The following is a 226628-nucleotide window of genomic DNA, read 5'->3' as shown; positions in this document are numbered from 1 at the left end:
CTGGAGCAGATCTCGTGGCTGGAGAAGGCGCTGCGGACGTCACCGAAGACGAAGCCGTGGGCGGCGGCGCGGGACTGGACGGTGCCGTCCAGGGTGTCGGCGGCACTGTTGATGGCCGACCGCTTGGTGTCGGACAGGCCGAGGCAGACCTGGCCGAGCAGGTAGAAGCGCGGGTAACCGATCACGACCACTCGGGCGTTGGGCGCCTTGGAGTGGATGGCGTTGTAGACGGTGTCGAGCTTCCCGGGCAGCGTGTTGGTCGCGTAGGACTTCGCGGTGGCGATGGCGGACAGACAGGTGCTGTCGGAGTTCAGCACGCACGTCTGCATGACGCTCGCGAACCCGGCGTCGTTGCCGCCGATGCTGATGGACACCAGCGAGGTGGAGGAGTTGAGCGAGCCGAGCTGGTTGGCCATCACATCGTCCGTCGTGGCGCCCGAGCAGGCGTTGAAGGCGAAGGAGGCCGGCTTGTGCGCGGCGTTCCAGAGGTAGGCCGCGGAGTTGGTGCTGCGGTCGCAGTCGCCGCTGGAGCTGATGTAGCTGCCCGCGCCGACGCCGGAGGCGTAGGAGTCGCCGAGCGCCACGTAACCGCCGCTGTTGGATGCCGCCTGCGCCGACGCCGCCTGCGTGAAGCCGAGGCCCAGAGCGAGGAGGAGTGGCGCAACGAATCCGACAAGCCGGGAACGTCTCATGGTGTATCTCCCAGGTGAGCAGGAAGTCTGCGGCAACTTAAGTAGCAACTACGCGCGTTGAGCGGAAGTGTTCATGTCAAGAATTTTTGACTCTCAATAAGACCGTCTTCAAAGATTTACTGCGTATGTATTGCGCGTACATGTCAACTATGTTGACCGGGTCTCAGACACCTGCTCCAGCCGTTCATTTCGGGGTGAGGGCGCCCTTGACGCCCCCTCGGGCCTGCGCCACATTGAAGCCCGGCATCCGGCGCTCCGGAGGGCAAATTCGCCAATGCGCACCTTACGGGTCAACAGGGAACTGTCGCCGCTGCTCGCGGGCGCCGCGGCCGCCGTCCCGACGGCCGGCGCGCTGCTCGCCCTCACCGGCTCCGGCGCCGCGCTGCGCGGCCCGGGCGCGCTGCTCTTCCTGTTGCTCGCGCCGGCCGCCGCGCTCGCCGCGGCCCTGCGCGGCCTCGATCCCTTCGCCCGCGCCCTGTGCGCGCTCGCGGGCGCCGTGGTCGTGGACATGCTGGTGGCCCAGGTGATGCTCGCGACGCACCGGTGGTCCGTCCGGGGCGGGGTGGCCGCCGTCGCCGTGCTGAGTCTGCTCCTGCTGCTTCTCGTACTCCTTCGGGATCGAATCCCCGGTAAAAGCACACAAGAGTGAGCAAGGTGAGCCACTGTTGCGCAACGGACCAATCATGGAAAAGGCGATGCACCGTCCAGGTCTTGCCTTTCGGGCCGAACCGTCAATACCGTCATACAGCTCAACCGCGGCGGTTCGCCGGTGCGCGGTCCCTGGGGAGGGCCGGGCGCCATGGCGGGGTCCGCCGCGCAGCGCGGTAGGGGGGTGCCGTGCTCGGTGACCGAGAGCGGTGACCGGGCCCGGGCCGCGCGACCGGCCGCCATGCCCGCCCGGCGGCCCGGACAGCTGTGCCAAGCTCGTCCGCGGGTACGGAGCTCCGCTCGCCGTGCCCCGGAGGAGAACCCCCCTTTCGAACCGGATCCCAAGCCGGGCCGCCCGGCGGCGGGCGGCCCACCGGACGAGAGGGAACCAACCATGAGTTCAGCGCTGCGCCCGCCGAGTCCGGGCCGCGAACCGCTGCTCGTCACGCACTACCGGCCCATCTCCTCGCACCTGGCGATCACTCCGCCGGTGAGCGTGGTGATCCCCGCCATGAACGAGGCGCGGAACCTGCCCTACGTCTTCAAGAGCCTGCCCGACTGGATCCACGAGGTCGTCCTCGTGGACGGCAACTCCACCGACGGCACCATCGAGGTGGCCCGGTCCCTGTGGCCGCGCCTCAAGGTCGTCCCGCAGCGCGGCCGGGGCAAGGGGGACGCCCTGATCACCGGGTTCGAGGCATGCACCGGCGACATCATCGTGATGGTCGACGCGGACGGCTCGGCGGACGGCGGCGAGATCGTCAGCTATGTCTCCGCGCTGGTCTCCGGCGCCGACTTCGCCAAGGGCTCCCGCTTCGCCAACGGCGGCGGCACCGACGACATGACCTTCATACGCAAGCTCGGCAACTGGGCGCTGTGCACCGTCGTCAACCGCAAGTTCGGCGCCCGCTACACCGACCTGTGCTACGGCTACAACGCGTTCTGGCGGCACTGCCTGGACAAGATCGAGCTCGACTGCACCGGCTTCGAGGTCGAGACGCTGATGAACATCAGAGTGGTCAAGGCGGGCCTGAGAGTGCAGGAGATCCCGAGCCACGAGTACCTGCGCATCCACGGCACCAGCAATCTGCGGGCGGTGCGCGACGGGCTGCGGGTGCTGCGGGTGATCCTGCGCGAGCGCTCCAACCGGCGTGCGCTGCGCCGCCGTAAGCGGCACTCCGCGCTGCTCGAGTCCCGGCGGGGAGAGGTGTCTTGAGCGATCCCGGCATCTCCGTGGTGATCTGCGCCTACACCGAGGACCGCTGGGAGGACATCCTCGCGGCGGTCTCCTCAGTGCGCGCGCAGTCGTACCCGGCCCTGGAGACCCTCCTGGTCGTGGACCACAACCCGGCCCTCGGCGAGCGGCTGGAGCGCGCGTACCGGACGGCCGGGGGCGTGCGGGTGCTGCCCAACTCCGGTCCGCGCGGCCTGTCCTCGGGCCGCAACACCGGCATCGCCGCCGCGCGCGGCGAGGTGATCGCCTTCCTGGACGACGACGCGGTCGCCGAGCGGGACTGGCTGCGCCGCTTCGCCGAGGCGTACGCCGATCCCCGGGTGCTGGCGGTCGGCGGGCGCACCGAGCCGGTGTGGGCGTCGGGGCGGCGGCCCGCCTGGTTCCCGGAGGAGTTCGACTGGGTGGTGGGCTGCACCTACCGGGGCCTGCCGCCGGGCCGGGTGCGGGTGCGCAATGTGCTGGGCGGCAACGCCTCGTTCCGGCGTACGGCCTTCGAGGCGGCGGGCGGCTTCGCCACCGGCATCGGGCGCGACGGCGGCCGGCGCCCGCTGGGCGGCGAGGAGACGGAGCTGTGCATCCGCCTCGCCCGCGCCCGCCCCGACGCTGTGCTGCTCGTCGACGACCGCGCGGTGATCCACCACCGGGTGCCGCGGGCCCGGGAGAACTTCGCCTACTTCCGCACCCGCGCCTACGCCGAGGGCCTTTCCAAGGCCCTGGTGGCCCGCAGCGTCGGCGCGGACAAGGGCCTGGAGTCCGAACGCCGCTACGCCACCCGGGTGCTGCCCGCCGGAGTCGCCCGGGGCCTGCGGGACGCGCTGCTCGGCCGGCCGGGGGGCGCGGGCCGCGCGGGCGCCATCGTCGCCGGGGTGCTCACGGCCGCGGGGGGTTCGCGGTGGGGAGCCTGCGGGCGCGGCGCGGGTCGTACGCGGACGCGGGGACCGGCGCCCGGCCAGGGGGCCCGCGTGAGTGAGCCGCCCGTGCCCGTCCTCATGTACCACTCCGTCGCCACCGCGCCCAACGCCGCCACCCGGACCCTGTCCGTCGCACCCGGGACCTTCGCCGAACAGCTTTCCCTCATCGAGGAGTTCGGCTGCACGCCCGTCACCACCGCCGAACTGGCGGCACACTGGCGCGGCGGCCGGGCGCTGCCCGCGCGGCCGGTGCTGATCACCTTCGACGACGGCTACGAGGGCGTGCACCGGCACGCCCTGCCGCTGCTCGCCCGGCACGGCTTCCCGGCCACCCTGTTCGTCTCCACCGGCTGGCTGCGGGGCGCGTACGACACCGGGGGCGGCCTCGACACCATGCTCGACTGGGACCAGGTGCGCCGGCTCGCCGCGTCCGGGGTGGAGATCGGCGGGCACAGCCACACCCATCCGCAGCTGGACCAGCTGGACGAGGCGGCGCTGGACGGGGAGCTGGGCCGGTGCACGGAGATCCTCACCGCCGAACTCGGCGCGCGGCCGGTGTCGTTCGCGTATCCGTACGGCTACTCCAGCCGCCGGGTGCGCCGGGCGGTGCGCGCGGCCGGGTACGCGCAGGCGCTCGCCGTCGGCAACGGGCTCGCCCGCCGCGCCCAGGGGCCGTACGCGCTGCGCCGGGTCACGGTGCGCCGGGGCACGGGCGCCGAGGAGTTCACCCGGCTGCTGCGGGGGCAGGACATCGGCCGTGCGTTCGCCCGGGACCGGGCCCTCACCCGGGGGTACGGGCTGGTGCGCGGGGCACGGCGGATCGGCCCGGCGCTGCGGAAGGCCGGTCTGATCCGTGACTGACACGACCACCGCGCCCGGGCCGAGGGCGGCGCGGGCCCCCGGTACCGGCCGCGCCCCGGGCGGCGGCCCGCTGCTGCGCAACGCGTACGCGCTGATGCTCAACACCGGGATCTCCGCCGTCCTGGGCCTCGGCTTCTGGCTGGCCGCGGCGCACTACTACTCCGATGCCGCGGTCGGCCGGGGCTCGGCCGCCATCGCCGCGATGAAGCTGCTCGCCGGGCTCACCGCGGTGACCCTGACCGGCGCACTGGCCCGGTTCATCCCGGTGTCCGGGAAGCACACCGGCCGCTTCGTCTTCCGTACCTACGCGGGCAGTTCCCTGCTCGTGGCGCTGGCCGCCGGGGTGTTCCTCGGCACCCTGGACGTCTGGGGGCCGTCGTACCGCTTTCTGCACGGCCCGCTCCCCGGCCTCGGCTTCGTGGCGGCCGTGGTCGCCTGGAACCTGCTCACCCTCCAGGACGGGGTGCTGACCGGGCTGCGCAGCGCGCCCTGGGTACCGGTGGGCAACACGGTGTTCTCGGCGGTGAAGCTGGTGCTGCTCGCCGTGTTCGCCGTCGCCGTGCCGGCCACCGGGGTCTTCGTGTCCTGGGTGGCCGCGATCGGCACGTCCGTGGTGCCGCTGGGCTGGCTGGTGTTCCGGCGGCTGGTGCCCCGCCATGTCGCGGCGACCGCCGGGCGGCCCGGGCCGCCGCCCGCCCGGGAGATCGGGCGGTTCCTGGCCGGGGACTACACCGGCTCCCTGTTCTCGCTCGCCGTGGTCTACCTGGTGCCGGTGATCATCGCCGCGCAGGTCAGCTCCGCTCAGAACGCGTACTTCTACATCACCACCACCATCGGCGGCACCTGCAACCTGCTCGCCGTCAACATGGGCGCGTCCCTCACCGTCGAGGGCTCGCACGACCCGGAGCGGCTGGCCGCCGACGCCCGCGCGGCGCTGTGGCGGATGGCCCGGATCATGCTGCCGATCAGCGCCGTGCTGTTCGTCGGCGCGCCCTGGATCCTCGGTGTCTTCGGCGCGGGCTACGCGGACGCGGCGACCGGGCTGCTGCGCCTGTTCGCCGTCGGCACCCTGCTCCGGGTCGTCATGGAAACCTACTTCGCCGTCCTGCGCGCGCGGAGCCGAACCGCCGGACTGGCCTTTCTCCAGGGCCTGTTGTGCGTCCTGGTCCTCGGGCTCACCCTGCTGCTCCTGCCCCGGATGGGGCTCACCGGGGCGGGGGTCGCCGAGGTCTCCAGCCTGACCGTGATCGTCTCGATCGCCGCGCCGCGGCTGTGGCGGACGGTGCGGGCGGGCGCGGGGGCGGCGCCGGCGCGCGGGTTCGCGCGGGGCGCGCCGGTGCCGGACGCGGTGGCGCCGGACGGGGATCTGGCGGATCTGGGGCTGCGGGAGGAGGAGCCGGTACGACGGCGCCGGGTGCCGGCGTGGGCACGGGAACGGGCCGCCGAGGAGGGACGGGCCGCCGAGGAGGCCGTACCCCCGACGCGTCCCGCGCCCCCTGCGGATCAGGACCCCTCACCGGGCCCCTCGCCGGACCCCGCTCCCCGCGCCCACCCCCCGCGTTCCGCCCTCCTCCTCGCCTCCCTCCTGCTCACCGCCCTCCTCCTGTACTGGCTGCCCGCCCTGCGTCTCGGGGAGGGGGACCTGGACCGGATGGGCGGCCTCGGTCTGGTCTCGGTGCTGCCGTGGCCCACGCTCGTCGGCGCGGCGCTGCTGGTCGTGGTGTTCGCCGGGCTGCTGGGGCAACGGCGGGAGAACCGGGCCCTGCTGGTGGTGACGCTGGTCGTCACGGTCGTCTCGCTGCACGCGCTGCCGGCCGTGATCGAGACCGAGCCGAGGTTCGCGACGGCCTGGCAGCACCTGGGCTTCCTCGACTACATCGACCGCACCGGGTCGGCCGTCCCGGACCTGGACGCCCGCTGGAGCTGGCCGGGCTTCTTCGCGGTGGCCGCGTTCGTGGGCCGGGCCTGCGGGGTCACCGACTTCACGGAGGTCATCCGCTGGTGGCCGACGGCGATCCAACTCGCCTATCTGGCACCGATGCTGCTGCTGGTCCGGTCGGTGCGCGCGGACTGGCGGGCGCGGTGGACCGGCGTCTGGCTGTTCGTGCTGTGCGGCTGGGTCGGCCAGGACTACTTCTCCCCGCAGGGCTTCACCTTCCTGCTGTATCTGCTCTTCACCGCGATCCTGCTGGTCTGGTTCCGGCCGCCCCGGGCGCTGACGGCGGGGCTGCGGCCGGGCGAGACGGAGCCGCCGCCCGCCGACCGGCGCGGGCGGACCGTCCTCCTGCTGCTGTTGCTGGGCCTGTACGCCGCGACGGTGCCCGCGCACCAGCTGACCCCGTTCGTGATGCTGGGCGTGCTCGCGGCCCTCGTCCTGCTGCGCCGCTGCGAGCTGCGCGGCCTGCCCCTGCTGTGCGCGGTGCTCGCCGCCGTCTGGCTCGGCTTCATGGCGGAGCCGTACTGGTCCGGGCACTTCGACGACCTCTTCGGCGGGATCGGCGGGATCGGCGGCAATGTCTCCACCTCCGTCTCCGGCCGCATCCGGGGCGGCGACCCGACCCACCAGCTGGTCCTCTACACCCGGGTGCTGCTGGCCGCCGCCGTCCTGGCCCTCGCCTGCTGGGGCTGGTGGCGCCGGCGCCTGCACCGGTACCGCGAACGCTCCCTGCCGGTGCTCACCTTCGTCCCGTTCCTGGGCTTCGGCATGCAGTCCTACGGCGGTGAGATGGCGCTGCGTGTCTTCATGTTCGCGGTGCCGGGCGCGGCCCTGCTCGGCGCGCTCGCGTTCTTCCCCCGCCCCACGGGACCGGGGCGGCGGCCGGTCCTCGCCCCCGTGGCCGCGCTGCTCGCCGGGCTGCTGCTGATGGGCGGCTTCCTGGTGGCCCGGTGGGGCAATGAGCCCTTCGAGCGCACCCGGCCCGGCGAGGTCGCGGCGATGAACTGGGTGTACGCCCATGACCGGCCGACCGTACGGCTGCTGTGGCCGAGCAACGACACGGTGAACGACGTGACGCCCTCGCTGCCCTGGGGCGCGAGGGACATGGAGCGGGTCGACTACGTCCCGACGCTCGCGCCGGCCGACCCGGCCCGGGTGTCCGGGCTGGTCACGGCGCTCAAGGAGGCGGGCCCGCGGTCGTATCTCATGGTGAACGAGAGCCAGGTGACGTATCTGCGGCTGGACGCGGGCTATCCGGCCGCCTGGGGGGCCCGGCTCACCCGGAGCCTGGACGCCCGGCCGGAGCTGACGAGGGTGCTGGTCAACGCCGATGTCACGGTGTACGCCCTGCGCGCGCCGCCCCCGGGTCCGGTCCCCGGGCCGCACCCCGGGCCGGCCGGGCCCCGGGTGACGTGGACGCCCTGGTCGGTGGCCGGCGCGCTGGCCGCCGTGGTCCTGATGCTGCTGCTGGCCGCACGCGAGGCGGTGCGGGTGGCGGTGCCCCCGGGGACGCGCCGAGTGCGGTTGCTCCAGGGGAGTTTCTGGTTCTGCCTGCCGTTCCTGGCGGTGGTGCTGGGGGTGCTGGTGCAGCGGTTCCTGACCCTGAAGTGAGGATCAGCGGTCGAGCCACCTCACCTCGTACGGCCGCAGCGTGAGCCGCCCGCCGTCGACCCGCGCGACGGCCGGGCGGTCGCGGGTGTTGACGACGAGGACGGTGCGGTCGCTCGCGAGGACGCGCAGGCCGGGCCCGGCGGCCGGGTCGACGGGGACCGCGCGGTAGCGGGTGCCCGGCGGGAAGGCGGCGGCGAACCGGGACAGCAGGCCGTACATGGGCAGCGGCCGGCCCCCGTCGGCGCGGTCGGTCGGGGTCCACAGGCAGCCGGGGCACGTGGGGCCGGTGCGTTTCTCCGGGTTCCAGTAGAAGCCGGAGCCGGCGCCGCCCCGCACCAGGGCGATCAGGCCGGTGGCCTGCACGGCGACCCGGTGCGGCTCGGACCAGCCGGCGTCGCCGTCGCCGGGCTCCACGTAGTACTCCGCCCACCACAGGGGCAGGTCATGGGTCTGCCGCCGTACCCAGGCGCTGACGGCGGTCAGCTTGTCCGTGGCGGTGAACTCGTCGGGCCGCGGGCTGCCGCCGTCGGGGTAGGTGGCGCCGTCGACGACGGTGAAGTCGGCGCCGGCCTTGTGCGCGTTCCAGTAGGAGAAGGCGTCGAGCACCCGCTGGTCCATCGCCCCCCAGTCGCCCCGCAGCCGCGGGGACGCCTCGGGGTCGGTCGGGGCGACGCTGTCCATCGGCAGATAGGGCCCGCCGACCAGGACGTCCTCGCCGGTCCGCTTCAGCGCCCGGTACACGAGGTTGTACAGGTCGGTGTACCCCTCGTAGTCCCAGCGGCCCGCGGCCTCGTCCCAGAAGCCCTTGAACTCGTTCCAGACGAGGAAGTGCCGCACGTCCGGATAGCGCCGGGCCACGGTCGCGGCGAGGTCGGCGAAGTCCCGGTAGTGGCCGGGGTCGGGCGCGGTCTCCAGGGCCGAGCGGCTCCAATCGGTGTGTTCCGCACCGGACTTGCCGCCCTTCATCCAGTCGGGGGCGCAGCACAGGGTGATCACCGGGGTGCCGCCGGAGGCGCGGACGAAGGCGATCCGGCGGTCCAGGGCGGCGAAGTCGTAGTGCCCCGGGGACGGTTCGGGGTTGTCCGCGCCCCAGCCCATGATCGCCTGGTCCTGCGCGGGCCCGCCGTCCGCCTTGAGGAGCCCCCGCACCCGGGCGGTCGCGGCGGGCGCGCCCTCGTCGGCGCTGAACTGGGTGTGGGTGAACCCCCAGCCGACGGACGCCCGCACGGTGCCGCGCGGCGCGGCCGAGGTGCCGGGTGGTCCGCCGGGCGGTCCGCCGGGCAGGCCCACCAGCAGGGCGAGCGCCGCCGCGATCCCCCCGAGCAGGGCGGCGAGCCGCCATCGCCGGCCGACCGATTCCCACCCATGACGTGCCATCGGGGGCCACAGTATCGGCGCGGTCCGGGGCTTGGGCAGACCCGGGGCGGCCCCGGGACACCCGGAACAAGCGGTGGAAATGCCGTGCACGGAGGGCATCGGTGACGGATCATGGCGACATGCCTGCGAACCCGCACGACGCTCTGCCGATCCGGCTCCACGTCGACGATTCCGACTCGCCGTCCGACGTCGTCGACGCGCTGTTCCTCGGCCGTTTCGCGACGGGCGAGCAGCCGTACGCGCACGCGGTGAACATCGACCGCGTGCGCTCCGGCGCGACCCTGCTGCCCGAGGGCGCCCGGGTGCTCCGGGTCGCCCGGGACGACGACCGCAGCGCCACCCTCGCCGAGGGCGAGGGCTGGACCCTGCTGGTCTCCCGCTGGAGCCGGGGCGCGGACGTCACCGTGACCGCGACCAGCGCCGAACTGGCCCAGGAGATCCTCGACCGGGCCACGGACGGCGCGGCCGACGAGCCCGAACCCCAGCCGGAGAACGTGACGATGGGGTTCTGGTACGTGTCCCCGCGCCGCGGCCCGCACCGCACCACCCGGCAGATCTCGGCCGGCACCTGGTCGGAGGTCCGCGCCAACTACACCGCGCCGGTCGCCGAGGCGATGGACCAGCTGATGAAGACCACGCCGGAGGACATCGCGGGCCGCCTCCTGCTGCTGCACGGCCCGCCGGGCACCGGCAAGACCTCGGCGCTGCGCACCCTGGCCCGCTCCTGGCGCGACTGGTGCCAGGTGGACTGCGTCCTCGATCCCGAGCGGCTCTTCTCCGACGTGGGCTATCTGATGGACATCGCGATCGGCGAGGAGGACGGCGCGGGCAAGGGGCGCTGGCGGCTGCTGCTCCTGGAGGACTGCGACGAGCTGATCCGCGGCGAGGCCCGGCACACCGCGGGCCAGGCGCTGTCCCGGCTGCTGAACCTCACCGACGGCCTGCTCGGCCAGGGCCGCAACGTCCTGGTGGGCGTCACCACGAACGAGGACCTGGAGCGCCTGCACCCCGCCGTGGTCCGCCCCGGCCGCTGCCTGGCCCGCATCGAGGTGGGCCGGCTCACCCATGACGAGGCGGTGCACTGGCTCGGCACGGAGGAGGGCGTCGGCCGCGAGGGCGCCACCCTGGCCGAGCTGTACGCGCTGCGCCGGGGCACCACACCGACCTCGGTACCGGGGGCGCGCAACGGCGCGGACGCGGGGCTGTACCTGTAGTGCTTTCATGAAGAGGTGACCTTGCTGGTCGGCACCTCCGGGTGGCAGTACAAGGACTGGCGGGACCGTGTCTATCCGGCCGGGGTCCCGGCGCGGCTGTGGCTGGAGGAGTACACCCGGCTGTTCGCCACGGTGGAGCTGAACAACGCGTTCTACCGGCTGCCTTCGTACGACCATTTCGCCGCCTGGCGGTCCCGGGTGCCGCCGGACTTCCTGGTCGCGGTCAAGGCCAGCCGCTATCTGACCCACATCAGGCGGCTGACGGACCCCGCCGAGCCGGTGCACCGGCTGATGACCCACGCGGCGGGCCTTCGCGACCGGCTCGGACCGGTCCTGCTCCAGCTCCCGCCCACGCTGCGTGCCGACCCGGCCCTGCTGGACGCCTGTCTGGCCTGCTTCCCGGCCGGTACGAGGGTCGCGGTGGAGCCCCGGCACGACTCCTGGTGGACGCCCGAGGTGCGCGAGGTCCTCGTCTCCCGCGGCGCCGCCCTGTGCTGGGCCGACGTCCTGTCCCGCCCGGTCACCCCGCTGTGGCGCACCGCCGGCTGGGGCTATGTCCGCTTCCACCAGGGCCGCGCGCACCCCTGGCCCCGCTACGGCCACCGCGCCCTGGAGACCTGGGTGGACCGGATCGCCACGGCCTTTCCGGACGACGAGAGCGTCCACGCCTACTTCAACAACGACCCGGGCGGCGCGGCGGTGCGGGACGCGGCGGCCTTCGCCGGGGCGGCGCGACGGGCGGGCCTGGCGGTGACGCGATTCCCGGAACCGGCGGGCCGGCGCTGACGCGCCCCGGTCCCCTCCCTCCGCCTACCCCCCGTAGGCCGCCCGCAGGGCATCGCGCACCGCCGCCAGCGCCTCCTGCTCTCCCAGCCCCAGCCTCCGCGCCCGGTCGGCGTACGCCTGCGCGGCCGCGGACGCCTCACGCTCCGCGGCCGAGCCGGCGGCGGCCACATACGTGCCGAGGCGCCCCCGCGTCTCGATCACCCCGTCGCCCTCCAGCGCCCGGTACGCCTTGGCCACCGTGTTCACCGCGAGCCCCAGGGACTCGGCCAGCCCCCGCACGGTCGGCAGCCGGTATCCCACGGGCAGTGCCCCGGACCGTGCCTGTTCGGAAATCTGCGCCCGCACCTGCTCGTAGGGGGGCGCGCTGTCGTCGATGCGGATCTTCAGGCTCACAGCCCGATTCTGACGCACGCGCGGAAAAATGAGAGGCACCCCCGGAACAACTCCCCGTACGGTCCCTCCCCATGACATCGATCGTCCGCGACCTGCGCCCCGGCGCCCCGGCCGACACCGAGGGCTTCGCCCGGGTGCGCCGACTCGCCCTGCCGTACATCCTGTTCACCTCGGAATCGGTCCGGCACAACACGCTGCACACGCACCCCGACGCCCACTACCGCCCGCTGGTCGCGGAGGAGGACGGCGAGATCGTCGGCACCGCCCAGGTCCTGCTGGCGTACGACAGCACCGAGCCGGACCAGGGCCTGCTGAACATCTACGTCCGGCCGGACCGGGCGGGCCGGGGCGCGGGCACGCTGCTGCTGCGCACGGCCGAGGAGTACCTCGCCTCGCTGGGCGCGACCACGGTGTTCAGCTGGGTCCTGGACGAACCGGCCCACCGCGCCTTCGCCGAGCGGCACGGCTATCGGGCCGGCCGGTCCGCGCACTTCCTCCGCCTGGACCTGGCCGGCGGCGAACTGCCGCCGCTCCCGCCCACCCCGCCGGGCGTCGAGCTGCGCCCGGCCGCCGAGTTCGCCGACGACCCGCGCCCGCTGTTCGAGCTGGACATGGAGACCGTCCAGGACGAGCCGAGCGATCTCGACTTCGCCTCCCGGGGCTACGACGACTGGCTGGCGAGCACCTGGCGCCACCCGCTGCTGAACCGCGAGCTGACCATGGCCGCGTGCGTCGACGGCCGCCCGGTCGCCTTCACCGTCGCCTACACCGACGGCGACGGCCGGTACTCCACCGCGATGACCGGCACCGCCCGCGCCCACCGCGGCCGCGGCCTGGCCAAGCTCGCCAAGCTGCACTCCCTGCACCGGGCCCGCGCCGCCGGTGTCACCGACGCGTTCACGGGCAACGACGCGGGCAACGAGCCGATGATCGCGATCAACACATGGCTCGGCTACGAGATCTGTGCGACGGAGGTCCGCCATGTCCGCGAACTCGGCTGAGCCGACGAGCGAGCTGACCGTCAGCCTCATCAAGGGCGGCCGTACGAAGATCCGTTACCCGGCCGGGCTGCTCGGGGACGACGGCACCCGGGTCGTGGTCCGGGCGCCCTGGGCGGGCGCCGGCACCCGTGACTTCGGGTTCGTGCGCTTCGAGCCGGGCGATGTGTTCACCGAGTACTACTGGCGCGACCGGTGGTACGCGGTGAAGGAGGTGCGCGCCGCGGACGGCCGGGTCAAGGGCTGGTACTGCGACATCACCCGGCCCGCGGTCCGCACCGGGGCGGAACTGGTGGTGGAGGACCTCGACCTGGACCTGTGGCGCTCGGCCGACGGCGGGGACGTACGCCGCCTGGACGAGGACGAGTTCGCCGCGAGCGGGCTGGCCGGGCGGGACCCGGGGGCCGCCGCGGCCGCCGTGGCCGCCCTCGACGAGCTGGAGCGGCTCGCCCGCGCGGACGGTTTCGGCGACCTGCTGGCCTGAGCCCGCACGGGTGCCGGTCAGACGCCCGCCACCACCGCGTACCGCTCGTCCGTCACCTCCTTCCCCCACAGCACGGAGTCGCCGGACAGCCGCTCCACGCGCGCCCCGGACGTCAGCGGCGCCAGCAGCGCGAGGAGCCGGTCCGCGGGTATGCCGACCGGGTGCAGCTCGCCCCAGACGCCCTCGACCAGCACGAACCTGCCCCCGGGGCGCAGCAGCCGCCGCCAGCGCCGCAGCGCCCGGGCCTGGCCGGGCAGCGCCCACAGCACATGGCGTACGAGGATCACGTCGAAGCGGTGCTCCCCCACCGGCGGGGCCTCGGCCGGTCCGCACAGCACCTCGGCCGGGTGCCCGGGCAGCCAGGAGGAGAGTCTGGCCGCCCAGGCGGCCCGCACGGCGGGATCGCGCAGGCCGTGGTCCGGTTCGTCGTCGAATCGGGCGGCCCGCGCGTCCCAGTCCGGCGGCTGGGCAGTCGTATCCCCGTGCTCACGCTCATCGGTCATGGCCGGAGAGTGACACACGCCACTGACAGTCCCGCACGGATGGGGAACTCTCACCCCACACGCCCGCCTCCGCCGTCACGCGGAACCCGGTGGGCGCCGAAGGAGGCAGCCATGCGCCGTACGACCGTGCAGAAGCCGCTGAAGAGGACGGACGTCCGCCGGATCCGCGAGGAGGCGGAGGAGCGTCCGGCGGGGCGCCCCGAGGTGCGCAAGGACATCGCGCGGACCTGGTGGCCCGACGGCTGACCCCGCCTCCGGCCGTCAGCTGAGGGCGGAGGCGCAGGTGGTCGGGGTGGCGTGGGCCGGGTCGAGGGCGTTGGCCGCCTCGTGGAAGACGATGCGGTCGCTCAGGCCGGCCAGCACATGCTCGGAGAGGTCGAGCGGGCACAGGTCCTGGAGCAGGACGTTGTGCACGTCGGAGCCGCTGAGGTACTGGCTGCGCCAGGGGGTGGCCACCTCGTCGTACTGGGTGGCGATGACCGTGTAGTGCACCCCGGGGACGGTGTCGCCGCCCGCGTTGAGCTTGGTGAGGAAGGCGGAGCCGGGGATCTGGTCGGCGAGGCCGGGGGTGGTGGCCTTGACCAGGTCCGTGGCGCCGGGGAAGTACGGCAGCAGGTTGGTGAGTCCGCTGATGGTGGCGCCGTGGTTGTCGGGGGCGATGCCGACGAGCGCGTTGACCTTGGCCGCGCCGCCGAGGAACTTCAGGTAGTAACGGGGCATCATGCCGCCCTGGGAGTGTCCGACCAGGTCGACCTTGGCGGTGCCGGTGGCGGAGCGCACCTGGTCCACGAAGGTGGCGAGCTGCGCGGCCGACTGGTCGATGGGGCCGAGGCCGTGGAAGACGGGGACGCCGGGGAGCTGGCCGTAGTCCAGGGAGAAGACGCAGTATCCGCGGGCCTCCAGATAGGGGGCGAGGCCGAGCCAGTTGTCGACCGAGTTGCCGAGGGTGCCGTGGACCAGGACCACGGGGCGGGGGTGGGCGGCGGACGGCTTGCAGGAGTAGTCGTTCCAGCCGCTGTGGGTGGCGGTGTCGGCGTGCGCGGCCGTGGCGGGCAGGGCGACCGCGGCGGCGGACAGCAGCAGCGCGGTGAGGGGTCTGAGCACTCTCTTCCAGGGCAGCATCGGGTGATCTCCTTGCGGCTCAAGGGGGCATACGGCGGACTGGCCCTGTGATCCGGATCACGGGATGCTGTTCATCCGTCAAGTTACGGGCGGGTAGCCTCCGGGGGAAGTTACGCGCAAGTAAAACTTCCAGCCCCGGCAGCCCGCCTGACGCGCCGTCACCACAGGGGCCGCACCGGCCCATGGGGCGCGATCCTCGCCAGACTCCCCCACAGCGCCCGCACTTCCGCCTCCCCCAGCAGCTCGCGCCACCCGCCGACGACCTCGGCCGCCGCCTCCTCCGCCGCCCGGGTGCAGGCCCGGCCGCGTTCGGTCAGCACGACCAGCCGGGCCCGCGCGTCCCCCGGGTGCGGCCGCCGCTCGGCATAGCCCCTGCGCACCACCTCGTCCACCAGCTGGCTCGCCGCCTGCTTGGTCACCCCGAGGTGCGCGGCGAGTTCGGTGACGGTGGCCCCGTCCGGCGCGAGCCGCGCGAAGGCGAATCCGTGCGCGGGCCGCAGATCGGCGAAGCCGCGCGCCACGACCCCCTCATGGATGCGCTGGGTGAGCCCGCCCGCCGCGGCGAGCAGGGTGGCGGACAGGGCCATGGCGTCGGAGTTCTGCACGGGGGCATTGAAACACCCTTGACGTATTGGTCAAGCAGCCTGACCATATAGTCAAGCTGCTTGACCATATGATCGAGAGCCCGGGCGCCCGAAATCCGCGCGCCCGGAACCCGCTTGTCCACCCGCTCGAACGGAGAGCCCTGCCATGCCCGTCGTCCGCTCGTCCGACGCCGTGACCCACGAGATCCACGGCGCCCGTTTCGTCTCCTACGCCGCCCCGCTCACCGGCAGCGAGGAACTGTGCGCCTGGCGGGGGGAGATCCCGGCCGGCACCCGGGCCCCGGCCCACGTCGTCAGCCGCGAGGAGATCTTCCATCTGCTCGTCGGCGAGCTGCTGATCACGCTCGACGGCCGCACCGAGCGGGTGCGCGCGGGCGACACGGTGATCGTCAACGCCGGGTCCACCCTGGGGGTGGAGAACCCGACCGGGCACACGGCGATCTCCTGGGTCACCACCTCCGTCGGGCTCACGGCCGAGCTGGCGGACGGCACCCTGCTCACCCCGCCATGGGCCAACTGACCCCGCCGCCACGGGAGTCACGCGAAAGACGCGCCGTCGCCGCGGGCCGTACCGCGTCCGGGCCGAAGCGCCGGCGGGCCCGGTCGGCGGCGGCCTCGGCGGCGCGGGCGCGGGCGTCGCCGGGGTCCAGAGAGAGCTGGTGGAAGGCGTCGGCCACCGGGCGGAGACGGTCGGCGCGGAGCGTGAAGGCGCGCACCCGGGCCCGTTGCAGACCGAGGGAGGACAGCAGGCCGAGGGCCGCCGCGGCGAGGGCGGGCGAGTGGTCGGTGGCCTCCGGCAGCGTGTGCGCCCGGGTGCTGGAGCTGCGGTCGGCGTAGCGCACGGTGAGGGTGACCCGGCCCGCCACCCGCCGCTGACCGCGCAGGAGTTGCCCGATCCGGTCGGCGAGCCCGAGCACGGAGCGGTGCCGCTCCGCCGGGTCGAGGCAGTCCCGCTCCAGCACCAGATCGGCGGTCAGCCGGTCCGCCGGCTCCCCGGGCGTGACCGGGCTCGGGTCGTGGCCCCGGGCGCGTTCGGACAGCAGCCGGGCGGTGCCCGTGCCGAGCAGGCGTTGCAGGGTCGCCGGGGACAGGTCGGCGAGCTGTCCGACGCTGTGCAGTCCGTACCGGCCGAGCGTCGCCGCCGTACCGCGGCCGATCCCCGGCAGCGCGGTGACCGGCCGGGGGCGCAGCCATGCGGCGGCCCGCTCGGCGGGCACCCAGGTGGTCTCCCCCGGCGCGGACGCGTCGGCCGCCATCGCCGCGAGCATCCGGTTGCCCGCGAGCCCCGCGCTGCCGTCGATGCCGTAGAGGGCCTTCAGGCGCATCATCGTCATCTGGACCACGTCGTAGGGGGACAGCCCGAAGTACCGGAGCGCCGAGGTCAGGTCCAGCTGCACGGCGTCGGGCGGCAGTTCCCGCACATGGGGCGTGACATCAGACATCAGTTCGATTACATGGCCGTACCGCTCCTCGTTCGGCGAGCCGTGCAGATACAGATGGGCGATGTGCCGCTGACGGATGCTCATCCCGCGCTCCCCGGACTGGTGTGACCGAACTTCTTCAGGTCGGCCGAGCGGCTGCCGGCGGGCAGCAGATCGGCGTACGGGTGCAGGCGGGCACCGGTGGTGCCGTTGGCCAGGGTGCGCCGCGGCTGGGCGGGGGTCGGGTGCGGGCGGCGTTCGCCGAGGAGGGCGAGCGCGGCCTCGGGACCGTCGTCCCGGCGGGCCGCGGCGATCTCGTCCAGGTCCCAGGCCATGGTGCCGACGACGCTGCGGCGGGTGCCGCGCACCTGCACCGTGCCCCGTACCAGCAGCAGCCCGCTGTGGAAGACGGTGTACGCGCAGGCCGGGTGGGAGTCCTCGAAGAACGCCAGGTCGACCAGGCCGGAGCCGTCCTCCAGGGTGACGAAGATGATCCGCTTGCCGCTCGCGATCGGCGGGGTCTGGGTCGACGCCCGGACCCCGGCGACCAGCACCTGCTGCCCGGCCCGCAGCCCGGCCAGACGCACCGCGTCAGTCGCGCCGATCTCCCGCAGCAGCCGGTGGTGGTGTTCCATCAGGTGCCTGGAGACATCGATGCCGAGGGTGTTCAACTCGGCGCCGAGCGCCTCGCGTCCGGTCATCTCCGGCAGCCCGCTCGGCTCGGACCCGCCGACGGCCCCCGCGATCAGGGGCAGTTGGCCGGTGCCCGCGGACCGGTTGCGGGCGGCCCGGTGCAGTTCGGCGAGCTGGAGCAGCAGATCGCGCCGGGTGAGCCGGCCGTCGTGCAGGGCACCCAACGCCCCGATCTCCGCGAGGCGTTCGGCGACCGGGCGGCTGGGCCGGGCCCGCTGCCAGAAGTCGGACAGCGATCCGTAGGGCTGCCCCGCCTCGATCCGCGCGCACTCCTGCGCGCCGATGCCGTGCACGGCGGACAGCGCGAGGCGCACCCCCCACCGGTCCCCGTCGGTCTTCTCCACGGTGTGCCGGGCCGCGGACCGGTTGACGTCGACGGGCAGCACCGGCACCCCGCGCCGGCGCGCGTCGGCGACCAGCACCCGCTTGGGCCACATCCCGGGGTCGTGTTCGAGCAGCCCGGCCAGCAGGAAGGCCGGGTGGTGCGCCTTGAGCCAGGCGCTCTGGAGGGCCGGTACGGCGAAGGCGACCGCGTGCGCCCGGCAGAAGCCGTACGCCCCGAACGCCTCGACCGTCCGCCAGACCTCCTCCCGCACCGCCCCGTCGTAGCCGCGCGCGCGGGAGCACCGGTGGAACCAGTCCCTGATCGCGGGCAGCCGCTCCCTGTCGCCGAGCGCCCGCCGGGTGATCTCCGCGAAGGCCGGGTCGCAGCCGGTCAGCACCACCAGCGTCTCGATGATCTGCTCGTGCCAGATGGTCACGCCGTAGGTGTCGGCGAGCACCGGCTCCAGGTCCCGGTGGGCGTACTCGGGCGTGCCGCCGTGACGGGCGGCGATGTACCGCTCGGGCATGCCGCCCGCGACCGGTCCCGGGCGGAAGAGGCTGATGTCGGCGATGACGTCCTGCTGGTTGCGCGGCTGGAGCCGGGACAGCAGGTCCTGCTGGCCGGGCGACTCCAGCTGGAACAGGCCGAGGGTCTGGCTCTCCTGGATGAGTTTGAACGCGAACACGTCGTCCAGCGGCACCTGTCCGGGGTCGTCCAGGTCGACGCGGTCGCCGGTGGTCCGTTCGATCTCCGCGACCGCGTGGGCCATCGCGGACTGCATCCGCACGCCCAGGACGTCGAGTTTGATGTTGCCGAGCGCCTCGATCTCCTCCTTCGCGGCCATGGCCATCGGGTAGTCGCCCTGCGGGGTGGGCTGCACCGGCAGCCGGTCCAGCAGGGTCGCGTCGCTGATGACCACGCCGCAGGGGTGCATGGCCATGCCGTGGACCAGCGAGTCGAGCCCCTCGGCCAGTTCCCACAGGGGCCCGAACCGGCCCGCCTCGGCGGCCAGTCGACGCAGTTCGGGCAGTTCCGCGAGGGCGCCGGTGATGTCCGAGGCGCGCAGGTGCGGGAAGCTCTTGGCGATCCGGTCGACCTCGGCCGGGGCGATCCCCAGCGCGAGGCCGGTGTCGCGCAGGGCCCGGCGCGCCCGGTACGTCTCGGGCATCGCGGTGACCGCGACCCGCTCCTTGCCGAACCGCTCGAAGATCGTGTCGTAGCCCTCCAGGCGCCGCGCGGACTCCACGTCGATGTCGATGTCGGGCAGCGAGACCCGGCGGTCGCTGAGGAACCGTTCGAACAGCAGCCGGTGTTCGAGCGGGTTGGCGGTGGCGATGCCCAGCGCGTGGCAGACCAGCGAACCGGCGCCCGAGCCGCGGGCCGCGACCCGGATGCCCTTGGCGCGGATGTCGGCGACGACCTGGCCGACGGCGAGGAAGTACGCGTCGTAGCGCAGCCGGGAGATCACGGCGAGTTCCTCGTCGAGGCGGCCGAGCGCCACCGGGTCGCGGTCGAGGCCCCGGCGGGCCAGGCCCTCCGCGCTGCGCCGGCGCAGCAGCCGGGCGGCGCCGTCCGTCCCGGGGCCGGCGCCGAAGAGCGCGGGCTCGGGAAAGTGGTGGGCGCCGAGGCCCAGGTCGGCGCGGGGGTCGAGGGCGCATGCGGCGGCCGTGGCGGCGGTGTCCGCGAGCAGCCGGCGGGCCCGGCGCTCATCGGCTCCGGCGCACTCGGCGATCATGCACGCGAGGACCGTCATCGCCCGCTCGTCCTTGAGCCAGCGCTGCCCGCTGTCCAGGCGGGCCCGGTCGACCGGGCGCAGCAGCCGGGCGGCGTCCAGGACGTCGGCGAGGCGGTGCTGGTCGGGGTCGGCGTAGCGGACGGCGTTGGCGAGGACGGCGGTGGTGCCGGTGCGGTCGGCCAGCGCCAGGGTGCGGGCGGCGAGGCGGAGGGAGCCGGGACCCGTGCCGGAACGTTTCTGCGCGACGGCCTCCAGCCGGACCTCCCGCCCGAAGACCTCCCGCCAGGGCGCCAGCAGCCGTACCGCGACGTCCTCCCGGCCCACCGACAGCGCCCGGGCCGGCTCCGAGAGGGGGCCGAGCAGGGCCAGCAGCCCGGGGCCGCCGTGCTCCCGCAGCGCCGACCACGGCACCACGGGCGCCCGGCCGCCGAGGGCGTCCGCGTGGGCGGCCGAGGTGATCCGGCACAGCCGCGCCCAGCCCTCCCGGTTCCGGGCGAGCAGGACGACGCGCAGCGGCGGCTCGACCACATGGGCGCCGCCGCGCGCCGGGGTGCGGCGGCGGGCGGGGGGCGGCGGGGCGAGGGCCGCCACCGCGAGATCGACGCCGAAGAGCGGCCGTACCCCCTCCTTCGCACACGCCCGAGCGAATCGAACAGCGCCGGTGACGGTGTCCCGGTCGGTCAGCGCGAGCGCCGCCATGCCCCGCTCGGCCGCGCGGCGCGCCAGTTGTTCCGGGTGAGCGGCGCCGTAGCGGGCGGAGTAACCGGACGCGACATGCAGATGGGCGAACCCCGCCATGCCGCACCTCCCTCACTCCACCCCTTTTCAGCCATACGTCCGATACGTTCATCGTACGCTCGTTCGAATACTCTAGCTCCATCGACGCTGGTCGGCGAGTCTGTTCGAACAGATGAGTGATTCTTCACCGAGGGTGAGACGCGAGTGCGAGAGGTGAGCGGTGGCCAAAACAAGGCGTCCCGCCCCGAGGAATCGGGACGGGACGCCGGGTCGGTGCTGCGGTCAGCCGAGCGTGGTGCCCGTGGCGGAGAGGGCGGCGGTGACCGGCTGGAAGAAGGTCTGCCCGCCGGAGGTGCAGTCACCGCTGCCGCCGGAGGTCAGGCCGATCGCCTTGTCACCGGAGAACAGCGAGCCGCCGCTGTCGCCGGGCTCGGCGCAGACGTCGGTCTGGATCAGCCCGCTGACCGAGCCCTCCTGGTAGTTCACGGTGGCGTTCAGACCGGTGACCGTGCCGTCGTGCACATGGGTGGTGGACCCGCTGCGCGTGACCTTCATGCCCACCGTGGCCTCGGCGGCGCCGGAGATCTTCTGGGTCGAGCCGTCGTAGAGGTCGACCTCGCTCGGGTGGGCGGCGTCCGAGGTGTACTTGACCAGGCCGAAGTCGGTGCCCGGGAAGTGCGACTCCGCGTTCTGCCCGATCGCGTTGCCGTCGGCGTCCGTCCAGCTGGAGATGTCCGCGGTGCAGTGCCCGGCGGTCAGGAAGTACGGCTGGCCGTCCTTGACCACGTTGAAGCCGAGCGAGCAGCGGCCGCCAGAGCCGTTGATGGCGTCACCGCCGGCCACGAAGGGCTTGTACTCGCCCTGGAACCGCTTGAGTTCGGCCGTGCCGCCGAGCCCGTCGACCACCTTGCTCAGCTTGTTCCAGCGGGCGCCGGTGACGGACTTGTCGGCCGTGACGACGACCTTGTTCGACACCGGGTCGAGGGACCAGGACGTGCCCGGGATGGTCGCGTCCTTCTTCAGCGTCGTCCGGGCGCCGTCGAGCTGGGCGAGGGTGTGGGTGACGATTCTGGCCTTGGCGCCCTTGGCCTCGACCGCCTTGGCGGCCGTCTTGTCGAGCACGTTCACGACGAGGCTCCTGGCCTTGGCGTCGTAGTAGCTGCCCGCCGTGTCCGCGCCGAGGCGGGCGGTCAGGTCGGAGGCCAGCGTCGCGGCCGCCGGAGCGGACAGCGGCCGGGCCTGGACCGCGGGCTTCACGGGCTCGCTGGCGTTCGCATTCTGCAAGGTGACACCCGCTACGGCCAGCGCGGCGACACCCGCGCCGGCCATCACGAGCCGGCGCCTGGGTATGCGTCGGTGCTTCAACTCACGTCCTCCTGTGGGGGGACGGCCGCCGGGTTGTGGGGACCCGACGACCGGAAGGCTGGTTGACGGGCGCTCACTCTTCCGAAGCCCACAGGGAACCCACAAGGCCGAGTTCCGGACGCACCGGAGAGCGGCCCTCGCACGCCCGTTCACAGGTGACCCGCCGTCACCACCGAGGAAATTTCGGGGCGCAAACACTACGGGCGAGTGGCGCTCATCGGAACGTGACCATGACGCATGGCTTGTTTCATTCGCCGCCGTCGCCCTTCCTTCACAAGCCGGACAGGAAGAAGCCCCCGCACAGGCGCATATGTGCGGGGGCTCACATCGACCGGGCCGAAGCCGGGTCCGGTTAGGGGAGCGTGACGCCGTAGTAGCTCAGCGCCTCGGTCACCGGCTGGAAGAAGGTCGTACCGCCGGAGGTGCAGTCGCCGCTGCCGCCGGAGGTCAGGCCGTAGGCGACGGACCCGTTGTACAGCGGGCCGCCGCTGTCGCCGCCCTCGGCGCAGACCGTGGTCTGGATCAGGCCGGAGACGATGCCGTCGCTGCCGTAGTTGACGGTGGCGTTGAGCGCGGTGACCTTGCCGCTGTGCGTACCGGTGGTGGAGCCGCGCCGGTAGACGGTCTGGCCCACGCTCGGGGTGGCCGCGCTGGAGATGGTCTGGCTGCCGACCGCGCTCGGGTGCGCGATCGCCGAGTTGGTGTACTTGACCAGGGCGAAGTCATTGCCCGGGAAGCTGTAGCCCACGTTGGTGCCCAGCGTGGTGGTGTGCCCGGAGTTGCTGTACCAGGTGGAGGCGACCTGGCCGCAGTGTCCGGCGGTCAGGAAGTAGTACGTGCTGCCGCTGTGCACGTTGAAGCCGAGCGAACAGCGGTACTGGCCGCCGTAGATGGCGTCGCCGCCGCTGATCAGCGGCTTGAACGTGCCGGCCGTGCGCTTGATGGTGAGCGCGCCCGCGCCGGCGCCGGCCTGCTTCTTGATCTTGGCGATCCCGGCCTGGGAGACCGTGTCGTCGACGGTGACGACGACATGGTTGTTCTTGGCGTCGACGGCCCAGGCGGTGCCGGGGACGTCCGCCTTCATCACCGAGTCGCTCGCCTGGGTGAGCTGCGCCGCGCTGAAGGGGTGGGCGTCGCTGGCGCTCGCCGTGGGGGCGGCGAACGCCGCTGCGGCCAGGAAGCCCGCGGCGACGGCGATCGACCGGGTCCGTCTCGCCGAGCCGTTCGGGGCGGTGGTGCGCTTGATCCTCACTTTTCGTTCCCTCCAAGGGGAGTCGGGGGCCCGCGTGGGGTCGGGGCCCGTGAGGCGCAGTCAGGGCCGTGACCGGGTTCCGGTTTCTCATGTCCCTGACAAGCGCTGAGGGGGAGTATTCGGCCGACCGACCGGTAGGCACAAGGGTGCCTTTCGGCCGTCGGACTTTAGTCCTCCTTTGCCCAACGGCCGCCGCTTCCACTCCCCTTGAGGTCAGCTCAGCGCCCGCTCCCCCGCTTCCACCGCCGCATCCAGCGTGTTCCCCGGTGGCGGGAGGGGGCAGAGGAAGTGGTCGGCGAAGGCGCAGGGCGGCAGTTGGGCGCGGTTGAAGTCGACGGTCGTACGGCCCTCCGCGTCCGGCGCCTCGGGGTAGAGGAAGCGGAACCGGAAACTCGTGTCGCCGCTGGTGGCGTCGGCGAAGACCGCCCACAGCGGCCCCTCGCCCTGCCGGGCCACGGCCAGTGTCCGCTCCCGGCCTGCCAGGGTGAAGGCGAGTTCACCGGCGAGGGCGAACCCCCGGGTGCGGCCGTCCGCGTTGCCGAGCCGCAGCACGCGCTGCGCGTCGTACGGCGTGAAGCGGCCCGGCACCGACCAGCCGGGGTCGTACCCGGTGGCCTCGATGCCCCGGAAGGTCCGGCGGCCCTCGGCTCCGGGGTCGTAGACCCGCACCCCCCAGCTGCCCTCGCGCACCAGGACGACCAGCCGTTTCTCGCCGTGCGAGACACGGGCGGCGGCCTCCGGGCCGGTGTCGGCGGTCAGCCGGACCTCCCCGGCGAAGGGGCGGCGGTCCACCTGGAGCCCGTCGGCCTCGGTGGCGGTCAGCACCACGCCTTCGCCATCCGCCAGCCAAATCCCGGGAATGTCCGGAAGTCGTCCCTCCGGCCGGTCCTCGATCCAGTGGGTGCCGGTCAGCGCGAGCGGTCCGTAGGGCGCGGTGACCGACTCCTCCCGCTTCTCCCGCCACTGCTTCCATGCGTCGAACGCGTCGATTGCCATGCCGTTCCATCTCTTGGGGTGGTTTGTCATCTCCGGTCGCGGTGGCCGCGGCGCGGGGCGGGCCAGGCCCAGGTGTTCGCGCAGGGTGCCGCCCGGATAGAAGGTGCGGAACAGGCCGCGGTGCTGGAGTAACGCGACCGTGCCGTTGACCAGCCGTTCCAGGTCCCGGCGGGGTTCGACGGGGACCAGGTGGAAGCCGTCGGCGGCGCCCTCGGCGTGCCAGGCCGCGAGCAGGTCCGCGAGATCGACCGGGCCGCCCCGGTACAGCGGGCCCCGCGCGGTGGGCCGGGGGCCGCCCCCGCCGTGCCCGGGCTCGGCCGCGCACTCCCCGCCGCCGAGGTCGACCCGCAGGCTCACCAGGACCCGCGGGACGCCCGGCTCCCGCCCCGACCTCGCCGCCCGGACGCGCAGTTCCTCGCGGGCGGCGGCGGCCTCCTGCGGGGTCGCGGCGCGCACCAGGGCCACCTCGGCGCGCCGGGCGGCGAGGGTCCGGGCGTCCCGGGTGCTCGCGTCGACCAGGCGGAGGGGGCCGAGGCGGTACGGCGATCCGACGCCGAGGCCGTCCGCCCCGCCCCCGAGACCGGTGGCGTCCTCGGGGTGCTACGGGTGCTCCGGGTGCTCCGGGTGCTCCGGCGGCTCACCGGCGTGGGAGGGGGCTTCGCCCGCGCCCGGAACCCCGGCCGCACGGCCGTCCTCACCCGCCCCCGCGCCGGGCCCGGTGCCGGGCGCCTCGGCCCACCGGCCCGCACGGCCCTGGGCGACCCGGTCCAGGAGGCCGGACAGCCCCGCTCCCCTCGGCACCAGCCCGATCCGCCGGGTCGCCGACGCCATCGCCGCCACCAGGTCGAGCACCTCGGGCCCCGGCCGTCCCGTGGGATGGTCCAGGGTCACGAAGTCCAGCCGGCCCTGCTCGGCGAGCCGTACCAGTTCGGTGCGGGGGCCGGCGTCCGGGCGGTCGGAGAGGTCGAGGGCGGCGGCGAGATGCAGCATCCCGCGGCGGTACCGCCCGCCCACCTCACAACACCTTCGCCAGGAACGCCCGGGTCCGCTCCTCGCGCGGCGCGTCCAGCACCGCCTCGGGCGGCCCCTGTTCGACGATCCGGCCGTCGGCCATGAAGACCACCGTGTCGGCGACCTCCCGCGCGAAGGCGATCTCATGGGTGACGACGATCATCGTGGTGCCCCGGTCGGCCAGATCGCGGATGACGTCGAGGACCTCGCCGACCAGCTCGGGATCGAGCGCCGAGGTCGGCTCGTCGAAGAGCAGCAGCCTGGGCTTCAGCGCCAGCGCCCTTGCGATGGCGACGCGTTGCTGCTGCCCGCCGGACAACTGCCGTGGGTAGGCGGCGGACTTGTCGGCGAGCCCCACCCGCGAAAGGAGCCGGTGCGCTTCCCGGACCGCCTCCGCGCGGGGCTGTTTCAGCGCGGACACCGGCGCCTCGATCACATTGTCCAGGACGGTGAGGTGCGGGAAGAGGTTGAAGTTCTGGAAGACGAAGCCGATCTTGGTGCGGCGGCGCAGCACCTCGCGTTCGGGCAGCTCGTGCAGCCGGTCCCCGGCGCGCCGGTAGCCGATCGGCGCGCCGTCCACCGTGATCTCGCCCCGGTCCGCCTTCTCCAGGTGGTTGATGGTGCGCAGCAGCGTGGACTTGCCGGAGCCGGAGGGGCCGAGCACGACGGTGACCTCGCCGGTGCGGACCTGGAGGTCGACGCCCTTGAGGACGTCGAGCGGGCCGAAGCTCTTGTGCACCGACCGGATGTCGACCATGACGGTCATGGGATCAATTCCTTTGTGTAGAGGTGAAGTTCATGCGGCGGCGCGGCCGGCTCCGGCGCGCAGGAAGGCCAGCGCGGCCCGGGCGGTGGCGTCGTTCTGCCCGAAGGCGGGTCCGCCGGTGCGCGGCCGGGTGAAGGCGCCCGGCGTGCGCGCGTCGGTGTAGGGGCCGAGCGCGAAGCGGCGGGGGTGCGGGCGGCCGGCGCCGTCGAGGAGGCGGCCGTCGCGCGGGTCGACCCGCAGCAGCCCCTCGGGGGTCTCGGCGGCGCCGTCGGCGTGCAGTTCGCGCAGCAGGGGGTCGCGGGCGCGGGCGACGGTGGGCTCGGGCAGCCGGGCCTCGACCAGCGCCCGTGCCGTGACCGAGTACCCGGGCACGGTGGGACCGGCCGCCCGGAACACCCCGTCCTCGGCGGTGACGGCCATGTCGGCGCCGAGGAAGCGCAGCAGCCCCGCCCGGGACAGCGCGAGCATCTGCCGCAGCCGGGGGCCGGGCGGCCCGGACGCCAGATAGCTGAAGAACCCGTGCCACCAGGGCCCGATGTCCCCGAGCCGCACCAGCTGCCCGTAGACGGAGAGCAGTCCGAGGAAGACGCCCAGGTCGGCGCTGTGGGAGGGGTCGTGGCGCCGGGACAGGTCGGCCTCGACGTAGGCGCGCAGCCCGTCCTGGAGGTCCTCGTGCGAGGCGTGGCGCACCCCGGCGAGCGGATGGTCGAGCGCGGTGAGGTCGAGCCGGTCGGCCGGGTCCGGTACCGCGGCGGCGGCGAGCGCGTCCCGTTCGGCAGCGCCGTCGGCGGCCGCGTACTTCTCCTCGAAGTCGGCCCAGGCGCTCGCGGTGCGCTCCGGATGGGCGGTGAACAGCCGGTGGTAGTGGGCGAAACCCAGCTCCTTCTCGACCAGCGGCCACACATCGCGCCGGAAGTCGAAGCCGCCCGGCCGGGACCGCAGTTCCGCGATCTCGGCGGGGCCGAGGAAGCGCGGCAGCGGGGGCCGGTCGCCGCTCCAGTCGTAGCCGATCTTCGCGTGGTACGGCACTCCGCGCCGCGAGCCGACGTACAGCACCGGCTCCCGCCCCGAGGGCAGATAGGTGTCGCCGTCGTACCGGCCGCCGCGGCCCTCGGTGAGCAGCACCATCAGGTCGACGAAGGCCAGCCCGAAGCCCCGCACCAGCACCGGTTCGCCGGGCTCCAGCGCGGACAGGTCGGTGTCGGCGGTGAAGTCGGGCGGCAGGTGCACCAGGCCGTGCGTCCGGGCATATGCGGCCAACTCGGCTTGTTCCTGGTCGAGTTCGGCATCCAGGTGGCCGATGGCGAGGATCACCAGGTCGGCGAGGAGGGGGCGCGCCCGGCCCGCCAGCCAGACCTGCTGGCGGCCCTCGCGGGGGCCGCCGATCCGCAGGGCGCGGACGGGGTGGTGGTGGACGGTGATGTCCGGGGGCAGCCCGGCGAGGGCCCGCTCGTACACGAAGCGCAGGTATCTGCCCTGGAGCCGGCGGTCGGCGAAGGTACGGCCGTCCAGCGCGGCCCACTCGTGCAGCGTGGGGCCCTCGCGCACCGGTCCGTCCATGCGCACCGTGTCGTCGGTGAACATGGTGACGTCCTCGGCGTGCGAGTTCATCCACAGCAGCGGCGACTGCTGCTGGCGCCAGATGCGTCCGCCGCCCGGGGGGTGCGGGTCCACGAGGTGGATGTCGAGGCCCGAACCCGCGTACAGCTCGGGGGCGTTGGCGGCGATGCGTTCGAGGAGGCCGGTCCCCCGCGGCCCGGCGCCCACGATCACCAGCTGAGGTCTCATCGGGCCCCGCCCGTGCCGCGGGCGTAGTACTTCTCGACGTACACCTGACCGATGCCGAGCACGGTGGTGACCACCGCGTACCAGAGGGTGGCGACCATCAGCAGCGGGATGACCTGGTAGGTGCGGTGATAGATCAACTGGGCCGAGAACAGCAGGTCGTCGACCGCGATCACGCTGACGATGGAGGTGCCCTTGAGGGTGCCGATCAGCATGTTGCCGGCGGGCGGCACGATGGAGCGCATCGCCTGCGGCAGCACGATCCGCCGCCAGCGGCGCCACCGGCTCAGGCCGAGCGCCTGGGCGGCCTCGATCTGCCCCCGGTCGACGGAGAGGATGCCGCCGCGCACCACCTCGGCGGCGTAGGCGGCCTCGTGCAGGGTGAGCCCGACGACGGCGACGGCGACCGGGCCGAGCAGGTTCACCGTCCTCACCCCGAGGACGGTCGGGTACAGCGCCCCGATGTTGAACCACAGCAGCAGCTGCACCAGGATCGGGATGGACCGGAACAGCCAGACATAGCCCCAGCCGACGGCGCGCAGCACGGGGTTGGCGGAGAGCCGGAACGCGGCGAGCAGGGTGCCGAGGGCGAAGCCGAGGACCATCACCACGGCGGTCAGCCAGAGCGTGAGCCACAGTCCGCGCAGCACCGAGCCGGTGGTGAAGTACGCGGCGACCACGTCCCACTGGAACGCGCGGTTGCGGACCACGGAGTCGAGGGCGAGGCCGAGCAGGACGAGGACGACGACGGCGGCGGTCCACTGTCCGTAGCGGCGCTGGGGCACGATCCGGGGGACGGCCGGGGGCCCGGGTATCTCCGGGGCGGTGGGTGCGTGGGCGAGGGTGTCGGATGACATGCGAAGGCTCCGTGACGCGATCGGTCGAACGTCGGAACGGGTGATGCCTTCACACGGGTGCGCCGTACGGACGGCGCGGTCACGGCCGAGCCCCTCAGCAGGGCCGTGCACCGAGAGTACGCAAGCGGTCGCCCGCGCTGTCAAGGGTGTCCATAGTGTGGGCGGTACGTCTCACGTCAGTTGACGCGGAACCGGATGCCTGTTCCACTTGCCCCATGCATCCACAGCAGTGGCTGGTCACCCGCTCCCACATCGACTTCGGTCGCGTGTGGTCCTCCTCCTGTTGAGCTGACCCCCTGCGCACGCCTGTCTCCGGCGGGCCCGCTTCGCGCTCTCCGCGTTGCTGATCTCCCGCGTTGCTGATCTCCCGATCCCCCGCGTTCCTGATCTCCCGCGTTTTCGCGCTTCCCCCGCTCCACCGCGCCTTCACACGCGCCCCTCCCCTCACAGCCCCTCGCAGCCCCTCGCACTCGTGCACACCCTTTTCCCGTTCAGGTCTCCCGTTCAGGAGAACGCCGTCGATGCGTACGCCGATCTATCGATTTGTCATGCCCTTTACCGCCGTGGCCTCGACCGCCCTGCTCCTCACCGCCTGCGGCTCCGGCGCGGGCGCCGGCGCTGCGGACGCCTCCGGCGTGGCGGCCGGGTCCGCGGCGGTGCCGACCACGGACGTGGTGTCGAAAGAGCGGACCGACCCGGCGGCGGCGAAGCTGCTGCCGCCCGGCACCAGGCACCTCACCGTCGCGATCAGCGTCGGCGGCACCCCGCCCGGCACCACCTACCTCGCCGACGGCACAACGCTGACCGGCCAGGACGTCGACTTCACCAAGGCGGTCGCCAGGGTGCTGGGGCTGAAACTGACCGTGGACCAGGCGAGTTTCGAGGCGATCCTGCCCGCCCTGGACAGCGGCAAGTACGACGTCGGCGCGAGCAACTTCGGCGTGACCGACGAGCGGCGCAGGACCATCGACTTCGTCACCTACATCAACGACGGCCAGGGCTTCGCCACCCGCAAGGACAGCAAGCTCGGCCGGATCACCGATCTGAGGCAGCTGTGCGGGCTGAACGTGGCGACCGGCGCCGGCACCACCTTCGAGGCCACCCTGGAGGAGAGCAGGCACCTGTGCACCGACGCGGGCAAGAAGCCGTACCAGGTGCAGACGTACGCCGAGCCGAGCGCGATCTGGTCCTCGGTGCAGCAGGGCCGCAGCGATGTCGTGATGTCCACGATCAACGGACTGCGCTACGCCGTCGCGCGGCAGCCGGGCGTGAAGTTCCTCAACGAGTTCCACCGCCTGGACGTCGGCTTCGCCTTCAAGAAGGGCACGAGACTCGCGCCCGCCTTCCAGGCCGCGGTGGACCGGCTGATCGCCGACGGCACCTACGACAGAATCCTGAAGAAGTGGGGCACGACGGGCTCGGCGATCACGAAGTCGGAGATCTCCCCGCCGGAGATCAAGGGCTGAGCGGGGTCAGCGATCCGAGCGGGGGTCAGCAGCCGCAGTCGCAGGCACAGCACTCGCAGCACTCGCAGCACTCCAGGGCCTCACAGCACGACCAGTCGCAGTCGCAGGAGGCGCAGCAGCCGTCGCGCCGCTTGCGCGACCACGGCCCCTCGAACTCGTCGGCGCAGCACACCTTGCAGGTGCAGCACACGGCCAGAGCGGCGGCGCAGCCCGCCCAGAAGCCCCGCTTGTCCGGGCCCTGCGGCCCCCCGCCGTGCGGGACGCCGTAGGGGTTGCCGTGCGGGGTGCCGTACGGGCCGCCCGGCGCGTACGGCCCGGTCGGCGGCCCGAACGCGCCCTCCGCGCCGGTGTGTCCGCAGGTCGTCGCGCCGAACGCCCGGTCCACCGAGCGCCGCAGTTCGTGCACGAGCAGCAGATGCACCAGCGCGCCCTCGCTGAACTCGGCGTCCTTCAGCGCGAGTCGGATGCCGTGCACCGCGTCGTCGGCGAGCCGCCGGGCCTCGGCGCGGGGGGTGCCGGTGGCGGTGAGCGGGTTCCAGGCGCCGCCGGCCGCGTCGGCCTCCTGGTCCTCCACCGCGTCCAGCAGATGCGCGAGCCGCCCGAAGAGCCGCCCGGCCTCGGCGAGCGAGGCCGCGTTGCCGGGCCGCCCGGACAGCCGCGCGGTGTGCGCGAACGCGGCCGCGGTGGCCGTCTCGGTGGGCTCGGTGACGGTCAGCAGCGGGGTGCCGGGCCCGGCCAGCGTCTCGATGCCGAGCTGCCGGTCGACGGCGTCCACCAGGACACCGGTGTCGAAGCCGACCGCCGCCCCGCCCGCCGCCCCGGCCCGGCCCCAGCCCGCCGCGACCTTGCGGGCGGCGAGGGCCACGGGCCGCCGGGCCAGCAGCCCGTCCCGGTCGGCGACATGGTCGCGGACCTTCGCCGCGGCGAGCACCAGGGAGACGGCGGCAGCGAGCCGCGCGCCCTCGCCCTGTGCGACGGACGCCGTCCGCATCCCGCGCAGCGCGCACGGTCCCGCCGTACGCCGTCCGCCCTCGCTCCGGCCGAGTTGAGCCTCCGTCAACACGGAGATCAGCAAACCGTCATAGTTGGTGACGACACGTGCGAGCTGACCATGGTCGCGGCGCAACGCGAGGCAGAGACCGCACAGATGCGCCATCCACTCGGACTTGAAGCGGTCACCGAGCCGATGCGAGCAGGGTCTGACTATTCCGAACACAGCGTTTCCCCCGTGTGTTGAGGCGGCAATGGCTTCACCCGGACGCACCGGGCGTCACCCATCCGCCGCCGACCATCATATTTCACTCACAGTCAGCAGCCGTACGTGTCACAACCCTTGGGGGACAAGGAGTCTCGACGGATCGGCTGTGCACCAGTACCGTCACAAACCCCCCGTGCGGCGACTATCCACTTGGCGCGTTGTCAGCATCATGGATGACCATAGGGGAAGGTGCGGAAGCACGAGAGACCGCTGTGAGAGGAGGCGTCCATGGGATCGGTACGCAAGGCGAGTGCGTGGCTCGGCCTCGTCGACGACAATGATGACGAGCGCTACTACGACGACGACTACTCCGAGGGCACCACATCCGGGGACGCCTGGGTGACCGACCCGCGGGTCCAGGTGGCCGCGGACAAGGCCGAGGAGAAGAGCCGGCGGATCGCCACGGTCACCCCGGACAGCTTCCGGGACGCCCGTGCCATCGGCGAGCTGTTCCGGGAGGGGGTCCCGGTCATCGTGAACCTCACCAGCATGGAGCCCGGCGACGCCAAGCGGGTCGTGGACTTCGCGGCAGGGCTGATCTTCGGTCTGCGCGGCTCCATCGACCGGGTCTCCACGCGGGTGTTCCTGCTGACCCCGGCCGACACGGAGATCATCAGCGGTGACGCGTCCGCGCACCGCTCGGACGGCTTCTTCAACCAGAGCTGAGGCGGGGCCGCTCACCGGCCCCGTCCCGTCCGGTGGCTCACCGGAAGGCGTCGAGCCCGGTGAGCGCCTTGCCCAGCACCAGCTGGTGCATCTCGACGGTGCCCTCGTAGGTGAGCACCGACTCGAGGTTGGTCGCGTGCCGCATCACGGGGTATTCGAGGGAGATCCCGTTGGCACCGAGGATCGTCCGCGCCGTACGGCAGATCTCGATGGCCTCGCGGACGTTGTTGAGCTTGCCGAAGCTGACCTGCTCGGGACGCAGGCGGCCGGCGTCCATCCGCCGCCCCAGATGGTGGGCGAGCAGGATTCCCTTGTGCAGTTCGACCGCCATGTCGGCGAGCTTGGCCTGGGTGAGCTGGAAGCCGCCGATGGGCCGCCCGAACTGCTCCCGGGTCTTCGCGTACTCCACGGCCGACTCGAAGCTGCTGCGCGCGGCGCCCATCGCGCCCCACACGATGCCGTAGCGGGCGTGCGAGAGACAGCTCAGCGGGCCGCGCAGCCCGACGACCTCCGGCAGCGCCGCGCTCGCGGGCAACCGCACGTCGTCCAGGACGAGTTCACTGGTGACGGAGGCGCGCAGGGACCACTTGTGCTTGATCTCGGGCGCCGAGAAACCGGGCGTGTCGGTCGGTACGACGAAGCCGCGGATGCCGTCCTCGGTCTGCGCCCAGACGACGGCGACCCCGGCGACCGACCCGTTGGTGATCCACATCTTGCGCCCGTCGAGCACCCAGTCGCCGCCGTCCTTCTTGGCGTGCGTGCGCATCGCGGCGGGGTCGGAGCCGTGGTCCGGCTCGGTCAGGCCGAAGCAGCCGATCACCTCGCCGGCGGCCATCCGCGGCAGCCACTCCCGCTTCTGCTCCTCGCTGCCGAAGCGGTGGATGGCGTACATGGCGAGGGAGCCCTGCACGGAGACCAGCGAGCGGATGCCGGAGTCGGCCGCCTCCAGCTCCAGGCAGGCCAGCCCGTACTGCACGGCCGACGCGCCCGCGCAGCCGTACCCGGTCAGGGACATCCCGAGGGCGCCGATCCCGCCCAGCTCCCGGGCGAGTTCCCGGATCCGGGGCAGCTCGCCCTTCTCGTACCAGTCGGCGACGTACGGCAGCACACGGTCGGCCGCCCAGCCGCGGACGGTGTCCCGGATCGCCAGGTCCTCCGGGTCCAGCAGATCGTCGATCCCGAGCGGGTCGGCGGCGTCGAACGGGGGCAGCTTCGCGGACATGGGACACCCTCCGGATACGGAAAACTAGCAGCGCTAGTTACGGCTGTGCGGCCGACGTTACGGCGCAGTGTCCCGCACGTCCAGAGGGGTCAGGCGGAGACCCGCGGCTTCCCGGGGACCTGCGGCTTCCCCGCGGCGCGCGGCCGGTCGGAGGCCCGCGGGGAGGGCACCCCGGCGGCACCCGGCTCGGCGGCAGCCAACTCGGGGGCACCCGGCCCGGCATCCGCTTCGGCGGCGCCCGGCACGGTCCGCGACTCCCCGGCGGTCCCGGCCGCCGCGCCGGTCTCCGGCTCCGCGCCGCACTGCATGATCCGCGGCAGCCGCAGCGCCATCACCGCGCCCAGCAGCAACAGGCCCGCGCTCACCAGCAGGGTCAGATGCAGCCCGTGCACGAAGGAGTCCCGGGCCACCCGGCGCAGCAGGGTCCCGGTGGGGCCGCCGAGCCGGCCGGCGACGTCGTACGCCTCGCCCAGCGAGTGCCCGGCGGCGGTCGCGTCCGGGGCGGAGACCCCGGGGACCGCGTGCAGCCGGGGCGTATAGGCGGCGTTCATCACACTGCCGAGCAGTGCGATGCCGATCCCGGCGCCCAGCTGGTACGAGGTCTCGCCGATCGCCGCCGCCCCGCCCGCGCGGTCCGCGGGGGCCTCGCTGAGCATCGACTCGTAGGCGCCGAACAGCGTGGTCTCCAGGCCGAAGCCGAGCAGCACGAAGCCGGACAGCAGCAGCGGGGAGTTGTCGGTGGCGCCCATCGCGGTCAGGGTCAGCACCGCGGCGGCCGTCAGGCAGAAGCCGGCGCACACCATCCGGCGCGGTCCGAACCGGCGCAGCACGCGCGCGCCGAGCAGACCGGCCGCCATCGCCGCCACGGTCAGCGGCAGCAGCCGCAGCCCGGTGGCGAGCGGGGACAGGCCGAGCACCAGTTGCAGGTACTGCGCGGCGATCAGCTCCAGGCCGACCAGCGCGAGCATGGCCAGCACGATGCAGCCCACCGAGGTGCTGAAGGCGGGCCTGCGGAACATGCCCAGGTCCACCAGCGGATGCGGCAGCCGCCGCTGGCGTCGTACGAACAGGACGAGGAGGGCCGCGCCGGCCAGCAGCGGCAGCAGGGTGAGCGGGCTCGTGGGGTCCTCGCCGCCGCCGAGCCGCTTCACCCCGAGGACGACGCCGAACAGGCCCGCGGCCGCCATCAGCGCGCCGGCCACGTCCCAGGGGCCGTCGGCCGTGCCCCGGGACTCGGGCAGCAGCAGCCGTCCGACGGGGAGGCTGACCAGCATCAGCGGGATGTTGATCAGGAAGACCGAGCCCCACCAGAAGTGCTCCAGCAGGAAGCCGCCGAGCAGCGGTCCGACCGCCGCGCCGACCGCGGCGACCGCGCTCCACACCCCGATGGCGAGGGCGCGCTCGCGCCGGTCGGGGAAGACCTGGCGCAGGATCGACAGGGTCGCGGGCATGATCATGGCGCCGCCGACGCCGAGCAGGGCGCGGGCGAGGATCAGCACCTCGGCGGTGTGCGCGCAGGCGGCCACCGCGGAGGCCACGCCGAACAGGGCGTAGCCGAGCAGGAGCACGCGTCTGCGTCCCACGCGGTCGCCGAGGGTGCCGAAGAGGATCAGCAGCGCGGCGCAGACCAGCGGGTAGACGTCGACGATCCAGAGCAGCTGGATGGCGCTCGGCCGCAGGTCCTCGCTGACCGCGGGGACGGCCACGTGCAGCACGGTCGCGTCGAGGGCGACGAGCAGCAGACTGGCGCAGAGGACGACGAGGACGACCCAGCGGTTGGCACCGGGCCCGGCCGTCCGACGGCGCGGCCGGAGCGCGGCCGTGGTCGTCCCGGACATGTGCGTACCTCCCAGATGTTCCCTCGTGCGGGGCGGAGCGATCGGCTCTCCCTCTTTGTCGTACGGCCGGGAAGAAGTGGTGTTCCCGGACCCCGCTGAACCCACGGGAATGGCTCGTCAGCCTACGCGAGTCCGCCGCGCGCCCGCGTGGCGGACCTCTCACCCCGGGCGTCGGCCCCTGTGGGGTGCGCCACGCCGGACCGGCCCGGCCGCTCCCCGGGGGCCGGTGCGTTCCCCCGTCCGGTCGATAATCGAGCCCGTGACCGATCTCAGCACCGGCGTGGCCGCACCCCACGCCCCGCCCCCTGGCCCGCCCGCCGCCCCGCTGCTCCGCCGGGCGGCCCCGGCCGTGCTGGCGTACGCGGCGGTCCGCGCTTTGGGCCTGGTGGTGCTGGCGGTGTGGAGCGCCGCGCGCGGCACGAGCGCGCTGACGCTGCTGACCGGCCGCTGGGACTCCCTCTGGTACACCCGGGTCGCCGGACTGGGCTACGGCTACCAGGTGCGGCTGCCGAACGGCGACGTCCACTCGAACCTGGCGTTCTTCCCGCTGCTGCCCTGGCTGGAGCGGCTGCTGCACGCGCTCACCCCGCTGTCGTACGCGCACGCGGGCCTGGTGGTCAGCCTGGTGGCCTCGCTGTGCGCGGCGGCGGGGATCTTCGCGGTGGGCGAGCGGGTGTACGGCGCCCGGGTCGGGCTGTGCGCCGTACTGCTGTGGGCGGTGCTGCCGGTCGCGGCCGTGCAGTCGATGGCGTACAGCGAGTCGCTGTTCACGGCGCTGGCGGCCTGGGCGCTGTACGCACTGCTGACCGGGCGGTGGGTGTCGGCCGGGCTGCTCGCGGCGCTCGCGGGGCTGACCCGGCCGGTGGGCGGCGCGGTGGTGGCGGCGGTGTGGGTCGCGGCCGCGGTCTCGTTCGTGCGGGACCGAAGCGCGGCGCGTACGGACGGCGCGCGGCCATCGGCACACGCCCCCGCGCACTCCGCCGTCCGCCGTCTCCTCGGCGTGCTGCTCGCCCCGCTGGGCGCGGCCGGTTACGTCCTGTGGGTGGGCCGGCGCACCGGCGAGGGCCCGCTCGGCTATCTGGACGTCCAGGCCGGATGGCGCAACGGCTTCGACGGCGGATACGCCTTCGCGTGCTTCGTGGCCGGGAAGTTCACCTCGTTCCCCGGCGCGCTCGCGGGCGTCGGCCTGATCGCGGGCGTCGCGCTGCTGCTCTGGCTGTACGTCACCGGCGTCCGCCGGGGCCAGCCGCTCGAACTGCTCGTGTACACCGGTGTCGTACTCGCGCTCGCGCTGTGCGCGTCGAGCTACTTCGGCTCCAAGCCCCGGCTGCTGCTGCCCGCCTTCCCGGTGCTGCTCCCGCTCGCCGCCGCGCTCGCCCGGCTGCGGACCTCCCGATCCGCCCTGGTCACGGTGGGGTTGGCGATCGTCTCCGCGGTGTACGGGGCGTTCTGGCTGAACGGCTCCGGACCTCCATGATCCACTTTGGCCGGCCCGGTGACGCCCCGGGGAATGGCGGCCCAGGACCGGGTTAACGCATTTATAAGTGCCATATAAACAACACCCGGCATGATCAAAGGAATTACAGAGGACGGCCTCACCGGATTGCGGAATCCTGTGGAATTCGGCCGCCCTTGAGAGGTTTCCCACATCACATCGTCATCACAAAGACGCTGTTTCGACCGGGACCACAGCTCACTCGCTGTAACGTCGATTGGGTGCGTACCGAACGGAACCTCACCCGGCGTCTGGACCGGGTGTTCGCCAGGCTGGACCGCGAGCCGGAACGGCCGGCCCATATCGATGTGCCGGTGATGAGCCGGCACCGGGTCGTGCTGTTCTCCGCGACCCTCGCCTTCTACCTGGCGATCGTGTGGGCCGTGGTGACCACCTCCTGGCTCGTCCGGCTCGACTGGCAGGTCATGTTCTTCCGGCCGTACCAGCAGTGGCCGCAGATCCACGCCTTCCTCGACTACTACGTGGTGCTCGGCCAGCGCGGCCCCACCGCGGTGATGGTCGCGGCCTGGCTGGGCTGGCGCTCCTGGCGGCAGCACACGCTCCGCCCGCTGCTCACCCTCGCCACCTCGCTGCTGCTGCTGAACATCACGGTCGGCGCCGCCAAGTACGGCATGGGGCGGCTCGGTCCGCACTACGCGACCGTGATCGGCTCGAACGAGATGGTCAGGGGGGGCGATATATTTCCCAGCGGCCACACGGCCAACGCGGTGGTCACCTGGGGCATCCTGGCCTACCTGGCCTCCACCCCTCGCGCCCGCCGCTGGCTCTCGGCCGTCTCCGCGATCACCTCGCTCGGTGTCGGGCTCACCACCGTCTACCTCGGTACGCACTGGCTGAGCGACGTGCTCCTCGGCTGGGCCGCCGGTCTGCTGATCCTGCTCGCCCTGCCCTGGTTCGAGCAGCTGATCGCCCGCACCGAGATGTGGCTGTTCGACCTGCGCGACCGCTGGCGCGCCCGGCGCAGCCGGCTGGTGCCCGAACCGGCCGTCCCCGTCGCCCCGGTGGTGCTCACCGGGCCGCGCGCCGCCGCGGCCGAGCAGTCCGCGCCGGCCCGCGAGCCGGTCTCCTCGACCCGCGCCTCCCGGGGCCTGGCCCATCTGGCGCCCGGCCCGCACACGGCCCGTTCGGAGCGCAGCCCGGTCACCCCGGCGGGCCCCCGTCGCCCGCCCGGCGCCGACCGGGCGCCGCGCGGCACCTCCCCGGCCCGCCCCCTGACGGGCGGCTGAGGACCGGGCGGCACACCCCGGTACGCACACGGCGAAGGCCCCGCTCCCTCCCTGGGAGCGGGGCCTTCGCGCCGTCCGCGGCCGGGACGGGGCCGCTCAGCCCTTCCAGGCGCGGGCCACCCGGCCGTCGCGCACCTCGAAGTTGAGCCGCCCCACGCGGTACTCCATGGTGATGATCGCGCCCGGCGGCAGTGCGCGCACGGTCGACCAGCCGCGCCCCCGGGCGCGCCGCTCGGCCTGCTCGGCGTCGAGGCCGACGTACCCGTCCGGGCTGTCCTGGGGCTCCGCTGGCGGAGTGGGAATCGGTGCCATACGGCCACGCTAGGGCGCCACCCGCGGTGACGGAAGCCGGGCGCGGCAGGGTAAGAGCAGGATCAGACTCCCGTCACACTTCTGTCACAGCTTCCGGAGTCCCGTTCCGGTCGAACTTCCTCACACGATCGGGGGTTTCCGTACCGCCCGACGGGGGATTCGAACTGAATTCCCGTGTGCCGTGCCGCTCCCTCGAATTACCCGGCGGAAAGTGCCGGGGTGCTGATCGGGACGGGCCCGTGAGCATGATTACCCGGCGGAATCCGGCGCTATGTCACCGGAGCTGACACCGCATAAGAAATTTCACGGATTCCGCACATGCCGGTGCGCGGCCGCCCGGGGGCGGGGCGCACGCCGTCCGGGCCCGCGTCACCCCGCGTACACGGCACAGGCCCCCCGGCCGGAGCCGGGGGGCCGTCAGGCGTGGGACCGAGCGTCGCTCAGAAGGTCAGATGGGTGCCGGGAACGATGAGGTCGGGGTCGCCGCCGATCACGGACCTGTTGGCCGCGTACAGGCGGTGCCAGTCCATGCCGTGCCGCGTGGCGATCCTGGACAGGGTGTCGCCCTCGCGGACGGTGTAGCCGCCGGTGCCCCGGGAGTGGTGGCGCGGTGCCTTCGAGGCCGTCGGGGTGTTCGAGGTCCTCGGGGTCCTCGGGGTCCTGGACGGCGCCGACCTCTTCGTCGGGCCGCCCTTGTCGAGGCTCACCGGCGAGGGGGCGGAGCCCATCGCTCCCGCGCGGCCGGAGCAGACCGGCCAGGCGCCCCAGCCCTGGGCCTGCTGGACCCGCGTCGCGACGGCGATCTGCGCGCTTCTGGAGGCCCGGTCGGCCGTCGAGGCGTAGGCGCCGCCGCCGTACGCGCTCCAGGTGTGGGCGGAGAACTGGAGTCCTCCGAAGTAGCCGTTGCCGGTATTGATGTGCCAGTTGCCGCCGCTCTCGCACTGGGCGATGCGGTCCCACACCCCGTTGTCCGCGGCGGCGGCGTTGCCGGTCACGGCCAGCAGCCCCAGCGGGGCCAGCAGCGCGGCGCCGGCGAGTACGGCCGTCGTACGGCCCCTGCGCGCGCTGTCGTCACGGGTGGTGGTACGGCTGGTATCGGCACACTCGGACATGTAACTCCCTCTCCACGAACCCGGGTTCCCCCGGGCGGAGCGCGCCTCGCCGCGCAGGACCGCGGTTCCTCGCGCCCGCCCCGTCCGTGGCCCCCGGTGCCGGCGATGACGCGTTGCCGGTGCCGGGTGACGGACGAACCCGAGCGGTGCTCGTTGCACACGGCGGAGGAATGTAGGGAAAGCGTGTGCCGGACATCAACCACATGGCCGTCGTGCCAGGCCAGTTGGCAGTTACCGCCGGTATCGGCGATTTCCGGACACCCACTACATGCACCGATTTACCGATTTTTCGCCTCTACCCGACGACTCCCTGTGACCCACTTCACCCGTTCAAGTAGCTTGACCCACCATGGAGTTGACGATGCGTGTCCGATTCCACACCCAACGTGACCGCAGACGGAGGTTGATTCGAACCGGTGCTCCGCCATGCGTGACCCCCACCACAGAACGCCCGTTGTCTTCTTCATGAGCCCGGAACCCTGGGGCTCATCGGCCGGGAGCCACCCGACCGGTCCAGCACGCATCCCAAGGGAGCCCCCCGTGCCGCGCATGCTCGACGTCAGTGACGCCGTACGCGCCGAGATCGGCGACGAAGAAGCCGACCGGCTGCTCGCCGGAGAGAACGCCCCGGGCAGTTACGACTGCACGTCCTGCCGCACCCCGGGCGACTCCGAGCAGGAGCGCACCAGCACCGTCCTCTTCGTCGGCGAGGAGACCGCGGTCCTCGCCTTCGCCCACGCGAGCTGCCTGCCCTCGCAGGTCGTCCAGGTCACCGAGGAGCAGTTGCAGGGCGCCGTCCGCTCCATCGGCGCGCAGGCCGAGGGCGGCGAGCCGCAGCGGCCCGTGCCCGAGCAGGCGGTGCTCGGTGTGACCAGCGGACTCGTCCTGATCGAGGGCGAGTTGCACCCCGCCCTGGTGGTCGAGCCCACCTCCCCCATCGTGCGCCCCGGCACCTTCGGGGCCGGGGACGACTTCCTGCCGCTCCTCATCGAGCAGGGCTTCATGCCGGTGACCGAGCTGCTCGCGGTCCCGCCGGTGCTGCACGGCTGGTCGGTGCTGCTGGCCGTGGGCCAGCTGCACGCGGTCCTCCAGCCGGGGCCGCCCGGCGGCCACCCGGTCGCCTGGTGGCAGGCCCATCAGCCGCTCCAGGTCACCGACGGCTGGCGGGCCGCGGCCAACAAGCACCAGCAGGTGCTGATGTTCGCCGCGCCGGTGGGCTCCATCGGCCGCCAGCCGCGCGAGGACCTGCTGCGCGACTCCCTCGACAGGGCGGCGGCGGGCGGCCGGCTGGTCGCCGCGGCGCTCCCGCTCGCCGGGACCTGACCCGCGCGTCCAAGGGACCGGCGCCAAAGGAAGGTTGCGAAACCGCATCTCTTCCCGCGCCCTGTCGTTTGGACATACGTGCACGCATACGACACTTCGCCCCGACGGTCCTCGTTCACCTCCGTTCCGTCCGCCCGGACGGGGCACGAAGGGGCGGGTGGTGCCTCGGCCACGCCGATCTTCGACATGCTCGCCTCGGAGTGGGTCAAGGCATTTCGCACACTGCCGGGCGACCGCAGCGGCGAGGAGGGGATGAGGTTCGTCCCCTTCGGCCTGCCGGACCGCACCGGGTGGTCGTACGGCGGACATCGGGCGGGTTCGTTCAGCAGCTCGTACAGCGCCTACAGCGCGGGGGCCTACAGCGCCCGCCAGCAGTCGCAGTGGCAGCGCGTCGGCACCCTCGGCCGGCCGCAGCAGGACACCGGGATGCACCATGTGCCCGCCGCGCTGCCCCCCGGACCGCGCCGCGGCGCGTGACACACCCGCACACGAAAGGGCGGCCCCTGTCGGACAGGGGCCGCCCTTCGCGTCGTACCGGCGTTACTTCTTCTTCGAGCCGCGCTTCTCGCGCACCCGCACCGAAATGTGGATCGGGGTGCCCTCGAAGCCGAACTCCTCGCGCAGCCGGCGCTCGATGAAGCGCCGGTAGCCCGCCTCGATGAAGCCGGAGGCGAAGAGCACGAAGCGCGGCGGCTTGGTGCCGGCCTGGGTGCCGAAGAGGATGCGCGGCTGCTTGCCGCCGCGGACCGGGTGCGGGTGGGCCGCGACCAGCTCGCCCAGGAAGGCGTTGAGCCGACCGGTGGGCACGCGGGTCTCCCAGCCGGCGAGCGCGGTCTCGATGGCCGGGACCAGCTTCTCCATGTGGCGGCCGGTGCGCGCCGACACGTTCACCCGGGGCGCCCAGGCGACCTGGGCCAGCTCGGTCTCGATCTCCCGCTCCAGGTAGTAGCGGCGCTCCTCGTCCAGCGTGTCCCACTTGTTGAAGGCGACGACCACCGCCCGGCCCGCCTCCACGGCCATGGTGACGATCCGCTGGTCCTGCACGGAGATGTTCTCCGAGGCGTCGATCAGGACGACCGCGACCTCGGCCTTCTCCACCGCGGCGGCGGTGCGCAGCGAGGCGTAGTAGTCCGCGCCCTGCTGGAGGTGGACGCGCTTGCGGATACCCGCGGTGTCCACGAACTTCCAGGTGACGCCGCCGAGTTCGATCATCTCGTCGACCGGGTCGCGGGTGGTGCCCGCCATCTCGTTGACGACGACGCGCTCCTCGCCCGCGACCTTGTTCAGCAGGGAGGACTTGCCCACGTTCGGGCGGCCGATGAGCGCGATGCGGCGGGGGCCGCCGATGGCGGTGCCGAAGGACTGCGCGGGCGCCTCGGGCAGCGCCTCCAGGACGGCGTCCAGCATGTCGCCGGTGCCGCGGCCGTGCAGCGCGGAGACGGGGTGCGGCTCGCCGAGGCCCAGGCTCCACAGGTACGAGGCGTCGGCCTCGCCGCTCTGGCCGTCGACCTTGTTGGCGCACAGCACCACCGGCTTGCCGGCCTTGCGCAGCAGTCGTACGACCGCCTCGTCGGTGTCGGTGGCGCCGACCTTGGCGTCGACCACGAAGACCACCGCGTCGGCGGCCTCGATCGCGTACTCGGCCTGGGCGGCCACGGAGGCGTCGATGCCGAGGACGTCCTGCTCCCAGCCGCCGGTGTCGACCACCTTGAAGCGGCGGCCCGCCCACTCGGCCTCGTAGGTGACGCGGTCGCGGGTGACGCCGGGCTTGTCCTCGACGACCGCCTCGCGGCGGCCGATGATCCGGTTGACCAGGGTCGACTTGCCGACATTCGGGCGGCCGACGACGGCGAGCACGGGCAGCGGGCCGTGGCCCGCCGCCTCGATGGCGCCCTCGACGTCCTCGACGTCGAAGCCCTCGACCGCGGCGAGCTCCATGAACTCCGCGTACTCGGCGTCGCCGAGAGCCCCGTGCTCGTACTCGTGCGCGGCCGAGCCGTCGGGCTGGATGTCGTCGTTCATGAAGTCCGTACCTCGTTGTTCATCGTGGTGATCGGTGGAACAGGCCCTGGTGGGCTTAACCCTCGGTGGGCTGATCCACTACTCAAGTGTCGCCCAGCGCCCGGTCAGGCGCCTGGCGTTTTCCAGGTGGGCGGTGAGCTGCTTCTGGATACGCTCGGTCGCCTCGTCCAGCGCCCGGCGCGTACGGCGCCCGGAGCCGCCGCCCGCGTCGAACGGGTCTCCGAAGACGACGTCCACCCGCGAGCGCACCGGGGGCAGCGCCTTGATCAGCCGCCCCGGCCGGTCCGAGCTTCCCATGACGGCCACCGGCACGACCGGCGCCCCGCTGCGGACCGCGAAATAGGCGAGGCCCGCGCGCAGCGAGGCGAAGTCGCCCTCGCCCCGGGTGCCCTCCGGGAAGATGCCCAGCACTCCCCCGGCCGCCAGGAGGTCGAGGGCCCGGGTGATCGCGGCGCGGTCGGCGGCGGTGCGGTCCACCTTCAGCTGGCCGATGCCGCTCAGGAAGGCGCCCAGCGGGCCGATGAACGCCTCCTTCTTGATCAGGAAGTGCGTCGGCCGGGGCGCCACCCCCATGACCATGGGGCCGTCGATGTTGTGGGAGTGGTTGACGGCGAGGATCACCGGGCCGCTCGCCGGCACCTTCCAGGCACCGAGCACGCGCGGCCGCCACAGCCCGTACATCAGGCCGACGCCGATGCGCCGGCCGACCTCGGCGCCCTTCTCGGAGGGCAGGCTCGCGACCCGTCTCTCGGAGGGCAGGCTCACTTCCCTGCCCGCTTCTCCTCGACCAGGGTGACGACGCACTCGATGACCTGGGCGAGGGTGAGCTCGGTGGTGTCCACCTCGACCGCGTCGTCGGCCTTGGCGAGCGGGGAGGTCTTGCGGCTGGAGTCGGCGGCGTCGCGCTTGATCAGCGCCTCGCGGGTGGCGTGCAGGTCGGCGCCCCTCAGCTCACCGCTGCGGCGGGCGGCGCGGGCCTCCGGGGAGGCGGTGAGGAAGACCTTGAGGTCGGCGTCCGGCAGCACCGTCGTACCGATGTCCCGGCCCTCGACCACGATGCCCCGCTCGGCGCCGGCGGCCAGCGAGCGCTGGAGTTCGGTGATCCGGGTGCGCACCTCGGGCACCGCGCTGACGGCGCTGACCTTGGAGGTGACCTCCTGGGTGCGGATCGGGGCGGCCACGTCCACGCCGTCGACCGCGATGGCCGGGGCGGACGGGTCGGTGCCGGAGACGATCTCGGGCTTGCCCGCCACGGCGGCGACGGCGGTCGGGTCCGCCAGATCGATGCCGTTGTGCACCATCCACCAGGTGATCGCCCGGTACTGGGCGCCGGTGTCCAGGTAGCTCAGGCCGAGCTGTGCGGCCACGGCCTTCGACGTGCTCGACTTGCCTGTGCCGGAGGGACCGTCGATCGCGACGATCACGGGCTTGGCGGTCGGGGCGGCGCCGTTTTCCACGAGGGGACACCTTCCTGGTGCGGTGTGCGGGCGGGGTCGGGGAGCGAGAGCGCCCCGCACAAGGTTACTGGGTGTGGGTCACTCGTCCGGACGCATACCACCGCCGGGCCCCGCCCGGTCCCCCGCCCCGCCCGTGCCGGGCTACTGCCGCAGCGCCCAGCCCCGCTCGCGCAGCGCGTCGGCGAGCGCCGGCACGGCCCCCGGCTCGACCATGAGCTGCACCAGACCGGCCTGCTGCCCGGTGGCGTGCTCGATGCGCACGTCCTCGATGTTGACCCCGGCGCGGCCCGCGTCGGCGAAGATGCGCGCCAGCTGGCCGGGCTGGTCGTCGATGAGCACGACGACGGTCTCGTAGGCCCGCGGCGCGCTGCCGTGCTTGCCGGGCACCCGCACCTGGCCCGCGTTGCCGCGGCGCAGCATGGCCTCGATGCCGGTGCCGCCGGCGCGCCGCTTGTCCTCGTCGGAGGATTGCAGGGCGCGCAGGGCGCCCACGGTCTCGTCCAGGTCGGCGGCGACATCGGCGAGCAGGTCGGCGACCGGGCCCGGGTTAGCGGAGAGGATGTCGATCCACATGCGCGGGTCGGAGGCGGCGATCCGGGTCACGTCCCGGATGCCCTGCCCGCACAGTCGTACGGCGGCCTCGTCGGCGTGTTCCAGGCGGGCGGCGACCATGCTGGAGACCAGGTGGGGCATGTGGGAGACGAGGGCGACGGCGCGGTCGTGGGCGTCGGCGTCCATGACGACCGGGACGGCCCGGCAGTGCGAGACCAGTTCCAGGGCGAGGTTGAGCACCTCGGTGTCGGTGTCCCGGGTGGGGGTGAGCACCCAGGGCCGGCCCTCGAAGAGGTCGCCGGTCGCGGCCAGCGGGCCCGACTTCTCCCGGCCGGACATCGGGTGGGTGCCGAGGTAGGCGCCGAGGTCCAGGCCGAGCGCCTCCAGCTCCCGGCGCGGTCCGCCCTTGACGCTGGCCACGTCGAGGTAGCCGCGGGCCAGACCCCGGCGCATGGCGTCGGCGAGGAGAGCCGCCACATGGGCGGGCGGGGCGGCGACGATCGCCAGGTCGACGGGTCCCTCGGGGGCCGCGTCGGTGCCGGCGCCGAGCGCGGCGGCGGTACGGGCCTGCTCCGGGTCGTGGTCGGCGAGGTGCACGGTGACCCCGCGCTGCGTCAGGGCCAGGGCGGCGGAGGTGCCGATCAGACCGGTGCCGATGACGAGGGCGGTTCTCACTGGGCGATGTCCTTGCGCAGGGCGGCCGCGGCGCCCAGGTAGACGTGGGCGATGTCGGCGCGCGGGCGGTCCGACTCGACGTGGGCGAGAATCCGGACGACCCGGGGCAGGGCGCCCGCGATGTCCAGCTCCTGGGCGCAGATCAGGGGCACGTCGACGATGCCGAGCTTGCGGGCGGCGGCCGCCGGGAAGTCGCTGTGCAGATCGGGGGTGGCGGTGAACCAGATGCTGATCAGGTCGTCCGCGGTCAGTCCGTTCCGCTCCAGGACGGCGGTGAGCAGGGCTCCGACCTGCTCACCCATGTGTCCGGCCTCGTCCCGCTCCAGTTGGACGGCCCCGCGGACCGCTCGTACCGCCACGGCGCTGCTCCTAGCTAACCAGTGCTGACAGGTGTTGTCGTGCTCGCCCGTCCAGCCTAGTCAGCCCGCGTGGGCACGGCGCGCGGCGCCCGATCACTGAGACGATACGAGCGGTCCGGTTCATCCCGGTTTCCACGCATTCTTTCCGGCATCGGTAACGGTATCCGCATCCCGACATGTGTACGGAGTGGTGACATGACCCAGGGCGCGACGCGGCGCACGGTGATCGCGACGGGCGCGGCGGCGCTCGCGACCGGCTGCGGCGGCAACAAGAGCGACACGAGCACGGCGGCCGACGGCACGGACAGCCCCTCGCCGACGGGTCCGACGAGCCCCGCGACGGCGGCGTCCCCGACCGGCGCGGGCACCTCCGCGGCGGCCGACGCGAAGAAGCTCGCGAGCACGGGCGACATCCCCGAGGGCGGGGGCAAGGTCTTCGACGCGCAGAAGATCGTGGTGACGCAGCCGGCGAAGGGGCAGTTCAAGGCGTTCTCGGCGGTCTGCACGCACATGGGCTGCACGGTGAGCCGGGTGCAGAACGGCACCATCGACTGCCCGTGCCACGGCAGCCGGTTCAAGATCGAGGACGGTTCGGTGGCCGACGGTCCCGCGACGAAGCCGCTGGCCGAGCGCCCGATCAAGGTCGACGGAAACTCCATCCAGCTGACCTGAGGTGCCGCGTAGGCTCCGGGAATGCAGCCCGAGGACCTGGTACGCGACCACACGATCTACGCCTGTGTCATGGGCTCCCGGGCCTTCGGCCTGGCCACGGAGGCGAGCGACACCGACCGGCGGGGCGTGTATCTCGCGCCCACCGCCCTGTTCTGGCGGTTCGAGAAGCCGCCGGCGCATGTGGAGGGGCCGGGCGAGGAACGGTTCTCCTGGGAGCTGGAGCGGTTCTGCGAGCTGGCGCTGCGCGGCAATCCGAACATCCTGGAGTGCCTGCACTCCCCGCTGGTGGAACACCTGGACGACACCGGCCGCGAACTGCTGTCCCTGCGCGGGGCGTTCCTCTCCGCGAAGGTGTACGACACCTTCACCCGCTACGCCCTCGGCCAGTGCAAGAAGCTGGACGCCGACGTCCGTACGACGGGTGCCCCGCGCTGGAAGCACGCCATGCATCTGCTGCGCCTGCTGACCAGCTGCCGCGACCTGCTGCGCACCGGCGAGCTGCGTCTCGACGTGGGCGACGGACGCGAGCCCCTGCTGGCGGTGAAGCGGGGGGAGGTCCCCTGGACGGCCGTCGAATCCTGGATGGCCCGCCTCGCCGCGGAGACGGAGACCGCCCTGCACCACACCTCGCTCCCCCCGGAACCGGACCGGGTCCGGGTGGCGGACTTCCTGTTCCGCACCCGCCGCGACTCGGCCGCGGAGTCGGCGCGACAGGGGTGAGGGCGGCCGGGGGTACGGCTGCTCGGGGCCGGGCGTGCCGGTGACCGCGGGTGGGGCCGCTCGGCGGGACGCGGACCAGCTCGCCGCGTGCGGACCGGACCGGGGCCTGAGGAGACCGGGGCGTGAGAACCGGACCGGGGCGGGCGCCGGGTGGGTTCGCCCGCACAGGAGAGCCGGGTGGATTCGCCCGCGCAGGGGAGCGGACACCGACGCCGGACGCCGGGGCGCCCGGGCCCGGTGGTCGGCCGGCGCCCGGCCCGAAGGGCTGTCGCGTCGGCGGGCGGCCGGACGCCGCCCCTGCTCAGGGTCCTGGCGCCCTTCCTGGGCACACGCCGGGCCCACCCGTACGGACAGTTCCCCGCCCGCGCCCCCTTGAAAGCCTGTCCGGCACCGGCCGCGCAGCCGACGAGGAGGACGCCCCGGACGCCCCAGCCACCCGGCCGGTGCCGGACCCGCCTCTCCCCCGGCTCCCCGGTCGGCCGATCCCCGGAGACCGGACACCACCGCACCCGGCCCATGCCTCACCGGCGCCGCCCCGGCCGCGGCCCTCCCGTGCGGGCCCGACGGTGGACACGGCGGCCGCGCGGCAGGCGGCGGAGCGGTACCGGCGGTGGCCGCCGGACCGGGCGCCACCACCCGGCCGCCCGGGAGCCGGCCCGCGCCTCGACCCCAGCCGCAGGCGCCGCCCCCGACGCCCCAGCCGTGCCGGAACCGACCCACCCCGGAGGCCCCCACCCGCGCCGGAGCCGACCCGCCCCCGATGCCTCGGCCGCCCGGTCCGTGAAAACGCCGGTCCGGTCCGGGCGGGTCCGCCCCGCTTCTCAGCCGCCCAGCCGCAGCCGCACCACGAAGTCGTGCAGTGCCTCATGGCCGGTCGCCGCGTCCGGCAGGGTCGACGCGGCCTGGGCCTCGTCGAGGGCCGTGTGCAGGCGTTCCACGTCGTCGGCCACGCGCGGCTGGTCGAGGCCGGGGAACGTGCCGTGTTCCCGGGCGGCCTTGGCGGCGATCAGTTCGGGGAGGTAGGCGGGGGCGTCCAGCTCCCGCACCAGCGTGGGCAGATGGGGCTGGACCTCGCCGGTGCGCATGAGGTGGATGCCGGTGAGCAGGACGCGGAACGTGTAGAGCAGCGGCTTGAGTTCGGCGGTCTTCTCGAACAGGCGCCACTGGGTGACCGCGAACCCCCGGTAGTGGTGGGCGTGATGGCTGGTGATCACGTCCGGGGCGAGCGCGGACAGCTCGCGGTGCGCGTCGGTGGTGTGCACGACCAGCGGGGACAGCAGCTGCTCCAGCACATAGCCGTTGCGGCGCAGCATCAGCCGTACGAACTTGCGCAGATCATGCGTCACGAGGTCCAGCTCGGCGCCGTAGTGCACCCATGTCTTCGACCGGGTCTCCTCCGGCTCGCGCAGGCCCAGGAGGTCCGCGGCGGGCAGCAGGTGGACACCGCGCAGGTCCACGTCCGAGTCCTGCGAGGGGAAGCCGTACAGATGGGCTCCGGAGACGGTGGCGAACAGCAGGGGATCGGGCTGTTCGGCGACCACCGGCGCGAGGTCTATGTCGAGGCTGTCGATCATGGGCCTAAGCGTCCCAGAGTGTGCCGAGCGCCAACAGATCTTCCCGGTACTCGATCCGCTCCGCCCAGTCCGCGGGCCAGGCGTCCGCGCCGAGCCACGCGCCCGCGAAGGCGCCGGTCAGGCAGGCGATGGAGTCGGAGTCACCGGCGGTGCAGGCGGCCCGGCGCAGGGCGGTGCGGGGCTCCTCGGCAAAGAGCAGGAAGCACAGCAGCCCGGTCGCGAACGCCTCCTCGGCGATCCAGCCCTCCCCGGTGGCCAGGCACGGATCGTCCTCGGCGCAGTGGGTGCGCACCGCCTCCCGGAGGCGGTCCAGGATCGCCAGGCACTCGTCCCAGCCGCGCGCGGCGAAGTGCTCGGGCGTGGGGTCCTGGGAACGGGTCCACAGATCGCCGAGCCACGTCTCGTCGTAGCGGGTGCGGTTCGCGCGGGCGTAGTCGCGCAACTCCCCCACAAGCGCGGCCGGTTCGGTGCCCCGCGCCAGCAGGTGGACCGCGCGGGCGGTGAGATCGGACGCGGCCAGCGCGGTGGGGTGGCCGTGCGTGAGCCCGGACTGCAACTGGGCGGCGCCGGCGCGCTGTTCGTCGCTCAGGCCGAGTGCGAGCCCGATCGGCGCGACGCGCATATTGGCGCCGCAGCCCTTGGAGTCGAGCCGACTGGCGTCCTGCCAGGCCCGGCCCTCGGCCTCCAGCAGCCGGCAGGCGGTCAGGCAGGTGTTGCCGGGCGCCCGGTTGTTGTCCGGCGAGTGGTACCAGTCCACGAACTCCTCGCGCACCGGCCTCTCCAGCCGCTCGGGCGCGAGAGGGCCTCGCTCCAGGGCGGTGCGCAGACCCCGGCCGAGGGCGAGGGTCATCTGGGTGTCGTCGGAGACGAGGGCGCGCCGCGCGAGCGGCATCTCACGCCAGGGCCCGAACGTGGCCAGGATCTCGGGCACCTTGGCGAACTCGGTCGGGAAGCCGAGCGCGTCCCCCAGGGCGAGACCGAGGAGCGAGCCGGTCGCGGGCCGCTTGGACATGTACATCATCCCCCTTTATCGTCATCGTGACAATAAAGGGGGACGAGTGAGCGACGCAAGGCGCTTTCGGAGCCCGGCCTACAGTTCGACTTCCTTCAGCAGCATGCCGACCTCGGTGTTCGACAGCCGCCGCAGCCAGCCGGACTTCTGGTCGCCCAGGGTGATCGGGCCGAACGAGGTGCGCACCAGCTTGTCGACCGGGAACCCGGCCTCCGCCAGCATGCGCCGCACGATGTGCTTGCGGCCCTCGTGCAGGGTGACCTCGACCAGGTAGTTCTTGCCGGTCTGCTCCACCACCCGGAAGTGGTCCGCGCGCGCGTAGCCGTCCTCCAGCTGGATGCCGTCCTTCAGGCGCTTGCCGAGGTCGCGCGGGATCGGGCCGACGATGTGCGCGAGGTACGTCTTCTGCACGCCGTACTTGGGGTGGGTCAGGCGGTGCGCCAGCTCACCGTGGTTGGTGAGCAGGATGACGCCCTCGGTCTCGGTGTCCAGCCGGCCGACGTGGAAGAGCCGCGTCTCACGGTTGGTGACGTAGTCGCCGAGGCACTGGCGCCCCTCCGGGTCCTCCATGGTGGAGACGACACCGGCGGGCTTGTTCAGCGAGAAGAACTGGTACGACTGCGTCGCCACGGTCAGGCCGTCGACCTTGACCTCGTCCTTCTCCGGGTCGACCCGCTTGCCCTGCTCGGTGACGATCTCGCCGTTGACCTCGACGCGGCACTGCTCGATCAGCTCCTCGCAGGCGCGCCGGGAGCCGTAGCCCGCGCGCGCGAGCACCTTCTGGAGCCGCTCGCCCTCCTGCTCGGCGCCCGGGAAGGTCTTGGGCAGCTTGATGTCCTTCTTGCCCGCGTACCGGTCCCGGTTGCGCTCCTCGACCCGCGTCTCGTACTCACGCGAGCGCGAGGGCTCCGTACGGCCGCCCTGCTGGGCCCGCCGGGGTCCGCCCTTGGCGCCGCCGCGGGCCGCGCCGCCGCGCCCGGCCTTGGGGCCGTCCTTGGTCGCGCCGGGACCCACGTCGTAGCGGCGCTCCTCGGGGCGGGGCTTGCTGGGACGGCCCTGCCCCTGGCGCTCGTCCCGGTTGTTGCCGGCGCCGCGCTGGTTACCGCGCCCGCCACTCTTGCCGCTGCCGCTGCTTCGCATCAAAGTTCCGTCTTAGTCGTCTGCGTCGTCTGCACCCGGCGCGTCGGGCGCGTCCGGGTCGAACGACGGGACTCCCTCCTGGGTCTCGGCCTCGATCGCCTCCGCCTCCGGGAGGAAGGGCGCGAGCTCCGGGAGCTCGTCCAGGCCGCGCAGGCCCATCCGCTCCAGGAAGTAGTTCGTCGTCCTGTACAGGATCGCACCTGTTTCGGGTTCCGCGCCCGCCTCCTCGACCAGACCGCGCTGGAGCAGGGTGCGCATCACACCGTCGCAGTTCATTCCGCGCACGGCGGAGACCCGGCTGCGGCTGACCGGCTGGCGGTAGGCGACGACCGCGAGGGTCTCCAGCGCGGCCTGGGTGAGCCGGGCCGTCTGGCCGTCCAGGACGAGCCGCTCCACGGCGGGCGCGTAGGCGGCCCGGGTGTAGAAGCGCCAGCCGCCCGCGACCTGGCGCAGCTCGAAGCCGCGGCCCTGCACGGTGTACTCGTCGGCCAGCGCCCGCAGCGCGTCCGCGATCTGCCGCCGGGGCCGCTCCAGAATCCTGGCGAGGTGCTCCTCGGTCGCGGGCTCGTCCACGACCATGAGGACGGCCTCCAGGGCGGGCCGCAGCTCCAGCCCCGCGACCTCGCCCGGTCCCGCCGGGGCCTCGGGAATCTCGGTCGTCTCGCTCACGGCTTCCTCTCCTCCTCGGGCCCGGGCCGCTCGGGCGGCCGGTCGAACTCGTCGGTGACCACCGGCGCCGCCGCCCCCTCCCCGCCGGTCCAGCGCACCAGCAGCTCCCCGAGGGCGGCCTCCTGCTCCAGGGCGACGGCCTTCTCCCGGTACAGCTCCAGGAGGGCCAGGAAGCGGGCGACGACGGTGAGCGTGTCGCCGGTGTCCGCCACGAGCACCCGGAAGCTGGCCTCGCCCAGCTCGCGCAGCCGCTCGACCACGACCTGGGCCTGCTCCTGCACGCTGACCAGCGGGGCGTGGATGTGGTCGACGTACACCCGCGGCTCGGGCCGGGGCTGCATCGCCTTGACCGCGAGCTTCGCGAAGCCCTCGGGCCCGATGCTGATCACGACCTCGGGCAGCAGCTCGGCGAGCTCGGGTTCGAGGCCGACGGTACGGGGGTAGCGGCGGGCCTCCTCGTCGACGCGGGCGTTGAAGATGTCGGCGATCTGCTTGTACGCCCGGTACTGGAGCAGCCGCGCGAACAGCAGGTCGCGCGCTTCGAGCAGCGCCAGGTCGCCCTCGTCCTCCACCTCGGCGGCGGGCAGCAGCCGGGCCGCCTTCAGATCGAGCAGCGTGGCCGCGACGACGAGGAACTCGGTCGTCTGGTCCAGGTCCCAGTCCGGCCCCATCGCGCGGATGTGCGCCATGAACTCGTCGGTGACCTTGGACAGCGCGACCTCGGTCACGTCCAGCTTGTGCTTCGAGATCAGCTGGAGCAGCAGATCGAAGGGCCCCTCGAAGTTGGCGAGGCGGACCTTGAAGACGCCGTCGGGTGTCTCTTCGGGGTCGGCGGCGGGCTCGGGGGCCTCGGGTGCGGGAGTCTCCTGCGGTACGACGGCCTCGGGCACCTCGTCGGCGACCGGTGCCCCCGGTCCCCGGCCCAGCGCACGCCGACGACCGGCACCAGGGCCGGGGAGGAGCGCGTCGTTCGAGGTCATCGCCCCGCAGGCTACCGCTAACGCCCCCGCAGCCGCCGTACGAGGATGCTCGCGTCTCCGCGGGACTCCAGGTCCGCCAGCACCACGGCCACCGCCTCGCGCACGATGCGGCCGCGGTCCACCGCGAGCCCGTGCTCGCCCCGGAGCACCAGACGGGCGTGCTCCAGGTCCATCAGCTCCTCGGCGGAGACGTACACCGTGATCTTCTCGTCGTGCCGCTCGCGCCCGCTGGGCCGCCGGTTCGCCGCCCGGCCCCGCTTGCGCGGCTCGGCGGCGGAACCGTCCGGCGCGGGCCCCCGGCGCCGGGCGCGGGACTCGGCGTCGGCCGGTTCGGCCTCCGCCGCCACGTGCTCCGCGCCCTCGCCGTCCCCGCCCCGCACGGGCACGGCCTGCGGCGCGTCCTCGGCGGCGGCCACGTCGTCGCTGTCCTGCGCGGGTGCCGGCACCCGGGCCTCGGTGCCCGCGGCGCGCCGGGGCGCCGACGGCTGGAGTGCCGTCCCCCCTGTCGTACGGAAGAGTTCGTCGGCCCCCGGCAGACTCACTCGGCGTGACACCGGGCGAGCACCTCCCTGGCGAGCTGGCGATAGGCGGCGGCACCGACCGAGTTGGAGGCGTACGTGGTGATCGGCTCGCCGGCGACCGTGGTCTCCGGGAAGCGGACGGTACGCCCGATGACCGTGTGGTAGACGTGGTCGTCGAACGCCTCGACCACCCGGGCCAGGACCTCGCGGCTGTGCACCGTGCGCGAGTCGTACATGGTGGCGAGGATGCCGTCCAGCTCCAGGTCGGGGTTGAGCCGCTCCTGGACCTTCTCGATGGTCTCGGTCAGCAGGGCCACACCGCGCAGCGCGAAGAACTCGCACTCCAGCGGCACGATCACCTTGTGCGCCGCGGTCAGCGCGTTCACCGTGAGCAGGCCCAGCGAGGGCTGGCAGTCGATCACGATGTAGTCGTAGTCGGGCAGCAGCGGCTTGAGCGCGCGCTGGAGCGTGGACTCGCGCGCGACCTCGGAGACCAGCTGGACCTCGGCGGCCGACAGGTCGATGTTGGAGGGCAGCAGGTCCATGTTGGGGACCGCGGTCTTCAGCAGGACCTCGTCCGCGGCCATGCCCCGCTCCATGAGCAGGTTGTAGACCGTGAGGTCGAGTTCCATGGGGTTGACGCCGAGACCCACCGACAGCGCGCCCTGCGGGTCGAAGTCCACGAGCAGTACCCGCCGGCCGTACTCCGCGAGCGCGGCACCCAGGTTGATGGTCGACGTCGTCTTGCCGACGCCGCCCTTCTGGTTGCACATCGCGATGATCTTCGCGGGGCCGTGGTCGGTCAGCGGGCCCGGGATCGGGAAGTACGGCAGCGGGCGACCGGTGGGACCGATGCGCTCACGGCGCTGGCGGGCCGCGTCGGGCGCGAGCGTGGCCGCGTACTCCGGATCGGGCTCGTACTCGGCGTCGGGGTCGTAGAAGTGCCCCTCGGGCAGGTCGTCGTAGTCGGCGAGTTGGTTGTGGGGCGCGCCACTTCCGTCGCCGGCCATGGCGTTCACGTGATGGCCATCCATGCTCTGGTGTGCTGTCCGGGGCATCGGGGTTCCCGGACACGGGTGGGCTGCGAAGGTGCGCACAGCTACGGAGCCGACAGCCTCGAATCCCGCGGGCCCCTGGCCCCCTGCGGGCATTCCTGGTTGACCACCCCCGGGAGAAAATGTCGACTCATTCACAAGTCGTCTTACCTCCTTGGTGACCAGGAAACTTCTAGACAAGGTCAGCGTGGCACCATGCCGACGGTTGGCGACTCTATGGCGTGTCGGCGGTCCGCAGCAACACAATCCGCCGGACCCGGCAGGATGTGTCGGCAATGAAACATGTCGCTGTCAAGGGCGTACGGCCGTCGCACAGCAGGTTTCACCGGGGTGCGAATCGGTTGAACGGTTACGTTCGAGGCGAGTTGACCGAGCGTCGCAAAGTGACCATACACACATCCGGCCGGACCTTGTCGGGCAAGGTCCGGCCGGGCGTGGGCGGTTGACGAGACGTGTTGACGAATCGCCTTTCACCAGGGGGCGACTCGGTGACTCACGAGGTCGCGCGCCGGGTCACGAGGATCAGCCGAGCAGCGAGGCCAGCTCGATGTGCTCCAGGCCGTGGGCCTCCGCGACCTCCTTGTAAACGACCTTGCCGTCATGGGTGTTGAGACCCCGGGCGAGCGCGGCGTCACGGCGCAGCGCCTCGACCCAGCCGTTGTCGGCGAGGGAGACGATGTACGGCAGCGTCGCGTTGGTGAGCGCGTTGGTGGAGGTGTTCGGCACCGCGCCCGGCATGTTGGCGACGCAGTAGAAGACCGAGTTGTGGACCGGGAAGGTCGGCTCGGCGTGCGTGGTGGGACGGGAGTCCTCGAAGCAGCCGCCCTGGTCGATCGCGATGTCGACAAGGACACTTCCGGGCTTCATGCGGGCGACCAGCTCGTTGGTGACGAGCTTCGGGGCCTTGGCGCCCGGGATCAGCACCGCGCCGATGACCAGGTCGGCCTCCAGGACGGCCTTCTCCAGCTCGAAGGCGTTGGACATGATCGCCTTGACCTTCGTACCGAAGATCTTGTCGGCCTCGCGCAGCTTGTTGATGTCGCGGTCGAGCAGGGTCACGTCGAAGCCCATGCCGACGGCGACCTGGGTGGCGTTCCAGCCGGAGACGCCGCCGCCGATGACCACGGCCTTGGCCGGGGTCACACCCGGGACACCGCCGGGCAGCACACCGCGGCCGCCGTTGGCGCGCATCAGCTGGTAGGCGCCGACCTGCGGGGCCAGCCGGCCCGCGACCTCGGACATCGGGGCGAGCAGCGGGAGCGCGCGGTTCGGCAGCTCGACCGTCTCGTAGGCGATGGCGGTGGTGCCGGACTCGATCAGCGCGTCCGTGCACTCCTTGGAGGCGGCCAGGTGCAGGTACGTGAAGAGGATCTGGTCCTTGCGGAGGCGGTGGTACTCCTCCGCGATCGGCTCCTTGACCTTGAGCAGCAGGTCGGCGGCGGCCCAGACCTCGTCGGCGGTGTCCAGGATCTGGCCACCGGCGGCGACGTACTCGGCGTCCGTGATCGAGGAGCCGAGGCCGGCGCCCCGCTCGATGACGACCTGGTGGCCGTGGCGCGCCAGCTCGTGCACGCCGGCGGGGGTGATGGCCACCCGGAACTCGTTGTTCTTGACCTCGCGGGGGATGCCGACCTTCACGTCGATCACGGTCCTTGGCTCAGAGGGTTTGGGGGGTGCATATACGGGTGTACCCAGACATGCCCAGGCATACCGGGAGACACCGCGGGGACATGCGGCAGAGCCAGTTTAATGAAGGTGTTCCGCGTGTCTAGCCTTTCATTGCATCAATCTTCATTGGATGCACTACGGATTTCGCAGGCGTCAGGGCCCTGTTCCAGGCTTGTGGCCTGCTGCGACGGCCGCTCCGGCGCCTCCTCGCTCAAAAGACGCCCGGCCGTCGCGCGGTGCAACCGGGCCGCCGTCGGGTCGCCGAGGCGCTCCAGGGTGTCCGCGAGCCGCAGCTGCAACGCGGCCTGGAGGCGGAGGTCGTCCGCGCGCCGCGCCCACTCCACCGCGTCCTGGCAGGTGCGCAGCGATTCCTGGGGGCGTCCCGCGTACTCCTGCACCCGGGCCGTCTCGCTCAACGCCCGTGCCAGGGAGGCGACATCGTCGCCCTTGCGGTGGGCCGCGCAGGCCGCCCGCCAGTTGCGCAGCGCCTCGCCGTAGCGGCCGGCGTAGGTGTGGGCGGTGGCGATCCGGCCGTAGAGCCGCGCGGCCTCCGCGCGCTCGCCGCGGGCCAGCCGGTCGGCCAGCGCGCGCCCGAACCAGTCGGCCGCCCGGTCGTAGTCCCCCAGCTCCAGGTGGGCGCCGCCTACGGATTCCATCGCGCGGCCGGTCGCGTACGGGTCGTTCGCCTCGCGTCCGGCGTCCAGCGCGGCCCGGAAGCGGGCCAGCGCGCCCTGGGTGCGGCCGGTCTGGGCGTCCAGATCGCCCAGGTTCAGCAGCGCCGCCGCCCGTTCCCGGGGCAGTCCGCGCCGCTCGGCGACATCGAGGACGAGGCCGTGCACGCCGTACAGGTCGACGGCGGCGGCCTGGGTGCCGACATGCGCGGCCAGCGCCCTGACCAGCTGCGACAGCAGCCGCCTGGCCAGGGTGTCCAGCTCTCCGTCGGCCACCGCGAGCCGGGCGGAGGCCAGCAGCGCGGGCCTGCGGACCCGCAGCCACTCCGCGGCCGCGCGGGGGTCGGCGAAGCGCAGCGGCCGGGGCAGGCCCTGGATCTTCTCCCGGGACCGGTCGCCGTCCGTCTCGGTGATGGTCCGGCAGGAGTGCAGCAGCCGTACGGTCCGCTCCAGCATCCGGGCCCGGGCCAGCTGGAGCTCCCCCGGCCGCTCCTGGGCCTCGGCGAGCGAGCGCAGCAGCGGGTGCAGCCAGCCGGGGACGTCGTACTCGGCGAGCGGCGAGCCGGCCGGGCGCAGCAGGCCGAGGGCGACGAAGTCGTCCAGGGTGGCGCGGGCCGCCTCGACGGAGCAGCCGGCCAGCGCGGAGGCGGTCTGGTCGTCGACCGGACCGGCCGGGGCGAGGCTCAGCAGGCGCAGGGTCCGGGCGGCGGGGCCGGGCAGTTCCTCGTGGACCAGCCGGAAGATCCGGGCCAGCGGGGTGGCGTCCGGCTCCTCCGCGCCCTCCCCCGGGGTGTGCATCCGCTTGGCGAGGTCGGCGACGGACGCCTTGGGGCGGGCGGCGAGCCAGCCGCCCGCCAGCACCAGCGTGGCCGGGTGGCCCTGGCACGCCTCCACCAGGCTCTCGGCGGAGCGCGGGTCCACGGTGATGCGCACCGAGCCGGTGTAGCGGGTGAGCAGTTCGAGCGCGGACTTGGTGTCCAGGCCGCCCAAAGTGCAGGGGCGGACGTCCGAGATGCCGGTGAGCGGGCCCTTGGAGACGGCCACCACCAGGCAGTCCGGGGCGTCCGGGAGCAGGGCGTCGACCTGTTCGGCGCCGGTCGCGTCGTCCAGCAGGAGGAGTTTTTTGCGGCCGGCGAGGGCGGCGCGCAGGGCCGCGGCGAGGTCGTCCTCGGCGGCCCCGGCCGGGGCGGGCAGGCGCAGCGCGCCGAGCAGTTCGCGGGCGGCCCGCTCGACCGGTACGGGGGTGCCGTCGGGCTCGGCGAGCCGGGCGCGCAGCACCCCGTCGGGGTAACGGTGGGCGACCTGGCGGACCAGTTCCTCGGCGAGGGCGGTACGGCCGGATCCGGGGCGGCCCGCGATCAGCAGCACCCGCGCGCGGGGGGGCTTGCGGCCGGCCAGGGTGTCCAGGCCCGCGCGCTCGATGTCGGCGCGCAGCTCCTTCAACTCCCGTGCCCGGCCCAGGAATCGGTCCCCGCCGGCCGGGGGCGCGGACAGCCGCGCATCGCCTGTGTCCACCGCCTGATCCGTCACGGGCCACACTCCCGTCCCACACCGCACGCGCAAGCCCGCCGGATCTTCCGGTACGGGCGTTCAAGAGCCTAGTTCACTCTCTGCGACGTTCCGCTCGGAGCACGGCGGGGACGGCGGGGACATCGCCCGATCGGATCAGGCGATGGTCACACCAATGCAGGCGAGGGTCCCGAGGAGGGGTTCCGGGCGACGGCGGTCGGCACGTGCGGGGCGGGTCGGTGCGGACGGGAGGTGCCGGGCGGTCAGGGTGTGCGAGGCCGGGCGGTCAGGAGGTGAAGGGCCGGGCCGGCCACTGCGCGTCCGCCGGGCGCAGCGCGTCCAGGCCGTCCCCGGCGCGCGCGGCCACCAGCGAGAGGACCCCGACGACCAGGCAGTTGTTGTGCACGTCACCGGCGAGGACGCGGCGCACCAGCTCGTCGACCGGCACCCGCGCGTACGCCATGTCGGTCTCCTCGTGCTCCACCGCGAAGCGCTCCCCCTCGGCCTCGGAGACCCCGCGGGCGAGGAAGATCCGTACGGCCTCGTCGCAGCCGCCGGGGGTGGTGTACACGTCGGTCAGCACCCGCCAGTCCTCGGCCTTGACGTGCGCCTCCTCGTACAGCTCGCGCTGGGCCGCGTGCAGCGGGTTCTCGCCGGGCACGTCGAGCAGTCCGGCCGGGATCTCCCACAGCTTGTGCCGCACCGGGTGGCGGTACTGGTTGATCAGCAGCACCCGGTCCTGCTCGTCGAGGGCGAGGACGGCGACCGAGCCCGGGTGGACCTGGTAGTCGCGGTGGACGACCGAGCCGTCGGGCATGACCACGTCGTCGGTGCGCACCGAGGTCTTGTTGCCGACGAAGGGGGTGGCCGTCGCCCGGATCTCCCACTCCTCGGGGGTGTCCTTGATCGTCGTCATGCCCTCTTCCTTCCCCATACGCGCAGGTGGCCGGGGCGCGCTCCGTTCGGATGCGCGCCCCGGCCACCGTACAGCGCCAGGGTTACTCGGCGATCTTCCGCTCGACGGCCGCCTTCACCAGACCGGCGAAGAGCGGGTGCGGGCGGGTCGGACGGGAGCGCAGCTCCGGGTGCGCCTGGGTGGCGACCAGGTAGGGGTGCACCTCACGCGGGTACTCGACGTACTCCACGAGCTTGCCGTCCGGGGAGGTGCCGGAGAACAGGATGCCCGCCTTCTTCTCCAGCTCCGCGCGGTAGGAGTTGTTCACCTCGTAGCGGTGGCGGTGGCGCTCCTCGATGTACTCCTTGCCGTCGTACACCTCGCGCACGATGGAGCCCTCGGCCAGCTTGGCCGGGTACATGCCCAGGCGCATGGTGCCGCCCATGTCGCCCTCGCCGGCCACGATGTCCAGCTGCTCGGCCATGGTGGAGATGACCGGGTGGGCGGTGGCCGGGTCGAACTCGGTGGAGTTGGCGTCGGCGATCTCGGCCAGGTTGCGCGCGGCCTCGATCACGATGCACTGGAGGCCCAGGCAGAGGCCGAGCAGCGGGATCTTGTTCTCGCGGGCGTAGCGGATGGCGCCGACCTTGCCGAGCACACCGCGGTCGCCGAAGCCGCCCGGGATGCAGATGCCGTCGACACCGGCGAGCTGCGCCTTGGCGTCGGCCGGGGTCTTGCAGTCGTCCGAGGTGACCCACTTGATCGTGACGCGGGCGCGGTTGGCGAAGCCGCCGGCGCGCAGCGCCTCGGTGACCGACAGGTAGGCGTCGGGCAGGTCGATGTACTTGCCGACCAGGGCGAGGGTGACCTCGTGGTCGGGGTTGTGGACGCGGTCCAGCAGGTCGTCCCAGGTCGTCCAGTCCACGTCCCGGAAGGGCAGGTCCAGCTTGCGCACGACGTAGGCGTCCAGGCCCTCGGTGTGCACGACCTTCGGGATGTCGTAGATCGAACGGGCGTCCGGGCAGGCGACGACCGCGGCCTCGTCGACGTCGCACATCAGCGAGATCTTGCGCTTGATGGCGGTGGGGACCTCGCGGTCGCAGCGCAGCACGATGGCGTCCGGCTGGATACCGATGTTGCGCAGGGCGGCGACCGAGTGCTGGGTCGGCTTGGTCTTCAGCTCGCCGGAGGGGCCGATGTAGGGCAGCAGGGAGATGTGCACCACGAAGACGTTGTCCCGGCCCACCTCGTGGCGGACCTGGCGGACGGTCTCCAGGAACGGCAGCGACTCGATGTCGCCGACGGTGCCGCCGACCTCGGTGATGACGACGTCCACCTCGTCGGTGGCCATGCGCCGGATGCGGTGCTTGATCTCGTTGGTGATGTGCGGGATGACCTGCACGGTGTCGCCGAGGTACTCGCCGCGGCGCTCCTTGGCGATCACCGTCGAGTAGACCTGGCCGGTGGTGACGTTGGCCGAGCCGTCGAGGTCGCGGTCGAGGAAGCGCTCGTAGTGGCCGATGTCCAGGTCGGTCTCGGCGCCGTCGTTGGTGACGAACACCTCACCGTGCTGGAAGGGGTTCATCGTGCCCGGGTCGACGTTCAGGTACGGGTCGAGCTTCTGCATCACGACGCGCAGGCCGCGGGCCTTGAGCAGCATGCCCAGACTGGAGGCGGTGAGGCCCTTGCCGAGCGAGGAGGCGACACCCCCGGTGACGAAGATGTGCTTGGTCGTCGTGGATTTGGGCGGCATGGCCAAGAGGGGGCTCCCGTGGTCGCTGGCTGTCGTGCGGTGCGGCTGTACGTCCCGGATCGCTCCGAGGGTGCCGTCGCTGCGGTTCGGGGGTTTTGGGCCCACCGGTCCACGGGCTACCAGGGTATCAGCGCCCGGAGGGGATGGCTTCCGGCCACGCTCCGTACACGGATGCGTCGACTTTCGGCCACCTTCCGCGCGGGGGCACGTACGGTGGGGCCCGCACCGGTTCGCACGGGGGAGGTACGACGCCACAGCTCCCCCAGGCGTCCCGGGCATGAGCACCGTCCCGCGGGGCACACACGATCATCACCGGGGGGTCACTCGTTCGGCCCACACGGGTTGCCCGGAGCGGCACGCGGATCCGGTGGGTGCGTCGTATCCTGCTCGGACATTCCCTGCCGGGCCCGGCCGGACGACGGCACACCCCCGCCTGGATCCCCCGGAACAACGAGAGCGCGGCAGTTCGTTGAGCAAAGACTGTCGTTTTGCCTCAGGGCCCGGCGGGCTGCTTTGCTTCACCGCTCAACGACGCACAACAACGAACCCTTGACCGCACTAGCGACAGCCCCCTCGCGCGGGGGTGTGACGTGGCCGTTCGACTGGAGTTGCACGTGGCCGGGCGCATCGAAGACTACGCACTCATCGGAGACATGCAGACCGCCGCACTGGTCTGCCGGGACGGCACGGTGGACTGGCTGTGCCTGCCCCGCTTCGACTCGCATGCCATCTTCGCCGGTCTGCTGGGCACCGAGGAGCACGGCTTCTGGCGGCTCGGCCCGGCGCACGCGGCCGACGCCCAGCCGCCCTCGGCCGCCCGCCGCAGCTACCGGGGCGACTCGCTGATCCTGGAATCGGAGTGGGACACCCCGCGCGGCACGGTCCGCGTGACCGATTTCATGCCCCCGCGTGACGGCGCGCCCCAGCTGATCCGGATCGTGGAGGGCGTCACCGGCCGGGTGCCGATGCGCTCGGCGCTGCGGATGCGTTTCTCGTACGGCCGGGTCGTGCCCTGGGTGCACAAGCACGAGGGCCGCACGGTCGCCGTCGCCGGGCCCGACTCGGTGTGGTTCGACACCGAGGCCGAGACCTACGGGAAGTCCCTGACGACCTACGCCGACTTCACGGTCGCCCCGGGTGACCGGATCGCGTTCACCATCTCCTGGGAGCCCTCGCACAAGCGGCCGCCCGCCCTGCCGGAGCCGGAGCAGTCGCTGGAGGCCACGGAGAGCTTCTGGCGCGAGTGGGTCGAGCAGTGCACGTACCACGGGCCGTACCGCGAGGCCGTGATCCGCTCGCTGATCACCCTGAAGGCGCTGACGTACGCGCCCACCGGCGGCATCGTCGCGGCCCCCACCACCTCGCTGCCCGAGGACATCGGGGGCGTGCGCAACTGGGACTACCGCTACACCTGGCTGCGCGACGCCGCGATCACCCTGTCCTCGCTGCTGCGCACCGGCTACCGGGAGGAGGCCCGCGCCTGGCGCGAGTGGCTGCTGCGCGCGGTCGCGGGCGACCCGGAGAACCTCCAGATCATGTACGGCATCGCGGGCGAGCGCGAGCTGGGCGAGGCCGAGCTGGACTGGCTGCCGGGCTACGAGGACTCGGCCCCGGTCCGGGTCGGCAACGGCGCGGCCCACCAGCTCCAGCTGGACGTGTACGGCGAGGTCACCGAGGCCCTGCACCTGGCCCATATGACCGGCCTGGCCCGCAACGACTACGCGTCGCTGCTCCAGCTGAAGCTGATCCGCTACCTGGAGGACCACTGGCAGGAGCCGGACGAGGGCATCTGGGAGGTGCGCGGCCCGCGCCGGCACTTCGTGCACTCCAAGGTGATGGCCTGGGTCGCGGTGGACCGCACCATCAAGCTGATCGAGTCCGGGGACGCGGACGGCCCGCTGGAGCGCTGGCGCGAGCTGCGCGACGACATCCACCGGGACGTGTGCGAGAAGGGTTACGACAAGGAGCGCAACACCTTCACCCAGTCCTACGGCTCCCGGGAGCTGGACGCCTCCCTGCTGCTGATCCCGCAGATGGGCTTCCTGCCGCCGGACGACAAGCGGGTGATCGGCACCATCGAGGCGATCCAGCGCGAGCTGTCCACCTCCGACGGCTTCATCCTGCGCTACCCCACGGAGGGCCAGTCCGAGGGGGTGGACGGTCTGCCGGGCGACGAGGGCGCGTTCCTCGCGTGCTCGTTCTGGATGGCCGACGACCTCGCGATGATCGGCCGCGTCGACGAGGCCCGCAAGCTGTTCGAGAAGCTGCTGGCGCTGCGCAACGACCTCGGGCTGCTCGCCGAGGAGTGGGACCCGCGGCTCAAGCGGCAGGTGGGCAACTTCCCGCAGGCGTTCAGCCATGTGCCGCTGATCGACACGGCACTGCGGCTGACGGCCTCGGGGGCGTACGGGGGCTGAGGACGTCCCGCGCCGGGCGCCTACGCTGGGAGTCGTGGCTTTCCGCTGCACGGCGCGGAGCGCCCTCGCCGCCCTCCGCGAGGATCTGGCCGGTGAGGTCCTCGCCCCGGAGGACCCCGGTTACGACGCCGCCCGTGCCGTCTTCGACGGGAGGAGCGACCGGCGCCCGGCCGTGATCGCGCGGTGCGCGGGCGCGGCCGACGTCGTGCGCGCGGTGCGCTTCGCGCGGGAGCTGGATCTGCCGGTCGCGGTGCGCGGCGGCGGGCACGGCCTGGCGGGCACCGCGCTCGGTGACGGCGCGCTCGTGGTGGATCTGCGCCGGATGCGCGGGGTCGCCGTCGACCCGGTCTCCCGGGCGGTGCGGGTCGAGGGCGGGGCCACGACGGGCGACCTGGACCGGGCGGCCCAGCCGTACGCGCTGGCGACGACCGGCGGCCGGGCCCCCGGGACGGGGGTCGGCGGGTTCGTCCTCGGCGGTGGCACCGGCTGGCTGGACCGCGCGTTCGGACCCGCCGTGGACAACCTCCTCGGGGTGGAGCTGGTGACCGCGGACGCCGAGCGGGTGCGCGCGAGCGCCGACGAGAACCCGGAGCTGTTCTGGGCGCTGCACGGCGGGGGCGGCAACTTCGGCGTCGCCACCGCGCTCACCCTGAGACTGCACGAACTCCCGCTGTTCTGCGTCGCGTCGCTGATCTTCCGGCCGGAGCACGGTCCGCGGGCGGTGCGCGCCTTCCGGGAGATCCTGCGCACCGGCCCGGGCACGCTGGGCGGCGCGGTGCTGTACCTCACCGGTCCCGCCGCGGATCTCGTTCCTCCCCCTCTGGTGGGCCGGCGGCTGTGCCTCGCCCTGCTGACCTGTGCGGGCCCCGAGGAGGAGCTGCGGGGGCTCGCCGGGCCGCTGCTGGCGCCGCCGCACGAGGCACAGGCACTGGGCGCGCTGCCGTACGCCGAGGCGCAGTGCCTGCTCGACGTCCCGGCCGGACCGCGGAACCACGGGTCCGCGGAGTGCCTGCGCGCGCTCCCGGACGACGCGGTGGACGTCTGCCACGCCCTCGGCGACGGCCCGCCGGCCCTGGCCCCCACCCGGCTCGCGCTGCTCCCCCTGGGCGGGGCGAACGCGGCCGGTCCGCACACCTACCCGGTGCCGTACCGGGACGCGCTCTGGATCGTGCGCCCGGCCGCCGGCTGGGCGGACCCGGCCGACGACGAGCGGTGCCTCGGCTGGGTGCGCGCGGCGGGTGCCGCCGTCCGGCCGTGGAGCACGGGGGACGTCTGTCTGGACCTCATCGGCGACGAGGGGCCCGAGCGGGTCCGCGCGGGCCTGGGCGCGGGGAACACGCTGCGCCTGGAGAAGGTGAAGCGGCGCTGGGACCCCGACAACGTCTTCCGGTTCAACCACAACATCGAGCCGGTGTAGCACCCGGCCGCGCACGGAGATGTTCCTGAGGCGTTATCGCAGGTAGCGTCCGCTTCATGGACAGCGGCACGGACAGCAGACCCGACACCCACGGCGGCGGCATCACCGTTCAGCGGGCCCTGGAGCTGCCCGGGCTGCGCAGCGGGCTGCCGGAGATCATCGCGGGCGCGGACCGGCTCAGCCGTACCGTGCGCTGGGTGCACGCGGGCGAGGTGCCGAACATCGCCTCGCTGCTCAAGGGCGGCGAGCTGCTGCTCACCACGGGCTACGGCCTGGGCACCCGGCCGGCCGAGCAGCGGGCGTTCGTGCGCACGCTGGCCGAGCGCGGGATCGCCGCGCTGGTGGTGGAGCTGGGCCCGCGCTTCAGCCGGCTGCCGGCCGCGCTGGTGGACACCGCCCGCGCGGCCAATCTGCCGCTGGTGCAGCTGCATCGCGAGGTGCCGTTCGTGGCGGTCACCGAGGAGATCCACACCGAGATCGTCAACGGCCACTACGCGCTGCTCCAGCGGGCCGAGGAGGTGCACCGGCGCTGCACCGAGGCGCTGCTGGGCGGCGGCGGGGTGCCGCAGGTGCTGGGCATCCTGGCCGCGTTCAGCGGCAACCCGGTGTTCCTGGAGACCGCCGACGGCCGGCTGCTGTACGCGGCCGGCGAGGGGCCCGAGGGCGCGGATCCGCTCCAGGTGTGGGAGGGGCTGCGCGGACCGCACAAGAACGCGCCGCCGCCCGCCGGTTCGGTGCTGGTGGACGTCCCCGGCGGCGGTCCCGGTACGAGCGGTTCGGTGCGCGCCCGCCTGGTGCTGCTGCCGGTGTGCTCGCCGCTGTCGCCGGTGCACCGGATCGCCGCGGAGCGGGCCGCGGGCATCCTGGCCGTGGTGCTGATGCAGGCCCGGCAGGAGGAGGAGCTGGCGGCGCGCGGGCGCGGCGACTTCCTCACCGATCTCGCCGAGGGCCGTATCTCCGCGCAGGACGCGCCCGCCCAGGCCCGGGTGCTCGGCTTCAAACCCGGCGCGAGCCCGCTGCTGCCGGTCGTGATGCGGGTGGGCGATCCCCTCTCCCCCGGGGGCGGCTGGGCGGTCCTGGCCCGCGCGGTCTCCGAGGAGCTGGCCGCGGTGGGCATGCCGGTGCTGCTGGGCGTGCGGCCGGTGGAGGGCCGGGTGCTGGTGCTGCTCGGGCTGCGCTCGGAGTCGGAGCGGGAGGCGGTCGCGGACCGGGTGGCGGCGGCGCTGCGGGCGGGGATCGAGCGCGCCGGGATGCGGCGGCCCGGCACTCCCCCGCCGGTGGTGGTCGTGGGCATGGCGGGCGGCTGGGCGGCGGCCTCGGCGGGGCTGCGGCACGCGGCGGAGACGGCGACCGCCGCGCAGGGCCTGACCGACCGTCCCTGGTACGACGCCCGGCGCCTCGACATCGACCTGCTGCTGTGGCGGCTGCGCGACCACCCGGACCTTGCGGCCTTCGTGGAGCGGGCGATCGGTCCGCTGCGCGACCACGACCGGCGCTCCAAGCCGCCGCTGCTGCCCACCCTGGAGACGTATCTCGCGCACGCGGGCCGCAAGGCGGAGACCGCCCGCGAACTCCATCTGAACCGGCAGACGCTGTACAACCGGCTCGCCCGGATCGGCGAGTTGCTGGGCACCGACCTCGACGACCCGCAGACCGTCCTCGCGTTGAGCCTCGCCCTGCGCGCCCGGCGGCACGCACCCTGACCCCCCTCAGAGAATCAGGGGCCGGGTCAACTCGTCGTAGACGCTGAGGACCTGGGCGAGCGTCTCGTCCTCGCTCGGCCAGCCGGCGGCCTGCCGCGCCCCCTTCTCGCGCAGCGACTCGCGTCGCGCCGGGTCGGCGAGCAGCCGTCCGACGGCGTCGGCGAGGGCCGGCGGATCGCCGTACGGCACGAGTTCGGCGCCGTCGCCCACCAGGTCGGGGATGCCGCCGACCCGGGTGGCGACCAGCGGGACGCCCGCGTACAGCGCCTCCTGGGCGAAGGCGGAGCGGGACTCCCGGCGGCTGGTCAGCAGGGCCAGATCGGCGGCGCCGAGCAGTTCGGGCAGGTCCTCGCGGTGGCCGAGCAGCCGTACCGGGAGCCGCTCGGCCTCGATGCGCCGCTGGAGCAGCGGCCGCAGCGGTCCCTCCCCCGCGACGGCGACCAGCGGCAGGGGGTCGAGGTCCCGCCAGGCGCGGGCCGCGTCCAGCAGGGTCTCGTGGCCGCGGTGCCGGTCGAGGGGTCCGGCGGCGAGGATCAACGGGCGGCCGGTGGCGCCGAGTTCGGCACGGGCCTTGGGGCGCAGCCGGTCGGGGTCGTCGGGTGCGGGGGCGGGGCGGGTGCGGCCGGGCAGGGTCACGGCGGCGAGCCGGGCGTCCCGGGCACCGGTTCTGCGGGCGCGGTCGACCAGGTCCGGGCTGGTGCCGAGGACCACGGTCGCGGCACGGGCCACGCGCCGCTCCAGCAGGCGCAGCAGATGGGCCCGCGCGCCCTCGGCGTACGTCCGGTCGTGCCAGGTGACGACCAGCGGGGTGGTGCGCCCGCCGAGCGCGAGCACGGCCCGGAAGGAGGCGTGCAGACCGTGTGCGTGCACCACGTCGGCGTCCGTGCAGGCGGCCCGGAGCGCGCCCACCGAGGCGGGGTCGCTGCTGCGCGGCACATGGATGTGGCCGGCGCCGGTCCCGGCGAAGTCGTAGGTACGGTCGGCCTCGACGGGGGCGCACACCGTGACCCGCACGCCCCGGGCGACCAGACCGGCGGTCAGGGAGCGCACATGCGCGCTCCCGCCGGCATTGCCTCCGCCCAGCACCTGCACGGTGCGCAGCGGCGGCCGGCCGTGCGGTGCGTTGCTGCTCAGGGGGCTCACGAAGCCGGGCTCCTGGTTCGGCGCGGGGCGGACACGAGGCAACGTACAGAAAGTAGCGGGCGCACGGGGGCGGTGGGACGCGCCCCGCGCGCCTCCCGCGCGGTCGGTGTCTCCGTCCAGCATGCCAGCAGGCAGGGCCGTCGGGGCAATACCGGGCGGGCGCACGGGACGGCGGGCCGGGGCAATGCGCCGGAGCACATCACCCACACGGGTGAGTACGGTCGGTTCGAAGGTGGCCGGATCTCCTCGTGTCCCGCGAGGTCAGGCGGTCACCGCGCCCGCGCCCACCGGGTGACCCGGTCCCCGTACACGGCGGCGGCCAGGACGGCGACGGCGTGCGCGAGCAGTCCCGCACGCCCGTTGCCCGCCACCACGGCCGCCCCCAGCGCGGCGCCGAGGGCGTGCGCCCCCGTGTCCCCGAGCATCGTGCGCTCGCCGAGATCCTCGCGCAGCACCGCGGCCGCGGCGCCCGTGGCGACGGCCGCCAGTTCCCCGCCGGGCCCCGCGCGCAGCAGTCCCGGGGCGCCGAGCGCGAGCACCGCGCCGAGCGCGCGTCCGGGTCGTACGTCGACCAGGTTCACACCGTGCGCGGCGCCCGCGATGACGACTCCGGCGAGCAGCCTGTCCAGCGGCCGCCGCTTCAGCAGCGCGCCCGCGACGAGGGAGGCCGCGCAGATCCCGGACAACTTGACGGCGCCGCTGGTGACTTCGCCGTCGCGCAGGGCGCCGAGGTGTTCCCGGAAGCCGTGGCGGTGGTCGCCCGCCGCGTCGTCGTACGCCCCGCAGGCCCCCGCCGCCAGCACGGCGAGTCCGGCCGCGGGACGCACCCGCGCGGCCGCCAGCGCCGTACCGACCGCCACGGCGGGCCCGGCGTGCAGCTCGACGGTCCGGCCCGCGTGGTTCTTCCGCTCCCACCGCGCGTCCCCTCGGGGCGCCTTGGCCCGCAGCAGGACGAACCCGGCCCGGGTGAGCGCGGCGGCGAGCAGGAAGGAGCGGGACTTCGGGGTGCCGGTCATCCCGACACCCTAAGTCCCGCCGCCGGCCCGCCGGTTACCGCCGCCGGGCCGCCGGTTACCGCCGCCGGGCAAGCGGGCGGCCGGGCCGCCGGTTCCGGCTACTGATCCGCCCGTGCCGTCGCCAGCAGTTCCTCCGCGTGGGCGCGGGCCGCCTCCGAGTCCTCCTGGCCCGCCAGCATGCGGGAGAGTTCGCGGATGCGGTCCTCGCCCTCCAGGACCTTGACGCCGGAGCGGGTCACCGAGCCGTCGTTGGTCTTCTCGACCAGCAGCTGCCGGTCGGCGAAGGCGGCGACCTGGGGCAGGTGGGTGACGACGACGACCTGGGCGCTGCGGGCGAGCTTGGCCAGACGCCGGCCGATCTCGACCGCCGCCTTGCCGCCGACGCCCGCGTCGACCTCGTCGAACAGGTACGTCGGCACCGGGTCCGTGCCCGCGAAGACGACCTCCACGGCGAGCATCACCCGGGACAGCTCACCGCCGGACGCGCCCTTGGCGATGGGCCGCGGCGGGGCGCCCGGGTGCGGGGCGAGCAGCAGCTCGACCTCGTCCACGCCCGAGGGGCCGTACGCGACCGTCCGGCCGCCGACCTCGACGCCCTCGGGGTCCTCGGTCTGCCGGATGTCGAAGGAGACCCGCGCGTGCGGCATGGCCAGCGAGGCGAGTTCGGCGGTCACCGCGGCGGCGAACCGCTCGGCCGCCTCGGCCCGCGCGTCGGTCAACGCCTGGGCGAGCCCGCCCAGTTCGGCGCCCAGCGCGTCCCGCTCGGCGGTCAGCTCGCCGATCCGCTCGTCGTCGCCGTCCAGCTCGGTCAGCCGCGCGGCGCTCTGCTCGGCCCACGCGAGCACGGCGTTCACATCGTCGCCGTACTTGCGGGTCAGGGCGGTCAGGGCGGCCCGGCGCTCCTCCACCGCGGCGAGCCGCAGCGGATCGGCGTCCAGGTCGCCGGCGTATCCGGCCAGCTCACCGGCGACATCGGCGAGCAGGATCCCGACCTCACCGATCCGCTCGGCGAGCGCGGCGAGCGCCGGGTCATGGGCGCGGACGGCCTCCAGCGCCCGGTGGGCGCCCGCGACGAGGGCCTGCGCGTCGATGCTCTCCGGGTCCTCGGGGTTGCCCGCGAGGGCGGCGTGCGCGACCGTCGCGGCGGACGACAGCGCCTCCGCGTGCCCGAGCCGCTCGGCCTCCTCGGCCAGCTCCGCGTCCTCGCCGGGCCGCGGCTCCACGGCGGCGATCTCGTCGAGGCCGTAGCGGAGCATGTCGGCCTCCTGCGCCCGCTCCCGCGCCCGCGTGGTGATCTCGTCGAGCTCGACGGCGACGGCCCGCAGCCGGCGGTACGCCTCGCGGTACTTGGCGAGCGGCACCGCGACCGCGTCGCCCGCGTACCGGTCGAGGGCCCCGCGCTGCCGGGACAGCTTCAGCAGCCCCTGCTGGTCGGTCTGCCCGTGCACGGCCACCAGGTCGTCGGCCAGCTCGGCGAGCAGCCCCACGGGCACGCTGCGCCCGCCCAGATGGGCCCGCGAGCGGCCCTCCGCGGAGACGGTACGGCTGATCAGCAGGGCACCGTCGTCCAGCTCGGCCCCGGCCTCCTCGGCGCGTACGACGGCGGCGGCGCCCTCGGGCACGGAGATCCGCCCCTCCACGACCGCCTTCTGGGCCCCTATCCGCACGAGCGCCGGGTCGGCCCGGCCGCCGAGCAGCAGCCCCAGGCTGGTGACCACCATGGTCTTGCCCGCACCCGTCTCACCGGTGACCGCGGTGAACCCCGGCGACAACTCGACGACGGCATCGTCGATGACCCCGAGCGACCGTATCCGCATCTCCTCCAACACGGAACAGACCATACGAGGTCTCGGGCGGCGAGCGCACATGCCCCACCCATCTCACCCCGTCGGCCGTCCGCCCCCGCAGGCGAGACCGGACCCCGCCGGAAAGCTAGTGCGCGCCCCGCCACCCGGTCGTCGGCAGGGCGAACTTCGCCACCAGCCGATCCGTGAACGAGGAATGATGCAGCCGCGCCAGCCGCACCGGCACCGCTCCCCGCCGCACCTCCACCCGCGCCCCCGGCGGCAGCTCGATCGTCCGCCGCCCGTCGCACCACAGCACGCCCGGCGGGACGTGCGGCAGCACCTCCACCGCGAGCACCGAGTCCGGCGACGTCACCAGCGGCTTCGCGAACAGCGCGTGCGCGCTGATCGGCACCATCAGCAGCGCCTCCACCTCGGGCCACACCACCGGGCCGCCGGCGGAGAACGCGTACGCCGTGGACCCGGTCGGCGTGGACAGCACCACGCCGTCGCAGCCGAACCCCGTCACCGGCCGCCCGTCGATCTCCAGTACGACCTCCAGCAGCTTCTCCGCGCCGGCCTTCTGCACGGCCGCCTCGTTGAGCGCCCAGTCGGTGTGCACGATGTCCCCGTTGCGGTGCACCACCACATCGACGGTCATCCGCTCCTCGACCTCGTACGACCGCGCCACCACCCGGTCGACCACCCGATCGAGGTCATCGCGTTCCGCCTCCGCGAGGAATCCCACGCGCCCCAGGTTGACGCCGAGCATCGGCACCCCGGAGGCGCGGGCGAACTCCGCGCCCCGCAGCAGCGTTCCGTCGCCGCCGAGCACGATCAGCAGCTCGCAGCCGTCGAGACACGCCGGGGTCGCCTCGCCCACCAGCCTCACCTCGTCGGGGAGCGGCAGGTCGCGCGCCTCCTCCTCCAGCACCCGCACACCGATGCCATGCCTGAGCAGGCCCTTGACGACGAGTTCCGCGCTGCGGATCGCCGCCGGCCGGCCGGTGTGGGCCAGCAGGAAAACAGTACGCGCCAGATTCTGTGTCAACGCGGCCCCTCCGCCACTGCACGGTCGACATCGGCCGGGTCCAGGCGGGGGGCGCCGGACCGCAGCCACAGGAAGTACTCGACATTGCCCGAGGGCCCCGGCAGCGGACTCGCGGTGACCCCCCGCACCCCGAGCCCGAGCTCCCACGCCTTCTCGGCCACCCCGCGCACGGCCTCCGCCCGCAGCTGCGGATTCCGTACGACACCCCCGCTGCCGAGCCGTTCCTTACCCACCTCGAACTGCGGTTTGACCATCATCACGAGGTCGGCGTCCTCCTTCACGCACCGCTTCAGGGCCGGCAGCACCAGCCCGAGCGGGATGAAGGACAGATCGCCCACGACGAGATCAACAGGTTCCCCGTCGATCGCGTCGAGCGTCAACTCCCGTACGTTCGTACGGTCCTTGACGGTGACCCGGGCATCGCTCTGCAACGACCAGGCGAGCTGCCCGTAGCCGACGTCCACGGCCACCACATGGGCGGCGCCCGCGCGCAGCAGGACATCGGTGAAACCGCCGGTGGACGCGCCGGCGTCCAGCGCGCGCCGGCCCTCCACCACCAGGCCGAGCGGCACGAAGGCCGCGAAGGCGCCGGCGAGCTTGTGGCCGCCCCGGGAGACGTAGTCGGGGTCGCTGTCGTCGGCCTGGACCACGATCGCGGCGGCGGTCTCCACCTGCGTGGCCGGCTTGGTCGCCACGGCCCTGCCGACGGTGACCCGCCCGGCGGCGATCAGCTGGCTGGCGTGCTCACGCGAGCGCGCGAGCTTCCGGCGGACCAGCTCCGCGTCCAGACGACGGCGTGCGACTCCTGCCACGTTCGGTTCAGCTCCTGCTTTGTTCGTACGACGGTGACGGGACCGGAGGTCCCGGGCGGCCGTCGAGCGCGGTCAGCGCGTCGCGCAGCCCCCGGTGTACATCCTCGTACACCTCGACATGTCCGTCGGTGGCGAGGTGGTCGGCATCGGCCAGCCGCGCCAGCCGGGCGTCCACCCCGGCGTCGCCGGTGGGGGTGCGCGGGAGGTTCAGGGGGCCGGGGCCGCGGGGTCGTACGCGGGTTCGGGCACCGCGTGGGACTCGGCCGGGGACGCTGCCGGGGGCTCGGTCCGCCCGGCGCTCCCGGCGGTCTCGGCCTCGGACACGGACTCGCTCATGCCCAGACGCTACCTCGAACCGCTGGGGTACCGTCGGTGGCGATGGCCACGATCGAAGAGTGCCGTACCGCACTGCGAAAGCTTTCGGACACCATGGGGGGCGCCGAGGGCGACGCGCGCGACGCCGCCACGCTGGAGCGCTCGGTGAGCTGCCACATCACCGACCTGGACGTCACCTTCGCCGGCCGGATGACCGGCGGCCGCCTGGAGGTGGCCGAGACCCTGCCGGGACCCCCGCGCGAGCGGGCGCAGATCCGGCTGGCGATGGCCGGTGACGATCTGCTGGCCCTGGTGGACGGCGGGCTGCACTTCGCCACCGCCTGGGGCAAGGGCCGGGTGCGGCTGGAGGCGAGCCTGCTGGATCTGCTCCGGCTCAGGAAGCTGCTGTGACCCGCTGAGCGCGTACCTTGCGCGCGGCCGGCACCACCAGCGGGGTCCCGGTCTCGGGGTCCTCGATGACCTGGCACTTCAGCCCGAACACCCGCTCCACCAGCTCGGCCGTGACGATGTCGTTCGGCGCGCCCTCGGCGATCACCTCGCCGCCGCGCAGGGCGATCAGGTGGGTGGCGTAGCGGGCCGCGTGGTTGAGGTCGTGCAGGACGGCGACCAGGGTGCGGCCCTGGGCCTCGTGCAGTTCGGCGCACAGGTCGAGGACGTCGATCTGGTGCTGGATGTCGAGGTAGGTCGTCGGCTCGTCCAGGAGCAGCAGCGGGGTCTGCTGGGCAAGCGCCATGGCGATCCACACCCGCTGCCGCTGCCCGCCGGAGAGTTCGTCCACGTACCGCTCGGCCAGCTCCGCGACCCCGGTCTGCCGCATGGACTCCTGGACGACCCGCTCGTCCTCGGTGGACCACTGGCGCAGCAGGCCCTGGTGCGGATAGCGGCCCCGGCCGACCAGGTCGGCGACGGTGATGCCGTCGGGCGCGACGGCCGACTGCGGGAGCAGGCCGAGGGTGCGGGCGACCTGCTTGGCGGGCAGCGACCCGATGGCCTGACCGTCGAGGAGGACCTTGCCCTGGCTGGGCTTCAGCATCCGGGACAGGGCCCGCAGCAGCGTCGACTTGCCGCACGCGTTGGGTCCGACGATCACCGTGAAGGAGTGGTCGGGTATCTCCACCGACAGCTGCTCGGCGATGACCCGCTGGTCGTAGGCGAGGGTGACGTGGTCGGCGGACAGGCGGTTCACAGTGCTCCTTGAGAAGTTGGCGGCGCTCATATCCGGCCCGCGCGGCGTTCGGTGACCAGCAGCCACAGCAGATAGCCGCCGCCGAGGACGCCGGTGACCACACCGACGGGCAGCCGGCCGGCGCCGAAGACGCGCTGCGAGGCCCAGTCGGCGGTGACCAGGAGGGCGGCGCCCATGCAGAGGGAGGCCACCAGGTTGGGGCCCGGCGAGCGGGTGAGGCGGCGGGCGAGCTGGGGGGCGGTGAGGGCGACGAAGCTGACCGGTCCGGCGGCGGCGGTGGCGGCCGCGGTGAGCAGCACGGCGCTGACCATCAGCACCAGCCGCACCCGCTGCACCGGCACCCCGAGGGCGCCCGCGGTGTCGTCGCCCATCTCCAGCATCCGCAGGCCCCGGCCGTGGGCGAGGACCAGCGGCAGCAGGACGGCGCACAGCCCGAGCAGCGGCCAGACCTGGTCCCAGTCGCGGCCGTCGAGCGAGCCGGTCATCCAGACGACCGCGCGGGCCGCGTCGACCAGGTCGGCCTTGGTGAGCAGATAGCCGTTGACGGCGGTGACGACCGCGCTGACGCCGATGCCGACCAGGACGAGCCGGTATCCGTGCACACCCTGCTTCCAGGCGAGCAGATAGATGGCGAGCCCGGTGACCAGGCCGCCGATCAGCGCGCCCAGGGTGACCTCGGCGGCGCTGCCGGACATCAGCACGATCACCACCAGCGCGCCCGCCGTCGCCCCCTGCGAGAGGCCCAGCACGTCCGGGCTGCCCAGCGGGTTGCGGGAGACGGACTGGAACAGCGCGCCGCCGAGCCCGAGCGAGGCGCCGACCAGCAGCCCCACGAGGACCCGGGGCAGCCGCAGTTCATGGACGATGAAGTGCTGGTAGGCGTTGCCGTTCCCGGCGAGCGTCTTCAGTACGTCGGCCGCGGGTATCCGCGCGTCGCCGGTGCCGATCAGCGCGACACCGGCGGCGAGCGCGACGGCCACCAGCAGGACGACGACGATCAGCGCACGCGCGTCCAGACGCAGCGACAGGCCGCCGGGGACGCGTACGGCACGGCTCCTGGGATGTGTCCTCACAGCTGGGCCGTCCTCCGTCGTCGTACCAGAAAGATGAAGACCGGGCCGCCGATGACCGCGGTGACGATGCCGACCTGGAGCTCCGCGGGGCGGGCCACGACACGGCCGACGACATCGGCGCCGAGCAGCAGCGCGGGCGACAGGACGGCGGCGTACGGCAGGATCCAGCGCAGGTCGGGGCCGGTGAAGGAGCGCACCGCGTGCGGGACCATCAGGCCGACGAAGACGATGGGACCGCAGGCGGCGGTCGCGGCGCCGCACAGCACGGTGGCGGCCAGCATGGCCAGGGCGCGGGTGCGGTTCAGATGGGCGCCGAGGGCGCGGGCGGTGTCGTCGCCCATGGTCACGGCGTTCAGCGGCCGGGCCAGGCCGAGCGCGAGCACACTGCCCGCCGCGAGGAACGGCAGCACCTGGGTGATGGTCGACTCGCTCGCCGAGGCCAGCGAGCCCACCGTCCAGAAGCGCATCCGGCCGAGCGCCGCGTCGTCCATGATCATCACGGCTTGGAGATAGCCGTACAGGGCGGCGCTGATCGCCGTACCGGCGAGGGCGAGGCGGACCGGGGTGGCGCCCCGGCTGCCGCCGAGGAACCAGACCAGCGCCCCCACCGCCGCGGCGCCGACGAAGGCGAACCACACGTAGCCGCTCAGGCTGGTGACGCCGAAGAAGGAGATGGCGGTGACCACGGCCGCCGAGGCGCCGGCGTTGATGCCGAGCAGCCCGGGGTCGGCCAGCGGATTGCGGGTGAGCGCCTGGAGCACGGCGCCGGACAGGCCGAGCGCGGCGCCGGCCAGCAGCCCGAGCACGGTGCGCCAGAGCCGCTCGTCCACGACCACGTCGCCGTACGAGCCCGTGTCGCTGAACAGGCCGTGCCAGACCTGTGCCAGGGTGAGCGCTTTCGCCCCGATCGCGATGCTCGCCACGGCGACGAGCACCAGGAGCGCGACGGAGAGCAGCAGCCCAAGGGGCCGCACCGCCCGGCGAGTTGGGGGCGCGGGGGCGGTCGCCGCGCGCGGTTCCGGAGGACTGTCGACCAACACGAGGTTAGGTTAGCCTATCCTCGCCGTCGGTCGAGGTCCCCGGGTACCGAAAGCCGCGCGACGCCACCGCGGGCGGCGCGCCGCCGGGGGAAGCCGCCCGCCGCCGATGTGAAGGCGGCTCAGAGTCCGAGCCGCGCCAGCGCCTTCCCCCCGTCCAGCTCGCAGGAGCCCTCCCCGGCCGCCGTCCACGACGCCGCGCACAGCGCCCGCAGTCCGTCGAGGGCCTCGCCGTCGCCGTCCAGCTCCAGCCGGGTGTCCCCGGCCGTCGCCGTCCACCCGCCGCACCGGAAGCCCTCACCCTCCCGGGTGATTTCCGGCTGGCCGGTGAGCAGCCCCCGCAGATCCGCGTCCACGTACGTCGGCCGGTGCTCCGGAGTCGCGGCCAGCAGCCGGGCGCCGTCGGTGACGCCGGTCAGCACCAGGAGCGAGTCCACACCGCCGTTGAACGCGCCCTCGATGTCGGTGTCCAGCCGGTCCCCCACCACCAGCGGCCGCTTCGCGCCGGTCCGGATGACCGTCTCCCGGTGCATCGGCGGCAGCGGCTTGCCCGCCACCTGCGGCTCCTTGCCCGTGGCGATCCGTACGACCTCCACCGCCGCCCCGTTGCCCGGCGCGATCCCGCGCCCGCTCGGGATCGTCAGATCGGTGTTCGACGCGAACCACGGCACCCCGCGCGCCACCGCGTACGACGCCTCCGCGAACCGGCTCCAGGTCAGGTCGGGCCCGCCGTACCCCTGCACCACCGCGGCCGGGTCGTCGTCCGCCGAATCCACCGGCTCCAGGCCCCGCTCGCACAGCGCCACCCGCAGCCCCTCGCCGCCGATCACCAGCACCCGCGAACCGGCCGGCACCTGCTCCGCGATCAGCCGTGCCACCGCCTGCGCCGAGGTGATGACGTCCTCGGCCGCCGCCGGTATCCCCAGCTCGGTCAGGTGCTCGGCGACCGCCCCGGGCGTGCGCAGCGCGTTGTTGGTGACGTACGCCAGGTGCATTCCGCCCGCGCGGGCCCGCTCCAGGGAGTCGACGGCGTGCGCGATCGCGTTCCCGCCCGCGTACACCACTCCGTCGAGGTCGAGCAGCGCCGTGTCGTACGCCTCGCTCAGGGGCCGTCCACTGCTCTCGGGCCCGGTCCTGACGCCGTCGCTCATATCCGCATCGCTCCTCGCTCGCTCGCTTACCCCCGATCATCCCGCATGCCGCTGACATACGATGCCGGGATGGACATTGCAGGTCACTCGGAAGCAACGGCGCGCCGGGGCCTGGAACTCACCCCGTTCCGCGGCCTTCGATACGACCCCGACCGGGTCGGCAGCCTGGCCTCCGTCACCTCCCCGCCGTACGACGTCGTGGTGCGGCCCGACGGGGTGCACCACCTCCAGTCGGCGGACCCCCACAACATCGTCCGGCTGATCCTTCCCGAGGCCCACACGCCGAGCGAACGCACCGAGCAGGCCGCCGACACGCTGCGCCGCTGGCTCGCCGAGGGCATTCTCGCCGCTGACCCCGAACCCGCGCTGTACGTGTACGAGCAGAGCGACGGCGAGGGCATGCTCCAGCGCGGCGTCATCGGGACGCTGCGGGTCTCCGAGCCGGCCGAGGGCGTGGTGCTGCCGCACGAGGGTGTCATGGCGCCGGTGGTCGCCGAACGCGCCGCCCTGATGCGCGCCACCCGCGCCAATCTGGAACCGCTGCTGCTGACCTACCGCGGCGACGGCACGGCCGCCGAGGTCCTGGAGCGCACCGCCGAGAAGCCGCCGCTGCTGGCCACGACCACCGAGGACGGCTTCCGGCACTGCCTGTGGGCGATCACGGACGCCGCCGACATGGCCCTGATCCAGTCCGACCTGGCCCACCACCAGGCTTTGATCGCCGACGGCCACCACCGCTGGGCCACCTATCTGCGGCTGCGGGACGAGCAGCCCGCGCCGGGCCCCTGGGACCACGGGCTGGTGCTGCTGGTCGACACGGCCCGCTATCCGCTGCGGGTGCGCGCCATCCACCGGCTGCTGCACGGCCTGCCGGTGGCGGACGCGCTGGCCGCCGTGGAGGGCCTGTTCCAGGTACGGCGCCTCCAGGTGCCGCTGGCCGAGGCCCTGGCCGCGCTGGCGGACGCGTCCTGCGCGGGCAACGCCTTCCTGCTGGCCGGCGACGGCGCCTTCCATCTGCTGGACCGCCCGGACCCCGCGCTGCTGGCCCGCACCGTCCCGGCGGACCGCCCGGCCGCCTGGCGCTCCCTGGACGCCACGGTCCTGCACGCCGTCCTGCTGGAACACGTCTGGCACATCCCCGAGGACTCCCCGGCGCACATCGCCTACATCCACGACACGGCCGCGACCGTGGCGAAGGCCGAACGCGACGGCGGTACGGCCGTGCTGATGCACCCGGTGCGCGAGGACGTCGTACGCGATCTGGCCCGCCAGGGCGTGACCATGCCGCGCAAGTCGACGTCGTTCGGGCCGAAGCCGGCGTCGGGGCTGGTGCTGCGGGCGCTGGAGATCTGATCCCGCGCGGCTCCGGGCATGCGAAAGGGGGCAGGTTCCTTCGGGAACCTGCCCCCTTGGTCATTCACTGACGGGTGTCAGTCCTTGTCGCGCTCCGCGTCGCTCTTGTCCGCGCCCTTGCCGGCAGCCGCGTCCTCGTCCGCGTCCTGGACCAGGTCGTCATCGGCGCTGTCGTCGTCGACCTCGGCCGCGGGGGCCTCGGTCCCGGGAGCGTCGGCCTCGGGGGCCTTGGCGCCGGCGGCGTCGTCCTCGTCCTCGTCCAGGGCGTCCACGAACTCCACGCCGTCCATCTCGGCGAGCCGGTCGGAGGCGTCGGTGCTGCCGTCCCGGTCGGCCTCGACGGCCTTCGCGAACCACTCCCGCGCCTCGTCCTCGCGGCCGACCGCGAGCAGGGCGTCGGCGTAGGCGTAGCGCAGCCGGGCGGTCCAGGGCTGGATGGAGTGGGAGGCCAGCTCCGAGCTCTGGAGGGTCACGATGGCCGCGTCCAGCTGGTCCATGTCGCGCCGGGCACCGGCCGCGACGAGCCGCATCTCGACCTGTCCGGCCTTGTCCAGCTTGTGCACCTCGGGGGCGCCGGCCATGTCCAGCGCCTTCTCCGGCCGGCCGAGCCCGCGCTCGCAGTCGGCCATGACCGGCCACAGCTCCACGTTGCCGGTCATCCGGCGCGCGGCACGGAACTCCGCGAGGGCCTCGCTGTACTTCTGGTTCGCGTACGCCGCGAAACCGGCGGCCTCGCGTACGGCGGCCACCCTGGACGCCAGGCGCAGGGCCACCTTGGAGTACCCGTAGGCGCCCTCGGGGTCCTCGTCGATGAGCCGCGCGACCATCACCAGGTTGCGGGCGACGTCCTCGGCGAGCGTCTTGGGCAGGCTCTGGAGCTCCTGCCGGACGTCCTTGTCGATCTCGTCGCCGGTGACGTCCTCGGGGATCGGCAGCCGCTTGATCGGCTCGCGATCGTGGTGACGGTCGCGGTCACGGTCCCGGTCGTCACGGCGGCCGTAGCCACCGCCACGGCGGTCGTCGCCCCGGCTGTCCCGGCGGTCGTCGCGGCGGTCGTCGCGGCGGAAGCCGCCGGGGCGTCCGCCACGGTCGTCACGGCGGGGACCGCGGTCACCGCGGTCGTCGCGCTGGAAACCGGGACGCGAGGAACGGTCGTCGTCACGGCGCCCGTACGACGGACGGTCGTCACGTCGGCCGTAACCGCCGCCGCCACGGTTGTCATCACGGCGGTTGTCGTCACGGCGGTCGTCGCGACGGAAGCCACCGCGGTCGTCGTCACGGCGACCGTACGACGGACGGTCGTCACGGCGCCCGTAACCGCCACCACCGCCACGGTTGTCATCACGGCGATCGTCACGACGGAAGCCGCCACGGTCGCCACCCCGGTCGTCGTCACGACGGAACGAGGGGCGCTCGTCACGCCGGTCGTCGCGGCGGAAGCCGCCGGGGCGGCCGCCACGGTCGTCACGACGGGGACCACGGTCACCGCGGTCGTCCCGCTGGAAACCCGGACGCGAGGAACGGTCGTCGTCACGACGCCCGTACGACGGACGCTCGTCACGCCGGCCGTAACCGCCGCCACGGTTGTCGTCACGGCGGTTGTCGTCACGACGGTCGTCCCGACGGAAACCACCGCGGTCGTCGTCACGGCGACCGTACGACGGACGGTCGTCACGGCGCCCGTAACCGCCACCACCGCCACGGTTGTCATCACGGCGATCGTCACGACGGAAGCCGCCACGGTCGCCACCCCGGTCGCCGCCACGGTCGTCATCACGGCGGAACGAGGGGCGCTCGTCACGCCGGCCGTCGCGGCGGAAGCCGCCGGGGCGGCCGCCACGGTCGTCACGACGGGGACCACGGTCACCGCGGTCGTCCCGCTGGAAACCCGGACGCGAGGAACGGTCGTCGTCACGACGCCCGTACGACGGACGCTCGTCACGCCGGCCGTAACCGCCGCCGCCACCGCCGCCACGGTTGTCGTCACGGCGGCCGTACGAGGGACGGTCGTCGCGGCGGTCGTCACGACGGTCATCGCGGCGGAAACCGCCGCGGTCGCCGCGGTCGCCGCGGTTGTCGTCGCGCCGGAAGCCGCCACGGTCACTGCGGTCACCACGGTCGCCGCGGTAACCGCCGCGGTCGCCACGGTCCCCACTGTCCCGTCGCCGCTGATCGCGCTCCGGTCGGTCGTCGGGAGAGTTGGTGGACATGGTGACTCCTGTCTTCGGTACCACAAGCATTGTAAAAACAAAAGGACCCCTGGTCCCAGCTGAACGCTGGGACCAGGGGTCCTCCAAAGATTGTTCGGCGGCGTCCTACTCTCCCACAGGGTCCCCCCTGCAGTACCATCGGCGCTGTAAGGCTTAGCTTCCGGGTTCGATATGTAACCGGGCGTTTCCCCTACGCTATGACCACCGAAACCCTAATGGTTTCGAGCGAACAAGCACACTTTGTAGTTATGCGTTCAGCTCTAGCCGGCAACTGTTCGTTGCCTCAGAACTAACACAGTGGACGCGAGCAACTGAGGACAAGCCCTCGGCCTATTAGTACCGGTCACCTCCACCAGTTACCTGGCTTCCAGATCCGGCCTATCAACCCAGTCGTCTACTGGGAGCCTTACCCCATCAAGTGGGTGGGAGTCCTCATCTCGAAGCAGGCTTCCCGCTTAGATGCTTTCAGCGGTTATCCCTCCCGAACGTAGCCAACCAGCCATGCCCTTGGCAGGACAACTGGCACACCAGAGGTTCGTCCGTCCCGGTCCTCTCGTACTAGGGACAGCCCTTCTCAAGACTCCTACGCGCACAGCGGATAGGGACCGAACTGTCTCACGACGTTCTAAACCCAGCTCGCGTACCGCTTTAATGGGCGAACAGCCCAACCCTTGGGACCGACTCCAGCCCCAGGATGCGACGAGCCGACATCGAGGTGCCAAACCATCCCGTCGATATGGACTCTTGGGGAAGATCAGCCTGTTATCCCCGGGGTACCTTTTATCCGTTGAGCGACGGCGCTTCCACAAGCCACCGCCGGATCACTAGTCCCGACTTTCGTCCCTGCTCGACCCGTCGGTCTCACAGTCAAGCTCCCTTGTGCACTTACACTCAACACCTGATTACCAACCAGGCTGAGGGAACCTTTGGGCGCCTCCGTTACTCTTTAGGAGGCAACCGCCCCAGTTAAACTACCCATCAGACACTGTCCCTGATCCGGATCACGGACCCAGGTTAGACATCCAGCACGACCAGACTGGTATTTCAACGACGACTCCACCCACACTGGCGTATGAGCTTCAAAGTCTCCCAGCTATCCTACACAAGCCGAACCGAACACCAATATCAAACTGTAGTAAAGGTCCCGGGGTCTTTCCGTCCTGCTGCGCGAAACGAGCATCTTTACTCGTAGTGCAATTTCACCGGGCCTATGGTTGAGACAGTCGAGAAGTCGTTACGCCATTCGTGCAGGTCGGAACTTACCCGACAAGGAATTTCGCTACCTTAGGATGGTTATAGTTACCACCGCCGTTTACTGGCGCTTAAGTTCTCAGCTTCGCCCCACCGAAATGGAGCTAACCGGTCCCCTTAACGTTCCAGCACCGGGCAGGCGTCAGTCCGTATACATCGCCTTACGGCTTCGCACGGACCTGTGTTTTTAGTAAACAGTCGCTTCTCGCTGGTCTCTGCGGCCACCCCCAGCTCAGGGAGTAAATCCCATCACCGAGCGTGGCCCCCCTTCTCCCGAAGTTACGGGGGCATTTTGCCGAGTTCCTTAACCATAGTTCACCCGAACGCCTCGGTATTCTCTACCTGACCACCTGAGTCGGTTTAGGGTACGGGCCGCCATGAAACTCGCTAGAGGCTTTTCTCGACAGCATAGGATCATCCACTTCACCACAATCGGCTCGGCATCAGGTCTCACCCTTATATGAATGGCGGATTTACCTACCACTCGGGCTACACCCTTACCCCGGGACAACCACCGCCCGGGATGGACTACCTTCCTGCGTCACCCCATCACTCACCTACTAACCGCTTGGTCCGGCGGCTCCACCACTCCCCTCAACTCCGAAGAGATCAGGGCGGCTTCACGGCCTTAGCATCACGATGCTCGATGTTTGACGCTTCACAGCGGGTACCGGAATATCAACCGGTTATCCATCGACTACGCCTGTCGGCCTCGCCTTAGGTCCCGACTTACCCTGGGCAGATCAGCTTGACCCAGGAACCCTTAGTCAATCGGCGCACACGTTTCTCACGTGTGTATCGCTACTCATGCCTGCATTCTCACTCGTCAACCGTCCACAACTACCTTCCGGTGCTGCTTCACCCGGCAGACGACGCTCCCCTACCCATCACAGCACCCGTTGGGGCTATATGCTGCAATGACACGACTTCGGCGGTACGCTTGAGCCCCGCTACATTGTCGGCGCGGAATCACTAGACCAGTGAGCTATTACGCACTCTTTCAAGGGTGGCTGCTTCTAAGCCAACCTCCTGGTTGTCTGTGCGACTCCACATCCTTTCCCACTTAGCGTACGCTTAGGGGCCTTAGTCGATGCTCTGGGCTGTTTCCCTCTCGACCATGGAGCTTATCCCCCACAGTCTCACTGCCGCGCTCTCACTTACCGGCATTCGGAGTTTGGCTAAGGTCAGTAACCCGGTAGGGCCCATCGCCTATCCAGTGCTCTACCTCCGGCAAGAAACACACGACGCTGCACCTAAATGCATTTCGGGGAGAACCAGCTATCACGGAGTTTGATTGGCCTTTCACCCCTAACCACAGGTCATCCCCCAGGTTTTCAACCCTGGTGGGTTCGGTCCTCCACGAAGTCTTACCTCCGCTTCAACCTGCCCATGGCTAGATCACTCCGCTTCGGGTCTTGAGCGTGCTACTGAATCGCCCTGTTCGGACTCGCTTTCGCTACGGCTTCCCCACGCGGGTTAACCTCGCAACACACCGCAAACTCGCAGGCTCATTCTTCAAAAGGCACGCAGTCACGAGATGCAGCAAGCTGCATCCGACGCTCCCACGGCTTGTAGGCACACGGTTTCAGGTACTATTTCACTCCCCTCCCGGGGTACTTTTCACCATTCCCTCACGGTACTATCCGCTATCGGTCACCAGGGAATATTTAGGCTTAGCGGGTGGTCCCGCCAGATTCACACGGGATTTCTCGGGCCCCGTGCTACTTGGGTGTCTCTCAAGCAAGCCGCTGACATTTCGACTACGGGGGTCTTACCCTCTACGCCGGACCTTTCGCATGTCCTTCGTCTACATCAACGGTTTCTGACTCGCCCTACGGCCGGCAGACCGTAGAAGAGAGATCCCACAACCCCGCACACGCAACCCCTGCCGGGTCTCACACGCATACGGTTTGGCCTCATCCGGTTTCGCTCGCCACTACTCCCGGAATCACGGTTGTTTTCTCTTCCTGAGGGTACTGAGATGTTTCACTTCCCCTCGTTCCCTCCACTTGCCCTATGTGTTCAGGCAAGGGTGACAGCCCATGACGACTGCCGGGTTTCCCCATTCGGAAACCCCCGGATCAAAGCCTGGTTGACGGCTCCCCGGGGACTATCGTGGCCTCCCACGTCCTTCATCGGTTCCTGGTGCCAAGGCATCCACCGTGCGCCCTTAAAAACTTGGCCACAGATGCTCGCGTCCACTGTGCAGTTCTCAAACAACGACCAGCCACCCATCACCCCGAACCCATCAACGAGTCCGAGTGCACTGGGGCCGGCGACTGAGGAGAAGATCAGATCATTCCCTCAGACACCCAACAGCGTGCCCGACCAGAACCCGTCCGAGGATCATGCGTTCCACACTCCGAAGAGCAGTACTAACAGCCCCCGACCCGGATAACCGGCCGAGTAGTCAACGTTCCACCCATGAGCAACCAGCATCAGACATTCGCCGATGTACTGGCCTCTGACCGAACAAAGTCCGGTAAGAAGTGCTCCTTAGAAAGGAGGTGATCCAGCCGCACCTTCCGGTACGGCTACCTTGTTACGACTTCGTCCCAATCGCTGGTCCCACCTTCGACAGCTCCCTCCCACAAGGGGTTGGGCCACCGGCTTCGGGTGTTACCGACTTTCGTGACGTGACGGGCGGTGTGTACAAGGCCCGGGAACGTATTCACCGCAGCAATGCTGATCTGCGATTACTAGCGACTCCGACTTCATGGGGTCGAGTTGCAGACCCCAATCCGAACTGAGACCGGCTTTTTGAGATTCGCTCCACCTCACGGTATCGCAGCTCATTGTACCGGCCATTGTAGCACGTGTGCAGCCCAAGACATAAGGGGCATGATGACTTGACGTCGTCCCCACCTTCCTCCGAGTTGACCCCGGCGGTCTCCCGTGAGTCCCCAGCACCACAAGGGCCTGCTGGCAACACGGGACAAGGGTTGCGCTCGTTGCGGGACTTAACCCAACATCTCACGACACGAGCTGACGACAGCCATGCACCACCTGTACACCGACCACAAGGGGGGCACTATCTCTAATGCTTTCCGGTGTATGTCAAGCCTTGGTAAGGTTCTTCGCGTTGCGTCGAATTAAGCCACATGCTCCGCCGCTTGTGCGGGCCCCCGTCAATTCCTTTGAGTTTTAGCCTTGCGGCCGTACTCCCCAGGCGGGGCACTTAATGCGTTAGCTGCGGCACGGACAACGTGGAATGTTGCCCACACCTAGTGCCCACCGTTTACGGCGTGGACTACCAGGGTATCTAATCCTGTTCGCTCCCCACGCTTTCGCTCCTCAGCGTCAGTATCGGCCCAGAGATCCGCCTTCGCCACCGGTGTTCCTCCTGATATCTGCGCATTTCACCGCTACACCAGGAATTCCGATCTCCCCTACCGAACTCTAGCCTGCCCGTATCGACTGCAGACCCGGGGTTAAGCCCCGGGCTTTCACAACCGACGTGACAAGCCGCCTACGAGCTCTTTACGCCCAATAATTCCGGACAACGCTCGCGCCCTACGTATTACCGCGGCTGCTGGCACGTAGTTAGCCGGCGCTTCTTCTGCAGGTACCGTCACTTTCGCTTCTTCCCTGCTGAAAGAGGTTTACAACCCGAAGGCCGTCATCCCTCACGCGGCGTCGCTGCATCAGGCTTTCGCCCATTGTGCAATATTCCCCACTGCTGCCTCCCGTAGGAGTCTGGGCCGTGTCTCAGTCCCAGTGTGGCCGGTCGCCCTCTCAGGCCGGCTACCCGTCGTCGCCTTGGTGAGCCGTTACCTCACCAACAAGCTGATAGGCCGCGGGCTCATCCTGCACCGCCGGAGCTTTACACCATCAAGGATGCCCAAGATGGTCATATCCGGTATTAGACCCCGTTTCCAGGGCTTGTCCCAGAGTGCAGGGCAGATTGCCCACGTGTTACTCACCCGTTCGCCACTAATCCACCCCGAAGGGCTTCATCGTTCGACTTGCATGTGTTAAGCACGCCGCCAGCGTTCGTCCTGAGCCAGGATCAAACTCTCCGTGAATGTTTACTCGGCCGAAAAATAATTCAGCCGGTGAACACACTGAAGAGCGGAACGGTCGGAGGAATAGTCCGACCGTTCACAGCGTCCTCGCTGTGTTTATTTCAAAGGAACCACGTCCCGGTCGTGATGACCGGAGACGGGGTATCAACATATCTGGCGTTGACTTTTGGCACGCTGTTGAGTTCTCAAGGAACGGTCGCTTCCTTTGTACTCACCCTCTCGGGCTTTCCTCCGGGCTTCCCTTCGTGTTTCCGACTCTATCAGATCCTTTCGGCTCCGATTCCCGGTCGGCGGGTTTGTCTCGGGGTTTTCGGCTTTCGCCTCGGCCCTTTCGACATTCACTACGTTAGCGCATTCCCTGCGGGCCTCATAATCGAGTCCCTCGGGTTCGAATTCGGGCACGCGAACGCGACGAAAACGACCCCGGTGAAGGGGTTGGACTAGGTAGTGGGTTGGCCGCTCCGGCTGCAGGCGATCGCCGTACCCGGTTCAGCGGCTCGGGATACATTACGCACCTTCGGAGGGCGAGTCAACTTCGCCTGCGCCGCGGGACATGGGCCCGGTACGGACTCACCGTCGGATCGTCGGCCACCCAGTAACGCCAGGGGTGGACCTCGCCGTTGCCGCCCTCGCCCGCCACCCCGGTGCGCGGGCCGCTCCGTACCTGTCCGGCCGGGACGGGGGTGCCGGTCAGGACGCGCAGCGGGGTCTCGCCCGCGGCGCAGGCGTCCGTGCCGTCCAGGGCCCGGTCCACCTCCAGGGCGGTGGCGAGCCGGGCCGGCCCCTTGGCCAGTTCCCTGTCGTTACGGGCCGTAGGGCGGCGCTTGCGGGCCAGCTCCACGCCCTCGACCACCTCGCCGGCCCGCAGCAGCACGGCGCTCGCCCGGCCCTCGGGTCCGCAGACCAGGTTCATGCAGTGCCACATGCCGTAGGTGAAGTAGACGTACACATGTCCGGGCTCCCCGAACATCACCGCGTTGCGTGCGGTGCGGCCGCGGTAGGCGTGGGAACCGGGGTCGTTCGGGCCGTCGTACGCCTCGACCTCCGTCAGCCGTACCGAGATCGGGCCGTCGGGTGTCGTACGGACCAGGACGCGGCCGAGGAGGTCGGGGGCGACGTCGAGGACCGGGCGGTCGAAGAACTTCCTGGGCAGGGGCATACGGTCCCGGGGCGCGATCATGCCGTCCGAGGGTAGTCCACGGGGGTGGTCCGGACGGGGCGCGGCCGAGGCGGAACCGGCCACGGGGGTGATCGCGTTTGTAGGGGCGAGGTCCGTTCGTAAAGGGAGAGTCAATGGCGTTCAAGAAGCTGCTCGCGAGCCTCGGGGCCGGCGGTGCCTCGGTCGAGACGGTGCTGACCGAGGTGAATGTCGTACCGGGTGGCGTGGTCCAGGGCGAGGTGCGGATCCAGGGCGGTTCCGTGAACCAGGCCATCGAGGGGCTGTCCGTCGGTCTTCAGGCGCGGGTGGAGGTCGAGAGCGGCGACGAGGAGTACAAGCAGGACATCGAGTTCACCAAGGTGCGGCTCGGCGGTGCCTTCGAGCTCCAGGCCGGTGCCGTGCACGCGGTGCCGTTCGGTCTGGAGATCCCCTGGGAGACGCCGGTGACGATGATCGACGGCCAGGAGCTGCGCGGGATGCACATCGGGGTGACGACCGAGCTGGCGATCGCGCGGGCCGTCGACTCCGGTGACCTGGACCCGGTCAATGTGCACCCGCTGCCGGCGCAGCAGGCGATCCTGGACGCGTTCATCAGCCTCGGATTCCGGTTCAAGAACGCCGACATGGAGCGCGGACACATCCGGGGTACCCGGCAGCGGCTGCCGTTCTACCAGGAGATCGAGTTCTACCCGCCGTCGCAGTACCGCGGTCTGAACCAGGTCGAGCTGAGCTTCGTGGCCGACGAGCACGCCATGGACGTCGTACTGGAGATGGACAAGAAGGCGGGTCTGTTCAGCGAGGGCTCGGACACCTACCGCTCCTTCCAGGTGGGTCATCACGACTGGCAGGGGACCGATTGGGCGGCCTACCTCAACCAGTGGCTGTCCGAGGTCGGCAGCCGGCGCAGCTGGTTCTAGAGTTCGCTCTGTTCTTTCCAGAGCATCGATCAGGAGGTACCAAGGTGACCGAGCTCGAGCGGCGACCGCTCCCCCATGACTTCCACCCGCCGGTGCCGTCGTTCACGGTGACGAGCGAGGACGTCCAGGAGAACGCGACACTGAAGGGCGCTCAGGTCCACGCGGACGGGAACACCTCGCCGCAGCTGCGGTGGGAGGGTTTCCCGCCGGAGACCAAGAGCTTCGCCGTGACCTGCTTCGACCCGGACGCGCCGACCGGCAGCGGTTTCTGGCACTGGGTCCTGTTCGACATCCCGGCCTCGGTGACGGAGCTGCCCGCGGGCGCGGCGAGCGGCGAGTTCGAGGGCCTGCCCGAGGGCGCCGTGCACGCGCGCAACGACTACGGCACGCGGGACTTCGGCGGCGCCGCCCCGCCGCCCGGTGACGGCCCGCACCGTTATGTGTTCACGGTGTACGCGGTGGACGAGGAGAAGCTGGGTCCCGACGCGGACGCCTCGCCGGCCTTCGTCGGGTTCAATCTGCGCTTCCACACGATCGCGCGGGCGCAGCTCATCGGCGAGTACGAGAACACCGAGCAGGGCTGAGGGCCCCGTCTCGTTTCAGCCAAGCGTTCATTGAACGTTTGCCCGCCTCCGGTCTTGGAAGTGATCGGGGGCGGGCATTTTTTATTGCGTTGTCCATCTCGGCGCGCCCGTCCAGAGTTGATCCGAGCCCGCCGGGGGGTGGGCAGGTGCGCACGGGAGGTGGGCTGGATGCGTGACACGCTGGTGCTGAACGCGAGTTTCGAGCCGCTGTCTACGGTGACTCTGAACCGAGCCGTCGTCCTGGTGCTCCAGGACAAGGCGGTGGTCGAGCAGGCCCATCCCGAGCTGCGGATGCGGGGGGCCGAAGTGGACATCCCCGCGCCCCGGGTGATCAGGCTGTGCAGATATGTACGGGTGCCGTTCCGAAGACAAGCGCCGTGGTCGCGGCGGGGGGTGCTGGTGCGGGACCGGCACCGGTGCGTGTACTGCGGGCGCAGGGCGACCACGGTGGACCATGTGGTGCCGCGGGCGCAGGGGGGTCAGGACACCTGGCTGAATACCGTGGCGGCGTGTGCGGAGGACAATCACCGCAAGGCGGACCGGACTCCGGAGGAGGCCGGGATGGCGTTGCTGAGGACGCCGTTCGAGCCGACGCCGGCGGATGCGATGCTCTTCGCCTTGCGGCGGGACGACGTGGACGGGCTTCCTGATTGGCTCGCGCGGGAAGCGGCCTGAGCGTCTGCCGCGTTCTGTCCGACGGTGGGTGCGGGTCGGGGAAGGCTGAACGCCGGTTCCCCGCGCCCCTTCAGGGGCACCACGGGGAACCGGCGTTCAGTGGAAGCAGCCCTCTCAGTCGATGCTCGGCTTTTCGCGGCGTTCGGTCGCGGGGCCCTTGTTCTGGGCCGGGAGGGTGGCGCCGCCGCTGTTGCCGCCGCCGCCCAGAGAGCCGAAGTTGCCCATGGCGCCGGAGAGGCCCTTGAGGGCGTCGCCGATCTCGCTGGGGACGATCCAGAGCTTGTTGGCGTCGCCCTCGGCGATCTTCGGGAGCATCTGGAGGTACTGGTAGGAGAGCAGCTTCTGGTCCGGGTCACCGGCGTGGATGGCCTCGAAGACCGTACGGACGGCCTGGGCCTCGCCCTCGGCGCGCAGGGCGGCGGCCTTGGCCTCACCCTCGGCGCGCAGGATCTGGGACTGCTTCTCGCCCTCGGCCGTGAGGATCGCGGCCTGCCGGGTGCCCTCGGCGGTGAGGATCGCGGCGCGCTTGTCACGGTCGGCGCGCATCTGCTTCTCCATCGAGTCCTGGATGGAGGTCGGCGGCTCGATGGCCTTCAGTTCCACGCGGTTGACGCGGATGCCCCACTTGCCCGTGGCCTCGTCCAGGACGCCGCGCAGGGCGGCGTTGATCTCCTCGCGGGAGGTCAGGGTGCGCTCCAGGTCCATGCCGCCGATGATGTTGCGCAGCGTGGTGACGGTGAGCTGCTCGATCGCCTGGATGTAGCTGGCGACCTCGTAGGTGGCCGCGCGGGCGTCCGTCACCTGGTAGTAGATGACGGTGTCGATGTTGACGACCAGGTTGTCCTGGGTGATCACCGGCTGGGGCGGGAACGGTACGACCTGCTCGCGCAGGTCGATGCGGTTGCGGATGGTGTCTATGAACGGGACCACGATGTTCAGGCCCGCGTTCAGGGTCCGCGTGTAGCGGCCGAAGCGCTCGACGATGGCCGCGCTGGCCTGTGGGATGACCTGGATGGTCTTGATCAGGGCGATGAAGACCAACACCACCAGAATGATCAGGACGATGATGACCGGTTCCATCGTGTTCCCCGTACCCCTCTCCGCCTGAACGCCGTCGGACGCTCGTGTGTCCGTTGCTCGTGCCTGTTCAAAGGATCTTGCCCGTCGAGTCTGACAGACTCCGGCCCAACTCGCAGGCAGGATGGCTCAGATGACGATCGCGGTGGCTCCTTCGATGTCCACGACGTCCACCTCCTGGCCCGCTTCGTAGGCCCGGCCGGAGTCGAGGGCGCGGGCCGACCAGATCTCCCCGGCGAGCTTGACGCGGCCGCCGGCGCCGTCGACCCGTTCCAGCACGACGGCCTGCCTGCCCTTCAGCGCCTCGATGCCGCTGGCGAACTGGGGCCGCTGCCTGCTGTGCCGGTTGGCGATGGGCCGTACGACGGCGATGAGCGCGACGGAGACGACGAGGAACGTGATCACCTGGGCGACGACGCCGGGGCCGAGGGCGGCGACGACAGCGGCCGCGACGGCTCCCACCGCGAACATGCCGAACTCGGGCATGGCGGTGACGACGAGCGGGATTCCGAGCGCGGCCGCGCCGACGAGCCACCACACCCATGCGTCGATGTCGTTCACGTGGTCATCGTAGGGCCACGACCGGGCGGCGGACAGGGCGCGTTGGGGACCCCGGCGGGATTGCGCAAGGGTCCGGGCGGGGTGCGGTCAGGGTCGGCCGGGAGTGGCCGGGGGCGGCGGCGGGGTCAGGAGAGCGGCAGGCCGTGGGCGGTCCAGCGGTCGCCGACCTGCTCGACCACGAGCGGGAGGCCGAAGCAGCGGGAGAGGTTGCGGGAGGTCAGCTCCAGCTCGATCGGGCCGGCGGTGAGCACCTTGCCCTGACGGATCATCAGGACGTGGGAGAAGCCGGGGGCGATCTCCTCGACATGGTGGGTGACCATGATCATCGAGGGCGCGATCGGGTCGCGGGCGAGCCGGCCGAGGCGGCGCACCAGGTCCTCGCGGCCGCCGAGGTCGAGGCCGGCGGCGGGCTCGTCGAGGAGGAGCAGCTCGGGGTCGCTCATCAGGGCGCGGGCGATGAGGGTGCGCTTGCGCTCGCCCTCGGAGAGGGTGCCGAAGCGGCGGTCGAGGTAGTCGCTCATGCCGAGGCGGTCGAGGAAGGCGCGGGCGCGCCGCTCGTCCACGTCCTCGTACTCCTCGTTCCAGCTGGTGGTCATGCCGTAGGCGGCGGTGAGGACCGTCTGGAGGACCGTCTGGCGCTTGGGGAGCTTGTCGGCGAGGGCGATGCCGGCCACGCCGACGCGGGGGCGCAGCTCGAAGACGTCCGTGCCGGGCTTGCCCAGGGTCTCGCCGAGGATGGTGACGGAGCCCGTGGTGGGGTAGAGGTAGCTGGAGGCGACGTTCAGGAGGGTGGTCTTGCCGGCGCCGTTGGGGCCCAGGATGACCCAGCGCTCGCCCTCCTTCACCGACCAGGAGACCTGGTCCACCAGAGCCCGGCCCTCACGGACCACGGATACGTCCTGAAGCTCCAGAACATCGCTCATGAGCGCGTTGTCTCCCCTTGCAGTGTGGCCGGTCTCGGCTGTCGCGTACGCCTGTGGCGCGGTCCGCCGCGCCGGTGGGCACGGCCCTTATGAAATCTACGCCACCGGTGCGCCGGTCCATTCCATCGGTCCGGTCCTTAGGGTGGGGGCATGCTCACGGAACCGCGTTCAGGACGCCTTGCCGCTTGGGGAAATGCCCTTTTGGCCGGACTTGTCTCTCCGGATGACGCCGCGCTCGCCATTGTGGGTGACGACGCCGCGCACCGGGTGGCCGGGCTGCCCGGGGAGCCGGCGCCGGTGGGGCTGACGCTCGCGCTCGGGCGGCTGCGCGCGCTGGGGGCGACGGGCCTGCGGGTGGCGCTGCCGGCACCCGGCCATCCGCTGGGGCTGAGCGGACCGCCCGAGTTCAACGCGCGGGCGCTGGACGCGGCGGAGGCGGTGGTCTGCTTCGGCACCGCGTTCGGGCTGGTGCCGCAGGTGCACGAGGCCGGTCCCGCGGGTGATGTGCATGTCGAGGTGGTCTGGCACGCCCTGCCGGTGCGCGAGGCCCCGCCCGCGGACGTGCCCTCCCTGGGCGAGGCGGAGCGGGAGCTGGCGGAGGCCCTGCGGGACGCGACGGCGGTGCTCGCCCGGCTGGACGTGGCCGCCTCGGGCCCGGTGGCCGAGTCCGCGATCGACGCGTACCGGGCGCGGGCGCAGGCCGGCCGCGAGATCCTGGCCCCGGGCTACCCGCCGCGCGCGGCCCGGGTCCTGGAGCTGGCGCAGCGCATCGCCCTGCTGATCTCCCTCGCGCACGACCACGGCCACGGGGCCGCGGTGACCGCCGCGGAGATGGCGGCGCGCACCCAGGCGCTGCGCCCGGTGGAGCGGACGGCCCGGCGGGCGCAGGTGGCGGCATACAACTCGATGGTGGAGGAGAGGGAGCGGGGGGTCCGGTGACCCCGGGAGGGGTGCCGCCCTCAGGGGGGCGGCGTGGCGGTCGTATGACAGGACGGGTCGTGCGACCGTCGTACGGCAAAGGGGCGGGCCCCCCGGTGGATCCGGGGGGCCCGCGCCGCGTTCGGGATGCCTCAGTGGTTGAGGCCGACGTTGCCGAAGGCCGGGTTCAGCACGCCGATGACGTCGATGCTGTCGCCGGTCACGTTCACCGGGACGTGGATCGGCGCCTGGATGGCGTTGCCCGAGACGACGCCCGGGGAGTTCACGGCCGCGCCGCCCGCCTCGCTCTGGGCGGAGGCCAGGCCGGCACCGGCGGCCAGCAGGCCACCGGCCACCATCGTCACGGCCGCTGCCTTCTTCAGGTTCTTCACTGTCAAACCCCTCTTGGACGTTCACCACGGCGGTTCTCCGTGGCACGCACTGGAGAACGGCGGAGATCGCCGGGGGATGCGCCATCCGGGTGACATTCCCACGACGGTATGAATCTCAGTCCGGAACGGGTCTTCTGGGGAGAACCGGCGTACGGCGTCCGTACGGACGTTTCAGCCGGCCACCCCGTGCCGTACGGCCCACAGCGCGGCCTGGGTGCGGTCGGCGAGGTCGAGCTTCATCAGGATGTTGGAGACGTGCGTCTTGACCGTCTTCTCGGAGAGCACCAGCGCACGGGCGATCTCCCGGTTGGAGCGGCCGTCCGCGATCAGGCCGAGCACCTCGCGCTCCCGCTCGGTGAGCGAAGTCCCCCGGCCCTGACCGGAGTTGGCCTCCTCCTGGGACAGCAGCGCGCCCGCCACCTCGGGCTGGAGCAGGATGTGCCCGGCGTGCACGGAGCGGATGGCGCCGGCGAGCGCGTCGGGGTCCACGTCCTTGTACACATACCCGGCGGCGCCCGCGCGCAGGGCCGGTACGACCGTGCGCTGCTCGGTGAAGCTGGTGACGATCAGCACCCGTGCGGGGTTGTCGAGTTCGCGCAGCCTGCGCAGGGCGTCGATACCGTCCATGCCCGGCATCTTGACGTCCATGAGGACGACGTCGGGCCGCAGTTCCTCGGCGCGGGCCACCCCCTCCGCGCCGTCGCCCGCCTCGCCGACGACCGCTATGTCCTCCTGCACCTCCAGGAAGGTGCGCAGACCCCGGCGGACGACCTGGTGGTCGTCGACGAGCAGCACCTTGATGGGCTCAGCCACCGGGGACCTCCATCTCGATCGTGGTGCCCTTGCCGGGCGCCGATTCCACGGTCAGGGTGCCGCCGACCCCGCTCGCCCGGTCCCGCATCGAGACCAGCCCGAGGTGCCGTCCGGCGCGGCCGACCGCGGCCGGTTCGAAGCCGGCGCCGTCGTCGCTGATCCGCAGCACCGCTCCGGGGCCGCGCCGCTCCACACTCACCTCGACGTGCTCCGCGTCCGCGTGGCGCAGCGCGTTGTGCAGGGCCTCCTGGGCGACCCGGAGCACGGCCTCCTCCTGGGCGGCGGGCAGTGCGCGGTAGCCGGCGCCGGTGAAGGTGACGCGGGCGGTGTGGGCGCGGTCGAGGACCTGGATCTGGGTGCGCAGGGTGGCGATCAGCCCGTCCTCGTCCAGCGCGGCGGGCCGCAACTCCACGACGGCGGCCCGCAGTTCGTCGGCCGCCTCGGCGGCGAGCGCGGCGACCTGGTGGAGTTCGTCCTTGGCGCGGGCCGGGTCCCGGTCGACGAGCGCGGCGGCGGCCTGTGCGGTCAGGCGCAGTGAGAACAGCTTCTGGCTGACCGCGTCATGGAGTTCATGGGCGAGGCGGGAACGCTCCTCGGCGATGGTGAGTTCGCGGCTGCGCTCGTAGAGGCGGGCGTTGGTGAGGGCGATCGCGGCGTGCTGGGCGAGGAGGGCGAGCAGTTCCTCGTCCTCCTGGGTGAAGCCGCAACCGCCTTCCGGCTTCGGGCAGTTCTTGTTGGCGAGGAAGAGCGCGCCGATGGTCTCGTCGCCGTCGCGGATGGGCAGCCCGAGGAAGTCGACGAGGTCGGGGTGGGCGTCGGGCCAGCCCTCGAAGCGGGGGTCCTCACGGACGTCGGCGAGGCGTTCGGGGCGGGCCTCGTGCAGCATCGCGGCGAGGACGCCGTGCTGGCGGGGCAGCGGGCCGATCGCCTTCCACTGGGCGTCGCTGACGCCGTCCACGACGAACTGGGCGAAGCCGCCGTGGTCGTCGGGGACGCCGAGGGCGGCGTACTGCGCGTCGAGGAGTTCGCGGGCGGAGGCGACGATCGTCTTCAGGACGTCGCGCATCTCCAGATGCCTGCTCATGGCCAGCAGCGCGGAACTCACCGCGGCGAGGCCGGACCGGGGGCGGTGGCTCATGTCCTCACGGTACCGGCGGGGTGCGCCGGTACGGATCGGACCGCTGGCGGCCCGGCACCGTCCGCTGGTCCTAGGCCGGACGGTGTAGGACCCGGGGACCGGGCCCGGTGCCGTACGCCGGAGGTTCCCGGGCGGCCGTCGTACGCCGAAGGGCCCCCGCGCCACGGGACCCGCGGCCGAGGCGGGGAGCGAGGGGGCGTTCCTACGGTGATCGGCATCCCGTCCGGCCGGGCGGGGAGCGACGAGGGGACGGTAGTCATGCCGGTAGGGATCATCACGGGCGCCTCCAAGGGGCTGGGGCGGGCGCTCGCCGAGGCACTGGCGGCGCGCGGCTGGGACCTGGTGCTGGACGCGCGGGGCGAGGCGGCGCTGGCGGAGGCCGCGGCGGCGGCCGGCCGGTACGGCACCCGGGTGTCGGCGCTGCCCGGGGACGTCACGGACGCCGGGCACCGGGCCGCGCTGGTGGCCGCCGCCCGGGCGCTGGGCGGCCTCGATCTGCTGGTGGGCAACGCGAGCGCGCTGGGCGCCGAGCCGCTGGTACGGCTGGACCGGCTGCCGCTGGCCGGGCTGCGGCGGGCGCTGGAGGTGAACGTCACCGCCGCGCTGGGTCTCGTGCAGGAGGCGCTGCCGCTGCTGCGGGCGGCGGCCGCGGGCACGGTGATCGCGGTCGGCTCGGACGCGGCGGCCCAGGCGTACGCGACCTGGGGCGGTTACGGCGCCTCGAAGGCGGCCCTGGACCAGCTGGCGGCGGTGCTCGCCGTGGAGGAGCCGGGGCTGCGGGTGTGGGCGGTGGACCCCGGGGACATGGCGACCGACCTGTACGCGGCGGCGGTACCCGACGACCGGGACGAGCGGCCGGCGCCGGACACCGTCGTCCCCGCGTTCCTGCGGCTGCTGGACGAGCGCCCGGCGAGCGGGCGGTACGCGGCGCCGGCGCTCGTGGCGGGCCGATGAGCACGATCGTGCGGGTGCCGGAGGAACGGTCCGCGCGGGTGCCGGCCGAGCAGCGCGGTCCGGGGCGGGCCCGGGACGACGTACGGCTCCTCGTGTCCCACGGCACCCGGGTGACGCACCACGCGTTCCGCGAGCTGCCGGGGCTGCTGCGGGCCGGGGACCTGCTGGTGGTGAACACCTCCCCGACGCTGGCCGCGGCGGTGGACGGCCGGATCGGGGACGCGCCGGTGGTGGTGCACTTCTCGACCCGCGGCGACGACGGCCGCTGGGCGGTGGAACCGCGGGAGCCGGACGGCCGGGGCACCACACGCGCGCGGGCGGGCACCCGCGCGGGTACAGAGGTGCGGCTGGCCGGCGGGGTCCGGCTGGTGCTGGCGGAGCCGGTGGGCGGGCGGGCGCCCGCGGGCGGGCACCGGGAGAGGCTGTGGTGGGCGCGGGTCGAGGGCGGGGCCGTGCCGGGGCTGCTGCGGGAGCACGGGCGGCCGATCCGGTACTCCTATACGACGCGCGATCAGCCGCTGTCGGCGTACCAGACCCTGTTCTCCGTCCCCTCCCCCGACGGCACGGGCAGCGCGGAGATGCCGAGCGCGGGGCGGCCCTTCACCGAGCGGGTGGTGGCGGAGCTGGCGCGCCGGGGCGTGGGCCTCGCGCGGGTCACCCTGCATACGGGGGTGGCGTCGGCGGAGGCGCACGAGCCGCCGTACCCGGAGTGGTTCTCGGTGCCTCGGGCGTCGGCGCGGGCGATCAACGCGGTGGCGGCCGGGGCGGGCCGGGTGATCGCGGTGGGTACGACGGTCGTACGGGCGGTGGAGTCGGCCGCGGGGCGGACGGCATCGTGCGGGCGGGCAAGGGGTGGACGGACCTGGTGGTCACGCCCGGGCGCGGGGTGCGGGTGGTGGACGGGCTGCTGACCGGGCTGCACGAGCCGGAGGCGTCGCATCTGCTGATGCTGCGGGCCATCGCCGGGCGGGCCGCGGTCGACCGTGCGTACGAGGAGGCGCTGCGCGGGCTCTACCTGTGGCACGAGTTCGGGGACGTCCATCTCCTCCTCCGGGAGGAGACCGCGCGCCGAGCCCTCACAGAATGAGTTGCGATGGCAACTCGCCGTGAGGTTGATCTGCGTTCCCTGTGAGCCCGCACATAGGGCCTGCATCACGTACGAACGGACATAGGAGATACACCCCCCGCCACGAACGGGACAGATGGTCCAATCTGTCCCGTTTTGGCCTTCCCTGATCCACTACCGGGCTTCGTACGTCACACCTTTGCCAGGGCATTTTGCGGCCGCTAAGAATTGCTCTCGTCGCTCGGCGCCGCGGGTTTCTCCCCGCGGCTTCTGTGCGGGAGGAACCGATTCCCCCGGCGGACGCAGGAGCGGCCTCCGCGCCAACGAAGAGGTCCTACGCCATGCCCAAGAACATCCTCAGTCGTGCTCGAAATCGGGCCCTGACCAAGCAGCACAAGATCGCCGTCGCCGGTGTCGCCGCTCTCGGCACCGCCGCCATCGCCCTGTCGGCCGTCCCCGGTAACGCGGACACCGTCACCACCGGCTCCCCGGCCACCGCCGCGCAGGTCGCGAAGGTCGCCACCCAGGACGCCACGCTGCCGAACGTCAAGGGCTCGGTCACCGACCGCGCCGCCGCGCAGAGCGTCAAGCTCGACGCCATCGCCGCGCAGCAGAAGGCCGCCGACCAGGCCGCCGCCAAGCAGCGCAGCGACGCCGCCGCGAAGAAGGCCGCCGTCGACGCCGCCGCCAAGAAGGCCGCGCAGGAGCGGGCCGCCAAGCAGAGCGCCAACCGTTCCGCGCAGCGCCCGCAGATGCAGGACGTCGCCGCGAAGACCTACGCGAACAACCTCGACGGCTGGATCCGCCAGTCCCTGGACATCATGCACGCCAAGGGCATCCCGGGCAGCTACAACGGTCTGTACCGCAACATCATGCGGGAGTCCTCGGGCAACCCGATGGCCATCAACAACTGGGACATCAACGCGATCAACGGCATCCCGTCCAAGGGCCTGCTCCAGGTGATCCAGCCCACCTTCAACACGTACCACGTGCCCGGCACCTCGTGGAACATCTACGACCCGGTCGCCAACATCACCGCGGCCTGCAACTACGCTGCCCACCGCTACGGCTCGATGGACAACGTCAACAGCGCGTACTGAGGTCGGCGCGGACCTCTGACGAACGCCGAAGGGCGGCACCCCCACCGGGGTGCCGCCCTTCGTGGCGTACCGGGACGCCGACGTGCCGGGGACGCTACTTGCGCATGACCTCGGGCTCGTGGCGGCGCAGGAAGCGGGCCACGAAGAAGCCGCAGACCGCGCCGAGCGCGAGCAGCGCGATCATGTCCAGGGTCCAGGCCCCGGCCGTGTGGTTCCACAGCGGGTCGGTGCTGCCCGGGTTGTCGTTGTTGGGGGCGATGTTGTTCAGGTCCAGCGTGGTGCCGGCCGCGGCCACCGCCCAGCGCGAGGGCATCAGGTACGAGAACTCGTTGACGCCGAGCGTGCCGTGCAGGGTGAACAGGCAGCCGGTGAAGACGACCTGGATGATCGCGAACATCACCAGCAGCGGCATGGTCTTCTCGGCGGTCTTCACCAGCGAGGAGATCACCAGACCGACCATCATCGAGGTGAAGCCCAGCGCCATGATCGGCAGGCACAGCTCCAACAGGGTCGAACCGCCGAGGATCACACCCCGGTCCGGGATCGTGCGGGGCGCGAAGCCGATCAGGCCGACCAGCAGGCCCTGGAGCACGGTGACGGCGCCGAGCACGACCACCTTGGACATCAGGTAGGCCGACCGGGACAGGCCGGTCGCCCGCTCCCGCTCGTAGATCACCCGTTCCTTGATCAGCTCACGCACGGAGTTCGCGGCGCCCGCGAAGCACGCGCCCACCGAGAGGATCAGCAGCACGGTGGTGGCGGTGCCGTTCGGCACGTGCAGACCGGTGCGCGGGTCGACCGCCGGGTTCACCAGCAGGCCCCGGTCGTGGTTCATCAGCAGGCTGACCGAGCCGAGGACCGCGGGCAGGATCACCGTCAGCGCGAGGAAGCCCTTGTCGGAGACGATGACCGACACATAGCGCCGGATCAGGGTCAGCAACTGGGAACCCCATGCCTGCGGCTTGGGCGGCTTGACCGCCGCCGCCGGGGGCATGGACGCCGCCTGCTGCGGGGCGACGGCGTCGAAGTCCGCGGCGTACATCTGGTAGTGCTGCGAGCCCTTCCAGCGGCCCGCCCAGTCGTAGTCGCGGTAGTTCTCGAAGGCGGAGAAGACGTCGGCCCAGCTGTCGTAGCCGAAGAAGTTCAGCGCCTCCTCCGGCGGGCCGAAGTAGGCCACCGCGCCGCCCGGCGCCATCACCAGCAGCTTGTCGCACAGCGCCAGCTCGGCCACCGAGTGGGTGACGACGAGCACGGTACGGCCGTCGTCGGCGAGGCCGCGCAGCAGCTGCATGACATCGCGGTCCATGCCCGGGTCGAGGCCGGAGGTCGGCTCGTCCAGGAAGATCAGCGACGGCTTGGTCAGCAGTTCCAGCGCCACCGAGACGCGCTTGCGCTGACCGCCGGACAGGGACGTGACCTTCTTGTCCTTGTGGATGTCCAGCTTCAGCTCGCGCAGCACCTCCTCGATGCGGGCGTCGCGCTCCTGGCCGGTGGTGTCGGCCGGGAAGCGCAGCTTGGCCGCGTACTTCAGGGCCTTCTTGACGGTGAGTTCCTTGTGCAGGATGTCGTCCTGCGGGACCAGACCGATGCGCTGGCGCAGCTCCGCGAACTGCTTGTACAGGTTGCGGTTGTCGTACAGCACCTCGCCCTGGTTGGCGGGCCGGTAGCCGGTGAGCGCCTTCAGCAGGGTGGACTTGCCGGAGCCGGACGGGCCGATGACCGCGATCAGGGACTTCTCCGGGACGCCGAAGGAGACGTCCTTGAGGATCTGCTTGCCCCCGTCGACCGTGACGGTCAGATGGCGCGCGGAGAAGGAGACCTCACCGGTGTCGACGAACTCTTCCAGCCGGTCGCCGACGATACGGAAGGTGGAGTGGCCGACGCCGACGATGTCGGCCGGGCCGAGCTGCACCGAGCCGCCCTTGGGCACCGGGTGGCCGTTGACGTACGTGCCGTTGTGCGAGCCGAGGTCACGGATCTCGAAGCGGCCGTCGGGCGTCGAGTGGAACTCGGCGTGGTGACGCGAGACCTGGAGGTCGGAGACGACCAGCTCGTTCTCCAGGGCACGGCCGATGCGCATGACGCGGCCGAGGGAGAACTGATGGAACGTGGTCGGGCTGCGGTCCCCGTGCGCGGGCGCCCCCGGTCCGGACTGCTGCGGGAAGGCGGCGGGTCCCGGGTCCTGCCGCTGCGGGAAGCCGGCCTGCTGCGGGGCGTGCTGGGCCGGCTGTGCCTGCGGCGGCTGCGGCGTCTGCTGCGCCTGCTGCGCCTGCTGCCAGCCGGGCTGCTGGGCGGGTGCCTGCTGGGGGGCCGCCTGCTGGGCCCACCCCGCGGGAGCCGCGGCGTACGGCGCCTGCTGCGCCTGGCCGACGGCGGCACCGGCAGCGGCACCGGCGAGATCCAGCCGCGGTCCGTCCGTCGCGTTGCCGAGGTGCAGCGCCGTCCCCGGGCCTATCTCCGTGCGCTGGATCCGCTGACCCTGGAGGTAGGTGCCGTTGGTGCTGCCGTGGTCCTCGATGACCCAACCGCGGCCGTCGAAGCTGACCGTGGCGTGTCGCCAGGAGACCCTGGCGTCGTCGAACACGATGTCACCCTGCGGATCTCTGCCGAGGGTGTATGGCCTGGACGGGTCGAGCGTCCAGGTACGTCCGTTTGTTTCCAGTACGAGTTCCGGCACTCCATGCCCCACTGAGTTGTCCCCCGAATTTCCCCCGTCGCAGGGAGTCTAGGGATGTCGAACATCGTGGGGAACTATTTCAGGCCCACCCCCCTGACCAAAACCCGGGCCTTGCGCGAATCGCCGTGCGGCGCTCCAGCGGAGAACGCAATTCAGGCGAGGGGGGATAAGTGGGGGCGGCGCGTACAGCGGTGGGTGCGGAGGGAGTTGGGTGTACGGGGCGGCGCGTACGGCGGTGGGCGCGGGAGGAGTTGGGTGTACGGGGCGGCGGAGGCGGGGGGGCGCGTACGGCGGTGGGCACGGGAGGAGTTGGATGTGCGGGGCGGCGAAGGCGGGAGCAGCGCGTACGGCGGTGGGCACGGGAGGAGTCGGGTGTACGGGGGCGGCGAAGGCGGGAGCAGCGCGTACGGCGGTGGGCACGGGAGGAGTTGGGTGTACGGAGCGGCGGAGGCGGGGGCGGCGCGGGTGCCCGGGGGAAGCGGGAGGCAGCACGGTACGACGATCCGTGCGCGGGAGACCGGTAGGCGCGGGGCGTGGCTTCCGGGTTGGGGGCAGCCCCCGAGCCGGAGGCGGCTTCCGAACTGCGGGCAACTCCGGGCCCGGGCACAGCTCCTGAACCAAGGGGCTTCCGGACCGTAGGGCGGGGATAGCTACCGGGCCGGGGGGCGGCCACTGAGCCGGGGCACGGCTTCCAAGCGCGGACGGTGTGCGACTTCCGGGCCGGGGGCGGGCCCCGAGACGAAGGCGAATCCGGGGCGGGGACAGCTACCGAACCGAGGGGCGGACACCGAGCCGGGGCACGGCTTCCGAGCGCGGGCGGCGTGCAGCTTCCGGGCCGGGGGGCGGGCACCGAGACGGGGGCGAATGCCGGATCAGGGGCGGCTTTCACGCTGGGGGTGGTTCTGCGCGGGGTCGGGCCCTTGGACCGAGAGGCGACCACCGAGCCGGGGCACGGCTTCCGAGTGCGGACGGCGTGCGGCTTCCGGGCCGGGGGCGAATCCGGGACGGGGTTGGCCCCCGGGGCCGACGGGGCGGAACCGAGCCGGGGCACGGCTTCCGGGTCGGGGGCATAGCCGGGCCGGGGAAGGTCCCCGAGCTGGAGGCAGTGGCTGCTGGGCGGGGGGCGGTGCTGGCGGCGGGGCGGCGGGCGCGGGTGGAGCAGGGCGTCCCGGCGCTTTCGGTCGCGGTCGGACGGCCCCGGGGGAAGCTGTCGGCAAGATCCTTGATGCCGGGACGCCACCCATTGTTCCGTGTCCGTCAGGCGGACCGCGGCGGCGGGCGGCACCCGGTGCCGGATACGGTGGTGAGACCATGACTGCTGCGCAGACCCCCGAGGTCCCCACTCTCCTCGTCAAGATCTTCGGCAAGGACCGGCCGGGCATCACGGCCGGACTCTTCGACACCCTCGCCGCGTACTCCGTCGACGTGGTCGACATCGAGCAGGTCGTCACCCGGGGACGCCTGGTCCTGTGCGCGCTGGTGAGCCAGCCGCCGGCCGGCATCGAGGGTGATCTGCGGGCCACCGTGCACAGCTGGGCCGAGTCGATGAAGATGCAGGCGGAGATCATCTCGGGGCACGGCGACAACCGGCCGCGTGGCCTCGGACGCTCCCTGGTGACCGTCCTCGGCCATCCGCTGACCGCCGAGTCGACGGCCGCCATCGCCGCCCGTATCGCGAAGGCCGGCGGCAACATCGACCGTATCTTCCGGCTCGCCAAGTACCCCGTCACCGCAGTGGAGTTCGCGGTCTCCGGGGTGGAGACCGAGCCCCTGCGCACCGCCCTCGCCTCGGACGCCGGGGCGCTCGGCGTGGACATCGCGGTCGTCTCCGCGGGCCTGCACCGGCGGGCGCAGCGGCTCGTGGTCATGGACGTGGACTCCACCCTCATCCAGGACGAGGTCATCGAGCTCTTCGCCGCCCACGCGGGCTGCGAGGACAAGGTCGCCGAGGTGACCGCCGCGGCGATGCGCGGCGAGCTGGACTTCGAGCAGTCGCTGCATGCCCGTGTCGCCCTGCTGGCCGGCCTCGACGCCTCCGTGGTCGAGAAGGTGCGCAACGAGATCCGGCTGACCCCCGGTGCCCGCACCCTGATCCGCACCCTGAAGCGGCTCGGCTACCAGGTCGGCGTGGTCTCCGGCGGCTTCACCCAGGTCACCGACGACCTCAAGGAACGCCTCGGCCTCGACTTCGCGCAGGCCAACACGCTGGAGATCGTCGACGGCAAGCTGACCGGCCGGGTCACCGGCGAGATCGTGGACCGCGCGGGCAAGGCGCGGCTGCTGCGCCGGTTCGCGGCGGAGGCGGGGGTGCCGCTGGTGCAGACGGTGGCGATCGGTGACGGCGCCAACGACCTCGACATGCTGAACGCGGCCGGTCTCGGCGTCGCCTTCAACGCCAAGCCCGTGGTGCGCGAGGCCGCGCACACGGCCGTGAACTTCCCCTTCCTCGACACGGTCCTCTACCTCCTCGGCATCACCCGCGAAGAGGTCGAGGCGGCCGACACCCACGACGAGAGCTGAGCCGGCCCCGGGCGGGGGTCACCTCACTCCGACGGCGCCCAGTAGTCCGTCAGCGTGGCCACGCCCGGCTCCAGGCCCTTCCACGAGCCCTCGAAGGAGAGCACGGCGAAGGCGGCGGCCGGGAAGCCGCGGCGGTTCATCCGGTCGCGGGCGTCCCCGTCGGCCGAGCCGGCCAGGATCTCGGCGAGGCCGTGGACCCCGGGGTTGTGGCCGATGAGGATCAGGGTGCCCACGTCGTCCGGGACCTCGTTCAGCAGCGCGATCAGCTGGCCCGGGGACGCCTCGTACACCCGCTCCTCGTAGACGGTCTTCGGCCGGTGGTCCAGTTCGTGTACGGCGAGCTTCCAGGTCTCGCGGGTCCGGGTCGCGGTGGAACACAGGGCCAGGTCGAAGGCGAGGCCGGAGTCGGTCAGCCTGCGCCCGGCGACGGCCGCGTCCATCCGGCCCCGCTCGGCGAGCGGGCGCTCATGATCGGACACCTGGGGCCAGTCGGCTTTCGCATGCCGGAAAAGGGCGATCCTGCGGGGTTCTGCGACGCTCATGCGTCCCAGCTTCGCATGAAACAGGCCATGGGGCGCAGGGAGTTGACATGCGGATTCACCAGGGGGGCGGCTTCCCGGTCAGCGCGTGAGCAGCAGCCGCGCGCGCTCGATGAGGTGGGCTATCGCCGGGTCCGCGTTCGCCGCGTGCGCGTCCGCGGGGTTCAGTATCAGCAGGAACAGGACGCCGAAGGCGAGCACGGGCAGCGCGAGGGCCCACCAGGGCAGCCGCATGTCGACGCCGCCCGTGGTCGCCGGGTGGGTCCGGAAGTGGGTGCGGGCGGGCATGGTCGCCTCCGTGGTCCTTGAGCGTTCGTGCGACCGCCCCCTGCGGTCACCACTCGAAGGTACGGAATCCCAGGCCGCCAACCCATCAGGTTTTCCACCCAGTTACCCCTGACCCTTACCCCCTAGGGGATAGGGGGGCCAGCACCACCGTCCGCCGGAAACGCCTGGTGGGCGGGGCCTGGCCGGGCGGTGTCACGGGCGCGCGGCGGGGGGTGTCACGGGGACGCGATGGTCGCGACGATGGCGATGATGACGAAGATCGCGAAGAAGGAGCCGAAGACGAGCAGCATCTTCTTCTGACCGTTTCGCGGATTCGGGTCGAGCACAGGCTGCATGCGCCCAGTCTGACACCCCCGCCCCGGCGGGGGTGCGCGGGGGTCAGCGCGCCGCGGCCTCTTCCTCGACCGTGCGGTCGCGGCCGGCCAGGAAGCCCACCGCCATCTGGGGCAGCATGAGGCCCGCCATCAGGGCGATCGGCAGTCCCCAGCCGCCGCTGTGCTGGTAGAGCACGCCGACCAGCAGCGGGCCGGGGATGGAGATCAGATAGCCGGTGCTCTGCGCGAACGCGGACAGCTGGGCCACACCGGGACCGCTGCGGGCGCGCATGCCGACCATGGTCAGCGCGAGCGGGAAGGCGCAGTTGGCGATGCCGAGCAGCAGCGCCCAGGCCCAGGCGCCGGCGGCCGGGGCGAGGTACAGCCCGGCGTATCCGGCGAGCCCGCACCCGCCCAGGACCAGCACGATCGGGCCCTGGTGGGGCAGCCGGGTGGCGATCCGCGGGATGACGAAGGCCAGCGGCACGCCCATCACCATCGTGAGCGCGAGCAGCAGCCCCGCGGTGCCGGCGGAGACGCCCGCGTCCCGGAAGATCTGCGGCATCCAGCCCATGGTGATGTAGGCGGCGGTGGCCTGGAGGCCGAAGAAGACGGCGAGCGACCAGGCGGTACGGCTGCGGGTGATGCGCAGCGGCGGCTGCTCCCCGGTGGTCGCCGCGGCCGACGCGGCCGGTGCCGACGTCTGCCGCGCGGCGGCCGCCGACTCCTTGCGGCCCTCCCGCGCCAGCGGTATCCACGGCAGCACCGCCGCCGCCGCGAGCACGGCCCACACCGCGAGCCCCGGCTTCCAGTTCCCGCCCATGGCGTGGGTCAGCGGAACCGTGACCGCGGCCGGCAGGGCGGTGCCGAGCGCGAGGACCATCGAGTACAGGCCGGTCATGGAGCCGACCCGGTCGGGGAACCAGCGCTTGACGATGACCGGCATCAGCACATTGCTGACGGCGATGCCCATCAGGGCGAGCGCGCTGGCGGCCAGGAATCCGGCGGTGCCGCCCGCGTACGGCCGTATCAGCAGGCCCGTGAAGATGGCGGCCATGCCGGCGCACACCACGGCGGCCGGTCCGAAGCGGCGCGCCAGGCGGGGCGCCATCACGCCGAAGACGGCGAAGCACAGCGGGGGCACGGAGGTGAGCAGTCCGGCCACGCTGCCGCTCATGCCGAGCCCGTCGCGGACCTCCTCCAGGAGGGCGCCGAGGCTGGTGATGGCCGGGCGGAGGTTGACGGCGGCCAGCACGATGCCGACGACCACCAGCCGGGTCGCCCACGTGCGCGCGGGACCCTTGTGCGGGCTCGTCTCGGTCACGCCCGCCGCGGCGGGCGTCTCGCGTTCGGTCGGTGACATCGCCGTACGGGTGTCCACTGCCCCTGTTTCCTCACTAGCCATGAGACCCATCATAGAATCATAGGATGATTGGTTGTCCATTCCCGGAACCTCCGGGGCGTGCGTGCCCCGGTCCCTCGTGCGAAGGTGTGCCATGCCTCTGAGCCACCCGCGCCGTTCGGCCCTCTCCGAGCAGGTGATCGCCGAACTGCGCAACCAGATCGCCACCGGTGAGTGGCCGGTCGGCTCCCGTATCCCGACCGAGCCCGAGCTGGTCGAGCAGCTGGGAGTCGCCCGCAACACGGTCCGCGAGGCCGTGCGCGCGCTCGCCCACAACGGACTGCTGGACATCCGGCAGGGCTCGGGCACCTATGTGGTGGCGACCAGCGAGCTGGCCGGCGTGATGCACCGCCGGTTCGCCGACGCGGACCCCCGGCACATCGCCGAGGTGCGCGCCACGCTGGAGTCGGCCGCGGCCGAGCTCGCCGCCGAACGGCGCACCGAGAAGGACCTCAAGCAGCTGGACGCGCTGCTGCTGCGGCGCGAGGAGGCGTGGGAGAGCGGCGAGGCGGAGTCCTTCGTGGCCGCGGACGCCACCTTCCACCTGGCCGTGGTGGCCGCGTCCCACAACGAGGTCATGACGGCGATGTACGCCGACCTGGGCGAGCTGCTGCGGGACGCGCTGCGCGCGGACGTCGGCGCCGAGCTGACCCCGGAGGCGCACATGGACCACACCCGCCTGGTGGACGCGATCCGCACGGGCGACACCGAGGCGGCGGCCAGGGAGGCGGCGAGCTATCCCTTCCAGTGCCGTCCGGGACGGCCCGGCATCGGCATCGGCATCGGCTGACGGCCCGGTCTCAGCGCACCTTCTGGTGGCTGATCCACGCCGAGCCGACCTCCTTCCAGCAGCGCCCGGTGAGCCGTACCGTCAGGGCGGGCCCGGCGTCCACCGGCGCGCTGTCGGTGTCGATGTCCCACCAGCGGGCGCACTCGATGTGCAGGCGCACCCGGTCGGTGTCGACATAGGGGTTGTGGCAGTAGGCGACCACATGGGAGCCGTTCACCGCGGTCCGGCAGGCGGCCCCGAACAGGCTCGGCGCGGGCGGGACCGCGTTCGCGTGCGCGTGGGGCGTCGCGTCGTACGGCAGGGCGAGCGCGAGGGCGGCGGCCAGGGTCAGCGGGGCCAGGCAGCGGGACAGGCGCACAAGGGGGACCTCCTCGGCCGGGCTGCGGAGGGATGCGCCGGATGACCGCGCGCCTCTTCAGGGTGCGCCGCGCGCCGGGTGGGCCGCCCGACCGGTGAGCCGAACGGGTGAGGGCGCCAGGCGCCACCGGAGGGCACCGGTGACGGCGAAGGCCCGCCCCCGTTGTGGGGTGCGGGCCCTGCGCCGTCCCGCCGTGCGGCGGGTTTCGGCCTGGCGTGAGCGCTCAGGCGCCGATCGCGTGCAGACCGCCGTCCACGTGGATGATCTCGCCGGTGGTCTTCGGGAACCAGTCGCTGAGCAGGGCGACGACGCCCTTTCCGGCCGGCTCCGGGTCCTTCAGGTCCCACTCCAGCGGGGAGCGGCTGTCCCACACGGCGGCCAGGTCGCCGAAGCCCGGGATGGACTTGGCGGCCATGGAGCCGATCGGGCCCGCGGAGATGAGGTTGCAGCGGATGTTCTGCTTGCCCAGGTCGCGTGCCATGTAGCGGCTGGTCGCCTCCAGGGCGGCCTTGGCCGGGCCCATCCAGTCGTACTGCGGCCAGGCGAACTGCGCGTCGAAGGTGAGGCCGACGACCGAGCCGCCGTTCTGCATCAGCGGCAGGCAGGCCATGGTGAGCGACTTCAGGGAGAACGCCGAGACGTGCATGGCGGTGGCCACGGACTCGAACGGCGTGTTCAGGAAGTTGCCGCCGAGCGCGTCCTGCGGCGCGAAGCCGATGGAGTGCACGACGCCGTCCAGGCCGCCCAGCTCCTCGCCGACGAGGTCGGCCAGGCGCGCGAGGTGCTCCTCGTTGGTCACGTCCAGCTCGATGACCTTGGCCGGCTTCGGCAGCTTCTTGGCGATGCGCTCGGTCAGCGTGGGCCGCGGGAAGGCGGTCAGGATGATCTCGGCGCCCTGCTCCTGGGCCTGCTTCGCGGCGTGGAAGGCGATGGAGGACTCCATCAGCACACCGGTGATCAGGATGCGCTTGCCCTCGAGGATTCCACTCATGGTGATCAGTGACCCATTCCCAGTCCGCCGTCAACGGGGATGACGGCTCCAGTGATGTACGAGGCGTCGTCCGACGCGAGGAACCGGACCGCCGCGGCGATCTCCTCCGGCCGCGCGTACCGGCCGAGCGGCACCTGCGACACGATGCCCTGGCGCTGCTCGTCGCTGAGCACCTTGGTCATGTCGGTGTCGACGAAACCGGGCGCGACGACGTTGAAGGTAATGTTGCGCGAGCCCAGCTCACGGGCGAGCGAGCGCGCGAAGCCCACCAGGGCGGCCTTGGAGGCGGCGTAGTTCGCCTGTCCCGCCGAGCCGAGCAGGCCGACCACGGAGGAGATCAGGACGACGCGGCCCTTCTTGGCGCGCAGCATGCCGCGGTTGGCACGCTTGACGACGCGGAAGGTGCCGGTGAGGTTGGTGTCGATGACCGAGGTGAAGTCCTCCTCGGACATGCGCATCAGGAGCTGGTCCTTGGTGATGCCAGCGTTGGCGACCAGCACCTCGACGGGACCGTGCTGGTCCTCGATCTCCTTGTACGCCTGCTCCACCTGCTCGGGGTCGGTGATGTCGCACTTGACGGCCAGGAAGCCCTCCGGCGGCTCACCCGAGCGGTACGTGATCGCGACCTTGTCGCCGGCGTCGGCGAAAACGCGGGCGATGGCGAGGCCGATGCCCCGGTTTCCTCCGGTGACGAGAACCGAGCGGCTCAACGGATCACCCTTTCGATAGCGGTCTGCTAGAGGTCCCACAACCCGCCCGAACACCTGGATGACAGGCGGCTTCATCGAAAACCTATCGGTACGGCCGCGTCCGTGGGCATTCGGGCACCGACAGTGGCGCGGGACCGTCGCTGTCGGGTCTCTACATAATCGCGGGGTCCGGGTCCGAAAGAGGTGTGGCTCGTGGGGCCGCTCGCGCGCCATGATCGGAGCTCACAGGCCACGACAGCAGGGAGACCTCCGTGCCCCATTCCATCGACGAAGCCTTCACGGCGCTTCCGCTCAGGTCGCTCGCCGACGCCGCGCTCGCCCGCGCGCGTTCGCTCGGGGCCGAGCACGCGGACTTCCGCTTCGAGCGGGTGCGCAGCGCGGCGCTGCGGCTGCGCGACGCCCGGCCCTCGGGTTCCTCGGACACCACCGACCTCGGGTACGCGGTCCGCGTCGTGCACGGCGGTACGTGGGGCTTCGCCTCCGGGGTCGATCTGACCCTGGACGCGGCGGCCCGGGTCGCCTCCCAGGCGGTCGCCATGGCCAAGCTGTCCGCGCAGGTGATCAAGGCCGCGGGGTCGGACGAGCGGGTGGAACTCGCCGACGAGCCGGTGCACGCCGAGCGGACGTGGGTGTCGTCGTACGAGATCGATCCGTTCACCGTGCCCGCCGAGGAGAAGGCGGCGCTGCTCGCGGACTGGAGCGCGCGGCTGCTGGCGGCGGACGGGGTGAGCCATGTGGACGCCTCGCTGCTCACCGTGCACGAGAACAAGTTCTACGCCGATACGGCCGGGACCGTCACGACCCAGCAGCGGGTGCGGCTGCATCCCGAGCTGACCGCGGTGTCGGTGGACGGGTCCAGCGGGGAGTTCGACTCCATGCGGACGCTGGCGCCGCCGGCCGGACGCGGCTGGGAGTACCTGACCGGGACCGGCTGGGACTGGGCGGACGAGCTGGCGCGGATCCCGGAGCTGCTGGCCGAGAAGATGCGGGCGCCGAGCGTGGACCCGGGCCTGTACGACCTGGTGGTCGACCCCTCCAACCTGTGGCTGACCATCCACGAGTCCATCGGGCACGCCACCGAGCTGGACCGCGCGCTCGGCTACGAGGCCGCGTACGCCGGCACCTCCTTCGCCACCTTCGACCAGCTGGGCAAGCTCAGGTACGGCTCCGAGCTGATGAACGTCACCGGCGACCGGACCGCCGAGCACGGCCTGGCCACCATCGGGTACGACGACGAGGGCGTCGAGGCGCAGTCCTGGGACCTGGTGAGGAACGGCACGCTGGTCGGCTACCAGCTGGACCGCAGGATCGCCCGGCTGACCGGGTTCGAGCGGTCCAACGGGTGCGCGTACGCCGACTCCCCCGCCCATGTGCCGGTGCAGCGCATGGCCAACGTGTCGCTGCGCCCTGACCCCGCGGGGCTGTCCACCGAGGATCTGATCGGGGGCGTGGAGCGGGGCATCTACGTGGTCGGGGACCGCTCGTGGTCGATCGACATGCAGCGCTACAACTTCCAGTTCACCGGGCAGCGCTTCTTCCGGATCGAGAACGGGCGGCTCGCCGGGCAGCTCAAGGACGTCGCCTACCAGGCCACCACGACCGACTTCTGGGGTTCGATGGCCGCGGTCGGCGGGCCCGGGACGTACGTCCTGGGCGGCGCCTTCAACTGCGGCAAGGCCCAGCCGGGGCAGGTCGCCGCCGTCTCCCACGGTTGCCCCTCCGCCCTCTTCCGGGGCGTAAACATTCTGAACACCACGCAGGAGGCCGGTCGATGAGCGCCCGTAGCAACAAGCCGCACGAGATCGTCGAACAGGCTCTCGCGCTGTCCCGGGCGGACGGCTGCCTCGTCATCGCCGACGAGACGTCCACCGCCAATCTGCGCTGGGCGGGCAACGCGCTCACCACGAACGGCGTGACCCGGGGCCGCAGCCTCACGGTGATCGCGACCGTGGACGGCCGGCAGGGCACGGCCTCCGGTGTCGTCTCCCGGTCGGCGGTGACGGCCGACGAGCTGGAGCCGCTGGTGCGGGCCGCCGAGGCCGCCGCGCGCGGGGCGGGTCCCGCCGAGGACGCGCAGCCGCTGGTCTCGGACGTGGCCGCGGCCCCCGACTTCACGGACGCGCCCGCCGAGACCTCCTCCGCGGTGTTCGCCGACTTCGCCCCGGCGCTCGGCGAGGCGTTCGCCCGCGCCCGGGCCGGCGGCCGGGAGCTGTACGGCTTCGCCAACCACGAGATGGTCTCGACGTACCTGGGCAGCTCCACCGGGCTGCGGCTGCGGCACGACCAGCCGACCGGCACCCTGGAGCTGAACGCCAAGTCGCCGGACCGCACCCGCTCCGCGTGGGCCGGACGCTCCACCCGGGACTTCAAGGACGTCGACCCGGCCGCCCTGGACGCGGAGCTGGCCGTGCGCCTGGGCTGGGCGGAGCGGCGCGTGGAACTGCCCGCGGGCCGCTACGAGACGCTGCTGCCGCCGACCGCGGTGGCGGACCTGCTCATCTACCAGCTGTGGTCGGCCTCGGGCCGGGACGCGGCGGAGGGCCGTACGGTCTTCTCCCGGCCCGGCGGCGGCACCCGGGCCGGCGAACGGCTCTCCGAGCTGCCCCTGACCCTGCGCAGCGACCCGGACGAGCCCGGCCTGGAGTGCGCGCCCTTCGTGATCGCCCACTCCTCGAACGGCGACCGGTCGGTGTTCGACAACGGTCTCGCGGCGCCGGCCACCGACTGGATCGAGCGGGGCACCCTGCGGAACCTGACGACGACCCGGCACAGCGCCGCCCTGACCGGGCTGCCGGTCACCCCGGCCGCGGACAACCTGGTCCTGGACGGCGGCGACCGCTCCCTGGACGAGATGGTCGCGGACACCGAGCGCGGGCTGCTGCTGACCTGCCTGTGGTACATCCGCGAGGTCGACCCGGCGACGCTGCTGCTCACCGGCCTGACCCGGGACGGGGTCTACCTGGTGGAGAACGGCGAGGTGACCGGGCAGGTGAACAACTTCCGGTTCAACGAGTCGCCGGTGGAGCTGCTGCGGCGCACGACCGAGGCGGGCCGCACGGAGAAGACGCTGCCGCGCGAATGGGGCGACTGGTTCACCAGGGCCGCGATGCCGCCGCTGCGGGTCCCCGATTTCAACATGAGTTCTGTCAGCCAGGGCGTATAACCTCGTAGTCGGCTGTCACCCGACCGCCGAGGATCTTCAAGGAGACACGAGAACCGTGACGGACATCGTCGACGAACTGAAGTGGCGCGGGCTCATCGCCCTCTCCACGGACGAGGACGCATTGCGCAAGGCGTTCGCGGACGGTCCCGTCACGTTCTATTGCGGCTTCGACCCGACCGCGCCCAGTCTGCACCTGGGCAACCTCGTGCAGATCCTCACGATGCGCCGTATCCAGCAGGCGGGGCACCGCCCGCTGGGCCTGGTCGGGGGCGCGACCGGTCTGATCGGCGACCCCAAGCCGACCGCCGAGCGCACGCTGAACGCGCCGGAGACCGTCGCCGAGTGGGTCGAGCGGCTGCGCGGCCAGATCGCGCCGCTGCTGGACTTCGACGGTCCGAACGCCGCGGTGATGGTCAACAACCTGGACTGGACCCAGGGCCTGTCGGCGATCGAGTTCCTGCGGGACATCGGCAAGCACTTCCGGGTCAACAAGATGATCGCCAAGGAGGCCGTCTCCCGGCGGCTCAACTCCGACGCGGGCATCAGCTACACCGAGTTCAGCTACCAGATCCTCCAGGGCATGGACTTCCTGGAGCTGTACCGGCGGTACGGCTGCACGCTGCAGACCGGCGGCAGCGACCAGTGGGGCAACCTCACCTCCGGCACCGACCTGATCCACCGGGTCGAGCCGGACGCCGTGGTGCACGCGCTGGGCACCCCGCTGATCACCAAGGCGGACGGCACGAAGTTCGGCAAGACCGAGTCCGGCACGGTCTGGCTCGACCCCGAGATGACCACGCCGTACGCGTTCTACCAGTTCTGGATCAACGCGGACGACCGTGATGTCGCGGGGTTCCTGCGCATCTTCAGCTTCAGGTCTCACGAGGAGATCGAGGAGCTGGAGCGGCTGACCGAGGAGCGGCCGCAGGCGCGGGCGGCGCAGCGGGCCCTGGCCGAGGAGCTGACCACGCTGGTGCACGGGGCCGGGCAGACCGCCGCGGTGATCGCCGCGTCGAAGGCGCTGTTCGGGCAGGGCGAGCTGGCGGAGCTGGACGGCCGGACGCTGGCCTCGGCGCTGTCCGAGGTGCCGCACATCCAGGTCGCCGAGCTGGGGTCCGTGGTGGACCTGTTCGCCGAGGTGGGGCTGGTCGCGAGCAAGTCCGCGGCGCGCAGGACCGTGAAGGAGGGGGGCGCCTACGTGAACAACGTCAAGGTGACCTCCGAGGACGCGGTGGCCTCGCCGGAAGAGCTGCTGGACGGGCGGTGGCTGGTGCTGCGGCGCGGGAAGCGGAATCTGGCGGCGGTGGAGGTCGTCGCCGGTTAGCGCGGTGCGGGGCACCCCGGTGGGTGCCCCGCACCGAGGTGATCGGAGGGGCCGGCGTCCTCAGATCCGCTCGCGTTTGCGCTTGCCCAGCGTCGCCATGTAGAGCGAGTCGACCACGGCGACGATGATGATCGCGGCCACCAGCTGGAAGATGTGCCGGCTCCAGTCGATGCCCCGGGTCTCGCGGACGTGCAGCGCGGCGGCGATCGCGTTGCCCGCGATGGCGCCCAGGATGCCGCAGAGGGTGGTCAGCCAGAGGGGGCTGTGCTGCTTGCCCGGGATGACCGCCTTGGCGATCACGCCCAGCACGAATCCCACGATGATCGCCCACAACCAGCCCATGGCTGCCTCCTCGTCCGGATCGACGTGAGCTTTACGGTCAGTGTCGGCCGGGGCACCCTGGGGCGCATGTCGGGTGCCGCCGTACGGCCGAGGGTGTCGCCGCAGGCAGCGGGCGACCCGGTCTCGTCGGCCGGGCGCGCGCGGCGTACCGTAAGACGCGTGAAGGCGACGCGGAAGCAGCACGGCGACGGCGGCCAGGTGTTCCGGATCACCGGCGCCCGGACCGGTCTCGCCGAGGACGTGCGCGGACGGCAGCGGCGGTACGTCATCTCGATGCTGATCCGTACGCTGGCGGTGATCCTGGCGGCCACCTTGTGGAACGTCGAACGGCCCTTCGCCGTCGTGGCGTTGGTGGCCGGCGCGATCCTGCCCTATATCGCGGTGGTGATCGCGAACGCGGGCCGTGAGCGGCCGCCCTCCCTGCCCTCGACGTTCGTCACCGCGCCGACGCGCCCGGTGATCGGGGCGCCGCGCGGCGAGGACGAGCAGCCCCCGTGTGATCAGGGCTGACGCGAAGGAAGCGGACGCCGGTCGCATTTCATGCTCAAGAAAAGCTCAGAATCAATCACGCAGTTCCGGTGCCGGGCGACGGGTCGGCCGTGACATACTGCGTAAGCGCTCCGCATCCCCCGTCGGAGCGACGGACCGACGCCGGGCAGCTCCCCCCGTGGCTGCTCGGCGTCGCCTCGTTCTGCACCCGATCTGGTGAGACGCATCTGTGAGTGACGAGACCCCCATCTGCTCCGCCAAGGGCTGCCGCGCCGCCGCCGTGTGGGTGCTGGCCTGGAACAACCCGAAGATCCACACGCCGGAGCGGCGCAAGACCTGGCTCGCCTGCGAGGAGCACCGCGAGCATCTGTCGGCGTTCCTGGGCGCGCGGGGGTTCCTGAAGGACGTCGTCCGGTTCGACGAGTGGGAGCCGAGCGGGAGTTGAGGCGCTCCGCTCAGCCGCCGATCGCCGACATCGGACGGTCCGGCTGGATGAAGGACGGGTCGTCCAGGCCCGCGCCCGCCTTCTTGCCCCACATCGCCACCCGCCACAGCCGGGCGATCTCCTCGTCGGGCGCGCCCGAGCGCAGGGCGCCGCGCAGATCGGTCTCCTCGGTGGCGAACAGACAGGTGCGTATCTGGCCGTCGGCGGTCAGCCGGGTGCGGTCGCAGGCCGCGCAGAACGGGCGGGTGACCGAGGCGATCACCCCGACCCGGTACGGGCCGCCGTCCACCAGCCAGCGCTCCGCCGGTGCCGAGCCGCGCTCGCCGGCGTCCTCGGGGGCGAGGTCGAAGCGGGTGCGCAGGGAGGCGAGGATGTCGCCGGCGGTGACCATGCCCTCGCGCTTCCAGCCGTGCTGGGGGTCCAGGGGCATCTGCTCGATGAACCGCAGCTCGTAGTCGTGCTCGATGGCCCAGGCCAGCAGGTCGGGGGCCTCGTCCTCATTGAGCCCCGGCATCAGGACGGTGTTGACCTTGACGGGGGTGAGGCCGGCCGCGCGGGCGGCGAGGAGCCCTTCGAGGACGTCCTTGTGGCGGTCGCGGCGGGTGAGGGTCTTGAAGACGTCGGGGCGCAGGGTGTCCAGGGAGACATTGACCCGGTCCAGGCCCGCCGTTTTCAGGGCGGCGGCGGTGCGGCCGAGGCCGATGCCGTTGGTGGTGAGGGACATCCGCGGGCGCGGGCCGAGGGCCGCGACGCGCTCGACGATGCCGACCAGGCCGGGGCGCAGCAGAGGTTCGCCGCCCGTGAAGCGGACCTCCTCGACGCCGAGCAGGCGCACCGCGATGTCGATGAGGCGGACGATCTCGTCGTCCGTGAGCAGCTGGGGCTTCGCCAGCCACTGCAGGCCCTCCTCAGGCATGCAGTACGTACAGCGCAGATTGCACCGGTCGGTCAGCGAGACCCTCAGGTCGGTGGCCACGCGGCCGTACGTGTCGATGAGCACGTGGGCCCCCTCCCTCGATCATCGGTGTTGTTTCCGTGTCATCTGCGAGCCTACGTGACACCACTGACAGCGGCACCGGCCCGATCGAACGAGGTGTCCGGCGGTCGCGTCGTAGGACCGTACAGGCGGTCGCGTCGTAGGACCGTACAGCTCGGGAGCCGTGCGGCCCCGCCGACGCGGGCCGCCGTACGACGGTCGCGGGAGCGTCAGTAGGCGCCCGTCCCGGTCAGGGAGCGCACCTCCAGTTCCGCGTACTTGCCGGCGTCCGGCACCTCCTTCGACAGCAGGGTTCCCACGGCGCCGAGCAGGAATCCGACGGGGATGGAGATGATCCCGGGGTTCTCCAGCGGGAACCAGTGGAAGTCCGTGCCGGGGAACATCGAGGCCGGGCCGCCGGAGACCACCGGGGAGAACAGCACGAGGCCGACCGCGGTGACCAGGCCCCCGTAGATCGACCACAGGGCGCCGGTGGTGGTGAAGCGCTTCCAGAAGAGGCTGTAGAGGATGGTCGGCAGGTTCGCGGAGGCGGCGACGGCGAAGGCGAGCGCCACCAGTCCGGCCACATTGAGGTCGCGGGCCAGGGCGCCGAGGACGATGGAGACCGCGCCGATACCGACGGTCGCCCAGCGGGCCGCGCCCAGTTCCTGCTTCTCGGTGGCCCGCCCTTTCCTGATGACGTTCGCGTAGATGTCGTGCGCGAAGGAGGAGGACGAGGCGAGGGTGAGGCCGGCGACGACGGCGAGGATGGTGGCGAAGGCGACGGCGGAGATGGTGGCGAGCAGGACGGCGCCCCAGGTGGAGTGGGTCCCGCCGAGGTGCAGGGCGAGCAGCGGGGCCGCGGTGTTGCCCGCCTTGTTGGAGGTGATGATCTCCTGCGGTTTGATCAGCGCGGCGGCGCCGAAGCCGAGGGCGAGGGTCATCAGGTAGAAGACGCCGATCAGGCCGATGGCCCAGAGCACGGACTTACGGGCGACCTTGGCGGTGGGCACCGTGTAGAAGCGGATCAGGATGTGCGGCAGGCCCGCGGTGCCGAGGACCAGGGCGAGGCCCAGGGAGAGGAAGTCCAGCTTGGTGGTGCCGGTGGCGCCGTACTTCAGGCCGGGCCCAAGGAACGACGCGCCCTTGCCGCTGTTGCCGGCGGCCCGGCCGAGCAGGTCCGAGACGTCGAAGTGGAACTTCATGAGGACCAGGAGGGTCAGCAGGAGGGCGCCGGCCATCAGCAGCACCGCCTTGACCATCTGGACCCAGGTGGTGCCCTTCATGCCGCCGATGGTCACGTAGACGATCATCAGGACGCCGACCAGGGCGACGATGCCGACCTTGCCCAGCTCGCTGGTGATGCCGAGGAGCAGGGAGACCAGGACGCCCGCGCCGGCCATCTGGGCGAGCAGATAGAAGATCGACACCACGATGGTGGAGACGCCGGCGGCCGTGCGAACGGGGCGCTGGCGCATCCGGTAGGCGAGCACGTCGCCCATCGTGTAGCGGCCGCTGTTGCGCAGCGGCTCGGCGACCAGGAGCAGCGCGACGAGCCAGGCGACCAGGAAGCCGACGGAGTAGAGGAAGCCGTCGTAGCCGAAGAGGGCGATGGCGCCGGCGATGCCGAGGAAGGACGCGGCGGACATGTAGTCGCCGGAGACGGCGAGGCCGTTCTGGAAGCCGGTGAACTGGCGCCCGCCCGCGTAGAAGTCGGCGGCGTCCTTGGTCTGCCGCCCGGCCCATACGGTGATGGCGAGGGTGGCGGCGACGAAGACGGCGAACAGGGTGACGATCAGCGTCCGGTGCTCGCTCGCCTCGCCGGCGGCCAGCAGGGCGCGGTGGGTCGCGGGGCTCATTCGGCGCCTTCCATGCGGGTCTTGATGGCCTGCGCCTTCGGGTCGAGCTCGGCCGCGGCGTGCCGGGCGTACCACCAGGCGATCAGGAAGGTGGTGAGGAACTGGGCGAGTCCGAGGACCAGGGCGACATTGATGTTGCCCGCGACCTTGGTGCCCATGAACCCGCCGGCGTAGCTGGAGAGCAGCACGTACAGCAGGTACCAGGCGATGAAGGCGACGGTCAGCGGGAAGGCGAACGCGCGGTGGGCGTGGCGCAGTTCGGCGAAGTCCGCGCCGCGCTGCACCTCGGTGAACTCCTCGGTGGTGGGAGTGCGGGGAATGGGGGTCTCCGGGGTGGCGGGGGGTGGTGTCTCGGTGGCCACGGGTTCTCCTCGCGGGTGCGGTCGGGCAGGGCGGCCGGGGGCTCGATGGTGCTGGCACTCCCCGCCCAGGTCCACGGCGCCACGCGACGGCCGATTCAAGTGCTCTCAGTTCTTCCGCAAGCGATCTGATTGAGTCATTGCCAAGTCATTGCCGGTCACAGAGATGACGGGATACGTTCCGCCTGCACCACTCGCCATGCACCTGCCCGAGCACCGATCCGTGTCTCGGGCAGCTTCGTATCGGGATGAAGTGGAGAACCCATGGCTCATCTGCGCACCGGACGCCGGCCGTCGCTCGCCGTGCCTGCCGTGCTCTCGCTGACCGCCTCGCTCGGCTTCCTGCCCGCGGCGGCCTCGGCGGCGGCCGGTCCCGGCCTGTCGTACGTGGTCAACACCCGCACGGACCACCGCACGCTCGCCTCGGTGCGCCGGGAGATCGGCCGCGACGGCGGCACGCTGGTGGCGGGTTACGACCGGATCGGGGTCCTCGTCGCGCACTCCGCGAACCCGGACTTCGCCCGGCTGATGCGCGCGGTGCCCGGGGTGGCCTCGGCCGGAGCCACCCGGCACACCCCGCTGGCCTCCGCGTCCACCACGGATCTGGGCGCGCCGCAGATGCTGGGCGGCGCGCAGGCGGCCGCGGCCGAGGCGGCGGCGACCGGGGACCAGGACCCGCTGGAGCCGTTGCAGTGGGACCTGCCCGCCATCAAGGCGGACCGGGCCCACCAAAGGACGCTGGGCAGCCCGGACGTGACGGTCGGGGTCATCGACACCGGCGTGGACGACACCCACCCGGACATCGCGCCCAACTTCGACCGCGGCGCCTCCGTCAACTGCGTGTCGGGCCGGCCGGACACCACCGACGGCGCCTGGCGGCCCGGCGCCTCGGAGAGCCCGCACGGCACCCATGTGGCGGGCGAGATCGCGGCCGCGCGCAACGGCGTCGGCATGACGGGAGTGGCGCCGGGCGTGCGGGTGGCCGGCATCAAGGTGGCGAACCCGGACGGGTACTTCTACGCCGAGTCCGTGGTCTGCGGCTTCGTCTGGGCGGCCGAGCACCACGTGGACGTGACCAACAACAGCTATTTCACCGACCCCTGGTACTTCAACTGCACCACCGACCCGGACCAGAAGGCGCTGGTGGACGCCGTGGACCGGGCCTCGCGGTACGCACAGCGGCGGGGCACGGTCAACATCGCGGCGGCGGGCAACGAGAGCTACGACCTGGCCGCCGACTCGCTCACCGACCCGCAGTCGCCGAACGACGGCACCGCGTCGGACCGGGTGATCGATCCGCGCCGGTGCTTCGACATCCCGACCCAGCTGCCCGGCGTCGTCACGGTCGCCGCGACCGGCGCCAAGGGGCTCAAGTCGTCGTACTCCAACTACGGCCGGGGGGTCGTCGACATCGCGGCGCCCGGCGGCGACTCGACGGCCTACCAGCCGCCGGCGCCCCCGGCGACCAGCGGCCTCATCCTGGGCACGCTGCCGGGCGGCAAGTGGGGCTACATGGCGGGGACGTCCATGGCGACCCCGCATGTGGCCGGGGTTGCCGCATTGATCAAGTCAACCCATCCGCACGCGTCCGCCGCCCTGGTCACGGCTCTCCTGTACGCGGAGGCGGACGCCACGCCGTGCACGGACCCGTACGACATCAACGGCGACGGCAAGGTCGACGCGGTGTGTCAGGGCCCGGCGAACCGCAATGGTTTCTACGGCAGGGGAATGGCCGACGCCCTCGCCGCCGTGACCTATTAGCGCCGCCGTACGGGCGGGTGCTGCGCCGGGTTCCGGCCACCCGCCCGTACGTCTTGACCGGTCACGCTCGGCTTCCCTCAGGGGTTGATTGAATCAATAGTGCATAGTGCAGTCATGACGGATATCGCGTGCGCATGGACCGCGCTGGGCGGCGACCCCGCCCTGCTCTCCCGGGTGACGGCGGTCGAGCGGCCCGGCACCCTCCCGGCCCGCCTTCCCGTACGGCACCTCGCGCGCGCCTGTGTCGGCGCGTGCGCCCTGGCCGCCGCCGAACTGGGGGCCCGCCGGACCGGGCGCGCCGAGGTGCCCGGGGTCCGGGTCGACGACGGTGCCGTGGCGGCGGCGTTCCACAGCGAGCGGCTGCTGCGGGTGGACGGCCGGGCGCCGGTCTCCTTCGCGCCCCTGTCGCGGTTCTGGCGCACGGCCGACGGCTGGGTGCGCACCCACGCCAACTACCCGCACCACCGGGCCCGGCTGCTGGACGCGCTGGGCCTGCCCGCGGACGCCGCGCCCGAGACCGTGGCCGCCCTGCTCGCCGGACGCACCGCCCTCGGGACCGAGGAGGCGGTGTACGCCGCCGGCGGCCTCGCGGTGGCCCTGCGCACCCCGGACCAGTGGCGGGCGACCGGCCAGGCGGCCGAGGTCGGCGCCCGCCCCCTGGTGGAGCGCGCGGTGCTCGGCACGGCCCCCGCGCGCCCGCTGCAGCCGCTCGACCCGGCCGCCGCCCCGCTGCTGCCCGCCGCCGGGGTGCGCGTCCTGGACCTGACCCGGGTCCTGGCGGGCCCGGTCGCCACCCGCACCCTCGCCCTGCTGGGCGCGGACGTGCTGCGCCTGGACCCGCCCTGGTCGCCCGAACTCCCCGACCAGCACGCCGACACGGACTTCGGCAAGCGCTCCGCGGCCCTGGACCTGGCGGCCGACCGGGACACCGTCGAGGAGCTGCTGGCCGGGGCGGACGTCGTGGTCACCGGCTACCGGCCGGGCGCGCTGGACCGCTTCGGGCTCTCCCCCGAGGCGCTCGCGGAGCGGCATCCCGCACTGGTGGTGGCGCAGGTGTCGGCCTGGGGCGCGTACGGGCCCTGGGGCGGGCGGCGCGGCTTCGACAGCCTGGTGCAGGTCGCCACCGGCATCGCGGCGACCGAGGGATCGGCGGCGGAGCCCGGCGCGCTGCCCGCGCAGGCCCTGGACCACGGCACCGGCTATCTGCTGGCGGCGGCCGTCCTGCGGGCGCTGACCGAGCGGTCGTACGACGGCGCCGGCCGCTCGGTCCGGCTGGCGCTGGCCCGCACCGCGCACTGGCTGACGGACGGGGCACCGTACGGCGCGGGGCCGGGGGCGGACGAGACCCCGGAGACGGACGACGGCGCCCCTGTCGCCCCTGTCGCCCCAGTCGCCCCAGTCCCCCCGGACGCCTGGCTCGCCGAGACCGGCGGTCCTCTCGGCCGGCTGCGGCACGCCCTGTCCCCGGTGAACTTCGCGGGCGGGCCCGCCGATTGGGCCCGCCCTCCGACGCCCTGGGGTTCGGACCGGGCCGTCTGGGAGTGAGCGCGGGTCACCCGGGCGCCGGCGTCCCGGTCCCCTGGACACCGGCCGGACTCACACGCCGGCCGCCCCCAGCAGACTGCCCGCCGCGTACGTGACCGCCATCGCCAGCGCCCCGCCGCCCACATTGCGCAGCACGGCCCGCCGGGGGGCCGCGGCGCCGAGGCGGGCGCTGGTCCAGCCGGTGAGGACGAGCGCGGCGAGCACAAAGAGCACGGTGACCGGCAGCCGCCAGCCGGCCGGGGGCAGCACGATGGCCAGCAGCGGCAGCAGGGCGCCCACGGTGAAGGCCAGGAAGCTCGCCCAGGCCGCGTGCCACGGATTGGTCAGCTCGTCGGGGTCGATGCCCAGCTCCACGCTGGCGTGGGCGCGCAGCGCGTCCCGCTCGGTGAGCTGCTCGGCGGCCTCCCGGGCCACCTCCTCGGAAAGACCGCGCGCCTGGAGCATCTGGGTCAGCTCGCGCAGTTCGGCCTCGGGCCGCTCGCGCAGTTCCCGTTTCTCCACGGCCAGCGCGGCCAGTTCGGAGTCGCGCTGAGTGGAGACGGAGACGTACTCGCCCGCCGCCATGGACATCGATCCGGCGAGCAGTCCGGCGAGGCCCGCGGTGAGCAGCGCGGCGCGGCTCCCGGTCGCCCCGGCCACGCCGACGACGAGGCCCGCGGTGGAGACGATGCCGTCGTTCGCGCCGAGGACGGCGGCGCGCAGCCAGTTCAGCCGCGAGCCGAGCGCGCCGCCGTGGTTCTCCTCGTGCTGGGGTTCCGTCACATCAGGGAGGATCGCACTCCCGGCGGCGCCCGCACCGCTGCGACGCTCCATGGAGCGACAACAGGCCCACGAGGGAGGGCCGTTCGGCGCGCCCGGGGGCCGCGCCGGGGCCCGGGCGGGGCCACCGCCGGGTGACCTGTGGGGCGGAGATGTCGGTGGTGGCCCGTATCCTCAATGACCATGCTCGAAGACCGTGCGACCGCAGTGTCCTCCGCCACCCGGTGGCCGACCGTGTATCCCCAGGGATACGCGGTCGTTGACGTGGAGACCACCGGCCTGGCCCGGCACGACCGGATCATCTCCGCCGCCGTCTACCGGCTGGACGCGCGCGGCGAGGTCGAGGACCACTGGTACACCCTGGTCAACCCGGAGCGCGATCCGGGACCCGTGTGGATACACGGTCTGACGAGCGAGGTGCTTCAGGGCGCGCCGCTGTTCGCGGACATCGCCGAGGAGTTCGCCACCCGTCTGGACGGCCGGGTGCTGGTCGCGCACAACGCGGTCTTCGACTGGCAGATGATCGCGCGGGAGTACGCGCGCGCCGAGCGCCGGGCGCCGGTGCGCCAGCGGCTGTGCACCATCGCGCTGTCGAAGGAGCTGGGGCTGCCGCTGCCCAACCACAAGCTGGAGTCGCTCGCCGCGCACTTCGGCGTGGTGCAGCAGCGGGCGCACCACGCGCTGGACGACGCGCGGGTGCTCGCGGAGGCGTTCCGGCCCAGCCTGCGGGCCGCGGCGGCGGGCGGCGTACGGCTGCCGCTGCTGGAGTGCCGCCCGCTGACGGAGTGGTCGGACGCGCCGGTGCCCCGGCAGCCCTCCCCCGGCTACGGCGGCTACCGCCCCGGCAGTTGGCGCCCCTCCCGCAAAAAGCCCGTATGCCCCTATCCCAACCCGGGCCGCTATGAAGACGGCAAACCTCTCAAACAGGGCATGCGGGTGGCGTTCTCCGGTGACACCTCCACCGAGCGGGAGCTGCTGGAGGACCGGGCGACCGAATGCGGGCTGCACGTGGCGTCCAGCATCTCCCGGCTGACCAGCCTGCTGGTGACCAACGACCCCGACTCGGGCACCTCCAAGACGGTCAAGGCCCGGCAGTTCGGCACGCCGGTCGTGGACGAGGCCGCGTTCGGGCAGCTGCTGCGGGACGTCGAGCCCGCGGACGAGTGAGACGACGGGACACCGGCCTCACGGACGGGTGAGACGACGGGACACCGACCTCACGGACGGGTGATCGTACGAAAGGGTGATTGACGCACGACTCACCCGGCGACCGCTCGCCCGGGCACCCGCGACGGATCACCCTGTGGCCCATGGCGAGATGCGAAGTCTGCGGCAATGACTACGGAATGACCTTCGAGGTCCACGCCCAGGGCGCGGTCCACGTCTTCGACTGCTTCTCCTGTGCGATCCATCGCATGGCCCCGATCTGCGAGCACTGCCGGGTGCAGATCATCGGGCAGGGCGTGGAGGTGGACGGCCACTGGTACTGCGGCGCGCACTGCGCCCGCGCGGAGGGCCGTACGGGGGTCGTCGACCGGGTGTGACGGCCGGCCGGGCGCCACCGGGCGGGACCCGGTACCCGCCGCACCGCACCCCGCGGCCCGGATGTACCGTCGTGGGGTGCATCGCTACCGCTTCCTGTTGTCCCTCCAGTGGGTCATCCTCACCATCGTCGCGATCGCGCTGATCCCGACGATGATCAAGCTGGGTTTCTGGCAGAAGCACCGCTACGAGGAGCGCACCGCGCGCAACGACCTCGTCTCCTCCGCGCTGCACGCCGAGCCGGTCCCCGTGGAGCAGCTGTCCTCCCCCGGACACGCCGTGACCCGGACCGAGAGGTACCGCACCGTCACCGCGACCGGCACCTTCGACACCGCGAAGACGGAAGTGGTCCGGCGCCGGACCAACGACAACGGCGATGTCGGCTACCACGTGCTGACCCCGTTCGTGCTCGCCGACGGCAAGGTGCTGATGGTCAACCGCGGCTGGATCGCCACGGACGCGTCCCAGACCGCCTTCCCGAAGATCCCCGCGCCGCCGGCCGGCCGGACCACCATCAGCGGGCGCCTGATGGCCGACGAGACCACCGCGGCCAGCGGCATCAAGAACCTCAAGGGCCTGCCCGACCGGCAGATCATGCTGATCAACAGCACCGAGGAGGCGCACCGGCTCGGTGTGCCGGTGCTCGGCGGCTACATGGAGCAGACGGCGCCGGCGCCCAGGGGCGGCTCCCCGGAGCAGATCTCCGACCCCGGCACCGAGGACGCCCCGCTGAACTACGCCTACATGATCCAGTGGTGGCTGTTCGCGGCGGCCGTCCCGGTCGGCTGGTGGTTCCTGCTCCGCCGGGAGATCCGGGACCAGGAGGAGGCCGCGGCGGCGCCGCAGCCGCGGGAGGGCGAACCGGCCTCGGTCTGACGGCGCGCGGGACCATCGTTCACTCCCCCGGGTTCACTTCCTCCGGTCTGCTCCCCCGGCTTCCCTCCCTCCGGTTCACTCCCCCGGCGCACCACCTGATTGGCCCTCGGGACCGACGGGAAACCGCATCCCGTGAACGCCCGTGACCGCGCCCGCATCGAGGACTACGCCCTCATCGGCGACGAGCAGACCGCGGCGCTGGTCGGCAGGGACGGCTCGATCGACTGGCTGTGCCTGCCCCGCTTCGACTCCGGCGCCTGCTTCGCCCGGCTGCTGGGCGGGACGGAGCACGGCCACTGGCGGATCGCGCCCGAGGCCGCGGGCGACGAGGGCGCCTGCACCCGCCGGGCCTACCGCCCCGACACCCTCGTCCTGGACACCGAGTGGGACACCCCCGAGGGCACGGTCCGCGTCACCGATCTGATGCCGCAGCGCGAACACGCCCCCGATGTGGTGCGCATCGTGGAGGGCGTCAGCGGCCGGGTCACCGTCCGCGGCACCCTGCGGCTGCGCTTCGACCACGGCTCGATCATCCCGTGGATGCGCCGCTCGGACGGCCACCGGGTGGCGGTCGCGGGCCCCGACTCGGTGTGGCTGCGCTCCGAGCCGCCGGTGCGCACCTGGGGCGAGGACTACTGCACCCACTCCGAGTTCACCGTCGGCGAGGGCGAGCGGGTCGCCTTCGTGCTCACCTGGCACCCCTCCCACCAGCGGCGCCCCCGGCTCGTCGACCCGTACGAGGCCCTGGAGAGCAGCGTCGCCGACTGGCGGCGCTGGGCCCGGCGCTGCCGCTACGCCGGACCGCACCGGGACGCCGTCGTCCGCTCCCTGATCACCCTCAAGGCGCTCACCTACGCCCCGACCGGCGGGATCGTCGCCGCGCCCACCACCTCGCTGCCCGAGCGGCTGGGCGGGGTGCGCAACTGGGACTACCGGTACTGCTGGCTGCGCGACTCCACCCTCGCCCTCGGCGCGCTGCTCACCGCGGGCTACCAGGAGGAGGCCGAGGCATGGCGCAACTGGCTGCTGCGCGCGGTCGCCGGCGACCCCGCCGCGCTCCAGATCATGTACGGCGTCGCGGGCGAGCGGCGCCTGCCGGAGACCGAACTGCCCTGGCTGCCCGGCTTCGCCGGCTCCTCCCCGGTGCGCATCGGCAACGGCGCCGTGCGGCAGCTCCAGCTCGATGTGTACGGCGAGGTGATGGACTCGCTGTCGCTGGCGCGCGGCGCGGGCCTGCCCACCCGGCCGCACATGTGGGCCATCCAGCGGGCGCTGATGGACTTCCTGGCGTCGGCGTGGCGGCAGCCGGACCAGGGCCTGTGGGAGGTGCGCGGCGGGCGCCGTCAGTTCACGCACTCCAAGGTGATGGTGTGGGTGGCCGCCGACCGGGCGGTGCGTACCCTCGAACAGGGCCAGGAGACCAGCGGCGACCTGGCGGGCTGGCGGCGGCTGCGCGCGGAGGTCCACCGGGAGGTCTGCGCGAAGGGCTACGACCCGCGGCGCAACACCTTCACGCAGTACTACGGCTCCCGCGCACTGGACGCCGCCCTGCTGCTCATCCCGCGCGTCGGCTTCCTTCCGCCGGACGACCCCCGGGTGATCGGCACGGTCGACGCCATCCGCGCGGACCTCGGCCACGACGGCTTCCTGCGCCGCTACGACTCCGCGGCGGACGACGCCTCGGTGGTCGACGGACTGCCGGGCGGCGAGGGCGCGTTCCTCGCCTGCTCGTTCTGGCTGGTGGACGCGCTGTATCTGACCGGGCGCCCGCAGGAGGCCCGGGAGCTGTTCGAACGGCTGGTGCGGGTGGCCAACGACGTGGGGCTGCTGGCCGAGGAGTACGACCCCGGCGCGGACCGCCAGCTGGGAAACTTCCCGCAGGCTTTCAGCCATCTCGGCCTGGTGAACTCCGCCCTCACACTGTTCGGGACCGAGGGGGCAGGATAGGGACCATGGATCTTGGACTGAAGGACCGGGTGTACATCGTCACCGGGGCCACCCGCGGCCTCGGCAACGCGGCCGCGCGGCAGCTCGTCGCGGACGGCGCGAAGGTGGTGATCACCGGCCGGGACGAGCAGCGGGCCGCGGCGGCGGCCGCCGAACTGGGCCCGGACGCGGTGGGCGTGGCCATGGACAACGCCGACGAGCAGGCGCCCGAACGGCTGATCGAGACCGCCCGGGAGCGCTTCGGCGGCTTCCACGGGGTGCTGGTGAGCGTGGGCGGGCCGCCGCCCGGTTTCGTCGCCGACAACACCGACGACCAGTGGCGCGCCGCGTTCGAGTCCGTCTTCCTCGGCGCGGTACGGCTCGCCCGCGCGGCGGCGGCCGAGCTGGACGCGGGCGGTGTCATCGGCTTCGTGCTGTCCGGCTCGGTGTACGAGCCGATCCCGGCGCTGACGATCTCCAACGGCCTGCGCCCCGGGCTCGCCGGGTTCGCGAAGTCCCTCGCGGACGAGCTGGGTCCGCGCGGCATCCGGGTGCTGGGCCTGCTGCCGGCCCGGATCGACACGGACCGGGTGCGCGAGCTGGACTCCCTGTCCGCCGACCCCGAGGCCACCCGTGCCGCCAACGAGTCCCGCATCCCGCTGCGCCGCTACGGCGCCCCGGAGGAGTTCGGCAGGGTCGCGGCCTTCCTGCTGTCCCCGGCGGCGTCCTATCTGACCGGGCTCATGGTGCCGGTGGACGGCGGGATGCGGCACGGGTTCTGAGCCGCACCCTCGCGGTCCGTGCCCCTCGGCGTGCGGGCCCCTCGGCGTGCGGGCCCCTCGGCGTGCGGGCCCCTCGGCGTGCGGGCCCCTCGACGTGCGCGCCCCTCGCGCTCCGCGCCGCTCGCCGTCCGTGCCGCTCGCCCGGTCAGGTGACCCGTTCCGCCCGGTGCTTGACCGCGCCGAGGCGGACCTCCGCCGGGAGGGAGGACAGGCCCGCCGACTCACGGGCACGGGCCAGGGGCCCGGTGGTGAAGTCGGCCAGCGCGGTCGAGGGGTCCACCTCGGGCTCCAGCCGCAACAGTGCACCCGCCCTGGGCTTCTTGCGCCGGCCCCGCAGCCGGACTCGGGCATCGGCCACCCCGGTTCCCCTGGCGGCCTCCTCGGCCAGGGCGCTCTCCAGTGCCCCGGCCCGCAGGTCGGCGGCGCCGCCGTCGCCGGTGTCCACGCGGAGGCCGGCGAGGCGGTGCCGACGCAGGATCGCGGTCAGCCACCACAGGGCGCCGAGCACGAGCAGGGCCAGGGCGGCGATGAGCGCCGGCCACCACCAGCCGGCGCCCCGGTAGCGGGTGCGCTCGGCGTGGCTGAGCAGGACGTCGTGCGGGCCGCCGTGGATCCACCAGGAGGGCGGCCGGACGCCGAGGCCGACGGCGAGCACCGCGCCGCCGAGGGCGAGCAGGATCAGTCCGGCCAGGGCGAGCAGGACGCGGTTGAGTCCGCCGGAGCGCATCGCCGTCACCCCTTCCGCGCGGCCCGGGTCACCCGCAGGGCGAGCCGGGGCGTATGGGTCAGCCCGAGGCCGCGGATGGCCTCGGTGAGCGTGGTGTCCAGATCGGCGCGAACGTCGTCCAGTTCGCGGAAGTGCGAGACGGCGTGGACGGCGGCCTTGCGGCGGCGCATCCGTACCCGTACGGACCGTACGCCGGACAGTTCCATGGCGCGGTCGCGCAGCACCTGGGCCGCCGCGTCCCGCTTGAGCGCGGCGCGGACGTCCGGGTGCGGGCGGCGCATCGGCAGCAGGGAGCGGTGTCCCGGGGTGAGCGCGAGGGCGAGCAGCCACAGGCCGAGGGCGACCGCGAGGGCCGCGCCGGCCAGGACCCAGGTGTCGTCCAGGGGCCGTTCGGCCAGCTGGCGGGCGAGGGTGCGGCGCCAGCGCATCGCGGGCCGGTGGGCGCGTACCGCGACGATGTCGTAGAGCAGCAGGCCCGCGCCGGCCAGCAGCAGGACGGCGACGATGCCCGCGGGGACGCGGCGCGGCGCCCAGAAGCGGCCGCTGCCGCCCGCGTCGGCGGGGGCGTCGGTGGCCTGGTCGAGGGTGGGGGCGTCCGGCCCGCTCATCGGGTCCTCCCGCCCGTGGCCGCCGGCGGGTGCAGCCGCTCCACCTGGACGGCGACCTCGGCGACCCGCATGTTCACCAGCGCGCCCACCCGCTCGGTGACCCGGCGGCGCACGGCGGCGCAGCGGGCGCCGATGTCGCAGGGGTAGCCGAGTTCGAGAAAGACGCGGATCCGGGCGGTGTCGCGGTGGACGGCCACCGCGGCGTGGGGTGCCCCGGCGTCGGCGGGCGGCGGGCCCACCGCCTCGCGGGCGGCCTGTGCGGCGATCTTCTCCACCACCCGGTCGGCGATCCGGGTGGCGCCCCGCTCCCCGGGCGGCACCCGGGCCGGCGGGTGTCCTACCGCTCCCGTCCCGGTGGTCACGGCGCTCACCGCCGCCGGTCGCGGCCGCGGAAGAAGTCACCGGGGGGCAGGTCGCCCTCGGCGAACCGGCCGACCACGAACCCGACGGCGCCCAGCGCCGCCACCAGCACAAACGCGCCGAACCCGCCGAAGTACCCGGCGAACCCCAGCGCCATTCCGGCAATCATGCCGATCATGGCCGTGCTCATCAGCGCTCCTCAGTTCATCACGTGCGGGGGTCCGGCGCGGGCCCGGTCACTGGATCCGGGGCTCCGGCTCGTCCTCCTCCTCGTCGGGCAGCTGGACGTCGCTGACCGCGATGTTGACCTCGACGACCTCCAGACCGGTCATCCGCTCCACCGCGGCGACCACGTTCTCGCGCACATCACCGGCGACATCGCCGATGGAGACGCCGTAGTCCACCACGATCTCCAGATCGAGCGCGGCCTGCACCTCGCCGACCTCGGCCTTCACACCGCGGGTCACCGATTTGGAGCCGCCGGGCACCCGGTCGCGCACCGCGCCCAGGGTGCGGGCGAAGCCACCGCCCATCGCGTACACACCGATCACGTCCCGGGCGGCCATCCCGGCGATCTTCTCCACCACGCCGTCGGCGATGGTGGTCCGTCCCCGGGTGGCGGCAGCCCCGCCGCCACGCCGGACGGCCTTCCGGGTCGACGTGTGCGGCTCGCCGCCGCCTTCGGGGGTCGTCGTCATGTCGGTCATCGCCGTACGTCCTTTTCGGTCGTCGTCCTGAAACCACCGTAAGCAAGGTTGCGCGACCGCGCGCCGGGGATGGGGCAGGCTGGAGGAATGACGGACGCGTGGACCCAGGTCGTACGACATCAGGTGGGACTCGGCAGGCTGCTGCCGTTGGGCGGGCCGGGTGACGGAGCGTGGATCGCGGAGGACGCCGCGGGGGCGGCCCTGCGCGTCGCGGTGGCGGACGGGATGCCCGGGGTGCGCCTGGGCGCGCTGCGGATCGGGCTCGCCGACCCGCGGGCAGCGGCCGAGCCCGTGGTGCCGGCCCCGCCGAGCGCGCTGCCGCCGGGCGCCCTGCGGGTGACGGCGGACTGCGCGGCGACCTCCGTGGAACCGCTGCCGGCCACGGCGGAGCGGCTGCGGGAGCTGCTCGCGACGGCGGCGGCCGAACGCCTCGGCCTGGTGGTGGCGGAGGTCGATCTGCGGATCACGGATCTGCTGGAGCCGGACGGGCGGCTCGTGGAGGTACGGCCGCCCCAGCCGCCGGCGGCCCGGGACGAGACGTCCCTGTCCGGGCTGCGCGCGGCCGAGGCGGCGCGCGCGGTGCCGGGAGTCGTTCGGCTGACCGGACCGGGCCGGGCGGTGCGCATCGAGGAGCGGGCGGACGGCACGGCCGAGCTGGTCCACCGCCATGTGCGGGTGGACCTGGCGGCCGACGCGGCCCACCGGACCGTGGAGGTGGCCCGGCGGGTGCGCGCGGCCGTACGGGACGCGCTGGAGGACAGGCCGACGGTGGCCGTCCTGGTCACCTCGGTGGGCTAGCGCCTCTCGTCCGGGTCATGCCGGGCGGATTCATTCGCCGATGCCGGCCAGGTCGCGCAGACGGCGTGCCTGGGCCGCGCGCTCGGCGGAGCGCTGTTCGTCGTACGAACGGCCGGCTGCACCGCCGAGCAGGGCCTTGGTCTCGACCACGGCGTCCCGCGGCGCGGCCACCAGCGCGGCGGTCAGGTCGCGTACGGCGCCGTCGAGTTCGTCCCCGGCGACGGCCAGGTTCGCCAGGCCCGAGGCCACCGACTCCTGCGCGCCGACGAACCGCCCGGTCACGCAGATCTCCAGCGCGCGGGCATACCCGACCAGGCCGACCAGCGGATGCGTGCCGGCCAGGTCGGGAACGATGCCGAGGCTGGTCTCGCGCATGGCGAACTGCACATCGTCGGCGACGATCCGCAGGTCGCAGGCGAGCGCCAGCTGGAACCCGGCACCGATGGCATGTCCTTGTACGGCGGCGACGGACACGATGTCATTGCGTCGCCACCAGGTGAACGCCTCCTGGAATTCGGCGATGGTCGCGTCGAGCCCGGCGTCGTCACGACGCGCGATATCGGTGAAGGTCGGCTCGCCCGGGATCCCCTCCGGGGTGAACATCTGACGGTCCAGCCCGGCGGAGAAGGACTTGCCCTCGCCGCGCAGCACCACGACACGGACGGAGCCCGGCAGCAGCCGGCCGGCCTCGGCGAGCGCCCGCCACAGGGCGGGGCTCTGTGCGTTGCGCTTGGCCGGATTCGTCAGCGTCACCGTGGCGATCGCGTCGTCGACGGTGAGCCGTACGCCGTCCTTGTCGAGTACAGGAGCGAGGTCCTTGTCGGGCGTGGCCATGGGGCGCCTCCGATGGGTGCGGTCAGCGAAGCGAAGCTAAGTGACTGCACAGTAACCACCCGGCCGGTCGGTACGCCGACCGGGTGGCCACCATCGAAGCCGATGGGCCGCCCGGAGTCAGGACGTCGCGGCCTTCTTGCCCCGGGTCGCTCCGCCACGCCCTCGCAGCGTGACGCCCGACTCGCTGAGCATCCGGTGGACGAAGCCATACGAGCGGCCGGTCTCTTCGGCCAGTGCCCGGATGCTCGCACCGGAGTCGTACTTCTTCTTCAGGTCTGCCGCGAGCTTGTCGCGCGCGGCGCCGGTCACCCGGCTGCCCTTCTTCAGAGTCTCGGCCACCCGTGCCTCCTCATGGGAAGTGCGCTCTGGTCTCCTCATGATCACCCCTCCGGGGCGTGATGGCCACCCATTCGGCAAGGTCGATGGGACATCGTTGTGACGACAGGAGCGGGTCCCCACAAGAGGAACGCCGGATTCCAGCCCTCTCCGTCGACAGGGCCGAACGGGTGGGCCCGCGAAGTACCAGGTCAGAGACGCGACACGGCCGACCCCTTGCTGGACAAGGAATCGGCCGGGAAATCGGTGTACGACACACCCTGGTATGAGGAGATCTCACACAGATGGCGGATCACGGCTCGGCCGAATGATCCATACTCAGTGGATCAGGCTTTCGATCACGCCAGGGCGACGAGATCCGCGTAGTCGGAGCCCCACAGGTCCTCGACGCCGTCGGGCAGCAGGATGATCCGCTCGGGCTGGAGCGCCTCCACGGCGCCCTCGTCGTGGGTGACGAGGACGACCGCGCCCTTGTAGGTGCGCAGCGCGCCGAGGATCTCCTCGCGGCTGGCCGGGTCGAGGTTGTTGGTCGGCTCGTCCAGCAGCAGCACATTGGCGGAGGAGACCACCAGCGTCGCGAGCGCGAGCCGGGTCTTCTCGCCGCCGGACAGGACGCCCGCAGGCTTGTCCACGTCGTCGCCGGAGAACAGGAACGAGCCGAGCACCTTGCGGACCTCGACCAGGTCCATGTCCGGGGCGGCCGAGCGCATGTTCTCCAGGACCGTGCGCCCGGGGTCGAGGGTCTCGTGCTCCTGCGCGTAGTAGCCGAGCTTGAGCCCGTGCCCGGGGACGACCTCGCCGGTGTCGGGCTGCTCGGCACCGCCGAGCAGGCGCAGCAGGGTCGTCTTGCCCGCGCCGTTCAGGCCGAGGATGACGACCCGGGAGCCCTTGTCGATCGCGAGGTCGACGTCGGTGAAGATCTCCAGCGAGCCGTACGACTTCGACAGGCCCTCGGCCATCAGCGGGGTCTTGCCGCAGGGCGCGGGCTCGGGGAAGCGGAGCTTGGCGACCTTGTCGGACTGGCGGACCGCCTCCAGACCGGAGAGCAGCTTGTCGGCGCGGCGGGCCATGTTCTGCGCGGCGACCGTCTTGGTGGCCTTGGCGCGCATCTTGTCGGCCTGCGCGTTCAGGACGGCGGCCTTCTTCTCGGCGTTGGCCCGCTCGCGCTTGCGGCGCTTCTCGTCGGCCTCGCGCTGCTGCTGGTAGAGCTTCCAGCCCATGTTGTAGACGTCGATGTTCGAGCGGTTGGCGTCCAGGTAGAACACCTTGTTGACGACCGTCTCGACCAGGTCGACATCGTGGGAGATCACGATGAAGCCGCCGCGGTAGGTCTTCAGGTAGTCCCGCAGCCAGATGATCGAGTCGGCGTCGAGGTGGTTGGTCGGCTCGTCCAGGAGCAGGGTGTCGGCGTCCGAGAACAGGATCCGGGCCAGCTCGATACGCCGGCGCTGACCGCCGGAGAGGGTGTGCAGCGGCTGGCCGAGCACCCGGTCGGGCAGGTTCAGCGCGGCGGCGATGGTGGCGGCCTCGGCCTCGGCGGCGTACCCGCCCTTGGTGAGGAACTCGGTCTCCTGGCGCTCGTACTGCTTCATCGCCTTGGCGCGGGTGGCGCCCGTGCCGTTGGCGATCCGCTGCTCGTTCTCGCGCATCTTGCGCAGCAGCGTGTCCAGGCCGCGCGCGGACAGGACGCGGTCGCGGGCGAGGACGTCCAGGTCGCCGGTGCGGGGGTCCTGCGGGAGGTAGCCGACCTCGCCGGAGCGGGTGATGGTGCCGGCCGCGGGGATGCCCTCGCCGGCCAGGCACTTGGTGAGGGTGGTCTTGCCCGCGCCGTTGCGGCCGACCAGGCCGATGCGGTCACCCTTGGCGACCCGGAAGGTGGCGTTCTCGATGAGGATGCGGGCGCCGGCGCGCAGCTCGATTCCGGTGGCGGAGATCACGGACAGGCTCCTGGGCGTACAGAGGTTGGCGGGTGGGCGGCTGAGGACGTTCCCGCCGTCTAATGCGCGAGGAGAATGGCCATGGGAAGAAGTCTAACGGGGCGGTGCAAGCCGTTTTCCCGCCTCAGCGCCCCGGGGCCGCATCCAGGGGCGGCGGGCCGGGGAGAACTTCCCGGGAGCCCCGGGAGGAGTGATCCGCATGGCATCGATGGGTTCGCTGGGTGGGGGACGGCCGGGAATCTGTCCCACGCTGCTGTACACGGACGCGAAGGCGGCGATCCGGCAGCTCACGCAGGGCCTCGGTTTCACCGAGCTGACCGTGTACGAGGCGGCCGACGGCAAGGTGCTGCACGCCGAGCTGGTCCAGGGCAACGGCGCGGTGATGATCGCCTCCAAGGGCCGCGGCGGACCCTTCGAGGCGGCGATGCGGGACGCGGGGCCCGCCGGGATCTACGTCGTGGTGGACGACGTGGACACCCATCACCGGCGGGCCGCGGCGCACGGCGTGGAGATCCTCATGCCCCCGACGGACCAGGACTACGGCTCGCGGGACTATCTGGCCCGGGACGTCGAGGGCAACATCTGGAGCTTCGGGACGTACGCGCCGGAGATCGGCGTCTGAGCCGCCCCGGCGGGCGCGGGCCGCGGGCCCGCGCGCGCCGGCGCGCCGTCCTCAGCCGCCGGTGTGCACCTGGAACGCGGCCCGGCGCACGGCCTTGGCGAGGGCCGGGTCGGGGTGCGCGGCGGCGAGGGCGACCAGGACCTGCACGGTGCGCGGGTGGCCGACGGCACGGACCTCGTCGAGCAGCCGGGGCACGGTGGGCTGCACCGCGGACTCCAGGTGCCGTACCAGCATCGGTGCCTCGCCGTGGTCGGCGACGGCCGCGGCGGTGTCCACCCAGAGCCAGGTGGCCTCCTCGCGGGTGAGCACCTCGTGGGCGTCCTCCGGGTCGAGGCCGTCGTGCTCGGCCAGCCACAGCAGGGCGTACGGCCGCAGCGCCGGCTCGTCCACGACGGCGCGCACGTCGGGCTCGGCGGGGGCGCCGACCACGCGCAGCGCCTCGAAGGCCAGCCCGCGCAGCAGGGCGTCCTCGCCGCGCGCGGCGTCGATCAGCTCGCTGACGGCGCTGCCGACGGTGCGGGCGGCGAGCCAGGCCCGGTATTCGGCGCGGGCCGCGTTGGGGCGCAGCTGGGCGCAGCCGCGCAGCATGTCCTCGGCGGACCGCTCGATGTTGCCGGCCGGGCTCTGCGCGGCCACGCAGATCTGCTCCAGCTTGACCCACACCGCCCAGCTGCCCAGCGGGGTGAGGGTGGCCTGGCCGGCGCCGCGGGTGAGGGCGCCGACGGTGGCGAGGGCCTCCAGCGCCCAGCCGAGGAGCGGCGCGAGGGAGGCGGGCGGCGCGTCCGGGGTCCCGGCGGGCTCGGCGGCGGCCGCGGCGGGGGGCGCGCTGCCGGGCTCGTAGGTGACCTCGCAGCGTTCGGTGCGCAGCTCGATGACCCGCTGCCGGAGCAGGTCGAGCAACTGTTCGACCGGGACGGGGCCGGCGGACAGCTGGAGGAGGGAGAGCACCTGCGGCATGGCGGAGACGGCCTCCGCGACGGCGGCCGGCTCGTGTCCCGCGGGTTCGGGCAGGGCGAGCGACCAGGCGTCGAAGAGGGCGACCCAGCCGCGCAGCACGGCGCTGTCGTCCCGGTCCCAGGCGCGCAGCCGCCAGCCGGGGCGCGCGCTGTCGCCGTGCACCTCGACCAGTCCGGCCAGGCGTGCGGTGTCCCAGTCGGCGCGGATCTGCTCGGGGGTGAGCCCGAGCTCGGCGGCCGCGCGGTCGGCGGTGGCGGCGGAGAGGGTGGCCTTGCCGTCGGCGGTGGCGGCGTCGCGGCCGGGGCCCAGGGTGTTGTCCGCCCAGCGGGCGACCCGGACCGCGCCGGCCAGTCCGGCGCGGGCCATTCTGGCCAGCTCGCCGGGCGCGGGGGTGCCCTCCGGCGGCCGGGGTGCGGGGCGGCGCGTGGGCCGCTGGTTCACAGCTGCGGGGGCGGCGGCCAGGGGTCGAGGTCGGACGAGTCGGAGCCTGGAGTCGCGCGGGATACGGGACGTCACAGGGGCAGTCTTCCGGTTGACGGTCCGAAAACCCAAACGGAATGTCACGGGGGGCGACGGGGCTGGCCAACGCACCGGGCTCCGCAGGGGGTCGGCGGGCATGTTCCGGCCAACCACGCGATCACAACCGGAACGACCCCGGCCGATCACGGCGCGCCCGGTACGTCCCGGCGCGCGCCGTCACATCAGCGGGGTCAGGAAGCGCCGCAGCCGTTCCTCGTACGCCGTGGGGGCCGGATTCCACATCGCCGCGTGCGGGGCGTTCGGCACGGTGTGCAGGGCGACGCGGTCGGGGCGGCGGGCGGCGAGCAGCCGGGAGAACTCCCAGGGGGCGACCCGGTCGCCGGGCCCGTGGACGATCAGGGTGGGCACGGCGAGCCGGTCGGGGTCGGTGATCTCGGCGACCCGGTCGGCGTGCAGGCCGGCCCGGCCCTGGGCGGCGCGGACCGCGAGCGGCAGCAGCGGGGCGGGGGTGTGCCGGGCGCGGGCGAGGGCGCGCAGCGTGGCCTCCCAGCTGAGCACCGGCGAGTCGAGGATCAGCCCGGCGATGTGCTCGCGCACGGCGGAGTGCTCGGCGGCGCGCAGCGCCATGGTGGCGCCGGTGGACCAGCCGAGCAGGACGACGCGGCGGGCGCCGTAGCGCACGGCGTAGCGGATCGCCGCGTCCACGTCGCGCCACTCGGTCTCGCCGAGGTGGTTCAGGCCGTCCGCGGGGCGGGGCGCGCCGAGGTCGCCGCGGTAGGCGAGGGCCAGCACCGGAAGCCTGCGCAGGTGCAGGAAGCGCATGACGTTCATGGCGTGCTCGCGGGTGGTGCCCAGGCCGTGCACGGCGATCACCCAGGTGTCCCGGTCGCCGGGCAGGAACCAGGCGGGCAGCGGGCCGAGTTCGCCGGGCACGTCCACGTCGGCGTGGTCGAGGCCGAGCGCGGTGCGCGGGTTGCCAACGTACAGGTTGGGGGTCAGCCAGACGGAGTCGCCGGGCGCGAGGGTGCCGTGCGTCACGCCGTCCAGGCGGCGTACGACGGCGTCGGCGGTGTGCCGTGCCGTCTCCAGGACGGGCCCCACGACCGCGTGCGAGCCGTCGCCCGCGAGGCCGTAGGTGCCGGGGCGCAGTGAGGCCAGGTCCCGGGTGAGCGTGATCTGGCCGGCCGCGGTGCCGTGCACGGTGAGCCGGGGCTCGGTGGGCAGCGGCCGGCCGCCGCTGGTCTTCAGCGCGGCATCGCTGGCGAGCCGCCCGGCGGCCACGGATGCCAGGCCGGCGGCGACGACGGCGGTGACCGCGGCGGCGGTCGCTCTGAGGGGGCGCACGGCACCAGTGTCACGGGGGGTGCGGCGCCCGGCCAGTGGAGAGGCGGGGCGGGGTGAAGGGGGGAGATATCGGGACGAAAGGCGCAGAGTCGAGGCCAGGTCGCGGATCGGGGAGCTGCTCGGGAGACTGCGGGACACGGGTCACCTCCGTTGGCCGTATCCCTTCAGGCGTTCCCCGACTTCGGCGAGTTGTGCCTCCGTCAGCAGAGACGGGGTCAGGCCCGGGACCGAGGAGGCGGTCAGCCAGAGGCGGCACATCCACTCCAGCTGGGCGGTGCGGTCGTACGCCTGGTCGAGGGTGGCGCCGTAGGTGAGGGTGCCGTGGTTCTGCAGGAGGCACCCGGAGCGGCCGGCCAGGGCCCGGAGCATGTGCCCGGCCAGTTCGTCGGTGCCGTAGGCGGCGTAGGGCGCGACCCGCACCGGTCCGCCGAGCGCGGCGGCCATGTAGTGGACCAGCGGCAGCTCGGGCACCAGCGTGGAGACCGCGGTGGCGTGCACGGCGTGGGTGTGGACGATCGCGCGGGCGTCGGTGGTGCGGTAGACGGCGAGGTGCATGGGCAGCTCGCTGGTCGGCACCAGGGTCCCGAGCACCTGACGGCCGGTGAGGTCCACGCCGGTGATGTCGTCCGGGGTGAGCCGGTCGTAGGGCACGCCCGACGGGGTGACCAGCACCAGGTCCCCGACGCGCGCGGAGACATTGCCGGAGGTGCCGACGACCAGCCCGTCGGCGACGCTCCGCCGCGCCGTCGCCACCACCGCCGCCCACAGCTGAGCCGCTTCCTCGCGCACGTCCCCGCCCGTCTCCCGCAGCTTCGAGGTCATGCCCGCGATCCTGCCAGCCGCTTGTACACCAGGGGGCCGGTCGCCGCACTTCCGCCCGAACTCCCGCGCCTCCAAAAGGGTGTATATCTACCCAAACGTTAAGAATCTCCACTGATTCGATGATCGCCGGCCCTTGAATGAGCGCTCCTTGCCCTCCGGGCGACCTGGTCGTCCGTCACCCCCGGGGAGCCGGCCCATGGCCCGTCACCGCACCCGACTCCGCCGTCGCGCCGGCGCCCTCGCGGCGGCCACGGCGGCCCTCGCCCTGACCTGCGCCACCGCCGCCGCGGCCGACCCGCCGGACCGGGCGGCGAGCCCGCCCAAGGGGCATGACGTGTCGTCCCACCAGAAGAACGTGGACTGGCCGGCCGCGCAGGCCCGCGGGGCGCGCTTCGTCTACGTCAAGGCCACCGAGGCGACGGGCTACCAGAACCCCTACTTCCACCAGCAGTACGACGGCGCCCGGGACGCGGGAGTGATCCGCGGCGCCTACCACTTCGCGCTGCCGGACGAGTCCTCCGGGGCGAAGCAGGCCCGGTACTTCGTGGCGCACGGCGGGGACTGGCGGGCCGACGGCTGGACGCTGCCGCCCGCGCTGGACATCGAGTACAACCCGTACAGCGCGAAGCACCCGTGCTACCGGCTGGGCTGGAAGCGCATGACGGCCTGGATCTGGTCGTTCAGCGACGAGCTGGCCCGCGAGACCGGCCGCCGCCCCGTGATCTACACCACGGCCCACTGGTGGAGGCAGTGCACCGGCGACAGTCACGCCTTCGCCTCCCGGCACCCCCTGTGGGTCGCCCGGCACGGCACCTCGGACCCGGGCGAGCTGCCGGGCGGCTGGCAGTACTGGACCTTCTGGCAGTACGCCACCTCCGGCCGGCTGCCGGGTGACCAGAATCTCTTCAACGGCACCTCCGGCAGGCTGCGGACCTTCGCCGCGGCCGGCGACCCAAGGGGCGCAGGGGCACCGGGGGTTCCGGAAGCGGAAGCGGAGCCTCATACCCCCGATGCGGTCACTCCTCTGCCCGCCCCAGTTCATCTTCCGTTCACCCAGGTTGCCTACGTTCATCCGGACAACGACCTCGAATGATTGTCTGGGTAAATGGAAAGCTTCTCGCTGATCCTCGCGATTGTGGTGGTCACCGCACTCGCGTTTGATTTCACGAACGGTTTCCACGACACCGCGAACGCGATGGCCACCACCATCTCCACCGGCGCGATGAAGCCGAAGCTCGCGGTAGCCATGTCCGCCACCCTCAACCTGGTGGGCGCCTTCCTCTCCGTGGAGGTCGCCAACACGATCTCCAAGGGACTCGTCGACGAGAGCGGCATCCGCCCCGAGGTCATCTTCGCCGCCCTGGTCGGCGCGATCCTCTGGAACCTGCTGACCTGGCTGGTGGGCCTGCCCTCCAGTTCCTCGCACGCCCTGATGGGCGGTCTGATCGGCGCCGCCGTCGCCTCCGCCGGATTCGGCGCCGTGCACGGCGAGGTGCTGGTCACCAAGGTGCTGCTGCCCGCGGTCGCCGCGCCGGTCGTGGCGGGTCTCGCCGCGCTGGTGGCGACCCGGCTCTCCTACCGGGCCGGCACCAGGACCGAGGGCGAGGCCACCCGCAAGGGCTTCCGCGCCGGACAGGTCGCCTCCGCCGCGCTGGTCTCCCTCGCGCACGGCACCAACGACGCGCAGAAGACGATGGGCATCATCACCCTCGCGCTGATCGCGGGCGGCGCCATCGCCCCCGGCTCCAACCCTCCCACCTGGGTGATCCTCTCCGCGGGCCTCGCCATCGCGCTCGGCACCTACATCGGCGGCTGGCGCATCATCCGCACCATGGGCACCGGCCTCACCGATCTGGAGCCCCGCCAGGGCTTCGCCGCGCAGACCAGCGCCGCGACCGCCATCCTGGCCTCCTCCCACCTCGGCTTCTCCCTCTCCACCACCCACGTCGTCTCCGGCGCGGTGATGGGTTCGGGCCTCGGCCGCAAGGGCGGTGTGGTCCGCTGGTCCACCGCGACCCGGATGGCCGTCGCCTGGGTGCTCACCCTGCCGGCCGCCGCGCTGGTCGGCGCGGGCGCCGAGGCCGTCACCGGACTCGGCGACGGGGGCACCGCCGCGGTCGCCGTCTTCCTGGTCGCCGCGAGCGCCTGGATCTACAAGCTGTCCCGGCGCGAGGTCATCGACCACACCAACGTGGTCGCCGACCCGGCCGCGGAGCCCTCCGGCGTGGTGACCACCGCCATCGCCGCGGTGAGCCCCCCGCCCGCGGGCACGATCACCGAGGACCTGACGGCCACCATCCCGGCCCCCGCGCAGGCCCCGGCCGCCGAAGCGACGGCCTCCGCCGCCGCCACGGCCCCGCCCGCCACCGTCTGACCCCCGAGCCCCGTTCACCAAGGAAGCGACCCCATGAAGATCGACTGGGCGGCCATCGGCTCCGTCTTCGGCGTCAGCCTCGCGTTCACCGTGGGCCTGGTGGTCCTGTTCACCCTCGGCGTCAACGGCCTCGCCCGGCGCGAGAAGGCCGCGGCCGAGGGCGGCTCCGCCACGCTCGCCGTCACCGGCGCCTACGTCTGCTTCGCGGCCTGCGCGGCGGCGGTGGCGTACGGCATCCTCCTGATCGTCGCCAAGCCCTGAGCCCGGGGCCCGCGTCGGCCCCGGCAGTTCCCCGAAGGCTCCCCTCCGCGCCCGCGGCAGGGGAGCCTCTCGCATGCCCCGGCCACCCCTCGTGGTGTGGGAATCTGCACACTCCCGCAGGTCAACGGCAAGTTGACGGCCGTTCCGGGGGCGTGGTGGACTGCCCACGCCATCTACGGCAGCAGAAGAGGAAGCCGGTGCGAATCCGGCGCGGTCCCGCCACTGTCACCGGGGAAGAACTCCCCGGGTAGCCAGGAACTCTCGCCGCCGGATCACGTCGAACCAGGGCGCGGACACCCTGAGTGAGGACACATCGCCATGCTCGGCTGCCGAAGGACCAGTACCAGCACCACTGCCGCGGTGACCACGGCCGGCTGAGCCGATGGCCGCCGATCGCAGTTACGCGTACGGCGCCGCCGCCGGACTCCTCGGCGACCTCCTCCTCGGCGATCCCCGCCGCGGGCACCCGGTCGCCGCGTTCGGGCGTGCGGCCGCCGCCGTCGAGGGCGCGTTGTGGCACGACCACCGCGGCTGGGGCACCCTGCACACCACCGTGTGCGCCGGTGGCGCCGTCGCGCTCGGAGCGCTGGCCGCACGCGTCGTACGCCCCTCCCCCGCCGCCTCCGCCGCCCTGACCGCCGCGGCCGCCTGGGCCGTCGTCGGCGGCACCTCCCTCGCCCGCGAGGCCGAGGCCATCGGGGCCGCCCTGACCGCCGGGGACATCGAGGGAGCCCGCGCCCGGCTGCCGCATCTGTGCGGCCGGGACCCGCAGGCGCTGGACGCCGACGGGATCGCGCGGGCCGTGGTCGAGTCGGTCGCCGAGAACACCTCCGACGCGGTCGTGGGCGCCCTGGTGTGGGGCGCCGCCGCCGGCGTGCCGGGGCTGCTCGGCTTCCGGGCCGTCAACACCCTGGACGCGATGGTGGGTCACAAGTCCGCCCGGTACCGCCGCTTCGGCTGGGCGTCCGCGCGCCTGGACGACGTGGCCGGCTGGCCGGGAGCCCGGCTGACCGCCGTCCTCGCCGCCGCGGCCGGACCCGATCCGCGCCGCGCCCTGCGGGCCTGGCGCGCCGACGCCCGCCGCCATCCGAGCCCCAACGCCGGTCCCGTGGAGGCATCCTTCGCGGGCGCCCTCGGCGTACGCCTGGGCGGCACCCTCTCCTACGGCGGCCGCGTCGAGCACCGTCCCGTGCTGGGCGGCGCCACCGGACGGGCCGTACAGGTCGCCGACATCGGGCGGGCCGTACGGCTCTCCCGGCGCGTCGGCCTGCTCGCGCTCGGCACCACGGTCGCCGCGCGCCTCCTCGTCAACGCACGGAAGGGACGCGGGAAGTGAACGGTGGGCTCCTCGTCGCCGGCACCACCTCCGACGCCGGCAAGAGCGTCGTGACGGCCGGGATCTGCCGCTGGCTGGTGCGCCAGGGCGTGAAAGTCGCGCCGTTCAAGGCGCAGAACATGTCCCTCAACTCCTTCGTCACCCGCGAGGGCGCCGAGATCGGGCGGGCCCAGGCCATGCAGGCCCAGGCGTGCCGGATCGAGCCGACCGCGCTGATGAACCCCGTGCTGCTCAAGCCGGGCGGCGAACAGAGCAGCCAGGTGGTGCTGCTGGGCAAGCCGGTGGGCGAGATGAGCGCGCGCGGCTACCACGGCGGACGCCAGCAGCGGCTGCTGGGCACGGTCCTCGACTGTCTGGCCGAGCTGCGCGGACAGTACGACGCGGTGATCTGCGAGGGCGCGGGCAGCCCGGCCGAGATCAATCTGCGCCGCACCGACATCGTCAACATGGGGATCGCGCGCGGCGCCCGGCTGCCCGTGCTCGTCGTCGGCGACATCGACCGCGGCGGCGTCTTCGCCTCCTTCTTCGGCACCCTCGCACTGCTCTCGCCCGAGGACCAGGAGCTGGTCGCCGGGTTCCTGGTGAACAAGTTCCGCGGCGATGTCTCGCTGCTGGAGCCGGGGCTGGACATGCTCAAGGGCCTCACCGGGCGGCCGGCGTACGGCGTGCTGCCGTTCCGGCACGGGCTCGGCATCGACGAGGAGGACGGCCTCCGCGTCTCCCTGCGGGGCGCGGTGCGGGAGTCGGCCGTCGCTCCCCCGCTCGGCGCGGACGTGCTGCGCGTCGCCGTGTGCGCGATCCCGCTGATGTCCAACTTCACCGACGTGGACGCGCTGGCCGCCGAACCCGGCGTCGTGGTGCGGTTCGTGGACCGCCCGGAGGAGCTGGCCGACGCCGACCTGGTCGTCGTCCCCGGCACCCGGGGCACCGTCCGGGCGCTCCGGTGGCTGCGCGAGCGCGGCCTCGCCGACGCGCTCGCCCGCAGGGCCGCCGAACACCGGCCCGTGCTCGGCGTCTGCGGCGGCTTCCAGATCCTCGGCGAGCACATCGAGGACGACGTGGAGTCGCGGGCCGGCGCCGTCCCCGGCCTCGGGCTGCTGCCCGTGCGAGTGCGGTTCGCCCGCGAGAAGACCCTCACCCGCCCCACCGGCCGGGCCCTCGGCGAACCGGTCGAGGGGTACGAGATCCATCACGGCGTCGCCCGGGTCGGCGGCGGCGAACCCTTCCTGGACGGCTGCCGGGTGGGCGCCACCTGGGGCACCCACTGGCACGGCTCCCTGGAGTCGGACGGCTTCCGCCGGGCCTTTCTGCGCGAGGTGGCCGCCGCCGCGGGCCGCCGCTTCGTGCCCGCGCCGGACACCTCCTTCGCCGCGCTGCGCGAGGAGCAGCTCGACCGGCTCGGCGACCTGATCGAACAGCACGCGGACACGGACGCGCTGTGGCGGCTCATCGAGTCCGGCGCGCCGCAAGGACTGCCCTTCATCCCACCGGGAGCGCCCGCATGAGCACAGTGTTGTTGTTGTCCACCGCCGACACGGATCTGCTGGCGGCCCGGGCCAGTGGGGCCGGCTATCTGATCGGCAACCCCACCCGGGTCGACGTCGCCGAGGAGCTGCCGCGGCTGCTGGCGGGCGCGGACCTCGCCGTCGTACGCCTCCTCGGCGGCAAACGCGCCTGGGAGGACGGGCTGGCCGCGCTGAAGGCGTCCGGCGTCCCGGCGGTGCTGCTGGGCGGCGAGACGGTGCCGGACGCGGAGCTGATGGCCGACTCGACCGTGCCCGCCGGAGTGGTCGCCGAGGCGCTGCGCTACCTGGTCGAGGGCGGCGGGGACAACCTGCGCGAGCTGGCCCGCTTCCTGTCCGACACCGTGCTGCTGACCGGCGAGGGCTTCGAGGAGCCGCGCCGGATGCCGGAGTTCGGCGTGCACGGCGGCTACGAGATCCAGGACGGCCGCCCGACCGTGGGCGTGCTCTTCTACCGGGCCCATGAACTCAGCGGCAACACCGCCTTCGTGGACACCCTGTGCGCGGCGGTCGAGGCGCAGGGCGCCAACGCCCTCCCGGTGTACTGCGGTTCGCTGCGCGGCGCGGACGCCGGGCTGTACGAGCTGCTGGGCCGGGCCGACGCGCTGGTGGCCACCGTGCTCGCGGCCGGCGGCACGCACGCCTCCGAGGCGTCGGCGGGCGGCGACGAGGAAGCCTGGGACATCGGCGCGCTGGCCGACCTGGACATCCCGGTGCTGCAAGGGCTCTGCCTCACCTCCTCGCACACCGCCTGGGACGAGTCGGACGCCGCCCTCTCCCCCATGGACGCGGCGATGCAGGTCGCCATCCCCGAGTTCGACGGCCGGCTGATCACCGTGCCGTTCTCCTTCAAGGAGCAGGGCCCCGACGAGGTCCCGGTGTACGTCGCCGACCCCGAGCGGGCCGCCCGGGTGGCCGGGATCGCGGTGCGGCACGCCCGGCTCGGGTACAAGCCGAACGCCGAGAAACGCGTCGCGCTGGTCTTCACCGCCTACCCGACCAAGCACTCCCGGGTCGGCAACGCGGTCGGCCTGGACACCCCCGCCTCCGCGGTCCGGGTGCTGGACGCGCTGCGGGACGCCGGGTACGCGCTCACCGCATATCCCTGCGAGGGCGACGAGCTGATCCACCGGCTGATCGAGGCCGGCGGCCACGACGTGGAGTGGCTGACCGAGGAGCAGCTGGCCGCCGCGCCCGCGCGGGTGCCGCTGGCCGACTACCGGGCGTGGTTCGCGACGCTGGACCCGGAGCTGCGCGAGGCGATGACCGAGGCGTGGGGCGAGCCGCCGGGCAACCTCTACGTGGACGGCGACGACATCGTGCTCGCCTCCCTCCAGTTCGGCAACGTCGTCGTGATGATCCAGCCGCCGCGCGGCTTCGGCGAGAACCCGATCGCGATCTACCACGACCCCGACATGCCGCCCTCCCACCACTACCTGGCGGCCTACCGCTGGCTCGACCAGAGCTTCGGCGCGGACGCGATCGTGCACATGGGCAAGCACGGCACCATGGAGTGGCTGCCGGGCAAGGGCCTCGGCCTCTCGCGCGGCTGCGCCCCGGACGCGGTGCTCGGCGAACTCCCGCTGATCTACCCGTTCATCGTCAACGACCCCGGCGAGGGCACCCAGGCCAAGCGGCGCGGGCACGCCACGGTCGTGGACCACCTGGTGCCGCCGATGGCCCGCGCCGACACCTACGGCGACCTCGCCAAGCTGGAACAGCTGCTGGACGAGTACGCGCTCGTCTCCGACCTCGACCCGACGAAGGCGCCGGCCGTCCGCGCCCAGATCTGGACCCTGGTCAAGGCCGCCGAGCTCCACCACGACCTGCATGTCGACGAGCAGCCGGACGACGCGGCGTTCGACGAGTTCGTGATGCACATCGACGGCTATCTGTGCGAGATCAAGGACGTGCAGATCCGCGACGGCCTGCACATCCTGGGCGGCGGCCCGGTCGGCGAGCCCCGCGTCAACCTGGTCCTCGCCGTGCTGCGCGCCTCCCAGGTCTGGGGCGGGCAGGCGAACGCGCTGCCGGGCCTGCGGGCCGCCCTCGCCGAGCACTTCGGGCTGGTGGAGAAGGAGCTGCTGGCCGAGCCGGGCACGCCCGTGAAGGTGCCCGTGGAGCTGACGGACCTGGTGGACGGTCCGGCGCGGACGGCCGCCGACGCGATCGATCTGCTGGAGCAGCTGTGCCGGCGGATCGCGGAGGGCCTGGAGGCGCGGGACTGGACCCGCGAGGCCGTACCGGAGGTCGTGCGCGAGGCGCTCGGCGGCACCGAACTCCCGGACGCCGTCGCGGTGTCGGAGTTCGCCTGCGACGAGGTCGTACCGCGGCTCGCGCGCACCACGGACGAGATCGGGCACATCCTGCGGGCGCTGGACGGCGGTTACGTCCCGGCGGGGCCCTCGGGCTCGCCGACCCGCGGCCTGGTGAACGTCCTGCCGACCGGCCGCAACTTCTACTCCGTCGACCCCAAGGCCATCCCGTCCCGGCTGAGCTGGGAGGTCGGGCAGTCGCTCGCGGACTCGCTGGTGCAGCGGTACCTGGCCGACACCGGCGCGTACCCGAAGTCCGTCGGCCTGACGGTCTGGGGCACCTCCGCGATGCGCACCCAGGGCGACGACATCGCCGAGATCCTGGCGCTGCTGGGCTGCCGCCCGGTGTGGGACGACGCCTCGCGCCGGGTGACCGGCTTCGAGGTGATCCCCCTGGCCGAGCTGGGGCGCCCGCGCATCGATGTCACGGTCCGCATCTCCGGCTTCTTCCGGGACGCGTTCCCGCACGTGGTCGGGCTGATCGACGACGCGGTGCGCGCGGTGGCCGCGCTGGCGGAGCCGGCCGAGTCCAACTATGTGCGGGCGCACGTGGAGGAGGACACCGCCGAGCACGGCGACCGGCGCCGCGCCACGGCCCGTGTCTTCGGCTCCAAGCCGGGTGCGTACGGCGCGGGGCTGCTGCCGCTGATCGACGCCCGCAACTGGCGCTCCGACGCGGACCTCGCCGAGGTGTACGCGGTGTGGGGCGGCTACGCGTACGGCAGGGGCCTGGACGGGCGGGCGGCGCGCGGGGACATGGAGACGGCGTTCCGGCGGATCGCGGTGGCGGCGAAGAACGTCGACACCCGCGAGCACGACCTGGTCGACGCCGACGACTACTTCCAGTACCACGGCGGCATGGTGGCCATGGTGCGCCATCTGACGGGGGCCAACCCCGAGGCGTACGTGGGTGATTCGGCGGTGCCGGACCAGGTGAGGACCCGCACGCTGGGCGAGGAGACGCACCGGGTGTTCCGGGCGCGGGTGGTCAACCCGCGCTGGATGGCGGCGATGCGCCGGCACGGGTACAAGGGCGCCTTCGAGATGGCGGCGACCGTGGACTACCTGTTCGGGTACGACGCCACGGCGGGCGTGGTCGACGACTGGATGTACGAGAAGCTGTCGGCCGAGTACGTCTTCGACCCGGAGAACCGGGACTTCATGAAGAAGTCCAACCCGTGGGCGCTGCGCGGCGTCACGGAGCGGCTGCTGGAGGCGGCGGACCGGGGCCTGTGGGCCGAGCCGGACGCGGAGACGCTGGAGCGGCTGCGCGCCACCTATCTGGAGCTTGAGGGCGACTTGGAGGGCGACGACCAGTGACCACCCCCTTTCCTTTCACGGCCGTGGTCGGCCAGGACGATCTGCGGCTCGCGCTGCTGCTGAACGCCGTGTCCCCGGCGGTCGGCGGCGTGCTGGTGCGCGGCGAGAAGGGCACCGCGAAGAGCACCGCCGTGCGGGCCCTGTCGGCGCTGCTGCCCGAGGTGGCCGTGGTGCCCGGGTGCCGGTTCTCCTGCGACCCCGCGGCGCCGGACCCGGGGTGCCCGGACGGGCCGCACGAGACGGGTCCCGGCGGTGAACGGGCCGCGCGGATGGTCGAGTTGCCCGTCGGCGCCTCGGAGGACCGGCTGGTCGGCGCGCTGGACATCGAGCGGGCGCTCGCGGAGGGCGTGAAGGCGTTCGAGCCGGGCCTGCTGGCCGACGCGCACCGCGGCATCCTGTACGTGGACGAGGTCAACCTGCTCCACGACCACCTGGTCGATCTGCTGCTGGACGCGGCGGCGATGGGCGCCTCCTACGTGGAGCGCGAGGGCGTCTCCGTGCGGCACGCCTCGAAGTTCCTGCTCGTCGGGACCATGAACCCGGAGGAGGGCGAGCTGCGGCCGCAGCTGCTCGACCGGTTCGGACTCACCGTCGAGGTCGCCGCCTCGCGGGAGCCGGACCAGCGGGTGGAGGTCGTACGACGGCGCCTCGCGTACGACGACGACCCCGCCGCCTTCGCCGCGCGCTGGGCCGGCGAGGAGGCCGCCGTACGGCAACGGATCGTCGCGGCACGGCAGTTGCTGCCCCAGGTGCGCCTGGGTGACGCGGCGCTGCGGCAGATCGCGGCGACCTGCGCGGCCTTCGAGGTGGACGGCATGCGCGCCGACATCGTGATGGCGCGCACGGCGACCGCGCTGGCCGCGTGGGCCGGGCGGACGGACGTACTCGCGGAGGACGTACGGCAGGCGGCGCTGCTCGCGCTGCCGCACCGCAGGCGCCGCAACCCCTTCGACGCGCCGGGCCTGGACGAGGACAAGCTGGACGAGACGCTGGAGCAGTCCGCCGGCCAGGACGGGGACGGCGACGACGACCCCGACGGTCCCGGTGGCGGCGGGCGGCCGGCGCCCGAGTCCGGTCCCGAGGGCGGCGGGGACACCGCCGCGCGGCCCGAGGCCGGTGAGGGCGGGGAACCGCAGCCCGCCGGCGCCGGTGCGGGCGAGCAGGCCCCGGCGCGGGCGGCCGAGCCGTTCCGGACGAAGGTGCTCAGCGTGCCCGGGATCGGCGAGGGTGCCGCCGGGCGGCGTTCGCGGGCGCGGACCGAGCACGGGCGGACCACGGGGGCGCTGCGGCCGCGGGGCGCCCTGACCAAGCTGCATCTGTCGGCGACCGTGCGGGCGGCGGCGCCGCACCAGCGGGCGCGCGGCCGGTCCGGACCCGGGCTGGTGATCCGCCGGGACGATCTGCGGCAGGCCGGCCGGGAGGGCCGCGAGGGCAATCTCGTGCTGTTCGCCGTGGACGCCTCGGGGTCGATGGCGGCCCGGCAGCGGATGGGCGCGGTGAAGGGTGCCGTGCTGTCGCTGCTGCTCGACGCCTATCAGCGGCGGGACAAGGTGGGCCTGGTGACCTTCCGGGGTTCCGGCGCGGACGTGGCGCTGCCGCCGACGTCCTCGGTGGACGCGGCGGCCGTACGGCTGGAGTCGCTGCCGACGGGCGGCCGTACGCCGCTCGCGGCCGGGCTGCTCAAGGCGCACGAGGTGCTGCGGGTGGAGCGGCTGCGGGACCCGGCGCGGCGGGCGCTGCTGGTCGTCGTCACGGACGGCCGGGCGACCGGCGGTCCCGAGCCGGTCGCGCTCGCGGGGCGGGCGGCGCGGCTGTTCGCGGCCGAGCAGGTCGCCTCGGTGGTCGTGGACTGCGAGTCGGGGCCGGTGCGGCTCGGGCTCGCCGGGCAGCTCGCGGGTGAACTCGCGGGTACGGCGGTCACGTTGGACGAGCTGCGGGCGGACTCCATCGCCGGTCTGGTGCGGGATGTGCAGGGGACGACGAGGAGGGCCGCGTAATGCCGCAGGGACAGCCGAGTGTCGTACCGGACGACGGGCTGACGACCCGTCAGCGCCGCAACCGGCCGCTGGTCGTGGTGCACACGGGCGTCGGCAAGGGGAAGTCCACCGCCGCGTTCGGGCTCGCGCTGCGGGCCTGGAACCAGGGGTGGCCCATCGGGGTGTTCCAGTTCGTCAAGTCGGCGAAGTGGAAGGTCGGCGAGGAGAACGCGCTGCGTGTGCTCGGCGCCTCCGGCGAGGGCGGGCGCGTCGACTGGCACAAGATGGGCGAGGGCTGGTCCTGGGTGCAGCGGGACGCGCAGATGGACAACGAGGAGAAGGCGCGGGAGGGCTGGGAGCAGGTCAAGCGGGACCTGGCGGCCGAGACGTACCGGTTCTACGTCCTCGACGAGTTCGCGTACCCGATGCACTGGGGGTGGGTGGACACCGAGGAGGTCGTGGAGGTCCTGCGGGGCCGTCCCGGTACCCAGCATGTGGTGATCACCGGGCGGAACGCGCCGGCCCCGCTGGTGGACTTCGCGGATCTCGTGACCGACATGTCCAAGGTCAAGCACCCCATGGACGTGGGGCAGAAGGGCCAGAAGGGCATCGAGTGGTGACACCGTCGACGCCACGGCTGGTCGTCGCCGCGCCCTCCTCGGGCAGCGGCAAGACCACCGTGGCCACGGGGCTGATGGCCGCGTTCGCCGCGCGGGGGCTCGCCGTGTCCCCGCACAAGGTCGGGCCGGACTACATCGACCCCGGGTACCACGCGCTCGCGACCGGGCGGACGGGGCGGAACCTGGACGCGTACCTGTGCGGCCCCGAGCTGGTCGCTCCGCTGTTCCTGCACGGGGCGCGGGGGTGCGACATCGCCGTGGTCGAGGGCGTGATGGGGCTGTACGACGGTGCGGCCGGGGAGGGTGAGCTGGCGTCCACGGCGCAGGTGGCGAAGCTGCTGGGGGCGCCGGTGGTGCTGGTGGTGGACGCGTCCGCGCAGTCGCGGTCGGTGGCGGCGCTGGTGCACGGGTTCGTGTCGTGGGATCCGCAGGTGCGGGTCGGGGGCGTGATCCTGAACAAGGTGGGGTCGGCGCGGCACGAGGAGCTGTTGCGGGACGCGCTGGACTCCGTCGGGGTGCCGGTGCTGGGCGCGCTGCGGCGGGCGCGGCCGGTGGAGACGCCGTCCCGGCACCTGGGGCTGGTGCCGGTCGCCGAGCGGCGGGCGCTCGCGGTGGACGCGGTCGCGGAGATGGCGGCGCTGGTGTCCCGGGGGTGTGATCTGTCCGCGCTGGAGAAGCTGGCGCGTTCCGCGGGTGCCGTCCCCGGGGGCGCCGCTCCCTGGACCCCCGGCTTCTCGCCCACCCACGACCAGCCGGCTCGGTCGGCTGGAAGGCTGGACCAAGGGTTGGCTCGGTCGGCCGGGAGTGCGGCTGACCGCCCAACGCCGTCCGCCGGAGGGCCGGAGCCCCGTATCGCCGTCGCCGGTGGCCCCGCCTTCACCTTCTCCTACGCCGAGCACACCGAACTGCTCGCCGCCGCCGGCGCCGAGGTCGTCACCTTCGATCCGCTCCACGACGAGGAACTGCCCGACGGCACCGCCGGTTTGGTCGTCGGCGGCGGGTTCCCCGAGGTGTACGCGGCCGAGCTGTCCGCCAACGAGCCGCTGCGGGCGGCCGTCTCCGCACTCGCGGGGCGTGGCGCGCCGGTCGCCGCCGAATGCGCCGGACTGCTCTACCTGTGCCGGGAGCTGGACGGCAGTCCCATGTGCGGCGTGCTGGACGCCACCGCGCGGATGGCGGAGCGGCTCACGCTCGGGTACCGGGACGCCGTGGCCGTCGGGGACAGTGTGCTGGCCGCCGCCGGGACGCGGATGCGGGGGCACGAGTTCCACCGCACCGTGGTCGAGCCGGCCGCCGGTGCCGCGCCCGCCTGGGGCATCCGGGGCCGGGAGCGGCGGGTCGAGGGTTTTGTACAGCGGGGCGTGCACGCGAGTTATCTGCACACGCACTGGGCGTCCGAGCCCGGTGTGGCCCGTCGGTTCGTGGAGAGGTGCCGGACGTCATGAGCAGCAGGCTGATCGGTGTCGGGGTAGGCCCGGGGACCCGGAGCTGGTGACCGTGAAGGGGGTCAACGCGCTGCGGGCGGCCGAGGTGGTCGTCGTACCCGTGATGGACAGCGGTGAGCGCGGGCGGGCCGAGGCGACCGTGGCGCACTACGTGTCCGGGGAGAAGATCGTCCGCGTGGTGTTCGCGCTGAACGAGCGGTCCGACCGGGCGCGCCGGGAGGCCGCCTGGGACGCGGCGGGCGCGCGGGTCGCGGAGCTGCTGGGGCGGCACGGCTCGGTCGCGTTCGCCACCATCGGGGACCCGAACGTGTACTCGACGTTCACGTATCTCGCGCAGACCATCGCCGGGCTGGTGCCCGGGGTCGTCGTGGAGACCGTGCCGGGGATCACCGCCATGCAGGATCTCGCGGCGCGCTCCGGTGCGGTGCTGACCGAGGGCACCGAGCCGCTGACGCTGGTGCCGGTGACGGCGGGCGCGGCGGTGCTGGAGGAGGCGCTGGCCGGTCCGGGGACGGTGGTGGCGTACAAGTTCGGGCGGCAGGCCGCGGAGGTCGCCGGGGCGCTGGCGCGGGCCGGGCGGCTGGAGGACGCGGTGTGGGGTTCGGCGCTGGGGCTGCCGGAGGAGTCGGTGCGGCGGGCGGCGGAGCTGGACGGTTCGCCGCTGCCGTATCTGTCGACGCTGATCGCGCCGCCGCGGCGGGACGGCGGGCGGGGCGGGAAGCTGTGAACGGTGTCCGGCGCCCGGCGTGGTCAGCCGGAGATGCCGACCACCAGCCAGATGAACGCGGCCCCGGCCACCGTGCACAGCAGGGTGGAGCGGGCGGGGTGCTCGTGATGGGCCTCGGGCAGGATCTCGGCGGCGGCGAGGTAGAGCAGGACGCCGCCGAAGAGGCCGAGATAGCCGCCGAGCACCGGTTCGGGGATGTGGAAGAAGACGGTCGACAGCGCGCCCACCAGGGGTGCGCAGGCGTCCGCGACCAGCATGCCGATGGCGCGCCGGCGGGCGTTGCCGTACAGGCTGGTGATGGTGAAGGTGTTGAAGCCGTCGGCGAAGTCGTGGGCGATCACGGCGAGCGCGACGGCCGTGCCCATGCCGCTGCCGACCTGGAAGGCGGCGCCGATGGCGACGCCGTCCATGGCGCTGTGGCCCACCATGGCGCCGGCCGCGGTGAGGCCCACCTCGGGCGCCCGGTGGTGGTCGTGCTCGGCCCCGCCGTGGGCGGCCTGGCGCGCGGCGAGGGTGCGTTCCACGAGATGGGCGAGGAGAAAACCGGCCACGAACAGCAGCAGGGCCGCGGGGACGCCGAAGATCTCGCGGTCGGCGGCGCGCAGCGCCTCCGGCAGCAGGTCGAGGCCGACCACGCCCAGCATCAGGCCGCCGGCGAGTCCCAGGACGAGATGCCGACGGTCGGTAACCCGCTGAGCCGTCCAGCCGCCGGCCAGCGTCATCAGGAACGCGCCGAGCGCGACGAAGACCGCCATAGGCACTTGCTATCCGATGAAGGCGCCTTCGCGCACATCGGGCACCTCACATATCGCCTCGCATCCTGACATTTCACCCCGCTACTGCCGTGTGCTTTCCGTACGAGAGGACTTTCCCGATGGCCGACGCCGTCCCCGACGCCGCTGCCGGCGCCCCCACCGAGACCACTGCCGAGGCCGCCGCCACCCCCCAGGGCGACGGTGGCGGAAAAGTGACGTTCGTCGGGGCGGGTCCCGGCGCCGCCGATCTGCTGACCTTCCGGGCCGCGCGGGCGATCGCCGAGGCGGACGTGGTGATCTGGGCGGCGAGCCTGGTCCAGGCGGAGGTGCTGGAGCACGCGCGCGCGGACGCGGAGGTGCTGGACTCGGCGGCGATGTCCCTGGAGCAGGTCGTCGCGGTCTACGCGCGGGCGCGCGCCGAGGGCCTGCGGGTGGCGCGGATCCACTCCGGCGATCCGGCGCTGTGGGGCGGCACCCAGGAGCAGCTGGACCGGTGCGCGGAGCTCGGCATCGCCACCGAGGTGGTGCCCGGGGTGTCGTCGTTCTCCGCGGTGGCCGCCCTCGCGCAGCGCGAGCTGACGATCCCCGAGGTCGCGCAGTCCGTCGTGCTCACCCGGCTCGGCGGCGGCAAGACGCCGATGCCGCCCGGCGAGGAGGTGCGCGAGTTCGCCCGGCACGGCACCACGATGGCGCTCTTCCTGTCGGCGGCGCGCAGCGGTCAGCTGGTGCGGGAGCTGCTGGAGGGCGGCTATCCGACGTCCACGCCGGTGATCGTCGCCTACCAGGCGACCTGGCCGGAGGAGCTGATCGTGCGGTGCACGATCGACACCCTGGAGGAGACGGTCAAGGAGCACAAGCTCTGGAAGCACACGCTGTTCCTGGTCGGCCCCGCGCTGGCGGCGCGGGGCACCCGCTCGCACCTGTACCACCCCGGGCACTTCCACGGCTTCCGCAAGGCCGACCCGGGGGCCCGGCGTGCGCTGCGCGAGCGCGGGGCGGGCAGGTGATCACGGTCGTCGGTACGGGGACGGGGGCACCGCTTCCGGAGGACGTCGCGGCGGGCGCCGCGCTCGTCGTCGGCGGGCGGCGGCACCTGGAGTCGGTACGGCTGCCCGCCGGGGCCGAGCGGATCGTGCTCGGCCCGCTGGCGCCCGCGCTGGAGGCCGTCGCCGAATACGTCGGCAAGGGGCTGCCGGTGCTTGTGCTGGCCTCCGGGGACCCCGGCTTCTTCGGGATCGTGCGGGCGCTCGCCGAGCGCTTCGGCCCCGAGCCGCTGGCGGTGCGCCCCGGGGTCTCCTCGGTGGCCACCGCGTTCGCGCGGCTCGGGCTGCCCTGGGACGACGCGCTGGTGGTCAGCGCGCACGGCAGGGACCCGCGCACCGCCGCGAACGTCTGCCGCGCGCATCCGAAGGTCGCCGTCCTCACCGGCCCGGGCGCGGGTCCGGCCGAGCTGGGCGCCGCGCTCGCCGGCCGCGACCGGACCCTCGTGGTGGCCACCGCGCTGGGCGATCCGGAGCGGGAGCGGGTGGAGCGGGTGACGCCCGCCGAGGCGGCGGCACGGGACTGGGGTACGGCGGTGAGCGTGGTGCTGTGTCTGGCGGAGCCCTCGGCGCCGGGCCCGCCGCGCACCGTCGCGGGGGTGCCGGCGGGTCCCGCCCGCTGGGCCCTGGAGGAAGCCGCGTTCGCCCACCGCGATTCCATGATCACCAAGTTCGAGGTGCGCGCGCTCGCGCTGGCCCGGCTCGGGCCGCGGCTCGGTGATCTGGTCTGGGACGTCGGTGCCGGGTCCGGGTCGGTCGCGGTGGAGTGCGCGCGGCTCGGCGCGGCCGTCGTCGCGGTCGAGAAGGCCGCGGACGGGGTGGACCGGATCCGGGAGAACGCCCGTGCCCACGGCGTCGAGGTGGACGTCGTGCACGGCACCGCGCCCGACGCGCTGGCCACGCTGGCCGACGACCCGGACGCCGTGTTCATCGGCGGCGGGGGGCGCGAGCTGCCCGCCGTCATCCGGGCGTGCGCGCTGCGCGCGCGCCGGTCCGTGGTGGTGGCCATGGCCGCCCTGGACCGGGTGCCCGCGGCCCGCGAGGCGCTGACCGGCGCCGGGTTCGGCTGCGAGGGCGTGCTGCTCCAGTCCTCGCGGCTCGCCCCGCTGCCGGGTGAGGTCACCCGGCTCGCGGCCACCAACCCGGTGTTTCTGCTCTGGGGCGTCAGAACCCCCGTTCCCATCGAAGGAGTTGACCAGTGATCGGCCTGATTTCCGCCACCGCGGCGGGGGCGGCGGCACGGGACCGGCTGGCCGCGGCCTGGCCGTACCGCACCCGGGTGTACGAGGGTCCGGCCGGGCAGGCGGTACGGTCCGCGTTCGCCGAGTGCGAGCAGCTGGTGTGCTTCCTGGCGACGGGCGCGACGGTACGGCTGCTCGCGCCGCTGCTCGCCGGCAAGGCGGCCGACCCCGGCGTGGTCTGTGTGGACGAGGGCGGCCGGTTCGCGGTGTCGCTGCTCGGCGGCCATGGCGGCGGCGCCAACGAACTCGCCCGGGAAGTGGGCGGCTTGCTCGGCGCCGAGCCGGTGGTGACGACCGCCACGGACGCCGTGGGACTGGCCGGTCTCGACACGCTCGGGCTGCCCTGCGAGGGCGCGGTCGCCGCCGTGTCCCGGGCCCTGCTGGACGGCGAGCCGGTCGCGCTCGACGCCGAATCGGCGTGGCCGCTGCCGCCGCTGCCGGTGTCGCCGCGGGGGGAGTACACGATCCGGCTCACCGACCGGGACGTCGAACCCGGCCCCCGGGAAGTGCTGTTGCGGCCGCCGTCCCTCGTCGTCGGGGTCGGCGCGTCCAGGGGCGCCCCGGTGGACGAGGTGCTCGCCCTGATCGAGAGCACGCTGCGGGAGGCGGGGCTGTCCCCGCGGTCCGTGGCCGAACTCGCCACGGTGGACGCCAAGTCGGAGGAGCCGGGCATCCTGGGCGCCGCCGAGCGGCTGGGCGTGCCCGTGGTGACGTACTCCGCCGAGGAGCTGGCCGCCGTGGAGGTGCCCAACCCCTCCGCCGCCCCGCTCGCGGCCGTCGGCACCCCGTCGGTCGCCGAGGCGGCCGCGCTGCTCGGCGGCGGTGAACTCCTCGTCCCCAAGCGGAAGTCGGACGCCGTCCCGGCGATGGCGACCTGCGCCGTGGTGCGCAGGGCCGGGCGCGGGCGGCTCGCGGTGGTCGGGCTCGGGCCCGGTGCCCGGGATCTGCTCACCCCGCGCGCGACGGCCGAGCTGCGCCGCGCCTCGGTGCTGGTCGGGCTCGACCAGTACGTGGACCAGATCCGCGATCTGCTGCGGCCCGGCACCCGGGTGCTGGAGTCCGGGCTCGGCGCCGAGGAGGAGCGGGCCCGCACCGCCGTGGCGGAGGCCCGGCGCGGGCACGCGGTGGCACTGATCGGCAGCGGGGACGCGGGCGTGTACGCCATGGCCTCGCCCGCGCTCGCCGAGGCGTCCGACGACATCGACGTGATCGGGGTGCCCGGGGTGACGGCCGCGCTGGCCGCCGCCGCGATCCTGGGCGCGCCGCTGGGCCACGACCACGTGTCCATCAGCCTCTCCGACCTGCACACGCCGTGGGAGGTCATCGAGCGGCGGGTGCGGGCGGCGGCCGAGGCGGACCTCGTGGTCACCTTCTACAACCCCCGTTCCCGGGGCCGGGACTGGCAGCTGCCCAAGGCGCTCGGCATCCTCGCCGAGCACCGCGCGCCGACGACGCCCGTGGGTGTCGTACGCAACGCCTCCCGGCCGGACGGGTCGAGCCGGGTCACCACGCTCGCCGGGCTCGATCCGGCGAGCGTCGACATGATGACGGTCGTCACCGTGGGGAACACCGCGACCCGTACCGTCGCCGGGCGCATGGTGACCCCGCGCGGCTACCGCTGGCAGAGCGGGCGGCCGCAGGAGACGGAGGAGACCCGGTGAGCCGGATCGTGCACCCCATCGAGCAGGAGTCCTTCCGGCGGCTGCGCGCCCGCCTGGACACCTCGCACTTCCCGCCGCTGACCCGGGCGGTGGTGGAGCGGGTCATCCACTCCGCCGCCGACCTGGAGTACGCGAGCGACCTCGTCCTCGCGGAGGCGGACCTGGTGCCGGCGCACGCCGCGCTGCACGCCGGGGCGCCGGTCGTGGTGGACGTGGAGATGGTCGCGGCCGGCATCACCCGGCGCGCGACCGTGTGCCGGCTCAAGGACGCCAGGTCGGGCCCGGGGCTCACCCGTTCGGCGCACGCGATCCGGCTCGCCTACGAGGAGGTCGGGCCCGGCGCCCTGTGGGTGATCGGCTGCGCGCCGACCGCCCTGGAGGAGCTGCTGACCCTGGACGCCGACCCGGCGCTCGTCATCGGCCTGCCCGTCGGCTTCGTCGGCGCGGCCGAGTCCAAGGCCGCGCTGCGCGAGAGCGGGCTGCCCGCCGTGAGCAACGTGTCCGAGAAGGGCGGCTCGGCGGTCGCGGCCGCCGCCCTCAACGCCCTGCTGTACCAACCGATTTCCCCCGAGGAGACCCTGTGACCACCCCGCCCGCCCTGCTCATCGCCGGCCATGGCACCCGTGACGACGCCGGAGCCGAGGCGTTCCGTGCCTTCGTCCGGGAGCTGGGCCTGCGCCGTCCCGACCTGCCCGTCGCGGGCGGCTTCATCGAACTGTCCCCGCCGCCGCTCGGCGACGCGGTGGCCGAGCTGGTGGAGCGGGGCGTACGCCGGTTCGCGGCGGTGCCGCTGATGCTGGTGTCCGCCGGGCACGCCAAGGGCGACATCCCGGCCGCGCTGGCCCGTGAGAAGGAACGGCACCCGGGCATCTCGTACACCTACGGCCGCCCGCTGGGCCCGCACCCGGCGCTGCTGAACGTGCTGGAGCGGCGCCTGGACGACGTGATCGGCGACCAGGACCGGGCGGAGGTGACCGTGCTGCTGGTCGGTCGCGGCTCCACCGACCCGGACGCCAACGCGGAGGTGTTCAAGGCGGCCCGGCTGCTCTGGGAGGGCCGGGGGTACGCCGGCGTGGAGACGGCGTTCGTGTCCCTCGCGGCGCCGGACGTGCCGAGCGGCCTGGACCGCTGTGTGGCGCTGGGGGCGCGGAAGATCGTCGTGCTCCCCTACTTCCTGTTCACCGGCATCCTCCCGGACCGGGTGCGGCGGCAGACCGAGGAGTGGGCCGCCGCGCACCCGGAGACCCCCGTGTCCTCGGCCGATGTCATCGGCCCCGAGCCGGAGTTGCTCGACCTGGTGCTCGAACGGTACGAGGAGGCCGTCCAGGGCGATCTGCGCATGAACTGCGACTCGTGCGTGTACCGGATCGCGCTGCCGGGCTTCGAGGACAAGGTGGGCCTGCCGCAGCAGCCGCACTTCCACCCGGACGACGACGGCCACGACCACGGGCACGGCCATCACCACCACGGCGGGCACACGCACAGCCATGCCCACTGAGGACTCCCCCGGGCCCGATCTGCGCCACCACGGGGACGCCGAGGTACGGGACGACGGCGCGGCGCTGGTCGACCTCGCCGTCAACGTACGGTCGGACACGCCCCCGCCGTGGCTGCGGGAGCGGATCGCCGCCTCGCTGACCTCCCTCGCGGCCTACCCGGACGGGCGGGCCGCGCGGGCGGCGGTGGCGGCGCGGCACGGGCTGCCGGTGTCGCGGGTGCTGCTGACGGCGGGCGCGGCGGAGGCGTTCGTGCTGCTCGCGCGGGCGCTGAAGGTCCGCCAACCGGTCGTGGTGCACCCGCAGTTCACCGAGCCGGAGGCGGCGCTGCGGGACGCCGGGCACACGGTGGAGCGGGTGCTGCTGCGGGCCGAGGACGGCTTCCGGCTGGATGCCGCGCTGGTACCGGAGCGGGCCGATCTGGTGGTGATCGGCAACCCGACGAACCCGACGTCGGTCCTGCATCCCGCCCCGGTGATCGCCTCGCTCGCCCGGCCCGGGCGGGTGCTGGTGGTCGACGAGGCGTTCATGGACGCGGTGCCGGGCGAGCGGGAGGCGCTGGCCGGGCGGACGGACGTGCCCGGTCTCGTGGTGCTGCGCAGCCTCACCAAGACCTGGGGGCTCGCGGGTCTGCGCATCGGCTACGCGCTGGCCGAGCCCGAGATCATCGCCGAGCTGGAGCGGGCCCAGCCGCTGTGGCCGGTGTCCACACCGGCGCTGGCCGCCGCCGAGGCGTGCGTGTCCGCCCGTGCCCTGGCGGAGGCGGGCTACGCGGCCCATCGCCTGGCGAGCGACCGGGCGCACCTGGTCGCGGGCCTGTCCGCGCTCGCCCTTCGCGGGGTGCGGGTCGCGGGGCCCGCCGAGGGGTCCTTCGTGCTGGTGGGCGTGCCGGGAGCGGCCGGTGTACGACAGCGGCTGCGCGAGCTCGGCTACGCCGTGCGCCGCGGGGACACCTTCCCCGGGCTCGGCGCCGACTGGATACGCCTCGCCGTCCGCGACCGGCCCACGACCAACGCCTTCCTGACCGCGCTGGCCACCGCCCTCGACTGACGGACGCCTCCACCGCCCACGACCGACCACCGCCTCCCGGACCGCGCCGACGGCCGCCCGGCATTTGACGGGGCCGCGCCCCGGCTCGCACAGGCCCCGGCGCAGGGCGGAACCGGTCCGGCCGAGGGACCTCCGCGCCGGCGCCCGTCCCGGAGGCGAGCCCCCCCTCGACGGACGCCTCCCGGACCACGCCCGCGCCCGCCCGAGATGTGGCGGAGGCCGCGCCTCGGTCCGGGCGCGGGGCGCTACCGGCCGAGGGACCTTCGTGCATCGCCGCCCCCGAAGCGACCCCCGGCCCGCACAGGCCCCGGCGCAGGGCGGAACCGGTCCGGCCGAGGGACCTCCGCGCTGGCGCCCGCCCCAAGGGCGAGCACCCCACGACGAACGCCTAACGGACCGCGCCCGCCCGGGATCTGGCGGAGGCCACACCCCGACCCGCACAGGCCCCGGCGCAGAGCGGGACCGGTCCGGCCGAGGGACCTCCGCGCTGGGGCGCGTCCCGGGGGCGAGCACCCCACGACCAACGCCCTCCTGACCGCGCTGGCCACCGCCCTCGACCGACGGACGCCTCCACCGCCCACGACCGACCACCGCCTCCCGGACCGCGCCGACGCGCGCCCGGGATTTGAGGGAGGCCACACCCCGACCCGCACAGGCCCGGGCGCGGGGCGCTACCGGCCGAGGGACCTCCGTGCATCGCCCCCCGGCCCGCACAGGCCCCGGCGCAGAGCGGGACCGGTCCGGCCGAGGGACCTCCGCGCCGGCGCCCGCCCCAAGGGCGAACACCCCACGACGGACACCTTCCTGACCGCACCGCATTGACAGCCGCCCCGGACTGACGGCCCCCGGTCCGCGCAGAGCCCCGGCGCGAGGCAGGACCGGTGAGGCTCCCCTGGCCCCTCCGGTCCCGCCCCCGTTCCTCCTCCTGCCGTCAGCTCCTGCGCCGGCGCGCCACCAGCACCGCGCCGCCGCCCGCCGCCAGCAGCGCCACCGCGCCGCCCGCGATGTACGGCGTCGCCGGGTCGCCTCCCGTCTCCGCGAGGTTCGTGTCCGAGGCGCCGCCCTGCGGTTTCACGTCGGAGACCGGGGCGGCCGAGCCGGGCTTGGTGCCGGAGCCCGGGTCGTGGCTCTGCGTCGGGGGCTTCGAGGGCGGCGCCATCGGAGACCGGCAGGTCGCCTTGGCCAGCGTGACCGTGCCCTCGACGTCCGCCACGTTCAGCTTCAGCGGGTTGACGGAGACCTTGAGCTGGAGCGCGGTCGCGGCGGCCGTGCGGGACGTGGTGCCGTGCCGCGCCAGGTCGAGGCGGACCTCGCCGACGCCGGGCACCGTGACCTCGACCGGCCCCCCGGCGGTGACCGAGACCTTGCGGCCGAGGACGGTGACCGTGCCGACGATCTTCGCGTCGGCGCTCGGTGCCTTGCCGGCGTCGCAGGTGGCCCGCGCGGTGACGGTGTCGACCTCGATCAGGGACAGCAACGGCAGGCCGGGGACGTGCAGCCTGGCGTGCACGAGGCGGACGGAGCCCTCGGCGCGCCGGTCGGTGACGGTGGCCCGGGACTGGGCCACGTCCGCGCTGAGGACGGTGAACGGGTGGCCGCCGGACACCCCGTCGAGGCGGGTGGACAGGGCGGTGCGGTCGGCGCTCCGCGGTGCCGTGACCTCGTTGAGGGAGACGGCGAGCGGGACGTCGACGGACTTGTCGAGCAGGGACACGTCGAGCCCGGTGTGCAGGACGGAGGCGGTGGCGCGGCCGGGATTCCCGGACGCGTGCGCCGCGCCCGCGCCGAGGACGGCGGGCGCGGCGGCCAGCGCGGTGACGGTCGCCGCGGCGGCCAGACGGCGCACGGGCAACAGGAAGTTGGTGCTGTTCAAGGCGGTGGGACCCCCCACTTGAAACTGCTTGGGACCCGTCAACCTTGTCGTCAGTGTGGGTGAACGGTCAGCAAACCTGGGTCACTTCACTCAAACGTGGAAATTCCGCACGCCTCTTCGAATCATCTTGCACACGCGTTCCCTCATGCGCGCGCCGCCCTACTCCACCACCGCTCCGTTCAGCACCACCCGGCGCGGTGCCGCCAGCACCCCCACCTCGGCCCGGGGGTCCTCGTCGTACACCACGAGGTCCGCCGGGGCGCCCTCCTCCAGGCCGGGCCGCCCGAGCCACGCGCGCGCGGCCCAGGTGGTCGCCCCGAGCGCCTCGACCGGCGGGATGCCCGCGGTGACCAGCTCGGCGACCTCCGCCGCGACCAGGCCGTGCGGCAGCGAGCCGCCGGCGTCGGTGCCGACGAACACCGGGATGCCGGCGTCGTACGCGGAGCGCACGGTGTCGTAGCGGCGCTCGTGCAGCCGGCGCATATGGGCCGACCAGTTCGGGAACTTGCTCTCGCCGCCGTCCGCGAGCCGCGGGAAGGTGGCGATGTTGACGAGGGTGGGGACGATGGCGACGCCCCGCTCGGCGAACAGCGGGATCAGGTCCTCGGTGAGACCGGTGGCGTGCTCGATGCAGTCGATGCCCGACTCGACCAGATCGCGCAGGGAGTTCTCGGCGAAGCAGTGCGCGGTGACCCGGGCGCCCAGCCGGTGGGCCTCGGCGATCGCGGCCTCGACCGCCTCCCGGGGCCAGCAGGGGGAGAGATCGCCGGCCTCGCGGTCGATCCAGTCGCCGACCAGCTTGACCCAGCCGTCACCGCGCCGGGCCTCCTGGGCGACGTAGGCGACGAGGTCGTCCGGCTCGATCTCCCAGGCGTAGTTGCGGATGTAGCGGCGGGTGCGCGCGATGTGCCGCCCGGCCCGGATGATCTTCGGCAGATCGGCGCGGTCGTCGATCCAGCGGGTGTCGGAGGGCGAGCCCGCGTCCCGCATCAGCAGGGTGCCCGCCTCCCGGTCGGTGAGCGCCTGCTTCTCGGCGGTCTCCGCGTCGACCGGGCCGTGCGCGTCGAGGCCCACATGGCAGTGGGCGTCGACCAGGCCGGGCAGCGCCCAGCCCGTCACGGTCCGGACGTCCCGGGCCCCGGCGGGGCGGTCGTACGACACCCGGCCGCCGACCACCCACAGTTCGTCGCGTTCGTCCCGCGGTCCGACGAGGACCCTGCCCTTGACATGCAGCACCGGCTGATCGCTCATACCGGCACCCTAGGCCGGGCCGGTTCCCCCCTGGTCCGCGACCCCCTCCTCCACCTCGGCCATCGCCGGGTCGAGCAGGCGGGAGAGGAAGTGGCGGGTGCGTTCGTGCCGGGGGGCGCCGATGACCTGCTCGGGGCGGCCCTCCTCCACGATCACGCCGCCGTCCATGAAGACGACCCGGTCGGCGACCTCGCGCGCGAAGCTCATCTCGTGGGTGACGACCATCATCGTCATGCCCTCCCGCGCGAGGCCCCGCATCACCGCGAGGACGTCGCCGACCAGCTCGGGATCGAGCGCCGAGGTCGGCTCGTCGAAGAGCATCACCTCGGGGCCCATGGCGAGCGCGCGGGCGATGGCCACCCGCTGCTGCTGGCCGCCGGAGAGGGCGGAGGGGTAGGCGGCCGCCTTCTCCGCGAGGCCCACCCGGGCCAGGTTCTCGGCGGCGACGCGCTCGGCGTCCCCCTTGTCCCGCTTGAGCACCCGGCGCTGCGGCAGCGTGAGGTTCTCGGTGACGCTGAGGTGCGGGAAGAGGTTGAACTGCTGGAAGACCATGCCGATCCGGCGGCGGACGGCGTCGATGTCGACATCCGGGTCGGTGACCTCGGTGCCGCCGACGAAGACCCGCCCCTCGGTGGGCTCCTCCAGCAGGTTCACACAGCGCAGCAGCGTGGACTTGCCGGAGCCGGACGGGCCGATGACGCAGACGACCTCGCCCTGGGCGATCTCCAGGTCGATGCCGCGCAGCACGTGGTTGTCGCCGAAGGACTTGTGCAGACCCTGGACGCGGATCTCGGGGGTGCTCACCTGATCTCCCTGAGGGCCTTGGTTTCCATACGGCGTACGACGAGGCTGAGCGGGATCGTGATCAGCAGATAGCACAGGCCCGCGACCAGGATCGGCGTGGAGTTGGCGGTCTGGCTGGCCAGGTCGTTGCCGAACTTGGACAGTTCGCGCTGTTCCAGGGTGACCCCGAGGAACAGCACCAGCGAGGAGTCCTTGAAGAGCAGGACGAGTTCGTTGGTCAGCGGCGGCAGGATGATGCGGAACGCCTGCGGCAGGATGATCGAGACCATGGCCCGCGCGGGCGAGAACCCGAGCGACCGGGCCGCCTCCATCTGCCCCTTGGGCACCGCCTGGATGCCGGCCCGGATGGTCTCGGCCATATAGGCGGCGGAGACCAGGCCGAGCGCGACGGCGACCTTGCCGTAGGTGCCGCCGGGGTACTGGACGGCCGGGAAGGCCAGCGGCACCCCGACGCCGACGAAGATGAAGATCAGCAGCGCGGGCAGGCCGCGGAAGATCTCGATGTAGATGCCGGCGAGCCAGCGGTAGGGGCCCACGGAGGACAGCCGCATCAGGGCGATGACCATGCCGAGGGCCAGGCCGACGACGAACCCGGACAGCGTGTACAGCACGGTGTTCTTCAGGGCGACCGTGATCAGGTCGGGGAACAGCTGCTTGGCGATGGCGGGCTGCGCGAACTGGTTCTGGAGCCGCCCCCAGTCCGCGGTGAGCGCGAAGGCGATCACCGCGGCGGCGAGGACGGTGTACTGGGCGCCGCGCGAGAGCCTGCGCTTCTGCGTGCGCGTCAGCCCCGTGCGCTTCGGCTGGATGCCGGTGTCCGTGTCCGCCATGGGGTCAGGAACCGGCCGGGGAGGCGACGGAGGAGTCGTACGGGCCGATCCACTTCTCGTAGATCTTCTTGTAGGTGCCGTCGGCCTTGGCGTCCTTGAGCGCCTTGTTGATGGCGTTCAGCAGGGGCTTGTTGCCCTTCTTGACCGTGAAGCCGTACTGCTCGCCGGTCTTCAGGTTGCCGACCACCTTGAACTTGTCCGCGGTGGCCTTGTCCTTCAGCCAGCCCTGGACCACCGGGTAGTCGATGATGACGGCCTGGACCTGGCCGGTGCGCAGGCCGTTGAGGACGGCGTCGGAGGAGGCGAAGGAGACCGGGTCGAGGCCCTTCTTCTTGGCGAAGTCCTCACCGGTGGTCTGCGCCTGGGCGCCGAGCTTCTTGCCCTTGGCGCCGTCGAGCGAGGTGATCCCGCTGTTCCTGGCGACCAGCACGGCCTGGGTGGCCTCGAAGTACGGGTCGGAGAAGTCCACGTTCTTCGCGCGCTCGGGGGTGATCGTCATACCGGCGGCGGCCAGGTCGCACTGGCCGGAGTTCAGGAAGGCGCCGGTCTTGAAGTTCTCGAACGGCGTGTCCACGATCTGCTGCTTGACGCCGAGGTCCTTGGCGACCAGGTCGATCAGGGAGACGTCGAAGCCCTGCACCTTGCCGTGGACCACGGACTGGAACGGTGGGTAGGGCAGGTGGGTGCAGGTGGTGAGCTGCCCGGCCCTGGCGAGGTGGACACCGCCCGCCACGGTCTGGCCGCTTCCCGAGCCGCCGGAGGAACAGCCCGCCACGACGAGCACGAGGCCCGCGGTCGCGGTGGTGGCGGCCAGCAGGCGGGTCCGGCGTCCGAGGGGCGTTTTCATGGCGGAAGTCTCCTGAGGGGGGAACAATAGGTTCCGATTATAAGGAAATGTTTGGGTATCTCAAACCAAACCCATGGCCCTGGGGGCCTGGACCTAAGATCGGGGGGAGCAGGCCGCTGTGACCCCTGCGAACCGCCCGACGAAGAGAGAGCACCGCCGTGACGCACCCCCTCCTCGACCTGCCCCCGCTGACCGCGCGGCGCTTCGCCGCCATCGAGGACCGGGTGGCCCGGCTGCTGGACACCCGGCAGGACGTACTGATCACCCAGGGCGAGGCGCTGCTGCCGCTGGAGGGCGCGATCCGCGCCGCCGCCGGTCCGGGCACGGTGGCGCTGAACGTGATCACAGGCCCCTACGGGCAGACCTTCGGCGACTGGCTGCGGGACACCGGCGCGACCGTGTACGACCTCTCGGTCCCCTTCCACACGGCGGTGCGGGCGGAGCAGATCCGTGCCGCGTTCGCCGAGCACCCGGAGATCGACTTCGTCTCGCTGGTGCACGCGGAGGCGGCGACCGGCAACACCAACCCGGTCGCGGAGATCGGCGCGGCGGTACGGGAGCAGGGCGCCCTGTTCTACCTGGACGCGGTCGCCTCGGTGGGCGCCGAGCCGGTGCTGCCGGACGCGTGGGGCGTGGACCTGTGCGTGATCGGCGCGCAGAAGGCGATGGGCGGTCCGGCGGGCGTCTCGGCGATCTCGGTGAGCGAGCGCGCCTGGGCCCGGATGGCGGCGAACCCGGACGCGCCGCGCCGCTCCTACCTCTCCCTGCTGGACTGGAAGGAGCGCTGGCTGGACGCCGGCCGCACGGCCCTGCCGCACGCCCCGGCCCAGCTGGAGATGCTGGCGCTGGACGCCTGCCTGGAGCGGATCGAGACGGACGGCCCGGACGCGGTGATGGCCCGCCACCGCCGGGCGGCCGAGGCCACCCGCGCGGGTGCGCTGGCCCTCGGCGGCGGCCTGGAGCCGTACGTCCACGACGCCGCGGACGCCGCCCCGGTCGCCACGACCCTGCGTGTCCCCTCCTCGCTCACGGCCTCCGGCCTGGTCGCCGCCGCGCTGGCCGACGACCCCGCCCTGCCGCTGGCCGCGGGCGGCGGCGCCCTGGCCAAGGAGATGATCCGGGTCAACCACTACGGCCCCGACGCCACCGAGTCCGCCGTCCACGCCTCGCTGGCCGCCCTGGGCGCGGCCCTCGCCGCGCGGGGCGCGACGGTGGACCCGGCGGCCGCCCGGCAGGCCGTGGAGCGGGCCTGGCGGTAGCCGCCGCGCATCCCCGGGCACGACGACGGCCCGCGCCCGGTGGCGCGGGCCGTTGTCATACCCGGCTGCCATGCTGCGCCCATGACCAGTGCCAGTGATCACACCTCGCGGCCGGAACACACCCCCGCGCGCCCGACCCTTCCCGACGGCCGTCCGGTCCCCCTGCCGACCGGCCCCGAGCGCCCCATGCTGGAGAGCTGGCTCGACTTCCACCGGGCCACCCTGGAGCTGAAGTGCCGCGGCCTGTCCGACGCGCAGGCGAGGACCGCCTCGGCCGAGCCGTCGGCGCTGACCCCGCTGGGTCTGGTGCAGCATCTCGCGGAGGTCGAGCGGACCTGGTTCCAGCGGGTGCTGGGCGGCCTCGACCTGCCGCCGCTGTTCGAGGAGGAGTCCGGGTACGGCCTCGATCCGGCGCGCGGGCTGGACGAGGCGCTGACCGTCTGGCACCGGGAGATCGCGCGCGGCCGTGAGCTGTGCGCCGGGCGGCCGCTGGAGGCCACCGGCAGGATCGCGGACGGTCCGATGGCCGGGACGGAGGTCAGTGTGCGGTGGGTGCTGATCCATCTCATCGAGGAGTACGCCCGTCACAACGGACACGCGGACATTCTCCGTGAACGAATAGACGGAACCACCGGGGCTTGAATTCAATTTGGATTCACAATTCCCGCCAATTTCCCGGACGGTAGCTTCCCATAGTCTTCTGCCCGCTTTTTGCACGACTAAACGGGCCAGTTTTCCGGGAGATTTCCGACGGTTTCAGGGGTGTGACAGACCCCACAATCCCAGGGTTTTGTCCGGGTTTGCCATAGGGCAAAACCGGCATTTCACGCATCATCCCGAGCGACGCCGCATCCACGGTCGTGCATTTTTTAATTTGCCTCGCTAAATTCGTGCCGCATGACCGCCGCATCCGCAGACCTGCTCATAGACCGACCGGAAACGGCCGACGGCGCCGCGCTCTGGCGCCTCGCCAAGGACTCGAAAACGCTCGATCTCAACTCGTCCTACAGCTATCTGCTGTGGTGCCGGGACTTCGCCGGCACCTCGGCGGTGGCGCGTGATGCGGACGGCACCCCCGTCGGATTCATCACCGGGTACGTGCGGCCCGACCGCCCGGACACCCTGCTCGTCTGGCAGGTCGCCGTGGACGGCGCCCACCGCGGCCGCGGCATCGCCGCCGCCCTGCTGGACGGACTGACCGCGCGCCTCGCCGCCGAGCGCGGGGTCACCGGCATCGAGACCACCATCACGCCCGGCAACACCGCCTCCGAGCGGCTGTTCACCTCGTTCGCCGAGCGGCACGGCGCGCACCTCTCCCGCGAGGTGCTGTTCCCCGCCGAGCTGTTCCCGGACGGCCCGCACGACTCCGAAGTCCTCTACCGCATCGGCCCGTTGACCGATTCCCACGCCCACTGAGGAGCGAATCACCGTGACCATCACCCAGCCCGACCTCAGCGTCTTCGAGACCCTCGAGTCCGAGGTGCGCAGCTACTGCCGCGGCTGGCCCGTCGTGTTCGACCGCGCGCAGGGCAGCCGGATGTACGACGAGGACGGCCATGCGTACCTCGACTTCTTCGCCGGCGCGGGATCGCTCAACTACGGCCACAACAACCCGGTGCTCAAACGGGCGCTGATCGACTACCTGTCCCGGGACGGGGTCACCCACGGCCTGGACATGTCGACCACGGCCAAGCGCCGCTTCCTGGAGACCTTCCAGAACCTGGTGCTGCGCCCGCGCGACCTGCCGTACAAGGTCATGTTCCCCGGCCCGACCGGCACCAACGCGGTGGAGTCGGCGCTGAAGCTGGCCCGCAAGGTGAAGGGCCGCGAGGCCATCGTGTCCTTCACCAACGCCTTCCACGGCATGTCCCTCGGCTCGCTCGCGGTGACCGGCAACGCCTTCAAGCGGGCCGGCGCCGGCATACCGCTGGTGCACGGCACCCCGATGCCGTTCGACAACTACTTCGAGGGCACCGTCCCGGACTTCCTGTGGTTCGAGCGGCTGCTGGAGGACCAGGGCTCCGGCCTGAACAAGCCCGCCGCGGTGATCGTGGAGACCGTGCAGGGCGAGGGCGGCATCAATGTGGCCCGGCCCGAGTGGCTGCGCGCCCTCAAGGAGCTGTGCGAGCGGCAGGACATGCTGCTGATCGTCGACGACATCCAGATGGGCTGCGGCCGTACCGGCGCCTTCTTCTCCTTCGAGGAGTCCGGGATCACCCCCGACATCGTCACGGTGTCGAAGTCCATCAGCGGCTACGGCCTGCCGATGTCGCTGTGCCTGTTCCGGCCCGAGCTGGACGTCTGGGAGCCGGGCGAGCACAACGGCACCTTCCGCGGCAACAACCCCGCGTTCGTCACCGCCGCCGCGGCCCTGGAGGCGTACTGGACCGACGGCTCGGCCATGGAGAAGCAGACCCGCACCCGTGGCGAGCAGGTCGAGCAGGCGCTGATCTCCATCACCGAGGAGAACCTCGCCGACGTCAAGGAGTACCGCGGCCGCGGTCTGGTGTGGGGCCTGGAGTTCCACGCCAAGGACCGCGCCGGGCGCATCGCGCGGCGGGCCTTCGAACTGGGCCTGCTCATCGAGACCTCGGGGCCGGAGAGCGAGGTCGTCAAGCTGCTGCCGGCCCTGACCATCACCCCCGACGAGCTGGACGAGGGCCTGAGCATCCTCGCCCGCGCCGTCCGGGAAACCGCCTGAACCACCTGAACCACACCGTCTGACCGCACCGTCCAACCAGGAGGAAGCACCACCGTGATCGTCCGATCGTTCAAGGACATCGAAGGCACCGACCGGCACGTCAAGGCGAAGTCGGGCACCTGGGAGAGCAAGCGCATCGTTCTGGCCAAGGAGCGGGTCGGCTTCTCCGTGCACGAGACCATCCTGTACGCGGGGACCGAGACCCAGATGTGGTACGCCAACCACATCGAGGCCGTCGTCTGCACCAAGGGCGAGGCCGAACTGACCGACCGCGAGACCGGGCAGACGTACACCATCACGCCCGGCACCATGTACCTCCTGAACGGGCACGAGCGGCACACGCTGCGTGTCAAGGAGGACTTCCACTGCATCTGCGTGTTCAACCCGCCCGTCACCGGACGGGAGGACCACGACGAGAACGGCGTCTACCCGCTGCTCACGGAGCCCGAGCCCGAGGAGGTGTGAGCGACCATGACCACCGCCACCGTGAAGGACCTCTACCCGACCCGCGGCGCCACCGAGGTGACCGTCCCCCGCCAGGACCCGGTCCTGTGGGGCGCTCCGGACACCCCGGGGCCGATCGCGGCGGCCGAGCTCCACTCGTACGAGCGTGACGGCTTCCTCGCCGTCGACCAGCTGATCGGTCCCGACGAGGTCGGGATCTACCGGCAGGAGCTGGACCGGCTGGTCAGCGACCCGGCGATCCGCTTCGACGAGCGCTCCATCGTGGAGCCGTCCTCGCAGGAGATCCGGTCGGTCTTCGAGGTGCACCGGATCAGCGAGGTGTTCGCCCGGCTGGTGCGGGACGAGCGCGTGGTCGGCCGGGCCCGCCAGATCCTCGGCTCGGACGTGTACGTCCACCAGTCGCGGATCAACGTCAAGCCGGGCTTCGGCGCGAGCGGCTTCTACTGGCACTCGGACTTCGAGACCTGGCACGCCGAGGACGGCCTGCCGAACATGCGCACGGTGTCCGTCTCGATCGCGCTGACCGAGAACCACGACACCAACGGCGGCCTGATGATCATGCCGGGCTCGCACCGGACGTTCCTGGGCTGCGCGGGCGAGACACCCAAGGACAACTACAAGAAGTCGCTCCAGATGCAGGACGCGGGCACCCCCTCCGACGGGGCGCTGACGGAGCTGGCGGGCGAGCACGGCATCAAGCTGTTCACCGGCAAGCCGGGCTCGGCCACCTGGTTCGACTGCAACTGCATGCACGGCTCCGGGGACAACATCACCCCGTTCCCGCGCAGCAACGTCTTCATCGTGTTCAACAGCGTGGAGAACACGGCCGTGGAGCCGTTCGCCGCGCCGGTGCGCCGGCCGGAGTTCATCGGCGCGCGCGACTTCACCCCGGTGAGGTAGGCGCCTTCCGACACCGGGCCGGGGCCTCCACGTGTGGGACGGGAGGCCCCGGCCCGGTCATGTCCGGACGGTGTCAGCCGGCCAGCGCGTCGAGCAGCCGGTCCACGTCCGCCGCCGTGTTGTAGAGGTGGAAGGACGCCCGCAGATTGCCCGCCCGGTCGGACACCTGGATACCCGCGCGGCTCAACTCGGCCTGCCGCGCGCCGAGTCCGGGCACCGAGACGATCGCCGAGCCGGGCGCGGGCAGCGGCTCGTGCCCCAGCCGGGCGAGCCCCTTGGTGAAGCGGTCGGCGAGCGCCAGGTCGTGCGCGTGCACGGCGGCCACGCCCAGCTCCTCGATCAGGGTGAGCGAGGAGTACACCCCGCTGTAGGTGAACAGGCCGGGGCTGACGTCGAACCGGCGTGCGGAGCGCGCGAGTTCGGCGACCGGGCCGTAGCAGCTGCGCCAGGGGTCCTCGGCCGCGACCCAGCCCGCGAGCAGCGGGGTCAGCCCGCCGAGGTCCTCGGGTACGACGAGGAAGGCGGCGCCGTGCGGGCCGAGCAGCCACTTGAAGGTGGTGGTGACGGTGTAGTCGTAGCCGTCCGCGTCGATCGGCAGCCAGCCGGCGGCCTGGGAGAAGTCGACATAGGTGCGCGCGCCATGGGTGCGGGCCGCCGCGCGCAGGGCGGCCAGGTCGGCGACCCGGCCGTCGGCGGACTGCGCGGCGCTGACCGCGACCAGCGCGGTCCCGGGACGCACCGACTCGGCGAGCCGCTCCAGCGGCACGGCGCGCACCTTGAGGTCGCCGCGCACATGGAAGGGGTTCACCACGGAGGTGAAGTCGTCCTCGGCGGTGAGGACTTCGGCGCCGGCGGGCAGCGAGGCCGCGATCAGGCCGGTCTGCGCGGCGACCGAGGGGCCGGCCGCGACCCGGCTCGCCGGGACCCCGGCCAGCCGGGCGAAGGCGGCGCGGGCGCGCTCGACGTCCTCGAACAGCGGGTCCAGCGGCCGCCCCTCGGCCCGGATCGCCATCGCCTCCTGGAGCGCGGTGAGGGTGCGGGCCGGGAGCAGGCCACTGGTCGCGGTGTTCAGATAGGTGTTCTCCGGGCGGAACTCGGCGCGGACGAGGCTCTCGAAGGTCTCCATGAGCCCACTGTGCGGGTCGGCGGGGTCCCCGTCCATCGCGTGTTGTCACAGGGACGCACCAAGGTTTTCTTATACGACCGCGCCGGCCTGCGGGTTCGCGTCCCGCGCGGTCAGCCCCTCGGCGGCACCGCGCAGCCGTCCGGCCCGCAGGCGTCGGCGTCGCCCTGGTCGACCAGCTTCAGCGGGGCGCGCTCGTCCCATGCCTGGCCGAGCGCCTGGGTGAAGACCTCGGCGGGCTGGGCGCCGGAGACGCCGTACTTGCGGTCGAGCACGAAGAAGGGGACTCCGTTCGCGCCCAGCTCGGCGGCCTCGCGCTCGTCCTCGCGCACCGCGTCGGCGTACGCCTGCGGGTCGGCGAGCACGGCGCGCACCTCGGCCGCGTCGAGCCCGGCTCCGGTGGCCAGCTCGGCCAGCCGCTCGTCGCCCTCGCTGAAGACGGACCGCTCCTCGGCGAAGTTGGCCCGGTACAGGGCCTGGATCAGCTCGTCCTGCCGGCCGCGCTCCTTGGCCAGGTGCAGCAGGCGGTGCATGTCGAAGGTGTTGCCGTGGTCGCGGCCCCGGGTGCGGTAGTCCAGGCCCTCGGCGGCGGCCTGGGCGCCCAGGTTGTCCTCCCCGGCCTCGGCCTGTGCCTCGCTCATGCCGTACTTCCTGGTCAGCATGGTGAGCACGGACTCGACATCGCCCTTGGCGCGGCCGGGGTCCAGCTCGAAGGAGCGGTGCACCACCTCGACGTCCTCGCGGTGCGGGAAGGCGGCGAGCGCCTTCTCGAAGCGGGCCTTGCCCACATAGCACCAGGGGCAGGCGATGTCGCTCCAGATCTCGACGCGCATGTCTTCGGCTCTTTCCAGGTCGTACGGGTACGGAGGCGATCTCCGCCGAGTACGTGAACGTTCAAATGCCGCCGGTCATTCCCCCGGCGCCCCCGGACCCACCGCGTACCGCAGAAACAGGTGGTGGTCCCCCGCCGCGGGCGGGTTCTCCGGGTCCGGCACCCAGCCCTGCCGGGCGTAGAAAGCCTGGGCCCGCAGGTTGTCCACGTGCACGTCGAGCACGGCCGTGCGCCGCCCGGCCGCCCGCCACCGCTCCGCGCAGGCGGCGTGCAGGGCCGTACCGATGCCGCCCCGCCAGCGGTCGGGGTCCACATGGAACTGGAACAGCTTGACGGTGTCCGGGCCGGCTCCGTCGGGGGTCCGGAAGGAGGCGACCCCGGCGAGCCGGCCCTCCCGGACGGCGCACAGCACCCGCCCGTCGGGCCGCTCGATGGAGCCCCGCCACGCCTGCGTCCAGTCGACCTCCGCCTGCGGGACACCGTCCGGGTAGTACGTCGAGCGCGCGCGCAGGTGCAGTGCGGCGATGACCTCGGCCTCGGCGGGCAGCGCGGCGCGGATCTCCAGGGTGCTCGCGGGTTCACTGATCATGGGAGGGAGGACGCCGCGTCCGTGCCGCCGGTTCCGGGCCTTCCTCTCCGCTGAACGCCGGCCGCCCCGGCCTGCACTCCCTCGCGGCCGTGCAGAAGACCCTCGGCCACCCCACGCCCAGCCTGCGGACGCGACGGGCACGCGGTACGGCATCGGGGCGCGGGAGCGGGGCTTCGCGCTCGACCGCGAGGAGAACACGGCGGGGCTGCGCTGCTTCGGCGTGGCCCTGCCGTACCGCACCCCGGCCCCGGGACGCGGTCAGCTGCTCGGTGCCGGTGGCCCGGCCGACCCCCGCCCATGAGCGGACGGCCGAGGACGCGCTGTCCGGGGCCCGCGACCGGCTGGCCCTGGCGACGCGCGGGCTCTGGGCGCGCCGGGGGCCGGGCGCGGACCGGGGGCGCGCACCGGACCGGGACGCCGCCCGGGGCCGTGCGCGCGGCGCGGACCGGCGTGACGGTCCCGCCGCCGTAGTCTCGGGCCCCATGAAGATCGCGCTGCGGAGCGTCCACGACGAGGATCTGCCGGTGTTCTTCCGGCAGATGACCGACCCGGTGGCCCTGCGGATGGCCGCCTTCGGCCCTCAGGACCCGACCGACCGGGACGCCTTCGAAGCCCGCCTCAAACGCGTCCGCGCCTCCCGTGACGTGCTGCGCACGGTGCTGGCCGACGGGCGGGTGGCCGGCAGCGCGGCGGTCTACGGGGAGCCCGGCGAGCGCGAGGTGACGTACTGGATCGACCGCGCCTACTGGGGCCGGGGCGTGGCGACGGCCGCGCTGCGCGCCCTGCTCGCCGAGGTCCCCGAGCGCCCGCTCTACGCGCGGGCGGCGGCCGACAACACCGCCTCGCTGCGGGTCCTGGCCAAGTGCGGCTTCCGCGAGTCCGTCCAGGCCCGGGGCTTCGCCAACGGCCGGGGCGAGGAGATCGAGGAGGTCGTGCTGATCCTGGACGCGGGAGCCCCGGACAGCTGATACCGGACGGATGAGTACGGGATGAACGGGGGCGCTCGGGATGAACGGGACATGAGAATTCCCGGCGCGAGGGAACGTTCATGCCCTCCCCGGACGTCTTCCGTGCGGGATGAACGGGATGAACAAGACGATCAGGCGAGCGTCCGTCTTCTCGCTGCTGCTCGTGGTCGCCCTGCTGGTCAGGGCGACCTGGGTGCAGTTCTACGACGGACAGGCCCTCGCGGACGACACGAACAACCGGCGCAACGCGATCGCGACCTACTCGCAGCCGCTCGGGAACATCATCGTGGCCGGAAACGCCGTCACCGGCTCGGCCCGGACCAAGGGAGGCGACCTCGCCTACAAGCGCACGTACAAGAACGGCAAGCTGTACGCGGCGGTGACCGGCTACGCCTCGCAGGCGTACGCGCCCACGCAGCTGGAGGGCATCTACACCGATCTGCTCAACGGCACGGACCCGGGCCTGAAGACGATCATGGACACCCTCACCGGTGAGCGGGCCGACCCCGGCGACGTGGTCACCACCATCGACCCGGCGGTGCAGAAGGCCGCCTACGACGCGCTCGGCGACAAGAAGGGCGGGGCCGTCGCCATCGACCCGAAGACCGGCCGCATCCTGGCCGCCGTGTCGACGCCGTCGTACGACCCCTCGCAGCTCACCGACGCCAACACGGCGGGCGGCGCCTGGAAGCGGCTCAACGCGGACCCGGACAAGCCGATGAACAACCGCGCGCTGCGCCAGCCGCTGCCGCCCGGTTCGACGTTCAAGCTGGTCGTGGCCTCGGCCGCGCTGGAGAGCGGGCTGTACAAGAACGTCGACCAGCACACCGACAGCCCCGATCCGTACCGGCTGCCGGGCACGGTGACCGACCTGGCCAACGAGAACCGCTCGGCGCCGTGCCGCAACGCCCCGATCCGGGTGGCGCTCCAGTACTCCTGCAACAACGTCTTCGCCAAGATGGCCGTCGACCTCGGCCAGGACAAGGTGCGGGCCATGGCGGAGAAGTACGGCTTCAACGACGACCACCAGGACGTGCCGGTGCGCGCCTACCCCAGCGTCTATCCGAAGGACATGGACAAGTCGTCGACCGGGCTGACCGGCATCGGCCAGTACAACGTCACCGCGACCCCGCTCCAGATGGCCATGGTGTCCGCGGCGATCGCGAACGGCGGTGAGCTGCCCTCGCCGCACATGGTGTCCCGGACCGTGGACAGCGGCGGCGACGTGGTGCACGACGACGACGGCGACACCGGCACCAAGCGGATCATCAGTTCCCGGACCGCGAGCCAGCTCCAGTCGGCCATGGAGACCGTGGTCAAGGACGGCACCGGCACCAACGCGCTGATCGACGGCGTGACCGTCGGCGGCAAGACCGGTACCGCGCAGCACGGCGAGAACAACAGCAAGACGCCGTACGCCTGGTTCACCTCGTTCGGCAAGTCCGACAGCACCGGCAAGGAGGTGGCCGTCGCGGTGATGGTCGAGCAGTCGGACGCGGCGCGCTCGGAGGTCAGCGGCAACGGGCTGGCGGCGCCGGTGGCGCGGGCCATGATGGCGGCGGCGCTGAAGAAGTAGGGCAGACAGAGGCACCGGCCGCCGGCGAGAACCGCCGCGCCCCCGCCACGGCGCCGTCCATGCGGCGGCCGGTGGCGGGGGCGCGGGCGTCAGCGGGCCCTACCGGGCCCCGGACGGAGGCCCGGGGGACCTCAGGAGACGAAGTACGTCGGGTTCGGCAGCTTGTACGTACGGCCGGAGTAGCCGCCGTCCAGGTCCGAGTACTGGTCGCCGAAGTCCGCGATGATCCGGTAGCCGAGGTCGTCCTCGACGTGCTCGCGGGTACCGGCCTTGTACTGGACGGTCGTGCACTTCCAGGCACCCGGGGTGGCGCAGTCCTGGAGGTACGCCGGCGGGTTGGCCGGGTCCTTGAGGAACATGTGGTCCGCGTCCAGGTTGACGTCGGCGCCGACCTTCTTCAGGTTGGCGACCGCGGCACCGCGCTGCGCCTCGGTGAGACCCGAGTTGTAGAAGACCGTGACGCCCTTGGACTGGGCGTACCGGATCAGCTCGGGGCTGCCGAAGACGGCGGGGCGGCCGGCCTGGTTGACGTAGTCGTTCCAGGTGGCCGAGTTGTAGCCGTAGTTGTTGCGCTTCTCGTAGTCGAGGCTCAGCAGCACCGTGTCGTCGATGTCGAACATGACGGCGGGCTTCTGGTGGTGCGCGCGCGAGCTCCGGGCGGCCCGGTCGATGTACTTCTTGGCGTCCGCGTCGATCCGCGCCAGGTCCTTGGCGTACGGGCTGGTCGGCGACGCCTGGTAGACGCCGTTGCTGTCGGCGGTGGTGCCGTAGTAGGTGTCGATGTCCTTCGTCAGGAGCCCGATGTTGTAGGGCTCGTGGGTCGAGTTGGCCGTCGACTGACCGGCGGTGGCCGCGCCCGCGCCGTACAGGGCGGCACCGGCGACGACGCAGGCGGCGCCGGCGGCGGCCGCTCTGAGGGACTTCCGCATGGATTCTCCGGATCTGGTGGCTAGAGTGAGTGACCAGGTCACGGATTGTCTACGCGCATAACAAGCGGTGACGCGAGGGCTGTTACCCGATCGATACGGACGTCTTTTTCCGGCCATGTCCGAGCGCCCTGCCGGAACTCTGTGTTCCGGTAAGGGAATTCGGGCATCAAGCCGTGTTACCCGCCCGCGACCGCGCCGGACAGGTCCACCCCGCCCGCGCGGGTCCGGCGGCGCGGCGTGAGGCGCCTGCGACCGCGGCCCCGCCGCGTCAGCGCGCCGCCAGCGCCTCGCGCACCGCCGCGAGGTCCCCGTCCGACGCCAACCCGGCGTGATACAGCCGCAGTTCGGTGGCACCGGCCGCCCGGGCGCGGGCCGCGTCCGCCGCGAGGGTGCGGGGGCTGCCGCCCATCTGGGAGACGACGGTGAAGTTGGCGGCCAGCACGGTCCGCTCGCCCGCGTGCGCCGCGAAGGGCGCCAGCAGGGAGGTGCCCGTGGCGCAGGGGACCACGACACCGTCGGCCACGGAGAGGATGTGGGCGGGGTCGGTGCCCGCGTTCGCGCCGCAGTGCTCGGGGACGGGGTCGGCGTGCAGCAGGACCTGGAACCCGGCGGGCGCGGCGGCGCGCACGGCGGCCACGGCCTCCTCCTGGAGGCCGCGGGCGGTCCCGTCCCGCCAGGCCCGGACGGCGGCGGCCCACTCCTCGCCGAGCAGTTCGGCCACCATCGGCAGGCCCCGGTCGGCCGCCGCGCCCCGCCACAGCGGCTCCAGGGCGGCCCGCACGGCCGCGGCCAGTTCCTCGGCGTCCAGGCCCTGCCCGCCGTAGCCCCTGCGGCAGGAGGGACAGAAGCAGAGGGACATCAGGTACTCCCCCGCCTCGCCGAGGGGCACACCGGAGATCTTGTCGTGGGCGTGCAGATGCGGCAGCCCGTACCAGCCGAGGGACTCCAGTTCGGTGCCCTGCGCGCCGGGGCGGACGGCGGCCTCGGCGGCGAGGTCGGTGAGATAGGCGCGGGTGGCCTCCTGGGCGATGCAGGGCGCCCAGGGGTAGCGGTCGCCGTAGGCGTTGACGACGGAGGTGCCCGGATGCTCCGCGCCCAGGCGGGAGTTGTGCGCGAGGACCACCCAGGTGTGCACCGCGAGACCGGCGCCGGCGAGCGCCCGCGCCGCCTCGCCGTGGGCGTCACCGGGGGCCCAGCGGCCGGCCGGGTACGGGCGCGGGACACGGCCGCTCCAGTGGCCGCCCGGCGGATAGAGGACGGCCGCGTGCTCGGCGGTGACGATGCGGTGACGGGGGTGGCGCGGGGTCAGGGCGCGGACCGAGTGGTAGGCGGCGGCGAGGGTCACCTGCTCGACGCCGAGCCCGGCGATGCGGGCGGGGGCGTCCGGGTCCCCGTTGACGTCCCAGGGGTAGACGAACGCGGCGGCCTTCACGCGGACTCCTCGGCGTACATTCCTCTGCCTCGTACATTCCTCTGACCGGCGTCCATACGCATGAGCTGCCTCACGCTAAGGGGCCTCCGAGGGGCGGTCAACACCGGTCGCCTGCCGGTCGGTGCCGGTCTGCGGAGCGCCGTACCGCGCCGTATCCAGCCACACCGGGCCGCACCGCGCCGGGCGCACACGGGCGGACGGGCGCCGAACGGGCCCGCCCGGCACCGCATCCGGGCACGCGGGCCGCCCGTTTCCACCCCGTCCGGCACCGCCGCGCAGGTCCGCGACGGGCGGTGTGCCCGGCAAACGGGCTCAAGCGGGCAGCATCGGGCGGGCAACAAGCCTGGTCAGGGCGGCGGAGCGGCGGTAGAACTTTGCCCCATGGGCCCGAACGGGCAGTTTTGCGGGGAGGAGGGTGACGAGATGACCGGATCGGCGGAGGAACGCCGGCGCGAGATCGTGCGGGCCGCGCGCGCCACCGGCGCGGTCGATGTCACCGCGCTCGCCGCCGGACTGGGCGTGGCCAAGGAGACCGTCCGGCGCGATCTGCGCGCGCTGGAGGACCACGGGCTGATCCGCCGCACCCATGGCGGGGCCTACCCGGTGGAGAGCGCCGGCTTCGAGACCACGCTGGCCTTCCGGGCCACCAGCCAGGTGCCCGAGAAGCGCAGGATCGCCGCCGCCGCGGCCGAGTTGCTGGGCGACGCCGAGACGGTCTTCGTCGACGAGGGCTTCACCCCGCAGCTCATCGCCGAGGCCCTGCCGAGGGACCGGCCGCTGACCGTGGTCACCGCGTCCCTGCCGGTCGCGGGCGCCCTCGCCGGGGCGGACCACATCCAGGTCCTGCTCCTCGGCGGCCGGGTGCGGGCCGGCACGCTGGCCACCGTCGACCACTGGACGACCACGATGCTGTCCGGCTTCGTCCTCGACCTCGCCTATGTCGGCGCCAACGGCATCTCCCGCGAACACGGCCTGACCACACCCGACCCGGCGGTCGGCGAGGTCAAGGCACAGGCGATGCGGGCGGCGCGGCGCACCGTGTTCGCGGGCGTGCACACCAAGTTCGGCGCGGCGAGCTTCTGCCGGTTCGCGGACGTCGGCGCGCTGGAGGCGGTCGTGACCAGCACCCAGCTCCCCGTGGCCGAGGCCCACCGCTACGCCCTGCTGGGCCCGCAGGTCATCCGGGTCTGAGCCGCCCGGCCCCGTCCCCCATGGGCATCCCCCGCCCACCGAACATCCTTTATCTCCCCATACATCCAGGAGTGATCCATGCGCACCCCGAGCCGACGGAGGCCACGAGCCACGCTCGTCCTGGCCGCCGCAGGGACGCTGCTCACCCCCCTGCTGTCCGGCTGCTGGGTCGGGGCGGGCGGAGCCGGATCCGGCGGCGACTCGATCAACGTACTGATGGTCAACAACCCCCAGATGGTGGAGCTCCAGAAGCTCACCGCCGCGCACTTCACCAAGGAGACCGGCATCAAGGTGAACTTCACCGTGCTGCCGGAGAACGACGTCCGCGACAAGATCAGCCAGGACTTCGCCAACCAGGCGGGCCAGTACGACGTCGCCACCCTCTCCAACTACGAGATCCCGATCTACGCCCGCAACGGCTGGCTGCGCCCGATGGACGGCTACGTCGCGAAGGACCCGTCGTACGACGAGAAGGACGTACTGGCGCCGATGCGCACGTCCCTCACCGGCGACGACGGCAGGCTCTACGGGCAGCCCTTCTACGGCGAGTCGTCCTTCCTGATGTACCGCAAGGACGTCTTCGCGGCGAAGGGCCTGACCATGCCCGCCCACCCGACCTGGCAGCAGGTGGCCGACCTCGCCGCGAAGACGGACGGCGCCAGGCCCGGCATGCGCGGCATCTGCCTGCGCGGGCTGCCCGGCTGGGGCGAGATGGCGGCGCCGCTGACCACGGTCGTGAACACCTTCGGCGGTACCTGGTTCGACAAGGACTGGAAGGCGCGGCTGGACTCGCCCGCCTTCGAGAAGGCGACGAAGTTCTATGTCGACCTGGTCCGCGCGCACGGCGAGTCCGGCGCCGCGCAGTCCGGGTTCGCCGAATGCCTGAACGACATGACGCAGGGCAAGGTCGCCATGTGGTACGACGCCACGTCCGCGGCCGGCTCCCTGGAGGCGAAGGGCTCCCCGGTCAAGGGCAGGCTCGGCTACGCCCCCGCCCCCGTCGAGCGGACCCGGTCCTCCGGCTGGCTCTACACCTGGGCCTGGGGCATCCAGCACGCCTCCCACAACCCCGACAAGGCGTGGAAGTTCGTCTCCTGGGCGTCGAGCAAGGAGTACGAGCGGCTGGTCGGCGAGACCAGCGGCTGGCCGGACGTCCCGGCGGGCAAGCGGGCCTCGACGTACGGGAACGCCGACTACCGGCGGTCCGCCGCCGCCTTCCAGGAGATGACCCGGCAGGCCATCGAGAACAGCCGCCCGGACGACCCCGGCGTGCAGCCCCGCCCCGCGCCCGGCATCCAGTTCGTCGACATCCCCGAGTTCACCGACCTCGGCACCCGGGTCTCCCAGGAGATCAGCGCGGCCATCGCCGGACGCCAGTCCGTCGACACGGCCCTGAGGAAGTCCCAGCAGCTCGCCGAGAAGATCTCCAAGGAGTACGAGGGACGATGACCGCCACCACCACGGCCCCGTACCCGGCCGCGCCCGCCCGGCCGGTGAAACGGCCCCCGGCCCGGCTGCGCGCCTGGGCCACCCGGGCCCCGCTGCTCCCCGCCCTCGTCTTCATGATCGCGGTCACCCAACTGCCCTTCGTGGCCACGCTGGTGATCTCGTTCTTCGACTGGAACGCCCTCTACCCCAAGGCCCGCCGCTTCACCGGCCTCGCCAACTACCGCCAGGTGCTCACCGACGCGGACCTGCGCCACTCGGTGTGGACGACGGTCCTGCTCACCGTGGCGGTGGTGCTGGCCAGCCTGGTGCTCGGGCTGCTCCTCGCCCTGCTCCTGGACCGGCGCTTCCGCGGCCGGGGCCTCGTCCGCACCCTGCTGATCGCGCCCTTCCTGGTGGTCCCGGTGGCCGCCGCGCTGCTCTGGAAGCATGTGCTCTACAACCCCGAGTACGGCCTGCTCAACGGGCTGCTGCACTACGTCGGCGGCCCCCAGCCGGACTGGATCTCGAACACCCCGCTGCTCGCGGTGGAGGCGTCCCTGGTGTGGCAGTGGACGCCGTTCATGATGCTGATCCTGCTGGCCGGATTGCAGAGCCGGGACCGGGAGCAGCTGGAGGCGGCCCGGGTCGACGGCGCGAGCGACTGGCAGATCTTCCGCCACCTCACCCTGCCGCACCTGCGCCGCTACCTCGAACTGGGCGCCCTGCTCGGCTCGATCTACATCGTGCAGAACTTCGACGCGGTGTTCACCATCACCTCCGGCGGCCTCGGCACGGCGAACCTGCCGTACACCGTCTACCAGAGCTTCTACCAGGCCCATGAGAACGGACTCGCCTCGGCCGCGGGCGTCCTGGTCGTCATCGGCTCGATCGTCATCGCGACCTTCGCCCTGCGCGTGGTCTCGTCCCTGTTCCGCGAGGAGGTGGCCCGCTCATGACCGCGCTGCGACGCCATGGCCTGGGCCTCGTGGCCTGGCTGGCCGGCATCGTCTTCTTCCTGCCCATCGCCTGGATGGCGCTGACCTCCTTCCACTCCGAGCAGGACGCGGCGACCAACCCGCCCTCCTTCGGCGCCGCCCTCACCCTGGACGGCTACCGCGAGTTCTTCGGCGCCGGCGGCGGGGCGAGCCCCTGGCCCGCGCTGGTCAACTCGGCGGTGGCATCGGTGGTCTCCACCCTCCTCGTACTGCTGCTCGCGCTCCCCGCCGCCTACGCGCTGTCCATCCGGCCGGTGCGCAAATGGACGGACGTGCTGTTCTTCTTCCTGTCCACGAAGATGCTCCCGGCCGTCGCGGGACTGCTGCCGATCTACCTGTTCGCCAAGCACACCGGGACGCTCGACGACATCTGGCTGCTGGTCGTCCTCTACACCGCGATGAACCTGCCGATCGCGGTGTGGATGATGCAGTCCTTCCTCGCCGAGGTGCCCGTCGCGGTGATCGAGGCGGCCCGGGTGGACGGGGCCCGGCTGCCGACGATCCTCGCCCGGGTGGTCGCCCCCATCGCGCTGCCCGGCATCGCGGCGACGGCCCTGATCTGCTTCATCTTCAGCTGGAACGAGCTGCTGTTCGCCCGGGTGCTCACCGGCGTCGTCGCCGAGACCGCGCCCGTCTTCCTGACCGGCTTCATCACCAGCCAGGGCCTGTTCCTGGCCAAGGTGTGCGCCGCCTCGCTCGTCATCTCCCTGCCGGTGCTCGCCGCGGGGTTCGCCGCCCAGGACAAGCTGGTCCAGGGCCTGTCGTTGGGAGCCGTGAAATGAAGGCCGCCGTCATCGAGTCCGTGGGCCGCGCCGTCGTCACCGAGGTCCCCGACCCGGCGCCGGGACCCCGCGAGGTCGTCGTCGAGGTCGCCGCCTGCGGGCTGTGCGGCACCGATCTGCACATCCTCCAGGGCGAGTTCGCGCCCAAGCTGCCGATCGTGCCGGGCCACGAGTTCGCGGGCACGGTGGTCGCCACCGGCGCCCAGGTCACCGAGGTCACCACCGGCGACCGGGTGGCCGTCGACCCGTCCCTGTACTGCTACGAGTGCCGCTACTGCCGCAGCGGCCACAACAACCTGTGCGAACGCTGGGCCGCGATCGGCGTGACCACGGCGGGCGGGGCCGCGCAGTACGCCGTCGCCCCCGTCGCCAACTGCGTCAAGCTGCCCGAGCATGTGCGCACCGAGGACGCGGCCCTGATCGAGCCGCTGTCCTGCGCGGTGCGCGGCTACGACGTGCTGCGCACCCGGCTCGGCTCCCACGTCCTGATCTACGGCTCCGGGACCATGGGCCTGATGATGCTGGAGCTGGCCAAGCGCACCGGCGCGGCGAGCGTGGACATGGTGGACCTGAACCCGGCCCGCCTGGAGACGGCCCGGCTGCTCGGCGTCTCGGGCGCGGCGGCCGGCGCGGACGAGCTCGACCGGCCGGGGGGCTGGGACGTGGTGGTGGACGCGACCGGCAACGCGGCGGCGATCCAGGACGGTCTGGGCCGGGTGGCGAAGGCGGGCACCTTCCTTCAGTTCGGGGTCGCCGACTACGCCACCCGGGTGCAGATCGACCCGTACCGCATCTACAACCAGGAGATCACCATCACCGGTTCGATGGCGGTGCTGCACAGCTACGAGCGGGCGGCGGAACTGTTCGCGAACGGCGTCCTCGACCCGGGGGTCTTCATCAGCGACCGGCTGCCGCTCGCGCGGTATCCGCAGGCGCTGGAGCAGTTCGCGGCAGGGGTGGGACGGAAGATCGTCGTCGTGCCGTGAGGGGCGCTGCCGCGAGTGACGGGTGAGGCCGGTGGTAAGGGAACGGTAAAGCGGTTTCGTTCGTTACCCCCCACATGACAGCTATGACCCCTGGCTCGAACGTTCCGCTCTCCGCCGCGCGCATCACGGTGGACGTGGCCGCTCCGGTGCGGCTGGACGTCTCGGGCCTGCTGCTCACGGGCGGCGGCAAGGTGCGCTCGGACGACGACTTCATCTTCTACAACCAGCCGTCCGGACCGGGCGTGGCCTACCGGTCCGGCGGCGGTGCCGCGCCCGACGCGATCACGGTCGACACCGCGGCCGTGCCGCCGGACATCGAGAAGATCGTGGTCACGGCCAGCCCGGACGCGGCCGGCCAGACCTTCCAGGGCATCGAGCCGACCGCCACCCTTCGCGACGCGGACGGCGGCGCGGTGCTGGCCACGTTCACACCCCCGCAGCTGGGCGCCGAGACCGCGCTCGTGGTGGTGGAGATCTACCGGCGGGGCGGTCAGTGGAAGGCCCGCGCGGTCGGCCAGGGGTACGCGAACGGACTCGCGGGCATCGCGACGGACTTCGGTGTCACGGTCGAGGAACCGGCGGCCGCCGCCCCGGCGGTGGCACCGCAGCCGGTGGCACCGCCGGTGGCGCCCTCGACGGCCCCGCCGGTGCCCGCCGCGCCGGCCGCGCCCCCGGCGCCGGCCCCGGGCGCGGGCGCGGGGAAGATCAACCTGGACAAGGGCCGGGTGAGCCTCCAGAAGAACCAGACGGTGTCGCTGGTCAAGGGCGGCCGGCCGCTGCTCTCCCAGGTGCGGATGGGACTCGGCTGGGAGCCGGCGTTCCGGGGCGGCGACATCGACCTCGACGCCTCCGTCATCGCCTTCGGCCCGCAGCGCAACCACATCGACAGCTGCTACTTCGGCAAGCTGACCATCCTCAAGGGCGCGGTCAAGCACTCCGGCGACAACCTCACGGGCGAGGGCGCGGGCGACGACGAGGTGATCGTGGTCGACCTCGGCCGCATCCCCGAGGAGGTCAGCGGTCTCGTCTTCACGGTCAACTCCTTCTCCGGCCAGAAGTTCACCGATGTCGCCAAGGCGTACTGCCGCCTGGTGGACGCCGCGACGGAGGAGGAACTGGTCCGCTTCGACCTCACGCAGGCCGAGCCCCGCACCGGGGTGCTGATGGCCAAGCTGATCCGCCAGTTCTCGGGCGAGTGGGAGATGACCGCGATCGGCGACTTCGTGAAGGCGAGGACGGTCCGCAACATGGTGGACCCGGCGGCGAAGGCCCTCTGAGCGAAGGGGGGCGCGGGGACCGCGACCGCGCCCCCCTCGGTGGCCGCTCCGCCGCCTGCCGTCACCTCTTGTGCCGCTTCCAGGGCCCGGTGATGGCCACCATGATGCCCGGCGTCTGGATGTTGGCGTACAGGGTCCGCCCGTCGGGCGAGAAGGTGACGCCGGTGAACTCGCTGTACTCCGGCTCCGCCGCGGTGCCGATGTTCAGCTCGTTGCGCGCGATCGGGTAGGTGCGGCCGCTGTCGGTGGCCCCGAACAGGTGCTGGACGCCCTCGCCGTCCTCGGCGACGACCAGACCGCCGTACGGCGAGACGGTGATGTTGTCCGGGCCGTCGAACGCGCCGTCCTCGCCCGGGTCCTGGTTCACGCCGAGCAGCACCTTGAGGGTGAGGGTCCGGCGCCGGGGGTCGTAGAACCAGACCTGGCCGTCGTGCTGGACCGGGCTCTCCGCGCGGGCGAAGGAGGAGACGACGTAGACGCCGCCGTCACCCCACCACATGCCCTCCAGCTTGCGGGCGCGGGTGACCTGGCCCTCGCCGAACTGCTTGCGCGTGGAGACCTGCCGGGCGTCGCGGTCGGGCACGTCCACCCAGTCGACGCCGTAGACCGTGCCGGTCCTGGTGGCGCGGGAGAGGTCGTCCACGAACCGGCCGCCGGAGTCGAAGCACTTGAACGCCTGGAGGACGCCCGCGTCGTCGGCGAGGGTGCGCAGCCTGCCGCGGCCGTGGCGGAAGCCGGTGGGCGGGGTCCAGCGGTAGAGCAGGCCGTTGGGGCCCGCGGCGTCCTCGGTGAGGAAGAGGTGGCCGCGCCGGGGATCGACCACGACGGCCTCGTGGGCGTACCGGCCCAGCGCCTTGACCGGCTCGGGGGCGCGGTTGGCCCGGCGGTCGGCCGGGTCCACCTCGAAGACGTAGCCGTGGTCCTTGGTCATGCCGTTGTGGCCGGCCTTGTCCTCGGTCTCCTCGCAGGTCAGCCAGGTTCCCCACGGAGTGCTGCCGCCCGCGCAGTTGGTGGAGGTACCGGCGATGCCGACCCACTCGGCGACCCGGTCGCGGCGCACCTCGACCACCGTGCAGCCACCGGCCGCGGCGGGGTCGTACACCAGGCCCTCGGCGAGCGGCACCGGGTGGGCCCACTTGGCGCGCGGGCCCGCCAGCTCGTGGTTGTTGACGAGGAGGGTGGCGCCCCGGGGGCCCTCGAAGGGGGCGGTGCCGTCGTGGTTGGACGGCGTGAACTCGCCCGACTCCAGGCGGGTCCGGCCGCTGTAGGTGATGATCTGGTAGCCGAAGCCGGCGGGCAGCGCGAGGAGGCCCTCGGGGTCGGGCTCCAGGGGGCCGTAGCCGACGCCGGGCAGGCCGTGGCCATGGCCCTGACCGTGTCCCGGACCCCGGCCATGGGCCGCCGCGTCCCCGTGCGCGGCCTCGGTCTCCGTGGACGCGAGGGCGTTCGGCGCGGTGGCGAGCACGCCGGCGCTGCCCGCCAGGGCGATTCCGGCACCGGTGATCGCGGAGGTTCTGGCGAAGTCCCTGCGGGTGAGCGACATGGTGTCTCCTGTGACGGATGGGTGGGCCGTGGAGGGCGGCGGACCTCGTTCGGCGCACACGCTCCCGGCGGCGCCTGAACGGGAGTTGAACGCGGGGCCACCAGGGACACCCTTGTTCAAGAAACCGTATGCGCCACCCCAAGGGCGGACCAAGCACCGCGGCGGGCCGGTCCCGCACCGGCTCCCGCCACGCTCACCCACTCCGACCCGGCCACCCCACCGGCCGGGTCACTCCACCCGCCCGGTCACCGCACCGGCCGGGTCACCCCACCGGCCCGCTCAACCTCCGTGCTGCGACCGTGCCTTGAACGCCGCCTTACGGGCCTCCTTGGCCACCTTCTTGTCCGGGTGCAGCCGGCCCATCGCCTCCAGCACATCGGCCGTCGCCGGGTGCTCCACCCGCCACGCGGCCGCGAAGAACCCGCTGTGCTGCTCGGCGAGCCCCTCCACCAGGGCCTGGAGTTCCTCGGAGTTGCCCTCGGCGGCCAGTTGGGCCGCGACGGTGTCGATGGTCAGCCAGAACACCAGGTCCTCGGAGGGCGCGGGCACCTCGGCGGCGCCCCGCTCGCTGAGCCACACCCGGGCGAGCCCGCCGAGTTCGGGGTCGTCCAGCACCTCCCGCAGCGCGGGCTCCGCCTCCCCGCCGACCAGGGACAGCGCCTGCTGGCAGCGCAGCCGGCGCAGCGGCCCCCCGGCGTCGGCGCCCCGGGCCGCGGCCAGCAACTCCCGTGCGCCGGAGAGCGGTTCGTGCCGGTTCAGCCACAGCTCCGTCTCGGCGAGGGCGGCCGCGGGCCCGAACCCGGCGGTGCCGTCGAGCAGTACGTCCGCGCCCTTGTCGGCGAGTTCGCCGACCACCGGGGCCTCGAAGCCGGCCTCCATCAGCCGCGCCCGCAGCCCGTACGCGCCGAGCGGGGTCAGGCGCACCATGCCGTAGCGGGAGACGTCGGCCTCCTCCACCGGCGCGGCGAGTTCCTCGTCGGCCTCCGCCATCAACGCCTCGTCCACCGGCCGGTACTCGACCAGGCCGACCGGCTCCAGCGTCCGGAACTGGTCGTCCAGCCGCATCATCGCGTCGGACACCTGTTCAAGGACGTCGTCGGTGGGCTCGTCCATGTCGTCCGGCACGATCATCGACGCGGCCAGGGCGGGCAGCGGCACCGGCTCGTCCCCGGCGCCGTCCTCACTCACCGTCAGGAGGTAGAGGTTGCCGAGCACCCCGTCGAGGAAGTCGGACTCGGCCTCGGGGTCCCAGTCGAGTGACGCGAAATCGATCTCCCCGCCCTCGTCCAGCGCGTCCACCAGGCCGTCCAGATCGGGCACGCTCGCGTCCGCGAGCACGGTCTCCAGCGCGGCGAGCCACACCGTGAGCACCTCGTGCGGGGAACCGGTGAGCAGGGCCAGCGCCTCGCCCGTGCGGACCGTCCCGCTCTCCTCGTCGGCGATCTCGACCAGGCCGGAGTCCAGCGCGATGCGCCATGCCTCGGCGGCGTAGGCGGCCGCGTCGTCGCCGGTCAGTCCGAGCTGGCCGGCCGCGGCGGGAAGCTGCTCCTCGACCAGGCTGCCGCCCGCGTCCACCCGGGTGCCGGGGCCGGCCCAGCGGGCGAGCCGGGCCGCCCGCTCCAGCAGGGGCGTGGACAGCGCGGCGCGTGCCAGCTCCGCTTCGGAGTGCAGCCGTACGGGCGGCAGGGGGGAGCTGTCTGACATCGGCTGGATCTCCTCGGACCGTGAAACGTGCTCAGCCCCTCAGCCTAGACGGATTTGGTCCCATGCCGCCCGGTTCATCTCCTCGTCAACCCCGGTACATGGCCGAAACCTTGACAAGTCCCGTGCGCAGGCTGGAGATTGACGCGCGTAGAAGTCGGGGGAACGACCGTTCACTCGGCCCTGCGCGTGTCACGGAGGGCAACGGCCCCCACACGCAACCGATCCACCTCGTCCCGGCACCCCGTCACATCCCCGGAGGGATCCCTTGCCGAGCAGGTCCACCGCGCGTCTCGCCGCGCTCACCGTCGCCGCCGTCTGCTCCGCCGCGTCGGCCGTCGTCCTCACCTCCCCCGCGCACGCCGACGCGGTGCGTATCCACGACATCCAGGGCACCACCCGGCTGTCGCCGTACGCCGGGCAGAAGGTGACGGACGTGCCGGGCATCGTGACCGCCACGCGTACCTACGGCTCGTCCAAGGGCTTCTGGCTCCAGGACGCGACGCCCGACGACGACCCGGCCACCAGCGAGGGCATATTCGTCTTCACCGGCTCGGCGCCGAAGGCCGCGGTCGGCGACTCGGTGACGGTGACCGGCACGGTCTCCGAGTACGTCCCGGGCGGTGCCGCCTCCGGCGAGCAGTCCGTCACGGAGATCACCAAGCCCACCGTCACCACGGTCTCCACCGGCAACGCCGTCCCGGCGCCGGTCGTCATCGACGCGCGGTCGGTGCCGAGCCGGTACACGCCGCAGGGCGACACCGCGAACGGCGGCTCGATCAACAGCCTGCCGCTCCAGCCCAAGAAGTACGCCCTGGACTACTACGAGTCCCTGGAGGGCATGAACGTCCAGGTCAAGAACGCCCGTGTGGTCACCGCCACCGACCCCTACAGCGAGCTGTGGGTCACGGTGAAGCCGCACGAGCACCACGACCGCCGCGGTGGCACGGTCTACGGGTCCTACGACTCGCAGAACACCGGCCGCCTCCAGATCCAGTCGCTGGGCGCCACCGCCGACTTCCCGAAGGCGAACGTCGGCGACACGCTGACCGGCACCACCACCGGCCCGCTGGACTTCAACCAGTACGGCGGCTACACCCTGGTCGCCGGCCGGCTCGGGACGCTCAAGAGCGGTGGCCTCCAGCGCGAGACCACGAAGAAGCAGACCGGCAGGCAGCTCGCGGTCGCCACGTACAACGTCGAGAACCTCGACCCGTCGGACAAGACGTTCGACCAGCACGCCGCGGCGATCGTGAACAACCTCCAGTCCCCCGACATCGTGTCCCTGGAGGAGATCCAGGACAACAACGGCGTCACGGACGACGGCACGGTCGACGCGAGCGTCACCGTGAACAAGCTGATCGACGCGATCGTCGCGGCGGGCGGCCCGAAGTACGACTGGCGTTCCATCAACCCGGTCAACGACCAGGACGGCGGCCAGCCGGGCGGCAACATCCGCCAGGTGTTCCTGTTCAACCCCGAGCGGGTGTCCTTCGTGGACCGCGCGGGCGGCGACTCCACCACCGCGGTGGGCGTCGTCAAGGAGCACGGCGAGGCCCAGCTGACCGCGTCCCCGGGCCGGATCGACCCGGCCGACGCCGCCTGGAAGGACAGCCGCAAGCCGCTCGTCGGTCAGTTCGCCTTCCAGGGCAAGACCGTCTTCGTGATCGCCAACCACCTGATCTCCAAGGGCGGCGACCAGAGCCTGACCGCGCAGTACCAGCCGGTCACGCGCAGCTCGGAGACCCAGCGCCACGCCCAGGCGCAGGAGGTCAACGCGTTCGTCAAGGACATCCTGAAGGTCCAGAGGAACGCGAACGTGCTCGCCCTCGGCGACATGAACGACTTCGAGTTCTCCGGCACCGCGAAGATCCTGGAGGGTGACGGCGAGCTGTGGTCGGCGATCAAGTCGCTGCCCCGGAGCGAGCGTTACACCTACGACTACCAGGGCAACTCGCAGGTCCTGGACCAGATCCTGATCAGCCCGGCGGTGCGCCGCGACTCGTTCCAGTACGACAGCGTGCACATCAACTCGGAGTTCAACGACCAGATCAGCGACCACGACCCGCAGGTGCTGCGCTTCCGCCCCTGACCCCGGGGGTTCAGGACTGGCTGAACACCCCGTTCAGCCAGTCCTGCCAGGCGGCCCCCTCCGCCCCGGCGTCGGCGCCCGGCGCGAAGTCGTGCACGCTGATGCCGAGCGGCGCGCCCCAGCGGCCCCGGCCGAAGAAGCGGACGAGGGCGCTGTCGGTGCGCAGTCCGATGAACTCCGGTTCGCGGTAGTCGAGCACGGCGTCCAGGGCCCGCCCGCCGGGTCCGCGGACGCTCACCCTCGTCCCCGGGGCCGCGTCGTCCGGCAGTCCGAGCGCGCGGGCCGCGGCGCCGAGCGCCTCCGGTACGGCCGAGACGGCGGGCCCGGTCGCCTGCGCGAAGGCGACCGGGGCCGGCGCGAAGTGCGTCAGGTACGCGCGCAGGGTGTGCAGATAGAAGTCGGTGTGCTTGCTCGCGCCGTCGTACTGGGCGTCCCAGTCGTCGGTGAAGATCCCGCTGTGGACATAGCGCACGAAGGCGCGGCGGCCCTCGTCGCGCGGCTCGATGGTGTGGTCGAGCTGGTTGAGCGACTGCGCGGGCATGCCCGTGTCCTCGCTGCGGTTGACGTAGCGGTGGGGCGGCTCCCAGACGACGACGGTCGAGCCGAACGGTCCCCGCCCGCCCTCCCGCGGCTCGGGCGGCTCCATCGGCCACAGATACGCCCCGGTCCCGGTGGTGATCGCCGCCCAGACCCGCTCCGGCGGCACATCGACCTCGAACGCGCGGACGATCTCGAATTCCTTGCTCATGGCGGGGCTCCTACTCGGCTTCCGGTGCGGGTTCCACGGCCGCGGGCCGGTCCTCGACCGCGGGATGCAGGGCGACGACGATCCGGTGGTCGCGGCCGCCCTCGGCGTCCGGGGCGTCGTACTTGCGGATCAGCGCGCCGACGCCCGCCGTCAGCTCCCGCACGAAGTCCGCGCGGTCGGCGGCGGAGGCGAACCGCACCCCGCCGTCCAGGGCGTACGTCGCGAGGGGCTTGCGGGCCCGGGCCGCGCCGCCGATCAGGGTGCCGACGTCGCGCACCAGGCGGGCGCCGAGCGCCAGCAGCCAGCGCGCGGACAGCTGGTCCCGGAAGCGGTCCGGGTCCGGCTGCACGGCGGGCAGGGCGGCGGGCGAGATGACGTACGACGCGGCGCTCGCGCGCATCAGCCGCTCGGTGACATTGCCCTTGCGGCGCTCCCCGGCCAGCTCGACCAGGCCGTGCCGCTCCAGCGTCTTGAGGTGGTAGTTCACCTTCTGCCGGGGCAGTCCGACCTTGCCGGCCAGCATCGCGGCCGACGCGGGTCCGGCGGCCAGTTCGGCCAGCAGCCGGGCCCGGACGGGGTCCAGCGACACGGCCGCGGCCTCGGGGTCCTCGATCACGGTCACATCCAGCATGCGCCCACCCTCCCACCGAAAACTTTTATTGTCCAGACGGACTCAGTTTTCGGTGGGAGGGTGGGAACGGCAGGCCGGGGACGGTGGGTGCGCCGTCGAGCCCTTCAGGCGCGCAGGTGCTCAGGCACCCAGGCGCTCAGGCGCTCAGCAGGAGCAGGGGCGGCGGCGCATGACGCGGGTCGCGCCACGGGTCGTGCCGCGGCTCGTGGCGCCGCGCAGCACCCCGGCCGCGATCAGGGCGACCACCCCGGCGGCGCCCGCGATCAGCACCGGGCGGGGCACCCCGCGCAGGCCCTCGGCGGCCTTGCGGGCGGGCGGCGCGAGCTGCCGCTGGGCCACGGCGGCCCGGTCCTGCACGCGGTGCCCGGCGTCCACCGCCCTGCTCTGGGCGTGGCGTCCGGCCTCCAGGGCGCGATCGCGCAGGGGCTGCCCGTCGTGGGCGCCGCCGTGCTGGGCGGCCCGGCTCTGGAGCGTGTGCCCGGTGCGCGCGGCCGTGCCCTGCACCGCGTGGCCCGCCTGCGCGGCCCGCCCCTTCATCGCGTGCGCCGCGTGCGTGGCCCTGCCCTGGGCGCCGTGCCCGGCCTGGGCGGCGCTGGAGCGCAGCTGCACCTTCATGGCGCCGGCCTTGTCCTTCAGATCGGCGGCCCGGGCCCGCGCGCGCCCCTTCACATCGACGCGGTCCACCAACTGGGCCACGGTGTCGCCGAGCTGGTTCCTGGTCTGCTCGATCTGCGCGCGCAGCTCGTCGGGGCCCTTGGCGCCCGAACCGTGCGGGTTCCTGTGGGTCATCGATGTGCCCTTTCCTTGATCACGTCGACATCGGCCCGGACGCTGCCGAGGGTCTCCTCGGGCACGGGCGATCCGGCGCGGCGCAGCTGGGCGCGTCCGGTGGCGGCCAGGACGGCGGCCACGGCGAACAGCACGGCCGCGACGATCAGCGCCGCCGCCCACAGGGGCAGCACCAGGTCGAGGGCGGCGGTGGCCGCGCCGGCCAGCACGATCAGTCCGACGTAGCCGAGGGCGCCCGCGGCTCCCAGCAGCCCGCCGCCGGTTCCGGCGCGCTTGCCCTTCTGGGCCAGCTCCGCCTTGGCGAGGGCCACCTCCTGCCGCAGCAGCAGGGAGAGCTGTTCGGTGGCGCGATTGACGAGTTCCCCCGTGGAGGGGTGCCCGTCGAGTGCGGGGCGCGTGTGCGGTCGCGTGTGCGAGGTCATGGTCACGGTGTCCCGCCTCCTTCCTGTACGGGAACGTCCGGGTACCCGGGCCGGGGAGCGTCAGCCCTTGTCCGCTCCCCCGGTCCCGCGGTCGCCGAGCCGTGCCAGCTGGGACTGGAACCAGTCGAGCCGCGCCTGCAACAGGGCTGCCTCGGCGACCAGTTCGGGCACTCCCATTCCGGTGCCCGCACCCAGCAGGGCGACGGTCCCGGCCGGGGCGCCGTCGTCCGCCCGTACCCGCAGGCCCTCCCCGGCGAGCCGGGCGAACTCCGCGAGGGTGACGGACGTACGGCCGCGCGTACAGCCCGCGCAGCCGGGGGCCAGGGCGCGCCAGCCGGGCCGGCCCCAGCCGGCGTCGGCCAGCAGGGACGCGGTGGCGCCGCAGGCGCAGGGGCCCGCGGTGGCGGTGCGCACCCGCTGGCGGGCGTAGCGGAATCCGCGCTCGAAGCGGAGGTAGGCGCCGAGCACGGAGACTTCGAGCAGCAGCGCGGTGCGGTGCTCGGCGGTGCAGCGCAGGGCGTCGGCGGTGGCGCGGTCGTGGACGCAGTGGAAACCGCAGTCGCACAGGCGCGCGGGCGGGCGGTGCCTGCGGCCGTAGACGCAGGACGCCTGGTCGAGAACCCCGTACGGAAGCGCACCGCCGAGCGACACCCCGGTGAACCCCGCCCGGGTACCGTCCTGGGACAGCACCGGGTGGGCGATCTTGTAGCCGGTCGGCGGCTCCGCGGGGCGTTCCGCCGGGAGCCGGAGCCTCATCGGCCGGCCGGGACCTCTTCGCGGGCCGGCTCGGCCGGTGCGGTACGGGCGGCCTCGGCGGGCCGCCGGACCGTCTCTTCCTCGTCGTGGATGTCCGGCCGCTCCTCGGCGACCCCGGTGGCCAGTGCCTTGCCGAGCTTCATGGTGCCTCCATGGCTGACGTCGGTGATGACCCTTCGCCCATAGTGACCCATGAACGGCCGAGTTGGACACACGACCTTGCGCCACTCCCGAACATGTAAGCAAGCTTACGAATACCCTGAAGGAGAATTAAGTAGATCTACACGGAGGACCTGCCGACACTGACGGGTATGACGATCACACACAGTCCCTCCCCCTTCGGCCGCGTCCTCTGCGCGATGATCACCCCGTTCACCGAGGAGGGGGCGCTGGACCGGGCCGGCGCCCAGGAGCTCGCCGCCCGCCTGGTGGCGGAGGGCTGCGAGGGGCTGGTCCTCAACGGCACCACGGGCGAGTCGCCGACCACCACCGACGGCGAGAAGGCGGAGCTGATCACGGCCGTACGGGAGGCGGTCGGCGCGCGGGTCCCCCTGATCGCGGGCGTCGGCACCGCCGACACCCGGCACACCACCGAACTGGCCCTCGCGGCCGGGAAGGCGGGTGCCGATGCCGTGCTGGTCGTGGCGCCCTACTACAGCAGGCCGCCGCAGGAGGCCGTCGCCGCGCACTTCCGCGCCGTCGCCGACGCCGCCGGACTGCCGGTGCTGCTGTACGACATCCCGGGCCGCACCGGCACCCGTATCGAACCGGAGACGGTCCTCCGCCTGGCCGAGCACCCCCGGATCGTCGGCGTCAAGGACTGCTCGTACGACCTCCTGGGCGCCCAGAAGGTGCTGGCCCGCACGGAGTTGGCCTATTACGCGGGCTGCGACGAACACAACCTCGCCCTGTACGCCGTCGGCGCGGCCGGCTGCGTCAGCACCGTCGCCAACGCGGCCCCGCGCCAGGTCCGCGCCGTCCTCGACGCCTTCGACGCGGCCGACACCGCGCGGGCCCGGCAACTCCAGCTGCGGGCGACCCCGTTGATCGAGTCCATGATGGCGGCGGGACTGCCCGGGACGGTCACCGCCAAGGCCCTCCTGTCCCGGCTCGGCCTGCCCGCGGGCCCGGTCCGCGCCCCGCTGCTGCCCGCGTCCCCGGAGGTGACGGCCGAACTGCACGCGCGCTTCGAGGAACTGACCGAATCCTGAACCGCGCTCCCCTGGCCTGCCGTACGGTGTCCCCGTGAGCCGCCCCCTGCTCTTCCTGGACGTCGACGGTCCGCTGAACCCGTACGCGGCCCCGCCGGAGCGCCGGCCCGAGGGATACACGACGATCCAGGTGCCGGTGGCCTCCTCCCGCAGCCCCCTGCGGGTCCGGCTGAACCCGGCCCACGGCCCCGCGCTGCTGGCCCTCGGCTACGAGCTGTGCTGGGCGACGACCTGGATGGCCGAGGCCGACCACTGGATCGCCCCCGTCCTCGGGCTGCCCGAACTGCCGTACGTCGACTTCGGCACGGGCCTGTTCGCGCACCGGCCCGACGGGGTGCACTGGAAGACGGAGGCGATCGTGGCGTACGCCGGGGGCCGGCCGTTCGCCTGGGTCGACGACGAACAGAGCACCGCGGACGCGGTGTTCGTGGCCGACCACCACCCCGCCCCGGCCCTGCTCCACCATGTGGACCCCCGTATCGGCCTGCGCGAGGGCGACTTCACCACCCTGGCGGAGTTCGCGGCCGGCCTGTCCGCGTCATGACGGAGCGCCCCGCACCACGTGGGTGAGGGGCGCTCCGGACCTGCCTGGCTGATCAGTTGTGGCTGTGCAGGACGTCGTTCAGACCGCCCCAGACCGCGTTGTTCGGGCGGGCCTCGACCGCGCCGGTGACCGAGTTGCGGCGGAAGAGGATGTGGGACGCGCCGCTCAGGTCGCGGGCCTTGACGATCTGGCCGTCGGGCATGGTGACGCGGGTACCGGCGGTGACGTACAGACCGGCCTCGACCACGCACTCGTCGCCGAGGGCGATGCCGACGCCCGCCTCGGCGCCGACCAGGCAGCGCTCGCCGATGGCGATGATCACATTGCCGCCGCCGGACAGGGTGCCCATGGTGGAGGCGCCGCCGCCGATGTCCGAGCCGTCGCCGACCACGACACCGGCGGAGATACGGCCCTCGACCATCGAGGTGCCGAGCGTTCCGGCGTTGAAGTTGACGAAGCCCTCGTGCATCACGGTGGTGCCCTCGGCCAGGTGCGCGCCCAGGCGGACCCGGTCGGCGTCGGCGATGCGGACACCCTTGGGGGCCACGTAGTCCGTCATGCGGGGGAACTTGTCGATCGAGGTGACCTGGAGGTGCAGGCCCTCGGCGCGGGCGTTCAGCCGCACCTTCTCGACGTCGTCCACGGCGACCGGGCCGAGCGAGGTCCAGGCGACGTTGGCGAGGTGGCCGAAAATGCCGTCCAGGTTCTGGCCGTGCGGCTTGACCAGGCGGTGCGAGAGCAGGTGCAGGCGCAGATAGGTGTCGTGCGCGTCCAGCGGCTTCTCGTCCAGCGAGGCGATGACCGTACGGACCGCGACCACCTCGACGCCCCTGCGGGCGTCCGGGCCGATCGCCGCGGTCGCGCCGCCGCCCAGCAGTTCCGCCGCGCGCTCGGCGGACAGCCGCTCGGTGCCGGCCGGGCCCGGCTCGGCGACCAGCTCGGGCGCGGGGAACCAGGTGTCGAGAACGGTGCCGTCGGAGGCGATCGTGGCGAGGCCGGCGGCGACGGCGCCGGTGGTACGGGAAGCAGTGTCGGTCATGGGACAAAACCTAACGTGGCACGGGGTGCGGGGGCGAACCGTGTCTCATGTGCCGGGCGGCTGATCCGGCCGCGCCCGGTCCGCACCGCCGCCGATCACCCGCGCGAGCGCCTCCCGCGCGTACTCCTCGTCGTAGGACCCGCCGGTCAGCAGCACCTGGAGGCAGATCCCGTCCATCAGCGCGAGCAGCGCCCGCGCCGTCACCGCGTCGACCCGGGCGGACAGGCGGGCGCCGGTCTCCTCGGCCCACTGCGCGGCGACCGGCCGCAGGGCCGGGCGGCGCAGCGCGGCGAGGTACAGCTCGTACTCCAGCTCCGCGCCCGGGCGGTCGCCGTTCAGCCAGTCGCCGAGGACCCGGGCGAGCCCGGCCGCGAGGTCGCCGTCGGCCGGCACCCCGCCGGCGTCGAGCGCCGCCGCGAACCCCTCGTTCGCCTGGCCCAGGGCGGCCACCAGCAGATCGTCCAGGGTGGCGAAGTGGTACGTGGTGGAGCCGAGCGGCACATCCGCCTCGGCCGCGACCGTGCGATGGCTCAGCCCGGCGAGACCGTCCCGCCCGGCCACCCGGATCGCCGCGTCGATGATCCGCCGGCGCCGGTCCGGATCGTAGCGCCGGGCCATCAGTGGCTCGCCCCGCCGAGATTCAGCACCACCACGCCCCCGATGATCAGCAGGATTCCCGCGATCTTGACCGCGTCGAGCCCCTCCCCGAACAGCAGCAGCCCGAGCACGGCGATGGCCGCGGTCCCCACCCCGGACCAGATCGCGTACGCCGTGCCGATCTGCACCGTCTTCAGCGTCTGCGCCAGCAGCAGGAAGGACACCAGGTACCCCAGCGCCGTCACCAGCGAGGGCCCGAGCCTGCTGAAGCCGTGGCTGTACTTCATCGCCGTCGTGGCGGCCACCTCGGCGGCTATGGCACCGGCGAGCGTCAGATATCCCATGCGTACGAGCGTACATATCGTATGTACGACCGTACATAACGACGGGGCGACGGGACGGCGAACAGGAGGGGCCGGAACGGGCGGCGGGCATGCGAAAGGGGCCGCGGCAGCCCTGCCGCGGCCCCTCGCACAAGCCCTGTGCCAGACCCTGGGTCAGACGTTGAAGCCCAGCGCGCGCAGCTGCTCGCGGCCCTCGTCCGTGATCTTGTCCGGGCCCCACGGCGGCATCCAGACCCAGTTGATCCGGAGCTCGTTGACGATGCCGTCCGTGGCGGACTTGGCCTGGTCCTCGATGACGTCCGTCAGCGGGCAGGCCGCGGAGGTCAGGGTCATGTCCACGGTGGCCACGTTGGAGTCGTCCACGTGGATGCCGTAGATCAGGCCGAGGTTGACGACGTCGATGCCCAGCTCGGGGTCGACCACGTCCATCAGGGCCTCGCGGAGTTCCTCTTCCGAGGCCGGCTTCATCTCGACGGTGTCGCTCATGCGGTCTTCCTTTCGGCTTCGGCGCCACCCAGCGCCTGGGCCGTCGCGTCCTTCCACGCCATCCAGCTCAGGAGGGCGCACTTGACCCGCGCGGGGTACTTGGAGACACCGGCGAACGCGACCGCGTCCTCCAGCACCTCCTCCATCGCGTCGTCCGGCTCGATCTTGCCCTTGGACTGCATCAGCTCCAGGAAGGTCTCCTGGATCTTCTGCGCGTCGGACAGGTCCTTGCCGACCAGGAGGTCGTTCAGCACGGAGGCCGATGCCTGGCTGATGGAGCAGCCCTGGCCCTCGTACGAGACGTCCGCGATCTTCGTGCCGTCGTACTTCACACGGAGCGTGATCTCGTCGCCGCACGTCGGGTTCACATGGTGCACCTCGGCGTCGCCATCCCGGAGACCACGCCCGTGCGGGTTCTTGTAGTGGTCCAGGATGACTTCCTGGTACATGGAGTCCAGCTTCACGGTTTTCGACACGCCTCTCAGCCGAAGAAGTTCCGTACGTGCTCCAGGCCGTCGACCAGAGCGTCGATCTCGGCCGGCGTGGAGTACAGATAGAACGACGCTCGCGTGGTCGCGGGAATTCCGTAGCGCAGGCAGACCGGGCGGGCACAGTGGTGGCCGACGCGGACCGCGATGCCCTGTTCGTCCAGGACCTGGCCCACGTCGTGCGGGTGGATGTCGCCCAGGGTGAAGGAGATCGCGGCGCCCCGGTCCTCGGCCGTGGTCGGGCCGATGATCCGCAGATCGGGGACCTGGGCCAGCCGCTCCACCGCGTACTGGGTGAGCGCGTGCTCGTGCGCGAGGATCTTCTCCATGCCGATCGCCTGGAGGTAGTCGATCGCCGCGCCCAGGCCGACCGCCTGCGCGATCGGGGGCGTGCCCGCCTCGAACTTGTGCGGCGCCGGGGCGTACGTGGAGGAGTGCATCGAGACGGTCTCGATCATCTCTCCGCCGCCCAGGAACGGCGGCAGGTCCTCCAGCAGCTCCTGGCGGCCCCACAGCACGCCGATGCCGGTCGGACCGCACATCTTGTGGCCGGTGAAGGCCACGAAGTCGGCCTGGAGGGCCTGCACGTCCAGCGGCATGTGCGGCGCGGCCTGGGAGGCGTCGACGCACACCAGCGCGCCGACCTCCTGGGCGCGGCGCACTATCGCCTCGACCGGGTTGACGGTGCCGAGGATGTTGGAGACCAGCACGAAGGAGACGATCTTCGTCTTCTCGGTGATGACCTCGTCGATGTTCGACAGGTCCAGGCGGCCGTCGTCGGTCAGGCCGAACCACTTCAGCTTCGCGCCGGTGCGCTGCGCCAGCAGCTGCCACGGCACGATGTTGGAGTGGTGCTCCATCTCCGTGATGACGATCTCGGTCTCGTGGTCGACCCGGTAGGGCTCGTCGGCCCAGCCCAGCATGTTGGCCACGAGGTTGAGGGACTCGGAGGCGTTCTTGGTGAAGATCACCTCGTCGCGGCTCGGGGCGTTGACGAACTCCGCCACCTTGTCGCGCGCGCCCTCGTACAGCGCCGTGGCCTCCTCGGCGAGGACGTGCACGCCGCGGTGGACGTTGGCGTTGTAACGCTCGTAGTACTCGTTGAGGGCGTCCAGTACCTGGCGCGGCTTCTGGCTGGTCGCCGCGTTGTCCAGGTACACGAGCTTCCTGTTGTCGTGGACGACACGGTCCAGGACGGGGAAGTCCTTGCGGATCGCCTCGGTGTCGAGGAGGCCCGACAGCTGTGTCACGCGGATGCGCCACCCTTCACATATGCCTCGTAGCCCTCGTTCTCCAGCTTGTCCGCGAGCTCCGGGCCGCCGGACTCGACGATGCGGCCGCCGGCGAACACGTGGACGTGGTCGGGCTTGATGTAGCGCAGGATGCGCGTGTAGTGCGTGATCAGCAGGGTGCCGACCTCGCCCGTCTCGCGGACGCGGTTGACGCCCTCGGAGACGATGCGCAGCGCGTCGACGTCCAGGCCCGAGTCGGTCTCGTCCAGGATCGCCATCTTCGGCTTGAGCAGTTCGAGCTGGAGGATCTCGTGGCGCTTCTTCTCGCCGCCGGAGAAGCCCTCGTTGACATTGCGCTCGGCGAAGGAGGGGTCCATGTGGAGACGCTCCATGGCCTCCTTGACCTCCTTCACCCAGGTGCGCAGCTTGGGGGCCTCGCCGCGCACGGCGGTGGCGGAGGTGCGCAGGAAGTTGGAGACCGAGACGCCGGGGACCTCGACCGGGTACTGCATGGCCAGGAACAGGCCGGCGCGGGCGCGCTCGTCGACGGACATCTCCAGGACGTCCTCGCCGTCGAGCAGCACGGTGCCCTCGGTGATCGTGTACTTCGGGTGACCCGCGAGCGAGTAGGCGAGGGTCGACTTGCCGGAGCCGTTGGGGCCCATGATGGCGTGCGTCTCGCCCTGCTTCACGGTCAGGTCGACGCCCTTGAGGATCTCCTTCGTGGCGTTGTCGGCCTCGACGGTGACGTGCAGGTCTCGGATTTCAAGCGTTGCCATGGATGCCTCAGGACTCCTGGGTGAGGGAGACGAGCACGTCGTCCCCTTCGATCTTTACGGGGTATACGGGTACGGGGCGCGTCGCGGGGAGACCGGACGGCTTGCCGGTGCGCAGGTCGAACGCGGAGCCGTGCAGCCAGCACTCGATCTGGCAGTCCTCCACCTCGCCCTCGGAGAGCGAGACGTTCGCGTGGGAGCAGATGTCGTAGATGGCGAACACCTCCCCCTCGGTGCGGACGACCGAGACCGGCGTGCCGTCGAGTTCCACCCGTTTGGGGGTGTCCTCGGTCAGCTCGCTCAGCCCACAGGCGCGTACGAAACTCATGCGACCGAGGCTCCCAGCTCCTGCTCGATCCTTTCGAGCAGGCGCTCCTCGATGTCGGGGACGCCGATCTGCTGGACGAGCTCGGCGAAGAAGCCGCGGACCACCAGGCGGCGGGCGTCCTGCTCGGGGATGCCGCGGGCCATCAGGTAGAACAGCTGCTCGTCGTCGAAGCGGCCGGTGGCGGAGGCGTGGCCGGCGCCCACGATCTCGCCGGTCTCGATCTCCAGGTTCGGCACCGAGTCGACGCGGGCGCCGTCGGTGAGGACCAGGTTGCGGTTCATCTCGTAGGTGTCGGTGCCCTCGGCCTTGGCCTCGATGAGCACGTCGCCGATCCAGACCGCGTGCGCGTCGTCGCCCTGGAGCGCGCCCTTGTAGACGACGTTCGACTTGCAGTGCGGGGTGTTGTGCGTGACCAGGAGGCGGTGCTCCTGGTGCTGGCCCGCGTCGGTGAAGTACAGGCCGTACAGCTCGGCCTCGCCGCCGGGGCCCGCGTAGGCGACGCGCGGGTGCAGCCGTACGACGTCGCCGCCGAAGGTGACGACGACCGACTTGAAGGACGCGTCCCGGCCGATCAGCGCGTTGTGCTGGGCGGTGTGGACGGCCTTGTCGTCCCAGTCCTGGACGGAGACGACGGTGAGCTTGGCGCCGTCACCGAGCACGTAGTCGACGTTGGCCGCGAGGACCGCGTCACCGGTGTGGTCGATGACGACCACGGCCTCGGCGAAGGCGCCCAGCTCGATCACCTGGTGGGCGAAGGCGGTGCCGCCCTCGCCGTGCACGGCGATGCGGACCGGCTCGGTGAGCACGGTCTCCTTGGGGACGGTCACGACCGAGGCTTGCTCGAAGGCGGAGTACGCCTGGGCGGCGATCCGGTCCACCGGGGTGCCCGCGCGGCCGAGGCGCGCGTCGTCGCGGCCCACGGTCTCGACGACGACGCCCTCGGGGGCCTGCACATCGACCTTCACGCCGTCACCGGTGGCGACGGCGGTGCCGTCGTGCAGCCCGCGCAGGCGCTCCAGCGGGGTGAACCGCCACTCCTCCTCGCGGCCGTGCGGGACGGGGAAGTCCGCGACGTCGAAGGACGGGGGCACGCTCATGCGCGTGGCGACGGTCGACTCCGCGGCCACCGCGATCTGGCCGGCGGTGGTGGAGCCAACCGGGATGTTCTGAGCCTCAGCCATGGCTGTCGTATTGCTCGCTTTCTCAGGTCAGTGGCTTGATGGTGGGGCGGTGGGCGGTCAGCCAACCGCGCCCTCCATCTGAAGCTCGATCAGCCGGTTGAGCTCCAGCGCGTACTCCATGGGCAGCTCCTTGGCGATCGGCTCGACGAAGCCGCGCACGATCATCGCCATCGCCTCGAACTCGGTCAGACCGCGGCTCATCAGGTAGAAGAGCTGGTCCTCGGAGACCTTGGAGACGGTCGCCTCGTGGCCCATGGACACGTCGTCCTCGCGGACGTCGACGTACGGGTACGTGTCGGAGCGGGAGATGGTGTCGACGAGCAGCGCGTCGCACAGCACGTTCGACTTGGAGCCGTGGGCGCCCTCGCCGATCTCGACCAGACCGCGGTACGAGGTGCGGCCGCCGCCGCGGGCCACGGACTTCGAGACGATGTTGGACGACGTGTTCGGCGCCATGTGGACCATCTTGGAGCCGGCGTCCTGGTGCTGGCCCTCGCCCGCGAAGGCGATGGACAGGGTCTCGCCCTTGGCGTGCTCGCCCATCAGGTAGACGGCCGGGTACTTCATCGTCACCTTGGAGCCGATGTTGCCGTCGATCCACTCCATGGTCGCGCCCTCGTACGCCACGGCGCGCTTGGTGACCAGGTTGTAGACGTTGTTCGACCAGTTCTGGATGGTCGTGTAGCGGCAGCGGGCGTTCTTCTTGACGATGATCTCGACCACGGCGCTGTGCAGCGAGTCCGACTTGTAGATCGGCGCGGTACAGCCCTCGACGTAGTGCACGTAGGCACCCTCGTCGACGATGATCAGGGTCCGCTCGAACTGGCCCATGTTCTCCGTGTTGATACGGAAGTAAGCCTGGAGCGGGATCTCCACGTGCACGCCCTTCGGCACGTAGATGAAGGAGCCGCCGGACCACACGGCCGTGTTCAGCGCGGCGAACTTGTTGTCGCCGGCCGGGATGACCGTGCCGAAGTACTCCTTGAAGAGCTCCGGGTGCTCCTTGAGGGCGGTGTCGGTGTCCAGGAAGATGACACCCTGCTCCTCCAGGTCCTCGCGGATCTGGTGGTAGACGACCTCCGACTCGTACTGGGCGGCCACGCCGGCGACCAGGCGCTGCTTCTCGGCCTCGGGGATGCCCAGCTTGTCGTAGGTGTTCTTGATGTCCTCGGGCAGGTCCTCCCAGGACTCCGCCTGCTTCTCCGTGGAGCGCACGAAGTACTTGATGTTGTCGAAGTCGATGCCCGAGAGGTCGGAGCCCCAGTTCGGCATGGGCTTCTTCTCGAAGAGCCTGAGGCCCTTGAGGCGCAGCTTGGTCATCCACTCCGGCTCCGACTTCTTGCCGGAGATGTCGCGGACCACGTCGTCGTTCAGACCGCGCCGGGCGGAGGCACCGGCCACGTCGGAGTCGGCCCAGCCGTATTCGTACTTGCCCAGGCCCTCCAGCTCAGGGTGGGCAGTCTCCGTGGGGAGAGTCATGCGGGGTTCCTCCCGGCCGTGCTTGCAGGTGCGTCAGTGGAAATCTTGGGAATGAACGTCGTGCAGACGCCGTCGCCGTGCGCGATGGTCGCCAGTCGCTGGACGTGGGTACCCAGCAGCTCGGCGAAAATCTCCGTCTCCGCCTCGCACAGCTGCGGGTACTGCTCCGCGACATGGGCGACCGGGCAGTGGTGCTGGCAGAGCTGCTCGCCGACCGGTGCGCTGCGCGCCGTAGCAGCGTACCCGTCCGCGCTCAGGGCCTTGGCCAGCGCTTCCGTGCGCTTGTCGGGGCTCACGCTCTCGATCGCCCGGCGGTACGCCGTCGCCTGGGCGGCGATCCGGGCGCGCGCGAAGGCGGAGACCGCGCCGGCCCCGCCCTCGTGCTCGGCGATCCAGCGCAGCGCGTCCACGGCCAGCTTGTCGTACGACTGGTCGAAGGCGTCGCGGCCGCAGTCGGTGAGCGCGAAGACCTTGGCGGGGCGGCCGCGCGTGCGCGTGCCGTACACCCGCTGCTCGCGGGGCTCCACCACGTCGTCCGCGGCCAGCGCGTCCAGATGACGCCGGACGGCCGCCTGGGTCAGGCCCAGCCGGCCCGCGAGTTCGGCGACGGTCGAGGGCCCGTGGTCCAGGATGGATCGCACGACGCGGTTGCGCGTGGAGCGCTCACCGGTCGCGAACTCCTCCTGCGGGGCCCCCGTGAGGGCCTCCCGAGCCTCGCCGACGTTTTTCACAACGCCATTGTTGCGTAATTCATCCGGGCCTGACAAGCGCCGTAGGGATCATCGACGGTGCCCTGCATCACTTAGGTATACCTAATCTGACCTGCGGAAATGATCTCTGATCGATCACCCGGAGGCCGGTCGGCGAGGAAACCGGTGGCGCCCCGCCGGCCCGTCCGGAAGACTCCCCGGCCATGGCCACACCCCCTCCGACCGGGCCTCTTGTCACCCAGGACGACATCACCTCCGGACTCCGGCGGCTCGGTGTCGAGAGCGGCGAGACACTCCTCGTACATTCGTCCCTAAGTTCCCTCGGGTGGGTGAACGGTGGAGCCGTGACGGTCGTCCGGGCACTCCTCGACGCCCTCGGTCCCCGCGGCACCCTCGCCGTCCCCGCCCAGTCCTCCGACCTCTCCGACCCGGCCCGGTGGGAGAACCCGCCGGTGCCCGAGGAGTGGTGGGACCGCATCCGGGCCACCATGCCGCCGTACGACCCCCTGATCACCCCCAGCCTCGGCGTCGGGGTGATCCCGGAGACGGTGCGCACCTGGCCGGGCGCCCTGCGCAGCGCGCACCCGCAGACCTCCTTCGCGGCCCTCGGCCCCCGCGCGGGAGATCACCGACGGCCACGCCCCCGACTGCCGGCTCGGCGAGCACAGCCCCCTGGCCCGCATGGAGGAGCTGGGCGCCCGGGTCCTGCTGCTCGGCACCGGCTACGACACCTGCACCGCCTTCCACCTGGCCGAGTACCGCCTGCCCGGCCCGCTCGCGCGGATCGGCCGGCCCGCGCCCGGCGGCGGCTGGGAGACGGTGACCGAGGTGTCGATCACCTCCGCGCCCTTCGCGGAACTGGGCCGCGACTTCGAGCGGGAGCGGCCCGTCGTCCGGGGCATGGTGGGCGCGGCCGGCGCCCGGCTGTTCCCGCTGGCGGACGCCGTGGCCTACGCCGAGGGGTGGCTCCGGGCGCGGGGACCGGGCGCGCGCGGGTTCCCGCACCCCCGCGACTGATCGGCGGGCGCTCTCCCTAGACTCAGGTCCCATGCGAAGTGAGCCCGTGGTCCAAGTTGCGGCCCTGGTGAAGCGGTACGGCACGAAGACCGCGGTGAACGGCCTCGACCTGACGGCCGGGGCGGGGGTGACCGCCGTGCTCGGCCCCAACGGCGCCGGCAAGACGACGACGGTCGAGACCTGCGAGGGGTACCGGAAGCCGGATTCCGGCACGGTGCGCGTCCTGGGCCTCGACCCCGTGCGGCAGTCGGCCGAGCTGCGGCCCCGGATCGGCGTGATGCTCCAGTCCGGGGGCGTGTACTCCGGCGCCCGCGCGGACGAGATGCTGCGCCATGTCGCCAAGCTGCACGCCCACCCGCTGGACGTGGCCGCCCTGATCGAACGGCTCGGCCTCGGCAGCTGCGGCCGTACCTCCTACCGCCGGCTCTCCGGCGGCCAGCAGCAGCGCCTCGCGCTCGCCATGGCCGTCGTCGGCCGCCCGGAGCTGGTCTTCCTGGACGAGCCGACCGCGGGCCTCGACCCGCAGGCCCGCCGGGCCACCTGGGAGCTGGTGCGGGACCTGCGCGCCGACGGCGTCTCGGTGATCCTCACCACGCACCACATGGACGAGGCCGAGGAACTCGCCGACGACGTCGCCATCATCGACGGCGGCAAGGTCATCGCCCAGGGCTCCCCGGACGAGCTGTGCAAGGGCGGCGCCGAGAACACCCTGCGCTTCTCCGGCCGCCCCGGGCTCGACGTCGGCTCCCTGCTCAAGGCGCTCCCGGACGGCTGCACGGCCGCCGAGCTGACCCCGGGCGCCTACCGGGTCGTCGGCAAGGTCGACCCGCAGCTGCTGGCCACCGTGACCTCCTGGTGCGCCCAGCACGGGGTGATGCCGGACCGCATCTCGGTCGAACGGCACACCCTGGAAGACGTTTTCCTGGAAATGACCGGCAAGGAGCTGCGCTCATGACCACCGCGTCGGGTACGTACGCGCCCAAGCCGGGGGCCGCGCCCCTGCCCCGCATGATCGCGGCGCAGGCGGCCCTGGAGACCAGGATGCTGCTGCGCAACGGCGAGCAGCTGCTGCTGACGGTCGTCATCCCGACCCTGCTGCTGGTGCTGTTCAGCTCCGTGGACATCGTGGACACCGGCAAGGGCAAGGCCGTCGACTTCCTTACGCCGGGCATCCTCGCCCTGGCCGTGATGTCGACCGCGTTCACCGGGCAGGCCATCGCCACCGGCTTCGAGCGCCGCTACGGCGTGCTCAAGCGGCTCGCCGCCTCGCCGCTGCCGCGCTGGGCCCTGATGACCGCGAAGACGGCGTCCGCGCTGGTCACCGAGATGCTCCAGGTGATCCTGCTGGCGGTGATCGCCCTCGCGCTCGGCTGGTCCCCGCACGGCAACCCGGCCGCCGTACTCCTGCTCCTGGTCCTCGGCACCGCCGCCTTCTCCGGGCTCGGCCTGCTGATGGCCGGCACCCTGAAGGCGGAGGCGACGCTGGCCGCGGCCAACCTGGTGTTCCTGCTGCTGCTCGTCGGCGGCGGGGTCATCGTGCCGCTGGACAGGTTCGGCTCGGCCGGACAGCACATCCTCGGCCTGCTGCCCATCTCCGCCCTCTCCGGCGGCCTGCGGGACGTCCTCCAGCACGGCGGCGGGATGCCCTGGGGCGACCTGGGCATCCTCGCGGTGTGGGCGGTCGTGGGGCTCGCGGCGGCGGGGAAGTTCTTCCGCTGGGAGTGAGCGGGCCACCCCGGGGCGGCCGGTGGACGTGAGCGGCGACACGGCGCCGGTACGGGACCCTCGTGAAAGCGTGCACAAGCGGCGGCCTACGATGGTGGACGTGCCCAAGCTGAACCGCGCCGACGCCGTAGCGGCCCTGCGTAATCCGCTCGCCTTCCTCGCCGACCGCTGGACCCCGAAGCCGGGGACCGTGCAGCGGGCGGCCCTCATCGCGCTCGTGATGTCGGTGGTGATCGTCGTCACCGGCGGTGCCGTACGGCTGACCAGCTCGGGCCTCGGCTGCCCGACCTGGCCCGAGTGCACCGACGGCTCCCTGACGCCGACGCAGGCGCTGAGCTATCACAGCGCCATCGAGTTCGGCAATCGCATGCTGACCTACGTGCTGTGCGCGGCGGTCGGCTGGGCGATCATCACCGCCCGCGCCGAGAAGCCGTACCGGCGCGCTCTGACCCGGCTCGGCTGGGCGCAGTTCTGGCTGGTGATGGGCAACGCGGTGCTCGGCGGCATCGTGGTGCTGGTCGGCCTCAACCCGTACACCGTCGCCGCGCACTTCCTGCTGGCGACCGCGCTGACCACGGTCGCGGCGGTGATGTGGCAGCGCACCCGCGAGGGCGACACGGAGCCCCGGCCGCTGGTCGGCAAGGCCGTGGTCCAGCTGGTGTGGTTCCTGGTCGTCGCGGCCGGGCTGCTCGTCGCGGCCGGCACGGTGGTCACCGGCGCGGGCCCGCACGCGGGCGACTCCAGCGATGTCAAGCGGATCCCGATCGACTGGGAGACCGTGGCCAAGCTGCACGCGGTGCTCGCGTGGATCGTGGTGACGCTGACGTTCGCCCTGTGGTTCATCCTCAAGGCCGTCGACGCCCCGCGCGGCCCGCTGGTCCGCACCCGGGAGCTGTTCCTGATCCTGCTGAGCCAGGGTGTCATCGGCTACGTGCAGTACTTCACGCACCTGCCCGAGCTGCTGGTCGGCCTCCACATGCTCGGCTCCTGCCTGGTGTGGATCGGCGTCCTGCGGGTCCTGCTGGCGCTGCGCGAGCGCCCGGAGACGGAGCTGGAAGCACCCGAGCCCGCTGCCGGGGCCGCGGTTCCCACGAACGTCTGACGCCCCCGCTCACCCGTACGCGGCGACCAGCGCGTCGATCGCCGGGCCCAGATAGGACCGGGTCAGCGCGGCGCGCCGGGTGAGCCAGGTGTCGTCACCGGCCGGGCCGGGGTCCTCGTACCGCCTGCGGGTGATGTCCTCGACGACCTCGGCGGGCGCGCCGAGGTCCGGCAGCTCGGCCAGGGCCTCCCGCTTGGAGATCAGCCGTCCCTCGCGCAGGGTCACGGTGGCCCGGGCGAAGGTCAGCAGCCCGAGGTCGACCCAGACGTCCTGGCGCCACAGCCGGGCCCGGTCCACGGCGGGCCGCCAGAAGTCCCGCTGGTCCGCCACGACGAACGCGCGCAGGTTCTGGTCCGGGACCGGCGGTAAGAGGCGCGCCGGTGCCTCCCCGTGCAGCACCCGGCCGAAGGCGTGCAGCTCACGCCGGGTGACGGGGGTGACCGGGCGGCGCAGCACATGGCCGTGCGCCCAGGTGAGATGCGCCCGGCCCGGATCGTCGGCGTTGGCCGGGGCGAGATAGCTGCAGTGCAGCTTCGCGGCGAGCGGCTCCCGGCGCAGCCCCCAGTGCAGGGATACGACCTCTCGTACGGTCTTCAGACCCGGCGGCGCCGGAAGCACCGCGATCAGGTCGAGATCGCTGCGGCCCTCCTGGTAGTCACCGCCGGCGAGCGAGCCGTGCGCCCAGACGGCGCGGGGGCGCAACGGCGTGAGGGCGTCGAGAAATCGTCCGAGCAGTGCTTCCGTCCGCATGCCGCCCAGTGTGGCGCCCCGGCCGGGCGCGCGGGGCGGTATTCGGCAGCGGGCTCCGCGGCGGGAGCGCGCCCACCGCGGCGCTCCCACGGCCGGGGATCAGCCCCCGACTTGGATGCCGGCCATCCGCTTCCACTCGTACGGCCCGGTCGTCACCTTTGCCGCGAACTCGCCGTCGAACGCCTCGTGCCGGGTGATCCCGGCCTTCTCCACCGCCTGCTCGGCGATCGCGTAGGAGGGGGCCACCACATCGCCCCAGCCGCCGTCCTCGCCGACGAGCACGATCCGCGCCCCGCGCTCCCCGATGTACGCCACCTGCCCCTCCGCGCCGCCGTGGGCCCGGGAGAAGGCGCTGATCCTCTTGGCGAGCCGGGCCACCGTGCGCTCGGCCTTCGCGTCAACCTGCTGCGTGTCTGCCATGCCTGGATGCTACCGACGAGTAGATCGAACGGCGACGGGAGGGGTGCGTGGCCTTGACCACGCACCCCTCCCGTCAGAACGCCCTGGGAAGAAGAAGTGCGTCAGCGCAGGAACGGGTCCACCGCGACGGCGACGAAGAGGATCGACACGTAGGTGATCGACCAGTGGAACAGCCGCATCTCCTTGAGCTTCGCGCCGGTGACCTCGGCCTTCGCCCGGTTCTGGAGGCCGTGCGCCTCCCACAGCCAGAAGCCGCCGGCCGCGAGGGCCACGACCGTGTAGAACCAGCCCGTGTACCCCAGCGGGGTGAGCAGCAGCGAGACGACGACCATCACCCAGCTGTAGATGACGATCTGCCGGGCCACGACCTTGTTGGAGGCGACCACCGGGAGCATCGGCACACCGGCGCGCGCGTAGTCGTCCTTGACCTTCATGGACAGCGGCCAGTAGTGCGGCGGCGTCCAGAAGAACATCACCAGGAAGAGGATGATCGGCGCCCAGGACATCGAGTCCGTGACCGCGGACCAGCCGATCAGCACCGGCAGGCAGCCCGCGATGCCGCCCCACACGATGTTCTGCGCGGTGCGGCGCTTGAGGATCATCGTGTAGACGACGACATAGAAGAGCAGCGCGCCGAGCGACAGCCAGGCGCTGAGCCAGTTGACGGTCAGCCCGAACAGCAGCGTGGAGACGACGCCGAGGCCGATGCCGAAGGCCAGGCACTCGCGCGGGCTGACCATGCCGGTCACCAGCGGCCGCTGCGCGGTGCGGTCCATGACGGCGTCGATGTCGCGGTCGATGTACATGTTCAGCGCGTTGGCGCCGCCCGCGGAGAGGTAGCCGCCGAGGCAGGTCAGCAGCACCAGCTTCAGATCGGGCACGCCCTGCTGCGCCAGGAACATCACCGGCACCGTGGTGATGAGGAGCAGTTCGATGATCCGCGGCTTGGTCAGCGCCACGAATGCCTTGGCACGGGCCCCGAACGGCCGGTGGACCGGGCTCGGGCTCGTACCACCGAGCACCGCAGCTGGACGGGATTCGACGGCCGTCACGCACACCCCTGACAGAGACATCCCAGCGAGCCTCCCCCGGATGAGGTCTTCATGAAGGGCTCGCGCGTACCACGCCACTTTAGACGTTGCCCATACCCCGGCCTTCGCGGGGGTGGGGTCGTGTTGGCGGTCACACGGACGGCTCCCCGCGAGCGGCCCCGAAGTCCCCTCGGAACACCGCTTCGCCGGAGATCGCAAAAGAGGGCCCCCACCACTCTTTTGAGCGGTCAGATGAGCGCCTCTTTATTCATGTGCCAAATGCCGTCTCGCCCAGTCGGGAGGCGGATCCCGTCGATGCCCGGCAGTCTGGAAACACCCGCGAAAACGCACGTCCTTACGAGGGTAGGCTCGACAACGGCCGGCGGGCAGAAGCACGCCGGCGGCCGGGTGGGCGCGTGCCCCGAAGACCGGCGACCGACATGTGGAGAGGAGCCCTGACCCAGGGTGAGCACCAAGCCGACCACCACAGACCTTGAGTGGACCGACCTGGACCAGCGGGCCGTGGACACCGCCCGAGTCCTGGCCGCCGACGCCGTACAGAAGGTCGGCAACGGCCATCCCGGTACGGCGATGAGCCTGGCCCCCGCCGCCTACACCCTCTTCCAGAAGGTGATGCGGCATGACCCGGCCGACCCGGAGTGGGTGGGGCGCGACCGCTTCGTGCTGTCCGCCGGCCACTCCTCCCTGACCCTCTACACCCAGCTCTACCTGGCCGGCTTCGGCCTGGAGCTGGCGGACCTGGAGTCCTTCCGCACCTGGGGCTCCAAGACCCCGGGCCACCCGGAGTACGGACACACCAAGGGCGTCGAGACCACCACGGGCCCGCTGGGCCAGGGTGTGGCCAACGCGGTGGGCATGGCGATGGCCGCCCGCTACGAGCGCGGTCTGTTCGACCCGGAGGCCGCCCAGGGCGAGTCGCCGTTCGACCACTTCATCTACTGCATCGCCGGTGACGGCTGCCTCCAGGAGGGCATCTCCGCCGAGGCGTCCTCGCTGGCCGGCCACCAGAAGCTCGGCAACCTGATCCTGCTGTGGGACGACAACCACATCTCGATCGAGGGCGACACCGAGACGGCCGTCTCCGAGGACACCGCCAAGCGCTACGAGGCGTACGGCTGGCATGTGCAGCGCGTGGAGCCGAAGGCGGACGGCGACCTGGACCCGGCGGCGATCTTCGCCGCGATCCAGGCGGCCAAGCAGGTCACCGACCGGCCCTCCTTCATCGCGATGCGCTCGATCATCGCCTGGCCGGCCCCGAACGCCCAGAACACCGAGGCCGCGCACGGCTCGGCGCTCGGCGCGGACGAGGTCGCGGCCACCAAGCGCGTCCTCGGCTTCGACCCGGAGCAGTCCTTCGCCGTCGAGGACGACGTGATCACGCACACCCGCAAGGCCCTGGAGCGCGGCGCCCGCGCGAAGGCCGAGTGGGACAAGGACCTCCAGGTGTGGCGGGACGACAACCCCGAGCGCGCTGCGGAGTTCGACCGCATCGCGGCGGGCGAGCTGCCCACCGGCTGGGAGGAGAAGATCCCGGTCTTCGAGCCCGGCAAGTCGGTCGCCACCCGTGCCGCCTCCGGCAAGGTGCTCCAGGCGCTCGGCCCGGTGATCCCCGAGCTGTGGGGCGGCTCCGCCGACCTCGCCGGCTCGAACAACACCACGATCGACAAGGCCAGCTCCTTCCTGCCCGCGGGCAACCCGCTGCCGGAGGCCGACCCGTACGGCCGTACGGTCCACTTCGGCATCCGCGAGCACTCCATGGGCGCCGAGCTGAACGGCATCACGCTGCACGGCAACACCCGTGTCTACGGCGGCACCTTCCTCGTCTTCTCCGACTACATGCGCAACGCCGTGCGCCTGTCGGCCCTGATGCACCTGCCGGTGACCTTCGTGTGGACGCACGACTCCATCGGCCTCGGCGAGGACGGCCCCACCCACCAGCCGGTCGAGCACCTGGCCTCGCTGCGCGCCATCCCGGGCCTGAACATCGTCCGCCCGGCCGACGCCAACGAGACCGCGATCGCCTGGCGCGAGGTCCTGGGGCGCTACACCAAGGAGTTCGGCAAGGGCCAGCCGCACGGCTTCGCGCTGACCCGCCAGGGCGTGCCGGCCTACGAGCCCAACGAGGACGCGGCGAAGGGCGGTTACGTCCTGTTCGAGGCCGAAGGGCCCGAAGGACAGAGCGCGGAGCCCGAGGTGATCCTGATCGCCACCGGTTCCGAGGTGCACGTGGCCGTGGGGGCGCGTGAGCTGCTCCAGGCCGACGGCGTCGCGACGCGCGTCGTCTCCATGCCCTCGGTCGAGTGGTTCGAGCAGCAGGACCAGGGGTACCGGGACTCCGTGCTGCCGCCGTCCGTGAAGGCGCGCGTCTCCGTGGAGGCGGGCATCGGGCTGACGTGGCACAAGTACGTCGGGGACGCCGGCCGCATCGTCTCCCTGGAGCACTTCGGTGCCTCCGCGGACGGCAAGGTGCTCTTCGAGGAGTTCGGCTTCACCGCGGAGAACGTGGCCGCGAAGGCCCGGGAATCCATCGCCGCCGCCCAGCGCTGACGCTCATATACGACACGTAGGAGATGTAATTCCATGACAGACGCACTCAAGCGCCTCTCCGACGAAGGCGTCGCGATCTGGCTGGACGACCTGTCGCGCAAGCGGATCACGTCCGGCAACCTCGCCGAGCTGATCGACCAGCAGCACGTCGTGGGCGTCACCACGAACCCGACGATCTTCCAGAAGGCAATCTCGGGGGGCGACGGCTACGACCTCCAGGTCTCGGACCTCGCCGCCCGCAAGGTCACCGTCGAAGAAGCGATCCGCATGATCACCACGGCGGACGTCCGCGACGCCGCCGACATCCTGCGCCCGGTCTTCGACGCCACGGACGGCCAGGACGGCCGGGTCTCCATCGAAGTGGACCCCCGCCTCGCGCACAACACCAAGGCGACCGTCGCCGAGGCCAAGCAGCTGGCCTGGCTGGTGGACCGTCCCAACACCCTGATCAAGATCCCGGCCACCCAGGGCGGTCTGCCGGCGATCACCGAGGTCATCGGCCTGGGCATCAGCGTCAACGTCACGCTGATCTTCTCCCTGGAGCGCTACCGCGCGGTCATGGACGCCTACCTCTCCGGTCTGGAGAAGGCCAAGGAGCGCGGCCTGGACCTGTCGAAGATCCACTCGGTGGCGTCCTTCTTCGTGTCCCGGGTGGACACCGAGATCGACCGCCGTCTCGACGAGATGGGCACCGACGAGGCCAAGGCGCTGCGCGGCAAGGCCGGCGTGGCCAACGCGCGCCTCGCCTACCAGGCGTACGAGGAGGTCTTCTCCTCCGACCGCTGGAACACGCTGGAGAACGCGGGCGCCAACAAGCAGCGTCCGCTGTGGGCCTCCACCGGTGTGAAGGACCCGGCGTACAAGGACACCATGTACGTCGAGGAACTGGTCGCGCCCAACACGGTCAACACCATGCCGGAGGCCACCCTGGAGGCCACCGACGACCACGGCGAGATCCGCGGCGACGCGATCACCGGCACCTACGCCGGGGCCCGCGCCGACCTGGACGCGCTGGAGAAGATCGGCGTCTCGTACGACGAGGTCGTACAGGTGCTGGAGGACGAGGGCGTCGAGAAGTTCGAGACGTCCTGGAACGACCTGCTGAAGTCCACCCAGGCGGAGCTCGAGCGCCTCGCCCCTTCGGAGGGCTGACTTGTCACCCGTTTCGGGATCCGGAGCGAACCCGCTCCGTGACCCGGCCGACCGACGGCTCCCGCGTATCGCGGGGCCGTCGGGTCTGGTCATCTTCGGGGTCACGGGCGACCTGTCGCGCAAGAAGCTGATGCCCGCGGTGTACGACCTCGCCAACCGGGGTCTGCTGCCGCCGGGCTTCTCGCTGGTGGGCTTCGCCCGCCGCGAATGGGCCGACGAGGACTTCGCGCAGGAGGTCCACGACGCCGTCAAGGCGCACGCCCGTACGCCGTTCCGTGAGGAGGTCTGGCAGCAGCTCATCCAGGGGATGCGCTTCGTGCAGGGCACCTTCGACGACGACGAGGCGTTCGAGCGGCTGCGCTCCACCATCGAGGAGCTGGACAAGGCACAGGGCACGGGCGGCAACTTCGCCTTCTACCTGTCGGTGCCGCCGCGCTCCTTCCCGGTGGTCATCCAGCAGCTGAAGAAGCACGGACTGGCCGACCAGTCCGGCGGCTCCTGGCGGCGCGCGGTCATCGAGAAGCCGTTCGGGCACGATCTGAAGTCGGCCGAGGAACTGAACGCCATCGTGCACGAGGTGTTCGCCCCGGACCAGGTCTTCCGGATCGACCACTACCTCGGCAAGGAGACCGTCCAGAACATCCTGGCGCTGCGCTTCGCCAACACGATGTTCGAGCCGATCTGGAACCGGTCCTTCGTGGACCATGTCCAGATCACCATGGCCGAGGACATCGGCATCGGCGGCCGGGCCGGTTACTACGACGGTATCGGCGCCGCCCGTGACGTCATCCAGAACCACCTGCTCCAGCTGCTCGCGCTGACCGCGATGGAGGAGCCCGCCTCCTTCGACGCGCAGGCGCTGGCCGCGGAGAAGACCAAGGTGCTCGGCGCCGTACGGCTGCCGAGGGACCTGGGCAAGGGCACCGTGCGCGGACAGTACGCGGCGGGCTGGCAGGGCGGCGAGAAGGTCATCGGCTACCTCGAAGAGGACGGCATCGACCCGAAGTCGAAGACCGACACCTTCGCGGCGATCAAGGTGGGCATCGACAACCGCCGCTGGGCGGGCGTCCCCTTCTACCTGCGCACCGGCAAGCGGCTCGGCCGCCGGGTGACGGAGATCGCCGTCGTCTTCCAGCGGGCCCCGCACTCCCCCTTCGACCACACGGCGACGGAGGAGCTGGGCCAGAACGCGATCGTGATCCGCGTCCAGCCGGACGAGGGCATCACGGTCCGCTTCGGCTCCAAGGTGCCGGGCACCTCGATGGAGATCCGGGACGTGTCCATGGACTTCGCCTACGGCGAGTCGTTCACGGAGTCCAGCCCGGAGGCGTACGAGCGGCTCATCCTGGACGTGCTGCTCGGCGACGCCAACCTCTTCCCGCGCACGGAGGAGGTCGAGCTGTCCTGGAAGATCCTCGACCCGATCGAGCAGTACTGGGACCGGCACGGCAGGCCCGCGCAGTACCCCTCGGGTACCTGGGGCCCCGCCGAGGCGGACGAGATGCTCGCACGAGACGGACGGAGCTGGCGCAGGCCATGAAGATAGACCTGACCGACACCACCGCCGGCGAGATCAACAAGGCGCTCGTGCAAGGCCGCCGGGCCATCGGCACCCCCGCCGTCGGCATGGTCCTGACCCTCGTCATCGTCACCGACGAGGAGAACGCCTACGACGCCCTGAAGTCCGCCAACGACGCCTCGCGCGAGCACCCCTCGCGCACCCTGGTGGTCATCAAGCGGATCTCCCGCACCTCGCGCGACCGCACCACCTCGCGCCTCGACGCCGAGGTGCGGGTGGGCGCGGACGCGGGCAGTGGCGAGACGGTCATGCTGCGGCTGTACGGCGAGGTGTCCCAGCACGCCGACTCGGTCGCGCTGCCGCTGCTGCTGCCGGACGCCCCGGTCGTCGTGTGGTGGCCGGTGAACGCTCCGCTGGACCCGGCGAAGGACCCGCTGGGCGCGCTGGCCCAGCGCCGGGTCACCGACACCTACGCGGCCGAGGAGCCGGTGCGGGAACTCGCGGCCCGCGCCGACGCCTACACCCCCGGCGACACCGATCTGTCCTGGACCCGGATCACGCCGTGGCGCTCGATGCTGGCGGCCGCCCTGGACCAGGTCGACTGCCGGGTGAAGGCGGTCGAGGTGGAGGGCGAGGCGTTCAACCCGAGCTGCGAGCTGCTGGCGATGTGGCTCGCGGACCGGCTGGACGTGCCGGTCCGGCGCTCCCCGTCCGCGGGGCCCGGGCTGACCGCCGTCCGCATGGACACCACATGCGGCCCGATCTCCCTGGACCGCGCGGACGGCTCGCTGGCCACGCTGTCCATCAAGGGGCAGCCGGCCCGCGCGGTGGCGCTCAACCGGCGCGACACCGCCGAGCTGATCGCGGAGGAGCTGCGCCGGCTGGACCCGGACGACACCTACGCGTCGGCGCTGCGGTACGGCGTGGACCGGCTGGACACGGTTCCGGAGCAGGGGGCCTCGGATTCGGCTTCCGCTGCGGGCTCGGCCGCGGATTCGGCTTCCGCTGCGGATTCGGACGCGGATTCGGCTTCGGCTTCCGCGGACGAGGCGAAGCCGGCCTCCGCCGAGGAGGCCCCGGCCGCCGAGCCGGAGCCCGTGCGTGCGGCCAAGGCTCCCGCGAAGAAGGCGACGTCGTCCAGGGCCGCGAAGAAGGCACCCTCCAGGAAGGCGTCGGCGAAGTGAGCACCCCTCAGCTGGTCGTCCACCGCGACAAGGAACTGATGGCCCAGGCCGCCGCGGCCCGCCTGATCACGAAGATCGTGGACGCGCAGGCGTCCCGGGGCACCGCGTCCGTGGTCCTCACGGGCGGCCGCAACGGCAACGGTCTGCTGGCCACGCTCGCCGAGGCGCCGGCCCGGGACGCCGTGGACTGGACCCGTCTCGACCTGTGGTGGGGCGACGAGCGCTATCTGCCCGAGGGCGACCCCGAGCGCAATGTCACCCAGGCACGCGCGGCCCTGCTGGACTCCGTCCCGCTGGACCCGGCGCGCGTGCACGCCATGCCCGCCTCCGACGGGCCGTACGGCGCGGACGTCGAGGCGGCGGCCGAGGCGTACGCGGCGGAGCTGGCGAAGTCGGCCGGGCCGGAGAACCATGGCTCGGTGCCCACCTTCGACGTGCTGATGCTGGGCGTCGGCCCGGACACCCATGTGGCCTCGCTCTTCCCGGAGCTGCCGGCCGTACGGGAGACCGAGCGCACGGTGGTGGGCGTGCACGGCGCGCCCAAGCCGCCGCCGACCCGGATCTCGCTCACCCTGCCCGCGATCCGCTCGGCCCGTGAGGTCTGGCTGCTCGCGGCGGGCGAGGACAAGGCGGAGGCCGCGGCCATCGCCCTGTCCGGCGCGGGTGAGATCCAGGCCCCGGCGGCGGGCGCCCGCGGCCGCAGCCGCACCCTGTGGCTGCTGGACTCGGCGGCGGCCTCCCAGCTGCCGCGCTCGCTGTATCCGCCGGCGTCTCCGTGACACCGGTCCACGGATAGGCGAAGGAGACGGCGGGGAGCCGATGGTCCCCGCCGTCTCCCGTTGGGGGGCTCAGCGGCCCTACGCGTAGCGGGGGTCGTACGGTGTCCGGCCGAGGTGCAGCGCCGGATGGTCCGCCAGCCGTATGCCGAACCGCCGCTTCAGGACGGCCAGTTCGTACAGCGCGATACCGGTGACCGTCACCGGGGCGCCGAGGATGAAGACGATGCCGAGGGTGAGCCCGAGGCCGTGCAGATCGCCGGTGAACAGGTCGGGCAGGGCCATCAGCCAGGTGGTGACGAGGGCGAGCAGCGGCGGCAGACCGCGGTGCACGGCGGCCGTGCCGAAGAAGTTGCCGGTGACGCGCAGGGCCCCGGCGCCGACGAACCAGATCAGCCACAGCGTCAGCAGGCCCACGGGGAGGATCAGCAGTCCCATGTCCGTCCGGCCGTTGTTCTGGAGCAGGAACAGGGTCAGGCCGGCCGCCGCCACGAACGTGAGCAGCAGTCCCAGGGCGCGCAGCAGCGGCGGCCGCAGGGAGCGCAGGCTGCCGCCGCGCCGCCAGATCCACAGCATCACCCCGACCGTGAGCGGGGCGATCACCAGCAGGACCCCGCAGGCGATCAGCAGGTTCTCCAGCATCTCCGCGACGGCGAAGCCGCCCTGCACGAAGGTGTAGACGCCGACGGCGGCGACCGTGCCCGCCGCCACCCGGATCCGCTTGAGCTGTTCGACGCCCGGATCGAGCGGTTCCGGTATCCACGCGGGGTGGAACACCGCCCATGCCGCGTGATGGGCCTTCAGGTAGTTGCGACCGCTCTGGGCGCCCGGCGCCCGGTTCCCCCGTGCCACTGCGTACTCCCCGAGTAGCGTTGTCCATGATCATCGGGAGTGTACGGGACACCGGACGGCGGACCGCCGATGCCCCGTGCTCCCCGCTCCGGTCAGCCGCGGCCGCGCAGCTCCCGGTACGTGGCGACCAGCGCCGTGGTGGAGGGGTCGAGGCCGGGGACGTCCGCGCCGTCGGTGAGGGCGGGTTCGACGCGTTTGGCGAGGACCTTGCCCAGCTCCACGCCCCACTGGTCGAAGGAGTCGATGTCCCACACCGCGCCCTGGACGAACACCTTGTGCTCGTACAGCGCGATCAGCTGGCCCAGCACGGACGGGGTCAGCTCGGCGGCGAGGATCGTCGTGGTCGGGTGGTCGCCGCGGAAGGTGCGGTGCGCCACCTGCTCCTCGGGCACGCCCTCCGCGCGGACCTCCTCGGCGCTCTTGCCGAACGCCAGCGCCTGGGTCTGGGCGAAGAAGTTCGCCATCAGCAGGTCGTGCTGCGCCTTGAGTTCACCGCTCAGCTCGCCGATGGGGCGGGCGAAGCCGATGAAGTCGGCGGGGATCAGCTTGGTGCCCTGGTGGATCAACTGGTAGTACGCGTGCTGCCCGTTGGTGCCCGGCGTGCCCCACACCACGGGACCCGTCTGCCACTCCACCCGGCGTCCCTGGCGGTCCACGGACTTGCCGTTGGACTCCATGTCCAGCTGCTGGAGGTAGGCGGTGAACCTGGACAGGTAGTGGCTGTAGGGCAGTACGGCGTGCGACTGGGCGTCGTGGAAGTTGCCGTACCAGATGCCCAGCAGGCCCAGCAGCAGCGGGGCGTTGGCCTCGGCGGGCGCGGTGCGGAAGTGCTCGTCGACCAGGTGGAAGCCGTCCAGCATCTCCCGGAAACGGTCCGGCCCGATGGCGATCATCAGGGAGAGACCGATCGCGGAGTCGTACGAGTAACGGCCCCCGACCCAGTCCCAGAACTCGAACATGTTGTCCGGGTCGATACCGAACTCGGTGACCTTCTCCGCGTTGGTCGACAGCGCCACGAAATGCTTCGCGACGGCCTTGTCTCCCCCGCTCCCGGCTTCGCTCGGGCGGGAGGTGCCCCCACCGTCGAACGCATCGAGCAGCCACGAACGCGCGGACGTCGCGTTGGTGATCGTCTCGATCGTCGTGAACGTCTTGGACGCCACGATGAACAGCGTCTCGGCCGGGTCGAGATCGCGGGTGGCCTCGTGCAGGTCGGCGCCGTCCACGTTCGACACGAAGCGCACGGTCAGGTCCCGGTCGGCGAAGGCGCGCAGCGCCTCGTACGCCATCGCGGGACCGAGGTCGGAGCCGCCGATGCCGATGTTGACGACATGACGGATCCGCCTGCCCGTATGGCCCGTCCAAGCGCCGGAGCGCACCCGGCCGGCGAAGCCGGCCATCTTGTCGAGGACGGCGTGCACCTGGGGCACCACGTTCTCGCCGTCGACCTCGATCACCGCGTCCCGGGGCGCGCGCAGCGCGGTGTGCAGCACCGCCCGGCCCTCGGTGACGTTGATCTTCTCGCCGCGGAACATGGCGTCCCGCAGCCCGAACACGTCGGTGGCCGCGGCCAGCTCGCGCAGCAGCCGCAGTGTCTCGCCGGTGACCAGGTGCTTGCCGTAGTCGATGTGGAGATCGCCGACCCGCAGCGTGTAGCCGGTGCCGCGCTCGGGGTCGGTGGCGAACAGATCCCTCAGATGGGTGTCGGCCAGCTCCTCCCGGTGTTCCGCGAGGGCGGTCCACTCGGGCAACTGGTCGAGCCTGGTACGGCCGTCTGCGTTCATTTCCGACTTCCGCCTTCTTTCGTGCCTGTCCCAGTGCTTCCAACCTAATTGATCACCCGGGGGCGCGAGCCGTGGTGACGCCGTCCCGCGGCGCCGGGACGGACGCGTCCGGCCGGGCGGCCGGTATGAGTGCGACGACGGAGAGGACGAAGAAGGCGGCCGCGAGCAGGGCCGGCGTGCCCCGGCCCCAGGCGGTGGCCACCGCGCCGCCGAGCAGGGCGCCCAGCGGGGCCCCGGCGACGCTCAGGGTGCGGAAGGCGGAGCTGACCCGGCCGAGGGCGCCGGCGGGGCTGCGCTGCTGCATCAGGGTGGTGCTGTTGACGTTCCACAGCATCCCCATGAACCCGAAGGCCGCCATGGCCGCCACCAGGGCGGTCAGGCGCGGCACCGAGCCCATGACGACGAGCGCCGCGGTCTGTGCCGTACCGGCGAGCAGGACGGTGCGCACCGGGCCGAGCGCGGCGGTGAGCCGCCGGTTCACCGCGCCCCCGGCCAGGCCGCCGACGGTGTACGCGGTGGTGGCGGCCGCGTAGCCGGCGGTGCCCGCGTGCAGCCAGCCGGTCACGAGCACGACCAGGGTGGCGATCAGGGCGCCCATGCCGATGTTGCACAGGGCCGTGGCGGCGCACAGTCCGCGCAGCGGCCGGTCCCGCCACAGGGTGCGCACTCCGGCGGCGATCTCCCGGCGCAGGGTGCTGCCCGCCGGTCTCGGGGCCCGCTCGGGGGCCCCGGTGCGCAGGGAGGCGACCAGCGCGGCGGCCGCCAGGAAGGTGCCCGCGTCGGCCAGGAAGGGCGCGGCGGCCCCGGCGGCGAGCAGCACCGGCACGACGGGGGCCCCGAACAGCCCGCCCGCGATCGTCTGCCCGGTCATCAGCCGGGCGTTGGCGCTGCCGAGGGCCTCGGGGCCGACCAGGGCGGGCAGCAGGGCGGTGGCGGCGTTGTCGAAGAGGGTCTGAAGCGTGGTCAGGGTGAAGGCCAGCGCGACGAGCAGCGCGATCGAGGCGTGTCCGAGGGCGACGGCCACCGCGAAGGCGGCGACCAGCACTCCTCGTACCGTGTCCACGGTCCACATGGCGCGCCGTTGGTCGACCCGGTCGGCGATGGCCCCGCCGCACAACCCGAAGAGGATCCAGGGCAGATAGCCGCAGGCGGCCACGGTGGCGATGAGCAGGGGCCGGTCGGTCAGCGAGGCGGCGAGCAGCGGCAGCGCGGCGATGCGCAGCGCGTCGCCGAAGCGGGACAGCACGGCGGCGCTCCACAGCCGTCCGAAACCCCCGCGCCACACGGGCGCCCGCGTCTGGCCCGCCGCCACCGTCGTCACAACTCCCCCTCGCGGTCGTCGCCTTCACGAGAACCGTAGAGGGTGCCACTGACAATCGATCGGGAGCGAGCGGCGGATACGGCTCCGGCCAGGCACCCGAGGGTGCCCGGCCGGGCTCAATGTCCAGGGTCTTCCGTGTGGATCAGGCCGGATCAGGCACCAGGGCCCGCGAGCCCGGCAAGATCCGAACGAGAGGCCCTAGATCTCGCCGCGCAGTTTGGCGAGTGCCTCGGCGAGGATCGCCTCGCCGTCCGCGTCGCTGCGCCGCTCCCGCACATACGCGAGGTGCGTCTTGTACGGCTCGGTGCGCGGCGGGTCCGGCGGGTTGTCCCGGTCCTGGCCGGCCGGAAAGCCACAGCGCGGGCAGTCCCAGGTGTCGGGGACCTGTGCGTCGCTGGCGAAACTCGGCTGGGTCTCGTGCCCGTTGGAGCACCAGAAGGAGATGCGCAGCCGCGGTGCGGACTCGCCGCGCTCGGCCTCGCCCATCGGCCCCGCCCCGACCCGGCTTCCTCGGATCGCGTTGCCACTTGCCACGGTCGTAACTCCCTGCGTGATGGTGCCGCGAAGCGAGTCGGCGTACCGCTTCGCCGCGAGCGCCTCAGTCTACGTAAGGCCCAACGCGCGTCCAGTGATGGGAGTTACCGCCCCCGCACGCAGACGCAAGCCCCATGATAGGCCGCGCTCGGGAGCGCGTACCGAACATGGGGCTCAACGTACGGAATGAGTGTGCCTGGAAGGCCGGGATCAGCTGTTCGTCTTCATCAGGATGCCGAGGACCACGATGCACGTGATCCACAGCAGGCCGATCACGACGGTGATCCGGTCGAGGTTGCGCTCGGCGACCGAGGAGCCGCCGACGGAGGACTGCATGCCGCCGCCGAACATGTCGGAGAGGCCGCCGCCCTTTCCCTTGTGCATCAGCACCAGCAGCATCAGCAGCAGGCTGAAGACGATCAGGGCGATCGAGAACCCCAAAACCACGGCTGGACCAACTTCCTCGGATTCGGATGGACGACGGGGGCACAGCACCTGGGCCGTGCCCCCGCAAGAGTACGACGTATCGCGGCTACCGCCTACTCATGGACGGCACAGCCGCCCCGTCACTGATCGCGGAAGCGGACGATCTTGACGAACTCGTCGGTGTCCAGCGAGGCGCCGCCGACCAGGGCGCCGTCGATGTCGGCCTTGGCCATGATCTCGGCGACATTGCCCGACTTCACGGAGCCGCCGTACTGGATGCGGACCTGGTCGGCCACGTCCTGGGAGTACAGCTCGGCGATCTTGGCGCGGATGGCGGCGCAGACCTCTTGGGCGTCGTCGGCGCCGCAGACCTTGCCGGTGCCGATGGCCCACACCGGCTCGTAGGCGATCACGATCGTCTCGGCCTGCTCGGCCGGGAGGTCCTTCAGACCGCCCTCGACCTGGGCGAGGGTGTGGGCGACGTGGTTGCCCGCCTCGCGGACGGACAGTTCCTCGCCGACGCACAGGATCGGGGTCAGGCCGTGCTTGTAGGCGGCCTTGACCTTGGCGTTGACGATCTCGTCGGTCTCGGCGTGGTACTGGCGGCGCTCGGAGTGGCCGATGACCACGTAGGCACACTTCAGCTTGGACAGCATCGGGCCGGAGATCTCGCCGGTGTAGGCACCGGAGTCGTGCTGCGAGATGTCCTGGGCGCCGTACTTGATCTTGAGCTTGTCGCCGTCGACCAGGGTCTGTACGGAGCGCAGGTCGGTGAAGGGCGGCAGGACGGCGACCTCGACGGCCTCGTAGTCCTTGTCGGCCAGGGCGAAAGCGAGCTTCTGGACGTGGGCGATGGCCTCGAGGTGGTTGAGGTTCATCTTCCAGTTGCCCGCCATCAGCGGCGTGCGGGTGGTCATACGGGGTCAGTCCTCCAGTGCGGCGAGACCGGGAAGCGTCTTGCCCTCGAGGTATTCGAGGGAGGCGCCGCCACCGGTCGAGATGTGGCCGAATGCGTTCTCGTCGAAGCCGAGCGTGCGCACGGCCGCGGCGGAGTCACCGCCGCCGACGACGGTGAAACCGTTCGAGTCTACGAGCGCCCGGGCGACCGCCTTGGTGCCCTCGGCGTAGTCCGGGTGCTCGAAGACACCCATGGGGCCGTTCCAGAACACGGTCCGGGCGTCGGCGAGCTTCGAGGCGTACAGCTCCCGGGTCTTCGGGCCGATGTCCAGGCCCTCCTGGTCGGCGGGGATCTTGTCCGCGTCGACGGTGTTGTACTGGCTCGGCGCCTTGGTCTTCAGGTCCGGGAACTCCCGGGAGACCAGGACGTCGACGGGGAGCAGCAGTTCCACGCCGAGCTTCTCGGCGCGTTCCATGTACTCGGTGACGGCCGGGACCTGGTCCTCCTGGAGGAGGGAGATGCCGACCTCGTAGCCCTTGGCCTTCAGGAAGGTGTAGGCCATGCCGCCGCCGATGAGCAGCCGGTCGGCCTTGCCGAGCAGCTGGTCGATGACGGCGAGCTTGTCGGAGACCTTGGCGCCGCCGAGCGCGACGACATAGGGGCGCTCGACGTCCTCGGTGAGCTTCTTCAGGACGCCGACCTCGGTGGCGATGAGGTAGCCGGCGTAGTGCGGCAGCCGGGCCGGGAGGTCGTAGACGGAGGCGTGCTTGCGGTGCACGGCGCCGAAGCCGTCGCCGACGTACACGTCGGCGAGGGCGGCCAGCCGGTCCGCGAACTCGCCGCGCTCGGCGTCGTCCTTGGCGGTCTCCCCGGGGTTGAAACGCAGGTTCTCGATGACAGCGACCTGGCCGGGCTCGAGGCCGTCGACGGCGTCGTGGGCGGCGGGGCCGACCGTGTCGTCCGCGAAGGCGACCGGGGCGCCGAGCAGTTCACCGAGGCGCTCGGCGGCGGGCAGCAGCGAGAAGGCGGGGTCCGGGGCGCCCTTGGGGCGGCCCAGGTGCGAGGCGACGATCACCTTGGCGCCCGCTCCGGCGAGCGCCTTGACGGTGGGCAGCACGGCGCGGATGCGGCCGTCGTCGGTGATCGTCCCGTCGGCCAGCGGCACATTGAGGTCGGCGCGGACGAAGACCCGCTTGCCGCTTACGCCGTCGGCGAGAAGTTCGTCGATCGTCTTCATTGAGTGGACTCCTGAGGAGGGCTCGTGGTGCACCTTGATCGTATGAGGACGTGGTCCGTGCGCGAGACAGGGCCCGGTCAGCGCGACGGTGCGCTGGCCGAGCCCTGCTCTCATGTCACGGTCGTACTGCTGCGGTCTTCGGCGATCAGAGCTGGTTGCCGACGAAGACCGTGAGGTCCACGAGACGGTTGGAGTAGCCCCACTCGTTGTCGTACCAGCCGATGACCTTCACGTTCTTGCCCTCCTGGACCATGGTCAGGGAGGAGTCGAAGGTGCAGGACGCCGGGGCGTTGACGATGTCCGAGGAGACGATCGGGTCCTCGGTGTAGTCGAGGAGGCCCTTCAGCTCGCCCTCGGCGGCCTTCTGGAAGGCGGCGTTGACCTCTTCCTTGGTGACCTCGCGGCTGAGCTCGACCACGAGGTCGGTGACGGAGCCGGTCGGGACCGGGACGCGCATGGCCAGGCCGTCCAGCTTGCCCTTGAGCTGCGGCAGGACCAGAGCGGTGGCCTTGGCGGCACCGGTGGTGGTCGGGATGATGTTCTCGGCGGCGGCGCGGGCGCGGCGCAGGTCCTTGTGCGGGAAGTCCAGGATGCGCTGGTCGTTGGTGTACGCGTGCACCGTGGTCATCAGACCCTTGACGATGCCGAAGTTCTCGTCCAGGACCTTCGCCATCGGGGCCACACAGTTGGTGGTGCAGGACGCGTTCGAGATGACGTGGTGGTTGGCCGCCTCGTACTTGTCCTGGTTGACGCCCATCACGATGGTGATGTCCTCGTCCTTGGCCGGAGCCGAGATGAGGACCTTCTTGGCGCCGCCGGCCAGGTGCTTGGCGGCGTCCTCGCGCTTGGTGAAGATGCCGGTCGACTCGATGACGATGTCGACGCCCAGCTCACCCCAGGGGATGTCGGCCGGGTTGCGCTCGGACAGCACCTTGATGGTGTGACCGTCGACGGTGATCGTGTCGGCGGTGTGGGAGACCTCCTGCTTGAGGCGTCCCAGGATCGTGTCGTACTTGAGCAGGTGGGCCGTGGTGGCCGTGTCACCCAGGTCGTTGACAGCCACAACCTCGATGTCCGCACCCTGCTCCAGCAGTGCGCGGAAGTAGTTACGACCGATGCGGCCGAAGCCGTTGATGCCTACGCGGATCGTCACGAACCGATCTCCTCGTTGGTACGCCGACCACGCGAGCCGGCGAGCTCTGTTTGGGATGTCCCCGACCACCACCGACCCTACCTCTCCGCGACCCCCTCGGTGACATCGAGATGACGCATACACGGGCAGGTGTTCCGTACCTGGCAGTAGAGGTACGGACCGTCTCGGATCGGCAGTTGATTCACCCGTTTTTGCTATCGAATGTCGCCCCTTGTTGACGTCGATGTCACTCGTTCGTGAGCGGGTCGGCTCACCTGTTGACTACCCCGATTCCGCACCGTTGATGGGGCCTCCGCTCACCTGTGGTATGAGCACTCCGGTTCACCGGCCGCGGGCATACGAACGCCGGTGCCGAATCCCCTCGAACGGGGTTCGGCACCGGCGTGTCGGTGTCGGTGTCGGTGTGGGCCGGGTCAGCCGACCAGGTTGTCCGCCAGCTCCTCCGACAGATTCGCCTCGGTGCCCGGGATGCCGATGTCCGAGGCGCGCTTGTCGGCCATGGCCAGCAGCCGGCGGATCCGGCCCGCGACCGCGTCCTTGGTCAGCGGCGGGTCGGCGAGCGCGCCCAGCTCCTCCAGCGATGCCTGCTTGTGCTCCATGCGCAGCCGTCCGGCCGCCGCGAGGTGCTCGGGCACCTCCTCGCCGAGGATCTCCAGCGCGCGCTGCACCCGCGCCCCCGCGGCCACCGCCGCACGGGCGGAGCGGCGCAGGTTCGCGTCGTCGAAGTTGGCGAGCCGGTTGGCCGTGGCCCGCACCTCGCGGCGCATCCGGCGCTCCTCCCAGGCCAGCACCGACTCGTGGGCGCCGAGCCGCGTCAACAGCGCGCCGATCGCATCACCGTCCCGGACGACCACGCGGTCCACCCCGCGCACCTCCCGGGCCTTGGCGGCGATCGACAGCCGGCGGGCGGCGCCGACCAGCGCCAGCGCGGCCTCCGGGCCCGGGCAGGTCACCTCCAGGGAGGAGGAGCGGCCGGGCTCGGTCAGCGAGCCGTGCGCGAGGAACGCCCCGCGCCAGGCCGCCTCGGCGTCACAGGTAGCCCCCGAGACCACCTGCGGGGGCAGCCCGCGGATCGGCCGGCCGCGGCCGTCCACCAGGCCCGTCTGCCGGGCGAGTTGGTCCCCGCCCGCGACGACCCGGACGACGTAGCGCGAGCCGCGGCGCAGTCCGCCGGGGGCCATCACGATCAGTTCCGAGCTGTGGCCGAAGATCTCCAGGATGTCCCGCTTGAGGCGGCGGGCCGCCATCGCCGTGTCCAGCTCCGCCTCGATCACGATGCGCCCGCTCACCAGATGCAGGCCGCCGGCGAACCGCAGAATGGCGGAGACCTCCGCCTTCCTGCAGCAGGTCCGGGTGACGGGGAGCCGGGAGATCTCGTCCTTCACCGCTGCCGTCATCGCCATGGGCCGATCCTTCCATGCATCCGAAAAATACGGTCGTACGCGGCGGCCAACAGCTCCGGGTCGTGCCGGGGTGTTCCGTCGGTCCGGGCCACGGGGGCCAGCTCGACCGCGGCTCCCAGCCGCTTGGCGGCTTCGGTGAGCGAGTCGCGGTCGGGCACGGCGGCCTCGTCGGCCAGCACCACGTCCAGGGCGAGTTTAGGGGCGTGTCGCCCCAAAACCTCCAAATGACGCTGCGGGGAGAAGCCGTCGGTTTCCCCCGGCTGCGGAACGAGGTTCAGGGACAGGACCTTGCGGGCCTTGGTCTCGGTCAGGGCGTCCAGCAGCTCGGGCACCAGCAGATGCGGGATCACCGAGGAGAACCAGGAGCCGGGGCCGAGCACCACCCAGTCCGCGTCCAGGACGGCCGCGAGGGCCTCCGGGACGGCCGGCGGGTCGTTCGGCACCAGGTGCACGGACTGCACCTCGCCGGGCGTCAGCGCAACGGTGGCCTGCCCGCGCACGGTGTCGACGGCCTCCGGGTGCTCCAAATCGTGCCCCTTGACCAGGGCCTGGAGCTCCAGCGGCACGGCGGACATGGGCAGCACCCGCCCGTGCGCGCCGAGCAGCTTGCCGACCAGGTCCAGCGCCTGGACGTGATCGCCGAGCTGCTCCCACAGGGCGACGATCAGCAGATTGCCCACCGCGTGGTCGTGCAGATCGCCCTGGGAGTGGAAGCGGTGCTGGATGACGCGGGACCAGGTCTGGCCCCAGTCGTCGTCCCCGCACAGCGCGGCCAGCGCCTTGCGCAGGTCGCCGGGCGGCAGCACGCCCAGTTCGTCGCGCAGCCGGCCGCTGGAGCCGCCGTCGTCGGCCACGGTGACGACGGCGGTGAGATCGCCGGTGATCCGGCGCAGCGCGGCCAGCGAGGCCGACAGGCCCATGCCGCCGCCGAGCGCGACGACCTTGGGCTGTGCGCCCCGGCGGCGGGGCCGACCCCCGCGGGCCTCGACCGGGCGGCCGGCGCGGGTCTCGCCCGGGCGGCCGGAGCGCGCCTCGGGCACCATCCGGCGCAGCCGGCCCAGCCGCGGTGTACGTTCCGTCATTCCCGTCCCATGTCCCGGTGTACGACCACCGTTTCCACACCCTCGGCCGCGAGGCGCGCGGCGAGTTTCTCCGACATCGCGACCGAGCGGTGCTTGCCCCCGGTACAGCCGATCGCGATGGTCACATAGCGCTTGCCCTCGCGCCGGTAGCCGGCCGCGATCAGCCGCAGCAGCTCGGCGTAGCGGTCCAGGAACTCCTTGGCGCCGGGCTGGTTGAAGACATAGGCCGCCACCTCCTCGTTGAGGCCCGTGAAGGGGCGCAGCTCCGGGACCCAGTGCGGGTTGGGCAGGAACCGCATGTCCGCGACGAGGTCGGCGTCGACCGGGAGGCCGTACTTGAACCCGAAGGACATCACGGTGGCCCGCAGTTCGGGCTCCTCCTCGCCGGCGAACTGGGCGTCCATCTTGGCCCGCAGCTCGTGCACGTTGAGGCTGGAGGTGTCGATCACCAGGTCGGCGTCGCCGCGCAGTTCGCGCAGCAGCTCCCGCTCGGCGGCGATGCCGTCCACGATGCGGCCGTCGCCCTGGAGCGGGTGCGGGCGGCGCACCGACTCGAAGCGGCGCACCAGGGCCTCGTCGGAGGACTCCAGGAAGACGATCCGCCGGGTGACGTGCTTGGCCTCCAGGTCCGCCAGGGACTCGCGGAGGTTGTCGAAGAAGCGCCGGCCGCGGACGTCCACCACGACCGCGATCCGCGCCACGTTCCCCTGGGAGCGGGCGCCCAGTTCGACCATGGTGGGGATGAG

The 226628-nt window shown here is 72.4% G+C and carries 206 protein-coding genes, 3 rRNA genes, 7 pseudogenes and 1 riboswitch (2 of these 217 only partly in view); of the genes and pseudogenes, 91 read left to right on the top strand and 125 right to left on the bottom strand.

What is annotated here, in order from left to right; translation table 11 throughout:
- Positions 1-692, bottom strand: the 5' portion of a protein-coding gene (locus tag GHR20_RS28225) for an SGNH/GDSL hydrolase family protein (RefSeq protein ID WP_111585142.1). 112 nt of this gene lie to the left of the window's left edge; 692 of the gene's 804 nt are visible here — the first part of the coding sequence; the start codon lies at positions 690-692; its stop codon lies beyond the left edge, outside the window.
- Positions 693-966: 274 nt separating this feature from the next.
- Here GHR20_RS28225 and GHR20_RS28220 point away from each other — a divergent pair, with 274 nt between their 5' ends.
- The 5 genes and pseudogenes from GHR20_RS28220 to GHR20_RS28200 all read left to right on the top strand — a co-directional run bounded on the left by GHR20_RS28220 (position 967) and on the right by GHR20_RS28200 (position 7893).
- The gene (locus GHR20_RS28220; protein ID WP_181516497.1) at positions 967-1341 is read left to right on the top strand and encodes a hypothetical protein; all 375 of its coding nucleotides are present in this window, start codon (positions 967-969) and stop codon (positions 1339-1341) included.
- A gap of 393 nt (positions 1342-1734) precedes the next feature.
- Positions 1735-2556 (top strand): glycosyltransferase family 2 protein, encoded by an 822-nt coding sequence (locus GHR20_RS28215; protein ID WP_111585141.1) that lies wholly within the window; start codon positions 1735-1737, stop codon positions 2554-2556.
- A pseudogene (locus GHR20_RS28210) lies at positions 2553-3544 on the top strand (glycosyltransferase family 2 protein). The gene GHR20_RS28215 and the pseudogene GHR20_RS28210 overlap by 4 nt, the downstream one beginning before the upstream one ends.
- A complete protein-coding gene (locus GHR20_RS28205) occupies positions 3537-4346 on the top strand; it encodes a polysaccharide deacetylase family protein (protein ID WP_194859012.1) in 810 nt (269 codons plus the stop codon). The pseudogene GHR20_RS28210 and the gene GHR20_RS28205 overlap by 8 nt, the downstream one beginning before the upstream one ends.
- A gap of 94 nt (positions 4347-4440) precedes the next feature.
- Positions 4441-7893, top strand: a complete 3453-nt coding sequence (locus GHR20_RS28200; RefSeq protein ID WP_243878409.1) for a lipopolysaccharide biosynthesis protein — start codon at positions 4441-4443, stop codon at positions 7891-7893.
- Positions 7894-7896: 3 nt separating this feature from the next.
- Here GHR20_RS28200 and GHR20_RS28195 read toward each other — a convergent pair whose 3' ends face one another.
- Positions 7897-9270, bottom strand: a complete 1374-nt coding sequence (locus tag GHR20_RS28195; protein ID WP_153814760.1) for a xylan 1,4-beta-xylosidase — start codon at positions 9268-9270, stop codon at positions 7897-7899.
- 101 nt (positions 9271-9371) lie between these two features.
- Here GHR20_RS28195 and GHR20_RS28190 point away from each other — a divergent pair, with 101 nt between their 5' ends.
- Positions 9372-10484: a DUF5925 domain-containing protein gene (locus GHR20_RS28190; protein ID WP_343336024.1), complete on the top strand. Its 1113-nt coding sequence runs from the start codon at positions 9372-9374 to the stop codon at positions 10482-10484.
- Positions 10485-10499: 15 nt separating this feature from the next.
- Complete coding sequence (locus GHR20_RS28185; RefSeq protein WP_148027537.1) at positions 10500-11270, top strand: DUF72 domain-containing protein; 771 nt, start codon at positions 10500-10502, stop codon at positions 11268-11270.
- Between the two features lie 24 nt (positions 11271-11294).
- Here the strand turns inward: GHR20_RS28185 and GHR20_RS28180 are convergent, their stop codons facing one another.
- On the bottom strand, positions 11295-11663 hold the full coding sequence (locus GHR20_RS28180) for a GntR family transcriptional regulator (protein ID WP_161215320.1): 369 nt from the start codon (positions 11661-11663) through the stop codon (positions 11295-11297).
- A 71-nt stretch (positions 11664-11734) separates the two neighbouring features.
- Between GHR20_RS28180 and GHR20_RS28175 the strand changes: the two genes are divergently transcribed.
- The gene (locus GHR20_RS28175) at positions 11735-12664 is read left to right on the top strand and encodes a GNAT family N-acetyltransferase (protein WP_153814759.1); all 930 of its coding nucleotides are present in this window, start codon (positions 11735-11737) and stop codon (positions 12662-12664) included.
- Positions 12645-13145 (top strand): DUF402 domain-containing protein, encoded by a 501-nt coding sequence (locus tag GHR20_RS28170; RefSeq protein WP_153814758.1) that lies wholly within the window; start codon positions 12645-12647, stop codon positions 13143-13145. The genes GHR20_RS28175 and GHR20_RS28170 overlap by 20 nt, the downstream gene beginning before the upstream one ends.
- 17 nt (positions 13146-13162) lie before the next feature.
- Here the strand turns inward: GHR20_RS28170 and GHR20_RS28165 are convergent, their stop codons facing one another.
- Entirely contained in the window at positions 13163-13648 is a 486-nt protein-coding gene (locus GHR20_RS28165) for a methyltransferase domain-containing protein (protein WP_153814757.1), read from the bottom strand.
- Positions 13649-13759: 111 nt separating this feature from the next.
- On the opposite strand from GHR20_RS28165, the gene GHR20_RS38180 reads away from it, so the two are divergent.
- Positions 13760-13894: a hypothetical protein gene (locus GHR20_RS38180; RefSeq protein ID WP_111585131.1), complete on the top strand. Its 135-nt coding sequence runs from the start codon at positions 13760-13762 to the stop codon at positions 13892-13894.
- A gap of 15 nt (positions 13895-13909) precedes the next feature.
- Here GHR20_RS38180 and GHR20_RS28155 read toward each other — a convergent pair whose 3' ends face one another.
- Together GHR20_RS28155 and GHR20_RS28150 are read right to left on the bottom strand one after the other, a co-directional pair.
- A complete protein-coding gene (locus GHR20_RS28155; protein WP_111585130.1) occupies positions 13910-14770 on the bottom strand; it encodes an alpha/beta fold hydrolase in 861 nt (286 codons plus the stop codon).
- Between the two features lie 158 nt (positions 14771-14928).
- Positions 14929-15375: a MarR family winged helix-turn-helix transcriptional regulator gene (locus GHR20_RS28150; protein ID WP_153814756.1), complete on the bottom strand. Its 447-nt coding sequence runs from the start codon at positions 15373-15375 to the stop codon at positions 14929-14931.
- A gap of 145 nt (positions 15376-15520) precedes the next feature.
- Between GHR20_RS28150 and GHR20_RS28145 the strand changes: the two genes are divergently transcribed.
- Entirely contained in the window at positions 15521-15895 is a 375-nt protein-coding gene (locus tag GHR20_RS28145) for a cupin domain-containing protein (protein WP_111585128.1), read from the top strand.
- On the opposite strand, the gene GHR20_RS28140 is transcribed toward GHR20_RS28145, so the two are convergent.
- From GHR20_RS28140 to GHR20_RS28100, 9 genes are all read right to left on the bottom strand, one after another.
- Positions 15873-16901 carry an ImpB/MucB/SamB family protein gene (locus GHR20_RS28140; RefSeq protein WP_153814755.1) on the bottom strand — a complete coding sequence of 343 codons (1029 nt, stop codon included), beginning with the start codon at positions 16899-16901 and terminating at the stop codon, positions 15873-15875. The two genes, GHR20_RS28145 and GHR20_RS28140, sit on opposite strands and share 23 nt — an antisense overlap.
- A complete protein-coding gene (dnaE, locus tag GHR20_RS28135; RefSeq protein WP_153814754.1) occupies positions 16898-20347 on the bottom strand; it encodes a DNA polymerase III subunit alpha in 3450 nt (1149 codons plus the stop codon). Before dnaE ends, GHR20_RS28140 begins: the two co-directional genes overlap by 4 nt.
- Positions 20348-20569: 222 nt before the next feature.
- Positions 20570-21652: a S1 family peptidase gene (locus GHR20_RS28130; protein WP_148027527.1), complete on the bottom strand. Its 1083-nt coding sequence runs from the start codon at positions 21650-21652 to the stop codon at positions 20570-20572.
- A gap of 352 nt (positions 21653-22004) precedes the next feature.
- Entirely contained in the window at positions 22005-22904 is a 900-nt protein-coding gene (locus GHR20_RS28125; RefSeq protein ID WP_153814753.1) for a S1 family peptidase, read from the bottom strand.
- 213 nt (positions 22905-23117) lie between these two features.
- The gene (locus tag GHR20_RS28120) at positions 23118-23900 is read right to left on the bottom strand and encodes a DUF1684 domain-containing protein (protein ID WP_153816159.1); all 783 of its coding nucleotides are present in this window, start codon (positions 23898-23900) and stop codon (positions 23118-23120) included.
- A gap of 600 nt (positions 23901-24500) precedes the next feature.
- Positions 24501-24890, bottom strand: a complete 390-nt coding sequence (locus GHR20_RS38405; RefSeq protein ID WP_343336023.1) for a hypothetical protein — start codon at positions 24888-24890, stop codon at positions 24501-24503.
- Positions 24891-24915: 25 nt separating this feature from the next.
- A complete protein-coding gene (locus GHR20_RS28110) occupies positions 24916-25677 on the bottom strand; it encodes an amino acid ABC transporter ATP-binding protein (protein ID WP_153814752.1) in 762 nt (253 codons plus the stop codon).
- 30 nt (positions 25678-25707) lie between these two features.
- Positions 25708-27465 (bottom strand): FAD/NAD(P)-binding protein, encoded by a 1758-nt coding sequence (locus GHR20_RS28105; protein WP_153814751.1) that lies wholly within the window; start codon positions 27463-27465, stop codon positions 25708-25710.
- Positions 27462-28319 (bottom strand): amino acid ABC transporter permease, encoded by an 858-nt coding sequence (locus tag GHR20_RS28100; RefSeq protein WP_153814750.1) that lies wholly within the window; start codon positions 28317-28319, stop codon positions 27462-27464. The genes GHR20_RS28105 and GHR20_RS28100 overlap by 4 nt, the downstream gene beginning before the upstream one ends.
- A gap of 548 nt (positions 28320-28867) precedes the next feature.
- Here GHR20_RS28100 and GHR20_RS28095 point away from each other — a divergent pair.
- Complete coding sequence (locus GHR20_RS28095; protein ID WP_153814749.1) at positions 28868-29785, top strand: ABC transporter substrate-binding protein; 918 nt, start codon at positions 28868-28870, stop codon at positions 29783-29785.
- A gap of 25 nt (positions 29786-29810) precedes the next feature.
- On the opposite strand, the gene GHR20_RS28090 is transcribed toward GHR20_RS28095, so the two are convergent.
- Complete coding sequence (locus GHR20_RS28090; protein ID WP_194859010.1) at positions 29811-31001, bottom strand: DUF5685 family protein; 1191 nt, start codon at positions 30999-31001, stop codon at positions 29811-29813.
- 270 nt (positions 31002-31271) lie between these two features.
- On the opposite strand from GHR20_RS28090, the gene GHR20_RS28085 reads away from it, so the two are divergent.
- Positions 31272-31709, top strand: coding sequence for a cell division protein SepF (locus GHR20_RS28085; protein ID WP_111585118.1), 438 nt, complete (start codon positions 31272-31274; stop codon positions 31707-31709).
- 37 nt (positions 31710-31746) lie between these two features.
- Here GHR20_RS28085 and GHR20_RS28080 read toward each other — a convergent pair whose 3' ends face one another.
- Both GHR20_RS28080 and GHR20_RS28075 read right to left on the bottom strand, forming a co-directional pair.
- The gene (locus GHR20_RS28080) at positions 31747-32931 is read right to left on the bottom strand and encodes an acyl-CoA dehydrogenase family protein (protein WP_148027519.1); all 1185 of its coding nucleotides are present in this window, start codon (positions 32929-32931) and stop codon (positions 31747-31749) included.
- An 89-nt stretch (positions 32932-33020) separates the two neighbouring features.
- A complete protein-coding gene (locus GHR20_RS28075) occupies positions 33021-34769 on the bottom strand; it encodes an MFS transporter (protein WP_148027518.1) in 1749 nt (582 codons plus the stop codon).
- Between the two features lie 280 nt (positions 34770-35049).
- Between GHR20_RS28075 and GHR20_RS28070 the strand changes: the two genes are divergently transcribed.
- Positions 35050-36246: a glycosyltransferase family 39 protein gene (locus GHR20_RS28070; protein ID WP_243878408.1), complete on the top strand. Its 1197-nt coding sequence runs from the start codon at positions 35050-35052 to the stop codon at positions 36244-36246.
- 239 nt (positions 36247-36485) lie between these two features.
- Positions 36486-37511 (top strand): phosphatase PAP2 family protein, encoded by a 1026-nt coding sequence (locus tag GHR20_RS28065; RefSeq protein WP_111585114.1) that lies wholly within the window; start codon positions 36486-36488, stop codon positions 37509-37511.
- 96 nt (positions 37512-37607) lie between these two features.
- Here the strand turns inward: GHR20_RS28065 and GHR20_RS28060 are convergent, their stop codons facing one another.
- On the bottom strand, positions 37608-37823 hold the full coding sequence (locus tag GHR20_RS28060) for an I78 family peptidase inhibitor (protein ID WP_153814747.1): 216 nt from the start codon (positions 37821-37823) through the stop codon (positions 37608-37610).
- 440 nt (positions 37824-38263) lie between these two features.
- A complete protein-coding gene (locus GHR20_RS28055; protein ID WP_153814746.1) occupies positions 38264-38935 on the bottom strand; it encodes a transglycosylase family protein in 672 nt (223 codons plus the stop codon).
- A gap of 540 nt (positions 38936-39475) precedes the next feature.
- On the opposite strand from GHR20_RS28055, the gene GHR20_RS28050 reads away from it, so the two are divergent.
- Together GHR20_RS28050 and GHR20_RS28045 are read left to right on the top strand one after the other, a co-directional pair.
- Positions 39476-40258 carry a hypothetical protein gene (locus GHR20_RS28050; RefSeq protein ID WP_111585111.1) on the top strand — a complete coding sequence of 261 codons (783 nt, stop codon included), beginning with the start codon at positions 39476-39478 and terminating at the stop codon, positions 40256-40258.
- A gap of 78 nt (positions 40259-40336) precedes the next feature.
- A complete protein-coding gene (locus tag GHR20_RS28045; protein ID WP_148027514.1) occupies positions 40337-40735 on the top strand; it encodes a hypothetical protein in 399 nt (132 codons plus the stop codon).
- Between the two features lie 63 nt (positions 40736-40798).
- Here GHR20_RS28045 and der read toward each other — a convergent pair whose 3' ends face one another.
- The 5 genes from der to aroH all read right to left on the bottom strand — a co-directional run bounded on the left by der (position 40799) and on the right by aroH (position 45323).
- A complete protein-coding gene (gene der, locus GHR20_RS28040) occupies positions 40799-42280 on the bottom strand; it encodes a ribosome biogenesis GTPase Der (RefSeq protein WP_153814745.1) in 1482 nt (493 codons plus the stop codon).
- Positions 42281-42358: 78 nt separating this feature from the next.
- Positions 42359-42961, bottom strand: a complete 603-nt coding sequence (locus GHR20_RS28035) for a lysophospholipid acyltransferase family protein (protein ID WP_194859148.1) — start codon at positions 42959-42961, stop codon at positions 42359-42361.
- An 80-nt stretch (positions 42962-43041) separates the two neighbouring features.
- Positions 43042-43737, bottom strand: coding sequence for a (d)CMP kinase (gene cmk, locus GHR20_RS28030; RefSeq protein WP_153814744.1), 696 nt, complete (start codon positions 43735-43737; stop codon positions 43042-43044).
- 141 nt (positions 43738-43878) lie between these two features.
- On the bottom strand, positions 43879-44964 hold the full coding sequence (locus GHR20_RS28025; RefSeq protein WP_153814743.1) for a prephenate dehydrogenase: 1086 nt from the start codon (positions 44962-44964) through the stop codon (positions 43879-43881).
- On the bottom strand, positions 44961-45323 hold the full coding sequence (gene aroH, locus GHR20_RS28020) for a chorismate mutase (RefSeq protein WP_153814742.1): 363 nt from the start codon (positions 45321-45323) through the stop codon (positions 44961-44963). The genes GHR20_RS28025 and aroH overlap by 4 nt, the downstream gene beginning before the upstream one ends.
- A gap of 195 nt (positions 45324-45518) precedes the next feature.
- On the opposite strand from aroH, the gene GHR20_RS28015 reads away from it, so the two are divergent.
- Together GHR20_RS28015 and GHR20_RS28010 are read left to right on the top strand one after the other, a co-directional pair.
- Entirely contained in the window at positions 45519-45995 is a 477-nt protein-coding gene (locus GHR20_RS28015) for a Rieske (2Fe-2S) protein (RefSeq protein ID WP_148027510.1), read from the top strand.
- 21 nt (positions 45996-46016) lie between these two features.
- Positions 46017-46715, top strand: coding sequence for a nucleotidyltransferase domain-containing protein (locus GHR20_RS28010; protein ID WP_153814741.1), 699 nt, complete (start codon positions 46017-46019; stop codon positions 46713-46715).
- A gap of 821 nt (positions 46716-47536) precedes the next feature.
- Here GHR20_RS28010 and GHR20_RS28005 read toward each other — a convergent pair.
- The 11 genes from GHR20_RS28005 to GHR20_RS27955 form a co-directional block, all read right to left on the bottom strand.
- Positions 47537-48289 carry a nucleotidyltransferase domain-containing protein gene (locus GHR20_RS28005; protein WP_153814740.1) on the bottom strand — a complete coding sequence of 251 codons (753 nt, stop codon included), beginning with the start codon at positions 48287-48289 and terminating at the stop codon, positions 47537-47539.
- Between the two features lie 4 nt (positions 48290-48293).
- Positions 48294-49301, bottom strand: a complete 1008-nt coding sequence (locus GHR20_RS28000; protein ID WP_153814739.1) for an ADP-ribosylglycohydrolase family protein — start codon at positions 49299-49301, stop codon at positions 48294-48296.
- 78 nt (positions 49302-49379) lie between these two features.
- Positions 49380-50441, bottom strand: a complete 1062-nt coding sequence (locus tag GHR20_RS27995; protein WP_153814738.1) for a pseudouridine synthase — start codon at positions 50439-50441, stop codon at positions 49380-49382.
- A gap of 12 nt (positions 50442-50453) precedes the next feature.
- Entirely contained in the window at positions 50454-51092 is a 639-nt protein-coding gene (scpB, locus tag GHR20_RS27990) for an SMC-Scp complex subunit ScpB (RefSeq protein WP_194859147.1), read from the bottom strand.
- Between the two features lie 14 nt (positions 51093-51106).
- Positions 51107-52090: a segregation/condensation protein A gene (locus tag GHR20_RS27985; RefSeq protein ID WP_153814736.1), complete on the bottom strand. Its 984-nt coding sequence runs from the start codon at positions 52088-52090 to the stop codon at positions 51107-51109.
- A 17-nt stretch (positions 52091-52107) separates the two neighbouring features.
- Positions 52108-52644 (bottom strand): hypothetical protein, encoded by a 537-nt coding sequence (locus GHR20_RS27980; RefSeq protein ID WP_161383172.1) that lies wholly within the window; start codon positions 52642-52644, stop codon positions 52108-52110.
- Positions 52629-53762 carry a ParA family protein gene (locus tag GHR20_RS27975; RefSeq protein ID WP_153814735.1) on the bottom strand — a complete coding sequence of 378 codons (1134 nt, stop codon included), beginning with the start codon at positions 53760-53762 and terminating at the stop codon, positions 52629-52631. Before GHR20_RS27975 ends, GHR20_RS27980 begins: the two co-directional genes overlap by 16 nt.
- Before the next feature lie 426 nt (positions 53763-54188).
- Positions 54189-55313 (bottom strand): alanine dehydrogenase, encoded by a 1125-nt coding sequence (gene ald, locus GHR20_RS27970; RefSeq protein ID WP_148027504.1) that lies wholly within the window; start codon positions 55311-55313, stop codon positions 54189-54191.
- A gap of 137 nt (positions 55314-55450) precedes the next feature.
- Positions 55451-57535, bottom strand: coding sequence for a tetratricopeptide repeat protein (locus GHR20_RS27965; RefSeq protein WP_153814734.1), 2085 nt, complete (start codon positions 57533-57535; stop codon positions 55451-55453).
- Between the two features lie 265 nt (positions 57536-57800).
- Positions 57801-58430 (bottom strand): NUDIX hydrolase, encoded by a 630-nt coding sequence (locus tag GHR20_RS27960; protein ID WP_111585095.1) that lies wholly within the window; start codon positions 58428-58430, stop codon positions 57801-57803.
- A gap of 82 nt (positions 58431-58512) precedes the next feature.
- Positions 58513-60162: a CTP synthase gene (locus GHR20_RS27955; protein ID WP_153814733.1), complete on the bottom strand. Its 1650-nt coding sequence runs from the start codon at positions 60160-60162 to the stop codon at positions 58513-58515.
- Between the two features lie 614 nt (positions 60163-60776).
- On the opposite strand from GHR20_RS27955, the gene GHR20_RS27950 reads away from it, so the two are divergent.
- The 3 genes from GHR20_RS27950 to GHR20_RS27940 are packed head-to-tail and all read left to right on the top strand — an operon-like array spanning position 60777 to position 65699.
- Positions 60777-62579, top strand: coding sequence for a glycoside hydrolase family 15 protein (locus GHR20_RS27950; protein WP_148027722.1), 1803 nt, complete (start codon positions 60777-60779; stop codon positions 62577-62579).
- Between the two features lie 34 nt (positions 62580-62613).
- Positions 62614-63996 carry an FAD-dependent oxidoreductase gene (locus tag GHR20_RS27945; protein WP_153814732.1) on the top strand — a complete coding sequence of 461 codons (1383 nt, stop codon included), beginning with the start codon at positions 62614-62616 and terminating at the stop codon, positions 63994-63996.
- 56 nt (positions 63997-64052) lie between these two features.
- Complete coding sequence (locus GHR20_RS27940) at positions 64053-65699, top strand: PucR family transcriptional regulator (protein WP_153814731.1); 1647 nt, start codon at positions 64053-64055, stop codon at positions 65697-65699.
- Positions 65700-65705: 6 nt separating this feature from the next.
- Here the strand turns inward: GHR20_RS27940 and GHR20_RS27935 are convergent, their stop codons facing one another.
- From GHR20_RS27935 to GHR20_RS27910, 6 genes and pseudogenes are all read right to left on the bottom strand, one after another.
- Entirely contained in the window at positions 65706-66842 is a 1137-nt protein-coding gene (locus GHR20_RS27935) for a glycosyltransferase family 4 protein (protein WP_111585090.1), read from the bottom strand.
- Positions 66843-67111: 269 nt separating this feature from the next.
- Positions 67112-67858, bottom strand: coding sequence for a hypothetical protein (locus GHR20_RS27930; RefSeq protein WP_111585089.1), 747 nt, complete (start codon positions 67856-67858; stop codon positions 67112-67114).
- 98 nt (positions 67859-67956) lie between these two features.
- On the bottom strand, positions 67957-69699 hold the full coding sequence (gene recN / locus GHR20_RS27925) for a DNA repair protein RecN (RefSeq protein ID WP_194859009.1): 1743 nt from the start codon (positions 69697-69699) through the stop codon (positions 67957-67959).
- A 91-nt stretch (positions 69700-69790) separates the two neighbouring features.
- Positions 69791-70693: an NAD kinase gene (locus GHR20_RS27920; protein WP_111585087.1), complete on the bottom strand. Its 903-nt coding sequence runs from the start codon at positions 70691-70693 to the stop codon at positions 69791-69793.
- The gene (locus GHR20_RS27915) at positions 70690-71505 is read right to left on the bottom strand and encodes a TlyA family RNA methyltransferase (protein ID WP_148027498.1); all 816 of its coding nucleotides are present in this window, start codon (positions 71503-71505) and stop codon (positions 70690-70692) included. Before GHR20_RS27915 ends, GHR20_RS27920 begins: the two co-directional genes overlap by 4 nt.
- Positions 71506-71512: 7 nt before the next feature.
- Positions 71513-71754 (bottom strand): annotated as a pseudogene (locus GHR20_RS27910) (hypothetical protein).
- 129 nt (positions 71755-71883) lie between these two features.
- On the opposite strand from GHR20_RS27910, the gene GHR20_RS27905 reads away from it, so the two are divergent.
- Positions 71884-72231 carry a sterol-binding protein gene (locus GHR20_RS27905; protein WP_153814730.1) on the top strand — a complete coding sequence of 116 codons (348 nt, stop codon included), beginning with the start codon at positions 71884-71886 and terminating at the stop codon, positions 72229-72231.
- Here GHR20_RS27905 and GHR20_RS27900 read toward each other — a convergent pair.
- From GHR20_RS27900 to GHR20_RS27885, 4 genes are all read right to left on the bottom strand, one after another.
- Positions 72215-73057: an ABC transporter ATP-binding protein gene (locus tag GHR20_RS27900; RefSeq protein WP_194859008.1), complete on the bottom strand. Its 843-nt coding sequence runs from the start codon at positions 73055-73057 to the stop codon at positions 72215-72217. The genes GHR20_RS27905 and GHR20_RS27900 overlap by 17 nt on opposite strands.
- Entirely contained in the window at positions 73054-74100 is a 1047-nt protein-coding gene (locus tag GHR20_RS27895) for an iron chelate uptake ABC transporter family permease subunit (protein ID WP_111585084.1), read from the bottom strand. The genes GHR20_RS27900 and GHR20_RS27895 overlap by 4 nt, the downstream gene beginning before the upstream one ends.
- Positions 74097-75140: an iron chelate uptake ABC transporter family permease subunit gene (locus GHR20_RS27890; RefSeq protein WP_111585083.1), complete on the bottom strand. Its 1044-nt coding sequence runs from the start codon at positions 75138-75140 to the stop codon at positions 74097-74099. The genes GHR20_RS27895 and GHR20_RS27890 overlap by 4 nt, the downstream gene beginning before the upstream one ends.
- 119 nt (positions 75141-75259) lie before the next feature.
- Positions 75260-76288, bottom strand: a complete 1029-nt coding sequence (locus GHR20_RS27885; RefSeq protein WP_153814728.1) for an HAD-IIA family hydrolase — start codon at positions 76286-76288, stop codon at positions 75260-75262.
- A 69-nt stretch (positions 76289-76357) separates the two neighbouring features.
- Between GHR20_RS27885 and GHR20_RS27880 the strand changes: the two genes are divergently transcribed.
- The gene (locus GHR20_RS27880) at positions 76358-77641 is read left to right on the top strand and encodes a DUF1015 domain-containing protein (RefSeq protein ID WP_153814727.1); all 1284 of its coding nucleotides are present in this window, start codon (positions 76358-76360) and stop codon (positions 77639-77641) included.
- Between the two features lie 77 nt (positions 77642-77718).
- On the opposite strand, the gene GHR20_RS36925 is transcribed toward GHR20_RS27880, so the two are convergent.
- Positions 77719-78576, bottom strand: a complete 858-nt coding sequence (locus GHR20_RS36925; protein ID WP_194859146.1) for a tetratricopeptide repeat protein — start codon at positions 78574-78576, stop codon at positions 77719-77721.
- 21 nt (positions 78577-78597) lie between these two features.
- Here GHR20_RS36925 and GHR20_RS36920 point away from each other — a divergent pair, with 21 nt between their 5' ends.
- On the top strand, positions 78598-79914 hold the full coding sequence (locus GHR20_RS36920) for a hypothetical protein (protein WP_194859172.1): 1317 nt from the start codon (positions 78598-78600) through the stop codon (positions 79912-79914).
- 29 nt (positions 79915-79943) lie between these two features.
- Here the strand turns inward: GHR20_RS36920 and rrf are convergent.
- The 4 genes from rrf to GHR20_RS27855 form a co-directional block, all read right to left on the bottom strand.
- Positions 79944-80060 (bottom strand): 5S ribosomal RNA (rrf, locus tag GHR20_RS27870).
- A gap of 104 nt (positions 80061-80164) precedes the next feature.
- A 23S ribosomal RNA gene (locus GHR20_RS27865) occupies positions 80165-83286 on the bottom strand.
- Between the two features lie 316 nt (positions 83287-83602).
- Positions 83603-85127, bottom strand: a 16S ribosomal RNA gene (locus tag GHR20_RS27860).
- Together the 16S, 23S and 5S rRNA genes form the textbook arrangement of a ribosomal RNA operon.
- Positions 85128-85656: 529 nt before the next feature.
- Complete coding sequence (locus tag GHR20_RS27855) at positions 85657-86307, bottom strand: DNA-3-methyladenine glycosylase (protein ID WP_153814725.1); 651 nt, start codon at positions 86305-86307, stop codon at positions 85657-85659.
- Positions 86308-86420: 113 nt separating this feature from the next.
- On the opposite strand from GHR20_RS27855, the gene GHR20_RS27850 reads away from it, so the two are divergent.
- From GHR20_RS27850 to GHR20_RS27840, 3 genes are all read left to right on the top strand, one after another.
- A complete protein-coding gene (locus GHR20_RS27850) occupies positions 86421-87203 on the top strand; it encodes a sporulation protein (RefSeq protein WP_111586459.1) in 783 nt (260 codons plus the stop codon).
- A 44-nt stretch (positions 87204-87247) separates the two neighbouring features.
- Positions 87248-87787 (top strand): YbhB/YbcL family Raf kinase inhibitor-like protein, encoded by a 540-nt coding sequence (locus GHR20_RS27845; RefSeq protein ID WP_148027202.1) that lies wholly within the window; start codon positions 87248-87250, stop codon positions 87785-87787.
- Between the two features lie 168 nt (positions 87788-87955).
- Positions 87956-88462: an HNH endonuclease gene (locus GHR20_RS27840; RefSeq protein ID WP_111586457.1), complete on the top strand. Its 507-nt coding sequence runs from the start codon at positions 87956-87958 to the stop codon at positions 88460-88462.
- A 114-nt stretch (positions 88463-88576) separates the two neighbouring features.
- Here GHR20_RS27840 and GHR20_RS27835 read toward each other — a convergent pair whose 3' ends face one another.
- The 3 genes from GHR20_RS27835 to GHR20_RS27825 all read right to left on the bottom strand — a co-directional run bounded on the left by GHR20_RS27835 (position 88577) and on the right by GHR20_RS27825 (position 91023).
- On the bottom strand, positions 88577-89542 hold the full coding sequence (locus GHR20_RS27835) for an SPFH domain-containing protein (RefSeq protein WP_111586456.1): 966 nt from the start codon (positions 89540-89542) through the stop codon (positions 88577-88579).
- A gap of 126 nt (positions 89543-89668) precedes the next feature.
- Positions 89669-90100 (bottom strand): NfeD family protein, encoded by a 432-nt coding sequence (locus GHR20_RS27830; RefSeq protein ID WP_111586455.1) that lies wholly within the window; start codon positions 90098-90100, stop codon positions 89669-89671.
- A gap of 125 nt (positions 90101-90225) precedes the next feature.
- Positions 90226-91023 (bottom strand): ABC transporter ATP-binding protein, encoded by a 798-nt coding sequence (locus GHR20_RS27825; protein WP_153814724.1) that lies wholly within the window; start codon positions 91021-91023, stop codon positions 90226-90228.
- A gap of 150 nt (positions 91024-91173) precedes the next feature.
- Here GHR20_RS27825 and GHR20_RS27820 point away from each other — a divergent pair, with 150 nt between their 5' ends.
- On the top strand, positions 91174-91962 hold the full coding sequence (locus tag GHR20_RS27820) for a hypothetical protein (protein ID WP_111586453.1): 789 nt from the start codon (positions 91174-91176) through the stop codon (positions 91960-91962).
- A gap of 131 nt (positions 91963-92093) precedes the next feature.
- Here GHR20_RS27820 and GHR20_RS27815 read toward each other — a convergent pair whose 3' ends face one another.
- From GHR20_RS27815 to GHR20_RS27805, 3 genes are all read right to left on the bottom strand, one after another.
- The gene (locus tag GHR20_RS27815) at positions 92094-92333 is read right to left on the bottom strand and encodes a chaplin (RefSeq protein ID WP_085564085.1); all 240 of its coding nucleotides are present in this window, start codon (positions 92331-92333) and stop codon (positions 92094-92096) included.
- Between the two features lie 171 nt (positions 92334-92504).
- Positions 92505-93146, bottom strand: coding sequence for a response regulator transcription factor (locus GHR20_RS27810; RefSeq protein WP_111586452.1), 642 nt, complete (start codon positions 93144-93146; stop codon positions 92505-92507).
- The gene (locus GHR20_RS27805) at positions 93139-94284 is read right to left on the bottom strand and encodes a GAF domain-containing sensor histidine kinase (RefSeq protein ID WP_148027203.1); all 1146 of its coding nucleotides are present in this window, start codon (positions 94282-94284) and stop codon (positions 93139-93141) included. Before GHR20_RS27805 ends, GHR20_RS27810 begins: the two co-directional genes overlap by 8 nt.
- Positions 94285-94542: 258 nt before the next feature.
- Here GHR20_RS27805 and GHR20_RS27800 point away from each other — a divergent pair, with 258 nt between their 5' ends.
- The 3 genes and pseudogenes from GHR20_RS27800 (at position 94543) to GHR20_RS27790 (ending at position 97404) form a co-directional block, all read left to right on the top strand.
- On the top strand, positions 94543-95238 hold the full coding sequence (locus GHR20_RS27800; RefSeq protein ID WP_148027204.1) for an SDR family NAD(P)-dependent oxidoreductase: 696 nt from the start codon (positions 94543-94545) through the stop codon (positions 95236-95238).
- Positions 95235-96325: pseudogene (locus GHR20_RS27795) on the top strand (S-adenosylmethionine:tRNA ribosyltransferase-isomerase). Before GHR20_RS27800 ends, GHR20_RS27795 begins: the two are co-directional and overlap by 4 nt.
- 320 nt (positions 96326-96645) lie before the next feature.
- Positions 96646-97404 carry a transglycosylase SLT domain-containing protein gene (locus tag GHR20_RS27790; RefSeq protein ID WP_111586449.1) on the top strand — a complete coding sequence of 253 codons (759 nt, stop codon included), beginning with the start codon at positions 96646-96648 and terminating at the stop codon, positions 97402-97404.
- Between the two features lie 94 nt (positions 97405-97498).
- Here GHR20_RS27790 and GHR20_RS27785 read toward each other — a convergent pair whose 3' ends face one another.
- On the bottom strand, positions 97499-100081 hold the full coding sequence (locus GHR20_RS27785) for an FHA domain-containing protein (protein WP_153814723.1): 2583 nt from the start codon (positions 100079-100081) through the stop codon (positions 97499-97501).
- Positions 100082-101392: 1311 nt separating this feature from the next.
- Between GHR20_RS27785 and serB the strand changes: the two genes are divergently transcribed.
- The gene (gene serB / locus GHR20_RS27780; protein ID WP_085564090.1) at positions 101393-102601 is read left to right on the top strand and encodes a phosphoserine phosphatase SerB; all 1209 of its coding nucleotides are present in this window, start codon (positions 101393-101395) and stop codon (positions 102599-102601) included.
- A gap of 23 nt (positions 102602-102624) precedes the next feature.
- On the opposite strand, the gene GHR20_RS27775 is transcribed toward serB, so the two are convergent.
- From GHR20_RS27775 to GHR20_RS27765, 4 genes are all read right to left on the bottom strand, one after another.
- Positions 102625-103143, bottom strand: a complete 519-nt coding sequence (locus GHR20_RS27775) for a histidine phosphatase family protein (RefSeq protein WP_111586447.1) — start codon at positions 103141-103143, stop codon at positions 102625-102627.
- Positions 103144-103221: 78 nt separating this feature from the next.
- Entirely contained in the window at positions 103222-103428 is a 207-nt protein-coding gene (locus GHR20_RS27770; protein ID WP_153814722.1) for a hypothetical protein, read from the bottom strand.
- Positions 103429-103643: 215 nt separating this feature from the next.
- A complete protein-coding gene (locus GHR20_RS38175) occupies positions 103644-103763 on the bottom strand; it encodes an SGM_5486 family transporter-associated protein (RefSeq protein ID WP_086806966.1) in 120 nt (39 codons plus the stop codon).
- A 43-nt stretch (positions 103764-103806) separates the two neighbouring features.
- Positions 103807-105147 (bottom strand): CynX/NimT family MFS transporter, encoded by a 1341-nt coding sequence (locus GHR20_RS27765; RefSeq protein WP_243878144.1) that lies wholly within the window; start codon positions 105145-105147, stop codon positions 103807-103809.
- A 91-nt stretch (positions 105148-105238) separates the two neighbouring features.
- Here GHR20_RS27765 and GHR20_RS27760 point away from each other — a divergent pair, with 91 nt between their 5' ends.
- Positions 105239-105934 carry a FadR/GntR family transcriptional regulator gene (locus GHR20_RS27760; RefSeq protein ID WP_153814721.1) on the top strand — a complete coding sequence of 232 codons (696 nt, stop codon included), beginning with the start codon at positions 105239-105241 and terminating at the stop codon, positions 105932-105934.
- A gap of 10 nt (positions 105935-105944) precedes the next feature.
- Here the strand turns inward: GHR20_RS27760 and GHR20_RS27755 are convergent, their stop codons facing one another.
- The 3 genes from GHR20_RS27755 to fabG form a co-directional block, all read right to left on the bottom strand.
- On the bottom strand, positions 105945-106292 hold the full coding sequence (locus GHR20_RS27755; protein ID WP_148027208.1) for a hypothetical protein: 348 nt from the start codon (positions 106290-106292) through the stop codon (positions 105945-105947).
- A gap of 223 nt (positions 106293-106515) precedes the next feature.
- Positions 106516-107283 (bottom strand): enoyl-ACP reductase FabI, encoded by a 768-nt coding sequence (gene fabI / locus GHR20_RS27750; RefSeq protein WP_111586443.1) that lies wholly within the window; start codon positions 107281-107283, stop codon positions 106516-106518.
- Between the two features lie 5 nt (positions 107284-107288).
- Positions 107289-107993: a 3-oxoacyl-[acyl-carrier-protein] reductase gene (gene fabG, locus GHR20_RS27745; RefSeq protein WP_111586442.1), complete on the bottom strand. Its 705-nt coding sequence runs from the start codon at positions 107991-107993 to the stop codon at positions 107289-107291.
- 251 nt (positions 107994-108244) lie between these two features.
- Between fabG and GHR20_RS27740 the strand changes: the two genes are divergently transcribed.
- Genes GHR20_RS27740 through tyrS form a run of 3 tightly spaced genes read left to right on the top strand, consistent with a single transcriptional unit; the run spans position 108245 to position 112480 of the window.
- The gene (locus GHR20_RS27740; protein WP_153814720.1) at positions 108245-109768 is read left to right on the top strand and encodes a TldD/PmbA family protein; all 1524 of its coding nucleotides are present in this window, start codon (positions 108245-108247) and stop codon (positions 109766-109768) included.
- Positions 109765-111156: a TldD/PmbA family protein gene (locus tag GHR20_RS27735; RefSeq protein WP_153814719.1), complete on the top strand. Its 1392-nt coding sequence runs from the start codon at positions 109765-109767 to the stop codon at positions 111154-111156. Before GHR20_RS27740 ends, GHR20_RS27735 begins: the two co-directional genes overlap by 4 nt.
- A gap of 55 nt (positions 111157-111211) precedes the next feature.
- Positions 111212-112480: a tyrosine--tRNA ligase gene (tyrS, locus tag GHR20_RS27730; protein ID WP_148027211.1), complete on the top strand. Its 1269-nt coding sequence runs from the start codon at positions 111212-111214 to the stop codon at positions 112478-112480.
- 60 nt (positions 112481-112540) lie between these two features.
- Here tyrS and GHR20_RS27725 read toward each other — a convergent pair whose 3' ends face one another.
- Positions 112541-112822, bottom strand: coding sequence for a GlsB/YeaQ/YmgE family stress response membrane protein (locus tag GHR20_RS27725; RefSeq protein ID WP_111586438.1), 282 nt, complete (start codon positions 112820-112822; stop codon positions 112541-112543).
- A 159-nt stretch (positions 112823-112981) separates the two neighbouring features.
- Here GHR20_RS27725 and GHR20_RS27720 point away from each other — a divergent pair, with 159 nt between their 5' ends.
- Positions 112982-113332, top strand: a complete 351-nt coding sequence (locus tag GHR20_RS27720; protein WP_243878143.1) for a DUF3099 domain-containing protein — start codon at positions 112982-112984, stop codon at positions 113330-113332.
- Between the two features lie 208 nt (positions 113333-113540).
- Positions 113541-113756, top strand: coding sequence for a hypothetical protein (locus tag GHR20_RS27715; RefSeq protein ID WP_111586436.1), 216 nt, complete (start codon positions 113541-113543; stop codon positions 113754-113756).
- A 10-nt stretch (positions 113757-113766) separates the two neighbouring features.
- Here GHR20_RS27715 and moaA read toward each other — a convergent pair whose 3' ends face one another.
- The 3 genes from moaA to GHR20_RS27700 form a co-directional block, all read right to left on the bottom strand.
- Positions 113767-114756, bottom strand: coding sequence for a GTP 3',8-cyclase MoaA (gene moaA, locus GHR20_RS27710; RefSeq protein WP_153814717.1), 990 nt, complete (start codon positions 114754-114756; stop codon positions 113767-113769).
- Positions 114757-114962: 206 nt separating this feature from the next.
- Positions 114963-116591, bottom strand: coding sequence for a cation acetate symporter (locus tag GHR20_RS27705; protein ID WP_148027214.1), 1629 nt, complete (start codon positions 116589-116591; stop codon positions 114963-114965).
- Positions 116588-116953, bottom strand: a complete 366-nt coding sequence (locus GHR20_RS27700; RefSeq protein WP_148027215.1) for a DUF485 domain-containing protein — start codon at positions 116951-116953, stop codon at positions 116588-116590. Before GHR20_RS27700 ends, GHR20_RS27705 begins: the two co-directional genes overlap by 4 nt.
- A 261-nt stretch (positions 116954-117214) precedes the next feature.
- Here GHR20_RS27700 and GHR20_RS27690 point away from each other — a divergent pair, with 261 nt between their 5' ends.
- Positions 117215-118711, top strand: coding sequence for a S8 family serine peptidase (locus tag GHR20_RS27690; protein WP_153814715.1), 1497 nt, complete (start codon positions 117215-117217; stop codon positions 118709-118711).
- A 114-nt stretch (positions 118712-118825) separates the two neighbouring features.
- Positions 118826-120256, top strand: a complete 1431-nt coding sequence (locus GHR20_RS27685) for a CoA transferase (protein ID WP_153814714.1) — start codon at positions 118826-118828, stop codon at positions 120254-120256.
- Positions 120257-120307: 51 nt separating this feature from the next.
- Here GHR20_RS27685 and GHR20_RS27680 read toward each other — a convergent pair whose 3' ends face one another.
- The gene (locus tag GHR20_RS27680) at positions 120308-121018 is read right to left on the bottom strand and encodes a VIT family protein (RefSeq protein ID WP_111586430.1); all 711 of its coding nucleotides are present in this window, start codon (positions 121016-121018) and stop codon (positions 120308-120310) included.
- Positions 121019-121198: 180 nt separating this feature from the next.
- Between GHR20_RS27680 and GHR20_RS27675 the strand changes: the two genes are divergently transcribed.
- From GHR20_RS27675 to GHR20_RS27655, 5 genes are all read left to right on the top strand, one after another.
- Positions 121199-122182, top strand: coding sequence for a DEDDh family exonuclease (locus GHR20_RS27675; protein ID WP_153814713.1), 984 nt, complete (start codon positions 121199-121201; stop codon positions 122180-122182).
- 143 nt (positions 122183-122325) lie between these two features.
- The gene (locus GHR20_RS27670; protein WP_111586429.1) at positions 122326-122559 is read left to right on the top strand and encodes a hypothetical protein; all 234 of its coding nucleotides are present in this window, start codon (positions 122326-122328) and stop codon (positions 122557-122559) included.
- 61 nt (positions 122560-122620) lie between these two features.
- Positions 122621-123433 (top strand): SURF1 family protein, encoded by an 813-nt coding sequence (locus GHR20_RS27665; protein WP_194859006.1) that lies wholly within the window; start codon positions 122621-122623, stop codon positions 123431-123433.
- Between the two features lie 132 nt (positions 123434-123565).
- Complete coding sequence (locus GHR20_RS27660) at positions 123566-125380, top strand: glycoside hydrolase family 15 protein (RefSeq protein ID WP_153814711.1); 1815 nt, start codon at positions 123566-123568, stop codon at positions 125378-125380.
- Positions 125381-125385: 5 nt separating this feature from the next.
- Complete coding sequence (locus tag GHR20_RS27655; protein WP_111586426.1) at positions 125386-126141, top strand: SDR family oxidoreductase; 756 nt, start codon at positions 125386-125388, stop codon at positions 126139-126141.
- Between the two features lie 145 nt (positions 126142-126286).
- Here GHR20_RS27655 and amaP read toward each other — a convergent pair whose 3' ends face one another.
- The 5 genes from amaP to GHR20_RS27630 are packed head-to-tail and all read right to left on the bottom strand — an operon-like array spanning position 126287 to position 128543.
- Positions 126287-126868, bottom strand: a complete 582-nt coding sequence (amaP, locus tag GHR20_RS27650) for an alkaline shock response membrane anchor protein AmaP (RefSeq protein WP_153814710.1) — start codon at positions 126866-126868, stop codon at positions 126287-126289.
- A 5-nt stretch (positions 126869-126873) separates the two neighbouring features.
- Complete coding sequence (locus tag GHR20_RS27645; RefSeq protein ID WP_243878142.1) at positions 126874-127476, bottom strand: DUF6286 domain-containing protein; 603 nt, start codon at positions 127474-127476, stop codon at positions 126874-126876.
- Positions 127473-127847, bottom strand: coding sequence for an Asp23/Gls24 family envelope stress response protein (locus GHR20_RS27640; protein WP_153814709.1), 375 nt, complete (start codon positions 127845-127847; stop codon positions 127473-127475). Before GHR20_RS27640 ends, GHR20_RS27645 begins: the two co-directional genes overlap by 4 nt.
- Positions 127844-128026, bottom strand: a complete 183-nt coding sequence (locus tag GHR20_RS27635) for a hypothetical protein (protein ID WP_111586424.1) — start codon at positions 128024-128026, stop codon at positions 127844-127846. The genes GHR20_RS27640 and GHR20_RS27635 overlap by 4 nt, the downstream gene beginning before the upstream one ends.
- 46 nt (positions 128027-128072) lie before the next feature.
- Positions 128073-128543, bottom strand: coding sequence for an Asp23/Gls24 family envelope stress response protein (locus tag GHR20_RS27630; RefSeq protein WP_111586423.1), 471 nt, complete (start codon positions 128541-128543; stop codon positions 128073-128075).
- An 87-nt stretch (positions 128544-128630) separates the two neighbouring features.
- Here GHR20_RS27630 and GHR20_RS27625 point away from each other — a divergent pair, with 87 nt between their 5' ends.
- Complete coding sequence (locus GHR20_RS27625) at positions 128631-129341, top strand: nucleopolyhedrovirus P10 family protein (RefSeq protein WP_153814708.1); 711 nt, start codon at positions 128631-128633, stop codon at positions 129339-129341.
- 30 nt (positions 129342-129371) lie between these two features.
- Here the strand turns inward: GHR20_RS27625 and GHR20_RS27620 are convergent, their stop codons facing one another.
- The 3 genes from GHR20_RS27620 to GHR20_RS27610 form a co-directional block, all read right to left on the bottom strand.
- Positions 129372-130175, bottom strand: a complete 804-nt coding sequence (locus GHR20_RS27620) for an enoyl-CoA hydratase/isomerase family protein (RefSeq protein ID WP_153814707.1) — start codon at positions 130173-130175, stop codon at positions 129372-129374.
- A gap of 117 nt (positions 130176-130292) precedes the next feature.
- The gene (locus GHR20_RS27615; RefSeq protein WP_010355597.1) at positions 130293-130514 is read right to left on the bottom strand and encodes a helix-turn-helix domain-containing protein; all 222 of its coding nucleotides are present in this window, start codon (positions 130512-130514) and stop codon (positions 130293-130295) included.
- 335 nt (positions 130515-130849) lie between these two features.
- Entirely contained in the window at positions 130850-132448 is a 1599-nt protein-coding gene (locus GHR20_RS27610) for an ABC-F family ATP-binding cassette domain-containing protein (RefSeq protein ID WP_148027225.1), read from the bottom strand.
- Positions 132449-132656: 208 nt separating this feature from the next.
- Here GHR20_RS27610 and GHR20_RS27605 point away from each other — a divergent pair, with 208 nt between their 5' ends.
- A complete protein-coding gene (locus GHR20_RS27605; protein ID WP_148027432.1) occupies positions 132657-133070 on the top strand; it encodes a VOC family protein in 414 nt (137 codons plus the stop codon).
- 51 nt (positions 133071-133121) lie between these two features.
- Here GHR20_RS27605 and GHR20_RS27600 read toward each other — a convergent pair whose 3' ends face one another.
- The 3 genes from GHR20_RS27600 to GHR20_RS27590 form a co-directional block, all read right to left on the bottom strand.
- Entirely contained in the window at positions 133122-134543 is a 1422-nt protein-coding gene (locus tag GHR20_RS27600; RefSeq protein WP_194859005.1) for a hypothetical protein, read from the bottom strand.
- Between the two features lie 180 nt (positions 134544-134723).
- On the bottom strand, positions 134724-135851 hold the full coding sequence (locus GHR20_RS27595) for an alpha/beta fold hydrolase (RefSeq protein WP_111586417.1): 1128 nt from the start codon (positions 135849-135851) through the stop codon (positions 134724-134726).
- A gap of 141 nt (positions 135852-135992) precedes the next feature.
- Positions 135993-136673: a class II aldolase/adducin family protein gene (locus GHR20_RS27590; protein WP_148027227.1), complete on the bottom strand. Its 681-nt coding sequence runs from the start codon at positions 136671-136673 to the stop codon at positions 135993-135995.
- Positions 136674-136869: 196 nt separating this feature from the next.
- On the opposite strand from GHR20_RS27590, the pseudogene GHR20_RS27585 reads away from it, so the two are divergent.
- The 10 genes and pseudogenes from GHR20_RS27585 to cobI all read left to right on the top strand — a co-directional run.
- Positions 136870-137613: pseudogene (locus GHR20_RS27585) on the top strand (lysozyme); the annotation flags it as partial.
- 165 nt (positions 137614-137778) lie between these two features.
- Positions 137779-139047 (top strand): inorganic phosphate transporter, encoded by a 1269-nt coding sequence (locus tag GHR20_RS27580; protein ID WP_111586414.1) that lies wholly within the window; start codon positions 137779-137781, stop codon positions 139045-139047.
- Positions 139048-139080: 33 nt separating this feature from the next.
- On the top strand, positions 139081-139308 hold the full coding sequence (locus tag GHR20_RS27575) for a hypothetical protein (RefSeq protein WP_111586413.1): 228 nt from the start codon (positions 139081-139083) through the stop codon (positions 139306-139308).
- A 139-nt stretch (positions 139309-139447) separates the two neighbouring features.
- A riboswitch (cobalamin riboswitch) is annotated at positions 139448-139592 on the top strand.
- Positions 139593-139690: 98 nt separating this feature from the next.
- Positions 139691-140644, top strand: a complete 954-nt coding sequence (locus tag GHR20_RS27570) for a cobalamin biosynthesis protein (RefSeq protein ID WP_153814705.1) — start codon at positions 139691-139693, stop codon at positions 140642-140644.
- A complete protein-coding gene (locus GHR20_RS27565) occupies positions 140641-142149 on the top strand; it encodes a cobyric acid synthase (RefSeq protein WP_153814704.1) in 1509 nt (502 codons plus the stop codon). Before GHR20_RS27570 ends, GHR20_RS27565 begins: the two co-directional genes overlap by 4 nt.
- On the top strand, positions 142146-145802 hold the full coding sequence (gene cobN, locus GHR20_RS27560) for a cobaltochelatase subunit CobN (RefSeq protein WP_153814703.1): 3657 nt from the start codon (positions 142146-142148) through the stop codon (positions 145800-145802). The genes GHR20_RS27565 and cobN overlap by 4 nt, the downstream gene beginning before the upstream one ends.
- Positions 145799-147799, top strand: a complete 2001-nt coding sequence (locus GHR20_RS27555) for a putative cobaltochelatase (RefSeq protein WP_153814702.1) — start codon at positions 145799-145801, stop codon at positions 147797-147799. Before cobN ends, GHR20_RS27555 begins: the two co-directional genes overlap by 4 nt.
- Complete coding sequence (gene cobO, locus GHR20_RS27550) at positions 147799-148398, top strand: cob(I)yrinic acid a,c-diamide adenosyltransferase (protein WP_111586408.1); 600 nt, start codon at positions 147799-147801, stop codon at positions 148396-148398. The genes GHR20_RS27555 and cobO overlap by 1 nt, the downstream gene beginning before the upstream one ends.
- A complete protein-coding gene (locus tag GHR20_RS27545; RefSeq protein WP_194859004.1) occupies positions 148392-149843 on the top strand; it encodes a cobyrinate a,c-diamide synthase in 1452 nt (483 codons plus the stop codon). The genes cobO and GHR20_RS27545 overlap by 7 nt, the downstream gene beginning before the upstream one ends.
- Positions 149840-150570 (top strand): annotated as a pseudogene (gene cobI, locus GHR20_RS27540) (precorrin-2 C(20)-methyltransferase). The gene GHR20_RS27545 and the pseudogene cobI overlap by 4 nt, the downstream one beginning before the upstream one ends.
- A 23-nt stretch (positions 150571-150593) precedes the next feature.
- On the opposite strand, the gene GHR20_RS27535 reads toward cobI, so the two are convergent.
- Positions 150594-151325, bottom strand: coding sequence for a ZIP family metal transporter (locus tag GHR20_RS27535; protein ID WP_111586407.1), 732 nt, complete (start codon positions 151323-151325; stop codon positions 150594-150596).
- A gap of 119 nt (positions 151326-151444) precedes the next feature.
- On the opposite strand from GHR20_RS27535, the gene cobM reads away from it, so the two are divergent.
- From cobM to cobC, 6 genes are read left to right on the top strand one after another with little or no spacing between them, the layout of a single operon-like run.
- Complete coding sequence (cobM, locus tag GHR20_RS27530) at positions 151445-152332, top strand: precorrin-4 C(11)-methyltransferase (protein ID WP_243878141.1); 888 nt, start codon at positions 151445-151447, stop codon at positions 152330-152332.
- Positions 152329-153567: a precorrin-6y C5,15-methyltransferase (decarboxylating) subunit CbiE gene (gene cbiE / locus GHR20_RS27525; protein ID WP_153814700.1), complete on the top strand. Its 1239-nt coding sequence runs from the start codon at positions 152329-152331 to the stop codon at positions 153565-153567. The genes cobM and cbiE overlap by 4 nt, the downstream gene beginning before the upstream one ends.
- Complete coding sequence (gene cobJ / locus GHR20_RS27520) at positions 153564-155267, top strand: precorrin-3B C(17)-methyltransferase (protein ID WP_153814699.1); 1704 nt, start codon at positions 153564-153566, stop codon at positions 155265-155267. The genes cbiE and cobJ overlap by 4 nt, the downstream gene beginning before the upstream one ends.
- Complete coding sequence (locus GHR20_RS27515; RefSeq protein ID WP_148027237.1) at positions 155264-155851, top strand: precorrin-8X methylmutase; 588 nt, start codon at positions 155264-155266, stop codon at positions 155849-155851. Before cobJ ends, GHR20_RS27515 begins: the two co-directional genes overlap by 4 nt.
- Positions 155848-156765: a sirohydrochlorin chelatase gene (locus GHR20_RS27510; RefSeq protein ID WP_153814698.1), complete on the top strand. Its 918-nt coding sequence runs from the start codon at positions 155848-155850 to the stop codon at positions 156763-156765. The genes GHR20_RS27515 and GHR20_RS27510 overlap by 4 nt, the downstream gene beginning before the upstream one ends.
- A complete protein-coding gene (gene cobC / locus GHR20_RS27505) occupies positions 156755-157813 on the top strand; it encodes an Rv2231c family pyridoxal phosphate-dependent protein CobC (RefSeq protein WP_153814697.1) in 1059 nt (352 codons plus the stop codon). Before GHR20_RS27510 ends, cobC begins: the two co-directional genes overlap by 11 nt.
- Positions 157814-158744: 931 nt before the next feature.
- Here the strand turns inward: cobC and GHR20_RS27500 are convergent.
- The 5 genes from GHR20_RS27500 to GHR20_RS27480 form a co-directional block, all read right to left on the bottom strand.
- Positions 158745-159686 carry an SCO1860 family LAETG-anchored protein gene (locus GHR20_RS27500; protein ID WP_153814696.1) on the bottom strand — a complete coding sequence of 314 codons (942 nt, stop codon included), beginning with the start codon at positions 159684-159686 and terminating at the stop codon, positions 158745-158747.
- 159 nt (positions 159687-159845) lie between these two features.
- Positions 159846-160937 carry an amidohydrolase family protein gene (locus GHR20_RS27495; protein WP_148027241.1) on the bottom strand — a complete coding sequence of 364 codons (1092 nt, stop codon included), beginning with the start codon at positions 160935-160937 and terminating at the stop codon, positions 159846-159848.
- 9 nt (positions 160938-160946) lie between these two features.
- Complete coding sequence (locus GHR20_RS27490; protein ID WP_111586400.1) at positions 160947-161741, bottom strand: amino acid ABC transporter ATP-binding protein; 795 nt, start codon at positions 161739-161741, stop codon at positions 160947-160949.
- Entirely contained in the window at positions 161738-162571 is an 834-nt protein-coding gene (locus tag GHR20_RS27485; protein ID WP_111586399.1) for an amino acid ABC transporter permease, read from the bottom strand. The genes GHR20_RS27490 and GHR20_RS27485 overlap by 4 nt, the downstream gene beginning before the upstream one ends.
- 4 nt (positions 162572-162575) lie before the next feature.
- Positions 162576-163418, bottom strand: a complete 843-nt coding sequence (locus GHR20_RS27480) for a basic amino acid ABC transporter substrate-binding protein (protein ID WP_153814695.1) — start codon at positions 163416-163418, stop codon at positions 162576-162578.
- 158 nt (positions 163419-163576) lie between these two features.
- On the opposite strand from GHR20_RS27480, the gene GHR20_RS27475 reads away from it, so the two are divergent.
- The 6 genes from GHR20_RS27475 (at position 163577) to thpD (ending at position 168743) form a co-directional block, all read left to right on the top strand.
- Entirely contained in the window at positions 163577-164677 is a 1101-nt protein-coding gene (locus GHR20_RS27475) for an aminotransferase class V-fold PLP-dependent enzyme (RefSeq protein ID WP_153814694.1), read from the top strand.
- A gap of 81 nt (positions 164678-164758) precedes the next feature.
- Positions 164759-165319, top strand: coding sequence for a DinB family protein (locus tag GHR20_RS27470; RefSeq protein WP_153814693.1), 561 nt, complete (start codon positions 164759-164761; stop codon positions 165317-165319).
- A gap of 255 nt (positions 165320-165574) precedes the next feature.
- Entirely contained in the window at positions 165575-166093 is a 519-nt protein-coding gene (gene ectA / locus GHR20_RS27465) for a diaminobutyrate acetyltransferase (RefSeq protein ID WP_111586395.1), read from the top strand.
- A 13-nt stretch (positions 166094-166106) separates the two neighbouring features.
- Positions 166107-167378 carry a diaminobutyrate--2-oxoglutarate transaminase gene (gene ectB / locus GHR20_RS27460; RefSeq protein ID WP_111586394.1) on the top strand — a complete coding sequence of 424 codons (1272 nt, stop codon included), beginning with the start codon at positions 166107-166109 and terminating at the stop codon, positions 167376-167378.
- Between the two features lie 54 nt (positions 167379-167432).
- Positions 167433-167843 (top strand): ectoine synthase, encoded by a 411-nt coding sequence (locus tag GHR20_RS27455; protein ID WP_111586393.1) that lies wholly within the window; start codon positions 167433-167435, stop codon positions 167841-167843.
- A 6-nt stretch (positions 167844-167849) separates the two neighbouring features.
- A complete protein-coding gene (thpD, locus tag GHR20_RS27450) occupies positions 167850-168743 on the top strand; it encodes an ectoine hydroxylase (RefSeq protein WP_153814692.1) in 894 nt (297 codons plus the stop codon).
- 73 nt (positions 168744-168816) lie between these two features.
- Here thpD and GHR20_RS27445 read toward each other — a convergent pair whose 3' ends face one another.
- The 3 genes from GHR20_RS27445 to GHR20_RS27435 all read right to left on the bottom strand — a co-directional run bounded on the left by GHR20_RS27445 (position 168817) and on the right by GHR20_RS27435 (position 171287).
- A complete protein-coding gene (locus GHR20_RS27445) occupies positions 168817-169869 on the bottom strand; it encodes an aminotransferase class V-fold PLP-dependent enzyme (protein ID WP_153814691.1) in 1053 nt (350 codons plus the stop codon).
- Positions 169870-169979: 110 nt separating this feature from the next.
- A complete protein-coding gene (locus GHR20_RS27440; RefSeq protein WP_111586390.1) occupies positions 169980-170699 on the bottom strand; it encodes a DsbA family oxidoreductase in 720 nt (239 codons plus the stop codon).
- A 75-nt stretch (positions 170700-170774) separates the two neighbouring features.
- Positions 170775-171287 (bottom strand): GNAT family N-acetyltransferase, encoded by a 513-nt coding sequence (locus GHR20_RS27435; protein ID WP_153814690.1) that lies wholly within the window; start codon positions 171285-171287, stop codon positions 170775-170777.
- 160 nt (positions 171288-171447) lie between these two features.
- On the opposite strand from GHR20_RS27435, the pseudogene GHR20_RS27430 reads away from it, so the two are divergent.
- From GHR20_RS27430 to GHR20_RS27420, 3 genes and pseudogenes are all read left to right on the top strand, one after another.
- Positions 171448-171652, top strand: a pseudogene (locus tag GHR20_RS27430) (IclR family transcriptional regulator); the annotation flags it as partial.
- A gap of 117 nt (positions 171653-171769) precedes the next feature.
- A complete protein-coding gene (locus tag GHR20_RS27425; RefSeq protein ID WP_153816153.1) occupies positions 171770-172255 on the top strand; it encodes a GNAT family N-acetyltransferase in 486 nt (161 codons plus the stop codon).
- Positions 172256-172373: 118 nt separating this feature from the next.
- Positions 172374-173831 carry a penicillin-binding transpeptidase domain-containing protein gene (locus GHR20_RS27420; protein WP_153814689.1) on the top strand — a complete coding sequence of 486 codons (1458 nt, stop codon included), beginning with the start codon at positions 172374-172376 and terminating at the stop codon, positions 173829-173831.
- A 131-nt stretch (positions 173832-173962) separates the two neighbouring features.
- On the opposite strand, the gene GHR20_RS27415 is transcribed toward GHR20_RS27420, so the two are convergent.
- Both GHR20_RS27415 and GHR20_RS27410 read right to left on the bottom strand, forming a co-directional pair.
- Complete coding sequence (locus GHR20_RS27415) at positions 173963-174760, bottom strand: HAD family acid phosphatase (protein WP_153814688.1); 798 nt, start codon at positions 174758-174760, stop codon at positions 173963-173965.
- Positions 174761-175028: 268 nt separating this feature from the next.
- Entirely contained in the window at positions 175029-176192 is a 1164-nt protein-coding gene (locus GHR20_RS27410) for a hypothetical protein (protein ID WP_153814687.1), read from the bottom strand.
- A 423-nt stretch (positions 176193-176615) separates the two neighbouring features.
- Between GHR20_RS27410 and GHR20_RS27405 the strand changes: the two genes are divergently transcribed.
- The 6 genes from GHR20_RS27405 to GHR20_RS27380 all read left to right on the top strand — a co-directional run bounded on the left by GHR20_RS27405 (position 176616) and on the right by GHR20_RS27380 (position 182851).
- Positions 176616-177383 (top strand): DeoR/GlpR family DNA-binding transcription regulator, encoded by a 768-nt coding sequence (locus GHR20_RS27405; RefSeq protein ID WP_111586385.1) that lies wholly within the window; start codon positions 176616-176618, stop codon positions 177381-177383.
- Positions 177384-177461: 78 nt separating this feature from the next.
- The gene (locus GHR20_RS27400) at positions 177462-178832 is read left to right on the top strand and encodes a sugar ABC transporter substrate-binding protein (protein ID WP_153814686.1); all 1371 of its coding nucleotides are present in this window, start codon (positions 177462-177464) and stop codon (positions 178830-178832) included.
- Positions 178829-179767 carry a sugar ABC transporter permease gene (locus GHR20_RS27395; RefSeq protein WP_148027254.1) on the top strand — a complete coding sequence of 313 codons (939 nt, stop codon included), beginning with the start codon at positions 178829-178831 and terminating at the stop codon, positions 179765-179767. Before GHR20_RS27400 ends, GHR20_RS27395 begins: the two co-directional genes overlap by 4 nt.
- Complete coding sequence (locus tag GHR20_RS27390; protein WP_111586382.1) at positions 179764-180588, top strand: carbohydrate ABC transporter permease; 825 nt, start codon at positions 179764-179766, stop codon at positions 180586-180588. The genes GHR20_RS27395 and GHR20_RS27390 overlap by 4 nt, the downstream gene beginning before the upstream one ends.
- Positions 180585-181574 (top strand): zinc-dependent alcohol dehydrogenase family protein, encoded by a 990-nt coding sequence (locus tag GHR20_RS27385; RefSeq protein WP_153814685.1) that lies wholly within the window; start codon positions 180585-180587, stop codon positions 181572-181574. The genes GHR20_RS27390 and GHR20_RS27385 overlap by 4 nt, the downstream gene beginning before the upstream one ends.
- Before the next feature lie 83 nt (positions 181575-181657).
- Entirely contained in the window at positions 181658-182851 is a 1194-nt protein-coding gene (locus GHR20_RS27380) for a TerD family protein (RefSeq protein WP_153814684.1), read from the top strand.
- A 61-nt stretch (positions 182852-182912) separates the two neighbouring features.
- Here GHR20_RS27380 and GHR20_RS27375 read toward each other — a convergent pair whose 3' ends face one another.
- Both GHR20_RS27375 and GHR20_RS27370 read right to left on the bottom strand, forming a co-directional pair.
- Positions 182913-184394, bottom strand: a complete 1482-nt coding sequence (locus tag GHR20_RS27375) for an alkaline phosphatase PhoX (RefSeq protein ID WP_153814683.1) — start codon at positions 184392-184394, stop codon at positions 182913-182915.
- Between the two features lie 279 nt (positions 184395-184673).
- A complete protein-coding gene (locus GHR20_RS27370; protein WP_153814682.1) occupies positions 184674-186098 on the bottom strand; it encodes a hypothetical protein in 1425 nt (474 codons plus the stop codon).
- 265 nt (positions 186099-186363) lie between these two features.
- Here GHR20_RS27370 and GHR20_RS27365 point away from each other — a divergent pair, with 265 nt between their 5' ends.
- Complete coding sequence (locus tag GHR20_RS27365; protein WP_153814681.1) at positions 186364-188187, top strand: endonuclease/exonuclease/phosphatase family protein; 1824 nt, start codon at positions 186364-186366, stop codon at positions 188185-188187.
- Positions 188188-188197: 10 nt separating this feature from the next.
- Here the strand turns inward: GHR20_RS27365 and GHR20_RS27360 are convergent, their stop codons facing one another.
- The 6 genes from GHR20_RS27360 to GHR20_RS36915 all read right to left on the bottom strand — a co-directional run bounded on the left by GHR20_RS27360 (position 188198) and on the right by GHR20_RS36915 (position 191676).
- The gene (locus GHR20_RS27360; protein ID WP_153814680.1) at positions 188198-188935 is read right to left on the bottom strand and encodes an SRPBCC domain-containing protein; all 738 of its coding nucleotides are present in this window, start codon (positions 188933-188935) and stop codon (positions 188198-188200) included.
- Positions 188936-188945: 10 nt separating this feature from the next.
- Complete coding sequence (locus GHR20_RS27355; protein WP_153814679.1) at positions 188946-189566, bottom strand: helix-turn-helix domain-containing protein; 621 nt, start codon at positions 189564-189566, stop codon at positions 188946-188948.
- A gap of 144 nt (positions 189567-189710) precedes the next feature.
- Positions 189711-190355 carry a DUF3618 domain-containing protein gene (locus tag GHR20_RS27350; RefSeq protein ID WP_111586374.1) on the bottom strand — a complete coding sequence of 215 codons (645 nt, stop codon included), beginning with the start codon at positions 190353-190355 and terminating at the stop codon, positions 189711-189713.
- A complete protein-coding gene (locus GHR20_RS27345; protein WP_111586461.1) occupies positions 190352-190777 on the bottom strand; it encodes a phage holin family protein in 426 nt (141 codons plus the stop codon). Before GHR20_RS27345 ends, GHR20_RS27350 begins: the two co-directional genes overlap by 4 nt.
- 60 nt (positions 190778-190837) lie before the next feature.
- Positions 190838-191533, bottom strand: coding sequence for a hypothetical protein (locus tag GHR20_RS27340; RefSeq protein ID WP_153814678.1), 696 nt, complete (start codon positions 191531-191533; stop codon positions 190838-190840).
- The gene (locus GHR20_RS36915; protein ID WP_181516641.1) at positions 191530-191676 is read right to left on the bottom strand and encodes a hypothetical protein; all 147 of its coding nucleotides are present in this window, start codon (positions 191674-191676) and stop codon (positions 191530-191532) included. Before GHR20_RS36915 ends, GHR20_RS27340 begins: the two co-directional genes overlap by 4 nt.
- Before the next feature lie 168 nt (positions 191677-191844).
- On the opposite strand from GHR20_RS36915, the gene dapA reads away from it, so the two are divergent.
- Positions 191845-192744: a 4-hydroxy-tetrahydrodipicolinate synthase gene (gene dapA / locus GHR20_RS27335; RefSeq protein ID WP_153814677.1), complete on the top strand. Its 900-nt coding sequence runs from the start codon at positions 191845-191847 to the stop codon at positions 192742-192744.
- Between the two features lie 34 nt (positions 192745-192778).
- On the top strand, positions 192779-193288 hold the full coding sequence (locus GHR20_RS27330; protein ID WP_194859003.1) for a hypothetical protein: 510 nt from the start codon (positions 192779-192781) through the stop codon (positions 193286-193288).
- 52 nt (positions 193289-193340) lie between these two features.
- Here the strand turns inward: GHR20_RS27330 and dapD are convergent, their stop codons facing one another.
- The 11 genes from dapD to GHR20_RS27275 all read right to left on the bottom strand — a co-directional run bounded on the left by dapD (position 193341) and on the right by GHR20_RS27275 (position 201969).
- The gene (dapD, locus tag GHR20_RS27325; RefSeq protein ID WP_111586370.1) at positions 193341-194327 is read right to left on the bottom strand and encodes a 2,3,4,5-tetrahydropyridine-2,6-dicarboxylate N-succinyltransferase; all 987 of its coding nucleotides are present in this window, start codon (positions 194325-194327) and stop codon (positions 193341-193343) included.
- A 45-nt stretch (positions 194328-194372) separates the two neighbouring features.
- A complete protein-coding gene (locus GHR20_RS27320; protein ID WP_153814675.1) occupies positions 194373-194945 on the bottom strand; it encodes a TetR family transcriptional regulator in 573 nt (190 codons plus the stop codon).
- The gene (locus GHR20_RS27315) at positions 194945-195268 is read right to left on the bottom strand and encodes a multidrug efflux SMR transporter (protein WP_148027264.1); all 324 of its coding nucleotides are present in this window, start codon (positions 195266-195268) and stop codon (positions 194945-194947) included. Before GHR20_RS27315 ends, GHR20_RS27320 begins: the two co-directional genes overlap by 1 nt.
- A 153-nt stretch (positions 195269-195421) precedes the next feature.
- Complete coding sequence (locus tag GHR20_RS27310) at positions 195422-195754, bottom strand: metal-sulfur cluster assembly factor (protein ID WP_037656710.1); 333 nt, start codon at positions 195752-195754, stop codon at positions 195422-195424.
- On the bottom strand, positions 195751-196218 hold the full coding sequence (gene sufU / locus GHR20_RS27305) for a Fe-S cluster assembly sulfur transfer protein SufU (protein WP_145489282.1): 468 nt from the start codon (positions 196216-196218) through the stop codon (positions 195751-195753). Before sufU ends, GHR20_RS27310 begins: the two co-directional genes overlap by 4 nt.
- 17 nt (positions 196219-196235) lie before the next feature.
- On the bottom strand, positions 196236-197492 hold the full coding sequence (locus tag GHR20_RS27300) for a cysteine desulfurase (protein ID WP_111586367.1): 1257 nt from the start codon (positions 197490-197492) through the stop codon (positions 196236-196238).
- Positions 197489-198253 carry a Fe-S cluster assembly ATPase SufC gene (gene sufC / locus GHR20_RS27295; RefSeq protein ID WP_046417104.1) on the bottom strand — a complete coding sequence of 255 codons (765 nt, stop codon included), beginning with the start codon at positions 198251-198253 and terminating at the stop codon, positions 197489-197491. The genes GHR20_RS27300 and sufC overlap by 4 nt, the downstream gene beginning before the upstream one ends.
- Before the next feature lie 7 nt (positions 198254-198260).
- On the bottom strand, positions 198261-198578 hold the full coding sequence (locus GHR20_RS27290) for a non-heme iron oxygenase ferredoxin subunit (protein WP_086807131.1): 318 nt from the start codon (positions 198576-198578) through the stop codon (positions 198261-198263).
- Positions 198575-199759 (bottom strand): Fe-S cluster assembly protein SufD, encoded by a 1185-nt coding sequence (sufD, locus tag GHR20_RS27285; protein ID WP_153814674.1) that lies wholly within the window; start codon positions 199757-199759, stop codon positions 198575-198577. The genes GHR20_RS27290 and sufD overlap by 4 nt, the downstream gene beginning before the upstream one ends.
- Positions 199760-199816: 57 nt before the next feature.
- Positions 199817-201238, bottom strand: coding sequence for a Fe-S cluster assembly protein SufB (sufB, locus tag GHR20_RS27280; protein ID WP_037656716.1), 1422 nt, complete (start codon positions 201236-201238; stop codon positions 199817-199819).
- Positions 201235-201969: a metalloregulator ArsR/SmtB family transcription factor gene (locus GHR20_RS27275; protein ID WP_111586365.1), complete on the bottom strand. Its 735-nt coding sequence runs from the start codon at positions 201967-201969 to the stop codon at positions 201235-201237. Before GHR20_RS27275 ends, sufB begins: the two co-directional genes overlap by 4 nt.
- A gap of 182 nt (positions 201970-202151) precedes the next feature.
- Between GHR20_RS27275 and GHR20_RS27270 the strand changes: the two are divergent.
- The 4 genes and pseudogenes from GHR20_RS27270 to GHR20_RS27255 all read left to right on the top strand — a co-directional run bounded on the left by GHR20_RS27270 (position 202152) and on the right by GHR20_RS27255 (position 205792).
- Positions 202152-202965 (top strand): annotated as a pseudogene (locus tag GHR20_RS27270) (AAC(3) family N-acetyltransferase).
- A 31-nt stretch (positions 202966-202996) separates the two neighbouring features.
- The gene (locus GHR20_RS27265) at positions 202997-203920 is read left to right on the top strand and encodes an ABC transporter ATP-binding protein (protein ID WP_153814673.1); all 924 of its coding nucleotides are present in this window, start codon (positions 202997-202999) and stop codon (positions 203918-203920) included.
- A complete protein-coding gene (locus GHR20_RS27260; protein WP_153814672.1) occupies positions 203917-204690 on the top strand; it encodes an ABC transporter permease in 774 nt (257 codons plus the stop codon). The genes GHR20_RS27265 and GHR20_RS27260 overlap by 4 nt, the downstream gene beginning before the upstream one ends.
- Before the next feature lie 91 nt (positions 204691-204781).
- Positions 204782-205792: a COX15/CtaA family protein gene (locus GHR20_RS27255; RefSeq protein WP_153816152.1), complete on the top strand. Its 1011-nt coding sequence runs from the start codon at positions 204782-204784 to the stop codon at positions 205790-205792.
- 9 nt (positions 205793-205801) lie between these two features.
- Here the strand turns inward: GHR20_RS27255 and GHR20_RS27250 are convergent, their stop codons facing one another.
- From GHR20_RS27250 to GHR20_RS27240, 3 genes are all read right to left on the bottom strand, one after another.
- Positions 205802-206542 carry a nucleotidyltransferase domain-containing protein gene (locus GHR20_RS27250; protein WP_153814671.1) on the bottom strand — a complete coding sequence of 247 codons (741 nt, stop codon included), beginning with the start codon at positions 206540-206542 and terminating at the stop codon, positions 205802-205804.
- A gap of 99 nt (positions 206543-206641) precedes the next feature.
- Entirely contained in the window at positions 206642-206962 is a 321-nt protein-coding gene (locus GHR20_RS27245; protein WP_148027271.1) for a hypothetical protein, read from the bottom strand.
- Positions 206963-207063: 101 nt separating this feature from the next.
- On the bottom strand, positions 207064-208035 hold the full coding sequence (locus GHR20_RS27240) for a heme o synthase (RefSeq protein ID WP_111586358.1): 972 nt from the start codon (positions 208033-208035) through the stop codon (positions 207064-207066).
- Positions 208036-208458: 423 nt separating this feature from the next.
- Between GHR20_RS27240 and tkt the strand changes: the two genes are divergently transcribed.
- From tkt to pgl, 5 genes are read left to right on the top strand one after another with little or no spacing between them, the layout of a single operon-like run.
- A complete protein-coding gene (gene tkt, locus GHR20_RS27235) occupies positions 208459-210561 on the top strand; it encodes a transketolase (RefSeq protein ID WP_153814670.1) in 2103 nt (700 codons plus the stop codon).
- A 33-nt stretch (positions 210562-210594) separates the two neighbouring features.
- Positions 210595-211713, top strand: a complete 1119-nt coding sequence (gene tal / locus GHR20_RS27230) for a transaldolase (protein ID WP_153814668.1) — start codon at positions 210595-210597, stop codon at positions 211711-211713.
- A gap of 1 nt (position 211714) precedes the next feature.
- The gene (gene zwf / locus GHR20_RS27225) at positions 211715-213253 is read left to right on the top strand and encodes a glucose-6-phosphate dehydrogenase (RefSeq protein ID WP_111586355.1); all 1539 of its coding nucleotides are present in this window, start codon (positions 211715-211717) and stop codon (positions 213251-213253) included.
- Positions 213250-214416, top strand: coding sequence for a glucose-6-phosphate dehydrogenase assembly protein OpcA (gene opcA, locus GHR20_RS27220; RefSeq protein WP_153814666.1), 1167 nt, complete (start codon positions 213250-213252; stop codon positions 214414-214416). The genes zwf and opcA overlap by 4 nt, the downstream gene beginning before the upstream one ends.
- Entirely contained in the window at positions 214413-215195 is a 783-nt protein-coding gene (pgl, locus tag GHR20_RS27215; protein WP_153814665.1) for a 6-phosphogluconolactonase, read from the top strand. The genes opcA and pgl overlap by 4 nt, the downstream gene beginning before the upstream one ends.
- Before the next feature lie 78 nt (positions 215196-215273).
- On the opposite strand, the gene GHR20_RS27210 is transcribed toward pgl, so the two are convergent.
- The 11 genes from GHR20_RS27210 to rapZ all read right to left on the bottom strand — a co-directional run.
- On the bottom strand, positions 215274-216044 hold the full coding sequence (locus tag GHR20_RS27210; protein WP_153814664.1) for a hypothetical protein: 771 nt from the start codon (positions 216042-216044) through the stop codon (positions 215274-215276).
- Positions 216045-216136: 92 nt separating this feature from the next.
- Positions 216137-217828, bottom strand: a complete 1692-nt coding sequence (gene pgi, locus GHR20_RS27205; RefSeq protein ID WP_153814663.1) for a glucose-6-phosphate isomerase — start codon at positions 217826-217828, stop codon at positions 216137-216139.
- A gap of 52 nt (positions 217829-217880) precedes the next feature.
- On the bottom strand, positions 217881-219149 hold the full coding sequence (locus GHR20_RS27200; RefSeq protein WP_153814662.1) for an MFS transporter: 1269 nt from the start codon (positions 219147-219149) through the stop codon (positions 217881-217883).
- A 198-nt stretch (positions 219150-219347) separates the two neighbouring features.
- Positions 219348-219683, bottom strand: a complete 336-nt coding sequence (locus GHR20_RS27195; RefSeq protein ID WP_003957010.1) for an RNA polymerase-binding protein RbpA — start codon at positions 219681-219683, stop codon at positions 219348-219350.
- A 210-nt stretch (positions 219684-219893) separates the two neighbouring features.
- Entirely contained in the window at positions 219894-220130 is a 237-nt protein-coding gene (secG, locus tag GHR20_RS27190; RefSeq protein ID WP_111582519.1) for a preprotein translocase subunit SecG, read from the bottom strand.
- A gap of 119 nt (positions 220131-220249) precedes the next feature.
- A complete protein-coding gene (gene tpiA / locus GHR20_RS27185) occupies positions 220250-221026 on the bottom strand; it encodes a triose-phosphate isomerase (RefSeq protein ID WP_153814661.1) in 777 nt (258 codons plus the stop codon).
- Between the two features lie 6 nt (positions 221027-221032).
- Positions 221033-222244, bottom strand: coding sequence for a phosphoglycerate kinase (locus tag GHR20_RS27180; RefSeq protein ID WP_153814660.1), 1212 nt, complete (start codon positions 222242-222244; stop codon positions 221033-221035).
- A gap of 145 nt (positions 222245-222389) precedes the next feature.
- Positions 222390-223397: a type I glyceraldehyde-3-phosphate dehydrogenase gene (gene gap / locus GHR20_RS27175; RefSeq protein ID WP_111582516.1), complete on the bottom strand. Its 1008-nt coding sequence runs from the start codon at positions 223395-223397 to the stop codon at positions 222390-222392.
- 413 nt (positions 223398-223810) lie between these two features.
- On the bottom strand, positions 223811-224800 hold the full coding sequence (gene whiA / locus GHR20_RS27170; protein WP_111582515.1) for a DNA-binding protein WhiA: 990 nt from the start codon (positions 224798-224800) through the stop codon (positions 223811-223813).
- Complete coding sequence (gene yvcK / locus GHR20_RS27165; RefSeq protein ID WP_111582514.1) at positions 224791-225882, bottom strand: uridine diphosphate-N-acetylglucosamine-binding protein YvcK; 1092 nt, start codon at positions 225880-225882, stop codon at positions 224791-224793. The genes whiA and yvcK overlap by 10 nt, the downstream gene beginning before the upstream one ends.
- Positions 225879-226628 carry the 3' portion of an RNase adapter RapZ gene (rapZ, locus tag GHR20_RS27160; protein ID WP_111582513.1) on the bottom strand. The gene runs 276 nt beyond the window's last position, so the window shows 750 of its 1026 coding nt (coding positions 277-1026); its start codon lies off the right edge, out of view; the stop codon is at positions 225879-225881. The genes yvcK and rapZ overlap by 4 nt, the downstream gene beginning before the upstream one ends.

The organism is Streptomyces sp. SUK 48, from assembly GCF_009650765.1.
Classification (GTDB): domain Bacteria; phylum Actinomycetota; class Actinomycetes; order Streptomycetales; family Streptomycetaceae; genus Streptomyces.
This window is presented reverse-complemented; position numbering and strand designations above follow the sequence as displayed.

What these genes read in the sequence shown, in the direction of transcription:
- GHR20_RS27395 (WP_148027254.1), top strand. Translation starts at nt 178,829, where the DNA reads ATGACCGCCACCACCACGGCCCCGTACCCGGCCGCGCCCGCCCGGCCG.
- GHR20_RS27675 (WP_153814713.1), top strand. Translation starts at nt 121,199, where the DNA reads ATGCTCGAAGACCGTGCGACCGCAGTGTCCTCCGCCACCCGGTGGCCG.
- GHR20_RS28060 (WP_153814747.1), bottom strand. Translation starts at nt 37,823, where the DNA reads ATGGCACCGATTCCCACTCCGCCAGCGGAGCCCCAGGACAGCCCGGAC.
- GHR20_RS27575 (WP_111586413.1), top strand. Translation starts at nt 139,081, where the DNA reads ATGAAGATCGACTGGGCGGCCATCGGCTCCGTCTTCGGCGTCAGCCTC.
- GHR20_RS27260 (WP_153814672.1), top strand. Translation starts at nt 203,917, where the DNA reads ATGACCACCGCGTCGGGTACGTACGCGCCCAAGCCGGGGGCCGCGCCC.
- tal (WP_153814668.1), top strand. Translation starts at nt 210,595, where the DNA reads ATGACAGACGCACTCAAGCGCCTCTCCGACGAAGGCGTCGCGATCTGG.
- cobC (WP_153814697.1), top strand. Translation starts at nt 156,755, where the DNA reads ATGCCCACTGAGGACTCCCCCGGGCCCGATCTGCGCCACCACGGGGAC.
- GHR20_RS28175 (WP_153814759.1), top strand. Translation starts at nt 11,735, where the DNA reads ATGACATCGATCGTCCGCGACCTGCGCCCCGGCGCCCCGGCCGACACC.
- GHR20_RS27995 (WP_153814738.1), bottom strand. Translation starts at nt 50,441, where the DNA reads ATGCGAAGCAGCGGCAGCGGCAAGAGTGGCGGGCGCGGTAACCAGCGC.
- GHR20_RS27885 (WP_153814728.1), bottom strand. Translation starts at nt 76,288, where the DNA reads ATGAGCGACGGCGTCAGGACCGGGCCCGAGAGCAGTGGACGGCCCCTG.
- der (WP_153814745.1), bottom strand. Translation starts at nt 42,280, where the DNA reads ATGAACGACGACATCCAGCCCGACGGCTCGGCCGCGCACGAGTACGAG.
- yvcK (WP_111582514.1), bottom strand. Translation starts at nt 225,882, where the DNA reads ATGACGGAACGTACACCGCGGCTGGGCCGGCTGCGCCGGATGGTGCCC.
- GHR20_RS28005 (WP_153814740.1), bottom strand. Translation starts at nt 48,289, where the DNA reads ATGATCGACAGCCTCGACATAGACCTCGCGCCGGTGGTCGCCGAACAG.
- GHR20_RS27800 (WP_148027204.1), top strand. Translation starts at nt 94,543, where the DNA reads ATGCCGGTAGGGATCATCACGGGCGCCTCCAAGGGGCTGGGGCGGGCG.
- GHR20_RS27930 (WP_111585089.1), bottom strand. Translation starts at nt 67,858, where the DNA reads ATGACCGGCACCCCGAAGTCCCGCTCCTTCCTGCTCGCCGCCGCGCTC.
- sufC (WP_046417104.1), bottom strand. Translation starts at nt 198,253, where the DNA reads ATGGCAACGCTTGAAATCCGAGACCTGCACGTCACCGTCGAGGCCGAC.
- GHR20_RS27580 (WP_111586414.1), top strand. Translation starts at nt 137,779, where the DNA reads ATGGAAAGCTTCTCGCTGATCCTCGCGATTGTGGTGGTCACCGCACTC.
- cobO (WP_111586408.1), top strand. Translation starts at nt 147,799, where the DNA reads ATGCCGCAGGGACAGCCGAGTGTCGTACCGGACGACGGGCTGACGACC.
- GHR20_RS28105 (WP_153814751.1), bottom strand. Translation starts at nt 27,465, where the DNA reads ATGAGACCTCAGCTGGTGATCGTGGGCGCCGGGCCGCGGGGGACCGGC.
- GHR20_RS28195 (WP_153814760.1), bottom strand. Translation starts at nt 9,270, where the DNA reads ATGGCACGTCATGGGTGGGAATCGGTCGGCCGGCGATGGCGGCTCGCC.
- GHR20_RS28015 (WP_148027510.1), top strand. Translation starts at nt 45,519, where the DNA reads ATGACCCAGGGCGCGACGCGGCGCACGGTGATCGCGACGGGCGCGGCG.
- GHR20_RS27630 (WP_111586423.1), bottom strand. Translation starts at nt 128,543, where the DNA reads ATGACCGACATGACGACGACCCCCGAAGGCGGCGGCGAGCCGCACACG.
- GHR20_RS27855 (WP_153814725.1), bottom strand. Translation starts at nt 86,307, where the DNA reads ATGATCGCGCCCCGGGACCGTATGCCCCTGCCCAGGAAGTTCTTCGAC.
- GHR20_RS27440 (WP_111586390.1), bottom strand. Translation starts at nt 170,699, where the DNA reads ATGCGCGTCGAGATCTGGAGCGACATCGCCTGCCCCTGGTGCTATGTG.
- GHR20_RS27705 (WP_148027214.1), bottom strand. Translation starts at nt 116,591, where the DNA reads ATGAGCCCCGCGACCCACCGCGCCCTGCTGGCCGCCGGCGAGGCGAGC.
- GHR20_RS27495 (WP_148027241.1), bottom strand. Translation starts at nt 160,937, where the DNA reads ATGAGCGATCAGCCGGTGCTGCATGTCAAGGGCAGGGTCCTCGTCGGA.
- GHR20_RS27350 (WP_111586374.1), bottom strand. Translation starts at nt 190,355, where the DNA reads ATGACCCACAGGAACCCGCACGGTTCGGGCGCCAAGGGCCCCGACGAG.
- GHR20_RS27770 (WP_153814722.1), bottom strand. Translation starts at nt 103,428, where the DNA reads ATGCCCGCCCGCACCCACTTCCGGACCCACCCGGCGACCACGGGCGGC.
- GHR20_RS28010 (WP_153814741.1), top strand. Translation starts at nt 46,017, where the DNA reads ATGCAGCCCGAGGACCTGGTACGCGACCACACGATCTACGCCTGTGTC.
- GHR20_RS27405 (WP_111586385.1), top strand. Translation starts at nt 176,616, where the DNA reads ATGACCGGATCGGCGGAGGAACGCCGGCGCGAGATCGTGCGGGCCGCG.
- serB (WP_085564090.1), top strand. Translation starts at nt 101,393, where the DNA reads ATGACTGCTGCGCAGACCCCCGAGGTCCCCACTCTCCTCGTCAAGATC.
- GHR20_RS28000 (WP_153814739.1), bottom strand. Translation starts at nt 49,301, where the DNA reads ATGTCCAAGCGGCCCGCGACCGGCTCGCTCCTCGGTCTCGCCCTGGGG.
- GHR20_RS27645 (WP_243878142.1), bottom strand. Translation starts at nt 127,476, where the DNA reads ATGAGCGGGCCGGACGCCCCCACCCTCGACCAGGCCACCGACGCCCCC.
- GHR20_RS27400 (WP_153814686.1), top strand. Translation starts at nt 177,462, where the DNA reads ATGCGCACCCCGAGCCGACGGAGGCCACGAGCCACGCTCGTCCTGGCC.
- GHR20_RS27415 (WP_153814688.1), bottom strand. Translation starts at nt 174,760, where the DNA reads ATGCGGAAGTCCCTCAGAGCGGCCGCCGCCGGCGCCGCCTGCGTCGTC.
- fabI (WP_111586443.1), bottom strand. Translation starts at nt 107,283, where the DNA reads ATGAGTGGAATCCTCGAGGGCAAGCGCATCCTGATCACCGGTGTGCTG.
- GHR20_RS27655 (WP_111586426.1), top strand. Translation starts at nt 125,386, where the DNA reads ATGGATCTTGGACTGAAGGACCGGGTGTACATCGTCACCGGGGCCACC.
- GHR20_RS38405 (WP_343336023.1), bottom strand. Translation starts at nt 24,890, where the DNA reads ATGCTGCATCTCGCCGCCGCCCTCGACCTCTCCGACCGCCCGGACGCC.
- dnaE (WP_153814754.1), bottom strand. Translation starts at nt 20,347, where the DNA reads ATGGCGGGGTTCGCCCATCTGCATGTCGCGTCCGGTTACTCCGCCCGC.
- GHR20_RS38175 (WP_086806966.1), bottom strand. Translation starts at nt 103,763, where the DNA reads ATGCAGCCTGTGCTCGACCCGAATCCGCGAAACGGTCAGAAGAAGATG.
- GHR20_RS27765 (WP_243878144.1), bottom strand. Translation starts at nt 105,147, where the DNA reads ATGGCTAGTGAGGAAACAGGGGCAGTGGACACCCGTACGGCGATGTCA.
- sufD (WP_153814674.1), bottom strand. Translation starts at nt 199,759, where the DNA reads ATGGCTGAGGCTCAGAACATCCCGGTTGGCTCCACCACCGCCGGCCAG.
- GHR20_RS28165 (WP_153814757.1), bottom strand. Translation starts at nt 13,648, where the DNA reads ATGACCGATGAGCGTGAGCACGGGGATACGACTGCCCAGCCGCCGGAC.
- amaP (WP_153814710.1), bottom strand. Translation starts at nt 126,868, where the DNA reads ATGCGCTCCGGCGGACTCAACCGCGTCCTGCTCGCCCTGGCCGGACTG.
- GHR20_RS27775 (WP_111586447.1), bottom strand. Translation starts at nt 103,143, where the DNA reads ATGAGCGTCGCAGAACCCCGCAGGATCGCCCTTTTCCGGCATGCGAAA.
- GHR20_RS27480 (WP_153814695.1), bottom strand. Translation starts at nt 163,418, where the DNA reads ATGAAAACGCCCCTCGGACGCCGGACCCGCCTGCTGGCCGCCACCACC.
- GHR20_RS27420 (WP_153814689.1), top strand. Translation starts at nt 172,374, where the DNA reads ATGAACAAGACGATCAGGCGAGCGTCCGTCTTCTCGCTGCTGCTCGTG.
- GHR20_RS27960 (WP_111585095.1), bottom strand. Translation starts at nt 58,430, where the DNA reads ATGACGACGATCAAGGACACCCCCGAGGAGTGGGAGATCCGGGCGACG.
- tpiA (WP_153814661.1), bottom strand. Translation starts at nt 221,026, where the DNA reads ATGACCACCCGCACGCCGCTGATGGCGGGCAACTGGAAGATGAACCTC.
- GHR20_RS27725 (WP_111586438.1), bottom strand. Translation starts at nt 112,822, where the DNA reads ATGGGCTGGTTGTGGGCGATCATCGTGGGATTCGTGCTGGGCGTGATC.
- GHR20_RS27385 (WP_153814685.1), top strand. Translation starts at nt 180,585, where the DNA reads ATGAAGGCCGCCGTCATCGAGTCCGTGGGCCGCGCCGTCGTCACCGAG.
- GHR20_RS27790 (WP_111586449.1), top strand. Translation starts at nt 96,646, where the DNA reads ATGCCCAAGAACATCCTCAGTCGTGCTCGAAATCGGGCCCTGACCAAG.
- GHR20_RS27240 (WP_111586358.1), bottom strand. Translation starts at nt 208,035, where the DNA reads ATGTCTCTGTCAGGGGTGTGCGTGACGGCCGTCGAATCCCGTCCAGCT.
- GHR20_RS27900 (WP_194859008.1), bottom strand. Translation starts at nt 73,057, where the DNA reads ATGAGCGCCGCCAACTTCTCAAGGAGCACTGTGAACCGCCTGTCCGCC.
- GHR20_RS27635 (WP_111586424.1), bottom strand. Translation starts at nt 128,026, where the DNA reads ATGAGCACGGCCATGATCGGCATGATTGCCGGAATGGCGCTGGGGTTC.
- GHR20_RS28140 (WP_153814755.1), bottom strand. Translation starts at nt 16,901, where the DNA reads ATGAGCATCCGTCAGCGGCACATCGCCCATCTGTATCTGCACGGCTCG.
- GHR20_RS27315 (WP_148027264.1), bottom strand. Translation starts at nt 195,268, where the DNA reads ATGGGATATCTGACGCTCGCCGGTGCCATAGCCGCCGAGGTGGCCGCC.
- GHR20_RS27590 (WP_148027227.1), bottom strand. Translation starts at nt 136,673, where the DNA reads ATGACCTCGAAGCTGCGGGAGACGGGCGGGGACGTGCGCGAGGAAGCG.
- GHR20_RS27805 (WP_148027203.1), bottom strand. Translation starts at nt 94,284, where the DNA reads ATGAGCCACCGCCCCCGGTCCGGCCTCGCCGCGGTGAGTTCCGCGCTG.
- GHR20_RS27320 (WP_153814675.1), bottom strand. Translation starts at nt 194,945, where the DNA reads ATGGCCCGGCGCTACGATCCGGACCGGCGCCGGCGGATCATCGACGCG.
- GHR20_RS27670 (WP_111586429.1), top strand. Translation starts at nt 122,326, where the DNA reads ATGGCGAGATGCGAAGTCTGCGGCAATGACTACGGAATGACCTTCGAG.
- GHR20_RS27340 (WP_153814678.1), bottom strand. Translation starts at nt 191,533, where the DNA reads ATGAGGCTCCGGCTCCCGGCGGAACGCCCCGCGGAGCCGCCGACCGGC.
- GHR20_RS27470 (WP_153814693.1), top strand. Translation starts at nt 164,759, where the DNA reads ATGACCAGTGCCAGTGATCACACCTCGCGGCCGGAACACACCCCCGCG.
- recN (WP_194859009.1), bottom strand. Translation starts at nt 69,699, where the DNA reads ATGGTCTGTTCCGTGTTGGAGGAGATGCGGATACGGTCGCTCGGGGTC.
- GHR20_RS27665 (WP_194859006.1), top strand. Translation starts at nt 122,621, where the DNA reads ATGTACCGTCGTGGGGTGCATCGCTACCGCTTCCTGTTGTCCCTCCAG.
- GHR20_RS27355 (WP_153814679.1), bottom strand. Translation starts at nt 189,566, where the DNA reads ATGCTGGATGTGACCGTGATCGAGGACCCCGAGGCCGCGGCCGTGTCG.
- GHR20_RS27605 (WP_148027432.1), top strand. Translation starts at nt 132,657, where the DNA reads ATGGGTTCGCTGGGTGGGGGACGGCCGGGAATCTGTCCCACGCTGCTG.
- GHR20_RS27825 (WP_153814724.1), bottom strand. Translation starts at nt 91,023, where the DNA reads ATGAGCGATGTTCTGGAGCTTCAGGACGTATCCGTGGTCCGTGAGGGC.
- GHR20_RS27445 (WP_153814691.1), bottom strand. Translation starts at nt 169,869, where the DNA reads ATGGAGACCTTCGAGAGCCTCGTCCGCGCCGAGTTCCGCCCGGAGAAC.
- GHR20_RS27310 (WP_037656710.1), bottom strand. Translation starts at nt 195,754, where the DNA reads ATGAGCGACACCGTCGAGATGAAGCCGGCCTCGGAAGAGGAACTCCGC.
- GHR20_RS28110 (WP_153814752.1), bottom strand. Translation starts at nt 25,677, where the DNA reads ATGACCGTCATGGTCGACATCCGGTCGGTGCACAAGAGCTTCGGCCCG.
- GHR20_RS27620 (WP_153814707.1), bottom strand. Translation starts at nt 130,175, where the DNA reads ATGGCCACGCCCGACAAGGACCTCGCTCCTGTACTCGACAAGGACGGC.
- GHR20_RS27370 (WP_153814682.1), bottom strand. Translation starts at nt 186,098, where the DNA reads ATGTCAGACAGCTCCCCCCTGCCGCCCGTACGGCTGCACTCCGAAGCG.
- GHR20_RS27905 (WP_153814730.1), top strand. Translation starts at nt 71,884, where the DNA reads ATGGCCACGATCGAAGAGTGCCGTACCGCACTGCGAAAGCTTTCGGAC.
- cobM (WP_243878141.1), top strand. Translation starts at nt 151,445, where the DNA reads ATGGCCGACGCCGTCCCCGACGCCGCTGCCGGCGCCCCCACCGAGACC.
- GHR20_RS27265 (WP_153814673.1), top strand. Translation starts at nt 202,997, where the DNA reads ATGCGAAGTGAGCCCGTGGTCCAAGTTGCGGCCCTGGTGAAGCGGTAC.
- GHR20_RS27535 (WP_111586407.1), bottom strand. Translation starts at nt 151,325, where the DNA reads ATGGCGGTCTTCGTCGCGCTCGGCGCGTTCCTGATGACGCTGGCCGGC.
- GHR20_RS27360 (WP_153814680.1), bottom strand. Translation starts at nt 188,935, where the DNA reads ATGAGCAAGGAATTCGAGATCGTCCGCGCGTTCGAGGTCGATGTGCCG.
- GHR20_RS28100 (WP_153814750.1), bottom strand. Translation starts at nt 28,319, where the DNA reads ATGTCATCCGACACCCTCGCCCACGCACCCACCGCCCCGGAGATACCC.
- GHR20_RS38180 (WP_111585131.1), top strand. Translation starts at nt 13,760, where the DNA reads ATGCGCCGTACGACCGTGCAGAAGCCGCTGAAGAGGACGGACGTCCGC.
- dapD (WP_111586370.1), bottom strand. Translation starts at nt 194,327, where the DNA reads ATGACCGACACTGCTTCCCGTACCACCGGCGCCGTCGCCGCCGGCCTC.
- GHR20_RS27880 (WP_153814727.1), top strand. Translation starts at nt 76,358, where the DNA reads ATGGACATTGCAGGTCACTCGGAAGCAACGGCGCGCCGGGGCCTGGAA.
- GHR20_RS27435 (WP_153814690.1), bottom strand. Translation starts at nt 171,287, where the DNA reads ATGATCAGTGAACCCGCGAGCACCCTGGAGATCCGCGCCGCGCTGCCC.
- GHR20_RS27955 (WP_153814733.1), bottom strand. Translation starts at nt 60,162, where the DNA reads ATGCCGCCCAAATCCACGACGACCAAGCACATCTTCGTCACCGGGGGT.
- GHR20_RS27250 (WP_153814671.1), bottom strand. Translation starts at nt 206,542, where the DNA reads ATGCGGACGGAAGCACTGCTCGGACGATTTCTCGACGCCCTCACGCCG.
- opcA (WP_153814666.1), top strand. Translation starts at nt 213,250, where the DNA reads ATGAAGATAGACCTGACCGACACCACCGCCGGCGAGATCAACAAGGCG.
- GHR20_RS27380 (WP_153814684.1), top strand. Translation starts at nt 181,658, where the DNA reads ATGACCCCTGGCTCGAACGTTCCGCTCTCCGCCGCGCGCATCACGGTG.
- ectA (WP_111586395.1), top strand. Translation starts at nt 165,575, where the DNA reads ATGACCGCCGCATCCGCAGACCTGCTCATAGACCGACCGGAAACGGCC.
- sufB (WP_037656716.1), bottom strand. Translation starts at nt 201,238, where the DNA reads ATGACTCTCCCCACGGAGACTGCCCACCCTGAGCTGGAGGGCCTGGGC.
- GHR20_RS27975 (WP_153814735.1), bottom strand. Translation starts at nt 53,762, where the DNA reads ATGCCCGCAGGGGGCCAGGGGCCCGCGGGATTCGAGGCTGTCGGCTCC.
- GHR20_RS27570 (WP_153814705.1), top strand. Translation starts at nt 139,691, where the DNA reads ATGGCCGCCGATCGCAGTTACGCGTACGGCGCCGCCGCCGGACTCCTC.
- GHR20_RS28155 (WP_111585130.1), bottom strand. Translation starts at nt 14,770, where the DNA reads ATGCTGCCCTGGAAGAGAGTGCTCAGACCCCTCACCGCGCTGCTGCTG.
- GHR20_RS27985 (WP_153814736.1), bottom strand. Translation starts at nt 52,090, where the DNA reads ATGACCTCGAACGACGCGCTCCTCCCCGGCCCTGGTGCCGGTCGTCGG.
- GHR20_RS27375 (WP_153814683.1), bottom strand. Translation starts at nt 184,394, where the DNA reads ATGTCGCTCACCCGCAGGGACTTCGCCAGAACCTCCGCGATCACCGGT.
- GHR20_RS27425 (WP_153816153.1), top strand. Translation starts at nt 171,770, where the DNA reads ATGAAGATCGCGCTGCGGAGCGTCCACGACGAGGATCTGCCGGTGTTC.
- GHR20_RS27940 (WP_153814731.1), top strand. Translation starts at nt 64,053, where the DNA reads ATGGACAGCGGCACGGACAGCAGACCCGACACCCACGGCGGCGGCATC.
- GHR20_RS27840 (WP_111586457.1), top strand. Translation starts at nt 87,956, where the DNA reads ATGCGTGACACGCTGGTGCTGAACGCGAGTTTCGAGCCGCTGTCTACG.
- GHR20_RS28120 (WP_153816159.1), bottom strand. Translation starts at nt 23,900, where the DNA reads ATGGCAATCGACGCGTTCGACGCATGGAAGCAGTGGCGGGAGAAGCGG.
- GHR20_RS28055 (WP_153814746.1), bottom strand. Translation starts at nt 38,935, where the DNA reads ATGTCCGAGTGTGCCGATACCAGCCGTACCACCACCCGTGACGACAGC.
- pgi (WP_153814663.1), bottom strand. Translation starts at nt 217,828, where the DNA reads ATGAACGCAGACGGCCGTACCAGGCTCGACCAGTTGCCCGAGTGGACC.
- thpD (WP_153814692.1), top strand. Translation starts at nt 167,850, where the DNA reads ATGACCACCGCCACCGTGAAGGACCTCTACCCGACCCGCGGCGCCACC.
- GHR20_RS27245 (WP_148027271.1), bottom strand. Translation starts at nt 206,962, where the DNA reads ATGGCAGACACGCAGCAGGTTGACGCGAAGGCCGAGCGCACGGTGGCC.
- GHR20_RS28095 (WP_153814749.1), top strand. Translation starts at nt 28,868, where the DNA reads ATGCCCTTTACCGCCGTGGCCTCGACCGCCCTGCTCCTCACCGCCTGC.
- GHR20_RS27685 (WP_153814714.1), top strand. Translation starts at nt 118,826, where the DNA reads ATGACGGATATCGCGTGCGCATGGACCGCGCTGGGCGGCGACCCCGCC.
- dapA (WP_153814677.1), top strand. Translation starts at nt 191,845, where the DNA reads ATGACGATCACACACAGTCCCTCCCCCTTCGGCCGCGTCCTCTGCGCG.
- GHR20_RS27850 (WP_111586459.1), top strand. Translation starts at nt 86,421, where the DNA reads ATGGCGTTCAAGAAGCTGCTCGCGAGCCTCGGGGCCGGCGGTGCCTCG.
- GHR20_RS27345 (WP_111586461.1), bottom strand. Translation starts at nt 190,777, where the DNA reads ATGACCTCGCACACGCGACCGCACACGCGCCCCGCACTCGACGGGCAC.
- GHR20_RS27180 (WP_153814660.1), bottom strand. Translation starts at nt 222,244, where the DNA reads ATGAAGACGATCGACGAACTTCTCGCCGACGGCGTAAGCGGCAAGCGG.
- GHR20_RS27820 (WP_111586453.1), top strand. Translation starts at nt 91,174, where the DNA reads ATGCTCACGGAACCGCGTTCAGGACGCCTTGCCGCTTGGGGAAATGCC.
- GHR20_RS28170 (WP_153814758.1), top strand. Translation starts at nt 12,645, where the DNA reads ATGTCCGCGAACTCGGCTGAGCCGACGAGCGAGCTGACCGTCAGCCTC.
- GHR20_RS36915 (WP_181516641.1), bottom strand. Translation starts at nt 191,676, where the DNA reads ATGAAGCTCGGCAAGGCACTGGCCACCGGGGTCGCCGAGGAGCGGCCG.
- GHR20_RS28215 (WP_111585141.1), top strand. Translation starts at nt 1,735, where the DNA reads ATGAGTTCAGCGCTGCGCCCGCCGAGTCCGGGCCGCGAACCGCTGCTC.
- GHR20_RS27760 (WP_153814721.1), top strand. Translation starts at nt 105,239, where the DNA reads ATGCCTCTGAGCCACCCGCGCCGTTCGGCCCTCTCCGAGCAGGTGATC.
- GHR20_RS27390 (WP_111586382.1), top strand. Translation starts at nt 179,764, where the DNA reads ATGACCGCGCTGCGACGCCATGGCCTGGGCCTCGTGGCCTGGCTGGCC.
- GHR20_RS27835 (WP_111586456.1), bottom strand. Translation starts at nt 89,542, where the DNA reads ATGGAACCGGTCATCATCGTCCTGATCATTCTGGTGGTGTTGGTCTTC.
- whiA (WP_111582515.1), bottom strand. Translation starts at nt 224,800, where the DNA reads ATGGCGATGACGGCAGCGGTGAAGGACGAGATCTCCCGGCTCCCCGTC.
- GHR20_RS27735 (WP_153814719.1), top strand. Translation starts at nt 109,765, where the DNA reads ATGAGCGCCCGTAGCAACAAGCCGCACGAGATCGTCGAACAGGCTCTC.
- GHR20_RS27255 (WP_153816152.1), top strand. Translation starts at nt 204,782, where the DNA reads ATGGTGGACGTGCCCAAGCTGAACCGCGCCGACGCCGTAGCGGCCCTG.
- GHR20_RS28200 (WP_243878409.1), top strand. Translation starts at nt 4,441, where the DNA reads ATGCTCAACACCGGGATCTCCGCCGTCCTGGGCCTCGGCTTCTGGCTG.
- GHR20_RS28075 (WP_148027518.1), bottom strand. Translation starts at nt 34,769, where the DNA reads ATGTCCGGGACGACCACGGCCGCGCTCCGGCCGCGCCGTCGGACGGCC.
- GHR20_RS27625 (WP_153814708.1), top strand. Translation starts at nt 128,631, where the DNA reads ATGACGGACGCGTGGACCCAGGTCGTACGACATCAGGTGGGACTCGGC.
- GHR20_RS28145 (WP_111585128.1), top strand. Translation starts at nt 15,521, where the DNA reads ATGCCCGTCGTCCGCTCGTCCGACGCCGTGACCCACGAGATCCACGGC.
- GHR20_RS27690 (WP_153814715.1), top strand. Translation starts at nt 117,215, where the DNA reads ATGGCTCATCTGCGCACCGGACGCCGGCCGTCGCTCGCCGTGCCTGCC.
- GHR20_RS28080 (WP_148027519.1), bottom strand. Translation starts at nt 32,931, where the DNA reads ATGTCCGCGAAGCTGCCCCCGTTCGACGCCGCCGACCCGCTCGGGATC.
- GHR20_RS27485 (WP_111586399.1), bottom strand. Translation starts at nt 162,571, where the DNA reads ATGGCGGACACGGACACCGGCATCCAGCCGAAGCGCACGGGGCTGACG.
- GHR20_RS27290 (WP_086807131.1), bottom strand. Translation starts at nt 198,578, where the DNA reads ATGAGTTTCGTACGCGCCTGTGGGCTGAGCGAGCTGACCGAGGACACC.
- GHR20_RS28085 (WP_111585118.1), top strand. Translation starts at nt 31,272, where the DNA reads ATGGGATCGGTACGCAAGGCGAGTGCGTGGCTCGGCCTCGTCGACGAC.
- GHR20_RS28220 (WP_181516497.1), top strand. Translation starts at nt 967, where the DNA reads ATGCGCACCTTACGGGTCAACAGGGAACTGTCGCCGCTGCTCGCGGGC.
- cobN (WP_153814703.1), top strand. Translation starts at nt 142,146, where the DNA reads ATGAGCACAGTGTTGTTGTTGTCCACCGCCGACACGGATCTGCTGGCG.
- GHR20_RS28035 (WP_194859148.1), bottom strand. Translation starts at nt 42,961, where the DNA reads ATGTACGGGCTGTGGCGGCCGCGCGTGCTCGGTGCCTGGAAGGTGCCG.